This is a genomic window from Actinomycetota bacterium (assembly GCA_030650795.1).
In the GTDB taxonomy this organism is placed as follows: domain Bacteria; phylum Actinomycetota; class Actinomycetes; order S36-B12; family S36-B12; genus UBA11398.
The window spans coordinates 1-230686 of sequence record JAUSDJ010000017.1 but is presented as its reverse complement, the minus strand read 5'-3'; the positions used below and the strand labels follow the sequence as shown (position 1 = coordinate 230686).

Genomic DNA, 230686 nt, shown 5'->3' with positions numbered 1-230686 from the left:
CGCAGCAAGCAGTTGGCCCGAGTGGCGCAGATCGTGCACACGCACGTTCTCGTAGCCCATCGCGCGCAAGGTCCGTGAGATGGCGATCTGGATGGCGTTGTAGGCACACAGTCCCGACCGCGTCGGGAAGAGCAATCCGTCGGGGCCGATGGGGGAGTAGTCCCTCATGTGCTCTCGGAGTAGCTCGGTGACGAACTCCGGCAGCACGATCGTGCGCACGCCGGCACGCGACTTGGGCGTCTGTACGGGGTATTCGCCGCGAATTGGGTAGACCGCGCGTTCAACGCGGATCTGGGAGTGCTTCAAGTCGATGTCCTTGCGCCGCAGTTCGGCAGCCTCGCCGAGACGTATCCCAGCCCAGGCGAGCAGGTACACCGTCGCCTTGTAGCGCTCGGGCACCTGGAGTGCGAGCTCCTCGATCTCGTCGATGCCCAGAGTCGGCCGCTCCGCATGACGGTAGGTGCTCGCTCCCTTGATGCGACAAGGGTTGTTGGGGACGAGCTCGTCCTCGAGTGCCGTGTTCATGATCGCCTTGAGCAGGCGGTACGCGTGAGCCTGCGTCGCCGAACCGACCTGATCGGGCGCCATGAAGGGCGCCTTCTTTACGGCGGCAACGCGCAGATGCTCGCCAAGCTCGGCGTACCAAGCTCGCACAACAGCTGGCGTCACGTCACCGATCATCATCGACCCGATGCGTGGGTCGATGTGGAGATTCCAGACCGAGCGGTAGCGCTCGCGCGTAGATGCTTTGATCGGGCGCTGGTCTACCCAGGTGCGCCCGAACTCACCGAGAGTGATGTTCGCATGCTTGGGCGCCTTCCACGTCTCGCGAACGATGTCGGACTCCTGCGTGGCCAAGTACACATTCGCGTCGGCCTTCGTCGCGAAGGTTCGCGGAGCCGTGCGCTGCAGGCCATCGCCGCCGACATAACGCGCCTGGTAGCGCCCGGACGGCAGTTGTCGAACGCTGCCGAACGTCCGCTTGCGCGGCTTCCTTGCGACCACGAGATCCCCCTTGGCGTACGGCTTCAGAAGTGTCCTTACGTCGTTCCACGTGTGTGACTCAAGTGGCACGTGCCAGGCACGATGATGACAATACGTCGAGAAGTGGTTGCAGCGCAATAACTATTCGACCTAAATTGGGTGCTCATAATCTGGTCGTCGCGGGTTCGAGCCCCGCCCGCCCCACTTCACCAGCAATGGAAAAGTACTGCGCGCGGCGGCGCGCCCGCAGTACCTTTACCCAGTTCCGGGGCAAGCGTCCACGCTGCCATTGCCGGTTGAGCACCTGATGCGGAGGAAAGAACGATGACTGTCGCGAGCATCAACATCCCCGAGTCGGCAACAGCGTCCGACTATCCCCCGATCCCCGACGTCGACAAGCTGACCGAGTTCTTCTGGGAGGGTGCGGCTAACCATCAACTGCTCATCCTGCACTGCCACGCGTGTGACACCTACATCCACTACCCGAGGCCGATCTGCCCGAACTGCCTGTCGATGAACGACCTGGCGCCGGTGCAGATGTCGGGACGGGGCACCATCTACTCGCACACGACCGCCGTGCAGGCGTTCCACCCCTACTTCGTCGACAAGGTGCCGTACAACCTCATCGTGGTCGCCCTTGAAGAGGACGAGAACATTCGGATTACCAGCAACATGGTCGAGATTGCCAACGACGACATCCGCATCGGCATGCCTGTCCAAGTGACCTTCCAGGAGGTGGCCCCAGGGCTCTCGCTCCCGCTGTTCAAGCTCGCCTGACCGGCGGCACTCATTCAGATCTCAAGGAGGACTGCATGGCAAAGCGTGATCGCGTCGCCGCAATCGGCGTCGGCTACTCAAATACGGGGCGTTGGTTGGGCCTTTCCCGTCGTGAGTTGGCAGCACAGGCGGGCGTCGCCGCAATGAACGACTGCGGCATCACCGCCGACCAGATCGACGGCGTCGTGCTGCACGCTGGCATCGCTGGCGCGGAGCCCCCGGGCTTGGACCGCATCGACGCCATCGACGTGGGCCAGATGCTTGGCATCAAGGAGCTCAACTACTACAACGCCGACGAGATGGGCCCCGCCTACGTGCACGCCGCCATCTCGGCAATCGCCGCGATCCAAAGCGGAATGGCGCACACGGTGCTCACGATGCGCGTCATCAACCAGCGTCTAAACACCAGACAGTTGAGCGCCGAGATGTCTAAGCCGACCTACGTGGGCGGCGACGCGCAGTTCGTTATGCCGTTCGGGTCGCTCAATGGCCCCAACAACATCGGCGCGCTGCCCGCGCAGCGGCACATGGAGCTCTACGGCACGACAGAGGAGCAGTTCGGTGCTCACGTGATCGCCCAGCGCGCGCATGCGGCGCTTAACGACGAAGCGATTCTGCGCGATCCGCTCACCATGGACGACTATTTGAACTCGCGTTACGTGAGCAAGCCCATGCGGCTGCTCGATTGCGACTATCCAGTGGACTCAGCTTCGGCCATCATCTTCACCACGGAGGAGCGCGCGCGAGACTTCAAGAAGAAGCCCATCTTCGTGGAGGCTGCTGCACACTCGGCCGTTGAGGTTCTGGGCGGCGGCTTCGAGAAGATCGCTGACATGAACCACAACTCGCCGTACCACGCCGCGAAGACTCTCTGGTCGCGCACCGATCTCAAGCCTTCCGATGTGGACTGCGCGCAGTTGTATGACGGTTTCACGATCATCGTGTTCCAGTGGCTCGAGGCACTCGGCTTCTGTGGCGAGGGCGAGTCCGGCCCGTTTGTCGCCTCCGGTGCAACAGCGCTCGGCGGAAGCCTGCCGGTGAACACCGATGGCGGCGCCTGCAATGTTGGCCGCCGGCACGGCGCCAACTTCTGCATCGAATCGGTGCGTCAGCTGCGCGGCAACGAGTCTGGCGCACGCCAGGTGAAGGATGCGAAGGCCGCCGTCTGGGCCAACGCGGTCGGTCCCTTCTCCGGGGCGTTTCTCATGACGGCGGACTGAGCAGCCGCACGCCCCACCGCGAGAACCCCATGTAAGTCAATGGGTTTCGTCCTTTGGTCACCTGCTTGCTAGTCCGTGATTCCACGTGCAAGCCCCTCGCTATCGCACGCAAACAGTCGCAGCGAATCTGACAAATCACTCGATCGCCTAGGCCTCAATATCGCGCTGTGAATTGGACGTGACTGCGCAGCAAACCGAATGGGGCAACTGTGGAGACAAATTACCTTGAGCCCCGCGTGGGGCATGTTTGCGGCACTTCACCTCTGTTGTGCCGCACACAGACCCACTGTTTCCGCCAATGGAGAGCGGCGGGGTCGTCGACCCAACCTCCGACTTTCTAACGCACGTCACCGGTCCAGATCCCCACTCGTCGATCGGGATTGCTATCGGTCTGATTGACGCCATTCATGTTGTTCAGTCGGCGGCCGCGGCAGCCGAGGCTTGGATCCATCGAAGCGTATGACGCCTTCCCCGACGGCCGCGGTTCGATGGACTGGCCGCTTGGAGGCGCCGAGCCATCGCGCGGGTGCTGCTGGACCTCGCTTGAGGAAAGCCTGCGCGCTGCCTCGCGGCCACAGTAAGTTGACTCCAGTCCGACGCAGGAGTCCTCGCTGATCTTGCCGGTTGAGCCCTGATGCGGAGGAACGCACGATGAATGTCGCGAGCATCACCATCCCCGAGTCGGCCGAGGCGGCCGACTATCCACCCATCCCCGAACCGGACAACCTCACGGAGTTCTTCTGGGAGGGCGTCGCGAGCCATCGCCTGCTCATCCAGCACTGCGACGCCTGTGACACGTATATCCACTATCCGCGTCCCATCTGCCCGAAGTGCCTGTCGATGGACCACCTCGCGCCGAAGGAGGTCTCGGGTCGGGGCACGATCTACTCGCACACCACCACCGTGCAGCCGTTCCACCCCTACTTCGTCGACAAGGTGCCGTACAACCTCATCATCGTGGCGCTGGAGGAGGACGAGAACGTCCGCCTGACAAGCAACCTCATTGACTACCCCAACGACGACATCCGGATCGGCATGCCCGTCCAGGTGACCTTCCAGGAACTGGCCCCCGGGCTCACCCTCCCGCTCTTCAAACTCGCCTGACCGGCGTTGCCCACTTAGCTCCCAGGAGGACTGCATGTCTAAGCGTGATCGCGTCGCCGCCATCGGCGTCGGCTACTCGACGACCGGTCGTCGCACCGGCTTGACCCGCCGCCAACTGGTCGCGCAGGCCAGCGTGAAGGCCATGGCGGACTGCGGCATCACCGCCGACCAGATCGACGGCGTCGTGCTGCACGCCGGCGTCGCTGGCGCAGAGCCCCCGGGCCTGGATCGCATCGATGCGCTAGATGTGGCCCAGATGCTGGGAATCATGCCGATCAGCTTCTACAACTCCGACCAGGGTGGACCCGCCTACATCCATGCCGCGATCTCGGCGATCGCCGCAATCCAGAGCGGCCAGGCCCACACGGTGCTCACGGTGCGCGTCATCAACCAGCGCCTGAGCAGTGCCCAGGAGCGCGACTCCGTGCAGGGGCCGATGCTTGTGGGCGGGGACTCCCAGTTCACGATGCCATTCGGATCGGTGACGCCGATCCAGACCATCTCCGCCCTGCCAGCTCAGCGGCATATGGAGCGGTACGGGACGACCGAGGAACAGTTCGGCGCGCACGTGGTCGCCCAACGCGCCAACGCGGTGCTGAACGACGATGCGCTTATGCGCGACCCACTGACGATGGACGACTACCTGAACTCGCGGTACGTCAGCAAGCCGGTGCGCCTGCTCGACTGTGACTACCCGGTGGACTCGGCCTCCGCGATCATCTTCACCACCGAGGAGCGGGCACGCGACTTCGCCAAGAAGCCGGTCTTCGTCGAGTCGGCCTCGCTCTCGGCCACCGACATTCTGCCTGCGGGATTCGAGAAGGTCGTCGACATGAACCACAGCTCGCCGTACCACGCCGCGGAGCTGATGTGGTCGCGCACCGACCTGAAGCCGGCCGACGTGGACTGCGCTCAGTTGTATGACGGCTTCACGATCATCGTGTTCCAGTGGCTGGAAGCTTTGGGCTTCTGCGGGGAGGGCGAGGCCGGGCCCTTCGTGCAGTCCGGCGCGACGCGCCTCGGAGGCAGCCTTCCGGTGAATACCGATGGCGGCGCCTGCAACGTGGGACGCCGACACGGTGCGAACTTCTGCATCGAGTCCGTGCGTCAGCTGCGCGGCAACGAGTCGGGCGCACGCCAGGTGAAGGATGCGGAGGTTGCTGTCTGGGCCAACGCGGTCGGCCCCTTCTCCGGGGCGGTCCTCATGACGGCGGAATGACCGACTCGCCTTGCTCGACAGCGAGGGTCAAATCAGCTCGCGCACGAACCGGCTAGTGGACAGTGACCGTCAGCGCGACCTCATACTGCGCGGCAGTGCCACCTGGCGGGACCGTGCCGAAAGTGATCTTCGCCTTGCCGCCCGCCTTGCCAGTGATCGTCCATACAGTCACGCCGCCAGCACCGGGCAAGCCGACCTGACCCAAGGTCTTGTAGACGCCCTTGGTGAGCTTGATCGCTGACTGGTCGCCCGTGATTGTGGTAACCCAGTGGTAGCCGGTGCTGGGGTTCGTCGCCAGACGCACATCGGCAGACTGTCCGACGGCCAAAGTCGTTTTGCCTGGCACGTTGAGGAGATTGTTCTTGGCGCTAGCGACCGGAGCCATGGCAACAAGGGCCGTGAGGCTCACAACGAACGCGGCAGCAATGGCAGCGGAGCGGACAGAGCGATTCTGCGTCATGGCGCAAGTATGTGCCTGAATTGCTCTCGCCTCGTGCCCGCCCGCCTCACTACCTCGATCGTGCTATCCAGATTTGGGCTATGGATTGACCGTTAGCCGCAGTATCCGATCGTCGCCGGGGCGCACATTTCCTCGTCCATCGGTATTGCCGGTGATCAACCACATCGAACCGTCTGGCGCAGCGCCAACGGTTCGCAGCCGACCCAAGTCACCTATCTGCACCGCCGTTGCCTTGCCAGCACTTGAGCCGCTGAGTGGCACCTGCCACAGCACTTCGCCCCGCAGGCTTGCCACGTAGGCAGTGTCATCCACGATCGCGATGCCACTGGGGGAGGCTAGGGATGTCGGCTTCCATTGGGTGAATGGATTGACGAACTTCTTGTTGCTTGAGCTGCCCTCGACCTTGGGCCAGCCGTAGTTCTTACCTGCTTGAATCAGATTGAGCTCATCGGCCTTCTTCTCGCCGAACTCACTTGCCCAGAGTTGGCCCTTTGCATCAAGGGCAAGTCCTTGAACATTGCGGTGGCCAAGTGAGTACACGCGCGAGTTCTTGAATGGGTTGCCAGCCGCAGGCTTTCCTTGCAGATCGATGCGAAGGATCTTGCCGTTCAAACTCTTCAGTCTCTGCGCTGACGATGGGATTCCGGCATCGCCAGTGGCAACAAACAAGGTGTTGTTCGGGCCAGGCAGGATGCGGCCTCCGTCATGGTGATCGGCCTTCGCAATGCCCGTCAGGATCGCAGTTTGCTTGCCTAGCGAGCTGCCATTCCAAGCGATGCGCACCACGCGGTTGTCATTCTTCGTTGTCTCGTAGGCATAGATCGCAGTTGGATTGCTCGCTGGGATCGCAGCGATGCCGAGCAAACCACCTTCACCTAGAGCAGACACGCCTTTGACTCGGCCGACAATGCTGACCTTTCCGGCTGGCGTCACGCGCTTGATGAGTCCGGAATTTCGCTCGCTCACCAAAGCACTGCCATCAGGCAAGAAGGTCAGACCCCAAGGCGTGTTGAGTCCGGTGGTGATGGTCTTGGCGATCTGAACCTGAGCAGCGTTTGCGCTTGGGACGCATGCGATCAAGACGAGCGCACTGACAACGAAGCACACGGTATTGAATCGGCGCATATTTGATAGTAAGTCGCTGTTGATCCTTGGCGAAACCGAGACGGCAATCCGGCATTTCGACAATGATGCTTGTGCTGGCGGCCCAGGCAACGAGCGAACGTTGCTACCAAAGGAGCTTTCATGACCGCGCTTGCCGACATCGTGCAGTTGGACTCCCTCAGTGATGATCGATTTCTCACGCACAACATCGTGACAAACGGCGGCTTTCTCTATGGCGGGCAAGTTTTGGCGCAGGCATTAAAGGCCGCGTGCATGACCGTTGATGCAGAACGCGTGCCGCATTCCCTGCACGCCTACTTCATTGCTGGTGGCAAGAGCACTGAACCCATTGAGTTTGCCGTCTCGCGTGATCGCGACGGACGTGCGTATTCGGCGCGGAGTATCGCTGTCATGCAAGAAGGACGTTTGTTGATGAACATGCTGGCCTCCTTTCAGGTGCCAGAAGAGGGAATCGAAGCGCAGGCGCCGACATTTCCAAGTGTCGCGCGGCCTCCTGCTGAGCCGAATCTCTATTCATTGCCAACATCGCCCGATGCGCTTGTCTGGGATCCGGAGCCGGACGCCAACCTTCCGCACCCGACTCAAGCCTGGTGTCGCTTCGAATCGGAACTGCCTGATGATCCAGTTCTTCATGCGTGCGGCTTGGCCTACATGTCGGATTTCTTCAATGGACTGGTGCGGTTCGACGAGTTTCCCGCGAAGGTATCGGTCAGCAGCCTTGATCACGCGATGTGGTTCTACCGACCTACGAACATGAACGAGTGGCACCTGATGGATTGGGTTGGTCATTCAATGTCCGGTGGGCGTGGTCATTACAGCGGACAGTTCTACGACGCATCGGGCGTGATGGTCGCAGGCGTGACTCAGGAAGCCTTGGTTCGCATACCCAGCGCGTAGCGAGCAGCACTCTCACCCGCGACTCCGCCGGCACCGCAGAGCGAAGACCGGTGAACCCGCGCCCAAGAACGATGACCTCGTAGTCGACCACGGAGTGACTCCAATTGCTGCAGATGGGCATTGCCCAGCCGAACTTGGGCCATGGTTCCTCATCTACTCGATCAGCGCTGCAAAGACCACCAGATTCGTGAGGTAAGCACGTCGTCTTGAGTCGAAGCCGTCGCAGGTGATCAGCCGCAATCCGGCGAATCCAATATTTCCATACACCAGTTTTGTCGGGAATCTGCTCTTCTTGTAGGTCGCGATTTGCGTGATGCGAAAGACTGCCGTACTCCCGTCAACTCGCGTGACGACGATGGTGTCGCCTAGCGCCAGGCTTGAAAGGTGCGCAAAAACTCCGTCCTGACCGTTCCAATGCACGTGCGCGGCAATCACGGCCGGGCCGATCTGCCCAGGGGCAGGCGCTCCTGTGAACCAGCCTGCGGTGTAGGCATTTGGGGGAACCTGGAGAGTCCGATTGGAATTGAGCCCAAGTTTCATGAGGGCCGCATTCACCCTGATGGCCGGGATGCGGATGCGGGCAGGCAAAGAGCGAGAGAAGGAAGGCGCGACGCCCGTCTGCTGCTCGAAAGAAGCCTTGACGGGCAGTTGGACTGCCGTAGAACCCGGAGCGCATGCACCGAGAGACAGGGTAATCGCGAGGATGCTTATCGCCGCGATCACCCCGCGATCACTCAATCGACGAGAAGTCGAATTGCATGGCCACCGAGCCCTGACTGCTGTTCTTTGGAGCAAGAACATTGCGGTCTGGTCTTATTCGTTGCTGTAGTTGCCGGTGTTGACTCCGCCAACTGGCTTGAGCGGAATTTGCGCCGCCGGTACAGGCCGATGAGTTGCCACAGGCTGACGAACCGGCCGGATTGTCGGGGTCGGAATCACTCCTGGAGGGGTTGCTGTCGGGGTTGCCGTCGGGGTTGCCGTCGGGGTTGCCGTGGGAGTTGCCGTCGGGCTTGGGTTTGTCAATGGGTTCGCTCCACTGCCAATGCAGAGGCCGGTGCCGTTGTACTGGCCTCCCCAGGGACACACCAGACCTTGAGCTAGTGGCCCAATATTTGCGGCATAGACGATTTCCGCTGAAGGAGGTCCAGAAGAGGTATTTGAGCATCCGGGCCTTGAGATCGTGTTGGTATCCAGAGTGACCGCACCGTTGCGCGCAAGAGCGCGGCCTTCGATGCTCACTCCCGTTGTTACGGTGATGTCGGTGAGCGCCAAGATGGTGCCACGAAATGTCGAGCCGGTTCCCAGTGTTGCTGAACTACCAACCTGCCAGAAGACGTTGCAGGCCTGAGCGCCGTTGATCAATGACACGCTGCTGCCAGAAGCCGTGGTGAGAGTTGATCCAGCCTGAAAGATGAACACTGCATTCGGGTCGCCTAGTGCATTCAGGGTAAGATTGCCGGTGAGACCTAGCGATGAGGCTGAGGTGTAGACACCAGATACAAGGGTCGTGCCACCAAGATCTGCACTGATGGTTTGGGTTGATGCCTGTCCGGCTGCTGAGTTGTAGGCAGTGACCAAATCGTCCTTTGCGCCTTGGGTTACGGAGTCACCAGCATGGTTGGTTCCATTGATCGTCATGGATCCAACGCCTGTGATCGTCGTCGTTGGGAAAGTACCAATGTCACCATTGAGGGTCGTTGCACCGGTGTTGGTAACACCCGCACCTGCCAAAACGACAAAACTATCCGCGGTCCCGAGTCCGACAGCGCTTGCAGCTTGCGCTACACCTGAAAGTGCCACAACCAAACCACCAATTGCGGCGAACGAGATACCTGTAGCAACCAGGCTCTTGACCCTTCTAGTACGAATCCCTTGGGTACTTGATTTCCTGCTCATGATGACCGCCTCTTCGCGCATATGTGACGCCCCATGCGTCCAGACACACAGGGTCGGATGAACTCTAACGCAGGCCGATCAGAAAGCGCGGGTTCTGGACGCCGATTGCCGCGACTCGCGGTCGAATTTCCTAACTAGAAAGCCATCAACAGAGTTGACGCGACTTTCTTCTTGCAGAATGACAGCATTGGCCTCCATAAGCAAACATATTCGGACCTAAGACCTTTTCTAGATTCCGGGAGAGTTTGAGGTATAGAAACTTCACGCGCCCAGCCAAAGCTCTTCCGACAGCGACATTGCTGACGCGTCATGTGCGTAACGTCAAAGCAACGGAGGGTTCACGTTTGTTCACGATGCTTGGGATGTGGTGGCCTCGGGCAATGAGATAGCGCGCGATCCGGCGCCACGCGAAGTCTGCACAATTCCAGTGGTGCTCTATCGAAAGTCAGATGGAACGATCGATGCCTTAAGCGATCGCTGCGCGCACCGAGGATTTCCGCTCTCGGCTGGAACAGTTCTAGACAATGCAATTACGTGCGGCTACCACGGTTTCACCTACGACGGCACAGGCGTTTGCATCCACATTCCGGCGCAGGAACGCATTCCGAAGGGTGTGGCAGTCCGTCCCTTCCCACTCGTGGAAAAAGACAGCTGGATTTGGATCTGGATGGGTGATGCAGAAAAGGCCGACGAGTCGAAGCTCCCGGACACACACTGGATGAGTGATCCGTCTTGCACACCTCCACGGTGGGTGAGGACTACATCGTCGAACATGGCGTCACAGTGGAAGCAAATGGTGATGTGGAGTCGGTTGATCGGCTGATGTCAGGAGTTCAGGCTCCGCCCTTGTACGCCCGCACGATGAACACTGAAGGTCCTTACGGTGGCTTCCACTGCACCGAGTTCCACGCGCCAAGCTTTCACATTCTGCATTCGGGAATCACGGGAACGGGTCGGCCTCGTGAAGACGGCTATCTCATCAAGGTGCTCAATGGAATCACCCCAATTGACGCGGATCATTCCCTGTACTACTACGCGTTCAGCCGCAATTTCGCCGTCGATCAAGAGTGGGCGACCCAGGAATCTATTGAAGGACTCGCCACGGTGCTGGACGAGGACAAGAATGCCGGCATAGCGAAGGCACGTCGCGTCATGGAACGGCTTCTCATCGCTGAGAAGGCAAGCCCCCGGGGGTAACCCCATCGTTCGGGCACAGTGCCCGGTCGCACGAAGGAGGATTCATGCTCGGATTGCGCAAGACACAGTTCGGCGCCACGGTGGTGCTCGCTGCGTCGCTGGCTCTCACCCTTGCTGCTTGTAGCAGTTCGGACTCAGCTGATGCGACGGCCTCTCCGGCTGCTTCAAGTGCGGCTGCTTCTACGGCAGTCACGGTGGACCCAGCAATTCAGGCACTCCTGCCAGCAGACATTGCGTCAGCGGGAACCTTGAGCATTGGTACCGAACTTGGATACCCCCCGATGGAGTACACCGAGGCAGATGGCACGACGCTCACTGGCTTTGACATTGATCTGGCCAACGACATCGCCACGTTGATGGGTCTGACGCCTGAAATCAAGAACGCGACCTTCGACTCAATCATCCCCTCAGTCCAAAGCAACCGCTATGACCTGGGCATCTCCTCCTTCACCATCAACCCAGAGCGCGAGAAGCAGGTCGACTTCGTCTCATACTTGACTTCAGGTGATTCTGGCGTCGTGCCCACAGGCAATCCGAACGGCATCGCCTTGGACAAGTCGATCTGCGGCACCAAGGTCGGTGTGCTCAAGGGCAGCACTCAGGAGACCGTGACGATTCCCCAACTCAACAAGATCTGTGTGGATGCTGGAGTGCCAGAGATCGCCCTCACCGTGATCGCTGCTTCTGATCAGATGCCGATTGCCCTGGCAAGTGGCCGAGTGGATTCGCTGATTTCTGATACGGCGAACGCGGCATCCATCGCTCAGGGTTCATCCGGCAAGTTCGAGCTCTCGGCTGGAACCCCGCTGAACTCCGTGCTTCTTGGAGTCCTCATGAACAAGAAGAGTGGGCTTGCACCCGCAGTCCAGGCAGCCATCCAGTCTCTTATCGACAGCGGCCGCTACCAGGAAATTGCCGGCAAGTACGACCTGGAGACCAGCACGCTGACATCGGCTGAGGTCAATCCGAAGTCCTAGTCACTAGCGATGGTGGGTGTCGTCAAGTGCGGCGCCCACCATCGGCATTTCTCAGGGAGGAGCAGGAATGACCCAACCGGTTGAGCCCATCAAGGCCGTCCCCGTGCGTCATCCTGGCCGCTGGATCGCCACTGCAGTGATCCTCGTGCTCGTCGCGATGTTCATCAACATGGCGGCTACCAATCCCAACTTCTCCTGGGATGTCGTTTGGGAGTTCTTGTTCAACAGCCAGATTCTCAAGGGAGTCTGGGCCACCATCTGGATAACCGTCATCGCAATGATCGTGGGCGTTGCACTGGGTGTCGTGTTTGCGGTGATGCGACTGTCGCCGAATCCTGTTCTCTCGAACGTGGCGATGGCCTATATCTGGTTCTTCCGCGGCACGCCTGTACTGGTGCAATTGATCTTCTGGTTCAACCTCGCTGCACTTGTCCCGATGCTGTCCATTGGCATTCCATTCGGACCGACCTTTGCCAGTTGGGATACCAACGATGTCATCACGCCATTCATGGCTGCGTTGTTGGGACTGGGGTTGAACGAGGGCGCATACATGGCTGAAATTGCTCGCGCTGGCATCCAATCTGTCGATGAGGGACAGGGTGAGGCTTCGTCGGCGTTGGGCATGAGTCGGGCACAGACGATGCGCCGGATTGTGCTGCCGCAGGCGATGCGCGTAATCATTCCGCCGACTGGCAACGAAGTGATCAGCATGTTGAAAACCACTTCACTGGTAAGCGTGGTTGCGCTTCCAGAGTTGCTCTACAACACGCAACAGATTTATGCGCGCACCTATCAGACGATTCCATTGCTGATTGTGGCAAGCATTTGGTACTTGATCCTCACCTCGGTGCTTACTGTTGGGCAGTTCTACATTGAGCGCCACTTTGGTCGCGGCTCGTCCAGCCATGTGGAGCAATCCTTCCTGCGGCGCTGGCGTCGGAACATGTTCAAATTCCATCAATCTCCACCATCACCTTCGGCAACGATTCTTGATCCGAACAGCGGTGTGCGATGACTATTCCAATGGTCAAGAGCGAAGGCGTGTACAAGCGCTTTGGTGGACTCGAAGTACTCAAGGGCATTGATCTCGAAGTTCAACGCGGTGAAGTGTTCTGTCTCGTTGGTCCATCAGGATCAGGAAAATCCACATTCCTGCGCTGTATCAATCACCTTGAGAAGGTGGACGGCGGACGACTATCTGTTGATGGTGAACTCGTGGGCTACCGCGAGTTCAATGGCAAGCTCCATGAACTTCGTGATCGAGATGCAGCGAAGAAGCGACGCGAGATCGGAATGGTCTTTCAGCGGTTCAATCTCTTTCCGCACATGACTGCAATTCAGAACATCATGGAAGCTCCTCTGCGCGTCAAGGGTGAACCAGCTGAACGAGTTCGCGGGCGTGCGGTGGCCTTGCTTGAACGCGTAGGGCTCGCCGATAAGGCGAACTCATATCCACGTCAATTGTCAGGTGGTCAGCAGCAGCGTGTTGCGATAGCTCGAGCGCTGGCGATGGAGCCCAAGTTGATGCTCTTTGATGAGCCGACGTCGGCCTTGGATCCGGAATTGGTTGGCGATGTACTCGACGTCATGAGGCAGCTTGCCATCGACGGAATGACCATGATCGTGGTCACCCACGAGATGGGATTCGCGAGAGAAGTCGGAGACAGTCTGGTATTCATCGACGGCGGCGTCGTGGTTGAATCAGGACACCCGCGCGATGTTCTGGCCAACCCACAGCATGAGCGCACGAAGGTTTTTTTGTCCAAGGTGCTGTGACGAGGAGTGCAGTCATGAATCGACTCAAGATCCCGGCGATCCTGACGGCCGGATTGCTGGCCGCAGTATTGGTCGCGCCTTCGGCCTTGGCGGCATCGGCGAATCCGAGTCCGCCTCCGGCTTCACCGGCTGGAAGCAAGCCGTCGAACACCGTGCAGGGGCCAGCCGCCCCTGGTTCGGCTGGTCCACTTCTTGCTGAGGCTCAGCAGGTGTTCCAGACCATGACGCAGACCCAGTACACGCACAAGTACACGATCAATCCCACCGGGGGCATCTACTACTGGGACTGCGTCGGGTTCACCAACTGGGCTCTGAAGCAGGCCACTCCGAACGCCTACGCGGCCTTCCACACGCAGATGAATGTCCCGACCAACGCCTCAGGCCATGTGGCGCTGTGGGCACAATTCCTGAAGGGCACACCGGGTCCGGCGTGGAACGCGGTGCCAACCGTGGCCTCTCTGACCGGTGGCGAACTCATGATCATCCCTGGCGAGATCCTGCTCAATGGGCAGGTGCAGTACGGATCTGTCAAGGGCGGGGTGTCCTACCCCGGACACGCAGTGATCATCGCCGGCCCTCCGCTGATGCTCTCGGACGGCTCCTATGCGGTGTTCGTCTATGACTCCACCGCAGTCCCCGGCCACGGTCAATACGACTCCCGCTACACCGACCCCCGCGCACTGCCAATGGCAGGCACCACGAACAAGTACTCAGGCACGGGATACGGAACGATGCGCTTGACGGTCAACTCCACCGGGGCCCCCGCTGCTGTGTATTGGTCTGCGGCGAACAAGTCACCGATCATGTTCCACAATCAAGTGGTTGTCCCTGTGCTGGCTCGCCCGCTCAATTGATGATCGATACATCCGAAAGTAGAAGCAGGGCGGCGTCCGCTAGGGCTATGAGCAAGATGGCTTTGAAGAACAAGGCTGCCTTCAAGTAGCCGAGGATCCCTATTGCGGCGCTGAGCAATCCAGCAGCGGTAGCCACCGCGGGATTGGAGTCCCAGAGTTGCCGCACAAGCAGAGCAGTTCCCAGAAGAAGCAGCGCGAGCGCCAGCACTTTGCTGTTCCGTTCACCGAGCGCGATGGCAGCGGTGGTATGGCCGTACTCAGCATCAGTCGTCGAATCCTGAGCCGCGTTCGCCAGATGCGCGGCAACGCCGATGGCCATGAACACCACGATCGACCAGATGGCCGGGGCATGTGCGGGATCCAGTCCTTCAGTTATGAATGCCGGAAGTAGACCGAATGCGATGGCGTATGGCAGCCATGACCAGCGAGTGCGGGAAAGCCGCAGGTTGTATGCCCAAGCCGCAGCTAAGGACGCGACATGGAAAGAGCCAGCCAGGCCAGCTGCGGCAAAGGAGGCAATCACGCTGATGGCCACTGCAACAGTTGCGCATCGCCAAAGCAGCCCAACGCTCAATGCGGCAGCCACAACCGGCTTATCGATGCGGCCGGCGGCCTGGTCCATGTGGGCGTCGTGGGCATCGTTGCTCCAACCGACACTCAGCTGTCCTGAAATCATCGCCAAAACGAAGAGCGCGAGCGGAATCGAATGCCAGCCTGACCGCCAGGCCAGGGTCGAGACGACGACGGTCACGGCCAGAGCAGGCGCAGGGTGGGCGGCGCGGAACAGCAGCAACGCCGATCTTGGCAGACCCGCACTCATGGGTGAACCCTCGCATGTCACGGTCGGGTGGCATGGCCGCACGCACTCGCGGGACAGAACCGCACAGTTCGCCCTACGCTGCTGCACGAGCAGGAGAACAACCGTAGAAGGAGACTCGCCGATGTCGCAGGATGGAACAGTTGTCACTCCACCCGTGGAGCCGGGCTACTTTCACCGGCTCGGACTGGCCGCACGCATGGAGGACGCCTACGTGCCGTGGCTGAAGCGCGTGCTCGGTGCAGTGTCGATCGATTCGGGAATGCGACAGGTGCAGGGCATCCCTTTCGGGCATGACCGACCAGCAGCCAGTGAGTCTGGTGCGGCAGCCTCGGAGATGGTCTGGCTCGGTACCACGCCCTTCTGCATCTTCGCCGCGGATGATGAGGTGGGGCCCCTTGGCCACTTCGTGGCTCGAAACGGTCCGGGCCTGCATTCGGTGGCCTGGACGGTCGAAGACTTCTGGAAGACCGAAGCACTGCTTCGACGCTATGAATACCGCATCACTGGAGTCGACATCTCGGGACGACACTTCTTCATCCATCCTGCTGACACTGCGGGTCTGCTGATCGAGATCACCGACACCGAGTTCACAAAGGACCCCCGCGATGATGCCGCGTTCATGCCTCCGCGGCCGGCGGACAGTGTCGTGCAAGGTGCGAATGTGGCCTGGATGACTGTGGCCGTGGCCGACCCTGCAAAGTCCGCTGAGGTGCTGACCTCACTCATCAACTGCTCTGCCGTTGATGGCCTGCCACGAGCAGCAGGCGAGGAGGTCATTGATCTGCAGATGCACGATGTCGTCATCCGGCTAGCTCGTCGCCCAGCGGACGATGTCCGTCGCGATCAGTTTGATTCCTTCTGCTTGTCAGTGCCAGATCTCGACGACACATGTGCGCGCTTGCAGGCTGATGGCATCGCCATCGCCAGCCGCGAGGGCAATCTTGCGTGGACCGAGCAGGCTGACACTCTCGGCATGAAGATTCAGTGGGTGCAGGCCGAGGCCTCGTCCTAGTCCTCAGTCCTGTGGTGCTTGCCCCGGCGGATCGCTGCGATGCAAAGCTCGCAGGTATTCCTGCCACTGCTCAAGTTGGGGATCAAGCTGCGCAGGTGTGCTCATCGTCGTCCCAGTCTCGTGATCTGCGGCAATGGACTCTGCCTCCAAGCCGGCAATCCGGCGGCGCCATTTCGCGGCGAAACTCTCAGTGAGGCTGCCCTCTTTCCAATAGCGGTACCAAATCCAGATGCACACCGCACCGATCAAGGGCCATTGAAAGGAGTACACCCAAGCTCGCCAGACTCCATCGGTTGCGCGTCGCACTTCGACCACAGTCAGCACTGAGCACAGCAGCAGTCCAAATGCGAGAGGGATGTGCAGTTGCCAGATATCGCGTCGATTGCGGCCTCGCTGCTCGGGGACTTCGGGCTCTTGAATGTTGGCATCTCTTGGGTCAGACACTGATCACCTGCTGAGCTCGTTGCGCGGGGTCTGGAGTGCGGTCTGCGGCTAGCGCGAGGAAGACCCCTTCGGCTACCAGAATGCTTAGCAAGTTCAACTGCCAGCTTGATCCTGCCGGTGCAGCAGCCGTCACGAAGATGATGACAGCCGGATATCCGACCATCATGACGATCAGCCCGTTCCACCTTCGTGGCCCGTCAATTGCCAAACACCAGAGCCACGCAGTGCTTGCCAGCAATACGCTGGACACCATCACGCCAAATTCGACGCCAAGCCAAGAGTTGAGCAAGCCAAGTCCAGCCACCTCGGCGATCACAACGAGCAGCGCAACGGATGCAATCTCAGGAAAAGAGCGAAGGTGCCTGAGCAGTGCGCGTGAGGCATTGAGCGGGTAGACGACACTGATCAAGGCAGGCAGGAGGACAGCGATGGCCAGGATTGCCAGCGGAGTGAAGCTGCCGTCTCCGCTGCCAATGCCATCGAATCCGATGCGCGACAAGACGATGGCCACGGCGACAGCGATGCCCATCAGTGTGAATTCCCAGGCGGCGAATCGGCCGAGCGGACCCAGAGGATGGCGGTTGTTCGGAATCTGTCCGACGACGCGCGTGCGCTGAAGCCAACCCAAGCGGATAAGCCAGCCGAGCAGCACAGCCTTGATCAGCACAAGGGATCCATACAAGGTGCCGACGAACAGGCTCGCCGAACCAACGCGGAGTGAGGCATTGAGCAAGCCTGCCTCGCCCAGAATGATCACGCACCACAGTGCAAGCACACTGAGACGCGGAAGCAGCTCAGCGGCTCGTGAAGGCTCACTCAGGAGGTAGGCAAGGCTCGCAGCCAGCGCGCCAATCCAGATCGAAGCTGCGGCAATGTGCACAGCCAAGCTGATCGTCAGCGAGATGTGTGCGGTGGAAAAACCGCCGTGTCCGAGAAATGACGGTGCAAGGGCTGATGCGATGGCAATGCATGCCGAGATCCACCGCACGATCTTCCCCGCGTCCAGCATGCTCAAAGCGAGCACCAGCACGACTCCGATCGCCTGCAGGCCAAACACACGACCCGGCAAGGTGTCCGTCAGGAATGGCCACCAGATTGACGGATCCAATGCCTGCAAGGGCGTCAGTGCAGTCACTTCCGAAACCGTGCTCACAAGAAGCACCACGAGTGTGACGAGCCAGACCAGTGCCCACCCGATCGCCCAGTTCAGGATTCGGCGTGATTGGGGAAGCAGGAGCAGACCCCCAACAAGGAGCGAGCCAACGGTGAGTATCGATGCAACATCGCGCGCGAAGCGCAGGCTGGGCAATGCCCACATGATGAAGTCGGGCGGCGTCGCCAGCCCCGGGTACTGCTTGATGGTGAACAGCCCGGCTGCCCAGAGCAAGACGAGCAGGGCCGGCAGCCCCCACCAAAGGCGCGTTCCCAGTTTGAAGTTCACTCCTGGAAGGTGCCAAAGGTCGGGCTGTTGGTGTTCGGGCTTTCTGTCATGGTGCTTGCACAGACCGCGCCAATCAGAACAGCAATGCAGACCCAGGACATCCACATCGCCACGAAGCGGGCGTGTGAGTGGTTATTGGGAGCAATGCGCCCAGCTCTGGTGCGCATCATGATCGCCAGGGTGAGGAACAGCACGACCGAAAGATGGATACAGGTGGCCAGTGCCAGCCAGAAGGTGGCGGAGGCATAGGCGCCATCTGCTGGGCCAAATGGAAAAGTTGAGACCTGTATGAGCTGCCCGATGAAAGCCAAGAGAACCAGCAGAGTTGAAAGACCAGCACCGAGGATGAGGCGGCCGGTGTGTCCGTGCGCAATGCCACGTACTCCCCACCACATGCAGGCAGTGGCCAGTGCCAGTCCGAGAAAGATCGCCCAGAAAGGCCAAGCTGGCGCCCAGGTATTTCCCGGCGGGGCCCACGCATTGTTCACGTTCAACGACCAGAGGTACGAATAGGCAATCAGCAGCGCGACGGTTCCCGTGGCATCGGAGACTATGCAGAGCCATACGCCAAGACGATTGCGCCGGGCATTTACCTCCACAGGCTCACCAGTGGTCGGGTAGAGGGCCGGCGTCTGCGTGCTCATCGGGCTCCCACGCTTTCGTTGTCGTCCTTGGCAAGTTCGGCATCGACTGCCAGATACGGATCAGGAACGCCGTAGTCGTAGGGATCGCCGGTCACTACGGGCAGCACCGGGAAGTTTGCCAGTGGCACGGGCGTCTGAGTCTGCCAGTCGAGAGTCTTCGCGCCCCAGGGGTTCGACGGCGCGGCCTTGCCGCTGCGCCATGAGGTGAAGATCGCGTACAGGAAGATCAGCATGCCGATGCCGATGAAGTAGGCACCGATCGTCGAGATCCAGTTGGCAATGTTGAAGGCATTGTCGAACTGCAGCACTCGACGGGGCATGCCTTGCAGTCCGGATACGAACATCGACATGAACGTCACCTGGAAGGCGAGGAAGGCAGTCCAGAATCCGATCGATCCGATGCGCTCGTCGAACATGCGACCGGTCATCTTCGGGAACCAGTAAGCGATGGCTCCCATGGCGCCGAAGAGCCCAGCGCCCATGAGCATGTAGTGGAAGTGTGCGACCACGAACATGCTGCCGTGCATGAATTGATCGACAGGAACATCGGAGAGATACACCCCGGTTATCCCGCCGATGATCTTGCACCAGATCATCGCGTAGACCGCCATCATCGGCAGCCGAGTCCAGACCTTGCCGCGCCACATGGTTCCGAGCATCACCAGCACAAGGAATCCAAAGGGAATCGAGATCAGTTCAGTTGACAGCATGAAGGGGTATCCGGCGGCCGGAGCGAATCCGGTCATGTACATGTGGTGGACCCAGACCACGGCGCTGATAGCGACCACTCCAGCGAAGCCGGCGATCGCGAGCTTGTAGGAGAAGAGCGGCTTGCGCAGGAAGACTGTCATCAGTTCGAGCATCGCTGCCGTGACGGGGATGACGATCACGTAGACCTCAGGATGCCCCAGCAGCCAGAACAGGTTCTCGTAGAGCCAGACGCTGCCGCCGGCGTGGGGCGTGAAGAAGGAGGTGGAGATGACGCGATCACTCATCGCCATGATCTGCGAGTACTGAAACATGGGAAACCAGATCAGGCCCATGATGGCGGCGGCCAGGATGCCGACCACGAAGATGGGCACGCGGTTCCAGGTCATGCCTCGAGCTCGCATGGTGACGATGGTGGTGATCAGGTTGACGCCGGCGATACCCGTGGAGAATGCGAAGGTGATGATGCAGACCTGGTAGCCGATCATGCCGATCGGCGCCTGTGTCCCCAGCGGCTGGTAGACCGTCCAGCCATCGCGGATGCCACCGAGCAAGAGATTGGCCAGCAGTGGTGGCACTGCTGCGAACAACAGCCAGAAGCTGAGCGCATTCAATCGGGGGAAAGCCATATCGCGCGCGCCGATCATCAGCGGCATGATGAAGTTTCCGAGTGGCCCGGCAACGACGATGATCATCGCGACGATCATCACGATTCCATGGGTGCCGATGATCGAGTTGTAGAAGTTCGGGTCGAAGACTTCGCTCCAGGTCACACCGAGCTCTGTGCGGATCAGCATCGCGAAGAAGCCGCCGAAGCCGAACAGCACCAGCGCCATCACCAGATATTGGATGCCCACCACCTTGTGATCGGTGGTGTACTTCCAGTACTTCATGTGTCCCTGGCCCTTGCCAGCCATGTACTCGGAGTCGTCGTGAGTGAGGTCGTGGCCGAGCATCCATCGGATCGGACCGGCGAATGCACCGATTCCTGCCATGAATCCCACGACCCATGCGACGAAGGTTGCCCCGATCAGTGCATTGAGTCCGACTTGCTGGAAAGTGGCGTCCTGAGTTCCCCAGGGCACCAGCCGCGAGCCGATCATGTAGGTGGCGGTCGACAGCAGCACCCCAGTGATCGCCCCGGTGAAGATGTTCGTATGGCGAAGGAAGCCTCCGGCGCCACCGTGCTGGCGCGGCTGCGGCACCGAAGGGTGCTCGTGGATCACGGCAGTCATGCTCATGCTGTGCGTCTCCCGCCTCGTTCGCGGATCCACGAGTCGAATTGGGCCTTGCTGACAACCTCAATCGTGGTTTCCATGTATGCGTGATGAAGTCCGCAAAGCTCTGCGCAGCGGATATTGAAGGTGCCGAGCTTGTTCGGGGTCACTCCCGTATTGGTGATAGCACCGGGATTGGCATCGATCTTGACTCCGAGCTCGACGATCCAGAAGTTGTGGACGACGTCCTTCGAAGTCACATTGAAGTACAAGGGCGTGTTCACTGGAACCACGAGCACATCGCTTTGCACCTTGCCCTGATCTGGATACTCAAAGGTCCAGAGCCATTGCTGCGCGGTCACGTTCACGTCGATCGTCTTGGTCGCATTCGGCTGCTGATTCGCGGGGGAGGAGCCGTACGCGAAGGCCGTGATGTTGGCGAGCTCGCCCAGACCCCAGATCACCAGGAAGGCAGCGAGCACGCTCGTTGCAGTGATCCACAGGACAACTGCGATGCCGTTCGTGCGAATCGCAGGTGACTCCTGCATCGGTGGATCCTCGCCCGTCACGCGTCCCCAGCCGAAAAGGCTGTAGATGAGGATCGCTGCCGTGATGGCCATCAATGGGGCCGAGACGATCGTGAAGACGAAGACGGTGCGCTCGAGTTCCACCATGATCGATGACGCTGGGCCACCGGTGAGCTCCATGAAGTGGACTACGAGCCAGGCGATCGGCAGGATCAAGATGTTCAGCACCACGAAGATGACAAGGATGCGGCGCACGTAGGGACGCGACAGCCATTCGCGTAACCGGTAGGTCGCGTCCGGACGGTTCGTTGGCTCCTCAGGCTCGTCGAGCTCTGGCGTTGGGGTGTCAATGGACATCAGACCACCGTGACCGTTCCGCTCATCCAGCCTCGTTCACTCATGACTCCGCCGAAGTCCACATAGCTGTTGCCGCATGGGTCCTCGCAGTTCCAGATGTAGTCGCCAGGTGCTCCGGTGATGAACGAGAAGCTGATGACCTCCGCCTTCGGATAGCCGTTGGTCAGATTGGGTGCGTTGTCGCCAACTGCGAGCATCGGCACGCTCACGAAGAAGTAGGGCTGTGTGGACTGCGGATACTGATGGATCGTGAAGGTGTGGGCGACCATGGTCGGATCGATCTTTGTCTGAGTCTTGCCGTTGTACACGGCCGTCCCATCGACTGTGCCATGAACGGTGGAGAAATAGGGATTCCAGACCGTCGTCGCCCCGTCGTATTGGTGGACGGTCACTGTGATCAGTGAGTGAGCTGGCAGTTGCAGGCTGGTGGATGGCCAGTAGAAGGGCCAGCCGTCAGTGTCGATCGCGGCATTGACGCCGGAAGTCGGACCGGGAACCGCTGTAGAACTTTGCGGATAGATCGAGAGATCGAGAGTGGCGTGCGGCAGATCACCCTGAGGGGTCGGTGCCGTTCCAATGACCTTGGCGACCAGCACTTCGGGCTGTGCCTGCCGCTTGCTGAGGAGCCACACGGAGCCCGCGACAATTCCCACGCCGATGAGCACGGTGAGAATCGTGAACAGCACACGCTTCACGTAGCCCGCCATTTCGTAGAGCGCCTCACTGTGGAACCGTGAAGTCAGCGCGACACTATCGTTCGGGCGGGCACAGACGAGCGGAATTCAAGCGGGATGCGAGGTGAATCTGTGGCGAGTTCTATGGAACTGTTTCTCTCCCGCTGGACATTCGACCTCTTCCTTGCCGTCAACCTTCTTGCAGCCTGCGGCTGGTATCTGTGGGCGGCTCGACGCGCGGCCAGACGTGATCGGTGGCATGCCGGTCAGACCGTTTGCTTCCTGACCGGAATCGGATTGATCGCAATCATCTACCTCGGCCCGATCGCGGCCTGGTCGCACACCTTCTTCTGGGCGCACATGACTCAGCACCTCGTGGTGATGATGGCTGCAGCACCTCTGCTCGTCCTGGGATCACCGATGACTCTGATCTTCAAAGCGAGCAGTGACGCCACGCGCAGGCGCTGGTTCGCACCGATCATGCGGAGCCGATCGGTGCGAATCCTGACGAACTCTGTCGTCACTTGGCTGCTGTTCGCGGCTGTCCTGCTCGGTGTCCATTTCACCGCCTTCTACAATTGGGCTCTGGTGAACCACGATGTCGACGCCTTCCTGGAGCAGCCCGTCTATCTGATCGCGGCCTTCCTCTTCTACTTCCCGCTGATCGGATCCAATCTGCAACCTCGGCGTCCAACTCATGCGACCCGCATGATCTCCTTGGCCTTGATGATGATTCCCGAAGCGATCACTGGCGCCGTGATCTATTTCTCGCCGGTGCTGCTCTATCCGGCCTTCGCTGTGCCGAGGCCTTTCGGACTTGATCCCATAGGTGACCAGCAACTCTCTGGGGCATTGATGTGGGCCCTGGTCATGGTTGTGGATGCTGGCTGGCTGATGCTCGCCGCGACAGAGTGGTTTACAAGTGAGGAACGAAGAGGGCAGCGCATCGACCGCGCGTCTGCGGCCGCAGCCATGGAAGCGGCCTCGTGAAGAGGCTGGTGGTGGTGGCACTCAGCGCCGTGCTCCTGTTGAGTGCCTGCGGACGCGATCCCCTGGGAGTTCGAGTCTCGGAGGAAGTCGGGGTCACCGCGTATGCAGCAAGCGATCGAGTGGATCTTCCGCCAATTGCCGGCCAGACTTTGGGTGGGGATCAACTGTCACTCGCTGACCTTCGTGGCCACGTTGTCGTCTTGAACTCGTGGGCATCATGGTGCTTGCCCTGCAACGACGAAGCCGCTGCTCTTGCTGTCGCATCAACGAAGTTCCAGGCTGATGGGGTGAAGTTTGTCGGCTTGGATGTCACTGATCAGGATTCGTCGGCTCGCGAATACACCTCAACTTATGGCATCAAATATCCAAGCATTCTGGACCCCAAGGGAACCAAACTCGCATTGATTCCAAGCGTTCCACCAGGTGCCCTGCCAAGCACCCTCATTATTGATCGCCAGGGCCGCATTGCTGTGCGCTTCATCGGGGCAGTCAAAGAGCCGGGATTCTCTGAGCAGGTCAAGGCTGTCCTCGCTGAAGAGTGAGAACGCGAGCGCCCCCTTGAGCGTGGCTATCACTGCTTGATGCACCGGGGTGAATACTTTTCAACGAGGTAGACTCCAGTGATTCACGTTAGGCAGGTATTGGGGGTTAGGCGTGCGTAAGGTATTGGCGGCAAAGGCAGGCGCGATCCTCAGCGGCGCCATGCTCGCAATGTTGCTCACAGGTCTGCCCGCTCAAGCAGCCTGCAACGACTATGGCCAGCCTCCCTGCCCAGTGCCAACTGTGACTCCCCAGCCCCCTGCCCCCAGTCCTTCTCCGACGCAGACGCCGACGCCGACGCCGACGCTCACCCCGGAACCCGTTGAGACAACTAATCCTCAGCACGCCGAGGTGATCGGCGAAGGCGCGATCATCGTTCTGAGCCAAGCAGAAGCCGAGAGTGCACCTCCCCGCTTAGTGCTGCATCCGCTCGCGGGTCAGACCGTGCTGATGACCAGGCTCGAGGCCGAGCAGATAATCGTGCAATTCCTGCGGCCCCGGGTGAAGTACCTCTCACAGATCTTCGCTCACGGCAAGTGGTTCACGATTGGAACTACCACCGCCAATGCCAAGGGTCAACTGGTGCTCCCTGCAATTCGCGGTATCGAACTTGGGTTCTATCCGATTCGGCTCATCCCGAGCGTGACTTCCGGTTCCGTCGAAAAGGGCACCAAGTTCTTCAAACTCGGCATTGTCAAGGACAAGGTCGCCGCGGCTGCAGCGCTATAGCGCGCGTTGGGGAACTCCGAGTAGCTCTTCATACTCACCAATTTCGCGTGCATGACGCGTCTGCGGTTGCTTCGCCTAATGTGGGGCCATGCGCGCATTTACGTCAGTTCTTGCAGGAGCCACTCTCGTGGCCGGATTCGGTGTAGCCCAATCCACCGACAACCGATCCCTTGGCGGCGTCGTGCTTCTGGCTGGTGCGGCGGTCTGCGGATTTCAGTGGTGGCGTGAGGCGGGACCGCTTGCAGCGGGATTGAGCGAGGGGGTATTTGTCCTGGCCTTCGCGGGATCGCATGTGCTGGCCAAACCCATCGGCGCTTGGCCTTCAGTTGGTGTTGTCGCCATTGCGACAACGGCGATCAGTTACGCCCTGACCAAGCCAAGAAGCGCGCAAGGATCGCATCTAGAACTTGCATAGAAGCGCCACTGAACTCCTTGCGTGTTCCTGTGTTCAACAGGGCCTTCCTTTGGTTTACTGCCTTGACCATCCACGCGAGGGGGCCGAATGCAGAAGGATTACCGCACCGGGCGCGTCGTCGGCTTGGCAACCTCTGCTGCCTTGGGCGGATTCCTCTTTGGCTACGACTCGGCCGTTATCAACGGTGCCTCTGCCGCCATTAAATCCACCTTCGGATTGAGCGACTTCGCGCTTGGCTTTGTCGTCTCCATCGCTCTTGTTGGCTCGGCCATCGGAGCCTGGTTTGCTGGATACTTGGCCGATCGCTACGGCCGCCAACCTGTGATGCTCTTTGCAGCAGGACTGTTCATGCTGGCAGCGATAGGACAGGCCTTCCCGTTTGCAATTGCTGATCTGGTTTTCTGGCGCTTCATCGGCGGGGCAGGAATTGGCGTTGCATCGGTCATGGCCCCGATGTACATCTCCGAGATCGCGCCGGCGCCAATGCGCGGACGGATGTCTTCGCTTCAACAGTTCGCCATTGTCATTGGCATCTTCGCCACCGGCCTGATCAACTGGATGATTCTGAATGCATCTGGAGGAAGTGCCCTCAATAACTGGCTTTTCGACCTCCCCGCCTGGCAGTGGATGTTCCTTACGATGACGATCCCTGCGGCCATCTACGGCGTGCTGGCTCTTCGACTTCCGGAATCTCCCCGATTTCTGGTTCAGATGGGTGAGGAGGATCAAGCCAAGGACGTGCTGCGGCAGATCTACAGCGCCGATCCCGAGGTTCGGATCGCCGAGATCAAAAGTTCAATGAAGGGCGAGCATCGGTCCTCGATGAAGGATCTGCGTGGAAGTCGATTCGGGCTGATGCCGCTGGTTTGGATAGGCATCCTGCTCAGTGCCTTCCAGCAGTTCGTTGGCATCAATGCGGTCTTCTACTATTCAAACACCATCTGGCAGTCGGTTGGTTTCACTGAGGATCAGGCATTCCAGACCTCATTGATCACCACTGGTGTGAATGTGGCCTTCACCGTCGTTGCCATTGCGCTTGTAGACCGCGTCGGTCGCAAACCCCTACTCCTTGTGGGGTCGGCGGGGATGGTGGTCACCCTTGCGACGCTGACGTACGTCTTTGGTACAGCCCCGATTGGTGCAGACGGCAACCCGATCCTGACTGATGGCCCCGATATCGTTGCGCTGTTCTCGTTCAACATCTACGTCGCATTCTTCGCAGCGACCTGGGGCCCGGTTGTGTGGGTTCTGCTTGGAGAGATGTTCCCGAATCGGATTCGTGCAGCTGCCCTCGCGCTTGCTGTGGCTGCACAGTGGACCGCGAACTTCATCGTCTCCACGGCATTCCCGCCCATCGCCGGCAAGAGTCTTGGTATTGCCTACGGCATCTTCACGATCTTCGCCCTGTTGTCGATTCCATTTGTCTGGCGCAAGATCAAGGAGACCAAGGGCATCGAACTGGAGGACATCGAAGATCTTGAGTCCACTTCTCTTCAACCCAGTTGAAATTTCAATGCACGTTCCTTATGGACGCGTAAAAGTCAAGGCTTGAGGCAATTGCAAGACCCGAACAAACTCACACGTCGCTAGTGGTGCGCTTCGGTCCTAAAAGGGGTTGAATGAATGGGTACCGATCGAAGTGTCAGATCGAGAAGGAGTGATCATGTCTCAACCATCCTCCGGCAAGTCCCGCCTGAGCCGCACTGCGGCCAAAGAGGTCCCGCATCGCAAGTCCGACCGATTCTTCGCTGCCAAAAGCGAGGTCAAGGCCTCTTGCGAGCAATTGACCCTGGACGTGAAGCGCTCTGCGCTCCACGAAGCTATGAAGATCGATCTTCTTCAGGCCCTTGATCGAGTACATCAGCTCCTGCATGAGATCACCGAAGACAGCCCTGGTGGTCGCAATGAGATGGTCGAATTGGAAAAGCAGGTCGAGCACCTGCAATTGGCTGAGAAATGGGCTAATGCTGCAGCCCGCGTCCTGGATCGACTTGGGGCCAACGGCCCCAAGGAATCCCGAGAGAGCGTTCTGGATGCTCAAGACAAGGTCATGTGGTGTGTTCGAGCTGACCAATGGGATGGGCAACTCACGGCTGCGCTGGGCGTGCTGACTCTTGCTGTTCAAGAGGCTGAGGCAAACGCTTCACGTGTGACGATCTAGTTCTGGCGGTAATTGGCCGTTCCGTTCCGGGCTACACTGCAAAAGCAACGAGCCCTGCATTCTTCGTTGTTTAGGTAGGTGTTTTCGTCTGCGCGGGAGCACAGTTTGTGAGTGAGCTCGACATCGAACTCGCAGGAGTTCGCTATTGAGCGATGTTCACGGATATCGCCACTGAAGACACGTTGCTGGATCCAGCGACGTGCGCGCATCGCAATTGAGGCGATGTTGTCCGACTAGGTACTAACAAAAGTTGCGAGCCCGAGCACCCGGTGTACGTGCGGCTTATTCAACAGAGGCTCGATCTGAGTTGCTGTAAAATGTCAATCGCCAAGGTAACAGTTCGGCCCGCTATAGGTCGAGACTCCGCGGTTGCCTTGAGAGGCCTGGAGAAGACCATCGTGGATCCAAGAATCGTGATGATGAGCACTTACCCACCTACCCAGTGTGGGATCGCCACCTTTGCGCAGTCGCTGACGCAGGCGATGACAAACGCAGGCTCCCCAATAGATGTTGTCCAGTTGACTCAAGAGCCGACATTCATGCGTCCGGAATCAGTTGTGCACCAGCATCGAACCTCGTCGGATACCGGACGTACCGCACAGGTACTCAACAACTACGACGTCATCGTTCTTCAACATGAATTTGGCATCTATGGCGGCGACGACGGCATAGAGCTCATCGACTTGTTGAGTTTAGTTCGCGTTCCTGTGATCACCGTCGTGCACACAGTGCTGAAGACACCAACACTGCGTCAACGTTTCATCGTTCAAGCCCTGATTGCGGCCTCAACTGCGCTTGTGACGATGACCAATATTGCGCGCAAGAATCTGATTGCGCACTATGAGATTTCTCCAGAAATGGTTCATGTCATTCCTCATGGGTCTCCCGATCTGCGGCGAGTGGGGGAAGCAACGAGTGCATCCTGCGGACCTCGCTTGTTGACTTGGGGATTGATCAGCCGAGGCAAGGGCATTGAGTGGGGAATTGAGGCGCTGGCCAGACTCACGGATATTCACCCCAAGGTCGAGTACGTCGTTGCCGGAAGAACACATCCAAATGTCGTGGCGCGAGAAGGGGAGCGGTATCGCGAGAGCTTGATGCAATTGGCATCAGATCTTGGGGTATCCGATCAGCTCCACTTGGTCAACGAGTACTTGGATGGCAGTGCTCTTGCCGAACTCATTGCGTCCGCCTCCATCTTTCTTCTTCCCTACGACTCCAAGGATCAAGTGACATCGGGAGTGCTTGTGGAAGCGATGGTGGCTGGCGGCCCGGTGATTGCCACGCGTTTCCCGCACGCGATAGAGGTGCTTGGGCGCGGCGCCGGAGTGCTCGTCAAGCATCAGAACGCCGATGAGATCGCTCAGGCGGTGCGCCGCATTCACCGCAATCCATTTCAGGCAGATCAGATGCGCAGGCTGACCAGTGAGATGAGTGTGCCGTATCTGTGGCCAGCAGTCGGGCAGGCCTACCTGCAATTGGCCAGTTCCATCAGCACCAAACAAGGTCGACCGGCAGCGCTTGCGAGCGCCTGATGAGGGGCGACACTGAGCAATTGCTCAGGCAGTCAAACTTCAAGCACTTGCTTTCAATATGCGATTCGCGAGGAGTGTTTGAACATTGCGAGATAGACCAGCCAAGACGTGAGCATGGATATTGCGTTGACGATGTTTCGCGCGCACTGATTGTGTTCGAGCGCGAGCAGTCAACTGAGCGACGCATCTCCAAGTCGATCGATGTGCTTGCCCGCTTCATGAATCAGTCTCAGCAAGCAGACGGTCGAGTCATCAATCGTTGTGATGTTGATGGCAATTGGCATGGCGAGGCGTCCACAGATGATCACTGGGGCAGAGCCTTGTGGTGCTGGGGGAGCATGGTCGGATTGGATCCGAAAGCCGCGCGAGTCCGTGATGCCTACGACCACTTCGTGAAGTCCGCGGCCATTCGGAGTCCGCACCCGCGCTCGATGGTGTTCGCTGGTCTAGGTGCCATCGAATTTCTGCGTGCATATCCGTCAAACACTCTCGCCAGAGCGCTACTTGAAGATGCCCTGCAAAGCGTGCCGGCAAATCTCGTTTCAACTCAAGCTTGGCCCGAACAGCGGCTTACTTACGCAAACGCTGCTCTGCCGGAACTGATGATTTCAGGCGGAGCCTTTTTCGAGCGGCCCGAGGTTGTCAGCCACGGCTTGAGCATGTTGAGCTGGCTTGTTGCTCTCCAGACCAACTACGACCATCTGTCTATCGTCTCTGCTCTTGGCTGGGCTGTTGGCGATGTAGTGCCGGCATTCGATCAGCAGCCGATTGAGGTAGCCGCACTCGCCGATGCTTGCTCGAGTGCGTATGCGGTCACGCACGACGAGTCTTGGCTTGAGGTGTTGGCGATGACCTCCCAATGGTTTGAGGGCGCCAATGATGTGTCAGTGCGCATGTACGACCCGAGCACTGGTGCTGGCTTCGATGGCTTGACCTCAACAGGTCCCAATCTCAACAGTGGCGCCGAATCCACCTTGGCCTATCTATCTGTCATGCAGCACGCCAACAGGAAGCACGCAGTCCTGTGAAGAATCTCGTTCGACGATCTGAAGTCGTCCTGCGCGGGGATCCCCAACGGGTCATCAGCCGGATCTTCATTCCCGGTGAGGAGGAGTTGATTCGTGGAGCCTCACGAGTAAACGATGTGCTTGACCGCTGCCTGAGCCTGTCGGCCGCACAGGTGCACGAGGAGTTGGTGGAAACAGTCGCCAACTTCTCGCACCGGCATCGTGACCTGGAGGGGCAGTTTGAACTGCACTATTCAGCAGTCCAGCATCTGATCGCCGATGAGGACCGATTAGATGTTGAACGCAAACGCCTGATTGGCGCGTATCTCACCCAGGAGTACGCAGTTGAAGCTGCTGCCTATTTCAATCCGTCCATCGTCGCGCATCCTGATCAAACGGGGTTGGAGCCGGATCACCTTCGCTTCGTGATGAGCGTTCGGGCTGTCGGCGAGGGGCATATCTCGACCCTGGCTTTTCGATCAGGAATTATTGATCCTGAAGGAGGCATTGAAGTTGAGCCGGCCTCCAAATTCGCCACCACGCGCGCACATAGGTACACCGTCCTGCGCAATGAGCTGGTTCAGCAGTCGGCAAAGGATGCGGGCATCTACACCGCCGACCTGCAGTTCCTCCTAGGGATGCTGCCGGATAAATTCTCCCCCGAAGAGCTGAACTCGAGACTGAATCTGCTGAAGATGCACCCTGATGGGCTGGAACACCCGTACGAATTCATGGAGACTCTTCAGGAGATTGCGCGCAATAGCTATGAGGTCGACTTCGACGAGGGAACTCTCCTAAGCGAGCGAGTGCTCTGGCCGATTGCCTCTGACGAGCGTCGCGGCATTGAGGACGCGCGCTTCGTGCAAGTTGCCGACGCGGTTGGCAAGATCTCCTACCGGGCTACTTACACCGGCTTTGACGGCACCCATGTGGTGTCGCGCATGCTTGAAACCAATGACTTCCGAACCTTCTCGTCCTTGAAACTCTCAGGCAAGGCAGTACAGAACAAGGGTGTCGCCTTCTTCCCGCGGCCTGTTGACGGTCGGTACTGTGCACTGTCTCGCTGGGATCGAGAGTCAAACTCGATTGCCTACTCCGATGATGGCTATCACTGGGACGAGATCAAGAACTTCCAGGCACCGAAGCAGACATGGGAGTTGATTCAGATCGGCAATTGCGGATCGCCAATTGAAACCGATGATGGCTGGCTGGTGATCACGCACGGAGTTGGAGCCATGCGGGAGTACTCGATCAGCGCAGTGCTGCTGGATCTTGACAAGCCAGAGATCATGATTGGCGCCCTTTCGACCCCGTTGTTGACGCCGAATCCAGATGAAAGAAACGGCTATGTGCCAAATGTCGTGTACTCGTGCGGAAGTCTGGTGCATCGGGGCAAATTGATCATGCCCTATGGATTCAGCGATTATCGGACGAGTTTTGCAACGATGGAGCTCAGCGAGGTGCTCGCCGAAATGAAGCCAATGTAAGAACGACCGTGTCGCGAGCCTTGCACGGAGTCAGATGGCGAGCGGTTACGATGATCCGCGTAGGTCGAGAGTGAATGTTTCGAGTGACTTGCAACAGTGGCTGGGGAAGGCGACTGGTTGCAAGGGAGGCTCGATGACAACGCATGTGCAGGCAAGGGCTGCCAATTCCACTGCCCGTGAAGTTGCTGCGGCGCGAGGAGTGGTGTTCGTTCACGCCTGTCCCAAGGCTGTGAGTCCGCATCTTGAATGGGCCTTGAGCAGCGTCTTTGGCACCAGTGTTCACATGGACTGGAATGAGCAGCCGATCGCCCCGAGCATGGTCCGTGCCGAATTGCTGTGGCAGGGTTCGCTGGGCATGGGCGCTCAGATTGCGAGCGCACTGCTGGCCTTTGGACAGGTTCGCTATGAGGTCACCGAAGACGCTAGCGGGCATAGAACAGGCGAACGATTCTCTGCAACTCCCTCTTTGGGGCTGTTCCGTGCGGACATCGGCGAGCATGGCGATGTCATGGTTGCTGAAGAACGACTTCGTACCGCGTTGATGCAGTCGGATGCCACCGGTGATGGATTGGCCGAGGAGATCGCTCGGCTGATCGGTGCGCCCTGGGATGAGGAGTTGGAACCGTTCAGGTGTGCCCACGAGGGCTCAACTGTCCGTGTTCTCCATGATGTCATTTAGCGGCGAGTGTGACCGCACGAAGATGCTCGCAGGAATGATCAGAAAGGCCATGTAACCGGCGATCTCTTGCGAATACGTCGAGACCAGCCCAATGGCCAAGAAGAGAACACAGAACACCAGACCGCGGTATTGACCGCGATCATTGGACTGCGCAATGGCTTCGCGGGCCTTGGGTTCGAGCAGTTCTGGCGTGTGGCGCGCATGCCACGAAATCAGGAATGCGAGCCCGCTGATGACGGCCAGGGTTCCCCAATACAGACTCCCTGTGCCGCCGCCATGCTCTGTGGCGCTCTGGACACTGCCCCAGGCGAATCCCTCGCCGTACAGGGAACTTGGCCATGGCAGGAATGCAATGCCTGCCAGCCAGAACAGATTGAGCCAGAAGGTCAGCCCGTCGAATCCGCGCAGTTGATTGACCACGCGGTTGTGCGCGAGCCACATCATGCCGACCACGAGGAAAGTGAAGAAGAAGGTGAAGATTTGCCCAGCGTTGTCGGAGATGAGCTGCCACACGCTCGACTCAGTGTCGCGGGGTCGAATGTCTACGATCGCTAACACCAGCACCGTGATCGCCACGGCAACGACCGCGTCGCTGAAGTTGATCAGCCGCTCGAAGTCTCGCCCAGTGTGAATCTCCTTGAGCCCGCGGTGTGGAAGCAGCACGCGCCGCACGCTAGCAGGAAGCGCCCGAACTAGATGCTGGTGAAGACCAGTGCTACGTCGTGCCCGCCGAAGCCGAACGAGTTGTTCAGCGCGGCAATATCGCCAGCCGGCAGGGCCACCGGGCCGTTGGCAGTAACGTTGAGTTGAATTGCGGGATCGAAGTTGAAGATATTCGGAGTCGGCGGTGCGATGCGATCGCGCAGAGCCAAGATCGAGAAGATCGATTCCACCGCGCCTGCCCCACCTAGCAAGTGTCCGGTCATCGACTTGGTCGCTGAGACGATCGTCTGGTCGGTATTGCTGCCCAACGCTGCTCGTAGAGCGATGGACTCGGCGAAGTCACCCAAAGCAGTTGAGGTGGCGTGGGCATTCACGTGCACGATGCTCGACAAATCAAGCCCGGCATCTTCGATGGCCTCACGCATTGCGCGAGCAGCGCCAGTGCCTTCGGGATCTGGCTGGGCAATGTGGTGACCATCTGACGTGAGTCCGGCGCCGCCGTATCGACCGTAGATACGGGCACCACGGGCGCGGGCGAACTCTTCCTCTTCCAGGATGAGGATGCCGGCTCCTTCAGACATGACGAAGCCATCGCGGTCGAGGTCATATGGACGTGAAGCAGTGTTGGGATCGTCATTGCGCGTCGAAAGGGCGCGCATCGCGGCAAAGCCGGCCATGGTCACGGTATTGATGCAGGCCTCGGTGCCACCCGTGACGACGACGTCAGCGCGGCCACCTTGGATCATCCGGGCGGCGTAGGAAATCGCTTCAGCGCCGGAAGCGCAGGCGCTCACGGGTGTGTGAACTCCAGCGCGCGCGCCAACTTCCAGGCCAACCATGGCAGCGGGGCCATTGGGCATGATCATCGTGACCATGTGAGGAGAGACTCGTAGTGGTCCCTTTTCCTTGATTGTCTCGTAGGCCGAGATCAGCGAGTTCACGCCGCCAATGCCCGAGGCAACGACTGCGCCCAGTCGAACTGGATCCATCTCGGGTGATCCTGCATCTGCCCATGCTTCGCGGGTGGCGATGAGCGCGCATTGCTCGGAACGGTCCATCCGGCGAATCTCAACCCGAGTCAGGACTTCCTCAGGATCAACCTTCATGAGCCCGGCGATCTTTGCGGGTTGATCAGGATGCCAGTCTGGCCCCATCTTGGAGATGCCTGGCTGTCCGGCCATGAGCTGTGCCCATGTTGATGCGACGTCGCCACCTAAAGGCGTGGTCATACCGATGCCGGTCACAACAACATTTCTGGTCATAGCGGTGCTCCTGAGTTCAATGGATGAAGCATGGAAGTGCGATCAGCGGGGTCGTGAGAGGCGACCCTGCTGATCACGAAACTCAAACGTTTGCGCTGATGTACTTCACCGCATCGCCGACTGTCTTCAGGTTCTTGACCTCGCTGTCAGGGATCTTGACGCCCCACTTGTCCTCACATGCCATGACGACCTCGACCATGGACAGCGAGTCCACATCGAGATCATCGACGAAGGACTTGTTCGTCTGGACGTCTTCAACGGGCACACCGGCAACCTCATTCACAATCGCAGCCAAGCCGGCCAGGATGTCCTCACTCATGACTTTCCTTTCGTGTTCGCTAGATTCATTCTTGGTGGGAAGTATTTGGATGGATTACGGAAGGGTGACGACCTGCGCGGCGTATGCCAGTCCGGCACCAAATCCGATGATGAGGGCAGTTCCGCCACTCTTGGCCTCGCCCTCGTCAACCATGCGTGACATGGCCAAGGGAATCGAAGCAGCAGAAGTATTGCCCATTGTGATGATGTCGCGGGCCACGATCACATGCTCGGGCAATTTCAGTGCTCGGATGAGTGCATCGGTGATGCGGTTGTTGGCCTGATGCGCGATGAAGGCATCGAGATCAGCAACGTCCAACCCAGCAGCATCCAGAGCCTCTTGAGCCAACTGGGCCATCACACTGATCGCCCATCGAAATACCGTTTGCCCCTGCATGTACAGCATGGGCACATTGTTGATCGGGTCCTTGCGCTGCTCCAGGAAGGATGGACCAATGCCCAGAGCATCAATCATCGTGCCGTCCGCGCCCCACATGGTTGGGCCGATTGCTGGCACTTCTGAAGGTCCGATCACGACTGCGCCAGCGCCATCGGCGAACAGGAAGGCGAGGGTGCGGTCGTAGGGATCGAACCAATCGGTCAGTTTCTCGGCACCGATGACCACTGCATATTTCGCGTTCCCACCTCGAACGACGTCGCTGGCCATGCCAACTCCGTAGCAAAACCCTGCACAGGCACTTGAGATGTCGGTTGCGGCAGCTGACGTTGCGCCAATGCGCACTGCGATCTGCGCGGCAGCCGAAGGAGTGAGAAATGGGTATGTGCAACTGGCTACTAACACCAAGCCGACTTCTTCGGGTGCAATCCCGGCTTTGCCAATGGCATCGCTCGCGGCGGCAGCAGCCATGTCAATGACGGTTTCATCCTCTGCTGCGTAGCGCCGTTCGGTGATGCCGGAACGCTCTTGAATCCACTCATCGGTTGAATCAATGCGCGTGCAGATTTCTGCGTTGGTGACGATCCGCGAAGGACGGTAGGCGCCCACGGACATGATGCGCGCATATTTCGGGCCCTGCGGCACGGTAATGATCCCGGTCATTCGTCAGCCCTTCCGGCATGCTCAGCGATGAGAGTGCGGGCAGCTTGCAGATCATCGGGGCTCTTGAGCGCAACGGTGGCAACGCCCGGCATTGCTCGTTTCGCGAGCCCGGCGAGAGTTCCACCTGGTGCAAGCTCAAGTACGCCAGTGACCCCAATCGAAGTCATCATGTCCATGCACAGATCCCAGCGAACTGGATTGCTGACCTGAGCAATGAGTCCGCGCAATGCTGCATCGCCCTCGGAAACCGAACTGCCGTCTGCGTTTGACAGCAGAATCGTTGCCGGTTGGGCAGTGGTTATTGCGTTGGCAAATTCACCGAGAGCACCAACTGCTGGGTGCATATGCGTGGTGTGAAATGCCCCGGCCACGACGAGAGGTCGCACTCGACCACCCTCGGGAGGATCTGCTGCGAAGGCATCGAGTTGCTCAAGAGTTCCGGCAACGACGATCTGTCCGGCACCGTTCATGTTCGCCGGTGTCAGCCCGTGCGCCTGCGCCTTGGCCACAACAACTGAGGCTTCACCGCCAAGCACTGCGCTCATGCCGGTGTCAGCCATCGATGCGGCCAGAGCCATGCGTGATCCACGCTCGCTGACAAAGTTCATCGCATCAAACTCACTCAGCACGCCAGCGATCACGGCAGCTGCAATTTCACCTACCGAATGCCCGGCCGTGACGTCGGCTGCTGGACGACCCAGGCACGACCAGGTCAGCAGGCTCGTGGCGACAATCAAGGGTTGGGCTACGGCCGTATCGCGAATCTGGTCGGCATCGGAAGTGGTGCCGTGAGCCAGAAGATCAATGCCGGCAGCCTCCGAGAGTCGGGCCAGATGATCGGCGACGCCTGACAGCTCCAGCCAAGGGCTCAGCATGCCCGGAGTCTGGGCTCCTTGACCCGGAGCGAGGATTGCGAGCACCTGCTAAGCCTGTCGGCCAGTGGGTGTCCGATGCGAGGTTGCGGCCGCCAATGTCATGGGGCATAACTTAGAGGTTTCCTACAAAGAATGCGGATGTCCACCAGTAATCGGTGCCTCAAATCCCCGGAATCCTGCCGAATTCAACTATTGCTGAACGCGACCCAAAGTGAGCGCAATTCGCAGGGAGTAGGCATCGCGGGGATCCTGAGCGGATAGGCCAGTGAGCTCGGTGACTCGGCGCAAGCGGTATCGCACGGTATTGGGGTGGATGAACAGCTGCCGGGCGGTCCCCTCCAAGGATGGGGATTCCTCCAAGAAGCAGGCCAAGGTTTGCAGGAGGTTTGGTTCAGCGGACAGCACAGCGTAGATCCGATCAACCAGTTCATCCTGGGCGTCCAGATCTCCGGCCAAGGCGCGTTCGGGTAGCAGTTCATGCGTGGAAACCGGGCGCGGGGCTTGCAGCCAGGCATGAGCAAGTTTGAGTGACTGCATGGTGATTCGGGCGGCATCTGGCACTTGATCTAAACCCGCGAGTTCATCGCTGGTCACAACTGGGCCCGGACCGAAGTGGGCAGTGAGCACTCGGGCTGTTCTCGAAGTCGCGCTGACTTTTCCGATGATCGCCAGCATGGTTGAACCGTGAATCCCGGTCAGCAGATCTACTCCATGGTTGGTGGCAGCTCGACGAAGAATCGCGAGGGCGATTTCTGGCTCCCCTAAGGGTGGAGAACCCGCGATCAGCATCACTGAACCCTGCCCCGACCAGCCAAGTGCGCTCACTCGGCTCAGGACAGTGCTGTCGAGATCGCCGCGCACAAAGGCGTCCACGACCAGGGCTTCTACTCTGGCATCCCAGGCTCCGCGCGCTTCTGCGGCGCGCGCATAGACACCTGCGGCCGAGAAGGCGATCTCACGCGAGTACCGCAAGACGGCCTCCCGCAAAGGGATGCGCGTCTGCTCATCGGCGATGTTCTCGATGGCTTCTTCGACAACGTCGATCGTGGTGCGCACGAGTGAGACTGTTTGCTCCAGCGATATCACTCGAGCCAGTTCACGCGGAGCAGATCCGAACACTCCTGCGGTGATCTCAACAACCCGCTCAGGTTGTTCGTACCAATCCACGAATGCCGTAATGCCCGCTTGCGCAACGAGCCCGACCCAGGAACGTTCTTGTGCGCCAAGATCGCGGTACCAAGGAAACTCGGCTTCCATGCGCTGGGTCGCTGCAGTCGTTAGCCCGCTGGTCGAGCGCACAAGTTGGAGCGGGAGAGGGATTGCCGTCACGTCAACTGGCGTTCACGCCGATGAGAGTACCGACGATGAAGGTGACTGCAGCCGCACCTGCGCCCCATAAGAACTGGCGGAACGCACTGAACACCACACCCCTTCCAGATAGTCGCCCGACAATGCCACCGACAATCAGCAAAGCAATTGTCGACAAGACAATCGTCAACCAAAGTGCGAGCGTGCCTGAGGTGATCAAGTACGGCAATACCGGAACAAAAGCTCCAACGGTGAAAGCGCTGAAACTGGATACCGCGACTCGGATGGGAGCACCAAGGTCATCAGGATTGAGCCCAAGTTCCTCACGCGCCAAGGTATCGAGAGCCTTCTTGGGATCCTGCATGATGCTGGCGGCTGTGGCTTCGGCAACGTCGCGCGGGACGCCCTTTGCCCGGTAGATGAGCTCAAGCTCCTTCTGCTCTTCCTCGGGTTTGGTGGCGATCTCGATTGCCTCGCGCTCGATGTCACGGCGGAACAGATCGCGCTGGCTCGCAACACTGACATATTCGCCAGCTGCCATCGAGAACGCCCCGGCAAGCAGGCCAGCGAAACCAGCGAACAAGATGGTCTTGCTATCGGGATTGGCACCCGCAAAACCCATGATCAAGGCAGTGTTCGATACGAGTCCGTCACTGATCCCGAACACGGCTGCTCGCGTGCTTCCGGAGTTGTCCCCGCGATGCCAGGGCTCCATGTTGTCCGGACCAGGAGCGCGCAGCGCTCCGCGAATGGGCAGGACTGGCTCGTCAGAGCGCATCCGCTGGAAGGCCTCCACGTGCCAGGCCTCTTCCCGCACCATGGAATCGGGAGCCTCAGGCTCATCGCCATAGAGCGAGGTTGCCGCTGATTCGGCCTGCTCAAGGTGTGCCAGTACATCCTCGACCCCAAGAGCGTTCGCGCGCGCGACCAGGGCTGCATCGTCGGGCTGCATCGTCGTCGGGGATTCAGGCACTGCAATGCCTGCCTCGGTGAGTTTGGCAATCCAGTGGCGCGCGTGCCGATCTTCAATATCTGCCAACTCGAACAGAGCTTCCTGCCGCTCTCCTTCAAGACTTGCGGCGAGGGATCGATAGAGCATAGCGGCCTTGCGTTCCTCTTCGAGGTACCGCAAGAACCGCTTGGGATCGTTGGCCATTTCAGCCAGAGCCTTCCGTGTTGCCGGCGGCGGCTGCACTTGGATCGTGCAATTGATAGCGCACGATCGCCTCAGACACGCGCGCACGATCAAAGTCGTGGTGCTTGCTCAGCATGCTGAGTGATTGCACAACAATCGATTCAGCATCGACAAGGAAATGTCGACGCAAAGCACCGCGAGTGTCAGACATGCCCCAGCCGTCGGTGCCGAGCGAGACAAATGGCTGCTCGACCCATTCGCGAATCTGATCCTGCACCGCTCGCATGTAGTCAGACACTGCGATGACTGGACCTTCACGGCCGGCCAGACGCTGTGAGACGTAGGCAGTCTGGAGTTCGCCCTCTGGATTCAGCAGGTTGTGACGATCAACTTTCAGGCCATCGCGACGAAGTTCATTCCAGGAAGTAACCGACCACACATCAGCTTGCACGCCCCACTCATCGCGCAGCAGATCACTTGCGCGAAGCGCCCAGTTGACGCCAACTCCGCTTGCAAGCAATTGCACACGTGGCCCCTCACCTGCTGCCTCACGCAACAGATGCATGCCACGCAGGATGCCATCGACATCGACGTCTTCTGGTTCAACTGGTTGCCTGTACGGCTCGTTATAGAGGGTCAGGTAGTAGTAGATATTCTCAGGACTCTCGCCGTACATCCTTCGCAATCCGTCGCGGAAGATATGCGCGATCTCATACGCGTATGCCGCGTCGTAGGCGACAACGCCCGGATTCGTGCTTGCTAGCAAGAGCGAATGGCCATCTTGGTGCTGCAAGCCCTCACCGTTCAATGTCGTGCGACCCGCAGTTGCTCCAAGAACGAAGCCACGTGCCATTTGATCCATGGCCGCCCAGAAGGCATCGCCTGTTCTTTGAAAACCGAACATGGAATAGAAGATGTAGATCGGGATCATCGGCTGACCATGGGTTGCGTATGAGGTGCCTACCGCAGTGAACGAAGCTGTAGACCCAGCCTCGTTGATGCCCTCATGCAAGATCTGGCCGGTCTCAGACTCCTTGTACGAGAGCACGAGATCGCGGTCGACTGACATGTATTGCTGACCGTGCGGGGAGTAGATCTTCGCTGTCGGGAACAGCGAATCCATGCCGAAGGTACGAGCTTCATCGGGAATGATCGGAACAAATCGATGGCCGATATTGGGATCCTTCATCAGATCCTTGAGCAGCCGAACGAAGGCCATGGTGGTGGCGACCTCTTGATTGCCAGAGCCACGCTTGGCAACTTCGTACGAAGAAATCGGCGGCAGTACCAATGGCTCATTGATGACTCTGCGGGAAGGCACTGGCCCTCCGAGCCGGCGGCGCGCGTGTTGCACATATTGCACGGCTTCGTCGTCTGGGCCTGGGTGGTAGTACGGCGGAAGGTAGGGATCCATCTCGCTGTCGGGAATCGGAATCTGCATGCGATCACGGAAGCCGAGAAGGTCTTCCAAGGTGAGCTTCTTCATCTGGTGGGTTGAGTTGCGACCTTCGAAGTGCGAACCCAGCGACCAGCCCTTGACAGTCTTGGCCAGGATCACTGTTGGTTGACCCTTGACCTGCATCGCCGCGTTGTATGCGGCGTACATCTTGCGATAGTCGTGACCACCGCGACGCAAGGCCCAGATGTCGTCGTCGCTCCAGTTCTCAACCAATTTCGCAGTCCGTGGATCGCGTCCAAAGAAGTGTTCGCGAACGAAAGCGCCGTCTTCGGCCTTGAAGGTCTGAAAATCGCCATCGACGGTGTTGTTCATCAGATTCACAAGGGCACCTTCGCGGTCTGCGGCAAGGAGGTCATCCCACTTGCGTCCCCAAACCACTTTCAGCACATTCCAGCCTGCTCCACGGAAGAGGCTTTCGAGTTCTTGAATGATCTTGCCATTGCCGCGGACAGGACCATCGAGGCGCTGCAGATTGCAATTGACTACGAAGACCAGATTGTCGAGTTCTTCTCTGGCGGCCAGTGTCAACGCACCTACTGCGTCGACTTCGTCCATCTCACCGTCACCCAGAAAGGCCCAGACATTTTGATCGGAGGTGTCTTTGATGCCTCGGTGTGCGAGGTATTTGTTGTAGCGCGCCTGGTAGATCGCATTCAGCGGGCCGATGCCCATGGAGACCGTCGGGAACTGCCAGAAGTCGGGCATGAGCCGGGGATGCGGATAGGACGGCAGCCCAGGGCCAGATGCCTCTTGGCGGAAGCCATCGAGCTGAGTGGCCGTCAGGCGACCTTCAAGAAATGCTCGCGCGTAAATACCGGGGGAGGCATGGCCTTGGAAGAAGACCTGGTCGCCGCCGCCACTGTGGTCTGGTCCGCGGAAAAAGTGATTGAAGCCAACTTCGATCAGGGTCGCGCTGGAAGCGTAACTAGAGATATGCCCGCCGACTCCCACGCCTGGACGTTGGGCTCGGTGCACCATCATCGCGGCGTTCCAGCGGATGATCTGCCGGATGCGGTGCTCGATTGACTCATCGCCGGGGAAAGTCGGTTCCTGCTGCGGCGGGATGCTGTTGATGTAGTCAGTGCTGCGCAGACTCGGCACACCGACATTTCGCTCGGCCGCTCTTCGAAGTAGCGACAACATGATGTAGCGAGCTCGGTTGTTGCCGCTATTGATGACGAGATTGTCGAATGAGTCGATCCATTCGCCTGTTTCCTCGGCGTCTATATCGACGTATTGAGTCGGAAGTCCTCCGGAGAGGAGCGCTTCACGGTCGCGTGCGGGTGTCAATTGTTCGGACCCTTCGCTTGGTCGGATTCCGGGATCGCCGGGTTGCCGAATGACGGTGGTGTACCGACCCTCATCCTTGCGTACGAGGTTCAACTTTGGTGAAGTTGGGGGAGAATCCGGAGTTCTTCGGCGCTCCCACTTGCCATTCTGCCCTCGGTCCGGTGAACTAGCGGCCCATGAGCAGGCTCCGGCCTGCATTGACGAGGAATGGAGAGTCTGGTGGCCGCCGCAGCGGATCAGGATGGAGCACGGCAACGTGCGGTCCGGCTGGGGATTGAGGCTGGCATGACTGTGCAGGAGGTCGGCTTCGACGATGACGTCGATTTGGATCTGCGCACCTCGATTGAGACAGTCATCGATGACGAGTTGGTCGACGAGGACTTCGATGATGTCGTAGACGTTGTGCTGATGTGGTGGCGTGACGAGGATGGCGACCTCATTGATGCGCTGATGGATGCAATTCACCTGCTCGCCGATCACGGTGTGGTCTGGCTGATGACTCCCAAGCCCGGTCGCGACGGGCATATCGAGCCCGAGGACATTGCCGACGCCGCCCCCACGGCAGGCTTGCAGCAGACCAGCACGATCAGTGCCGGCTCCAATTGGCAGGGCACTCGGCTGGTGGCCCCTCGCGCAAAGCGCTAGTCGCCAATCTGCAATGACGGCGCTTGGACTTTCGGTTGGTTCGCTTGCTCCTGATTTTCAATTGCCAGACCACCGTGGTGGCAAGGTGCGACTCAGCGACTTTCGCGAGAGGCAGGCCGCATTGCTTGTGTTCTTTCCATTTGCCTTCACTGAGGTCTGCACGAGTGAGCTTGCTGCCCTTGATTCGTTCATCGACCGTTTTCACGAACGTGGGGTGAACGTCTTCGGTGTTTCTTGCGACAATCCCTATGCACTTGCTGAATTCGCGACTCGCGCTCGCATCAGCTTTGATCTCTTGAGCGACTTCTGGCCGCACGGAGAGGTAAGTCGTCAGTACGGAGTGTTCTTGGAAGACAAGGGCTTCGCGATGCGTGGCAGCTTTCTGATTGATCTCGAAGGCCGTATCGCGTGGGCTGTGCTCAATGGGCCAGCAGAGGAACGCGAGCTGAGCAGTTACGAAGCGGCAATGGCCGCCCTCACTTAAGCGGCGCGATTTCAATGACTCCGACATACTTGCGCTGTGGAGCAGGAGAATTCAGAAGGCAAGGACCGGCGGGGTTCGGGTCAACCCAAGGTGCGCTGCCTGATTGTGATCGGCACCAGACCAGAGGCCATCAAGCTCGTTCCCATCCTTCGCGCGCTGCGGGCTTCTCCTTCTATCGAAGCTTTTGTTGTGACCACTGGTCAGCATCGCGATCTTGTGGATCCAGTTCTGGCGTTCGCAGGTGTCACTCCCCACGCTGACCTCGCCATTGGGCAGCCAGGGCAAACGATCAATGACGTTTGTGTGGCAACCATGAAAGGCATTGATCAACTTCTCGTGGAGTTCCGTGGCGGACCAGAACGACGATCGCGCCCGCGCATGGGAGCCGGTTCGCAAGAGGGTCTTCGCCGATTCCCTGGTTTCGTCGTGGTCCATGGCGACACGACTTCGGCATTCGCGGCAGGGCTCGCATCGATTCAAGCCCGTCTGCCCGTCATTCACATCGAGGCCGGCTTGCGCACGGGCAATCGCAACTCACCATTTCCCGAAGAGCTCAACCGCACGCTGCTGAGCTGCATTGCCTCGCTCCATTTGTCACCAACGAGCGAGAATCGCGATTCGCTCGTGTCCGAAGGTGTTGATCCTGACACCATTTTTGTGACTGGTAATACAGGGGTGGATGCGCTCAAGTGGGCAGCTTCTCTTGAATTACCTTGGCCAGATCCCCGTCTTGAGGGTCTGGACGATGGACGCGAAGTCGTTGTGGTGACTGCTCATCGTCGGGAAAACTGGGGCGAAGGACTCCAAGGGATTGCCGAAGGAGTGCGCCGAATCGCCTCAGCCCGGCCAGATGTCACGTTCGTGCTGCCGTTGCATCCCAATCCACGCGTGCGCGCGTACCTACAACCTCCGCTCGAGTCGCTGCCAAATGTGATCCTCACCGACGCTCTCGATTACGTCACTTTTGCGCGTCTATTAAAGCTCGCAAAGTTGGCGATCACTGATTCCGGTGGAATTCAGGAAGAAGGTCCGAGCGTGGGGACTCCGGTGCTCGTGACGCGTGACACAACCGAGCGTGCGGAAGGAGTCATCGCCGGAACGTTGAAGATGGTCGGCACGAATCCAGACGTCATCGCGGCCGAGGCTTTGCATCTGCTGAACGATCCAGCCGCCTATGCGCTCATGAGAGGAGCGCAGAATCCGTTTGGCGATGGCTTGGCGGCAGAGCGGATCGTTCAAGCCTTCGAGTATTTGATCTTCAACGGCCCCGCACCTCAGCAGTTTGGGCCAGCTTTCAATAGGGAGTCGGTTCTCAAGGACGCGGGCTACGCCTTCGAATCAAATGAATCCATTCTCGCCGGCGATCGGAACTCATAACTGTGCGCGCGCGTTCAACCCCAGAGCTTGTGCGGCGCTACGGCGCGCTCTGCCTCCTCGTCGCGATGGGTGTTGGTATGTCTGGTGCGGCCTGGGGCGCAAACCAAGCAGTCACTCCTGAATCTGTAGCAACTGCGAAACTTCCATATGTGCTGAGTGTGAAGGGCGCTGGTGGTTCGTCTACAGTCGCAGTGACTCTGCCCGATAGCGCAACACCGATTGTGTTTGATGGAACGGTCCGGAGCACCTTCACATATGACGGAACGATCATTGTCACCATCAATGGCCGCCGCATTGCGCAGGTTCCGACGCGATCAGGTGGTGCAATCCACGCAGTCGCGAATGCCGATGATGTTGAACGCGGCGTGGCGGTCATTGGCATGTATGTGCAGTTGGATGCGCATGATGATTGCTTCATCGACAGTACATCGACGGCATCTCTGGACAATGCAGTCCTGACCTACTCTCATCCGGTCACGCCTCCTACCTCGATTGGCACCTTCTTATCGCCGGGGCTATCGCAACTGACTGTGCAAGTCGGAACCAAGGCGAGCGTCGCCGAACAGCAGGCCGCGTTGGATGCAGTGGCCGCGCTCGTGCATCTCTACCCCGTGCCAACTGTTGTGAAATTGCTCGTCTCAAACTCTTCTCCAGATGACGACTTCCTCAACCGCACGGTTGTCGTGCAAGCCACTGATGAAGCGGGTGTGACCGCTTCGCCCGGGCCGTCGGTAACCGCTTCCGCCACTTCAGCTGGCGGAACTCTCGAGGTGCGTCCTGATGGTGCGCTGTACTTGACCGGCGCGCCAGAGGCCTTGGCCGGTACTGCCTTCGCACTCGCTGATCCGGCGCTTTCGCTGTTCGAGGGAAAGCGTTTGGAGCATGTGGCGGGCACTCCAGATTGGGCCCCCGCAACGGGCAAGACCTCGCTCTTTGATCTGGGCGCCTCGAGGATCTCGATGAGCGGCGTTGGCCAGCTGCAGAGCGTTATCGCAATCAACCAGCCAGCCTTCGGGCAGTCGCTCTCGTCTGTGCAAATCAGTCTGGCCGGCGTCATTACCCCGCTGCCCGAGGGAGCAGCCGGTCGTGTTGACTTCCTCTGGAATGGCACGCTGATTGATTCGATCGGAATGTCGGATACGACGAAGTTAAATCCACTGCTCTCGATCTCATCTGAGCAGCTCAATCGTGATAACCAACTGACGATCGACTTTTCGTACGTGCCAGCTTCGGGGAGGTGCACACCCCAACCCTTGTCAGCTCGGCTCGACATTGACACAAAGCAAAGCTATGTGACGCCTAGTTTTGGAGATTCTGTGCCGCCGGGCTTCCAGAGATTCCCGCAGGTGCTTGGCGCAATAGTGCCAATCGCATTTGGGTCTGCTGGCGATCCGGCATCTTTGCTGCAGCAAGCGGGTGACTTGATCGCCGCTCTGGAGTCATCCACTCCTGAACAACTCGCAGTCAATCTCGTGACCGCCAACGACTTCGAGACTGCTCGAGTCGCAGGGCTGTTGGTTGGCGCAGGAGCGTCGGAAACGGACTCCCTGGGTGCGCCGCTCACAATAAATGACCTCATCTCTGTAGGAAATCCGGCACCGCGATTCACAGCGGCTTTACCCGGTCCGCTGGCTCTTGCTCAAGCGTTCTTCGCAGACAAGCGCGACATCGCAATTTTTGGTCCGATCCCTACTGATCCCGCCTCTACTGCGGGCAAGACAGCCTTGCAACTGAACGAACAGTTCGCCAACCAGATTGCGACTGGAACCGGCAGATGGACACAGCTCACTGGACAGGTCGTGTCCATGGGCGCCACTGGCCAGTTGCAGGAGATTGTGTTGCCGACATCCCCCGATGCCAGTACGAGTGGGCGCAGTTTCCTGATCGTGATTTTGATTGCCACTGCGTTCCTCATCATTGGTCTGATCGTGTGGAGTAGGACCAAGCCTCAAGCACCTGCACCGGAGCTACCTGGTGCCTCCACGACGGGCTAGGAATTCAGCATGGTCCTTCTGACGTGGCTGGTCTGGTTGGGCTATTACGTGGCCATCATCAGTGTGCTCTTGGGTGCGACATGGACCGTGGTCCTGTATGCCGCTGGAAGTGGATACGTCAAAGACTGGCGCGCGCGACCCTCAGGCAATGAGGCGGCCTACCTCTGGGCCTTCTTGGTGCCTGCCTTGAACGAAGCAGTGACCATCGCAGACAGCGTTGCGAGACTAAGAGCTGTCGAGGCAACGAACAAGATCATCATCGTCATCAATGATGGCTCCGATGACAACACTGGCGAAGTGCTTGAACAAATCGGCGGACCTGATCTGATCGTGCACACCAGGGTTGCTCCGAATGCTCGCAGAGGGAAGGCCGCTGCACTCGATGATGCATATCAATTCCTGTTGCGCGATTTGTTGAGTCGCGATGAATATCGAACGTGGACGCCAGAACAAGTGATTGTCGGCATCGTTGATGCTGATGGCCGCTTGGCAACTACAGCGCCAGTACACGTGGGACGTCATTTCGACAATCCGCGGGTCGGCGGTGTTCAGGTAAATGTGCGCATCTACAACCGATCGAGTTTCCTTACAAGAATGCAGCAACTTGAATTCGAGGTATTTGGTGGGCTGTACCAAGCCGGACGTTCGCGCTGGGGGGCGGCATTCATGGGCGGCAATGGCCAGTTCAATCGGCTCGCTGCCCTGGAGTCAGTCGCGGATGATGAGGGGCCCTGGTCGCACTACCTCACTGAAGATCAGGAGCTCGGCCTTCGGCTGCTATCGCGAGGTTGGTTCGGCGAGCAAGAGGCCTTCACGCACGTCGATCAGCAGGGGCTCAACAGCCTGAAGCGGCTTTACAAGCAACGCACGCGATGGATGCAGGGCAACCTCCAGGTCGTTGGAAGCTTGCGACGCCTCAATGCTCACCACCTTCTCGGCATTCGACGCCTCGATGCCCTCGTCAGCCTGCTACTGCCGGTGCTCACACTGATTGTTGGCGTCGCGGTGATCTCGGGAATGGTGTTGTGGATCGGCTTTGGTTACCCATATCTACCAGTGAGCAACGTCTGGTTGACCGTTGTGATGGTCGTGCTTGCCTTGGGTCCGGTAAGTCTTGGCGTGCTCGTGGTCGCACGAGGGCGCGGTTGGCGCGGAGGGTTGGCCAGCCTCAAGGCATTTGTGCCCTACATGGTCTACATCTGGCTGATGTGGCCGGTGGCCTTCCTGGGCCTATACCGGCTCATACGAGGCCAACGAGGTTGGGTGAAAACTGCCAGGGAATCCATCGCTAAATAGCTGCGAATCGGAGGCATCACGCTTGTAGGCGCATTCTCCGGCAGGCCAAGAATTGTGAAGTCGCCTGGCGAACTTCGACTCAGCACAAAAGTGGGCGATGAGGGACTCGAACCCCCGACATCCGCCTTGTAAGGGCGGCGCTCTAACCAACTGAGCTAATCGCCCGAGCCGAACAAGGTTACCCGTCGGTGCGAAGTGTCGACCAGTGCCCGCAGGTAACCTTGGGGAATGTTCGCCAACGTCGCTCAAGTTCTCGCAGCGATAGAGCGACGAAACCCTGTCAGCCTGGCCGCCGACTGGGATGCCGTGGGATTGATCTGTGGAGATCCCAGTGCTCCTGTGGAGCGAGTGCTCTTTGCCATTGATCCCGTCCAGAGAGTGCTTGATGAGGCCATCGAAGGCGGTTTCTCGATGATCATCACGCACCATCCACTCTTCCTTCGGGGAGTTCACGGGGTGGCTGCGGTGACGGCAAAGGGTCGGCTGATCCACTCACTTATCGGCAATGGCATCGCCTTGGCCGCTGCGCATACCAATGCAGACCATGCCAATCCCGGAGTTTCAGATGCGCTCGGGGTCACTCTTGGGCTCACTCAGATGCGACCAATCGATCCGCTGTCCGACGACACCGGCACCGGACGCATCGGTCTGCTCGCCGAGCCGACCACTCTTGCAGAATTCAGTGCGCTTGTGGCGGCGCAACTGCCTGCGACCAAGCATGGAGTTCGCATCGCAGGGGATCCCCAGACAATCCTGCGCACCGTCGCAGTCTGTGGCGGTGCAGGCGATTCGCTGCTCGTTAGTCTGGGCTCTCGTGCTGACGTGTTCGTCACGGCCGATCTGCGACACCATCGGGCTCAGGATCATCTGGCAGAGGGTGGCTGTGCGCTCATCGACGTGGCGCACTGGGCAAGCGAATGGCCTTGGCTGCAACTTGCGGCCCAACAGTTGATATCTGATCTGGCACAGGAAGGTATGACCATCATCGTGCATTGCTCTACAACCCCAACGGATCCTTGGACTGCACATCACGAGAGTGTCACGCAGCGGAGTGCGCAATGAAGGCCGAAGCCGCTGCGCAGAAGTTGCTTCTTGACTTACAGCGATTGGATACCCGCTCCACTCAACTCGAGCACCGTGATCGCACGCTCCCGCAGAAGCAGGAGCTGGCCGATCTGAATCAGCGAATTCAGCGACTGCATGATGAACATGTTGCCGCCCGAGTGATCGCCGGCGATCTGGAACGCGATCAGGCGCGAGCCGATGCAGATGTCGATCAGGTTCGCGAGCGCGCAGTCAAGGATCAACTCCTGTTGGATTCCGGATCGATCGGGGATCCCAAGCAGTTGCAGAATCTTCAGCATGAATTGGTCTCACTGGCGCGCAGGCAGTCTGAGCTTGAAGATATTGAACTCGAAGTCATGGAGCGAGTGGAGGGCGCCCAAGCGGCCGTCCGTCAGCTCGCTTCGCAGCATGAGGAAGCGCTGGCTGTTCGCGAGTCGTTGACAAGTGCGGTGGCGGCGCTCGTTGCCGAGATTGATGTTGAGCGCGATGTCGTGGTGGTTGATCGCAAAGAACTGGCCAGCCGCATTCCTACGGACCTGCTGTCGCTATACGAGAAGATCAGGGCTGATCAGAACGGGGTTGGGGCTGCGCATCTCCACCGTGGACAGTGTGAGGGTTGTCGAATTCAGCTTCCGCCGAATGAACTCGAACGACTGCGATCGATTGATCCGGACGAGGTTGTTCGATGCGAGGAATGCCGCCGGATCCTGGTGCGCACAGCGGAGTCCGGACTGCAATGAGTCGAGCCTTTATCGTTGAAGCTGATGGCGGCTCGAGAGGCAATCCAGGGCCGGCCGCATATGGCGCTGTTGTCAAGGATGCTGCTACCAGTGCAGTCCTTGCTGAGTTGGCCGAGCACATCGGCTTGGCCACGAACAATGTTGCCGAGTATCGCGGTGCACTCGCGGGCTTGGCGCATGCGTACGAACTTGATTCCACTGCTGTCGTCGAGGTCCGGCTTGATTCCAAGCTGATCGTGGAGCAGATGAGTGGGCGCTGGAAGATCAAGCACCCAGACATGCGCGAGCTTGCTCTGCAAGTGCGCGCCATCTTCCCTCCGGGGCAAGTCACCTACACCTGGGTTCCGCGATCAGCGAATGCTCATGCCGATTCCCTCGTCAATGAAGTCCTCGATCAAGTACAAGACGGCGGCAATGCGCTGATCAAGCGCATCTTTGACTCAGGCCTCTTGGTGCAGGATGCAGTCGATGTCATCGGTGACGCCGAGGAAGCCTTCGCACAAGGTGCGATTGCCCGGGAGCAGCGAGCGCCAAACAAGATGGTCGGCTGGGAAGAGATGGAAACACCCACCACAGCTGTGCTGGTGCGTCACGGCGCAACCCAATTCAGTCTCGAGAGGCGATTCAGCGGCCGTGGCGGGGCAGATCCAGGACTCGCCGCAATTGGCGAGGCTCAGGCCCAAGCCGCCGCACACGAGCTTGCCGCCAGATTCAAATTCGATCTGGTTGTCAGTTCGCCATTGCTTCGTACTCGCCAAACAGCAGCAATTCTCAGCGGTGATCTGGCCAACGAGCTGGTCGTGATGGACGACCTCGCCGAATGTGCCTTCGGGGACTGGGATGGCCTCACCTTCGCTGATGTGCAGTCCAAGTGGCCCGATGAATTGCGAGAGTGGCTGGAATCAGTTGACTATGCGCCACCGGGTGGGGAGTCCTTCACTCAGGTGCAAGAACGTGTTGCTCGCGCACGCCGTGAACTCATCTACTCATTTCCTAGCAAGAGCATTCTGGTGGTCTCGCATGTGAGTCCGATCAAACTACTCGTAGCGATCACGATCGACGCTCCCGTCGAGAGTGTGTACCGCATGGAGTTGCGGCCTTGCTCGATATCAACTTTGACGTGGTTTCCCGATGGCAATAACTCCTTGCACGGATTCGCGGAGTCTGGTCACTTGCGTGAAGTCGACACCTTCCCCGGTGTGTAGTGCGTGATGATGTCCAGCCGCGCTGCGGCATTGGGTAGTTCCTGAAGCTCGCATTCGTAGCCGAGCACCCTCAGCTGCTTCAGCAGCACTGGAAGTGACGCGGGCAATTCACCTTTGCGAATCAAGGCGCCGACAAGAGCGCCCTTGGTCGCCTTGTTGAAGTGGCTCACAACTGAGCGCTTTCCGTCTTGTTCTTGGAGCACACGCACCGAAATCGATCGTGACAGGCAATCCCGGGGGATCGGCGCGAGGGTCACATATGCCTGCGAACGCAGGTCAAGGATCGGGCCGCCTGAACTTTCGAGAATGCGAGCAATCGGTTTGCGCCACAGACTCGGCAAAGTTGGCAGGCCCGTGACCTTCGAATTCGCGCTCAGTCGATACGGCGCGATTGAATCCAAAGGGCGTACCAGGCCGTACAAGCCAGTTGCGATCACTACATGATCGTGCATTCGCTTGCGTTGAATCAGGGTCATGCTGTCGGCGGCGAGTGCCTCGAACACAACGCCTGAGTAGACATCGATCGCTGGCCCGCATGCAGCAGTATCGAGTTTGGCATTCATCGCAAGCTGATCCAATTGCGTGTGCCCCAGGCCCAAGGCCTTGCTCGCTCGCGCTTGATTGCCGCTGCTCATTTTGATCAGCGCACGTCGTACTCGTTGGCGAACTGCACTCAGTTCGTCGAAGGAGAGGGCTGAGGGAAGGCTGGTGACCGGCGCTGATTTGGCTTCACTTGGCGGCAGCAGGATCAGCATGGTGGTCCAGACGTTAGGCCATCGTCATATGAGATGGTGGAGCGGTGAAGGTCTTGTTGCTCATTGCAAGCGCGGCAGCGCTGTGCTTGGCCGGATGCAGCTCGTCGGCTGACTCGCCGCCTTTAGCAGCCTGCAATCAAGCAAGCCTTCAGACCACCATCGACGCGTTCCTGCACGAATCACAAAGCCACCTTGATTCCTTTGACAAACTCGACTGCTCGGGGCAGTGGGCGCTTGTCCAAGCCAGCGTCACTGACGAGGGATCCAAGCCAGCAAAGCAGGTATTCGTCTTCGCCCGAAGTGGCCAGAATTGGATCCTGAAAGCACCAGAAAGCGTGTGTGGCTCTCCTTCGGCAGATGACTCTCGCCCGGCCGATGCCGAGATACCTGCCGATCTATGGCCCCAGGCCTGTCTGATCCCTTAAGCCTGGCTGTGGTTGGACCAAGGCTCCTCAAAGCCATAGCCTTGCGGCGGACGAGTTGGCCGGGTGATCGCGGCACGAAAGTGTCGAGGAAAGTCCGGGCTCCACAGGGCTGAGGTGGTGGGTAACGCCCACCCGGGGTGACCCGCGGGACAGTGCCACAGAAAACAGACCGCCTCGAGCAATCGAGGTAAGGGTGAAACGGTGGTGTAAGAGACCACCAGCGCGGCAGGTGACTGCTGCGGCTAGGTAAACCCCACCTGGAGCAAGGCCAAGAGGATCGCTTGCGATCTGCGCAGACGAGCTGCCCGCTCAATGTCTGTGGGTAGGCCGCACCAGGCCACTGGCAACAGTGGTCGCAGATGGATGATCACCCTCGGCTATGCCGAGACAGAACCCGGCTTACAGGCCAACTCGTCCCCCATCAGAAGTTCGCGCACGCATTCCTGGCGCAGTCGCGCAAAGCGGTAGACACCGGCTCAGCTCGCACATACATTCAAGTGAGGTCAGTCACTGCACGAATCTTTGGCCTTGAGCAGGGGAGCGATCAATGAACCGAATGTTGCAAGATGCAGCCGTGGTGGGGATTGGTCGCACGAAATACGTGCGCAAGTCCGGTCGCACCACTTTGGCCATGGCGGCCGAGGCGGCGCGCGAAGCCCTCGCCGATTGTGGCCTTACGCCAGCTGATGTCGATGGCATGACTTGCTTTGGGACCAATGGATCAGCTGGTCCCAGTCAGGTGGCGCACGCAATCGGAGTTGAGGATCTCGGCTGGTCGCTCAGCATCGCTGGAGGTGGCAACATCGTTACGACGACGGTGACGAGCGCAGCCACGGCCGTGCTCTCCGGCCAGGCGGATGTGGTTGTCGCATACCGCGTCCTTGGCTCGGATACTCGCTATGGCAAGGCTTTCGGGAGTATTGAGGCAAGTGGTGAGGGGCAGTTCGCGGCACCGCATGGATACATGGTGCCTCCGCAATGGTTCGCGATGTATGCGCGTCGTCACCAATTCGAATATGGCTCGACGAGCGAGGATCTTGGTGCCATTGCTGTTCAACAGCGGGCCCATGCGGCGGCCAATCCACATGCCATCGGACGTGATCTGATCACCATCGACGACTACCTCGCCAGTCGCTGGATCTGCGATCCCTTCCGCCTGTTCGACTGCACATACGAGGTGGACGGCGCAGTTGCAATTGTGATCACCTCTGCAGAGCGCGCAAAGGACCTGCCACACAAATCTGCCTTCATCTTGGGGGCCGCCGATGCAAACCGATTCGCTGGATCGCCCTACCAGTGGGACGACATGACCACGATGTTCTCGCGCGATACGGCGCCGAAGTTGTGGGCTCGAACGGGGCTAGGGCCCAATGACATTGATGTTGCGTGCATGTACGACTGCTTCACCTTCACGGTGATGGCGACCTTCGAAGACTTCGGCTTCTGCGAAAAGGGTGAGGTCGGCGACTACTTCCGCGAGGGTCGCGCCACCTATGGGGGTGATGTCGTCGTCAACCCGCATGGCGGTCTGCTCTCGGAGGGTTACATCCACGGGATGAATCACCACTACGAGGCCGTTTTGCAGCTGCGCGGGGACGCCGAGGACCGCCAGGTCGACGGGGCCGAGACGGCCCTGGTCACCTCCGGAGCAGGGCCATTTGGTGGCGCTCTTGTCTACGGAACGAGTCAACTATGACGGAAACTGTCGCGTACCCGCCGCAGCCTGCGCCTGACGCGGACACTGCCGAGTTCTGGCAAGCCACGGCAGAGGGCAGGTTGGCGATGTGCCGCTGTCAGCAGTGTGGGCTTTGGCACATGCCCCCACTCGAGCGATGTCGAGTGTGCGCTGGCCCGACTTCATTTGAAGAGGTCGCAGGCACCGGCACCTTGTATTCGTTCATCGTTCAACACCACCCGGCCATCTCCGGATACACCGAGGATCTGCCGTATGCGGTGGGCTTGGTTGAGCTTGATGAGCAGCCTGGTTTGCGGCTGCCCACCCGCATTGTCGGGATCGATCCGTCGGCGATTGCTTGTGATATGCGCCTGCAGGTGGTCTTCGAGAAGCTTCCAGGCGGCGATTACGTCGTGCCTGTGTTTGCTCCGGAGTCCATTGCCTGATTAGCCCTCGGGCAGGTTCTCCAGATTGTCCAAGTCGAAGCTGTCGGGATTGGTCCTGAGATAGGGCTTGGCCAGACAAGCGCGGATCGAGCAGTAGCCCTGGATTGAGATTCTGGCTGAATAGCCTTCGACACTGGTGTGCCAAATGCCGCCAGCGTCGATGCTCGTGGCGACCTGTTGGCAGCTGTAGTACACATTCGCATCGGTCAGGACACCCTCGATGTGCCGATGGCTCTGATCATCTGACCACTCCTTGCGCACTCTCACGACCGTGTACGTGGGCATCTGGTCCCTCCCCAAGAGGAGTGGAGTCTCAGTTGGCTAAGTGGTTTCAGCTCGGGTTCGCAGCAGCTGCCACGGCAGCGGCCACAGCTGGAGCCACATGCTCGTCGAACACGCTGGGGATGATGTATGCGGCCGAGAGCAGATCCTCGGTCACGACGTCGGCAATGGCATTTGCCGCGGCGACCAGGACCTCGTCGGTGATGACGTGCGCGCCACTGTCGAGCATCCCGCGGAAGATACCTGGGAAGGCGAGCACGTTGTTGATCTGGTTGGGGTAGTCACTGCGACCAGTGGCAACCACGGCGGCGAACTTATGCGCCTCTATGGGATCGATCTCTGGCGTGGGGTTGGCCAGCGCAAATACGATCGAGTCCTTGGCCATGCGGGAGACGTCCTCAGCAGTGATCATGCCGGGCTGTGAGACACCAATGAAGACATCGGCGTCGACCATGGCATCTGGGAGGTTGCTCGACACATTGCGTGGGTTCGTGCGACTGGCCAGATCCTTCTTATCGGCATCGCTGAATTCGCGATCCATGTGCAGTGCACCCCTGGAGTCGAAGAGCACAATGTCGGTGACTCCGGCCTTCATGAGCAAATGAGCAACGGCTGCGCCAGCGGCCCCAGCGCCAACCATGACGATGCGAAGTTTTGCGAGGTCCTTCTTGACAAAGCGAGCAGCGTTGCTAAGTGCTGCAAGCACCACGACGGCGGTTCCGTGCTGATCGTCGTGCATCACGGGAATGTCGAGAGTCTCGCGAAGACGACGCTCGACCTCGAAGCAACGTGGAGCTGAGATGTCCTCAAGATTGATGCCGCCGAAGCCGGGGGCGATCAACTGAACTGTTCGCACGATTTCATCGACGTCATTGGTAGCAAGTGCAATGGGCCATGCATCGATGTTTGCAAAGCGCTTGAACAGTGCTGCCTTGCCCTCCATGACTGGCATGGATGCTTCAGGTCCGAGATTGCCGAGGCCAAGAATGGCTGAACCGTCAGTGACGACGGCGACAGTGTTGCGCTTGATCGTGAGTTCGCGCGCCAACGATGGATCTTCAGCAATGGCCAGGCAGACGCGTGCCACGCCGGGTGTGTAGGCACGGGCAAGCTCAATGCGATTGCTCATCGGCACTGTTGCCCGCACCTCGAGCTTGCCGCCCGCGTGGATGAGCAGAACAGAATCGCTGACATGCTCAACTTGGCATTCAGAGACAGCTGTGAGGGCTTCGGCGAGTCGTTCGGCTGCATCGTCACCGCCGAGCAGGCAGGTGAGTTCCAAGACCACATAGTCGTGGCCTGGCTCGACAACATCCATCCCGGTCACAACACCTTCGAGCGAGGTCACGGCATGCGTGAGAACTCCCGAGGCGTGGACTTCTGGAGTGGTACGGATACGGGCTGTGTACGAGGTCTCGAAATTGATCACCGGAGGAGTCTAGTGATCATTGGGTCAGTGTTTGCAGGTGTTCGTTCACCTTTGCGCACATACGTCCGAGGGCTTCGAACTCCTCGGGAGTCAGGACGTCCACGAGATGATTGCGCACACTATTGACGTGGGTCGGGGCAGCGGCAACCAGACATTGCCAGCCCTGGTCGGTGAGCACGGCGAAGGAGCCGCGTCGGTCATCGGCGCAGGATTCGCGGCTGACCAAGCCCGCTTTCTCCATGCGATCGACCTGATGCGAGAGGCGACTACGGGAAGCCAGAGTGCGTTCAGCCAATTCGCTCATGCGAATGCGGCGGTCGGGCGATTCAGAGAGCCGCACCAGAATTTCATAGTCAGGCAGGGTCAATCCGCTCTCACATTGGAGATCCCGACCCAGGTATTCGGGCAGGAGAGTGGTCGCTTGGATCCACGCACGCCAAGACTGCTGTTGCTCTGCAGTGAGCCATTGGGTCATGAAGCAATGATACGCCGAAATAGTTGAAATCGAAACTTCATATGCCGTTCAATCGCAGCTATTTGTGTTTATGCGTCAAGTTCCCAGATGCGGATTCCACCAAGGATTCCGTTCTCATTGGAAACCAGGGAGCCCTTGGGGCCGGTGTCGGCGTCGATGAGGAGGCGGGCATTGCCTCCACCTACATAGAGGTGATCAAAAGTGATCATCGCATCGAAATAGCCGATCGCCTTTCGCACTTTGATCAGCCAGGCATCCACACCTATGTGCCGAAGCTGGAAATCACCGATCGCGATATCGATCGTCATCGTGTCGTCGTAGGGGCCGTGCGAGAGCTCAAGATGGGGGAGGAGTTGACCATCTTGAAACAGCGAGGTGCCAACGCCGGTTCCAAGAGTCAACACGAATTCCAGGCCCTTGCCTTGGACAACTGCGCAGCCCTGGACGTCGGCATCGTTGGCGACCTTTGTTGGAAGGCTCATTGCGGTGGCAATTGCGGTGCGTAGATCAAAGCCCGTCCAGGTCTTGGCCAGTTGCTTATCTCGCTCGCCATTGCGAACCCGACGCGAGAGCGAAGGCACCTCGAGCACGAGGCCATTGCGGATCAGGCCTGGAAAGCCAACGGTGACGCGATGGGCTGGGGGAAGAGGCTTGACCAATTCCAGGACGGTTGAGAGGAAGATCTCGGGAGTGCACGGATATGGAGTGGCCACACGCACTTCGTCGACGACCATCGCGCCGTTCTCGTCAAGAACCGAAGCCTTGAACCCGGTGCCACCAATGTCGAGCGCGAGGGTGTGCACATCAGTTGGCCATGGGTTCGTGACCGCCGGCCAAGGGTTGCTCGGAATGGTCGGGATGGTCGTCATTTGGTCAGTACCTCTACTCCGTCATTTGTGACAAGGACAGTGTGTTCGAATTGTGCTGTCAGTTTGCGATCGGCGGTGACCACAGTCCAACCATCGTTCCAGATCTCGTAGTCGTAGGTACCAAGAGAGATCATCGGCTCGATAGTGAAGGTCATGCCCGAAGCCATAATCAGATCTGCGTTCGGATCGTCGTAATGCGGGATCACCAAGCCGGAATGAAATGTCGTCCCAATTCCGTGGCCTGTGAAGTCGCGGATCACGCCGTAGTCGAATCTCTTCGCGTAACTCTCGATGACGCGACCGATGACATTGATTGGTCGACCGGGTGCGACAGCCTTGATTGCCCGGTTCATGGCCTCGTGAGTGCGCTCAATCAGCAATGCGGCTTCCTCAGAAACCTCGCCAACGGGAAAGGTCGCATTGGTGTCGCCGTGGACTCCACCGATGAAGACAGTGACATCGATATTGCAGATGTCTCCTTCGCGCAGCTCCGTGGTGTCTGGAATGCCGTGGCAGATGACCTCGTTGACGGAGGTGCAGATCGATTTTGGAAATCCCTTGTACTCAAGTGGTGATGGGTAGGCGCCGTGATCGCAGATGAATTCATGCGCGATGGCATCTAGAGCGTCAGTGGTGATGCCCGGGCGAATGTTGCGGCCGACTTCGGCAAGAGTCTGCGCACCGAGGTGTCCAGAGATACGCATCAACTCGATCGTCTCGGCATCCTTAACCTCTGAACCGGTGAACTGTGCGGGACCAGGCTTGCCGACATATTCGGGTCGGACAATGCTCTGCGGAACTGCACGCTTTGCAGTGACACGACCCGGGCGCACCGGCGCGGGTGGAATAACCGTTGACATAGGGAGCAGTCTAGGTTCCGCTACCTCGAAGACGGGATTAGTCATGGGTCCGTACGCGACGCGGGCTGAGGCCCATGCGGCGATGGCCACTGCGCGCGATAGCAATGCAGTTCGATGGAGATGATGGCTAAGCGTTCATTCTTTAGGAATCAATAAGGCCCGCACCGAAAGGTGCGGGCCTTATTGATGTTCTGACGGTTGTGTCTAGCGTGCAGCCTTACGTGCTGGCGCCTTCTTTGCAACGCGCTTCGCTGCAGTCTTGCGGGCCGGAGCCTTCTTGGCTGGAGCCCTCTTGACTGCCTTCTTCGCGGTGCGCTTGACGGCGGTCTTCTTGACTGCCTTCTTCACGGTGCGCTTCGCCGCAGTCTTCTTGACTGCCTTCTTGACGGTGCGCTTTGCTGCGGTCTTGCGAACCGGAGCCTTCTTCACTGCCTTCTTCGCTGCGGTCTTGCGAACCGGAGCCTTCTTGACTGCCTTCTTTGCTGCGGTCTTGCGAACCGGAGCCTTCTTTGCAACGCGCTTTGCTGCGGTCTTGCGGGCCGGAGCCTTCTTGACTGCCTTCTTCGCTGCAGTCTTGCGGGCCGGAGCCTTCTTCACTGCCTTCTTTGCGACTGCCACTGTGCCTCCTGTGTAGTCGGACTCTGCATCCCTAGCGGAGTCCTTCAATGAAAACTCTGACAGAGCATTGCATAAATCTCTAGTACATACACATTCACAAGTGCAATCGTGTCAAAACGTTCTTTGTATTTCTGGCATGATCCAACGTCATGACAACAGACTCAACTGCTGCACACAGTGACGTGCAACAACAACTTGATGTTTCAACATTGACCATCGGAGTGCTTGGTGGCACTGGTGAGCAAGGTCGTGGGCTTGCGCGCAGACTTGCAATGTCAGGACAGCAAGTGATCATCGGTTCGCGCGATGCGGCTCGTGCGCAAGGCATTGCGGATGAGATTGGCAGCGGAATTCTTGGTCGGTCAAATGAAGACTGTGCATCGCAATCAGATGTCGTGATCGTCGCTGTGCCGTGGGATGGTCACGCGCAACTACTTCAGGGTTTAGTTACTCAACTCGCTGGCAAGATCGTTGTGGATTGTGTCAATCCACTTGGGTTCGACAAGCAGGGCGCCTTTGCATTGCCGGTGCCAGAAGGATCGGCAGCGCAGCAAGCGGCTTCGATTCTCGCTGAGAGTCGAGTTGTTGGGGCCTTTCACCATATTTCGGCAGTTCTATTGCTCGATCCAGATGTTGCCACCATCGATACCGATGTCTTGGTCGTCGGCGATGATCGAGAGGCCACCGACCTCGTGCAAGAACTCGCCACACGTATTTCCGGGATTCGTGGTATCTACGCAGGGCGTTTGCGCAATTGCGGACAGATTGAGACCTTTACTGCGAATTTAATCTCGATCAATCGTCGGTACAAGGCCCACTCAGGTATTCGCGTCACCGACGTCGACTAGTTGTACGAGTGTTCCTCAGCTGGGTACTCGCCGGTGTACACGTCCGTTGCCCAGGCGCGCACTGCGTCTGTCATCACTGTGCGCAGATCGGCGTAACGCCGCACGAACTTCGGCGCGGGATCTGCTGTCAGGCCAAGAAGGTCCTGCCACACGATGACCTGAGCATCGGTATTGGCGCCGGCACCGATGCCGATTGTCGGGATAGTGAGGATTTCGCTGACCTTGGTTGCAAGTGAGCTGGGCACAACTTCAAGCACGAGTCCTGCGGCTCCGGCAGATTCCATTGCCTTGGCATCCTGCATGAGCAGTTCGCCTTGTTCGCCGCGACCTTGCACTCGGTAGCCGCCGAACAAGTTGACGGACTGCGGCGTGAGTCCGAGATGTCCGATCACTGGGATGCCGGCGTTTGCGAGCAGTTCAATTTGGGGCAGTACTGCAGCGCCGCCTTCAAGTTTGACTGCGTGAGCGCCGCCTTCTTTCATGAAGCGTGCTGCTGTGTCGAGTGCTTGTGCAGGAGATGCCTGATACGAACCAAAAGGCATGTCAGCGATGACCAAAGCCTGGCTCGTACCGCGGACGACTCCCTGCACCAATGGAAGGAGGTCATCAACGGTGACGGGAAGAGTAGTGGTGTGCCCGTACACAACAGAGGCAGCTGAATCGCCAACGAGAATGGCGGGGATGCCCGCGGTCTCGAAGATGCCAGCAGTGAGGGCGTCGTATGCGGTGATCATGGCCCAGCGCTCGCCGCGATTGGTCGCAGCTTGCAGGTCGCGCATGGTGAAACGTCGGTTACTGACACAGCCATACAAGGTTGAGGACGAGACGTCCATCTAAGGGCTCCTATCTCGAGGCTGCGGGCGCAGTCCCCGGACAGATAAATCATGACACAGCCAGGCCGTTTGGACCAACCCATAGTGTCAGGTCTTTACAGATAAGAAATGGGGCACTGCATGGATTCCTGGGTGACTTCAGGGGAGGGCCACCCACGCAGATGGCCGATCCTCGCAGTACTTGTTGTGAGCCTTCTCGTCGTGGTCCTGGACAACACAATCTTGAACATTGCGCTGCCCACGATCCAGCGTGATCTCAATGCCAGCCAGGGGGAACTTGTCTGGGCCATTGACTCCTACATCCTGACCTTCGCCGCATTGCTGTTCACGATGGGTGTCTTAGGCGACAAATACGGACGAAAGCTCGTACTGATGGCTGGCATGTTCGTATTCGGAGCGGCCTCATTGGTGTGTGCCTTCTCCACGAGTGGAGGCATGCTGATCGGTTGGCGGGCCGTTATGGGCATCGGCGGCGCGGCGGTCATGCCAACGACCTTGGCGATCATCACCGTTGTCTTTCCTCCGCACGAGCGTGGCAAGGCAATCGGCATGTGGGCCGGTGGCGTTGGCGCGGCCATCGCTCTTGGTCCGGTGCTCGGCGGCATCCTTCTGAAGAACCCACATTGGACCGAGTGGCTGATCGGCAATCAGTTTGGTTCGGTATTCCTCATCAATGTGCCGATCGTGATTGTCGGCCTGTTCTTCATCTGGAGGATCGTCCCCGAAACGAAGAATCCGCATGCGGGCAAGTTGGACGTCCCCGGCCTGCTGATCTCAGCGACGGGCATGTTCCTGCTGGTCTACGGCATCGTGCATGCGTCTGAGACCAAGGCCTGGCTGGTGGCGCCTGTGCTGGTGCCGATCGTGCTCGGCACGATCATCCTGGCCGTCTTCGTGATTCTGGAGATCCGCAGTGATCACGCGAGCTTCGACATGAGCCTGTTCAAGAACCGCGGCTATTCCATCGCCCTCTCAGCGGTGACCTTGACCTTCTTCGCGATGTCAGGCATCACCTTCACCTTGCCGTTCTACTTCCAGCTGATCCGCGGAATGGACACCCTTGCTGCTGGGCTGTGCTTTCTGCCTTTCGCAGTCGGTCAGCTGCTTGCCGCCCCGCGAAGCGGTGGCATGGTCATCCGTTTCGGCTATCGCAGGGTGATGACGACCGGCCTGGTTCTTGTGGTGATCGCCTTGATCGGCTTGCTGTTGATTCGAGTGGACACACCGATCTGGATGGCACTCATCGTCTTCTTCATCTTCGGCTTCGGCATGGGAAATGTCATCGCTCCTGCGTCTACTTTGCTGCAGAACGTTCTGCCGCTGAGCAAGGTTGGTGCGGGTTCAGCAGTGCAGAACGCTGTGCGTCAGGTCGGTGGCGCATTAGGCGTGGCCATCGTTGGCACCGTGCTTGCCACGCGCTATGCCCTGAATCTGGATGCCGTGTTCGCAGCTTCCCCCGTGCCTGTGCCAGCACCTGTGCAGGAGGCTGCGTCGGAGTCCTTGCCTGCCACGCTCGCAGTCATCGGGCACCTTCAGGGATTGCCGGCCTCACTGGTCACACAGTTCCAGAACAGTGCCTTTGATGCCTATCTCTCTGCGTCGCACATCACTACCTTCCTGTCACTCACCATCGTGGTAATCGCTGCGCTCTTGGTGGGCTTCGGGCTGCCGATGATCACCCCGCCCACGCAGGGCGCAGCACCGGTCGGACCGCCGGTGGATCCGATGGACGAGCTCGTCAAGGAAGAGGGCGCTGCATACGCCGCGGAGGCCGCTCAGGAGTACGAGCAGACCGAATAGCCGGAGTAGTCAGGAACGACCCTCGCGCCAGGCATTGGTGATCGGCAGGCGCCGATCCCGGCCGAAGGCACGCAGGGAGATCTTGGTGCCTGGCGGGGATTGCCGACGCTTGTACTCAGCACCATCTGTCAATCGGATGATGCGATCGACCATGGCCGGGTCAAATCCAGCGTCAATCAACTGCGCTGAGCCGTGGTCGGAAGCCACATAGCCCTCCAGCAGCGCATCAAGAACTGGGTAGTCGGGAAGGGAATCAGAGTCCTTTTGATCTGGACGCAGTTCAGCGCTCGGCGGCTTTTCAATGCTGCTCGGTGGGATAGGCGGAGTCTGGCCGAGTTCGGCCGCATTCGCATTGCGCCAGCGGGACAACTCCCACACCAGCATCTTGGGAACATCCTTGATCGGAGCGAAGCCACCAACACTGTCGCCATACAGCGTTGAGTAGCCAACTGACAGCTCGCTCTTATTGCCAGTGGTCAACACTAGGTGGCCCTCCTGGTTGGAGATGCCCATCAGCGTCGTTCCGCGCACTCGTGCTTGCAAGTTTTCTTCGGCAAGCCCAGTCAAGTGCAGTGAGCCCATGAATGCGTCCACCATGGGAGCAATCGGAACAGTGCGCAGGTGTAATCCGGTGCGTTCTGCCATATCCGCCGCGTCATCCTTGGAATGTTCTGACGAATACACGCTCGGCATGGATACGGCGTACACCCGATCTGCGCCGATGGCATCGCATGCAAGGGCGGCGACAAGCGCAGAGTCAATGCCTCCGCTCAAACCCAGGATCACACTCTTGAAATGGTTCTTGTTCACGTAGTCTGCGAGGCCGCAAACCAACGCTGAGTAGATCTCGTCAAACTCCGGCAGACGTTCGCGGATCTCGCCAGTTTCAGCTGGCTCTTCGGTATTCAGTTGACCGGCGAGTTGGGTGACATCGTCATGGATCTGCGATTCGGGCATTGCCAGATCAACAATGACGAGCTCTTCCACGAATTGTGCGCCACGGGCGACAACTTTGCCCTTGGCATTCACAACCAGCGAATCGCCATCGAAGACAAGTTCATCCTGGCCACCGACCAGATTCACGTAAGCGACGGCGCAGCCTGCCTCGATTGCGCGCTCGCTGCAGAGTGTCCTGCGCACGTCGGTCTTGTTACGTTCGTATGGAGATGCATTCAGCACGAGCAAGAGCGAGGACGAGACTTCACGCGCCCATTCGACCGGACCACCAGTGCGCCACAGATCCTCGCAAATAGCCAGAGTGATGGTCGTGCCGCCGATGCGCAGATGCGTTGGAGTGGTTCCAGGCAGAAAATACCGAGCTTCGTCGAAGACCCCGTAGTTGGGAAGGTGGTGCTTGATGTAACGCGCCACGATGCGGCCTTGGTGAAGTACGGCTGCGGCATTGACCGGCGAGGAGACTTGGGCATGTGAAGGACCGGTGTCAACGCAATCGAGATATCCCACGACCGTGACCAGTTCACCCAGCCCGGCGGAAACGAGATCGCCAGCCAGACGGTCAAGTGCAGAAATGGACGCATGTTGATAGGACGGACGAAGGGCCAGATCCTCAACTGGGTATCCCGTGAGCATCATTTCCGGAAAGGCGATGAGATGAGCGCCGGCAGCGCCCGCTTGGACAGCCATATCCAAGATCTTCTGAGAATTGCCCTCGAGGTCCCCAACCGTGGCGTTTGCCTGAGCAAGGGCGAGTCGCAAAGTGGGCATTCACTGAGGGTATCGACCCATTGTCCAGGCTTCATGTCATACGCCTGTAACACTTCAAGGGGCAAAATGGGACCACGTACAGTCTGTTCGAGACGGGCGTGCGTTATCGGGAGGTCAACGCCACATGGATAAGCAGGCCGAATTTGTGCTGCGCACGATCGAGGAGCGAGATATTCGATTCGTTCGTCTCTGGTTCACCGATGTGCTCGGCACACTGAAGTCGGTTGCAATTGCTCCGGCGGAACTGGAAGGCGCGTTTGCTGAAGGCATCGGCTTTGACGGCTCGGCGATTGAAGGCTTCACGCGCGTTTACGAATCCGACATGATCGCCAAGCCAGATCCGGGCACTTTCTCACTGCTGCCTTGGCGAAGTGAAGGCCCTGGTGCTGCGCGATTGTTCTGCGACATCCAGATGCCCGATGGCAGCGCCTCGTACGCCGATCCGCGCTTTGTTCTCAAGCGAACGCTGACTCGCGCTGCCGATCTCGGTTTCACTTTCTACGTGCATCCTGAGGTTGAGTTCTACCTGCTGCAAGGTCGACACAAGCTTGGTGAGCTTCCTGAGCCTGCTGACTCTTACGGCTACTTCGATAACACTCCGCACGGACAGTCCGCGGATTTCCGCCGCCAGGCGATCATGATGCTTGAGCAGATGGGCATCTCAGTTGAGTTCTCACATCACGAGGGCGGACCTGGGCAGCAGGAGATCGATCTTCGGTATGCCGATGCGCTGACCACGTCGGACAACCTCATGACCTTCCGTCTGGTCATGCAGGAGGTTGCGCTGGAGCAAGGGATGTTCGCAACATTCATGCCCAAGCCGTTCACCCAGCACCCCGGTTCTGGAATGCACACGCATCTTTCGCTGTTCGAGGGTGACCGCAATGTCTTCTACGAAGCTGGAGCCCCTCTGCAGCTCTCGAAGCTTGGTCGCGCCTTCATCGCTGGTTTGTTGCAGCACGCGCCAGAGATCACGGCTGTCACGAATCAGTGGGTGAACTCCTATAAGCGCCTACTCGGTGGCGCGGAGGCCCCGGCCTGGGCTTGCTGGGGGCACAACAACAGTTCTGCCTTGATCCGTGTGCCGATGTACAAGCCCTCCAAGGGCAACAGCACCCGCATTGAGTACCGCGCCCTTGATAGTGCGGCCAACCCCTACCTCGCCTACGCAGTCATCCTGGCTGCCGGCTTGAAGGGCATAGAAGAGGGTTACGAGTTACCTGCAGGTGCAGAAGAGGATGTCTGGGCACTGACCGAGTCAGAGCGCAGGGCGCTGGGGATGAAGGCCCTGCCCGCAAGCCTGGGCCAAGCACTTGAGGTAATGGAACGCTCAGAACTGGTGGCCGAGACCCTTGGCGAGCATGTCTTCGACTTCTTCCTGCGTAACAAGAAGGCCGAATGGGATAACTACCGCGGACAGGTAAGCCAATGGGAGCTTGACCAGTACTTGCCCCGTCTGTAGCTCCGGTATCCAGCTCTCACGGTTGAATGGTTTCCATGAGCGAGGGGGTAGGTAGCGGACGCCACTCTTCGCCGGCCAGTCGCCTAGTTCGCCTCGGCATTGTCGATGTCGATCGAGCTGAGCAGATCCTTCAGCGTCCAGCCGTCGCGCTTGTCCTTGATGGACCCGACCTGGATCTGTTGGCGAGCCTGAGCGGTGTTGCTGACCCAGACCTTGCACTCAGAATGCTTGAGCGCTTCTTTGAATGCTGCGATGCGCGGGCCAAGTCCCTGTTTCGATCGGATCAGGACTTCCGCGGTCGGCTGCTGGATGTTCTCGGGATGTCCGAAGCTCTCGGCGATTTCCTCGTGCGGCATCCAAAGCAGGTTGAGGTGCTGATGGATGGGGAAGCCCTGGCTCGCACACCAATCGCGACAGAAGTGCGGTCCCGCTTGCTCACTGCTGTTGGCGCAGATGCGAATAATGAGCTCGCACCATCTCGCGATGACTCAACAGCGACCCTGGACGCATTGCGCATCGCGTATCGTCGTGAACTCTTGGGTATCGCAAGTCGTGATCTCTCGCAGCTGGCACCGATGAAGTTGGTTGCGACATGGTTGTCCGACCTGGCCGACGCTGTACTTGAGGCAGGTGTGGCGATCGCTCGAGCGGGCGTGCCTGCCGAGTTCGCTGATTGTCGATTCGCAGTCATCGGAATGGGCAAGTGTGGTGGTCGCGAACTCAACTACGTCAGCGATGTCGACGTCATCTTCGTTGCGGAATCAATCGATGGTGATGAAGATGCGGCCTTGCGAACGGCCACCTTGCTCGCAACTGGACTTATGCGCGCCTGCAATGAGACCACTCAGGAGGGACGCATCTGGGAGGTTGATCCGAATCTGCGACCTGAAGGCAGACAGGGAGCCTTGGTGCGCACGATTGACTCGCATGTGGACTACTACGAGCGCTGGGCGAAGACATGGGAGTTCCAGGCTCTTTTGAAGGCCAGATATGCAGCGGGAGATCAGGTGCTCGGCGAGCGCTATGTGGAAGCCGTAGCTCCCTTTGTCTGGAGCGCAGTTGAACACGAAGGCTTTGTCGAGGACGCCCAAGCTATGCGTCGCCGTGTCGAGGCGAATATCCCTAGCCGGATCGGAGCGCGTGAACTCAAACTTGCTCCCGGTGGCCTTCGGGATGTGGAGTTTGCTGTGCAACTGCTCCAGCTCGTGCATGGCCGAAGTGACGTCCTCATCCGGAGCCGAACAACGCTGGAAGCGCTGGAATCCCTGGCGACGTGGGGATATGTCGGCAGAGCTGATGCTTCAACTCTCGGCGAGGCCTATTCCTTCCTTCGCACTCTTGAACATCGCATCCAACTGTTCCGACTGCGTCGCACGCACACCATGCCCGACACCGACATGGAACTTCGCCGCCTGGGGAGGTCGATGGGCTACCGCAGTGATCCTGTAAATGAGCTCGTCGCCGTCTGGAAGCGTCATGCACTCGAGGTGCGAAGGCTGCACGAGAAGCTGTTCTATCGGCCATTGCTACTGGCGGTGGCTCGCCTTGATGCCGGCTCAGCCCGGCTCACGCCTCAAGCCGCGGAAGAACGACTGCGCGTACTGGGCTACCAAGACCCACCCGGCGCTTTGCGCCACATCGAGGCACTCACTGTCGGTGTCAGCCGCCGAGCTTCAATTCAGCGCACCTTGTTGCCCGTTCTCTTGGGCTGGTTCGCAAACGCACCAGAGCCAGACGGTGGATTGCTCGGATTTCGTCGAGTGAGCGAAGCGCTGGGCTCTACCCATTGGTATCTGGGTCTGTTGCGAGACGAGTCGGTGGCCGCGGAGCGGATGGCACAACTCCTGGCGAGCAGTCGTTATGCAACTGATCTGTTGCTTCGTGCCCCTGACAGTGTCGCCATGCTGGTTGATGATCAGGAGCTCAGACCGCGCTCACGCGCGAACCTCATTGCCGAAGTGCAGGCCGCCATCGGCAGATATGACGAGCCAGACCGGGCGGTAGCTGCTGTTCGAGCGCTGCGTCGGCGTGAGCTCTTTCGAATTTCGGCGGCCCAGCTGTTGCACCTCAGTGACGTCGATGCAGTGGAACTAGCATTGACGGACGTCTCTGCTGCAACTCTTGTTGGCGCCCTTGGGGTCTCGCTCAGTGTCGTAGCCACCGAATTCCAAGCCCCCTTGCCCTTCGCCTTTTCGGTGATCGCGATGGGACGATTTGGTGGGCATGAACTGGGACTGGGTAGTGATGTGGATGTCATGTTTGTCTATGACCCACATGAGGGCGCTGATCCAGAGACTGCCGGCCGGCTTGCATTTCAGGTGGCCAATGACATGCGCAAGCGATTGATGGCGCAGAGCAACGACCCGCAACTGGTGATTGACGCTGATCTGCGTCCCGAAGGCAGACAGGGACCGTTGGTACGCAGTCTTGATTCGTACGCGGCCTATTACGCGCGATGGTCGGCGGGATGGGAATCGCAAGCCTTGCTTCGCGCAGTGTTCGTTGCTGGCGATGCTGAACTCGGTGCTCGCTTCGAAGGGATCATCGCTCCGCTGCGCTATCCGGCTGCGGGCCTGGAACCAGATCAGGTGCGCGAAATCAGACGGCTGAAGGCGCGCATGGAGTCAGAACGACTTCCTCGCGGCGCGGACCCGAATCTGCACACCAAACTCGGCCGCGGTGGCCTCAGCGATGTTGAATGGGTAGCGCAACTGCTGCAGTTGCAGCACGCCTACGCAGTTCCCGGTCTTCGCACCACTCGAACATTGGAAGCCCTCGAAGCTGCCTGCCAGGCCGGGCTCATCCTTCGCGAAGATGTCGACTACTTGCGCACGGCCTGGCAGTTCGCCGCGCGCATTCGTGACGCTGTGATGTTGGTGCGAGCGCATGCCTCCGATCTTGTCCCAACTGATATTCGTGAACTGCGGGGGATTGCATATGTGCTCGGCTACTCGCCAGAGGACTCCGGCCGAGTGCTGGAGGACTACCAGCGCATCACCCGTCGCGCGCGCAATGTTATGGAGCGAGTCTTCTACGACGCGGGGTGACGCTTGGTCAGTGGATACGCCGCGAGAAACTGGAAGCTGTCCCGAGCGAAGGAATGCAGGAATCGATCGCAAGGACCAGATGTGTCCGGGTCGAGCTTGTGACAAATGGGATCGCCATCTCGCTGGTGATTGAAGAAGAAGCCGGCCGACCAGTACTCATTCATGTCGAGCACCATCGCTCGCTGCACTCCAGTTGCAACCAAAGTGTCTGCGAGGCTCTGAGCTGACAGTGCTTGGCCAACGACATACACCAGACTGCCGTCAGCGCGTTGGCCCATGCCCGCCCGCCACGCAAGATTCTCCTTGTCCGTTGTGGCACCCCAGTTGACGTTGTACTCGGGTCCGTTGACCTTTGACTGACCGTGATCAACGATCAAATCCAAGTTCTGCCGCACGGCGATCATGTCCGGAGTCAAGCTGAGATTTCTCCCCCATCTGCCGATGAAGACTTGCCCGTCGCGATAGAAGACCGCTGAGGCGCGGCCCTTTTCCAGAGGATGGACCATCTGGCCGTCGTACCAATATCCGGCACGCGTGTCCTCGAGTCGGAATGCACCATTGGTGTTGGCCATCACGAGGGGCCAGAGCTCTTGCGGCAGTGCTCCGTTGAATGGATTTGCTCCGCCCTTGGGCTCTTCATATCCCGGCACGAACATTGAGTTCAGAAGTGAGGTGTCCAGCCACATTGCCGTCGCGTAATAACTGGTGTGGACATTGTCAGTGCGCACGCGCGTGACATACACCGCGTGCTGCCCATCAACCTTGCTGCCGACGCCTTGCCAGACACCTTCCAATGGCTCGGGAACGGCAACGGGCGAAATGAGATCAACTGGGGGGCTGAGGTGGGTGACTGCACCCGGGTCAGTCGTGGGTCTTGGTCCAGGGGAGAAGTTGAAGTCAGGAGGGGTGGTCGGTAGAGCGGAGGCTGGAGAACTCGATGTTGGGCTCGGGGAGGGCGTGGATGGGATCGATGCACTTGGTGATGGCGAAGCAGCTGGGCTTGGTGGTGGTGTCACCTCACCCGGGCCAAAACTCGCAGAGATCTTTGGCCTTCCGCCGACTTCAGGTTTGTTGATGTACTGGTAGTAGAAGTCCTCCATGCGCGCAACCACGGCGCCCATGTGATGGTCGCGCATCCACGTTGCAGCTACGACTTGAAATGGTTCGCCGGGTCTCTGGTCCATCGCGCTGTAAATGGACCAACCGACAAATACCAATGCCGCGACCAGTAGGGCAGCAAGAATGAGTGAGGTTCGCTTGATGACCGTGCGCATGTCTAGGCTCCAGTGTGGCTAGCGCACACGACCATGCCACCCCTTTGCTCGACTGCTTTTCATACTGCCATAGGAAGATGAAATGGAGTGGACCCGAAGGCCCACTCCATTTCATGTCGAAGCGTGAAACGCGGTTCTTGCCTAGATGTCGTAATAGAGGTTGAACTCATATGGATGCGGGCGCAATTGGATTGGCTCGATCTCCTTGCTCCGCTTGTAGTCGATCCAGGTCTCGATCAGATCAAGAGGGAACACCCCACCCGCCTGCAGATACTCGTTGTCGGCTTCAAGGGCCGTGAGCGCCTCGCCCAGTGAGGCCGGAACCTGCGGAATTGCCGCGTGCTCGTCAGGTGGGAGTTCGTAAAGATCCTTGTCGACAGGTGCAAGCGGTTCGATCTTGTTCCTGATCCCGTCGATGCCAGCCATGAGCTGGGCGGCAAATGCGAGGTAGGGATTTGCTGAAGGATCAGGCACGCGGAATTCGATGCGCTTGGCCTTGGGATTGTTGCCCGACACTGGGATGCGAATGCACGCCGAGCGATTGCGAGCGGAGTAGACGAGGTTTACCGGAGCTTCGTAGCCAGGCACGAGGCGGTGATAACTATTGACTGTTGGATTGGTGAATGCCAAGAGCGATGGTGCGTGGTGAAGTAGGCCACCGATGTACCAACGAGCGATGTCCGACAGTCCGCCGTAGCCGCGCTCGTCGTAGAACAGCGGCTTGCCGTCCTTCCACAACGACTGGTGGCAGTGCATGCCGGATCCGTTGTCACCGAAGAGTGGCTTGGGCATGAAGGTCGCGCTCTTTCCATGCTCCCAGGCCACGTTCTTGATGATGTACTTGAACAGCATGACCTCATCGGCGGCGTGCTGCAGTGTGTTGAACTTGTAGTTGATCTCGCCTTGACCTGCAGTGCCGACCTCATGGTGTGAACGCTCGACTGTCAGCCCGACGCCGAGCAACTTGGTGACCATGTCATCGCGAATGTCTGCAAAGTGATCAACGGGTGGCACTGGGAAGTAGCCGCCCTTGTATGGAGTCTTGTAGCCAAGGTTGCCGCCCTCCTCGATGCGCCCGGTGTTCCAAGCAGCCTCGATGGAGTCAATGTGGTAGTACGACTCGTGTTGGTTGGAGTCAAAACGCACTTCATCGAAGACGTAGAACTCGGCTTCTGGCCCGAAGTACACCGTGTCGGCAATGCCTGTTGATGTGAGGTAGGCCTCGGCATTGGCTGCCACGCTGCGCGGATCGCGACCGTAGGGCTCGTTGGTGAACGGATCGCGAATCGAGAAGTTCATCACCAGGGTCTTGGCCTTGCGAAATGGATCAAGGTAGGCAGTTGCCGGATCCGGGATCAATTTCATGTCGGATTCGTGGATGGCTTGGAATCCGCGAATCGAGGATCCGTCGAACATGAGACCGTCCTCGAAGACGCTCTCGTCGAAGGACACCGCCGGCATGTTGAAGTGCTGCATCACTCCGGGCAGATCGATGAAGCGAACATCAATGAATTCGATGCCCTCGTTCTTGACGTACTTGAGCGCTTCCTCGGCATTGCTGAACATGACACCTCCTGCACCAGATGGTGCGTCTCGTGGCCCACATGGGGACTTTCACTCTCGGGTGGGCCAAGGGCCCAGGAACGATCAGCACTCTAGTAGTCGGCTCGCGGCAGCCACATGCCGATCGCCGTGAGCAGATTGCGGCCCACTACGGTTCCCAGGTGACTTCCCCCGTCCCAATCGCGCTGCCCGGCGAGCTTGCCGGCCTTGGCCGGCGGCTCGCGGCAATCACCATCGATTGGGTAACCAGCTTGTTGGTCGCCTCAGTGATTTTTCCAGGCTTGCGCCCGTGGAGCGAGAACGCAGCCATTCCGATTCTGCTGGTCTTCTTCGCCGAGATCACCTTGTTCACCTGGTTCTTCGCCAGCAGTTTTGGGCAACGCCTCTTGCGGGTGGAAGTCGTTGATCTCCATGGAGTGCGCTTGTCGCTGTGGCGTATTGCCTTACGAACCCTGCTGATCTGCTTCGTGATCCCAGCGGTCGTCTTGGACTCGCAGGGCCGAGGCCTGCATGACCGTGCGGTCGGCAGCGTTGCCATCCGGTATCGCGCGAACTAGACCAGTGAACTAGGCGCCCCGGCGCCGGCGAACCTGTCGGGCACTGGTGGGCATGGGGCCTTTGGGCACAGGTAGTCCGCCGCCGACCTGACTTACCGCGTCGAGGCGACGTCGCATTTCAGTGATCTCGCCGCCCCGCAGGTTGCGGGGAAGCTTGGTCAAGGAGCGCTGCAACTTTGACAGTTTGATTTGGCCTGTCTCATCGCCAACCTGCAGTTCGTAGATAGGAATATCTGGCACCCATCGCGCGGTCTTGCGCCGCTCTGCAGCCAGCATCGGAATCACTCGGCTGCTGGGGCCTTCAGAAATCAGAATCACGCCGGGCTTGCCTACCACCCGGCTGATGAGGTCTTGGTTCTTGTTCACCGCAACGCCAGGGGTCACCTGCCAGCCTCCGCGGAGGTTTTGAACAACTGCAGCAGCGGCGCCGGGCTGACCTTCGATGGAAGAGTATGCCGCGGACATTGCGCGTCGGCTGAACCAGAACACGCCGGCGACAGAACCGGCCGGAATGGCAAGCAGGATGGCTGTTGGCAGGTTGAGGAAGTAGGCAATCGGCACCCCGACGACGACTGCACCAGCGATGAAGAACCCGGCAATTTCCAAGGCCAATAGCCGGTGGACCTTTTGAGCCATCGACCAGTTCTGGGCAATCGTTGAGAAGGATTGGCGAATTCTCTTGAACATGAGGCCTGATCGTATTGGTCGCTGAGGGAGCCCGGACTTAGCGGGCGGCCATGGCTTGCTCGTATAGCCGGCCAGCTCGGTAGCTTGATCGCACAAGCGGACCGCTCAGCACACCCGCGAATCCGATCGAGGTGGCAAGGGCCTCGAACTCGACAAACTCCTCTGGACGCACCCAGCGTTCGACCGGGTGATGCACGCTGGAAGGTCGCAGGTATTGGGTGATGGTCACCAGCTCGCAGCCGGCCAAGTGGAGATCACGAAGTGCTTGCTCGATCTCTAGGATCTCTTCGCCCAGTCCAAGAATGAGATTGCTCTTCGTTACCAATCCCGCGGCGCGGGCCTGACTGATGACGTCCAGACTGCGCACGTAATCGAAGGCGGGACGGATTCGCTTGAAGATGCGAGGCACTGTTTCAAGATTGTGGGCCAGCACCTCTGGACTTTGCGAAAAGACCTCGGCAAGCAGCGCTGGCTTGCCCGAGAAATCTGGGATCAGCACTTCGATGCCAGTGCTCGGATTCAGTGCCCGAATTTGACGAATGGTTTCGGCCCACAGCCAAGCGCCCTCATCGTCGAGATCATCTCGCGTGACGCCGGTGACGGTTGCGTATCGCAATTGCATCGACTGAACTGATTCGGCAACACGACGCGGTTCATCACGATCAAGCGGTAGCGGTTTGCCGGTGTGAATCTGGCAGAAGTCGCAACGTCGGGTGCACTGCTCGCCTCCGATGAGGAAGGTTGCCTCGCGATCCTCCCAGCACTCATAGATATTGGGGCAGCCGGCCTCCTGGCAAACCGTGTGCAGGCCTTCTCGTTTCACCAAATCCCGAATCTGCGTGTACTCCGGACCGGTGCGCAGTTTGGTGCGGATCCAACTCGGCTTGCGCTCGATCGGCACTTCAGCGTTGCGGGCTTCAATGCGCAGGAGCCGACGACCCTCGTTCGACGTGCCTGCGAATACTGGATCAGCACTCATGCGGCATACCCCGGGAGGATCATGTGCATGCGTTCTTCAACTAAAGGCACTATCTCTTCGACGCTGACATTGCGGCCAAGTTCATTGCTGAGCGAGGTAACTTCGGCATCACTGATGCCGCACGGGACGATCCGATCAAAGGCCGACAGATCGCAATTGCAATTCAGCGCGAAGCCATGCATCGTCACGCCTTCTGCAACGCGGATGCCTATCGCTGCGACCTTGCGCTCTGACCCGCCTTGCCTTGGAGTGATCCAGACGCCACTGCGGCCCTTCACTTGTTGCGCATCAAGCCCGAACTCGCGACACACATCGGCAAGCATGCGCTCGAGTCGACGCACGTGCGCGATGACATCAACAGGGCTGCCAAGACGAAGGATGGGATAGCCAACAAGCTGGCCCGGACCATGCCAGGTGATCTTGCCGCCTCGATCGACATCAACGACAGGTGTGGAGTCAATGGGGCGTTCAAATGCTTCGGTGCGACGTCCTGCTGTATAGACCGATCGATGTTCGAGAAGCAGCAGGGTGTCGGGAGTTTGGCCACTGACCACTGCTGCGTGGATCTGGCGCTGGAGTTCCCAAGTTGCGGAGTATTCGACCGCATTGGGGCCAAATCCAAGATGCCTGACCTGCATTAGCGAGGTGATCTGCACAGCGGTCATCGTAAGTCCAGTAACTCAAGTGCGCGATGAGCGGCCCGGCGTCCGCTGACGAGGGCACCTTGAATTGATCCCGTTTCTCGATGGTCTCCGGCAAGAAGCAAGCCCCCATGTTCAACAGGCTTGCTTACAACGAATGGTGGTTCCATGGCCGGCAGTGCGTAGGGAATCGGGTACACCGCCACCAGCTCCCAAGCCGATGTCGGCACGGCGTAGAGCTTCGAGAGATGCGTTCGCACTGCTGTCTCCGCTTCTGCGCTGGTGTCCAAGCCGAGTGTCGATGACGAGATCAGCACCCGGTTCTCGGATGCATAGGAAGCTGCTGCGTTGGTGAGAGCGACGCTGTTGATGACTGGGCCACTTGTCGAACCATCGACCAGCAGCAGCGGGAAGCCCGCCGTCAGCTGCTGCGAGGGAAGATCAGCAAGGTGATACCAAGTGGTCACTGCTCGCCCAAGTGGCACGCGCAGCCCTGGAGCAAGGGCTTGGGCCGATAAAGGATCAGTTGCCAAGATCGCGAGTTTGGCGCGAATGCGAGAGTCGTCAGCCGTAATGACGGACTTGTTGTTGATCTTGGCAACTGCAGAATTGAGCCGAACCGTGCCTGATGGCAGTGCTGCGTGGATCTGCTCGGGGATGGCCTGCATTCCCTTGGCTGGCAACGATGGCCTGCCGTGCACGAACGATAAGAGAGCCAGATCCATGAATCGACGCGAGGTTGCCAATTCTTGCTCGAGGAATACGCCGGTGAGGAAAGGCGCGAGGATCTGCTCGATAAGCCCTTCGCTGATGCCGGCTTGAGTCAGAGCTTCATGCGCGCTGACATCTGGTTCGTTCAAACGGATGGTCGGCGATTCACGAGCAATGTGCAGGATGTAGCGGGCCAGACGTGCCTTGGCCACCGGTGATCCGCTGGCCGGCCCGAGCGCCCGCAGCCCCCAAGTCAGTCTTCTACGAGGGTCACCCAGGCGCAGAAGGCGGCCGTTGCCGAGGCGGATCCCCAAGCCGGGTGCCAAGGGGCGGAGCCGTAGTTGGGCATGATCAAGGATCCTTGCTGCTTCTGGATAGGCAGGGTTGTACACCTGGAAACCGCGATCCAGTTGCAGCCCGTCGACGAAATCTGTGCGAACTCGACCACCCACCTGATCGCCTGCTTCCAGTACCAGCACTTCGACGCCAGCAAGACACAGTTGACGGGCAGCTGCGAGTCCGGCCAGACCCGCGCCAACGATGACGACGTCAGCGCTCAAGGCTTCCGCCAAGCGGTGCTGATCGCTGATTCGATGGTGGTGTCAGCCCAGGTGAATCCGGTCGACTGCAAGACCGCGGGTGCAACGCGAATGCTTCCCAGGACTTCAGTGGAGAACTCGCCTAGCACGATTTTTAAGGCCGCTGAGGGCACCGGAAGCAAGGTTGGGCGGCCCATCACCCGACCCATTGCAGCAGTGGCCTCGCTATTGGTCACTGCGTTTGGTCCAGTCAGGTTGACTGCGCCCGAAATAGACGGGTTGGTCATGCAAAGACTCAATGCCGCAATCTCATCGCGCAGCGAGATCCAGGACCAGTACTGACTGCCTGATCCAAGCTTTCCGCCAACGCCAAATCGAAAGAGCGGAAACATGCGAGCCCAAGCGCCGCCGTCGCGCGCGACGACAAGACCAGTGCGTGCTCGCACGACTCGGATGCCTGCATCGCTGGCGCCCGAAGTTGCTTCCTCCCACGCCTGGACGACACCGGCCAGAAAGCCTTCGCCTGCGGGTGCTTGTTCGTCGACGAGTTGTCCGCCGGTATCTCCATACCAGCCGACGGCCGAACCGGAGACGAGCACAGCAGGCGACGTATCCAATTGAGTCATCGCTCTTGCAATGGTCTGGGTGCCGAGTACCCGACTGTTCAGAATCTCCGCCTTATAGGCATCCGACCATCGATGATCCCCAACCCCAGCTCCAGCTAGGTGAACGACAGCTTCGGTGCCTTGGAGGGCACTGAGATCGACCGTTCCCGCAATGGGATCCCAAGTGATCTCGTCGGGCGAAGTGGCTGCTCTGCGCACGAGGCGGCTGACCTCGTGACCATCAAGGCGCAGTTGTGCGATGAGCGCAGTTCCGATGAGCCCGGTAGACCCGGTGACCGCAACTCTCATTGGGCTATAGCCCGAGTTCGCCCCCGAAGGAGGCCTCTTCCAGGCGAGCCTTCATAGCGACCAGGAATCGAGCGGCATCCGCGCCATCGACGAGGCGATGGTCATAGGACAGGGAGAGGTACATCATCGATCGAATGGCGATGACTTCCTGGCCAGTGTTGTCAGGGACGACCACAGGGCGCTTGACGATGGCTCCAGTGCCAAGGATCGCGACCTGGGGCTGGTTGATGATTGGTGTGTCGAACAGAGCACCGCGACTGCCGGTGTTTGTGATGGTGAATGTGCCCCCACTGAGTTCATCAGGTAGGACCTTGCTCTGGCGAGTGCGCTCAGCAAGATCGGCGATGCTGCGTGAGAGTCCGGCGATGTTGAGATCGCCAGCATTGCGGATCACCGGCACGAGCAGGCCGCGATCAGTGTCAACGGCGATTCCGAGATTCTCGGAATCGTGATACGTGATCGTGCCCTCGGCCATGTCGATGGAAGCGTTGACCATCGGAAATTGTTTCAAGGCTTCAACTGCTGCCTTGCTGATGAAGGGCAGGTAGGTGAGCTTGACTCCTTCGCGGGCTTCGAAGTCATCCTTGACGCGACTGCGCAATTTCGCGATCGCCGTGACATCGACCTCGAGCACTGTGGTCAGTTGTGCAGAAACGTGGAGTGACTCGACCATGCGCTCGGCAATTACTCGGCGCAAGCGAGAGATCTTTTCGGTGTGACCGCGCAGTGGAGACGGGCTAGCCGTATTTGCAACCGCACTTGGTGCTGAAGACGAAGTCGCCGGTGTCGCTGGGTTGGCCTCGGCAACTGCGAGCACATCCTGCTTGCGAATCCGGCCGCCGATGCCAGTGCCGACCACAGATGAGAGGTCAACCCCGTTTTGAGTCGCAAGTCGACGAACCAGTGGAGTCACATAGGACTCCCCATCAGATGAAGCTGCTGCCGGGAGCGCTGCGGGAACGGGAACTGGAACAGGCACCGGTGCCGCTGGGGCCGGCACCGCCGTAACGGGCACTGGAGCTGGAACCGGAGTTGGAACTGGCGCAGGTGCAGGAGGAGCAACAGTCGCAGCGGGCGCGGGTGCTGCGGGAGCCGCAGCAGGAGCCACCGCCGAGTCCGCAGAGCCGATGAGGCCCAAGACTGCGCCGACTTCTGCTGTTGCATCTTCGGCTACGAGAATCGACAGGAGCACGCCAGTTGCAGGGGAGGGAAGTTCGGTATCGACCTTGTCGGTGGAGATTTCCACGAGCGGCTCGTCGACGGTGACGGCTTCGCCAAGCTGCTTCAACCAGCGGGTCACTGTTCCTTCAGTGACGCTTTCGCCAAGTTGTGGAAGCAGGACGTTGACCGTCGCACCGCTTGCGGCAGGAGCTGCGAGAGACGGCGTTGCCGGGCTGGGGATTGGCGCTTCTGGGACGGGTGCCGCTGCAATCGGCTCGGCAACAGCGGCTACTGGTTCAGGTGCGGCCACCGGCGCTGGTGCAGCGGGCGCAGCCGGGGAGGCACCGGCCTCGTCCGCGGCGCCGATCACGCCAAGTTCTGCCCCGACCAGCACGGTCTCGTCCTCGGCGGCACTGATTGCAAGCAGCACCCCCGAAGCCGGCGCCGGAATCTCGGTGTCGACCTTGTCGGTCGAGATCTCAAGCAGCGGCTCGTCGGCCGTGATGGTGTCGCCCACCTGCTTCAACCATCGAGTGACGGTTCCTTCGGTGACGCTCTCACCGAGCTGTGGCATCGTGACTGAGACCGACATGTGAACTCGACTCCCTTTCGAAGATCCGGATCGCGGATCTGGTTGTGTGTCAGGCGTGTGCGTGTAGCGGTTTTCCAGCGAGAGCAAGGTGTGCCTCGCCCATAGCTTCATTTTGCGTGGGGTGCGCGTGAATCAGACGAGCCACATCTTCTGGATGCGCTTCCCAGTTCACGATCAACTGTGCCTCGCCGATCTGTTCTCCCATGCGTGAGCCGACCATGTGAATACCGACAACTGGTCCTTCTTTGACCTGTACCAGCTTGATGAATCCGGCAGTGCCAAGGATCTGACTCTTGCCATTGCCGCCGAGGTTGTACTCGTAGGTCGCGACATTGTCACCATGTTCTGCGCGAGCTTGGGCCTCGGTCAGACCAACACTGGCGACCTCGGGTTCGCAGTACGTGACCTTCGGGATGTTGACGTCGGCGATCACCATTGGACGAAGCCCAGCGATTTCTTCAGCAACGAAGATCCCGTGTTGGAAGCCACGATGAGCAAGCTGCAGACCCGGCGTGATGTCGCCAACAGCGAAGACACCTGGAACATTCGTGTTCAGTCGTTCGTCGACCAGCACCCAACCGCGGTCCATCGCAACGCCTTGTTCCTCAAAGCCCATGCCGGATGCATTCGGCCCACGACCCACGGCCACCAGTAGGAGATCTGCATCTATGGTCTTGCCGTCTTCAAGAGTGACGTGCACTCCGGAGTCATCCTGAGTGGCTGAGGCAAAAAGGATGCCGAGGGAGAAGTTGATGCCGCGCTTGCGGAATGCGCGCTCAAGCTGCTTGGAAACTGCCTCGTCCTCATTTGGAACGAGATGCGGCAAGCCCTCGACGATGGTGACTTCAGAGCCGAACGACTTCCAGACGCTTGCAAACTCAACACCGATCACTCCACCCCCGAGCACGATGACGCGCTCGGGGATGTAATCAAGGGTGAGCGCTTGATCAGAAGTCATGATGCGTCCGCCGATGTCCAAGCCAGGGATTGATCGGGCATACGAGCCGGTTGCCAGGATCAGATGCTCTCCGGTGTACTGCTGTCCATTGACTTCAACAGTCTTGGGGCCAACGAGTCGGCCGGCACCTTCCACGAAGGTCACATTGCGGCTCTTCACGAGTCCTTGCAGGCCTTTGTACAAGCGCGCAACAACACCATCGCGATAGTCGTTGACCTTCTTCATGTCGATGCCATGCAGGGTCGCGTTGACGCCGAACTGCTCGCTCTCGCGCGCAGAATCAGCCACCTCCGCAGCGTGAAGAAGCGCCTTGGTCGGGATGCAGCCGCGATGCAGGCAGGTGCCGCCAAGCTTGTCCTTGTCGATAAGGATGACGCTCTTGCCTAGTTCGGATGCACGGAGAGCGGCGGCATAGCCGCCACTGCCTCCACCGAGGATGACCAGGTCAGCGTCTGCCACCAAAACTCCCGCCAGCGATCTTGAGCCGAGCGTCTACTCGGCCGATGATTTCTCCTGCCTATCTTGCCGCAAGCGTCCTAGCTACCTGAACGAAGGTGCGCACTGTTGAGCCCGTACCGCCCTTTGGCGTATAGCCATAGGGGCTCTTGTCGTTGAACGAGGGTCCGGCGATGTCGATATGCACCCAGGGCTGACCGTCGGGAATGAATTCCTTGAGGAAGATGCCGGCGGAGAGCATGCCACCGAGGCGGTCGCCGATGTTGGCGATATCAGCGGTGGGGGAGTCAATTGATGCGCGAAGGTACTCCGGCAGTGGCATCGGCCAGGCCGCTTCACCGGCCTCCTGCGCTGCGGCGCACACGAGTGAACGTGCGTCATCGCTGTTGGCCATCACGCCTGCTGTGCGCGTGCCCAGGGCAATGCGCTGCGCTCCCGTGAGCGTGGCTACGTCGATGAGCAGATCTGGCTTCTCCAACACAGCCATGCCGAGGGCATCAGCGAGCACGAGGCGACCCTCGGCGTCGGTATTGAGTACCTCGACAGTCGTGCCGTCAAACATCGTGATGACATCGCCTGGACGCTGGGCGGTGCCGCTGGGCATGTTCTCTGCCGTTGGGACCCAGCCAGTGACCTTGACCTTGATGCCGAGCTTTGCGATGGCTTGCATTGCGCCGATGACGGCCGCTGCGCCTCCCATGTCGCCCTTCATCTCATCCATGCCAGCAGCGGGCTTGATGGAGATGCCGCCGGTGTCAAAGGTGATGCCCTTGCCGACAATGGCCAGACTGGATTTGGCGCCGGTTGGCGAGTACTCCATCTTCACCAGGCGCGGTGGGTTGGCTGAACCCTGTCCCACAGCCAGGATGCCGCCGCAGCCATCGCGCTTGAGGGCTTTTTCATCCCAGATCGTGACTTTGACCGGCAATCCAGCCACTGCAGCCTTTGCCGCAGCAGCGAGGTCATTTGGGGTCAAGGCATTTGGGGGAGTGTTGACGAGATCACGGCTCAGATACACCGATTCGGAAAGCACTGCCGCAGTGGCGATAGCGGACTTGCTTTCGCTGACCGCTTCCTTCGTCACGAGCAGCACGATGTTTGGCGATGCAGTCTTGGGCTTCGCCTTGCCCTTGAAATTGGTGAATGAGTACGCACCCAATTGCGCTGCAAGTGCAGTTGCGAGCACATGGTCGTGGCTTGGAGAGGCGACGATCGCGATCTTCCTGTTGCTTGACAGCGACCGAACTGCTTCGCCAATGGCAGTTCGCAAGCTCTCGAGATCGGCAGTTGCGGCAAAGTCGCCGATTCCGAGCAGTGCGATCTTCTTGGCAGCGAAGCCGCTTGGCGAAGGGATGATCGTCAACTCACCAGCCTTGGCGGAAGCGCCTACGGAGGCGGCTGATTCGAGAATTCGATTGCCTTGAGCTGCGGTTAAACCGTGCGCGGCAAGGGCGAGCGACTTGCCCTTGCCCGGCATGATCGCGATGACCAGGGCATCGCAGGCAGTTGTATTGGGGGCAGTGGAAGCAACAGTCAAAGTCATGCCGGAACCCTAGCCCGATCTGCTTGTCGCGAGCAGTGCGTTCGTTACTTCGCAGAACGAGTACCTTCGTGCCGTGAACTCAGGATTGCGTGAGACTCCGCTCCACAGTCGGCACATGCAGTTGGGTGCCAAGATGGCCGACTTCGGTGGCTGGGATATGCCGATCGAATACACCGGAGTGCTGGTCGAGCACGAAGCGGTGCGAACCGCAGTCGGGATATTCGATGTCTCGCACATGGGCAAGGTCCGCATCTACGGTGATGGCGCACTGGCCTTCCTGAATTCGGTGCTCACCAATGATCTGGATCGCATAGGCGACGGCAGCGCTCAGTACACGATGCTGTGCAATGAATTTGGTGGCGTGGTCGATGACTTGATCGTCTATCGCTGGGCCGACAACGAAATCTTCATGGTGCCCAATGCTGCGAATGCAGGTGCGATCGTCCAATTGCTGACTGACAGCGCACCGGCCGGCGTCACGATTGAGAATCATCACGACACGCACGGAATTATCGCGGTGCAGGGTCCGAATAGTCGCGCACTGCTCGAGACGATCGGCTTGCCGACCGAACTGGAATACATGTCGATGGTCAGCGCAAGCCACCGAGGCGAACCAATCATCGTGTGTCGAAGCGGCTATACGGGCGAGCTCGGCTTCGAATTGGTCATTCCGAACATCATCCTTGGTTCAGTTTGGGATGTGCTGCTCGAGCGGGGCCGGTCGCTGAGCGCGATTCCCGCTGGGCTGGGCGCGCGCGACACTCTGCGCCTTGAGATGGGCTATCCATTGCATGGGCAGGACATCGCCCCCGACATCTCACCTGTTGAAGCGGGCCTTTCCTGGGCGGTGGGTTGGGACAAGCCGGAGTTCACCGGACGCGAAGCACTCATCAAGCAGCGAGCCGATGGCCCTCGTCGCAAACTACGGGGACTGAAGTCAATTGAGCGCGGCATTCCGCGAGCACACATGCACGTTCATGGATTGGCCGATGCAGAGTTGTCGGAACCGGTCATCGGTGACATCACGAGCGGCACTTTTTCACCAAGCTTGAAGTGCGGCATCGCGCTGGCACTGCTTGATGCAGATGTGGAACCGGGATACGACGTCTTGGTTGATGTTCGTGGCAAGCCGATTCGCTTCCAGGTGATCAAGCCGCCATTCATCGCCTCATCAACTCGCTGATCAGTAGGAGTATGTGGACCGTCTGCTAGCCCAAATGCGGGAGCAGTAGAGCAAGCGCGATCAAGCACGCTGTCGTTGTGCACTCGATGACACAGCCGAGCACATCGCCGGTGACGCCACCAAGGCGATGTCGCGTAATGACGAGGACCCCCGTTGCGGCGATCATTCCGATCACTGCTGCGAGCACTCCCGCAATCCCCAGCAGGGGGTAGGCGCCGATGCACATCACCAAGGCCCAGGAAATTGGCACGGCAAGTGGCACTCTGCCCGCGACCACTGAGCCCAGACCATCCGTCCTGGCCGCCGGCCAGAACGAAGTGCAGGCCCAAGTCAGTGCGATTCGACCAGTGGTGACAGCAACGATGAAAGCGATCAGCGCATGGCCTGCCTCGGCGCAAGCACCAATCGCAAAGGCTTGCAGCATCAGATTCAGGACAAGCACGATGACCCCGAAAGGTCCGATATCGGATTTTCGAGCGATCTCGAGCGCCTGTGCGGCTGGCTTGCCACTGCCGAGCGCATCAGCAGTATCGGCGAGGCCATCTAGGTGGATTGCGCGAGTTGTGAATGCCAGGAGTGCGATCGAACTAGCCGCAAGCAGCAGTGTTACCGACGAGCTCGCGTCAATCAGCAAGGGCAATCCGCAAACCAAGGCGAGTAGCGCGCCAATGACCGGAGCAAGGCTCATTGCCCAAGCTGCAGTGGAGCCAGAGACCGTGCGAGGAGCCGGAACCGGCAAGCGGGTCAAGGTGCCAATCGCCAGCCGAAGTGCATCAGGCATCCTGCTCGCTGACTCCTGCCTCATCAAAGGTTGCCATTTCAGCAAGCAAGGAGATAGCGGCTTGGACGACTGGGAGTGCAAGCAGCGCGCCGGTTCCTTCGCCAAGCCGCATCGAGTAGTCGATCACCGGCTGAAGGTCGAGGTGGTTGAGCGCAGCCGTGTGGGCTGGCTCTGAGGATCGATGCCCGGCAAGCCACCAGAGTTTGGCTCGATAGTCGATGCGATCGGCAACCAGCGCGCATGCTCCCGAAATCGTCCCGTCCAAGATAACCGGCGTCTTGCGAATTGCGGCTTGAACGAGGAAGCCAGTCATGGCCGCGAAATCAGCTCCACCCACGCACGCGAGCAGTCCAATGGGGTTGCCGAGTTCTGGCCTTCCGCGATGCATGGCATCCCGCACTGCTGCACATTTGCGCATCCACGTCTGATCATCGATGCCGGTTCCCAAGCCGGTGACTTTGGAGGCATCAAGGCTTGTGACTAGCCCGGTGAGAGTTGCTGCCGGCGTGGTGTTTCCAATGCCCATGTCTCCAGGGATCAGCAGATCGGCACCGCTATCGATCTCTTCATCGGCAATCTGGCGACCTAGATCAAATGCTGCTTGTGCCTCCTCGACTGTGATGGCGTTCTCCCGATCAATGGATCCGCTGCTACGTCGAATTCGATGCCGCGCGACCTCGGGTGCAAGCGATGCAAGATAGGAAAGGTCTGCGTCGACGCTCACATCGACTACACGCACTGAGGCATTGGCCTGGCGCGCGAGTACGTTCACGGCAGCTCCGCCGGCGATGAAATTGAGCACCATCTGTGCCGTGACTTCGGATGGATAGGCGGATGTTCGGGCGGCTGTAGCGACACCGTGATCACCAGCGAAGATCACCACGGTTGGCTGAGCAAAGCTGCTTGGCGGGCACTTGCCTTGCACCGCGCTGACCCATCCGCTGATCGGCTCAAGCCTGCCAAGTGCTCCCGCGGGCTTGGTCAATCGCAATTGCCGGGCCATGGCCGCTTCGCGCATCCGCTCATCGGGCATGCTGACCTGTGGCAACTCATTCATGACTGTCCTTTGCGAGCAGTGAAGCGACGGTCGCGAGTGGCAGAACTCTGCCAGCCACGATGAAGTAGGCCGCAGAACACGCCTGGGCCAGTCGGGCGTTCGTGATGCCGAGCAGATCGCGAAACAGTCGCCCCGCATAGGTGGGGGGCACGACTCCTTGTCCTGCCTCGTTGCTGACCATGATCAAATCAACTTCGCAAGCCTGAACCGCTGCAACAAGTTCATCGATCTTGATGTTGATACTGGCGAGTGAGTCGTGTTGGTCGGCGACTTCGCGATTCCAAATGCCGGACTCGTCGAGCACACCTGTCAGCCACAAGCTGATGCAGTCGATGAGCAGAGTCCCGCCTGCATGGGTGCGCAGCACTCCGACAACGTCTGTGGATTCCACCGTTGTCCAGGCCACGGGTCTGCGAGCTTGATGTGTGGCAACCCGCTCTCGCCATTCGGCATCGTCAGGGCGATCCCCGCCTGTGGCGAGGTACGTCACTCTCCCTCGATTCATCGCGAGCGCCTCAGCAAATGTTGACTTGCCTGAGCGAGCTCCACCAATCACGAGAGTGCGAACCGCATGGGTCGTCCGAGTGTCAATGACTGTCCCGTCATCAACTGCGCGGGCGCCGAACTCGGCAAGTTCAAGAGTGAGTTCTGCAATCGGGGGATTGTGATGGCTGAGATGGAAAGCGACGACATCGGTCGCATTGGTGACCGCGCCGACCACCCGAAGATTCTCGAGTGTGTCGGGCAGGGTTTTCAGATCGAGATGCCCCGTGTCATGAGTGTGATGACGGCCAAATGTCTCCTCGATCAATACCAAAGTGAAGTCGCGATCGCGCACTGCTTCAAGAGTTTGTTCTTGCAACGGACCGGTGTCCGTGGCATAGAGAAGTCGGTCACCGTCTACCCCCGTGATGTCATAGAGCACGGCCTCATCGGCAAAGGGATCGCCATTGCCATGTCCGTGAGCCGCTGCCAGCACTTGCACTTGGACATCGCCCTGCACGGTGCGCGCTGTGAATTCATCTCCGGCTTGCACAGCGTGAAAGGCAACTGGCGCGTCCGGATCGAGCCAATGTTCAAATCGGGAGATCGCGAGAGGCGGTCCGTAGATGTGCAGAGTTCTCAGGTCGCTGATCCACGACCGCCACAACAGGAATTCAGGAGCGAGGTGATCTGCATGACCATGGGTGAACAAGATGTGATGAACCTTGTTCAAGGAAAGTCCGAACCGGCTGGCGGAATTGGCCAGAGTCGGACCCCAGTCGATCAGCAACTCATTGTCGATAAGTGCGCAGCTTGATGCGCGCGCATTGCCGGTAGCTCTCTGACTTTCACAAGAGTCGCAGACGCAGAATGGATTCGGCCAGCCATCCGCAGATCCAGTGCCCAGCAATTGAACCTTCACAATGCAGCGCCTTCAAAGGTGGGGACGGCACCGAAGTTTGCGCGCCGCGAAGCCCTACGCAGCGCAGTGAGAATCGTGGAGCCAGCCAGCATGATGAGGACGACGGTGAGCACTGCGCGCGGAATGTCATAGCCAAGACTTGTGACGATGGTGAAGTGGATCCAGGCCAGCAGATTCTGACTTAGTGGTGCGCCCGCCTCAAATGCGATAGCCGACGGGAGCCCGGCGCTAAAGGGCCAAAACCACAAGTTGAGCAGCAGCCCGTAGGCGAAGGCGGCGAGAGCCCCATATGCAGACAGCAACAGAAGTTCGCGTTTGCCACTTGCTCGCGGCAGCAGGCCCGCCCCCAAGCCAACCCAAGCGGCACCCAGCATCTGGAACGGCAGCCATGGACCGACTCCACCCGTCATCAATGCCGAAGCGAAGAGCGATACGGCGCCAAGGCTGAAGCCGAAGCCAGGCCCCAAGGCTCGACCTCCGAGCACAAGGATGACCCAGATCGGTTCCAACCCCGCGGCGCCCCCACCGAGTGGGCGCATCGCGGAGACCACTGCAGCGAGCACACCGAGCAAAGCCACCGCCTTTGCATCCATGCCGCCATCGGTGAATTGCGCGAGTACGACTGCGAGTAAGAGTGGAACCACGAGCGCGAACAGCCAAGGTGCGTCATTGGCATGTGCGACTGCGGTCGAATCTTGAGCGGCGAAGAGTGGCCACGTGAATGCGATGCCACCGACGATCGAGGTGGCAAGAATTGCGAGTAGCGATCGCCTGCCAATGCGAACTGCCGGTGTCATCCCACTGCTCCGCCACTTATGGGCGCGTGCGTTCGCAGAATCAATGGGCCGATCGTCGCGATGACATCGGAAACCGTGAGCCACGGGTGCGGGGACAGCACCTTCGCGACCTGAGGAGCGAACATTGGCGAAGACATCACGACTTCGGCCGTGGTGCCGTCAGCAACAATCTCGCCCTCGGCGAGCACAAGCACACGCGTGGCTACCTCTGCTGCGAGTTCGACGTCGTGGGTTGCCAGCATGATTGCGTGACCAGCACCAGCAAGATCGCGAAGGACGGCGGCCAGGCGAAGCTTCGTTGGGTAGTCCAATCCCCGAGTGGGCTCGTCCAAGAGCAATAGCGGAGGCCGCGCGGCCAGGACGACTGCAAGTGCCAGTAACAGCCGTTGTCCTTCGGATAGATCGCGCGGGTGGGTGCTGTCAAGAATTTCGGGAGCAAGCAGGGCAAGCAAGGCTCGGGCGGTACCCGGATCAACATGGGCGTCGCGATCGGCGGCCTTGCATTCATCGGCGACAGTGGTGGCTTCGAGCAGGTCACCGGGAACTTGTGGCACCAGCCCCACTGACTGCAGGAGTTCAGAGCCTTTGAGAGTGCTTGCGTCCTTGCCATTGGTGGTGATGCGGCCAGAAGTGCTGGTACGCAAGCCGACCATCGCGTTGAGCAGGGTGGATTTTCCAGCGCCATTTCTGCCCATGAGTGCCACGACTTCGCCGCGATGTACCGAAAGGGAAATACTGCGCAGCGCAGAGTGCGATCCGTATCGAACGGTGAGATCTGTTGCTTCAACAAGGGTGTCGTTGGCGCCGTGGCTTGGGACAGCGCGCAACGGCGGAGCTTGGCCGACAAGTAGCGCTCGCAATGGCCCGGCGGCGCGGCGGGCATCTCGCACAGAGAGCGGCAGCGGAGTCCAACCGGCAATCCGTCCGAGTTCGACCACGGGTGGCGCAATGGGTGCTTCGCGCATGACTTCCTGCGGAGTGCCGATCACAATCTGCTGGGCATCGCCCGGAACGACAATGATCCGATCTGCGTATTGCACTACCCGCTCGAGACGGTGTTCGGCCATCACCACGGTCATGCCGAGATCGTGCACAAGGCGTTGCAGCGCCGCCAGAATTTCTTCAGCAGCCCCCGGGTCAAGTGCAGACGTTGGCTCATCTAGGACAAGCACCTTTGGATGGGCAGCGAGGACGGCACCGATAGCCACGCGCTGTTGTTGTCCGGCAGACAAGGTAAGCAGGGGGCGATTGCGAAGATCGGCAAGCCCAAGCAGATCAAGGGTTTCTTCCACTCGCCTGCGCATCACCTCAGGCCGAAGGCCCAGACATTCCATGCCGAACGCCAGTTCTTCCTCAACAGTGTCGGCTACAAATCCACTTGCGGGGTCCTGAGGCACCACACCGACGAGGTCGGCAAGTTCGCGAGGTGGATGAGTGCTCGTGCTTCGACCATCAATGGTGACTTCGCCGTTCAGCGTGCCACCGGTGAAGTGGGGCACTAGCCCATTGATCGCTTGCAACAGAGTGCTTTTACCGCTCCCCGTTCTGCCAACGACGAGCACGAGCTCGCCTTCGAGCAGCTCCAGATTTACGTCCTGCAATACCGGGCGTGCTTGACCGGGATACGTCACCGTCACGTGATCGAACCGAATCATGCCGCCGCCCCTGCGAGATCCCGATGCTCAGTTCGCAAGGCGTACATCCGTGGAACTTCAGGTGCAGTGATGGCGGGAGTCAGGGCAAGAAGTAGTCCGACCACTGCAAGTGCGGGCAGTCCTGGCCAGGTGGGTGGATCGACTTCGGTAGCAAAGCCGGCGGGAAACCACCAAGCCGCGCTGATGAAGCAGCCGGCTATCGCCACGCCAGATCCGGCGACGGCCCATTCTGGAGCCCACCACGGATCAGGTCGGTATCGCGAGCGAACTGCATTGCGGGCCGACCAGCTGATGGCGAGCAAGCTTGAACCGAGTCCGGCCAGCAGCATGGGTGCGCTGAGAAGCCACGGAGTTCCTGCAGAGACCAAGCCATAGGTTCCGATGCACGCGGCAACAAGTCCGAAAGTCAGCAAACCCGCATTGATCCTCTTCTGCTTGTTGCTCATGTCACTTCGGCGCCCATAGCCGCGTGAGTCCATTGCAGCAGCCAAGGTCACGGATCTTTCCAGGGCGCCTTCGAGCACCGGCATTGCTGCACCTGCAATCGCTCGAGGTCCGCGGGTTGCCCGACCACGCAGATGACGCGCGGATTGCACTCGGGTGACGTCAGCGATCAACTGCGGGGTGAAGGTCAAGGCCACCACCACACTCACGCCGACCTCATATAGCGCCGCGGGTACCGACTTCAACAATCGACTCGGTGAGGCCAGGGAGTTTGCAGCGCCGATGCACATGATGATGGTGGCCAGTCGCAATCCGTCGTAGAAGGCCAAGAGCAGGCTTTCCAAAGTTACGGGGCCGCCAAGTCGAACTCCGGCCATCCAATCGGGCAGATCGACACCCGGCAAGGTGAACAGGGTCGTGGTGCCGATTGCGGCACCAAAGATCAGTTGCACAAGAATCCGAACCACGATGATGGCGATGCCGAGCTTTGCGAAGAACATGAATGAGCGGGCCCATGGCGCATCCGGCTTCCGAGCGCTCACGACAGTGCCAGCTACGGCAATGATGAGCACGAGCAAGAGTGGGTTCAGCGTTCGGCTGGCCGCAGTTGCCAGGCCCAAAGCCCAGACCCACCAGGCCCCGGGGTGCAACCAGCGCGCAGATCCGCGCGCGCCCAGTTGCAGGGCTGCCTTCATCTTCTTCTCCTCAACCACCATGCCAGAGCAGCCAGTGCACCCAGCGCGCCCACACCAATGATGACTGGCACAGCGCTGAATTGGTCAGCTGTTGCAGCCTGGACGCTCGGAGCGGTACTCATGACATCGCCTAGCTGAGTCTGGTCCACCACATCCGCGCAGCCGCTTGTCGGATAGCTGTCGATTGCGCAGATCAATCCGCTGCCGACACGTACTGGTCCAACGCTTCGAAGTACGTCATAACCATTGGCGTCGCTTGCCACCACGGCGCAGTAGGTCTTGAGCGGTCCGGGCTGATCACCTGACGGTGCGGCCTCAGCAAGACCGGGATCCACAACGAGCGCAACCCGCTTCTTGCCCTCGATTGCAGCAGTGTTCCCGCATATGTCAATGAACGCATGAGTTGCATCGAATCGCGGTTCATTTGCAAGGTCACCGCTGGTAGATGAGACAGCGAAGCGCCAGCCCTCAACAGATCCGTCGGCAGGCGTGGTGCCCGCTGGCCCGGCTTGCGCGAACTGCCAGGCACTGTCGCTGGCTTTCCAGTATGTCCAGTAGCGGTAGGCCGCTGCCTGCGCGCTGCTCGCGAAGGTGGCTGCAAGCAGCACGCCGACGAGCGCGGCCACGAGTGTGGCTCCGGCTCGTCGACATGTGTGCTTCACAAATTGCCCGTACTCGTTCTTTGCCCGTGCTGCTTCAGCCTGGATTTACTTCGTGATCGAGTTCAGAAGATTGGCGACCAGGTTGGTCTTCTCACTTCCGAATGCTCGTGGGTTGGTTCCGGTTGCTTGGGCCACCTGGATCAGCGTCGCTGCCGCGGCTGCCTTGAACTTCGGCCCGAAGAGGGTGAAAGCGGTGACGTGCTGCTTCAGCAGTGCCGATCCGGCAACAACGCCTTCTTGCCCTCTGGCGGCAGATGCCAGAGCGACAACGGCGTCAGCTGTCGCGTTGTAGTCAGCCTGATTTGGGTCCATTGCCGACGGGAGTTGACCTTTGTTGGCGACAAGCGAATTCGCCAAGAAGGCAGACACGCGTGCTTCAGATTCTGAGTTGCAATTCGTGCCCTTGACTGGCGCGTACTTGGCCGGTTTTGCAACAGGCAGCGTGCCGGCGATGCCGATCAGCCCTTGAGCTGAAGCCAGGTAGTCCGCTTTGCCACCTGGTTGGTATGGCAAGCCGAAGGTTCCAGTTCCGGTGCAGGGAACCTGAGCCTTGGTCAAGTAGGCCTGCGCCTTGTTCATTGCTGCCGCGTTGGCTGGCAGCGTTGCGGCTCCGTGGAGAGCAGCCAGCACCAATCCAGTGGAGTTCACATCTGAGGTGGCGCCGAGGGTGTAGCCCCATCCGCCATCTGCATTCTGCTTGGCAACAAGTGCGTTGATGGCCCTGTCAGCTGGAGCGTGGTCCTGAACTGCGCGCAACGCGGTTGCAGCGAGGGCCGTTGAGTTGGAGTCAGGGCCGCTGAACTTGGAAGGATCTGCGGCCGCGCATGGAGTGTCCAGTGATGCGCGGTAGGACACGAAGGTGCCGTCAGCGCACTGCTGTGACTTGAGCCAAGTCGTTGCGGCGGCTGGAACCTTGTTGAGGGGCTGTAGGGCGATGATCGACAGCGACTGGCGGTAGACGCCGTCATATGTTGGATCAGCCGCACCGAACAGACCAGTGTTGGTTGATGCGGCAAGTGCCGGACTCATGAGCGTGGCAGCCGCCAGGCTGATTCCGGCAACGCCAATGATGGATCGGGTCAGACGTGACATTTTTTCTCTTTCGGTGAGCGGGTCGTGAACGATTGCCCGCAAGACCGATGGCATCCATCGATTCGGGGCTCTATTCCGTTACCTCGACGGATGGAGCCGCTCGTGCTTGTCAGGTGCTCCGACTCACCTCAAAGAGGCACACGGTTGCGGGACAGCGCCGGACTCTCACCGGACTTCCCCTGAATTTCAAGCACGTGGATGAAGTTGTGCTGCGCATCCTAGGGTGTCGGTGTGAAGCATCGCTACCTCGGTCGCAGCGGCCTAAAAATCAGTGAGATCACCCTTGGCAACTGGATTACCCACGGTTCGCAGGTGGATGACAGCACTGCGCATTCCACTGTTCATGCCGCGCTCGATGTGGGCATCTCATCCTTCGATACGGCTGATGTCTATGCAGGTACTCGTGCTGAAGTTGTTCTGGGGGAGGCGCTGAAGGGTCAGCGACGCGAGCAACTCGAGATCTTCACCAAAGTGTTCTGGCCAACTGGCCGTGGCCCGAATGACCGGGGCTTGAGTCGCAAGCACATCACCGAGGCGATCAATGGTTCCTTGCGCCGTTTGAACATGGATTACGTGGATCTCTATCAAGCCCATCGTTTCGACAACGAGACTCCTCTGGAAGAAACCCTTCGGGCATTTGATGACTTAGTTCGCCAAGGCAAGGTGCTCTACGTCGGGGTGTCTGAATGGTCTGCTGATGAAATTCGTGCGGCCGTGCAGATCGCTGATGACATGGGATTTGATCGACTCATCTCAAACCAGCCGCAGTACAACATGTTGTGGCGAGTGATTGAGGCTGAGGTTGTTCCTACGAGCCTTGAGCTCGGACTTGGACAGATCGTGTTCTCACCTATAGCCCAGGGGGTGTTGAGCGGAAAGTACCTGCCAGGTCAGCCTCCACCTGCGCAATCGCGCGCGACTGATGAAAGTGGCGGCTCGAACATGATCTCCCGCTGGATGCGCGAAGACGTCCTCACTGCAGTGCAAGGCCTCATTCCGATCGCTCAAGAACTGAGCATCACCCCCGCTCAACTCGCAGTCGCCTGGGTGCTGGCCCAACCGAATATCTCCTCGGCAATTGTCGGGGCATCAAGACCCGAGCAGGTGCGGGAAAATGCCAAGGCCTCTGAAATTGAACTCACGCCCGATGTGCTCCAGACGATTGATCTCGTCCTGGGCGACCTGGTGTCGACAGATCCAGCGCTCACTATCTCGCCGACCACCCGGCCTTAGAGCAAAAGGGGAATTTTCATGGATTGGACTTGGCAGACGCAAGCCGCTGATGGCTCTGCCGCAGAGTCGGTGCTCGCCAACGATTCGGCATTTCCCACGCAGGGAGATGCCGAAACGTGGATAGGCGAGAACTGGCACGATCTGGTGGAGGAAGGCGTTGTGCAGGTGAGCCTGCTCAACGGTGCCAGCATCATCTACGGGCCGATGAGCCTGTTGCCAGCAAGTGAGTAACCGCTAGCGCGGCTTCCCACCGCGCTTGACTCTTGCTGGGGGCAGTCGCAGGCGGCGCAACTGCATCACGCGAAGGATCGCGTACAGGGACAGCCCCTTGCGGTCCTTGTTCTCGGGAAAACTCTCGGCCGCCAAGCGATTCAACATGAACACCATGATGATTGTGTCGATCACGAGCAGTGCTGCGAAAGCGAAGAAGACGATGGTCACCCAGAATTGAATGGGTTGAATCGGAATGAAGCCAAGCACGAGCACTCCGACCGCGATCAAGATGAAGTACTCGGCCATCGTGAAGCGTGAATCGACAAAGTCTCGGGCGAATGCTCGTGCTGGTCCTTGATCGCGAGCAGGCATGAAGCGTTCCTCGCCGGCCATCATTCCGCGGCGTGAACGTTCGCGCTCTGCGCGGGCGCGTTCCTTTGCAGCCTTCTTGCCCTCTTTGGTGTTGGTCGTGACTGGCACCTTGACCCGCTGCTTGCGCGCGGCTTCGGCTTCGCGTCGACTGGGAGTGGCGCGACCCTTGCCAGCTGCCGATTGATCGACTGAAGTGGTCGATGGGTCGCTCGACTTCGATTGCCTTCCAAACATGATGGTGCAGCGTAGTCGGCTAGTCAGCCCGGGTAGTTGGGCCGGGCAGCGCGAGCATGCGGTCCAGAGCTACGCGAGCCCAATGTGATGTTTCGGGATCCACGGTGATCTGGTTGACCAGATTGCCATCGGCCAGGGATTCAAGAGCCCAAACGAGGTGTGGCAGGTCAATGCGATTCATCGTGGCGCAAAAGCAGACCGCTTGATCCAGGAAGACGATCTGCTTGTCGGGATGATCCTGTGCCAGTCTCTTGACGAGATTTAGTTCTGTGCCGATGGCCCAGGCGCTGCCCGGTGCGGCGTTGGCAACCGTAGAAATGATGACTTCAGTTGATCCGACCGCATCCGCAGCAGATACGACTTCATGGGTGCACTCAGGATGGACGATGACCTGCACGCCTGGCACTTGTTCACGTACCTCTTGAATCGACTTCGCGGTGAAGCGAGCATGCACGGAGCAATGCCCACGCCAAAGAATCATCTTTGCCTCGCGAAGTTGCTCGATGGTCAATCCACCGTTGGGAAGGCGTGGGTTATAGATGACACAGTCATCGAGGCTGAGTCCAAGATCGAGCACGGCAGTGTTGCGCCCCAAGTGCTGATCGGGAAGGAAGAGCACCTTCTCGCCTTGCGCGAATGCCCACTCAAGACTGGCTTTGGCGTTGCTCGACGTGCACACGGAGCCGCCATTTCGGCCGGTAAAGGCCTTGATCGCGGCCGTTGAATTCATGTAAGTGATGGGGACGGTGACTTCGGCGATGCCAGCCTCCTGAAGCACCCGCCAGCATTCCTCAACCTGAGAGATCTCCGCCATGTCGGCCATCGAGCAGCCCGCGGCCATATCGGGCAGTACGACCTGCTGGCGATCAGAAGTCAGGATGTCCGCGCTCTCGGCCATGAAGTGGACGCCGCAAAAGACGATGTACTCAGCTTCTGGATGGGCGGCTGCCTGCTGAGCCAGTTTGAAGGAGTCGCCCGTGACATCGGCGAACTCAATGACCTCATTGCGCTGGTAGTGGTGCCCCAGAATGAAGACCCGGTCACCCAGCCGAGCCTTGGCGGCAGCTGCGCGAGCCACCAGATCAGGATCTGAGGCCGGTGGCAGCGAACCTGGGCATTCGACTCCCTTTTCGCTGTCGGGATCAGCATTACGTCCGAGCAGGAGCAGAGCCAGAGGAGTGGGCTTGGGATCAAGCGCCAGGTCGGTCATCTGCCTATTGTCCACATTGATGGGGCATTTCGGGAATGCGAGGTGAAGAACTGGCGTTAACCCTGTCGTAGACTCTTCAGGCAACCACCTATGGAAGGACCGCAATGACAGCTGACGTCAAGATTCAGACGGTGCCCACGATTGACGGCATTGTGCTCACGAGCACTGCAGCTTCGAAGGTCAAGGCCCTCCTTGAAGCCGAGGGTCGCGATGATCTTGCTCTGCGCGTAGCCGTTCAGCCAGGTGGCTGCTCTGGCCTTCGCTACCAGCTCTTCTTCGATGACCGCAGTCTTGATGGCGATGTCACGAAGGACTTTGGCGGCGTCGGGGTCGTCACCGATCGCATGAGCGCCCCGTACCTCAATGGCGCGACGATCGACTTCGTTGACACAATCGAGAAGCAGGGTTTCACGATCGACAACCCCAACGCTTCGGGTTCCTGTGCCTGCGGAGACTCGTTCAACTAAGTCTCACATTCCTCGGCGCAATCGATAGTTTTTGCAGATGCGACTAAGAACACGAAGTGCATCCCTAGGGTGCACTTCGCTGATCTTGGTCGCATCTGTCGTTTTCGCACTGCCAGCACATGCAGTTCCGCCTAAAGCCCGAGTGCTTTCCAGCGCCGATGTCCCGGCTTCGTTTGGGCAGACGTTTTCTTTTGACTTCAGCAAGAAGCCGATTGACTACGTGAAGAATGTGACCCTGTGCACCGATAGCAAGGGTGGCCCACTTGCGTTCATACCTGCTTCGACGCCGCAGTATTCAGCGAAAAACGTGATGAAGCCGCAAAAGAAGAATGTCTTCACCAGTGTCAACGAACGGGTATTCGTCTACCCGAGCGCTGAAGCTGCTGCCGCCGCCTACACGCAATTGGCTCAAGAGGTTCTCAAGTGCACCGGCACCATGGCCGGTCCGGTCGATGAAGATCCCAAAGTCTCCGACACCTACGCCAATGGCAGCAGTCCCGGTGGCCAGTATCAGAATTTCTGGGTTCAAGACAGCACTGTTTTCAAGAGCAAGGATCCGCTGCAAGATGGCAAGACGGTAACCTTCACGGTGTACTCGCAGGCAGGTGATGCCGTGATCCAGACCGATGTATATATCGATGGTCGCCCACGGGTGAAAGCTGCGCAAAAGGTCGATCTGCAACAGCTGTCGATGACTCTCAGTTCCAAATGGGCTCCCCAGTAGGGTCACTTCCCGTGCCGATCTTTGTGACTGGGTCCATTGCAACGGACCATCTGATGAAATTCCCCGGAAAGTTCACCGACTCGCTGGTGGCTGAAACCCTGCACAAGGTCTCGCTCTCTTTCCTTGTCGATGATCTTGAGATCCGTCGCGGTGGGGTCGCCCCAAACATTGCATTCGGCATGGGTTGCCTGGGCTTGAAGCCAGTTCTCGTGGGAGCTGTGGGCTCAGATTTTGCTGACTACGAGTCGTGGCTGCAACGCCACGGAGTCGATACCAGCGGGGTACACGTCTCTGAGACCCGTCACACGGCCCGGTTCATTTGCACCACCGATGAGGAACAGAACCAGATCGCCTCCTTCTACGCGGGGGCGATGTCTGAGGCGCGCAACATCGAACTTAAGCCCGTGGTTGATGTGGCGGGTGAACCTGACGTAGTGCTCATCAGTGCAAACGACCCCGATGCCATGCTCCGTCACACCCAGGAGTGCCGTCAGCGCGGTTATGCCTTCGCCGCCGATCCCAGCCAGCAGTTGGCGCGAATGGACGGACACGCGATCAAGCCACTCATCGAAGGTGCGAAGTACTTGTTCACCAATGAGTACGAAGGCGCACTGATCGAGCAGAAGACTGGCTGGACCACGCGCGATATTGCGTCAATGGTCCAAACGCGCATCACTACTCTGGGCAAGAACGGCTCGCGCATCGAGCGCAAGGGTGAGAAGCCCGTTCTCGTCGACATCGCGCTAGAGGACAGTCGCACTGATCCCACGGGAGTCGGCGACGCCTACCGTTCGGGTTTCCTCACCGGCATGGCATGGGGTCTCAGCGATGAGCGTGCGGGTCAGGTGGGTTCGCTACTCGCCGCTTATGTCATTGAGACGGTCGGAACTCAGGAGTACGTGCTGTCTCGAGCTGCCTTCCTCAACCGCCTGGCTCGCAATTTCGGTGACGATGCAGCCGCCGATATCGCCCCACATGTGGCCTGCCCCCAGCCCTAGTCGTGCCGATCGATCCGGGGCCCTGCGCATGGAAATTCCCTGATCCACTGCTGGCCGAACCAGATCAAGAGGTCATTGCCATTGGCGCCGACCTTGCACCCGCAACCTTGCTGGAGGGGTATCGCCGAGGTGTCTTTCCCATGTACCTGGCTAGTGGCGAACTTGCTTGGTGGTCGCCGAATCCGCGGGGCATCCTGGCCCTTGAGGATTTGAAGATCAGCAAATCTCTGCGCAAGTCTGTTGCGCAGTTCGATGTCACTTTCGATACGGCATTTGAAGCTGTCATGCGCGGCTGTGATGAAGACCGAATCGATTCGTGGATCAATGAGGATTTCATTCAGGCGTACACCCACTTGCACTCCCTTGGATGGGCGCACTCGGTTGAGGTGTGGCGCGAGGGAGCCCTTGTGGGCGGCTTGTATGGCCTCGAGGTCGGAGGTCTGTTCGCTGGGGAGTCGATGTTTCACCGCGAGCGCGATGCTTCGAAGGTGGCGATGGTTGCACTGGTACGAAGACTGCAGCGGTGTGGTGGTGCCCGATTGCTTGACGTTCAGTGGCGCACGGATCATCTTGCCACCTTGGGCGTTACCGAAATTCCGCGAGAGGAATATCTGACTCGGTTGCGCGATGCACGCCGTCAGGCAGCGTGTTTGGAAGCGCTGAATCGAACGACGTAGCCCATGCCAGATCCGCCATCAGGCGGATTGACGCTGCCGAGAAATTCTGCTCCCTTGAGCCGACACCAGGCCGGGATGTCGTACTCAGCGGCGGGATCGTCGGCGAGCATTCCAACGACTTCATCAACGCCAATGTCATCGCGGAACCAAGTGGTCTGAGCGCGGGCGAGGGAAATCACCGGGATCGGGCAGCGTCGACCGCGCTCGTCTATCCAGAGGTCGACGTTCACAACCCAGTTCCTCGTCGCAACTCGGCAACGACTTCGACAAGAGCATCGACAAAGGAGTCTGCGGTTTCTTCCGTGCAATCGAAAGGGAGCGAGATCCGCAGATTGCCGCCGGTGAATCCGCCGATCGCCGCGAGTACATGGCTGGCGTGATCGCTGTCGGCCACACACGCTGAGCCAGTGGCAACGGCAAAGCCACGTCGGTCCAGTTCCAGCACGAGAGCCTCACCACTGACGTAGAGGATTGAGCAATTCAGAATGTGTGGAAGCCGAGCATGTTCGTCACCGGCAAAAGTCACATCGGAAATTGCCGCCCGAATTGACGTGCGTAAACGATCGATCAGGGCGAACTGCTGAGTTGATTGATGCTGGGCTTCTGGCAAAGTCAACTCCAGGGCGGTGGCCGCCGCAACGACTGCGGGCACATCGGCTCGGCTACCGATCCAACCGCCCACGGTGGGCAAAGGGCAGGACCATCGAGTATTTGGCTGCACCGCCAGCACCACGACGCCTACAGGGCCGCCCCAATCTGAGGCTGCTGCAAGCAGCAGTGACCAGTTCGTCCCCAATGGAATTCTGCCAAGGCATTGGCTGGCATCGACGAGCAGACGAAAGCCGGCAGCCGAACAGGCATTGAGATCCTGACTTGTTCCGATCTCGACATTGGCTGCCTGCAGGGCAAGGACAAGGCCGTCCGAGGGGCCAAGATCGGCCAGCACTGACTGATCCAGGAATCCGTGAGAGTCGACTCCCAGAGTCCGCAGCCCTGGGTCATGCTCGCTGAGGCCATCGATCAAGGCCAAAGTCTCGATGGCCGACGCCAGAAAACTGGGAGCCCCGAGAAAACCCTGCCCAGCCCAGAGCGCAGCCATCCGCATGTTCGGTGCGAAGAAGACCTGCTCAGCACCGATCGATGCTCCCGTTGCATGAGATATCCCGGTCGCCAGACTGGCGCGGGCGGTATCTAGAACGAGCGCTGACTGGCGCCCGAGATGATGGAAACGGACCGGATCTGCCCAGGCAAGTTCGGCCGCCCTGGCGTAGGCCGCCGCAACTGAGCTGGCCATTGGCAAGCCACCAACGGCGTCCAGGAACCCAGCGGGGGCAGGGGGCAGGCCGGACATGGTTAGCACGCTACTTGGAGTTCTGAAATCTTCGGAAATTGAGCGCCGGATCACACTGATCCGACGAGCATTGGCAGGGGGTGGTGCGCTAGTCTCACGAACGTTTCTGTTAGCCCGATGTGTGGACCGAAAGGCAACCTGTGGGTTCGAATGCGCACCAGCCAAGGAGCCTTCGCCGGATGAGGCGAATTGCTCTTGGTTTTGGGACGATTGCGATAGCAATCGTCCTGTCCGGCTGCACCGCCAACGAGGTGTTCTTCTTTAACATGCCTGAACCGGCAACCAAGGAAGCGCCGATCATCCAGAACCTCTGGCAGGGCTCTTGGATTGCCGCGTGGCTGGTTGGGCTGCTCACCTGGGGGCTCATGCTGTTCGCAGCGGTGGCCTACCGACGCAAGAAACAGGCTGGCGCTCCGGTGCAAACCAAGTACAACTTGCCGATCGAGATCCTGTACACCATCGTGCCATTGGTGATGATCGTCGGAATCTTCTGGTTCACCGCGAAGGATCAGAGCGAGCTTCTCACGCTCAAGAACGACCAGCAGCAGACCGTCGGTGTGGTCGCCTACCGCTGGAGCTGGGGCTTCAACTACCTCGACCAGAATGTCTGGGAGACCGGCATGCCACAGGGTGCGGGCACCATCACGGATCGGCCTACGCTCTGGCTGCCGATCAACGAGAAGGTCCGCTTCAATCTCAACTCACCTGACGTCATTCACTCCTTCTGGGTGCCGAATTTCCTGTTCAAGATGGACGTCATCCCTGGGAAGACAAATGCCTTCGAACTGACGCCGAACAGGCTCGGAACCTTCGATGGGCATTGCGCTGAACTCTGCGGTGTGGATCATTCGCGCATGCAGTTCGCCGTGAAGGTGGTCGACAAGGCGACCTTCGATGCGCACATCGCCGAGTTGAAGGCCAAGGGTCAGACCGGCACTTTCAACACCGAACCATTCAGCAACCACGGCCAGATGCCAGGGGAGAAGATTGTATGACGATTCTGAATGAGCGCCCTGTCGAAACGGAGGCACTCGAGCCGGCCAAGCCCAAGAAGGCCTTCGGCTCAATCGTTATCTCGTGGATCACCTCCACCGACCACAAGGTCATCGGGTACATGTACCTGATGCTGTCAACTTTCTGGTTCTTTGGCGCTGGGGCGATGGCGCTGGTGCTGCGTGCAGAACTCACCGCGCCGGGCCTCCAGATCGTCTCACTTGAGCAATACAACCAGCTCTTCACCATGCACGGCACCGTGATGCTGTTCCTGTTCGCGACCCCACTGTTCATCGCCTATGGAAACATCATCATGCCTTTGCAAATCGGCGCACCCGACGTTGCCTTCCCGCGCTTGAACATGCTCGGATTCTGGCTCTTCTTGTTCGGCGGCACGATCGCCGCCGCCGGATTCCTGACTCCCGGTGGTGCTGCTGCCTTCGGCTGGTTCGCCTATGCACCGCTGAGCAACGCCGTCTTCTCTCCGGAGATAGGTGGGAGCATGTGGCTGCTGGGTTTGGCGATGGGTGGCCTGGGCACGATCCTGGCTGCGGTCAACTTCATCACCACCATCTACTGCATGCGAGCACCCGGCATGACGATGTTCCGCATGCCGGTCTTCACCTGGACCGTGCTGGTTACCAGCGTGCTCGTGATCCTGTGCTTCCCGGTGCTCGCCGCCGCTCTGGCGCTGGCATTCATCGACCGCCAATACGGTTCTTTGGTGTTCGCCTCGGAGAACGGCGGTGCGATGCTCTGGCAGCACCTGTTCTGGTTCTTCGGACATCCTGAGGTCTACATCCTCGCCTTGCCATTCTTCGGCATTGCCAGCGAGATCATTCCGGTCTTCTCGCGTAAGCCGATCTTCGGCTACAAGGGCCTGGTGTTCGCGACCCTGGCCATCGGCGCTCTCTCGATGGCCGTCTGGGCCCACCATCTCTATGTGACCGGGTCGGTGTACCTGCCGTTCTTCGCCATCATGACCATGCTCATAGCCGTGCCCACGGGCGTGAAGTTCTTCAACTGGATCGGCACCATGTGGAAGGGCTCAGTTCAGTTTGACACGCCGATGCTGTGGACCATGGGCTTCCTGGTCACCTTCCTTTTCGGCGGCCTGACAGGCGTCCTCTTGTCGGCCCCGCCGCTGGACTTCCACGTGTCGGACAGCTACTTCGTCGTCGCGCACTTCCACTACACCGTGTTTGGCACGGTCGTATTCATGTTCTTCGCGGGGCTGTACTACTGGTGGCCCAAGATGACCGGCAAGATGCTCAACGAGCGCCTGGGCAAGATCCACTTCTGGCTGCTGTTCATCGGCTTCCAGGTGACCTTCCTTGTGCAGCATTGGCTTGGCGTTGAAGGCATGCCGCGTCGTTACGGCGACTATCTTCCAACCGACAATTACCAGACGCTCAACATGATCTCCAGCGTGGGTGCGGCGATACTCGGCATCTCCTCGATCTTCTTCATCTGGAATGTCATCTCCACGACTCGCTCCGCGCCAATGGTCAATACAGACGATCCTTGGGGCTGGGGAAGCTCATTGGAGTGGGCCACCAGTTGCCCGCCACCGCGGCACAACTTCTTAGCGCTGCCTCCTATCCGTTCGGAGCGGCCGGCATTCGATCTGCATTACCCCGAGTTATCGGAGACTCCGACGAGCATGTCAGCTCCCGCTGTTGAAGGAAGCCACTCATGAAGATCGAAGGCCGAATCTTCGCGGTTGGATGCGTGTTCTTCCTGCTCGTTGCAGCCGTCTATTGGTACGTGGCATACGACCCGATCGGCACAACTGTCCTGGTCATGTGCGGTGCGCTCACCTTCCTCGTCGGCTTCTACCTGATCTACACCTCCAAGCGGGTCTACCCGCGTCCAGAGGATCGTGGTGACGCCAACATCGATGAGGCCGATCCTGAATATGGCTTCTACAGCCCACATTCCTGGTGGCCGCTGGTTACGGGATTCGCCGTGTTCTGCACTGCACTTGGTCTCGTGTTCGCCGTCTGGCTGGTTGTACTGGGCGCCTTCATCCTGGCGATCGCGCTCGTTGGCTGGATCTTCGAGTACTACCGAGGTGAATTCGCACATTGAGCTTGGCAGATTCAAGAGCGGTGATCCCCTTGGGGTGACCGCTCTTCTGCGTGTGACGGGATTTCGAGATGTCAGTTGATGAGCTCGTCGTCGCAGATGCGAGGGTATGGCGACGGTGGTTGAAGGCGCATGGGTCCAAGGACAGAGTGGCGTGGCTCGTGCTGGCCAAGAAGGGTGTCACCCAGCCCACCAAGCTCACCTACGCCGAGGCCCTCGAAGAGGCGCTCTGCTACGGCTGGATTGATGGTCAAAAGGCATCGCGCGATGCCAGCACTTTCAAGCAGCGGTTCACCCCTCGCCGAGTGCATAGCCAGTGGTCGCAACGCAATATCGAACTCGTGGGAAGACTGATAGCTGAAGGACGGATGACTCCACAGGGGCTGCTGATGATCGAGCAGGCCAAGGCCGATGGACGTTGGGATCGGGCATATGCCGGGCAGGCAAGCATGGAGTTGCCTGCCGATTTTGCAATGGCTCTGGATCGCTGCCCCAAAGCAACTGCCATGTTCGAGATTCTGACCAAGCAGAATCGCTATGCCATCCTGCTGCGCATTGACTCGGCCAAGCGCGAGGAGACCCGCATCCGCAGGCTTGAGCAGTTCATTGCGATGCTCGAGCGAGGCGAAACGATCTACCCGCAGAAGCGGCAATTGTCGGAGTAGATCGCGCGGCAATGTTTCATCTGGCTCACTGATTTAGGCTACCCTAACTTTAGCGAGTGGAGCCAAGTTTCGGAATGGCGCCTCTCGCACAGGAGACGTGAAACCTGTCGGGGGAGGAGATGCCGTGATCGTGTGCCAATGCCGTCGAGTCAGTGATCGACGGCTGCATTCGGCGATCGAGCACGGTTGCACCACGTTGGCACAGGTCTGCCGCGCCTCGGGCGCGGGCAATGACTGCGGAAGTTGTGTGCCTGCCATCAAAGAGATGCTTGAGCAAACCTTGAGTAGTATCGAAGCACGCCGCCAAGTGGATGGAGTACCCCAAGATGCAAGCCCGCAGCCCGCGCATAGTTGAACTGCTCAACGAGGCACTCACCTACGAACTGAGCATCACCAATACCTACTTCTTGCACGGGCGCATGCTTGATGCTTGGGGACTTCCTCGTCTGGGTAAGACTTTCTACGATCGGTCCATTGATGAGATGAAAGATGCGGATGCGCTCATTCAGCGAATCCTGCTATTCGAAGGCCATCCCAATCTCCAGAAGCTGCTGCCGATTCGCGTTGGCGAATCCGCGCTCGAGATTCTCGATCTCGGTCTGGCCTCGGAGATCATGGTGGTCACTCAGTTCAATGACTCTGCACAGGAGTGCCGCGAACTTGGTGACCATGCGACTGCGTCGATCTTTGATGAGATGGCGCGCGACGAAGAGACGCACGCGGATTGGTTTGAAGCGCAGTTGCAGGCCATTGCCAATGTCGGTATCGAGAACTACCTCGCAGGGATGGTTGACCCCAGTTAGACCGATCCCCAAACTCCAAGAGCCCGATGATCCAAATGAAGAACGCCCCCTGCAATTGCAGGGGGCGTTCTTTGCGTTCGGTTATTCCTTATGCTCGACAATCTGCTCGGCGTTGGTCTCCGGCATTCCCGGATGATGCAGCACACCACCGTGGAATTGGCGGATCTCGTCAGCATCCTCGTAGGCATGCAGCGGGGCCTCAATCGCTGCATCATGCGCGACATGCGCCTGACCAGCCTCGATCTCGGCTTCTGAGGGCAGTGCGATGTTCTCGCCATAGAAGAATCTGCTCAGTTTGGCGCGCAGATTCTGCTTGCGGAACTGCTTGTTCTTGACCCCGTCAATGTCTGCCTTCGGGGGAGTGGGCAGCGGAGCGATGTCGTGCTTGCTCGTGATGACGGCCAACTCCTTCACAGAAATCGGCTCATGCACCTCCATGAACTCGCCATGGGGCAAGCGCAGCACGCGACCAGTCTCGTAGCCATGCAGCAGCTTGTCACGGTCACGTCGCTGCAGGCCGAGACAGATGCGCCGGGTGAACACGAATAACAACGGGGGAACAACAAACAAAGCCACGCGCAGGAACCAGGTGATCGCGTTGATCGAGAGGTTGAAGGACGTGGCGATGATGTCGTTTCCGCCACCGATGAAGAGCAGAAGATAGAACGTCAGGGACATCACGCCAAGAGCAGTGCGCGTCGGCGCATTGCGTGGCCTGTCGAGCAGGTGATGCTCGCGCTTGTCGCCGGTCACCCAGGCCTCAATGAATGGATAGGCCCCAAGTACGGTGAAGATGATGCCCGGAATCACCACCGAAGGTATCAAGACGTTCCAGGACAAGGTGAATCCTGCAAGATGCGTTTCCCAGTTGGGCATCACACGCAGGGCACCCTCCAGCCAGCCGATGTACCAGTCTGGCTGGGAACCGGCGCTGACTTGGTCAGGCGTATACGGCCCAAAGATCCAGACCGGGTTGATGCTGATCAGGCCACCGATGAGCGCAATGATGCCGAAGACGATGAAGAAGAAGCCACCGGCCTTTGCCATGTAGACCGGCATCAATGGGTAGCCGACGACGTTGTTGTTGGTGCGGCCAGGGCCAGGGAACTGGGTGTGCTTCTGGGTGAAGACCATGATCAAGTGCAGGGTCACCAAGGCCAGAATCAGTCCTGGAATCAGCAGGATGTGCATGGAATACAGGCGAGGGATGATGATGGTGCCGGGGAACTCGCCGCCGAACAGCAGGAAGGCACCCCATGTGCCAACAACCGGGATCGACTGCACGATGCCTCGGATAATCTGCAGACCCGTGCCGGAGAGCAGATCGTCAGGCAGTGAGTAACCGGTGAAGCCCGCACCCAGGCCCATGGCCACCAGGAGGACGCCGATGATCCAGTTGAATTCGCGCGGCTTGCGGAAAGCGCCGGTGAAGAACACCCGGAACATGTGCACGCTCATCGCGGCAACGAAGATCAACGCTGACCAGTGGTGCATTTGGCGAATGAACAGACCGCCGCGCACATCGAAGGAGATATTCAGAGTTGAGGCGTACGCCTGGGACATCTGAATGCCCTTCAGCGGAACGTAGGAGCCGTTGTACACGACCTCAACCATTGAAGGATCGAAGAAGAGGGTCAGGTAGACACCGGTCAGAAGTACGACGATGAATGAGTACAGCGCGATCTCACCCAGCATGAACGACCAGTGGTCAGGGAATACCTTGCCGAGGTTGCGGGCCAGGAACTTGTTGCTGCCCAGACGCTGATCGACATATGTCGCCACGCCTGCGCCGGCTTTTTCTACTGGACTAGTCGTGGTCATTATGAGCGCTCCCAGAAGCTTGGTCCGACGGGCTGAGAGAAGTCGTCCATGGCAATCAGATAGCCCTCGCTGTCGACACCGATTGGCAACTGCGGCATGTTGCGAGCTGCCGGCCCGAAGACGACATTGCCTGAGTTGGCAAGGTCGAATGTGGACTGGTGACATGGGCAAAGGAGGTGATGTGTGCGCTGCTCGTACAAGGCGATCGGGCAACCCGTATGGGTGCAGATCTTGGAGTAGGCCACAATCCCCTGGTAGTCCCAACCGTCGCCCTGCTGGCTGATGATCTCGTTGGGGTCCATGCGCACGAGAATGATCGCTGCCTTGCCGCGCGCATTCAGGTCGCCTTCTTTTTCCTGCACCTCGTTGAGACTGGCGGGCACTGCGCTGATAAGGCCGCCGACAGGAAGATCCTCTGGGCGAACTGGCAGGTAGGTGGCGTCGGTAACGATGCGCTCGCCCTTTTTCCAGATGGTGGTCGACAAGATCTCGGCTGGGGTCAGATTTCCGCTCGCAGGCGCTGACCACAGATCGCGAAGCATGATGACCAGTGGAATCGGGAACAGAGCCATCGCGCCGATCATCGTGCGACGAATCATCTTGTAGCGCGCGAAGCCGGATTCTTCCTTTCCGCGCTCGTAACTAGCAGCGGCTTCAGCTGTCTCGTCAGTTGGAGAGACCAGCTCATGGCGCATCTGGACGACTTCAACATCAGGCATCAACTTCTTTGCCCACTGAATGGCCCCAGCGCCGATCAGCAGCACTGATGCACCAAAGGTCAAGCCCAGGGCAATGGTGCTTGCGCCCACTTCACCAAAGAGAGGGATGTAGACAACGGTGGACTTGTCGATGCCGATGTAGGCAACAACGAAGAGAATCACGAGCAAGATCGACAGCAGGAACATGGCGCTGACCTGGCGCTCTACCCGCTTGGCAGCCTTGGGGTCGGTATCGGCCACACGCAGCACGTGAGGCACATCGGCGACCGGCAGGTGTCCGAGCTTGGTGGGCTCAGAACCATGAGCATTTTGGGGAGTGAGATCAGTCATCGCGCTTTAATTCCGATCCATACGGCTGCAGCAATGAGCGCAGCGAACACGGCAGTCCACATGAAGAGTCCTTCAGTTACCGGCCCCAGGCGACCAAGATCAAGGCCTCCTGGGCTGGAAGCAGTCTGAAGATTTGTGATGTATGCCATGATCGCCTGCCTATCGGCGGCAGGCACGGTTCCATTGCTAACCACCGGCATGCTCTGCGGTCCGGTGGCCATGGCCTCCCACATCTGCTGCGGCGTGGAACTCATCAGGTTGGGCGCGTACTTGCCTTGTGTGAGCGCACCGCCCGCACCTGCAGCTTGGTGACACTGGGCGCAGTTCGTGCGGAACAGAACTCCGCCTTGGGCGACATCAGCGTTGGAGAAGTCAAGATCTTCAGCAGTGGGGATCGCCGGGCCTGGGGCCAATGAGGCGACGTATGCAGCAAGCGCCGCGATCTGATCTTCGGTATAGGTCGGATCCTTGGGTTCAGCCTGGGCGCCGGGTGCTGCCAGGGGCATTCGGCCGGTGCCGACCTGCAAGTTCACTGCGGCTGCGCCCACACCAACGAGGGTCGGCGCGTTCTGGGTGCCCTGCGCGTCCATGCCGTGGCAGGAAGAGCAGCCAGCGAGGTAGAGCCGCTTGCCCTCGTCTACCTGAGTCTGCGAGCCAATCGACGCTTGAGCAGGCTGCACATTGGCAATTGCTGCGTAGCCGCCACCCACCGCGATCAGCGCGAAGAGCAATAGGCCAAATGCAACTAATGGGTTGCGCCGCCTTGCGGCCAGGAACTTCACTCGGTCGGACCTTCCTTGTTCGAGGACTGAATGCGGGATTACTTGAGGACGTAGATCATGAAGAATAGAGCGATCCACACAACGTCTACGAAGTGCCAGTAATAGGAGACGACGACGGCACGTGTTGCATGGTCGTGAGTGAAGCGCTTGGTGACGTAGGTCGTGGCAAGCACGAACAGGAAGGCGACGAGGCCGCCGGTGACGTGCAGGCCATGGAAGCCGGTGGTGAGGTAGAACGCGCTGCCGTAGGCGTTGGAGGACAGAGTCAGTCCCTCGCGGACGAGCGAGGTGTACTCAGTGATCTGACCGGCGACGAAGAAGGAGCCCATCAGGAAGGTGATGATGAACCAGCGGCGCAGGGTCTTGACATCGCCGCGCTCTGCTGCGAAGACGCCCAACTGGCAGGTCACCGACGACAGCACAAGCACCGTGGTGTTGACGCTGGCGAACGGGATGTTCAGCAGTGTCGTCTCGTGCGCCCACATATCAGGATTCACCGCCCGCAGGGTGAAGTACATGGCGAACAATGCAGCGAAGAACATGAGTTCGCTGGACAGCCACACGATGGTGCCAATGGCAACCATGTTGGGGCGGGTCGCCGAGGCGTGAGAGTACGCAGAGGGAATTGAAGTCGCTGTTGCCACGGGGGGAGTCTGGCAGATGCTCCCGCGTTTTGTGCCCTGACCCCCCCTACGAATTCGTCACATTTTTCAAGACAGCCCTGAGGTGATGCTTGCCCTGCTTCGGACTACAGTGCGCCTGTGACTTCAGCCTCATCTGCAGCCCCGTTAAGGGTGCTTGTTTACAGTGATGACCGCACAGTTCGAAGCGATGTCCTACTTGCCCTTGGCAAGAGTCCAGTGCCCGGATTACCCGAAGTGACCTACCTCGAAGTCGCGACCGAGCCGGCTCTTGTGGCCGCAGCAGACGCTGGCGGAATTGACCTGTTCATCCTTGACGGAGAGGCCGTGCCGGCCGGTGGCATGGGCATGTCCCGCCAGCTCAAGGACGAGATCTACCAATGTCCGCCGATTCTGGTGCTGATTGCGCGACAGCAGGATGCCTGGTTGGCCACCTGGTCGCGCGCCGACGCTGTGGCTGCGCACCCAATCAATCCCATTGATCTGGCAGTGCGGGTTGGCGAGCAACTCCAGCGCCGGGTTGCTGCCCGAGCAAGCTGAACCGCTGATGGCGGAGAACACCTGGCCTCAGGTGCTGCGCACTCTTATTACCCATACGGATCTGTCGGCCGATCAAAGTTCATGGGCGATGCAGCAGATGCTCGCGGGCGAGGCCACTGACGCTCAGATATCTGGCTTCGTGGTGGCGCTGCGAGCCAAAGGCGAATCAGCAGCCGAGGTGGAAAGCCTCCTGGCGACGATGGCACTGCACGCCAATACCTTCGTCACGGCCCGTCCCGCGATCGACATCGTGGGCACGGGAGGCGATCAAGCCAACACCGTCAACATCTCCACGATGGCGGCCTTGGTCGTTGCTGCCTGTGGTGTGCCAGTGGCCAAACACGGCAATCGCGCTGCTTCCTCGCAAACCGGAACCGCAGATGTACTTGAGGAACTTGGCGTGGTCATCGAACTGTCACCTGACTTGGTGCGTAGATGTGTCGATGAAGTGGGCATCGGCTTTGCCTTTGCGCCGCGTCACCATCCGGCCATGCGTCATGTCGGTCCGGTCCGCCGAGAACTCGGAGTGCCGACCGTCTTCAACATCCTTGGACCCTTGTCGAACCCCGCCGGCGCGGCGGCAATGCTCGTCGGCGTTGCCGACGCGCAGCGAGCTCCTGTCATCGCAGAAGTACTGCGGAATCGCGGAGTTCGCGCGCTGGTGGTGCGCGGCGACGACGGCTTAGACGAAATTTCGACGACCACAACTTCCACCGTCTGGGATGTCACGGGTGATTCAGTCGAAAAGGTCACTCTGGATCCGCGCGCTCTTGGCGTGGAGCATGTTGAGCCGTTACTGCTCGTCGGTGGCGATCGAGTGCGCAATGCCGATCTGCTGCGCCAGGTCATTGGGCTTGAGTCCATTGCCGATGCTGATGCATCGCGGGTTTCCGCGATCAGCGATGTGGTGGCGGTCAACGCTGCTGCGGCATTGGCTGCATATCGCTCTCTATCGCAAGCCCCATCAGCGCAATCGCTGCACGAGCGCATCGCAGCGGAATTGGCGCAAGCCCAAGCAGCCCTTTCTTCAGGTGCTGCTGGGCAACTGCTTGACCGCTGGATCGAGTTTACGAAGCAATTCGCAGAGAGCCAGAACTGAAGCAGGAAGCGTAACTCGACTTTCAGTGTTCATCGCTTCAAGTCTCGACGGCTATATCTCTCCTTCATTGCTGATATCGACGCTGTGGCGATGGGCAAGGCGCCGCAGCCTCGATCAGGTGTTGAGTTTGTGCAATGGACTCCAACCGAGGCAGTCACCCATTGGACAGAACTGGGCTTGCGGCATGTCTATATCGACGCGGCAATCTGATCAGCAGTTTGCGAGCGGCATGGTGAACCGCCGCTATTCGCGCATTGGTTGAAGCGCGCGAATCCGAGTGACCATGCCGTGCGAGGGACCGATCGGCCGTGCTGAGGGGCCGCTGGCATCAACGTGCATGACCGCGGTATGCGAAGCCTTGCGAGCTGTGGTGAGTTGGTCGATCAAGTGACCACCACAGTTCATGGGCATGGCCAAGGGAGCGGTGGTCTGCACGAGTCGGACCCCGGGTTGATCAAGCCAATCGGCAAGCGCTGCGGTCTCTTCGGTGAGAACCGCATCTGCAGGTGCGATTTCGGCCATGGCGAGCGCGGCCTGGATCACCGGCATCGGATCGGCTCCGGGAGCCGCCTTGGCTGCGGTGGCAAGTCGACCATTGCGGATCACGTGGATCTCCCAACCTCCAGTCTCAGTCGGGATGCCGGCAACGAGTTCATTAACTGAACGAAGCCCGTTGAGTCGATGCGAACGAACGCTCGCCGAGATGACCTGGGCAAGGCGGTCGCGCCAGAGCGCAGCTTCCTCGTAGCGATCGTGTTCGCTGAGTTGTGTCAGATGGGCAGTGATGGTTGACACGATGACTCGCAGATCGCCGAGCATTGCCGCCGTGGCTTGGGTGACGACTGATTGATAGCTGTCGAAGTCGCCGTGGCAAGGCCCGGCACAGCGACCAAGATCAAGCCGTGCGCAGCCAGCGGGGACCGTGGGATCAGTGCCAGCCTTGACCGAGATCCGTGCCGAGCACGTGCGCAGTCTGTAGACCCACGACAAAGTGTCGGCTGCCTCTTGCGCTGCCTGCCGCCCGCTGAAGGGACCAAAGCTCACGTGGTCAACTGATTTCGGCGCTCGAACCACGGACAGTCGTGGGGCTTTCTCGTTGGTCAGGGTGATCCACGTTTGCGCGGCCGGCCGTTTTGAGCGCACGTTGTATCGCGGCTGTTCACTGGCGATGAGACGCAATTCGCGAATGCGTGCCTCCAGCACGCTGGCGCAGGAGATTGCGTCGACCTGGGTGGCGATGGTGACCATCTCGCTCATGCGACGCCGAGTCTCAGACGCAGTGAAGTACGTGCGCACCCGAGCCTGAATGTTCTTGGAGGTGCCGACATACAAGGCGACTCCCTGTGCGTCTCGAAAGATGTAGACGCCGGGACCAGTGGGAAGCCCATGCGCCAATTGTCTTTTGGCTCGCTGCTCAGGAGTCACGCGTGAGGTGAAAGCACGGAGGTCGTCAATGGTGTACACGCCGAGGTTGGCAACTCGCTCAAGTAAGCCGTGCAGCACTGCGACTGTGGCCCGGGCATCGTCGAGCGCGCGGTGGTTTGGCGTGACAGGTGAGTGCACGAAGGCCGCCAAAGTGCCCAGCTTGCAGTTGGGTACTTCGTCACGATGCAGAGCGACTCGAGCCAGCCGGACGGTGTCGACCACCTGTGGCTTGGGCCATTGAATCCCATGCGATTGGCAGGCGGCCATCAAGAAGCCCACATCGAAAGGAGCGTTGTGTGCAACAAGCACCGAATCGCCGATGAACTCCATCAGGCTGGGCAGCACTCCATTCAACGTGGGTGCCCCGGCGACGAGTGCGTCTGTGATGCCGGTAAGCGCTGCGATGAAAGGCGGGATCGCCGCCTCCGGGTTGACCAAGGTGCCGAACTCGCCGAGTACCTCGCCGCCTTTGACCTTGACCGCACCGATCTCTGTGATGCCGGCTTGCTTGGGACTGCCACCAGTGGTTTCGAGATCCAGGACCACAAAGGTCACCTCGGCTAGCGGAATGCCGAGATCATCGGTGGCCAACTGCACGTGCATGGTTGCGAGGCTATGTGCGGACTGTGACAGAGCTCCGCAGGCACGAGTGGGCGAGCACAGGTCACCGTTACAGTTGCCGCCGTGGCAATGACTCTCCCTGATGATCAGTCCCGCTTTCGCTGTGCCCATTGCGGCAACCTGACTCGCTTCACCGTGGTGCGCACCTCCCGTGTGGAGGAGTTCTGGCATCTGGACATGGCCGGTGCTCCGGTGATTGAGGAGCGCAAGATCCTCAGCGAAGAGGTCGAGCAGGTCGCCTGCCGCTGGTGTTCTGCCACTGACCGGGTGGAGATCGTGGCCCGCCCTGAGTTCGGCGGACCCGCCAACGAGGGACCTGGCGACGGCGGAGTCTGACTCCTGTCAGACCCCCGATCTACCGTCGGGGGCATGATCATTGATTGCGAGCAGTGCACGGCGGCTCCGGTGGCCTGTGGCGACTGCGTGGTATCTGTCCTGCTGGGCATGCCCGGGCTTGCCGAACCCCCGGCTCCGCTGATCGCTGACGAGCACCTGGCCGCAGTTTCAGCGCTCGCCGATTCAGGCCTGATCCCGCCTCTTCGACTAGTGAAACTGGCCACCGAACCCCCTTCCAAGGGCTTCAAAAAGCGGGCTGGCTAGCCCTCCGTGTTACCGTCATGACGTCCTATTCGTGGGGAAACCTGTGGGCGGGGATGCCGATGGAACGATCTGTTTGAGGGGCGCGTCCTAACCGGAAGCGCCAGTCGGCCAGCTCGATCCATGCACACTGACGGGAAGGAAAAGTCTTGGCTCGACATCGACGCCGCGGTCTCACCTCGGTCCTAGGTGCCGCGATCGCCTTGGCGAGCCTTGCCACAGTTTCCGCGCCTGTTGCCCAAGCTGACAACAACCGCATTGCGGCGGTGCGCAATCAAGTGCGGGATCTGCAGGCCAACGCCGAGACTGCCACCGAGCATTACAACGAAGCCCAGGGCAAACTCTCCGAAGTTGAATCCTCGCTCGGAGTTCTGCGATCCAAAGCTGCTCGGCAAAAGCGCGAGCTCGCGGCCGTGATGGGCTCAATCGACTCTCTCGCGAGGGCTACCTACATGAGTGGCGGCATGGACGCCTCCTTGCAGGTGTTGCTGGCCGATGATCCAAGCCAGTTCCTCTCGCAGGCCACAGCGGTCGAAAAGGTGGCGCAATCACAGTCAGCTTCCATCCGCCGCACCCAGACCGCCCGTCTGCGGCTGGCGCAGACCGAGGCCGAGATGGCAGCGAAGGAAAAGATCGCGCAGGGCGTGCGCAATGACATGAGCGCTGCCAAGTCCGAGGCCGCCAAGCAACTGGCCGCGGCTTCCAATGTGCTGGCCGGACTCCAATCGCAGGAGCGCAAGCGCCTGGCTGCTATCGAGGCCAGAGCGCACAAGGCTTCGCAGGCAGCTGCCCATCATGCCCAACAGCAGATTTCGAATCGTCCGATCCCCGGAGTCAACCCTCGAGCGGCTACGGCCGTGCGATACGCCCTTGCACAGGTGGGCGATCGGTATGTCGCGGCAGCCGCTGGTCCAAGTTCCTTCGACTGTTCCGGCCTCACGATGGCTGCGTGGCGTCAGGCCGGTGTCTCCTTGCCCCACCTGAGCTATTCGCAGTACAGCAAGGTGAAGAAGATCCCGCTCAGCCAAGCCAAGCCTGGTGATCTCGTGTTCTACTTCGGCGGAAGTGTGCACCACGTGGCCATGTACATCGGCAACGGCAAGATGGTCAGTGCCTCCAATCCCAGCGATGGAGTGGAAGTGATTTCCGTACTGGGACCGTGGTACCGCACCTACTTCACAGGTATCGGGCGAGTGCTCTAGCAAGAATGCTTGGTTAGCCGCGCAATTCTCGCTGACTGTGGAAGCCAACCATGTTCCCGTCCGGATCGTCGATCTCCACATGCTCGTCCGTTGAATCCGTCGGCCAATCCAGTCCAAGCAACTTGTAGAAGGCCACTAACCGGCGAAGAGCGCATCGATGTCGGCTGCGCAATAGCGCATCACGACCGAGCGCTTGAGTTTCAGCGATGGCGTCAGGTGGCCGTCGGCCTCTGTCCAGTCGTGGCCAAGGATCGTGAACTTCTTGATCGATTCTGCAGCGGAGACCGCGGCGTTGCCCTCATCGATCGCCTTCTGCACCGCATCACGTAGGTCAGGATCGTTCACATACTCAGCCACCGTGCCACCGACTGGTTTCTTCATCTGACTCAGCCAAGCGGGGAAGGCGTCGGCGTCGATGGTGATCAACGCCGCAATGAAGGGCTGTCCCTCGCCGACAACAAGGCAATTGGAGACCAGCCAATTGGCGCGGATGCGATCCTCCAGCACCGCAGGCGCAACGTTCTTGCCACCTGCGGTGACGATGATCTCCTTCTTGCGGCCGGTGATGCGCAAGTAGCCGTCATCGTCGAGCTCTCCGATATCGCCAGTGCGGAACCAGCCATCTGGAGTGAAGCTGTCCTCGGTGGCCTGCTGATTTCCCAAGTATTGGGTGAAGACCTGAACGCCCTTGGCCAGAATCTCGCCGTCTTCGTCAATCAGAATTGTGGTGCCGGGCATCGGCTGCCCCACAGTGCCAATCCGCACAGCGCCGGGATGGGTGGCGGTCAGGGCAGATGTGGTCTCAGTGAGCCCGTAGCCCTCGAAGACTTCGATGCCGATGCCACGGAAGAAGTGCCCAAGCCTTGCACCCAGAGGAGCGCCACCAGAAATTGCGTACTGCACGCGACCACCCATGGCGGTACGAATCTTCTTGTACACGAGGGCGTCGAAGATCGCGTGCTTCAGACGCAAGGTTGGGTTCGGGGAACCCTGCTCAAGGGCTTGGCTGTAGCCGATCGCGGTTGACACTGCGATGTCGAAGATTCGGCCTCGGCCGTCGGCAGCTGCAGTCTGCTGGGAAGTGTTGTAGACCTTCTCGAACACTCGCGGCACGGCAAGAATGAACGTCGGGCGGAAGGCCTGCAGTTCGGGAACAAGAACGCTCGGATCAGCGCAGAAGGCCATCAAGGTGCGAGCTCGCACCACAGCCAATTCGATGATGCGTCCGAACACATGAGCCAGCGGCAGGAAGAGCAAAGTCGAGGCATGCGGATCGGTCAGGATCAAACCGAAGGCTTCAATCGCGCCATCGACCTCCCGAACGAAATTGCCTTGGGTGATGACGCATCCCTTGGGGCGACCCGTAGTGCCGGAGGTGTAGATGATGGTGGCGGGATCATCAAGGCCTACGGCAGATTGCCGAGCATCGAGTTCAGCGTCGGAGATTGCGTTCGCAGATGCTTGGAGCAGCGCGACGCAGTCGTCGTCCAGTACCCAAGTTCGGGTCACTGTCTGCAGATTCGCTGAGACGGAGGCGTAGAGTTGCTTGTTCTTATCCGATTCGAGAATCACCGCGACGGCTTGGGAATCTTCGAGGATCCACTGCACCTGTTGGGCTGATGAAGTCTCATAGATCGGCACGCTGACTGCACCGGCATAGCCAATCGCGTAATCGAACAGCGTCCATTCATATCGAGTGCGTGACATCAGGCCAATGCGTTGTCCGGCTTGGATTCCTTGAGCGATGAGCCCCTTGGCCACTTCGCGTACTTCCTGATGGAACTGCGTGGCTGTGATCTCGACCAGTTGCTCCTGACGCCGAATGTGGAACACCACTCGGTCGGGATGATCATGGGCATTTTCGATGACGTGGCTGGCCAAATTGGGTGCGCTCGGGGACCCGGCAGGTGCCGGAGAGCTGAATTCGTGAAGCACGTGCTCTCCTTGGCGTCGACAAGCACGCCCGATGCGTGATTGCTGGCCGTCACGGTACGCGATACGAGCGGCCGGTGGGAGTTGATCTCGTGGCATCCTGATCCTGTGGTGCAGATCCACGTCGTATCCGACGTTCATGGCGCAGCGGACGCGCTTGTCGGCGCAGATGCAGGTGCCGATCTCTTCGTTTGCCTCGGTGATCTCATCTTGTATCTGGACTACGAGGACCCTTCGCAGGGCATCTACGCGGAATTGTTCGGCGAGCAGCATTCGCGCGACTACATCCAGGCGCGCACGGCAGGTCTATACGAACAGGCTCGTGAACTCAGCGCCAAGGCGTGGGCGGGGATTGGCGTGGTGGATCCTCGAGATCGACGTGCGGCGATGGAGACGCATATCCGTCGGCAATATGGACAGATATTCACGGCCATGCCCGAGCCGGCTTTTCTCACTTATGGCAATGTCGATCTTCCGGCAATGTGGGCAGAGTTCCTCAGGCCGGGCCATCAGGTCATCGACGGCCAAGTCGTGGAGTTTGCCGGACTTCGTCTTGGCTTTGTCGGCGGCGGATTGGTCAGCCCGATGCGCACGCCGTACGAACTTGATCCGGAGGTCTATGCCGCAACTCTGGGACAACTCGAGCCAGTCGACATTCTCTTCACGCACATCCCGCCGAAACTGCCAGAGTTGGACTACGACATCGTTGCGCGCAGGTTTGAGACGGGAAGTTCAGCGATCAACGAATACATCACCAGGGTGCAACCGAAGTTCCACCTTTTCGGCCACGTCCATCAGCCGCTGCATCAGCGAGCAAGAATCGGCAAGACTGAGTGCATCAACGTTGGCCATTTCAATGCGCGCAAGACCCCCTTTGTGCTCACCGTTGATCCGGGAGCCAATCATGGCTGAGGGAACCGAGGCAAGCATTCAGATTCTTGCCGAGCCAGCAGTCATCCTCGCGGTCATTGCTGACCTTCCTGCGTATCCCGAGTGGAGTCAGGGAATCGAAGCCGTTGAGGTGCTCGAAACTTTTGACGGCCGTCCGATCCATGCGCGCTTCACCTTGGATGCCGGCATCCTGCGCGACGTTTACGAGCTGGCCTACACGTGGCACGGACGTACGTCCGTCTCGTGGACCCTGGTGAAAGCCGAAGTGTTGAGTGCGATGGATGGTTCATATGAACTGACTGCCGCAGACGATGGCTCAACACAGGTGCGATATCAACTGACCGTGGATCTGCGGATGCCGATGCTTGGGATGCTGAAGCGCAAGGCGGAGCAGGTCGTTATTGATACTGCACTCAAGGGCTTGAAGACACGGGTGGAGACTCATGGATCTCATACTCGTTAGTGGTGTCGGTGGCTCGGGAGTCTCCACCGTTGCCGCAGGCTTGGCGTACGGCCTGCGCGAAAAGGGACTTACGACTGCAGAGTTCAACTCTGCAGTTGCGGCGCCACTAGGAACTTCGTCGGTGTGGGCGGATGCAACAGAAACCTTCGGAGTGTGGCTGAAGACCTTGGGCACCGCCGGGCTGGCGCCCCAAGAACTCAATGGATTGTCGGGCATGAACGAGTTGGTGACCGGCGCCCTGGTCGCCACCACCCTTAGCGATCCGAATGTCGATGCGGTGATTTGGGACTTGGGGAGCATTCGTGAAGCAGGGCGCACACTGCAGATTTTGGACTCAGTGCCGATGCTGCTCGACCGCCTGCTGACCGGTTCGGTTGCAGATCAACTCTCGGCGCCAGATCCGGCGGCATCTGTCTCGGCTTGGTATCGCTTGGTCACGCATCTTGCGCAGGCGCGCGAAGTAATCAGTCGTTCGCGCGCACTGTTAGTTGGCAAGAGCAGCGATACTTCGGCCCTGCTCGCTGGCGTCGGGGTGCTGCGCCTGTTCGGATCTACTCCAACAGCAGTTGTTCTCAATCGAGTTTCCGAGTCTGAGAAATCTCGCAAGTCGACGGATGTCTATCTTGGATTGTCAGTTGCGAGCATCCGTGAACGAGAAAAAGGTGCGCCAAAGTCCGCGTGGATAGCCTCGAGAATCGAAGGCACCATTGATTTGCTCGATCAGCTTGCGCCAATCGGGTCTCCGGCTTGGACTATCACCAAGCGGGGCAACGGATATCGACTCACTCTTCCTTTGCGAACTGGCGCGCAAGTGCAGGTTGGGCGACGCGGTGATTCGCTGTTACTCGTATGTGATGGCTATGCCCGCCATCTCGAACTGCCGCCAGTGCTCAAGCGTTGCTTGCTTGAGGGCGGTGGCATGCGTGCTGGAGATTTGATCCTTGGCTTCGTGCCCAATCCTCGGGTGTGGCGGGAGGAGTCATGAGCGCGAAGACTCCCTGGTGGTTCTCTGATGGTGAATCCGAGAGCAAGGGCTTTGATCTCGGCGGCAAGGGCTTCGACTTGGGCGGCCTTGCCTCCGGCGCACAGCAAGTGCTCGAGTGGGCTCGCGAATCGCTGATCACCACTCACCAAGGACACGTGAATCCGGCTGACCATCCGCAGTGCTTCATGTGCCGTGCCGTGCTATTGCTGCATCCAGCCGCAACTGATCCGGGGGAGAATGAGGATGAAGATTTCACGTGGATCGAATTGGATCCACCGAGGGATTAAACGACTGCACCGTCGGTGAAGTCGTCATCGCGATCATCACGGTGTCTGGCAATGAGCACCACAAATCCGCCGACCCCCGCAAGGACACCAAGCCCAGACAGGAAGCTGCCCCAATTGAAGATGTTTGCCAGCATCACGAACGTGGGTCCGCCAAGAGCCCCGGCCCAGGCAAAGCGGGTGACGGCGTCGCTGGCCAAATGAATCGGACCCGGGTCTGGCGGCACGAAATGCTCTGGGGTCTCCTCGAGATTGGTCTGATCAATTGGGTCTGGCTCTTCTTCAGGACCTGGCAAGGGCGCTGGAGAGGCGCTGGGTGCGGGGAAGACATGGCGTGAAAGATTGGGATCTGAGGACAGATCCGCCACGATTGCGTTCCACACATCATCCTCATGTGGTGCTCCGGGATTGCTGCTCACCGTTGCACGCCTCTTGCTGGAAGCATGCAGGTAGTGTGCCACCGGCGCGCCGATAGTCGGCTGGCAAGGAGAGAGTTCCGTGTTGTATTGGGTGCTGAAGTACGTGGTCATCGGACCATGGCTTCGTGTGCTCTTTCGTCCCTGGGTTGAAGGTTTGAAGAACATCCCCAAGGACACACCGGCCATTTTGGCCAGCAACCACCTCTCGTTTTCAGATTCGGTGTTCATCATTCTCGTGACTCCTCGCCACATCACCTTCCTAGCCAAGAGCGACTACTTCACCGGTCGTGGCATCAAGGGATGGGTCACCAAGAAGTTCTTCAGAGGCATTGGGCAAGTTCCCATTGACCGATCCGGTGGCCGGGCCAGCCATGCTGCATTGCTGACTGGTGCCGGGGTCTTAGAACGCGGAGATCTCCTGGGGATCTATCCCGAAGGCACACGATCGCCTGATGGAACGCTGTTTCGAGGACGCACTGGAGTTGCCCGGATGGCCTTGGAGTCAAAGGTCCCTGTCATCCCCGTGGCCATGATCAATAGCTATGAGATCCAGCCTTCGGGCACGATCTGGCCGCGGCTGAGTCGAGTGGGCGTTCGTATTGGTGAGCCGATAGATTTCTCGCAGTACGACGGGCAGGAAGAGGATCGCTTCATCCTGCGTTCAGTGACCGACGAGATCATGCATCAAGTGATGACCTTGTCGCATCAGGAATATGTCGACATCTACGCAACCAAGGCCAAGGAACTGATCGCGCGCGGACTGCCGGTGGATTCCAATGACAGCGCTCGTGAGGATTGACCGATCGGTTCGCGCTGGTTGATCGTGTATCTTTCGGGATGACAGCGGTTACACGCTTCACCACAGCGTGGTAGGTCGAACTGGCTGGTGGAAGGTGGAGCAATGCGCGTAGGTGTGCTCACTGGTGGCGGGGACTGCCCCGGATTGAATGCTGTGATCCGCGCAATTGTGCGCCGCGGCGTTGCTGACTATGGCTATGAGTTCGTCGGCTTTCGCGATGGTTGGCGGGGTCCGCTGGAGAACGTGACCATGCCCTTGGACATTCCGGCCGTGCGCGGAATTCTGCCGCGCGGCGGCACGATCTTGGGATCTTCGCGGACCAACCCGATCAAGGTCGAGGGCGGAATAGAAAGAATCGAACGCAACATCCAGGATCTGGGCATCGATGCTCTCATTGCCATTGGCGGAGAAGACACCTTGGGTGTGGCAACGGTGTTGACCGAGCATGGCTTTCACGTTGTCGGAGTGCCCAAGACGATCGACAACGATCTCAGCGGTACTGACTTCACCTTTGGCTTTGACACCGCGGTCATGATTGCCACTGAGGCGATCGATCGACTCCACACCACAGCTGAGTCGCACCATCGGATCTTGATCTGCGAGGTCATGGGCCGCCATGCCGGTTGGATCGCCTTGCATTCGGGCATGGGCGGGGGAGCCAACGGAATTCTGATTCCCGAGATCCCCTTCGACTTTGAAGAGGTTGTTGGCTGGGTCGAATCGCGTTTCCGCGCCAGCTACGCGCCCATCCTGTGTGTCTCCGAAGGCGCCTTGCCTAAAGGCGGAGATCTCGTCACCAAGGACACCACGCTTGATGCCTTCGGCCATGTGAAGCTCTCTGGCATTGGTGAGTGGTTGGCCAAGCAGATTGAACAGCGCACCGGGCATGAGGCTCGCACCACGGTCCTGGGTCACATTCAGCGCGGAGGCACTCCCACCGCCTTTGATCGAGTGCTGGCAACGCGATTTGGCCTCAACGCAATCGCTGCAGTCAAGGACGAAGCCTGGGGCACGATGGTCGCCTTGCGCGGCACTGACATCGTGCGAATTCCACTGCAAGAAGCCACTGGAGTACTCAAGACCGTTCCGATGGATCGCTACATCGAGGCCTCTGCCTTCTTCGGCTAATCCTCGCACGCCTCACCCCGAGTCGGCGATTTGCCTGACTGTCATACCCTTGCTCGCATGACGGCTTCACTCCAACGCGCACATCCGCCGGTTTTTCCATGGCCGGATCTGCCTGCGTATCAGCAGCCGCCATGGCCCGATGCGGCTGCGCTTGAAGTTGCGGTCAATGAGCTTCGACTCTTGCCGCCTCTGGTATTTGCAGGTGAGTGCGATCAACTGCTGAACCGACTTGCTGCTGCCGCTGAGGGGCAGGCATTTGTCCTCATGGGCGGCGACTGCGCCGAGACCTTCGAAGCTAACACTGCAGATTCCATTCGAGCGCGCCTGCAGACCGTGCTGCAGATGGCCGTCGTGCTCACCTACGCGGCTTCGATGCCAGTGGTCAAAATGGGCCGTTTGGCTGGGCAGTACTTCAAGCCGCGCAGCAATCCGACCGAGATCCGCGAAGGTGTTGAGCTGACCTCGTACTTCGGTGATGCCGTCAATGCCATCGAGTTCGATGCCGACCACCGACTTCCTGATCCGCAACGGCTGGTGCGGGCCTACAACGCCTCCAGCTCCGCACTGAACCTGGTTCGCGCCTTCACCCAGGGAGGCTACGCCGATCTTCGCCAGGTGCACTCTTGGAACCAGGACTTCGTGCGGGATTCTCAGGCCGGTGAGCGATACGAGGACATGGCCGCGGGGATTGATCGCGCCCTGGCATTCATGAAGGCCTGTGGCGCAAATCCTGATGAATTCCAAAGGGTTGAGTTCTACGCAGCCCATGAGGCGCTTTCGATTGACTACGAGCGTGCGTTGACGCGCATCGACTCGCGCACAGGTCTTCCGTACGACGTCTCGGGCCACTTCTTGTGGATTGGCGAGCGCACTCGTCAACTTGACGGGGCGCACTTGCAATTCGCCGAAAGCATCCGCAACCCTGTTGGTGTCAAGGTCGGTCCCAAAGCGACACCAGAGGAGGTCTTGGCCATAGTCCAGCGCCTCAATCCTGATCGCCAACCGGGCCGATTGACCCTGATCACGCGCATGGGTGCCGCCAAGGTGCGCGAGGCACTGCCGCCGATCGTGAAGGCCGTCGAGGACTCTGGTATTCCGGTGGTGTGGATCTGTGATCCGATGCATGGCAACACGCGTGAAGCTGCCTCTGGACACAAGACCCGTTCCTTCAATGACATCATCGAAGAGGTCAAGGGCTTCTTCGAGGTGCACCGTGCTCTTGGTTCACATCCCGGTGGCATTCACATTGAGCTCACGGGTGATGACGTTACGGAGTGCGTCGGCGGCACGGGTGGAGTGCTTGAGGCAGATCTCGGTGATCGCTATGAGACAGCCTGCGATCCTCGACTCAATCGCGAGCAGAGCCTAGAACTGGCATTTCTTGTGGCCGACATGTTGCTGAAGCGCTAACTCTGCACTGCAAGCCCTAGATCACGCGGATTGTGACCGTGCTGCCCTTGGGTATCTGTGTTCCCGGTGCTGGTGTCTGTGAGTAAACGCGATTGAGTGGCGTGGCCTGGCCTGAGACCACATCGACCTTCAGGCCGAGCTTGGTCAAGGCCGCGATGGCGTCCTTGCGGCGCATGTCGATCAGCTTCGGAACAACGACTGGAGGTGGCCCGTCGGAGACGGTCAGTTCCGCTGTCGTGCCGGAATTCACAGTTGCTCCGACTGCCGGCTTCACTGACATCACACGGCCCTTGGCGACAGTTTCTGAATAGGTACGCGTCACGGAGGCGACCAAGCCGACAGACTTCAGCGCCGCTGTTGCACCCACCAGTTTCTTGCCGATGATGGACGGAACCTGAACCGGCTCGGCACCTTTTGAGACGAGCAACTCAACAGTGGTCTCTCGCTTGACCGCTGTGCCAGCGGCCGGGCGGGTGCCTGCCACTGTGCCAGCAGGTGCCGTGTTGTCAAAGACCGGAACCTGAGTGCCGACTTCGATGGGCAGAGCGCTGAGCGCAGCAGTGGCGACCTCAACGCTCATGCCATGTGTTGCCGGGATCGTGTAGCGCTCGGGGCCCTTCGAGACCGTTGCGGCAACTGCGCCGCCTTCGCGGATGTCGGAGCCAGCTTCGGGATCACTCGAAAGGATGATGTTCGCAGGAACGCTCTCACTGAATGCTTCATTGGCTGCATCAAGTGTCAGGCCGCTCTTGGTCAGACTGGCGCGCGCCTGGTCAAGGCTTTGGCCCACGATGTTCGGCGTCGGGATCTTGTGCCCGATTGCCGAGCTGAGCAGCACCCCTCCGAGTACGGCTATCGCCGTGGCGATCGCCAGCCCGATGAGCACCCAAGTGCGGCGGCTCAGATTGCGGCGACTGCCTTCTGACGCAGTGCTCGCGATGCCCGGGGGAATAGTCGGTGGAGCCCCGGCATTCAGGCGCGCATTCGTGCTGGCATCCACGACCAAGGTGGTGCGGGTGTCGGTGAATGGACGGGGATTGGGCAGCACGCTGCGAACGCGGCGCACATCGGACAGAAAATCCTGAGTGTTCTGGTATCGCTGCGAAGGTACGCGTCGGGTAGCGGTGATGACCAAAGCATCGACATCTGCGGGCAGCTCGGGTCTGATCGAGGACGGGCTCGGCACATCCTGATTGACATGTTGGTACGCGACCGACAAGGGACTTGTACCCGCATGCGGAACTTGGCCAGTAACCATCTCGAAGAGCAGAATTCCGGCGGCGTAGATATCTGATCGCTCATCGGCTTCACCACTTTCGACCTGCTCGGGGGAGAGATAGGCAACAGTGCCGATCAACACCCCTTGGGTCGCGCTGGTGTTGGAAGTCGATACTGCGCGCGCCAGCCCGAAATCGGCAACCTTGACTCGACCGTCATCTGAAACCAATACGTTTTCCGGCTTGATATCGCGATGGACAAAGCCTGCCGCGTGTGCGGCAGCGAGTCCTTCAAGAATCGGGTCGAGTAGCACGAGCGCCTGCTCAGCGGTGAGCGGGCCGAACTCGCGCAGGATGTCGCGAAGAGTGCGACCAGGCACGTACTCCATCGCGAGATAGACGAGCCCATCTGCTGCGCCTTGATCAAAAACGCCCACCACATGTGGGTGAGCAAGGCGGGCCGCGGCCCTGGCTTCACGCTGGAAGCGCGCTACGAAATCTGGATCCTCGGCGAGATGGCGATGCATCACTTTCAGCGCGACGACTCGATCCAGGCGCACATCGAGGGCCTCGTAGACGGTGGCCATGCCCCCTCGGGCCAGCCGAGCCTGCACCAAATAGCGCCCGTCGACCATTTGGCCGACGAGTGCATCGGGTTGCAGATCCATTTGCGCCAGTCTAGGTCGGCAGCGCAGTGTCGCTGGGCTGCCACACGCTGCCAAGGCTGGCCTTCAACAGCGCTTGAGCCCTCTCAATGCGACCGATGTCTCCTGTGATCTCAAGAACAGGAATCTCTGCTGCATGGTGGTGCACCCAGCGTTGCAAGAGCACATCTGCGCGATCACGGAATTCTGGTCCGTCGTGCTGTCCTGGCTCTGGAACCCAAGGAATATCTGGCCGGCACCACAGCACTGCGTCGTAGTCGCGTGCATATTCCAATGCTGTTTCGTACAGGCTCAGATCGTCGAAGTACAACTCTGAGTAGATGGCGATCATCAAGCATGCGGGATCGCACACAATGACGCTATTGAGGTGCGAATTGGCACTTTGCTGTTCGCGCTGACGTTGCTGTTGAAGAAGTGTGCTCTGTTCTTCACGCACCGGTGCTCGTTCATGCTGAACGACAAACTCTCGTAGGCTTTCGGAAACCAGCACTCCATGTACCGAAGCCGCCAGCGCCGTGGCCAGAGTGGTCTTCCCCGTGGATTCGCCGCCGATACAGGCGATACGAAGCTGACCTGGCACTGTGCGAGAGTAATGCGCATGTCACATCTCGGGTATGTAGGTGTGCTTGCCTTCATCTTGCTTGGCAGTGTCTGGTTGGAAATTGTCCTGCGTACAAGGGTGCTGCGGAGATGGCTGCGCTTGGCGATCGCATTGCTGCCAACCTTGGTTCTGTTTGTGTTGTGGGATTCCTATGCAATTGCACAAGGCCATTGGGACTTCAATGTCGACCGGATCATCGGCTGGCAGGTGATTGCTGGAGTTCCCATTGATGAAGTGCTCTTCTTCGTCATCGTCCCCCTTGCATCAATCCTCACCCTTGAGGCTGTGCGTGCAGTGCGTGGTTGGTCAGCTGGGGATGAGCGGTCGTGACCTACACCCAACTGGGGCTGCTGGCTATCGCGCTGACTCTTGTTTCTGATTTCTGGATTCTTCGTACGCGGCTGATAACGCGCGAAATCTTCTGGGTCTCATACTCGATCATCCTGGTGTTTCAACTCTTGACCAACGGTGCACTCACTGGATTTCGTATCGTGCGGTACTCAGGTGAGGCAATCGTCGGTTCAACTATTGCCAGCGACGTAGCGCCGCCATTCATCGGCGAGGGGCGACTGGTCTTTGCACCAATCGAGGATCTGATGTTCGGCTTCGCCCTTGTACTGCTCACTTTGTCGATGTGGATCTGGCTGGGGCGTAAGGGAATCCAGCGCCTTCCGACGGCTGGGCCACCGATGTGGCGCAAGAGCGACTAGAGCGCCGCAGTGGCTCCGGAGCCGAACTTGCGGCGAGCGCGTCTGGCAGCAATCCAGGCAGGTGCTGCAACCCGCATCCGGCGAACCCTGGACACCCGCGCTCGCGTGTCGAACACCTCGTAGTCGATGCGCTCGATCTCATCCACGATCCCGCAATAGAGCTCGCGTGCTGCAGCGATGCAGGGCTGTGCTGCAGGGTGAAGCATGGCGATGCCGATTTTGGATCGTTCCTCCAACTCGCGAACGCGCGCAATCTGAAAAGCCAAGGCCTGCTTGACTGGGGCGGTCGCTTTGCGCTGCTCAAGGTCCTTGCGCGAAACACCGAATTTGGCGAGCTCGTCGAGAGGCAAATAGACGCGTCCGCGGTCAAGGTCCTCATTCACATCTCGGATGAAATTTGCCAATTGAAAAGCCATCCCAAGATCCATTGCATATTCGTAGGCTTTGTCGCTGCTGGGCTCGAGGATGGGAACCACCTGCAGACCGATGACTGCTGCTGAGCCGTACACGTAGGTGCGCAGATCCGCATAGTTTGCGTACTCGGTGATCGTGAGGTCCATGGACATCGAGGTGAAGAAGGCCTCGAAGTGCGCACGCGGAATCTGCCACCTTTGTGCGGTGTCTATGACCGCGCTGATGATTGGCTCGGTTGACGAACCGCGATCAAGTTCGTTGAAGAATTGCGCGGCCCACTGTTCGAGCCACCGTTGCCGTTGAACGTCGGATCGTTGTTCGCTCAGATCGTCCACGATCTCATCGGCGTAGCGAGCAAGTCCATACAGCGCGTGAACGAAGGGTCTCTTGGCAGGCGGCAGCAGCAGAGTTGCGAGGTAATACGTCTTTCCGTGCTTGGCATTGAGCTCGCGGCACTGCTCATATGAATCACGCAGCGCAGGATCGATGATTCCCGCCGCGTCCAGTTCGCGGGAGCTCATGAGTGCGCGGGAGTGTTGACTCCGAGCACCAGGGCTCGTTCGCGAGGGCTGGCAAGGCTGATGATGGCAACAGTTGCGAGTGCGAGCAGGAAGGTGATGACATCTGTGACATCCCAGACGTTGTCTGCTGCTGTGCTGCTTTCGATCATGCCGTGAATGATCAACACGATGGTCACAATGATCATGATGCGGCGTTCGCGCAGATTGAGTCCGGAGGCTGCGAACAATGGCAGTGCCCACAGCACATACCAAGGGTGCACGACCGCGCCAAGCAAGACGACTGCTCCGAAGGCCAATGCGAGACCACGCAACGGAGTTCGTCGATCAGAAGTCACTAACAGCCAGATGACGGCGCCAAGGGATAGCACGGTGCCCAGAGTTCGGATGACCGCAATCACTCCATAGGCATCGCCGGTAATGCCTAAGACGGTGGTGATCCCACCGATGACTTGACCAATCGCGGTGGTGGGCGAGAGCCAGGTCAACACCCCACCAGGCGTGCCGAAAGCTGCGGACAAGACGCCATACCCTGCGCCAACAAACAGATACATGGCGACTATCACTGCCAGTGCTGCCAGTCCGGTCAGGATCCATGATTTGAATTTCCGTGCCCAATTCGCGCCCACGCCGGCGTACTGCAAACCAATGAATGGCAAGGCAATAAGCCCGATGGGTTTCACTGTTGCAGCCAGTCCAACGAGTGCGGCCGCCCACAGACACTGATTCCGTGTGCCTAGCCACACGGCCAAGACAGTCAATCCGACCATCAATGCGTCGTTATGCGCACCGGAGACGAAGTGCATGATGACCAGCGGGTTGAGCACTCCAACCCAGAGCGCCATCGCTCCGTCGACTCCATAGGCCTTGGCCAGTTTCGGCAGGAACACTGCGAGTAGGGCGAGTCCAATCAAGCTTGAGAAGCGCAGCAAGATTCCGGCGAGGTACGCGTTGGGGTGAGCGATGCTGGCGACCGTGCGTTCAATAAATAAGAACGCGGGGCCATATGGGGTGGGAGATTCGGTCCACATTGGATCTGCCCCAATGTCGAACCAGCCAGGCAGGCTGCCCACACCGACCGTTGTCGGATCTGAACCCGCTTCAAATAGACGCCCCTGTGCGTAATAGGAATAGACATCGCGACTGAACAAGGGCGGAGCAAGGAAAAGAGGCGCCGCCCACATCAATAGGACCCAGCGCAGTTGGCGCACCGGCCAGGCGCCGAAATGAAGGAGATCGGCGCCGATCAAGAGCCAGGATTGGAGAAGTACCGCCAGACCAACGAGCACCAGACTGCGGGCGATCATCGACCCCGAGGTCGAACTACGCATGGAGTCCACAATTGGCGAAGTCAGGAGTTCAGTCGTGCCTGGCAGCCAGCCCACGCCGAGAGCGCCAACGGCGACGCAAGTGGTGCCCAGCAGGCCGGGTAATCCGTGGCGGAGCACCAGATGGGAGGTTGGCAGGGAGATCGGCGAAGCGAGTTCGGTCATGGCTGCCCGCACTTTGCTGAATTACCCATAATGCGTTCTGCTGCGAGTTTCCCCGAGACCAAGACCATAGGCACGCCGACGCCTGGTCGCGTTCCTGAACCGGTGAAGACAATGTTCTGCCCCCACAGATTGCTCGGACGAAATGGGCCGGTCTGCAGGAAGGTGTGCGCCGATGCGAAGGGGGCGCCGCGCTCCATACCTCGATGCTGCCAGTCCAGTGGCGTTGTGATGTCCTCGACCTCGATATTTGCGGTGAAATCCCGGTAGCCCCTGGCCTCTAGCAGGCGGCAAAGTTCATCGCGATACTGCGGAGCCTGGACCTGCCAATCAATGTTCGCATCCAGATTGGGCGTTGGCACAAGGACGTAGTAGATCTCTTTGCCTTCGGGAGCAAGCGAGGAATCTGAATACGTCGGATTTGTAACCAAAAGGCTCGGGTCGCTCATCAACCGGCGTTCTTTGATGATGTCGTCGAACATTCCACGCCAGGCACGCCCAAAGTGGATGTTGTGGTGCGCGATTGATTCGTAGTGCGCGCTAGAGCCAGCAAGTAGTAGGAAGCATGAGGGCGAGTACTTCAGGCGGCGGATGGACCATGGCTCAACACCAAGGAGATTGCGAAACGCCACAGGGACATCAGGATTGAGCACCAACACATCAGCCGGGATGCGCTCGCCGTCGGTGGTGATGACTCCAGTCGCGCGATCACCTATGCGATCGACCTTTGCTACTTCAACGCCGTATCTGAACTTTACGCCGTGCGCCTCTGCGGCAGAGGCCATGGCCTCGGGGACTGCGTGCATGCCGCCCTTGGGCACAAATACGCCGGCGACTGAATCCATGTAGGCGATGACCGCATAGATCGCGAGTGCGTCGTAGGGCGAAAGCCCCGCGTACATCGATTGGAAGGAGAACACGCGCTGGGTTCTGGGGTCTTTCAGGTATTGCGCAACCTTTGGAGCGAGTCGGCGGAAACCGCCGATCGCGGCCAGGCGAGCGAGATTAGGGGTCAACAGATCAAGCGGGGAGTCGATATTGCGATCGATGAAGTCATGCATCTCGCAGCGATACAGCTCGGAGACAAAGTCGACGTATTTCCGGTAGCCGGCTGCTTCATCAGGCCCGATGACACTTGAGATCTCCTGGGCCATCCGCTCGGTGTCGGCGTAGACATCCAGCGCTGAACCATCGGGGTAGAAGGCTCGATAGAGGGTGTCCAGAGGCTCAAGGGTGAGCCACTGCGACATGTCCTCACCGATGGCGTTGAAGCAATCGGCAATCAGATGGGGCATGGTCAATACCGTTGGACCAGTATCAAACTCGTACGCGCCGTCCGCGGTTTGCTCCGTCAATCGCCCAGCTCGGCCTCCGGGAAGGAGCTCGCGTTCAAGGACCGTCACTGATCGCCCGCCACCCACGAGATGCATCGCGGCACTGAGGCCGCCCAATCCGGCACCCACAATCACGATTTCGTCCGTTGGTCCCTGGACCTGACGCATTGGTGCGAGCGGATTGATCTTCAACTCAATTGGCCCGCCGGGTAGCTGCATCCACCAGAGTGATCAGCGCCCTTCGGCCTTCATCCGAGATAGCCGACTGCGCTATGGCTGCCAGTGCGGCATTGGTACCGGCTGAAATCAACGCTTCTGTCGCATCCAGGGCGCCGGTTACCTCGAGAATCTGTCGAAGCTGCTCGATTTCAGCAATACCAAGAAGGTGGTTCCCCAAATGCTCGTGCAGGATGGCCGACTGCTGAGCATTGGCGCGCTCAAATGCCAAGGCAATCATCATCGTGCGCTTGCCCTCGCGAAGATCATCACCAGCAGGCTTGCCAGTTTCGACCGGGTCTCCAAAGACTCCGAGCACGTCATCTCGGAGTTGGAAGGCCTCACCCAAGGCGAGTCCGAATTCTGTGTATGACGCGAAGGTTTCTGGTGTGGCATCGGCCAAAGCGGCACCCAGATGCAATGGCCGCTCGATGGTGTACTTCGCCGACTTGAAGCGAACAACGGTTCGAGCGCGTTGCAAGGACGCCTCGGCGCGGCCCTGCTCAATCAGATCCAAGTACTGGCCGGCCATCAGTTCAGTGCGCATGACATCAAAGATCGGCTTGGCTCGCAGAATTGTCGCTGCGGGCAATCCGGAGTCGAAGAGCAACTGATCGGCCCACGCGAGGCAGAGATCGCCGAGCAGAATCGCTGCTCCGGTGCCAAACATTTCTGAGCTACCCGTGCGCTGTTCGTTCTTGTGCTCACTTTGAAAACTGCGATGGGCTGCTGGCAGCCCGCGACGAGTATCGGAGCCGTCCATCACGTCGTCGTGAATCAACGCGCATGCCTGGAGAAATTCAAGAGAACTTGCGGCGCGAAGCATTTGCTCATCGAGAGAGGCGAGATCTTCAGGTTTTGCTACTGCCCGCCAGCCCCAGTAGCAAAAGGCAGGTCGTAGCCGCTTTCCTCCACGCATGAGGGCGGTGAGTGCATTCATCATCGAATCCAGATCGGGACTGATCTCGATGAGAATTGACCGCTCCTGCGCCAGCAGCTGATCAACGTTCAATTGAATGCTTTCGCGAAATCGCGAAGGATCCCAAGATTGATCCCTGATCGGCTGCATGATGACTGAGCCTAAAGGTTTGCATCCAGGACGCCCCTTAGGCTTAGCGCCATGAGCCACGCAGCCAATAGCGCCAATTTGGCTGAAGTCCTCACTACGGGTGGACGATCCTTCTCTTTCGAGCTCTTTCCCCCGAAAACCGATGAGGGCGAGAGAGCCCTGTGGCAGGCGGTGCGGGAGTTGGAGCGCCTGCGCCCCACGTTCGTGTCGGTCACGTATGGCGCTGGCGGCTCAACTCGCGATCGCACTGTGCGCATTACCGAGGAAATCGCCGAGCAGACCACCTTGATGCCGGTAGGCCACCTCACGTGTGTGTCCTCCAGCCGCGACGAGATCCGCGAGGTGATTGCTGAGTACGCAGCAGCTGGGGTGCGCACGATTTTGGCTCTTCGAGGTGATCCGCCAGGCGGCCCTACAGCTCCTTGGGTTCCGCATCCCGATGGCATTGAACATGCTGACGAGTTGGTCTCCCTTATCAAGAGTCTGGGCGACTTCACCGTGGGAGTTGCTGCCTTTCCAGATGGTCACCCTTCATCGGTAGATCTCGAAGTCGATGCGCGCGTGCTTGCCGCCAAGCAGGATGCGGGTGCTGAATTCGCGATCACGCAATTCTTCTTCCGTGCGCGCGACTACTTCGATCTGGTTGAGCGTGCGCGCACGCATGGCTGCACGATCCCCATCATTCCTGGCCTGATGCCGGTGACCAACGTCGCGCAGATCTCCAGATTCGCTGAATTGTCGGGGGCCGCCTTTCCAACCGAACTGCTTGGCCGCTTCGAAGTGGTCAAGGATGACGAGGATGCCGTTCGCGAACTCGGCGTGGAGATCGCCACTTCGCTGTGTGATGAACTCCTCAGCCAAGGGGCTCCCGGACTTCACTTCTACACGCTGAACAGATCCACCTCAACAGCTCGCGTTTACGAATCTCTGGGCCTGGGTGCCCGGTAGTCGCTGATGACGCTGGAGACCCTCGCCCCAGCGTTACTCGTTGGGGCTTCAATCGTTCTCGTTTCGATCCTTGGCGTGCGATTTGCCGGCCGGCTCGGCGTGCCTGGTCTGCTCCTCTACTTGGGCTTGGGTTTGTTCCTTGGCACTTTTTTCCAGGAACTGAGTTTCAACGACGCTGAGTTGGGCGTGATCTTGGGCTATGTCGCCCTGATCTTAATCCTTGCGCAAGGCGGCCTTACCACGCGGGTGAGTGAGTTGCGCCCTGTGCTCTGGCCTGCTCTTGCTCTGGCTTCGGTGGGAGTCTTGGTCAGCATCGTTGTCGTCGCGATTCCGCTGATCTTCCTCATGAAGATGGACACTCAAAACGCCTTGCTGCTTGCTACCGTCCTTGCGGCCACGGATGCGGCCGCCGTCTTCTCTGTGCTGAGAAAACTCAAGCTCTCGCCGCGCTTGCGCACTCTGCTTGAAGGTGAGGCCGGTTTCAATGACGCCCCTGTAGTGGTCTTGGTCAGCGTCATCGCCAGTGGCTCCTTCGGTACCGACCCATGGTGGTCGATCGCGCTGCTGATCTTGGTGGAGCTCGTAGGAGGCGCTGCGATTGGAATCCTTGGCGGCTTTGCCGCACGTTGGCTCTTGCCACGACTTGCTCTGCCATCTGTTGGCCTGTACCCGATCGCGGCGATGGCTCTGCTCATTGGCACCTATGCGGCTGCAGCCGTCCTGCACACCTCAGGCTTCATGGCTGTCTATGTGGCAGCGGTGTTGATGGGGTCAGCTACGCGGTTGCCGCACCGCCGCTCGATCATTGGCTTTGCCGACGGCCTTGGCTGGATCTCGGAGATCGGACTGTTCGTCATGCTTGGATTGCTCGCTGATATTCATCGACTTCCGGCAGCGATCGGTATCGCAGCCGTCGCAGGGGTGGTGTCAGTTCTTCTTGCTCGGCCACTTGCCGCGTTCGTTTCGCTGACGCCATTTGGGTGGGGCATCAAGGAACGAATATTCGTTGGCGTAGCTGGACTTCGTGGAGCAGTGCCGATCGTGTTCGCGGCGATTCCGTTGGGGCTGGCCGTCAATGGATCCGAGACTGTCTTCGATGCGACCTTGATCGTGGTGCTCGCTCTGTTGATCTTGCAGACTCCATTCTTACCGTCGATTGCTCGAAGACTTGGGTTGAGCCTGCCTGACGAAACTGCCGAGCTTGAAGTCGAAAATGCACCTCTGGATGCAATGAATGCGGTAGTTCTCGCGATGGATATTCAAGCTGAGTCTGGACTCGTGGGAATCTTCCTCAGCGAACTGGGCTTGCCTCGGGGCGCTGTGGTGTCACTCATCGTTCGCGATAACGAGCCCATTCCGATTGACGCGAACTCGCGACTGCGAGCGCGTGATCACATCTTGGTGGTGTGTCCAGGCTCTGTTCGGATCACCACTGAAGAGCGACTGCGGATCTTGTCCAAGGACGGGCGTCTTGCAACGTGGGTGCACGACCCGATCGAAGTGCAGCGCCCAGTGACCAAGCCCTCGTGGCCGAGAATCCTGCTCAATCGAATTGAAGCTAGCGTCTTACGCGACCAATAGTCTCAGCCACCATCTCTGCACCCATACCTACGAGCGGAAGTCCGCCGCCTGGATGCGCTGAACCTCCGACGAGATAAAGACCAGGTATCGGGGAAGAGTTGGCTGGCCTTCTGAAAGTCGACATTGCTCCGCGGCTGGCCATGCCGTAGATGGATCCGCCCGGCGCTGCCGTGTCGTGCTCAAGATCGGCCGGGGTTTGGATCTGCTGCCAGAGAACTCGATTGCGCACATCGGTTCCGCGCGCAGCGAGCTCAGCCAAGACCTGATTGCCGTAGTCGGCAGCAAGGCCAGGAATCGACCAATCCATCGCCCCTGCTTCGGCGCTTGTGCTGTGCCGTGGTGCGTTCACAAGGATGAACCAGGATTCGTGATTTGCATCAGGACGCATGAGCGGATCATCAGGAACGCACGCATAGATCGTTGGTGCACTGACGAGATGTGGATGCGATGAGAAGAGTTGATCAAATTCAGCAGTGGGATCCGGTCCGAACCACACATTGTGATGTGCGAGACCAGCGCTGCGACCGCGCAGCGCGAGCAGCATCACGAATCCGGAAAATGAAGGTCTCTGCTTGGCCAAGAGGCGACGCACGCGCGAAGTGAGTGGGCTCTTGGGCAGGAGCGATGCATACAGATGCGCGGCATCAGTATCAGAGATGACGATGTCTGCGTTCAACTCCTCGCCATCGTCAAGCAATACGCCTCCGATTGATTCATTGCGCAACTCAATGGACGCCACGCGAGCGCTGGTGCGAATCTCAACTCCCCGCTCACGGGCACGCTCGCCCAGCACCGTGGCCAAGTTTCCAACGCCTCCGCCAATGTGCCAGAGCCCGAAGGTCTGTTCAATGAAGGGGATTGTGGCGAGCGCTGCCGGAGCCTGCCGAGGGTCGCTACCGCTGTAGGTGGCATAGCGATCGAGCAGGGTGACCAGGCGCGAGTCGCTGAAGTTGCGCTTGCCGAGTGTGTGCAGGGAGCTGAGTGGAGCAATCGTTCGAACATCGCTGAAGCTGCGCGTCAGTCGTGCCGCGCTTCGCCACCCGTCGAGTGGCGATTGCAGCACCGGTGCACGGGTGAGCTGCCACATCTCGCCAGCTCGGCGCATCAGTGAAAGCCATTCGGATCCCGCTGCTTCGCCAAGAGCATCGCCTATTGCACTTGCTGCTCGACCAACGCCAACGCCGGGCATCATCAACTGGGTTCCATCAGCGAATCGATAGAAGAATCCCGGTTCAACTTCTTGCAGATCAACAGAGTCCTCAAGTGCGGCGCCGGTCTTGAGAAATAGGTCGCGATACACCGCAGGAAGAGTGAAGAGCGAAGGTCCGGTGTCGAATGCAAAACCTTCGTGGTGAAGGGTGTGCAGTTTTCCACCAATGCGCGCGCCTTGCTCCAAGATGAGAACTTCGTGGCCCTTGACAGCGGCTCGTGCAGCCACCGCGAGCCCACCGACTCCAGCGCCGATGACGATGATCCGACTCATCAGACTGTGCGTCCCTTCCAGCTGTTCACACCGAGCTGATGACGTCTCCAGGAGAGTGCATTGATGGCGATGAAGGCTCCGACAGAGGCCGGTTGCATTGCACTGTCTGGCCAGATGCGAGTGCTCATGCGTCGAGCCACGAGGGCTCGACTGACCACCCCGGCCGCATAGCCAAGGGCCCCGACTGCCCGCACGCGTTTGGAGCGCGCGCCTATGGCTGCAAGCGGAGGGGCGATGAAGGCAACAAACAACAAGGAGGTGACACCAATCGAACCGATTGGACCGCCAAAAGCTGCCCATAAAGATTTGGCATAGCCATTGGCGGTCTGTTCTGCGCTGACGTACATCTCGCAACTCGCAATGGCCGAACCGTCCATGGTGCAAGTCGTCCAGCCGGCTTTCTTGAAAGCCCGCATCAGCGCGACATCCTCAATGACTTCAGCGCAGACCGAGTTATGGCCATTGACTGAGCGATAGGCGTCGGCATCGATCACCAGGAATTGTCCGTTGGCTGCGGCGAGTGATGTTCGTCCGGACTGCTCGGACCACCCAAGTGGAAGCAACGCGCACCAAGACCAACTCAGGAGGGGCTGCGTCAAATGTCCAAGCCAGTTGCTCGTGAGTTGCCTGGGGTAGGGCGACACCATCGCAAAATTCTGCGCACGCATCGCTCGCACGCTTGCGCGAACGGCATCAGCGGATAGTTCGACGTCGGCGTCGATGTAAACGAACACGGACCCCTGCGCTATTTCGGCCAGCTGAGCGCAGGCCCACGGCTTTCCGAGCCACCCCGCGGGCGGCTCCTTCGGATTGGGTACAAGCCGAAGCCGAGGGTCGTGAACTGCGTTGACGATTTTGGCGGTGTCATCAGTAGAGAAGTCATCGAGAACAAGGACTTCCATATTTGGAACGCCAGCCTGTGCGAGTGCGCTTGCCACTGATTTGCCGATCGCCACTGCTTCATCTCTCGCCGGAATGAGCACGCTGACGAATTCGTCGAGTGGCGGAACCTGTGGATTGGGCTTACGGAGTTTGGACAGGTTGAAAGCAGTGTGCGCAGCTATTGCACAAGCCAATAGCGTTCCGACGGTGGTGACTCGCCGCATCACCATTGCGGCTGGCTCCAACTGCGCCACCACCAAGGAATGATGATTGCTCCCATCACTATGCCGCCCCAGAGAGCCACGCCAACGCGGTCAAAGAACACGAGTGCGGCAATCACATTGGAGACGTAGATCCAACTCAGCATCGCCGCCGGAACTCCGTCCTTGGCGACGCGACGTGGAAGCCGATCGAGCAACCAGATCAGCAGGAATGCCGTCAGCAGCCAACCAAGAAAGTTCTGAAGCGGAATGCCGTCAATGCCTGGCAGGTACCAGCCGATGCTGCTCCAGGACCAGTAGCCCTCGCTGACCATTTGTGGATCCAGGAACAGATCCCATGCGGCGAATAGCACTCCACCAATCAAGGCGGTGGTGAGCGGATCAGCGGCTAAGCGCTGGGCGGCAAGCAAGCACGGGTATGCCATGGCCGCCCACGCCAAGGCAATGAGCAGCGGAACTCCGAAGAGGGCGGGACCAAGTGCGGTGCCATATGAGTACGAACCAAATGGGAACTGACTGCGAACTCCAAGGAGTTCAACGAGGTAGCTCAGTCCGACGGCAATGCCAAGAAACTGTGCAGTCCACACCATTCGCCGTGACTGAAGTGCGTGACTCACGCTGGCTCCGAAAAATGCAAGAACGGAAACGATCGTGACTGCAGTTCGCAGGCCGTCGCTGGTGAGTACCCACAGAATTTGCGCGACGATTCCCAGCGCAAGAAATACCCAAGGAACGTATGGAACCCAAGGCGGCAGATTGCCTCCGCGATCCGCGTGGCGTCCGGTGTAGATGCGCACGCTCATGGCGCGAAGTCTACGGCTGGCGCACGTGGCCTGGTGCTCGACTAAATCCCGTCTGCTCCACGTGTGGTGTCAGCCCAGGCCTGCCATTCAGCCAATCTCCGTTCGTAGGCGCTCGTTGCAAGTGCCAGTGCTGGGCTTGAAAGCAGCAGCCGCAATGGCGGCTCGTCGGCATCGACAACCGCGAAGATTGCGGCGTTGGTTGCCTCAGCCGGTGGAGTCACTCGACGGGCAGCAGTGCGCGCCTCGCGGAAGGAGTCATAAGGCGGCAGAGCAACTGAGTGTGCAGCAGAGTCGCCGCTCCAGTCAGTGGCAAACCCGGCTGGCTCGATGATCGTGACCTTGATCCCGAAGCCAGCGACTTCCTGCGACAGCGACTCGCTCATCGCTTCCAGAGCCCACTTGGAAGCGTTGTACATTCCGATCCCTGCGAAGGCGGCAACACCACCGACACTTGAAATCTGCACGATGTGCCCGGCACCTTGCTCGCGCATGATCGGGATCGCCGCCTGAGTGATCCAGAGGGCGCCAAAGAAGTTGGTTTCCAACTGAGCGCGGACCTCGTCTTCTGAGATCTCCTCGACGTGGCCGAAGTGTCCGTAGCCTGCGTTGTTCACTACGACGTCGAGGCGTTCGAAGTATTCATGAGCCTGCTGCACTGCGGCGAAGTCTGCCTCGCGATCAGTGACATCAAGGTGAAGTGGGAGAAAGGCATCGCCATATTTCGCGGCAATGTCAGCAAGGCTGGACACATCGCGAGCAGTGCCGGCGACTCGATCACCGCGCTTCAAGGCTGCGATGGCCCAAGACCGGCCAAAGCCACGCGATACGCCGGTGATGAACCACACCTTGCTCATGAGTTGTCCTTCTGTAGATTTATCGGACCGTACTGACCAAGGACCGTACCGACCATGGAGTCCACCATGACAACCGTTTCACTCACCGCAGACAACTTTGAGCAGAAGGCCATCACTGCGGGAATCACCATCGTCGACTTCTGGGCGGAGTGGTGCGGACCATGCCGCAATTTCGCACCGATATTCGAGGCTGCGTCGGAAGTGCACTCCGACATCACCTTTGGCAAGGTGGATACCGAGGCGGAGCAGGAACTTTCATCAAGTGCCCAGATCAGCAGCATTCCAACGCTGATGGTGTTTCGCGACGGCATCTTGATCTATCGCGAGGCGGGAGCACTGCCAGCTGCGCAGTTCGAGGAGCTCATCGCCTCGGTGCGCGCACTCGATATGAATCAGGTGCGCGAGCAGGTTGCAACGCAGGTTGAAGGCGGCATTGAGATGCTGACCGCTCGTGACTTCATGCAGCGCGTCATTCAAACAGGCGCGGTGCTGTTGGATGTCCGTACTCCTGCTGAATATGCAGCCGGGCATGTGGCCGGAGCGCGGTTGATCGATGTGCAAGAGCCAGATTTCGGCATGAACGTGGCCAGTTTGGATCCCTCGGTCGCGTATGCGATCTATTGCCGGGCCGGAGTGCGCGCAACTGTTGCGGCAGAACAAATGCAGATTGCCGGCTTCCCGCAATTGATCGTCCTCACTCCAGGCGGCTTCGCCGATCTTGCCGATCTCGGAGTTCCGACCGAGTAGTCGCGGCTTTGCCCACCCTGTGCAGACCTTGGTGGCAGGCTGTACTGATGTTGACCCTGGACAGGTTTCACAGCGCCATCTCGCAGTACTCCTTTCAATTTGGAGAACTGCTGCACGCATCGCAATTGCAGTCGACCGTGCTCTCGTGCCCGGGATGGACGATGGCTGATCTGACCCAGCATTTATCTGGCACTCAACGATGGTCAACTGCAATCGTGCGCTCTGGCATGCGCGGAGACCACCCTGTTGGACCTTCGGATCGAGCTGGCCTTGAGCAGTGGTTCAGCGATGGTGCAAGCCAACTAGTTGCGACTTTGCGCCAGACACCTCCCGAGCAGCCAGCCTGGAATTTCGGACCAGACCCACGTCAAGCCTCGTTCTGGTCACGTCGTGCGGCGCATGAAGTTGCTGTCCATTTATGGGATGCCATGAATGCCCAAGGCCGGGTATTTGAGATTGATCCGGAACTGGCAGCCGATGGGATCGATGAGGTGTGCACGGTGTTCGTGTACATGAAGCTGCGCCATGGCAGCCTGCCCGATTGGACTCCGGTGCTGAATCTTGTTCCCACGGATGTAGCCGATGGCGCATGGCAACTCAAGGCACCGAATCGGCCGACAGATGATGAGCCTCAGGTGACCCTTCGAGGCTCGGCCCATGATCTCCTGCTCGCGCTATGGGGTCGCCAGGGTCTTGAGGGAATTGACATTGAGGGCGATCCCGAGCTCGCGCAGGCCTTGCTTGACTCGGGAATCACCCCGTAACTGTGTGCTGCCCGCAGTGGGATTGACGGCTGTCAGGGGGCCGGGCTAACCTGCCTCCTGTTCGAACATATGTTCGAATGCTCTTGGGGTTCAGGATTCGCGGCTTGGCCTCCGAGGGGACTTACTCGCATCGTCGGGCTCGATTCGACCCCGAGTTCGGCGATGCGAGAAGTCAGGGGCAGCTGCCCCGGGTCGAAGGGTCGTTTGTCCGCCCCGACCAAGGAGATTTCGATGACTGCACTGCTTGATTCCCCCCGTTCAATTGCGCTGCCTCCTGCCACCTATGAATTGATCGCCGCCTCCCGGCGCAGCCTCACCGAGGCCATGGTGGCTGGCTGTGCCGCTGATCGCTATGCGGCCGCCCATCTTGCAGCGCTGCGCGCCGCCGCTGCAGTGCTTGCGGCCCGCGGTAGACGCAAGGCGCGCAGCAGAGTGCGCAGTGTGTGGCTGGTGCTGCCCGAAGTTGCAGTTGAGTTCACGGAGTGGGCCGGCTTCTTTGCTGCTGGTGCTCGCAAGCGCACCCTGGCTGAGGCTGGCGTGCCCTGTGTCACTGCACGTGAAGCCGATGATTTGGTCCGCGAGGCCGAAAGTTTTGTCGAGCGCGTGGTGACCTGCCTCGGGGTAGCACACCAGCCCACCCTTCCCACGGGCTTCTGCGGCACTGACGATGAAACGGTGCATACGGCCGACTGATCCCAACAGTCGGTAAGCAACGGCTGCCCGTGCCTCCAAACCGGCAGCCGTTGCTCGATCTTCCATTGCAATGCACCAGGAGCCCCATGATTTTCTGCATATTGGCCACCCGGCCTGGCCTTCCCCTCTCATCAATACGGCAACAATGGTCCGCGTGAGCCGCAATCAAGTCCGACGCTCAACCGGGCTCTCCGGTGTGGGTGAAGATGACTCAGGCTGCACGATCTTGCACGTCGACATGGATGCCTTCTTTGCACTCGTTGAGTTGCGCTCCCGACCCGAACTGCGCGGCAAGCCAGTGATTGTCGGCGGTGGTGGCAATCGCGGGGTTGTCTTGTCGGCGACCTATGAGGCGCGCGCCATGGGCGTGCATTCAGCCATGCCAATGAGCAGGGCTCGCCGACTTGCGCCGAGCGCCGTGATCCTGCCTCCGCATCACTCGCATTACTCAGAGGTCAGCGCATCGATCATGGCCTTGTTCGCTTCGGTCACTCCGATCGTTGAGCCATTGAGTCTTGACGAAGCCTTCCTCGACATCAGCGGAAGCCTGCGAAGCATGGGCCGCCCTCGCCAGATCGCCGAATCAATTCGTGCGCGCATCAGTGACGAGCAAGGGATCACATGCTCGGTCGGCATTGCCTCGACCAAATTTGTCGCCAAGCTCGCATCAACGCGAGCCAAGCCCGATGGCCTGATGGTCGTTCCTGCCGATGAAGTACTCGCGTTCTTGCATCCATTGCCAGTCAATGCATTGTGGGGAGTGGGGGAGCGCACTGAAGAACAACTCACCCGACTTGGGCTGCGCACTGTTGGCGATATTGCGCACACCCCGCTGGCCACCTTGCAACGAGCCCTCGGCAATGCGGCCGGTTCGCATTTGCATGAGCTGTCCTGGGGCCGCGATCCGCGCACCGTCACTGCGCATGTTCCTGATCGAAGCATTGGAGCAGAGGTGACCTTCGTTGAAGATCTTGAAGATGTCTCAGCAGTCAATGCGCATCTCCTTGGCCTCAGCGATCAAGTGGGCAGTCGATTGCGCGCTTCTGGTCGGGTGGCACGCACCGTGCATTTGAAGGTGCGATTCTCAGATTTCAATACGATCACTCGATCCAAGACTCTGCGCGAATCCACTGACGTCACCCAAGAGATCTACGAAGTCATCCGGCAGTTATTCACAGCTCTTGGTGCCAGCCGTGCGCGCGTGCGACTTGTTGGAGTGCGCGTTGATGGCCTCAGTGAAACTCAAGGCTCAGCACAGCAGCTGATGCTCGGTGAGCCAGAACGTGGACGACGCGATGCCGAAGTTGCCGTAGATCAATTGCGTGCGCGATTTGGCCCCACGGCTGTACGACCTGGCCGCTTGATTGATCCCGCTGCCGATTAGTGCCGGTCAATAGCAAATACACACGCAATGTGGTCCTATGGAGCATGCCTGATGCTTCCAAACGTGAGCGCGGCACACCTGTGGGTCGCCGAGTGGTGCTCGGCATGGTCGGACTTGGCGCTGTAGGTATTGCCGCAGGCAGATGGATTTCGGGAGGCATCAGCAACGTCGTGAGTTCCACGGTGCCGGCTCTGGCTTCGGTCATTCCAGCAGCTGGCGGCTTTCGGATCTATACCGTCACCGATGGCTATCCCAGTTACGAGCGCGCGAAGTATCGCCTGACGATCACCGGCCTCGTCGAGCGGCCGCTGAGCCTGAGCCTCAATGATCTGGCCGCGATGCCGCAGACCGGGTTGACCAAGGATTTCCAGTGTGTCACTGGCTGGCGAGTGGAAAGCGTGCCGTGGTCGGGAGTGCTGCTGCGCGATGTGCTCGATGCAGCCGGTGTGAAGAGTGGTGCAGCAGCAGTCAGCTTCACTTCCTTTGACGGCAGCTACTCCGAGTCACTCACTCTCGAACAAGCGATGAACGACCAAGTGCTCGTGGCAACATCGATGTACGGCGAACCTTTGGAAACCCAGCACGGAGCGCCAGTTCGGCTCTATGTCGTGCCGATGTATGGCTATAAGTCGATCAAGTGGCTCGATGGCATTGCGGTGACGGACAAGGTTGACCCGGGCTACTGGGAACAGCGCGGGTACGACGTTGACGCCTATATCGGCGCATCCAATGGCGGCACAGAAGATCCCAATGTTTGATGCCAAGCGCGCCGAGGGTGAGTTGATGATCAAGCGATTCAGCACCGCAGAACGATGGGCACATCGATCAATCGCCATCCTCACGATCATCTTGCTGATCACTGCAGCGCTGCTGTACATCCCTGATTTTGCCGCCATCTTCGGCAACCGTCAGATCGTCCGCGTGATACACGAAGCCGCCGGATTCGCGCTGCCAATCCCGATTCTGCTGGCATTGTTCTCGCGGGCTTTCCGCGCTGACACTTCACGCCTGAATCGCTTCAAGCCCTCAGATTGGCAATGGCTGCGAAGTCGCTCGCGAAGGCTTGGCGCGATTCCCGTTGGCAAGTTCAATGCCGGCCAGAAACTCAACGCAGCATTTTCCCTTGGCGCGATCATCCTCATGTTCGCTACGGGTTTCATGATGTTCTTCAGCAGTCATTTCAGTGACCTCCTGCGCACTGGAGCCACCTTCGTACACGACTGGTTGGCCCTGGCCGTCTTCGTGGTGGTGCTGGGTCACATCTATATGGCCTTCAACGATGCCACTGCGCGGGCCGGAATGCGCACCGGCTCGGTGCCACTGACCTGGGCTGTTCGCGAACACCGCGAATGGGCGATGGAAGAGTCAGCTTCGGTGATTCCGACCAGACTGGCAGAGCCGGAATGACCGATTTTCGCAAGTTCGTCGTCCGGTGGCGCAGTCGCATTTATGCTCGTCAGAACGGCTCAGGCAACGCAAGTCGGGCCACACTCGCGAGCCAATGAGTGGCCTGGGTTCCGATTTCTGGGGGTAGCACCTACTCTTAGGTGACAAGCGAAGGAAGGGGGTCCTGCAATGCCGCTATCGGAGCATGAGCAGCGACTACTCGAGCAGATGGAGCGAGCGCTCTATGCAGAAGACCCCAAGTTCGCTACCAGCCTGCGTTCAAGTTCGATGGCACGGGCCTCCAGAGGCCGAGCCGCCCTCGGCGTATTGATTGTTTTCGCGGGCATTGGCTTGCTGGTCACCAGCATGGCCCTGCAGGCCACCCCTCTTGGGATCCTCGGTTTTGCGGTGATGTTGGTGGGCGCTGTGCTCGTCTACACCGCCTTCCAGCGTCCGCGCGGAACTCAAGAGAGCGCCGAAGGCGCACAAGCCAGCGCCAAGTCCACTCCGGCAAAGACCTCATTCATGGATCGCGTCGAGGGTCGCTGGCGCAAGCGCCAGGGCGACGAGTAGTTCACTGCGTTCCCGCCGGTGCGCTCACCGGTGGAGGGATATGGCAGGTGCGAGGCGCGGGTCTATTCGCGAACCGATCCGCGATCCAGCGCACAGCCTCAGGGCCGATGGTCTCTGCTGTGAGTTGATGCGAGACCTCTCCGACCCAGATTGTGCTGATGGTCGATCCGGCTTCACACCATTGTTGTTGCAGCAGCGCGTTTGGCCACGCCAGCACGACCTGATCAGCAGTGCTCTGGCCAATGAGCACTGGCATTGATGCTGGCAAAGGTGCGGGCGTCTGCTCCTGACTCATGGTCTTCCAGTCCGCATTCTGGCTTGGGTTCTCGGCAAAGAAGGTCTGGCCTAGGGCGTGTCTGGCAAGGAGCTGAACCATCAGCGTCTTGCTCTGGATGCATTCCTGTGCCAGCTCGGCGGCGCTATCGATGCCCTGCTGCGTGATGACACCTTCGAGCGGCAGCGAAGCATTGACAGCCGTCCATGATTGGACGACCTCTGGGCCGATGCCCCAACCAACAGTGGTGTACCACTGTGCGCCCATGATCTGACTGAGTTCGGCAGCCGGCGCAGCTGCCGCGACGCCGAGAAGTGTCAGTTCGGGTGCAAGCGCCGGGGCAAGATGCCCAGACCACAGGGAGCTGTGTCCACCTTGGGAGTGCCCCCAGACGACGTATCGATTGCTCGCTTGGGTGCCAACCAGCTTGCGAACTGCGCGAACTGAATTGACCACATCTCGCACTTCGGCGTGCGCCACCAGGTACAGATTCGGTCCGGGTGTGCCAAGGCCCGCGTAATCGGTGGCGGCCACGATCCAGCCGAACTGCATCATCTGATCAAGCCAGTTGGCGGTGTCCCCGAGCGGGGTTGCCGATCGCGAGGGCGCGCAGGCCGCACCCTGACCCAGGGTGCCATGTGCCCAGGCGACGATGGGCCTGCCTCCGGGAGGCGCTGGCGCGGTGGACACAAACACCATGCCGCTGGACACCGCCGCCGTTCCGTCCGGACGCTGGGTTGAGTACAGGATCCGGTAGCTCTTGGCCCCTGGAACCGATACGCCGAGAGGCTCGCTTCGGATCAAGGTGCCCGGGGCTTGCGGGATCAGGGCTGGTGGCTGGTAGAAGGGCGCCAGTGACTCCTGCCGGTCGTCGGCTGTGCGCACTTGAACACCGACGTAGGCGATCCCGAGTAGGGCCGCGCTCAGCAGGATTGCGCCGAAGACGAGCAGCGCTTGCTTCATCTGACCCCCGGCTCGACAGCCCTCGGAGTATAGGTCTGTGCTGCTCGAATCCGAGTGGGGCAGACGCCCAAAACGCCTGCCCAAAATGGTTGACGGTGGAGGAAAGTGGAGTACAGTGGCGCCACTTGGAGGTGCTGGGCATACCAGTGGGACTCATGGGGCAGTTGTGATTCATGAGACGAGGGGAGGTGGGGCATGTTTCTCGGTACCCACGCGCCCCGCCTTGATGACAAAGCCCGTCTCGTCCTGCCAGCCAAGTTTCGTGAGGGATTTGCCGATGGTCTGGTGATGGCCAAAGGCCAGGATCGTTCGATCGTGGTGTGGCCAGCAGCCGAATTCGCCGCCCACGCTGACCGACTCAATGAGGCCTCACGGTCGGATGCCAAGGTGCGCGCCTATCTCCGGGTGCTGTTCTCGGGCGCCTTTGATGATGTGCCCGATAAGCAGGGCCGCGTTACCGTGCCAGCCGCATTGCGCGAGTACGCCGGACTTGACCGCGAAGTTGTGGTGGTGGGAAACGGCACGACGGTTGAGATCTGGGACGCACAGGCCTGGGAGAACTACCTCAATAGCCAAGAAGACGCCTACTCGGACATCAGCGAGGAGGTTGTGCCGGGAATTCTCTAATGCACGCGGTGAGGCCTCCTCCCGCTGCTCGCTGCTTCCTGGCGCACTTCCCCGGTGCCAGGCAATTGCCGAGAAGCGGGCGGGGACCTGATCTCGTGACCACTCCTTTAACCGCGAACGTGCCTAGCACGAAAGGAAGCCATGACGACGCCAACGAGCACCATCAACGACTCGGTCAACGACCAAGCCGTTCGTCATGGTGCGCGCGCTCTTGGCCTATTGATCGTTGCAGGGAGCCTGACCGCAGTCACGCTGACCGCAATCTCGGCACTGGTCTCGGAGTTCAGTTCATGAGTGTCCACGTTCCGGTGATGCGAGAGCTCGTCTTTGCTCTGCTGGCGCCAGCGATCATCGAACCGGGCGCGACCCTCGTTGATGCCACGCTTGGGCTTGGCGGTCATGCCGAGTTTGCGCTTTCAACATTTCCTGACTTGCAGGTCATCGGTTTGGATCGAGATCTGGACGCTTTGAATCACTCGCGACAACGGCTGGCTCCGTTCGGCGATCGCGTGCGCTTTGTTCATGCGGTCTACGACGAACTTCCGTCGGTACTCCAAGAAGCAGGACTCTCGAGAATTCAGGGAGTCCTGTTTGATCTGGGCGTCTCGTCGATGCAACTGGACGAGCGCGATCGCGGCTTCTCGTACTCGCAGGATGCGCCGCTGGACATGCGAATGGATCAATCACAAGAGCTGACCGCTGCTGAGGTTGTGAACACCTATTCATCTCAGGATCTTGCGAGAATCATCAGCCAGTATGGAGAAGAGCGATTCGCCAAGCGCATCGCCGATCGCATCGTTGCAGCTCGAGCGACCGAACCCTTTGACAACTCTGCGCGCCTGGTCGATCTGGTTCGCGAGGCCATCCCTGCTGCCACTCGTCGCACTGGTGGCAACCCTGCCAAGCGGACTTTTCAAGCATTGCGCATCGAAGTCAACGGCGAACTTGACGCACTGCACGGCGCGATACCGGCAGCCATCGAGGCACTGGCGGTTGGCGGTCGCATCGTTGTGATGTCCTACCAGTCACTTGAAGATCGCTTCGTCAAGCGGGTACTCGCCGATCAGACTCAACTCAAAGTCCCGCATGGCCTGCCTGTTGTGCCAAAGGAGCACCAGCCGAAGCTGCGACTGATCACTCGCGGCGCAGAAACTGCATCAGTTGAAGAGCTTGAGAGCAATCCTCGGGCAGCCTCTGCCCGAGTGCGCGGCGCAGAGCGGGTGGCGGCATGAGTACACGTTCACCGCGTGAAGTGGCCGGCAAGATGATTCATGGGGCAGTGGCTGGCGCGACGGCTCTGGCAGTCGAAGCGACCGAGTACGCAACCCGAGGTGCTCATGCTCGCAGCGAGAATGAGAATCGCCCCAATCTGAAACTGGTATCGCCACTGCGGCAGGTAAAGGCCAGCCGCGGAACCTTCGCATTGATCGTCAGCGCGCTGCTCATCGGAGGGCTTGGGGCGATGCTGCTGATCAATACCCAACTGGCTCAGGGCTCATTTGCTGTCAGCTCCTTGCAGCAACAGTTGGGCAACCTGACTGAGCAAGAGGCCGTCCTCAACGAAGAGGTGTCAGCAGCAGCAGCACCAGAGGCCTTGGCAAGCAGGGCTCGTGGGCTGGGCATGGTGGCCAGTCGCACCCCAGTCTTCTTGAGCGTTCCTGATGGCAAGGTGCTCGGCAAGCCGCAGCCTGCTCCGGGAACTCCGGTCAGGGCCGCAGCCAACATCGGCACTGATGATTCGATCACCAGCACTGACTTAGGCCTACCTGCCGTCCCTGGCCCGAACTATGACCCTGCGCAAGCAGATGCGGCAGCCGCTGCGAAGGCCAAGCCCGGCAATGCGGGGGAGGATTCGCTCTGGCGGGAAGTCCCTGTGCAGGTCGGCAGTGTCGGTTCCAGCGACGCGGATCTCGTGGCTGTACCGGTGCGGTAAGCCAGATGACTCAACTGGCGCCACCGCGTGCCGCGCGCGCATCTATGCCACCAAATGACCCCCGCACCGGCAAGAACCATCCTGGTAGGCGCGGCATGATTCTGTTAATCATCGCGACCATGGCCTTTTCGATCTTTGCTTTGCGCCTCGTCGATCTTCAGGTAATCAAGGGACCTGAGCTGGCATCGGAAGCTCTGAATCAGCGACTGCGCACTACCGAACTTCCAGCAACGCGCGGCAGCATTCTTGATACGCATGGGGCACCGCTTGCGGTCACAGTAGAGGCTCGCAATGTCACGGCTGATCAAACTCTGGTGACTGATCCAGTTGCTGTTGGTGCTGCGCTCGGACCCATCCTTGGGGTGGAGCCAAGCGTGCTCTCGATTCGTCTCACAGGTACCCGTCGCCACATGTACATCGCCAAAGATCTTTCTCCCAAGATCTGGAAGCAGATTGAAGCCCTCCGGTTGCCGGGCATCTTCAGTGAGCAAACCTCGCGACGCATCTACCCAGGCAACAGCCTGGCGGCGAATGTTGTCGGATTTGTCGGTGCCGATGGCAAGGGCCTGGGCGGACTTGAGTACGGCATGCAGGACCTCTTGGCCGGCAAAGCAGGCACCATGACATACGAACGCGGTGCAGGCGGACGCGTGATCACCACGAGTGATGTCTCTGGAAGCGATGCAACACAGGGCTCCGATGTTCAGCTCACCATCGATCGTGACATTCAACTGATTGCCCAGAACCAGATCGTCAAGCAGGTCAAGGCATCGCGTTCAGACAGCGGCACGGTGATCGTGATGGATCCTCGTAGCGGTCGCATTCTTGCCATGGCAACCGCGCCTACCTTCGATTCCAACATGGCTGCGGCTGCGCCTGATGCTGTGCGTGGCAATCGTGCGCTGTCCGATGTGTATGAGCCTGGCTCGACAAGCAAGGTGATGACGATGGCGGCCATCGTGGATCAAGGAGCCGCAAATGCTGGCTCGGCCTTCACCATCCCGGGTCAACTGAAGCGAGGGGACAAGCTCTTCCATGATGACGTGGCACACGGCATCTGGCACCTGACTCTGGCCGGCATCTTGGCCAAGTCGAGCAACATCGGCACCATCATCGCTGCCGAGCGCATCGGTGGACGCAAGTTGTACAAGTACCTCAAGGCTTTTGGAATCGGTGAACCAACCGGCATCAACTTCCCAGGTGAGAGCGATGGCAAAGTGCCGGCCTACCGCGATTGGTCCCCAACCTCCTTCCCAACAATCGCGTTCGGGCAGGGTTTGAGTGTGAACGCTGTTCAAGCAGCTAGCGTCTTCTCGACCATTGCCAATGATGGTCTTCGCGTTGCCCCTCAGTTGGTGCAAGCAGTGGTGTCACCTGACGGCACCGTGACCCCACCTCCTGCGCCCAAGACGACGCAGGTGGTGAAGGCGGCAACTGCCAAGCAGATTCGCGCAATGCTGGAGGGCGTGGTCGGCAAGGGAGGCACCGCGCCACTGGCTGCGATTCCGGGATATCGGGTTGGTGGCAAGACTGGCACCGCGCAGTATGTGGATCCAAGGTGTGGTTGCTATAACGGTGGCGTGGTGGCCTCATTCATCGGCATGGCCCCGGCCGACAATCCTCAACTTGTCGTGTCTGTCAGCCTGATCAATCCACGCGTCGGAAGATTCGGTGGTCAGCTCGCGGCACCTGTATTCCGTCGCGTCATGACTTACGCACTCCAGGTGCGCCACATTCCACCGACGGGGACTACTGCACCCCGACTACTGCTGACTGCAGGATGAGCAAATGGAACCAGGCCCTCGACCCCAACCGGCACCCATTGCGCTTGGGGAGCTTAAGCAAGTAATTCCACGGGGAAGCTTTCTCCACGGTTCGGCATCGGTTTTGATCGGTGGCATTGAACTGGACTCGCGATTGATCCGCACTGGCGATCTGTTTGCTGCACTCGCCGGTCATCGCGAACACGGCATCATTCACACGGCCGAGGCATTGGAGAATGGCGCCGCAGCGATCCTCACCGACGACGAGGGTTGGAATTCCTGGAAGTCCGCTGTCTCCTTTTCCGAGGAGGTGCCAGTGCTGGTCCTTGCTGAGCCTCGTGTGTGGATTGGATCGATCGCGCGAGCGCTGTATGCGAGCGCAGGTGAGCAAGTGCAATTGATTGGCGTCACAGGCACGAATGGCAAGACGACGGTTGCGAGCATGGTTGAAGCAGGCATGCGCGCTGCAGGAATGACTACTGGATTCATCGGGACCACTGGAGTGCGGATCGGGACTGAGTCGATTGATTCGGTGCGGACCACTCCTGAATCGACCAGCATTCATTCGCTGCTTGCCTCGATGCGTGAGCAGGGCGTAGTCGGGGTCGCGATGGAGGTATCCAGTCACGCGATGGTCGAGCACCGTATCGGCGGACTGCGCTTTGCGGCGGTCGGCTTCACGAATCTGAGTCAAGACCATCTTGACTATCACGGCACCATGCAGGAGTACTTCGAAGCCAAGAGCCTGCTCTTCACCTCCGAGCACGCGGATTTCGCGGCGATCTGCATCGATGATTCGTGGGGTCTGCAGTTGGCAGCCAACACGCACATTCCATTGGTGACAGTGTCGATCAGCGGCAGGCAGGCTGATTGGTCCGTGGTCGCGGATGCAGTCGGCGGCTGGCTTGTTCGCAAGTCGACTGGCGAGCAGACACCTATTGCGCTGCAACTGCCCGGGGCCTTCAACCGGGCCAATGCTGTGCTCGCGATTGCCTTGCTCGATCACATAGGCATCCCGGCCGCGGTATCGGCACCTGCCGTGAGCCGGGTGCAGGTGCCTGGTCGATTGGAGGCCGTGACGGGCGCACATGGGAATGCGGTGATCGCTGGATTTGTCGATTATGCGCACACACCTGACGCGATTGGTCGAGTGATCTCGGCAGTCCGCGAACTCACGACCGGGCACATCGTCGTGGTCGTCGGCGCTGGCGGAGATCGCGATTCGGCCAAGCGACCCTTGATGGGTGCGATGGCTGCTCGTCTTGCAGATCACGTCATCGTGACCGACGACAATCCTCGTTCTGAGGATCCAAATGCAATTCGTGCGGCAGTTCTGCAAGGAGCACGAGCCCTGTCCACAGTCAACGGTGCCGTGGTTCTCGAAGTGGGCAATCGCAGGGACGCAATTGGACGGGCAGTTGAGATGGCCGTACCCGGTGATGTCGTGCTCGTGTTGGGCAAGGGCCACGAGCAGGGTCAGGAGATCGCTGGAGAAACTTTCCCCTTCGATGATCGGGTGGAGTTGGCACGAGCATTGTCTCTGCGCGAGGTCAAGGACGATCGATCATGATCGACCTCACCATCAGTGAAATCGCGTCGATTGTCTCTGGCGCTGCGCATCGAGTCGTTTCCGGCCAACGAGTTTCCAGTGTCGTTGTCGACTCGCGCGAAGTGACTGCCGATTCGATGTACGTGGCCCTCCGCGGCGAACGAGTCGACGGACATGACTTCGCTGGGGAAGCCATTGCTTCAGGGGCTGTTGTAGTTCTTGCTGAACGGGAACTTGATATGCCGTGCATCGTGGTAGCCAACAGCGGTGAAGCGCTGGGTGTTCTCGCCGCGCATGTGCGTCAAGAACTCAGTGAGTGTGCAGTTGTCGCCATCACTGGTTCGAGTGGCAAGACCTCGACCAAGGATCTCCTCGCATTTGTCTTGGCGGGACTGGGCCCAACGGTTGCTCCAGTCGGCTCATTCAATACCGAGATCGGAGTCCCGCTGACGATTCTGCGGGCTGATGAATCCACTCAATACCTCATCCTTGAAATGGGCATGCGCGGATTGGGTCACATCGAACTGCTCTGCACAATCGCGGCTCCCGAGATTGGAGTGCTCCTCAATGTCGGTTCCGCACACCTAGGGCTCTTGGGCAGCCGCGTTGAAGTGGCGCAGGCCAAGGGTGAACTCATAGCCGCGCTTCCACCATATGGAGTCGCGATTCTCAATGGCGATGATGAGCTCGTTCGGACACAGGCTGAACGGACTTCGTCTCGTGTGGTGTATTTCGGCACGGGGGACAATTGCGAGGTGCGTGCACTAGGAGTCGAACTCGATAGTCAAGCTCGCGCCTCGTTCACGCTTGCACTTGCGAACAATCAGGCCAAGGTTGCGCTTCAGGTACATGGCGAGCACTTTGTTGCCAATGCACTTGCGGTCGCGGCGGTGGCCAATGTTCTCGGTATGCCGATTCAACAGATTGCTGACCGGCTTTCGACGGCAAGGATTGGCAGTCGTTGGCGCATGGCAGTCTCGGTCAATGCCGACAACGTGACCATCGTCAATGACGCCTACAACGCCAATCCCGAATCCATGGCCGCGGCCCTTCGAACCCTTTCGGCGATGGGCGCCGATCGACGCACCTGGGCAGTCGTGGGGGAGATGTTGGAACTGGGCGTCCAATCACCAGTCGAACACCAAGCCCTCGGCGCACTCGTCGCGCAGTCTCAGGTCTCGCGTCTGGTCTGCGTAGGTTCAGCCACGAGGGTGACTCAGGACGAGGCGAGATCGCAGGAATCCTGGCTGGGGCAGTCAGATTGGGTTCCAGACGCCGATGCAGCCATTGCGCTGCTGAAGTCCGAAATCAAGCCCACCGATATCGTGCTGATTAAAGCCTCGCGCGGAGTCGGACTCGAGCGGGTTGCAACTGCACTTGGAGAGCGGGAACCCCAATGAGACTGGTCGTGATTTCCATGACCATCGCAACGGTGGTCACGCTTATCGGCACTCCCTTGGTTATCAGATTCATGGCCAAGCACGGCTATGCACAGGCAATTCGTGTCTCGTCAGAGGGCGAGCTCTACCCCGATCACGAGAGCAAGCACGGCACTCCATCCATGGGTGGGGTTGCCATCATCTTTGGCGTCGTCGCTGGCTACTTCTTGACGCATCTGCTCACCTGGCGACCCGTCACGCCTTCAGCGATGCTGGTCATGTATTTGATGGTCGGTTTGGGTCTTGTGGGTGTGGCCGATGACTATTTGAAGATCTTCAAGCAGCGCAGCACTGGCCTGCGCGCTCGCACCAAATTGATTGGTCAAGCTGTTGTTGCGGTGAGCTTTGCTTGGCTGTCGCTTCAGTTCACTCAAGATGGCGGCGCTCCAGCCTCGATGGCCATCTCCTTTGTCCGCGATACAGCGATCGTCTTGCCCCTTGGTCTGTTTCTGCTGTGGGTCTGGTTTCTCGTCACGGCAACCACCAATGGAGTCAATCTCACCGACGGACTCGATGGACTCGCCATTGGCGCATCGATCATGACCTTCATCGCTTACGTGATCATCACTGTCTGGCAGTACGGCCAGAACTGCGCCTTCGCTGATTCGGTTACCGCCACGTGTTATTCAACTGTGAGTCCGCTGGATCTTGCAGTGATGGCGGCCGCCTTTGCCGGCGCGAGCTTTGGCTTCCTGTGGTGGAACACCTCGCCTGCCCGCATCTTCATGGGCGACACGGGATCACTTGCCCTCGGTGGCGGTATCGCCGCACTGGCAATCCTGAGCCGCACGGAATTGCTGCTGCCACTCTTGGCGGGGCTGTTCCTCATCACATCTCTCTCGGTGATCGCACAAGTCGGATCCTTCAAGCTCACTGGTCGCCGCGTTCTGCGCATGGCTCCGCTCCAGCACCACTTCGAGATGCTCGGCTGGCCCGAGATCCAGATCGTCGTGCGATTCTGGATCATCCACGGGCTGTGCATTGGAGCGGGGATTGGGCTGTTCTACGCCGAATGGGTCAGCTCGTGATTCAAGCGCTGACCCGCACCTCTGATTGGTCCGCTGTCCGGGTGACCGTTGCAGGTATTGGCATCGCTGGCTTCGCAGCGGCAGATGCCCTTGCGCAGTTAGGCGCGAAGGTGGTCGTCATTGACGCTGCCGATGGCGACAAGCAGCGGGAGCGAGCCGAGGTGCTCGATGTCATCGGCGTAGAAGTCCTGTTAGGACACGAGGGCGGATTGCCCCCGACGGACCTGCTTGTGGTCTCACCCGGATTGCGGCCAAGTGCTGAGGTCATTCAGCAGGCCGTGACTCAGGACATTCCTGTTTGGGGGGAGTTGGAACTGGCTTGGCGATTGCGTGCACCCGAGGGCGCCGCGCCCTGGCTCGTTGTCACCGGTACGAATGGCAAGACCACCACAACTCTGATGCTCGAATCGATGCTCTCGGCGGCTGGCTTGCGAGCCGTTTCAGCGGGGAATATCGGCAACTCATTGATCGACGTGGTGATGCATGACGAGGTTGACGTCATCGCGGTGGAGGTGGGTGCTCCGCAGCTGCCCTTCATCGTCTCGATCAGCCCGTATGCAGCAGTGTGTCTTAACGTTGCCGATGATCACATCGATCATTTCGGCAGTCTTGATGCATACATTGCAGCGAAGTCCCGAATTTACGAACGCACGCAGGTGGCGGCAGTGTTCAACGCCGATGATGCAATCACCTTGCGCATGGTCCAAGAAGCCGAAGTCGTTGAAGGTTGCCGCGCGATTGGCTTCACCTTGGGCATCCCCGATGTATCGATGCTTGGAGTGGTCGACCTCTTGATGGTCGATCGCGCATTCATCGACAATCGCATGGATGCCGCGCAAGAACTTGCTGTCACAACTGATGTGCATCCAAATGCTCCGCACAACATTGCGAACGCACTCGCTGCCGCGGCGCTGGCCCGAGCTTTTGGGGTGCCGGCATCAGCGGTGCGTGAAGGACTGCTCAATTTCACTCCGGCTGGCCACCGGATTGCCACGGTTGCCACAGTCGATGAAGTCACCTACATCGATGATTCCAAGGCCACGAACACACATGCGGCGAGCACTTCGCTTCGCGCATATCAATCAATTGTGTGGATTGCCGGTGGCATGGCAAAGGGGCAGGACTTCGACGAATTGGTGATCGAGGCTGCTTCTCGCTTGCGTGGAGTCGTGCTGCTTGGTGTGGATCGCGAACTCATTGCAGAAGCATTGAGGCGACACGCGCCGCAAGTACCCATGAAAGTCCTCGACCGCACCGAGACTGATGCAATGGTCGAAGCTGTTGCCGCCGCGCGCTCATTCGCGCAACCGGGTGACACAGTGCTGCTCGCTCCAGGGTGCGCTTCATGGGACATGTTTCGTGACTATGCGCAGCGTGGAGACATCTTCGCTGATGCGGTGCTCGTGATTGGCGGAGTTGCGTCATGACTGACACCACCACCAGGCGCGCGGCCAAGCAAAGTCGCGTGAAGTATCTGCTGAGCCACCCCTTGAGCACGTACTACTTGATCGGTGGCTCCTCTGTCTTGTTGTTGCTCCTCGGCCTTGTGATGGTGCTGTCGGCATCAAGCATCGAGAGCTATCGAATCTTCGGCTCTTCTTACACACTGGCTGAGCGGCAGGCACTGTTCGGCGTGATCGGCTTGATCGGCTTATATTTCACCGCGCGAATGTCCGTCCAATTCTGGCGCGGCACTGCTCGCTGGATTTTCTTGTTGGCGATCGTTCTGCTTGTTGCGGTTCTCGTCATTGGGGTCTCGGTAGCCGGACAGCGCAACTGGATTGACCTGTTCGGTCCTTTCCGGATTCAGCCTTCGGAGTTCGCAAAGTTTGCGTTGGTGGTGTGGGGAGCAGATCAACTTGCTCGCAAGGATCATTACCACGCAGATCTGCGCCACTTGCTCGTGCCGCTGCTGCCAGTGGCAGGCTTGTTCATGGTGTTGGTGCTGCTCGAAGGCGACTTCGGCAACACGCTCATGCTTGCGGCCATTGCCTGCGGAATGCTGTTCGCGGCTGGGGCGCCTTGGCGCTTCTTCGCCTCCTTCGCCGGGATTGGAATTCTCCTGGTCTGGATTCTGACTCTGGCGGCTCCCTATCGAATGGAGCGCTTTACTACTTGGCTCAACCCCAACAGCGATCCACTCGGCGTTGGCTGGCAGCTCACACAAGGGCATTACGCCCTGGGCACTGGTGGCTTGCTCGGAGTGGGGCTGGGGGCAAGTCGCGAAAAATGGGGCGCCCTACCAGAAGCGCATACTGACTTCATCTTTTCGGTCATCGGTGAAGAACTTGGACTGATCGGCACCTTCAGCGTGCTGATCCTGTTTGCCGTGCTTGCCTTCGCTGTATTCCGGCTCACACGCACGACATCGGATCCCTTTGTCCGTCTTGCTTCTGCAGGCGTGGGCTCATGGATCGTGGTGCAGGCCATCGTCAACATTGGCGCAGTGCTCGGCTTGATGCCGATCACCGGAGTGCCGCTGCCCTTCGTCTCCTATGGCGGATCCTCGCTGATTCCCACGTTGGCGGCGATCGGCATGCTGCTGGCCTTTGCCCGTAATGAGCCCGGCGCCAGACAGTCCCTGCGACGCCGAGCAACCGCTCGCTCGCTGGCCAGGCGATGAGTCGGGCGATACATGTTGTGCTCGCAGCAGGTGGAACGGCCGGCCACATAGAGCCGGCACTCAATCTCGCTGATGCACTAGTCCATGAAGAGCCAGATGTCGTGGTCACCATCATCGGTGGCGACCACGGGCTGGAGTCCTCCCTCGTTCCCTCGCGCGGGTACGCACTCAAGACTGTGCCCGCTGTAGTGATGCCGCGACGGATCTCATCGCAGTTGCTTACTGTCGGCCCGAAGGTAAGCGCCGCAACGAAACAGGCTGTCGCCCACCTACAAGAGCTCAAGCCGGATGTGATCGTTGGCTTTGGCGGCTATGCCGCGCTGCCGACGTATCGCGCTGCGAAGAAACTCGGCTGCGCGTTGATCATTCATGAGGCAAATGCCAAGGCCGGCCTGGCCAATCGAGTTGGCGCGCGCTACGCGACCGAGGTGTACGTCACTGTGCACGGCAGCTTGGCTGGAAACCCGATGAGCCTTCCACTGCGCCAGTCCATCGTGCACTTGGATCGAGCTGAATCTCGCGAACAAGCCCGCGAACGATTCGGGCTGTCCAGCACTGCTCCTGTCCTGTTGGTCTTTGGCGGATCCCAAGGAGCTCAGCACATCAACGAATCACTTGCACTGGCCCTGCCGCGGCTGCTCGAAGCAGGGATCCAGGTCTTGCATGGCTTCGGCCCGCACAACCAGTCTCCGGAACGGCAAGCGGGCTATGTGCCGCTGCCCTACATCGACCGGATGGACCAGGCATATGCGGCAGCAGACCTGGCCATTACTCGCGCGGGGGCAATGACTGTGGCTGAAGTAGCAGCCGTTGGCCTGCCGACCATCTTCGTCCCATTGCCGATCGGCAATGGCGAGCAACGGGTGAATGCGCTTCCGGTCGTTCAGTCTGGCGGCGGCTTGCTGGTCGATAACGCCGATCTGACTCCTGAGCGATTGGTCGAATCGGTCATGGCGCTCATTCATGATGCAGACGAACTGGACCGGATGAGCACGGCTGCGCAACGGGTGGGAGTGCGCGATGCAGCACAGCGACTTGCGGTGGCAGTGCTGAGGGTTGCTCGCCAACATCGAGCCAGCGCAGGAGAGGATGCCTTGTGAGTGATTTGGGGCATGTCTTCATCGTGGGCATCGGCGGTGCTGGCATGTCGGGAATTGCTCGCATTCTCGTTGCGCAGGGTGCCAGTGTCTCGGGCAGCGATGCCAAGGACTCGCGGCGCATCGACTCGCTGCGCGCGATCGGCGTCAATGTGCACATTGGCCACTCCGGCGAATGGCTTGATGGAGTCGACACTCTGGTCTTCTCCACCGCCATCCCCGAAAGCAATGCCGAACGCCATACGGCCCAGGAACGTGGCATCCCCGAGCTGACTCGAGCAGATGCCCTGGTTGCGGTGATGTCCGGAAGCCGCGGCGTTGCCGTATCCGGAACGCATGGCAAGACCACGACCACCTCGATGCTGACTGTTGCGCTTCAACATTGCGGAGCTGACCCCTCTTTCGCGATTGGCAGTGAACTCAATGAGACCGGGGCCAATGCGCATCTGGGAAGCGGCGAAATCTTCGTGGTCGAAGCCGATGAAAGTGACGGGGCATTTCTGCAGTTGGCTGCTGTTGCCGCGATCGTCACCAATGTGGAAGCCGATCACCTCAACCATTGGGGAAACCTGGCGGCCATCGAGCAGGGCTTTTTGGATTTCGCGCTCAATGTGCGAGCAAACCATGGCTTCGTGACGGTGTGCATCGATGACGAAGGTGGCCGTCGGCTGGCAGTTGATGCTGCAGAGCACGGAGTCGATGTGCGCACCTACGGCGCTAGCGTCGACGCCTTGTACCGACTCATTGAGCCTCGACTCGTTGGTCGCGGTTGGGAGTATTCAGTTGAGCATTTGGGAGAACGCATTGGCACTGTGAGCCTGCAGGTTCCCGGCATGCACAATGCCCTGAACTCACTGGCTGCTCTTGTGACTGGCATCGGATTGGGCTTCGCGCCGGAGCAGTTGATTCTGGGTCTGGCCGAATTCAGCGGAACTCGGCGTCGATTCGATTTCAAGGGCGAGTCACACGGGGTGCGCGTATTCGATGACTATGCGCACCATCCCACTGAGATTGACGCGACTTTGCGCGCAGCCCGCGATGTTGTCGGCGATGGTCGCCTCATCGTGGCTTTTCAAGCTCACCACTACTACCGAACAGCGCATTTCATGATGGAGTTCGGTGCCGCACTTGGCCTGGCCGATGAGGTGGTGGTGTTGGAGGTCTATGCGCCGGGGGAGACGCCGATACCGGGAGCCAGTGGCCAAACCATGGCCTCAAATGTGCCGCTGCCTGAAGGCCAGGTGCATTTCGAACCCTCGTGGTCTGCAGTTGCCGGCGAACTTGTTGCGCGTTCGCATTCTGGCGATCTGATCATGACTTTGGGAGCCGGCGACATTGGCCTTCTGGGTGCAGAAGTGCTGGAACTGTTGGCGGAGCGGGCATGACTCCACCCGTTGTTGAACTTGACAAGCATCGCGCGCGCGGACCGCGCAAGCGATTGCGCGTCATTCTCGTGATATTCGCGCTTGTCGCACTCGCCGCCGCGGCCTGGATGATTTGGTTCTCCTCGCTCTTGACTGCCGATGGTGTAACTGTGATTGGCGTTGATGGCTCAGCAGCGCAAGAGGTGCGCAACACTGCAAGCGTTCCGCTAGGTGTGCCACTCGCCCAACTCGATACCGATGCCATTGCGCAGCATCTCTCGACGATTGGCTGGATCGAGCACATCGATGTCCGCCGCGGCTGGCCGCATGACGTTGTCATTGCAGTGACACCGCGCACGGCCATCGCAACGCGTGGTGACAGCACGGTCGTGGATGCATCGGGAGTCCCGTTCACACCTGTTGCTCAAGTGCCTTCGGGACTGCCGACGGTGCACGCAGATGATCTCGGTCTGGTCGCGGCCATGGGCGTCCTCGTCAGCTTGCCTGACGATCTTCGATCGAAGGTTGTCCTGCTCACGGCAAGCACTCGCGATGACGTCGCACTCACCTTGAAGTCCTCGGCCATCGTGCGTTGGGGAAGCGTGGAGCAGGCCGAATTGAAGGCCCAGGTCACCCGGGCATTGCTCAAGCGCAAGGCCAAGATCTACGACGTCTCCGCACCAGAGCTTCCGACCACCTTCAAAGAGAAGCTCCACAAGTAAATCTGCTCAATCCGGCACACTCACTTGCGCAACAGGGGTAACACCGGCTACCTTCCCGCCGCTCGACGCCAACCTCAGGGTTGATCCTCAACTTGAGGTTGAGAGTTGGTGGCGGGCATGGGTCGGCTGGACAAGTCGGTCCGCCAACAAATGAAGGGAAGCGCAGTGGCGGCTCCACAGAATTATCTCGCGGTCATCAAGGTTGTCGGAATCGGCGGCGGCGGTGTCAATGCGGTCAATCGAATGATTGAGGTCGGTCTGAAGGGCGTGGAGTTCATCGCCATCAACACCGATGCGCAGGCACTCCTGATGAGCGACGCAGACGTCAAGCTCGATATCGGTCGCGAACTGACTCGCGGGCTCGGCGCTGGCGCCAACCCTGAGGTCGGCAAGAAGGCAGCCGACGATCACAAAGAGGAGATCGAAGAGGTGCTCAAAGGTGCCGACATGGTCTTCGTCACGGCGGGCGAAGGAGGCGGCACGGGTACTGGTGGCGCACCAGTTGTTGCCGCTATCGCACGTTCGCTCGGCGCACTCACCATTGGCGTTGTTACGCGTCCATTTGGTTTCGAAGGACGTCGTCGCCAGTCGCAGGCCGATGTCGGCATTGACAATCTGCGCGCCGAGGTCGACACCCTCATCGTCATTCCGAACGACCGACTGCTGTCGCTGTCGGATCGCAACATCAGTGTCATCGATGCATTCCGTCAAGCCGATCACGTATTGCTGCAAGGTGTCTCGGGCATTACCGATCTCATCACGACCCCGGGCTTGATCAACCTCGACTTCGCAGACGTCAAGAGCATCATGCACTCCGCTGGTTCAGCGCTCATGGGAATCGGTTCGGCCCGCGGTGAAGATCGCGCAGTAGAAGCAGCTGAGAAGGCAATCTCGAGTCCACTGCTTGAAGCCGGCATCGATGGAGCGCATGGAGTGCTGTTGTCGATCTCCGGCGGCAGCGATCTTGGTCTCTTTGAGATCAACGAGGCTGCTCGACTGGTCGCCGATGCTGCTCACCCAGATGCCAACATTATCTTCGGCGCGGTTATTGACGACACCCTTGGCGACGAGGTTCGGGTCACCGTGATCGCTGCGGGCTTCGATGGCGGAGAGCCACCCCCACGCACTGCTGCCACGCGCCGGTCAGCGGAAGCGACGCCAACCACCACTGGTGAGGTTCCAATCGTGACCTCGCCTGCTGCACGGCCAGTGCAGCCAGCTCGAACCATTGTGTTCGACGACGCCGACGATGATCTCGACATCCCCGACTTCCTCAAATAAGGAACTTCCCCAGATCCTTATGAATCCCGTTGCCGTCGGGCGTTTTTGCCCGGCGACACCTGGTGGCCGTCCAGTCAACTGGGCGGCCACTGGTCGTTTTGGAGGGATCAGTTCTGGCAATTTCCTCGATTTCAATCTCTCGCTCACTGTTGGCGATGACGTCGATTCGGTCGAGCAGAATCGACTGAGCGCCGGACAACTCGTGGGCGTGACCGATGTCAACGTTCTTGATGCGCAGCACGGCGCACGAGTGGAGTTCGCCACTGCCGCCGGTATCGCGCGCAGCGCGGACGCAGTAGTGACGACTTTGCCTGGGTTGGGACTGCTTGCACTGGCGGCCGACTGTGTGCCGATAGTGCTGTCCGATCCTCATGCTGGAGTTATTGCTGCTGTGCATTGCGGTTGGCGCAGTCTTGGACTCGGAGTGGTGGCGGCTGCCATCGGTGAAATGCGTGCACACGGCGCTCAAGGAATCCGCGCTGTGACGGGTCCGGCCATATGTGTTGATTGCTATCCGGTTGGTCGCGAATGTGTGGACGAACTCAGGGAGCAATTGCCCGCTGAAGTGTTCGCGGCCACAGCGCATGAACGCGCAAATCAGTGGCATCTAGATATGCGCGCAGGTGTCCACGCGCAGTTGCGACTCCATGGAGTCGCATTCAGTTCAATCACACGTTGCACGGCTACCGACGCGCAATTATTTTCCTATCGCGCAGACGGACGCACTGGCCGACAGGGCATGATCGTGGCGTTATGACGATTAGGCGTGTCGAGCTTGAGCAGAACCTTGCATTCGTGCGGCAAAGGATCGCCGCTGCTTGCGCTGAGGCCGGGCGATCAGTCGAAAGCGTGATCTTGCTGCCCGTGACCAAGACCTTCCCCGCTGTTGATCTGGAATTGCTCGCCGAACTTGGCTGCACTGATGTGGGTGAGAGCCGTGATCAGGAGGCTCGTTCGAAGCGGGCTGAGTGCACCAAGCCAATGCGCTGGCACATGATCGGGCAGGTGCAGCGCAGGAAGACGCGACAGATTCTTGAGTGGGCCGACGTAGTCGAGTCGGTCGATCGGCCCGAACTTGCCGATGCGCTCTCCTCAGCGGCAGTCAACGCAGCCAAGATTCTGGAGGTCCTGATTCAAGTTTCCTTGGCTCCAGCCGAACAGGCCGGACGTGGTGGAGTGAGCATTGCTGACGTAGCGCAATTGACTTCGCATGTCCTTCGCCTTCCCGGCCTTCGACTTTCCGGCGTGATGGCTGTTGCCCCCTTGGGAGCAGACCCCTTGCTTGCCTTCGGCGCCTTGCCCAAGGCCCATGAAGCGGTCCTGAAGCTTGCTCCAGAGGCCACGGTTATCTCGGCCGGGATGAGTGGCGATCTTGAGGCGGCTATTGCCTGTGGTGCGACACAGGTGCGCATCGGGGGCGCGATACTCGGGAACCGTCCGCCTCTGAAGTAGCCTGTGGGATCAGTAAGGCGAAACTGCTTCAACAGGAACACGTTTCGAAGGCGATCTAGGAGGTCCCTGTCTCATGGCTGGCGCAATGCGCAAGATGGCCGTGTATCTCGGCCTCGTCGAGGACGATGATCATGATGATCAGTTCGACGACGAGTACGAGGATGTACGGCGCGATGTGCGCACCCGCGATCGCCGACCTGCCTACGAAGAGCGTGAGGATGATCGCTACCAAAGCCGAAGTGTGAAGCCGCTGCCAGACACTCGCGCAGTTCGCACTTTCCGCAGCGACGCCATCCCTGATCGCCGACCTACGACTGCTCCGCTGGCAGATCGTCGCCCAATCGCGCCGCTTGAGTTCAGTCGCATCGAGACTGTGCATCCGCGCAGTTACAACGATGCGCGTCAGATCGGCGAGGACTACCGCGCAGGCGTTCCCGTGATCATGAACCTCACCGAGCTCGATGATGCGGACGCCAAGCGCATTATCGATTTCGCTGCAGGCCTGGTATTTGGCATGCAAGGCACGATCGAGCGCATCACCAACAAGGTCTTCTTACTCTCGCCGGCGAATGTCGATGTCGGTGAGGCCGCACGTGCGCAAATAGCACAAGACGGCTTCTTTAACCAGAGCTGATGGGCGAAGTTGGGCAGATCCTTGCCACAATTCTGTTTCTTTACCAACTCGTTTTCTTCGCGCGGATCATTCTTGATCTCCTCCAGATATTTGCTCGCTCTTGGCGTCCGCGCGGAGCAATCCTGGTGATCGCTGAAGGCATCTATTCGCTCACTGATCCACCGCTTCGATTTCTGCGCAGGTTCATTCCACCTGTTCGCCTCGGTGGCGTGGCGCTGGATTTCTCGTTCTTGCTGCTGCTGATCGTGTTGCAGGTATTGATCAGTTTGCTCTCGCGCTAGTTTCGCGTGATGGCCAGATGCAAATCAAGGTCCGGCACGAGCACTTCAACTTGCCCACCACTGGCCTGACTCACTTCAGTGGCCAGCACTTCAGCAGCAATTTCGTCCGAGTGCTTTTCCCACATCAGCAGTGCATCGGCATCGGCACTTGTCCACCAGATACTGATGCGATCTGAGATCTCGAATCCGGCGTTCTTGCGCGCCTCCTGAATTGCGCGAACTACTTCTCTTGCCAGGCCTGCTCGGCGCAACTCATCAGTGATCACCAGATCAAGAGCGATGCTCTCGCCACCCTCAGAGGCCACAGCCCAACCCTCGCGTGGAGTTTCGGTCACGATCACTTCATCGGCCGTGATGGCAAGCGAACCAAGTTCACTCACCTCAATAGTGGCTGCTCCATTCGAGCGAAGTGAGGCGTGGATTGCAGCCGCATCGGCTTCAGCAATGGCATTTGCCACCAGAGGGGTCTGCTTGCCAAAGCGCTGACCAAGGGCGCGGAAGTTCGCCTTCATTGAGATATCCACGAAGCCAGCTTCGTCTGAGTCGAGGGCATCGGTGCTGCCAATATTCAACTCTTCACAGACCTGATCGATCAGTTCTTCAGATAGTTCAGCCCAGCCGGTTGCTGAGATGAGCGCGCGACGCAATGGCTGACGAGTGCGAACTGCACTTGATGCCCGCGCGGCACGACCCAGTTCAACGATGCGCCGCACAAGTGCCATGTCCTTGGCGAGCTTGTCGTCAACCAGAGCCGGGTCCGCACTTGGCCAGGACTGGAGGTGCACCGAGTCAGCGCCAGCCCCGTCAGTCATCAGGTCCTGCCACACCCGTTCAGTGATGAACGGCGTGAACGGGGCCATGCAGAGAGTGGTGATGCGAAGTGCCTCATGAAGAGTGGCAAGAGCCGCGGGATCGCCATCCCAGAAGCGACGACGCGATCGACGCACGTACCAGTTTGAAAGGTCATCGACGAAGGAAGCCAGGAGTCGCCCGGCGCGCTGAGTATCGAACTGGTCGAGTGCAGCATCCACCTCGATAGTCAGTCGATTGGCCTCGGAGAGCAACCAGCGGTCAATCACTGGCCGCTGTGCCGGAGCAGGCGCTGGCGTAGCGGGATCCCAATCGGCCAACCGTCCGTAGAGCGATTGGAAGGCGACGGTGTTCCAATAAGTGAGCAGGGTCTTGCGCACGACATCGCCGATGGCCGCATGCCCGACTCGACGTGCTTGCCACGGGGAGCCGCTGGCGAGCATGAACCAGCGCACGGCATCTGCGCCGTGGTCGTTCATCAGTCCGATGGGCTCAAGGACATTGCCAAGGTGCTTGCTCATCTTGCGGCCATCCTCATCGAGGATGTGACCAAGGCAGACCACGTTCTTATATGAGGACTCTTCAAAGACCAGAGTGCCGATGGCCATCAATGTGTAGAACCAGCCCCGCGTCTGATCGATGGCCTCGCAGATGAAATCGGCCGGGTATTGCGCCTGGAAATCGATATCGCTCTGCGGGTAGCCAACAGCGGCGAAGGGCATCGCGCCGGAGTCGTACCAGCAGTCGATGACCTCGGGTACTCGCGTTGCTGTTGCCGAGCAAGTCGGGCAGGGCAGGGTGATGTCATCGACGAATGGCCTATGCGGGTCAGTGTCCGAGACATCTCGACCAGCGAGTTCGCTCAGTTCGGCGAGTGAGCCCACGGCAAGCAGATGGTCGTTCTCACATCGCCAGATCGGAAGTGGAGTGCCCCAATAACGATTGCGCGACAGCGCCCAGTCGACATTGTTCTCCAGCCAGTCACCGAAGCGGCCATGCTTGATGGTGCTGGGGAACCAATTGGTCGATTCATTCTGGGCGATCAATGCATCCTTGATCGCCGTGGTGCGGATGTACCAAGAAGGCTGTGCGTAATAGATCAGGGGGGTGTGGCATCTCCAGCAGTGCGGGTAGGAATGCTCGTATTGCACGTGCCTGAACATCTTCCCGCTTGCCTCGAGCATGGTGACGAGCGCTTCGTCAGCTTTCTTGAAGAACACTCCGCCCACAAGCGGTACATCGTCATTGAAGTGCCCGTCGGCACGCACTGGGTTCACCACCGGCAGTCCGTAGGCCCGGCAACTCGCAAGGTCGTCAGCGCCAAAGGCCGGAGCCTGGTGCACCAATCCGGTGCCGTCATCTGTGGTGACGTACTCAGCGAGAATCACGTAGTGCGCATCGGGAATATCGATCAGATCAAAAGGACGTTCGTAGCTCAACCGCTCAAGTGCGGAACCTGGCATCTGAGCCAGCACTTCGAAGTCTTCGCCAAACAGTGATGAGGCCAGTTCCTGCGCCACTACGAGAAGCTCGCCGTCGGCCAAGCGTGCGACGACATATTGCGCGTTGGGCTTGACGGCGACTGCCGTATTGGAGACCAAGGTCCACGGGGTGGTCGTCCAGACAAGCAGTGCCGCTCCGGGATACGTATCCAAGAACTCTGCATCAGTGATGGGAAATCGCACGTAGACGGAGGGATCAACAACTGTTTCGTAGCCCTGTGCGAGTTCGTGATCTGACAGCCCAGTCCCGCAGCGTGGGCAGTAAGGCGCAACTCGGTGATCCTGAACAAGGAGTCCCTTGTCGAAGATCTGCTTCAGCGACCACCACACGCTCTGGACGTAACTGGCATCCATGGTCCAGTAGGCGCTGTCCATGTCGACCCAGTAGCCCATTCGTCGAGTCATCTCAGTGAACTCACCAACGTGCTGCAGGACTGACTCGCGGCAGCGGTCGTTGAATTCGGCTACGCCGAAGGCCTCGATGTCCTGTTTGCCGGTGAACCCAAGTTCCTTTTCGACCGCGAGTTCAACTGGCAGGCCGTGGCAGTCCCAGCCCGCTTGTCGCGGAACGTGGTAGCCCTTCATCGTCCGATAGCGTGGGAAGATGTCCTTGAAGGCTCGGGCCTCCACGTGGTGGGTGCCAGGAGTGCCATTTGCCGTTGGCGGGCCCTCGTAGAAGACCCAAGTCGGTCGGCCAGCACTCTGCTCGAGGGATCGGGCAAAGGTGGATTGCGACTCCCATAGATTCAAGATCTCGTGCTCCATCGCGGGCAAGTCGATCTGCGCGGGCACAGCGCGATACATGGAACTCCTAGCGATGGAAGGCAGAGGGCAGGATACCTGTCTTCCGGCGCGGCAGCCGGGAGCGCTTGTATGCATGTTCTAGGCTCCGCCGAAATCACAAGAATAGGGAGCACCATGGTTGCGAAGAAATCACCGGTGAAGCCGCCGGCGAAGAAGGCTGCCGTGGCCAAGAAGGCAGCCCCGGCCAGCAAGTCGGCTCCAGTGAAGAAGGCTGCCGTGGCCAAGAAGGCGGTACCGGCGAAGAAAGCCCCGGCAAGGCCGATCGCGAAGAAGGCGGTACCGGCGAAGAATTCACCGGCCAAGGCTGCCGTGGCGAAGAAGGCTGCTCCGGCGAAGAAGGCTGCCGTGGCCAAGAAGGCGGTACCGGCGAAGAAAGCCCCTGCGAAGCCGATTGCCAAGAAGGCGGTGCCAGCTCCCAAGCCGCCAGTCAAGCCGATCGCGAAGAAGGCCGTGCCAGCGAAGAAGGCCATCGCCCCCGCACGTGTACCTGTTGTCGCTCCAGCTGCCCCGGCCAAGAAGGCCGTGCCAGCCAAGAAGGTCGCCAAGCGCCAGCTGGCTCCCTCAGGCAAGCCGATGGTGCGCGAGGACGAATCGCCGTGGACAACCGCTGAACTCAAGCAAGTGCGTGCTGCGCTGCTATTGGACGTCCAGCGACTTGAAGACGAACTCGACAATGCTGATGCAGGTCTTGCCGATCTCATTCGTGATTCGGGCGAGGGCGCTGGCGACGACCAAGCCGATGCCGGCAGCAAGACCTTCGAGCGCGAGCACGAGATGTCGTTGGCGAACAATGCGCGCGACATGCTCGTGCAGGTCACGCATGCGATCGCACGCTTGGACACCGGCACTTATGGCGCATGCGAGTCCTGTGGCAAGCCAATTGGCAAGTACCGCCTACAGGCATTCCCACGTGCCACCTTGTGTCTGGTGTGCAAGCAGGCCGACGAGAGGCTTTCGCTCTAGTCACTAGAGTGCTCAAGTGAGCTCCCGGCGCAGTACTCGGCCAATCGTCTCGCTGGTTCTCGTTGCACTTGGCGTGGTCATTGTCGATCAGCTTGCTAAAGTTTGGGCTATCGCTGAATTGCGTCCCCGCATGTATATAGGTGGGGAAGGGCCGATTGAAGTCATCGGCTCGGTCTTGCGCCTGACGTACACCCAGAACACCGGAGCCGCCTTCAGCCTGGGCGCCGGATACACCTGGATCTTCAGCATCGTGGCCATTGTGGTTGCCGTGGTCATCGTCCGATCGGCGCGCGAACTTGGCAGTGTGGCGTGGGCAATCGCCTTGGGCGGACTGCTGGGCGGACTGCTGGGCAATCTCACCGATCGACTCATTCGTGAGCCGGGCGTGGGTCAGGGCTATGTCGTGGATTTCATTCAATTGCCGAATTTCCCAGTCTTCAATGTGGCCGACATGAGCATCACGTGCTCGGCGGTACTCATGGTCGTACTGGCGTTGAAGGGCGTGGACTACCGAGGGTCCGTCGCCGTGAACGCATGACCGAGCGGATGCTGCCCATCCCCGATGGGCTGGAGGGCGAGCGAGTCGACGTTGCGCTGACCCGCATGCTCGGCCTGTCGCGCACCAAGGCCGCAGCACTCATTGATGCCGGGCTGGTCCTGCAAGACGGCAAGCCCTTGATCAAGAGCGATCGCTTGCTGGTCGGATCGATGCTGCAAGTCGATCTGGATGCACTCGAGCCCAAATCGTCTATTGATGAGGCGCCGCAGCTCGTGCCGGGCATGCGTGTGCTCTACGACGATGACGACTGCGTGGTCGTCGACAAGCCGGTAGGAGTTGCGGCCCATCCGAGTCCGGGCTGGACCGGGCCAACCGTTGTTGGTGGGCTGGCGGCCGCGGGGTACCGGATCTCAACCTCTGGAGCGGCCGAGCGCACCGGAATCGTGCATCGCCTGGACGTCGGCACTTCAGGAGTGATGGTCGTGGCCAAGAGCGAGCGCGCCTACACGAGTCTGAAGCGTCAGTTCAAAGACCGCACTGTCGAAAAGATCTACCACGCGGTCGTGCAGGGCCAGCTGGATCCCTTCCGCGGGACCATCGATGCACCCATCGATCGTCACCCGCACCACGACTATCGATTCGCCGTGGTTGCCGGCGGCAAGCCCAGCATCACGCACTACGAGACCCTCGAGGCCTTCGCGCATGCGTCACTGGTTGAGGTGCATCTTGAGACGGGCCGCACCCACCAGATTCGCGTCCATATGTCGGCCATGCGCCACCCCTGCGTGGGCGACCTCACCTACGGCGCAGATCCGACTCTGTCCAAGCGTCTGGGGCTGGAACGGCAATGGCTGCACGCCGTCTCCCTGGGCTTTGAGCACCCCTCATCAGGTGACCGGATAGTGGTCACGAGCCAGTATCCGCTCGATCTGGCCACCGCCCTGGCGCGGCTCCGCGAGTCGGCCTGAGCAGGCTCGCGACCGAAGTTAGAGTGGGTCAATGACTTCGGAGGATCAGTTCGTCCACCTCCACGTGCACACTGAATACTCCATGCTCGACGGCGCTGCGCGCCTTGATGATCTCCTTGGTGAGGCCGCCAAAATGGGCATGCCTGCCATCGCGATGACTGATCACGGCAATCTGTATGGCGCCTATGACTTCTACAGCAAGGCCAAGCAGCACGGCATCAAGGCGATCATCGGACTCGAGGGCTACTACGCCCCGCAAGGTCGATTCGAGCGTCGCCAGTTCGATTTCGGCGGCGGTTTCGACGAAGGAACGCCCGAGGATCCAACCGCTGGTCGTGGCAAGCAGAGCTACACGCATATGACCCTGTGGTCAGAGACCACTGCGGGCATGCACAACCTCTTTCGCCTTTCCTCACTCGCCAGTCTTGAGGGCTATTACCACAAGCCGCGCTTTGATCGAGATCTGTTGCAGCGCTACGGCAAGGGCCTGATCGGCACCACAGGCTGCCCAAGTGGCGAGGTAAATAGGTGGCTGCAAGCGGGCCAGTACGACAAGGCCTTGGCAGCAGCAGCTGACTATCGCGACATTCTTGGCGCCGGCAATTACTTCTGTGAAGTCATGGATCATGGCCTTCAGATCGAAACCAAGTTCCGCACGGATTTGATGCGCATCGCCCACTCCTTGGATCTTCCTTTGGTCGCCACCAATGACCTGCACTATGTGCGGGCGAGCGATGCAGATACTCACGATGTCCTGCTGTGCATCGGCACGCGAACAACGATGGATGACCCCAAGCGCTTCCGTTTCGATGCGCGCGATTTCTATTTGAAGTCAGCTGCTGAGATGCGCTCAGTCTGGAGTGAGCTTCCCGAAGCCCTTGAAAACACCTTGCTCATCGCAGAGCGATGCGAAGTCACGTTCACTGAGGGCGCGAACCTCATGCCGCAATTCCCAGTGCCCGCTGGTGAGTCCGAAGAGTCGTGGCTGGTCAAAGAGGTTGAGCGCGGTCTGCACAAGCGCTACCCCGAGGGCATCCTGGATAACGTGCGAACGCAGGCTGAGTATGAAGTCGGCGTCATCATGCAGATGGGCTTCCCCGGTTACTTCCTCGTTGTTGCTGACCTTGTGCAGTATGCGAAGGACAACGGTATTCGCGTTGGCCCAGGGCGAGGTTCAGCCGCTGGTTCGATGATCTCCTACGCGCTTGGCATCACCGAGCTTGATCCGATCAAGCACGGCCTGCTGTTCGAGCGCTTCTTGAATCCCGAGCGCATCAGCATGCCTGATATTGACATCGACTTCGATGATCGCCGTCGCTCCGACATGATCCGTTACGCAACAAATCGCTATGGCGAGGAGCACGTTGCGCAGATCATCACCTACGGCTCCATCAAGGCCAAGGCAGCGATCAAGGACAGCGCTCGAGTGCTCGGCTTTCCGTATGCCCTTGGTGACCGCATCACCAAGGCTTTGCCGCCAGCAGTGATGGGCCGCGATATTTCGCTCGCGGGCATGTTCGATCCGAAGCACGATCGCTACTCAGAAGGCGCTGAGTTCCGCGCGCTCGTCGAAGCCGATGTTGACGCCAGCACAGTCGTGGAAACAGCCAAGGGGCTGGAAGGTTTGAAGCGTCAACCAGGCGTTCACGCGGCCGGCGTGATCCTGTGCCGCGAACCGCTGCTGGATGTCCTGCCCATCTGGCGTCGCGAGCAGGATGGCTCCGTCATCACCCAGTTCGACATGGGCGCTTGCGAGAGCCTTGGGCTGTTGAAGATGGATTTCCTGGGCTTGCGCAACCTCACCGTGCTCGATGATTGTCTCGCCCACATTCTTGCCAACCGCGGCGAAACGGTGGTGCTGGAAACCTTGCCCTTGGCAGATGGCCCCACCTACGAACTGCTCTCGCGGGGTGACACCCTCGGCGTATTCCAACTTGATGGCGGCCCGATGCGCGCGCTGCTTCGTTCGCTTCAGCCCGACAACTTCGAAGATATTTCAGCAGTCATCGCTTTGTATCGACCTGGTCCGATGGGCGCCAATGCGCACAATGACTACGCCGATCGCAAGAACAATCGCAAGCCGGTCACGCCAATTCATCCAGAACTTGCCGAATCGCTCGAAGAGATTCTTGGCGATACCTATGGCTTGATCGTGTATCAGGAGCAGGTGATGGCAATTGCCCAAAAGCTCGCTGGCTACTCGCTGGGCAAAGCCGATCTGCTGCGCCGCGCAATGGGCAAGAAGAAGAAGTCGATCCTCGACAAGGAGCTCGTGCCGTTCCGCGAAGGCATGCAAGCCAATGGCTTCGGCGACCGCGCGATTGACACTCTCTGGGACATCCTTGTGCCCTTCTCGGATTACGCATTCAACAAAGCGCACTCTGCGGGATACGGACTCGTCTCCTTTTGGACTGCCTATCTGAAGGCAAACTTCCCATCGGAGTACATGGCAGCGCTGCTGACGAGCGTGAAGGATGACAAGGACCGCTCAGCAATTTATTTGAACGAGTGCCGTCGCATGGGCATCAAGGTGCTACCGCCCGATGTCAATGACTCTGACTTTGATTTCACGCCGCGGGGCACCGATATTCGCTTCGGGCTGTCAGCAATTCGCAATGTCGGCGCCAACGTCGTGGATTCGATCATCGGCACTCGCCGCAAAGTCGGACGCTTCGCTGACTTTCACGACTTCATCGCGCAAGTCGAAGCCACAGTCTGCAATAAGCGGGTCGTTGAATCACTGATCAAGGCAGGTGCCTTTGATTCACTTGGTCACACGCGCAAGGGCTTGATCTCGGTTCACGAACAGGTCGTGGATTCGGCCGTCGATATCAAGCGCGCCGAGGCAGTTGGCCAGTTTGATCTCTTCGGCGGGCTTGATGCTTCGCACGACAATACCCTCGTCACTCCTCCAGACATCTCCATCGGCGAATGGGAGAAGCGAGTCCTGCTTGCAAATGAGCGCGACATGCTCGGCTTGTATGTCAGCGATCACCCGCTGCATGGCGCCGAACGCCTGCTCGCGCAGTTCACTGATCGCTCGATCGCCGCATTGCTCATCGACGAACGAGCAGATGGCATCACCGTGACACTTGGCGGCTTGGTCACGTCGGTTCAACGCAAGAACACCAAACAGGGTTCGTCTTGGGCGATCGTGAATCTGGAAGATCTTGAGGGCTCGGTTGAGGTCATGGTCTTTCCGCAGACCTATCAACACTCCAGCACTTTGTTGGTTGAAGACTCAGTCATCATCGTTCGGGCGCGAGTGGATCGCAGTGACGATGATGGAGTTCGCGTGGTGGCAATGGAGATCACGGCTCCAGACTTCAGCGAAGCCGAGGCCGGTCCGGTCCGACTGACCATGCAGGCCAATCGATGCATTCCACCGCTCGTTGATCGACTGAAAGAAGTGCTCGCCGTGCATCCGGGCACCACAGAAGTTCATCTGCATCTGACCGGCGGAGCGCGTACCACCGTGCTTCGACTTGACGACAAACTGCGCGTGACTCCAACTCCTGCGCTGTACGGCGATCTGAAGGCCCTGCTCGGCCCGAACTGCCTGAGCTGATGTCCACCACCCGCAAGGCCTCGGCTGTCATCGTGGCCGGACTCATCTTTGGAGTCGTCGTAGGCCTGGCCCTTGGTGTCATCTGGTGGCGGTTGGCGCCACGAGTGCAGGTGGTTGTCGAGTCGGGGCAGCTCGTCGAGTTTCAGCCCACCGGATTTCTTGCTTCCGATGTGACATTCGCCTTTCTGGCACTTCTTGCCGGCGTGCTCGTGACGATCGGCTTGGCCACCATGCGCCGTGAGCATCTGATTTCTGTTCTTGTGGCCGCGGTGTTGAGTGGAATCGTTGGCTCCATTGCCCTGTGGTGGGTGGGGCACATCCTGGGCGGGGTACAGATCGAAGGTCTTGCCGGCACCCAGAATCAGGTGATCGATGGACCACTAGTGCTGCATATGCCCGCGGTGGCCATGATGTGGCCGATTGCGGCAGCCGGGATTGTCACCGTGCTCGCCTTTGGTGACTGGCTGAGTGGCCTCAAGAAGGCCTAGCCATTGCCGTAAACTCCACTCGTGATCCGGCGCATTGATCTTCGAGGCAAGATCGTTGATCCTCGAACCACCCTGCCCCGCGCCGCGATGGACGTTGCCGACGCAACCAACCGCATCAGACCGATTCTGAATGATGTGCGCGAGCAGGGCGCATCGGCGGTTGCAGACTGGAGCCTGAAGCTCGACGGTGTCACACCGCCGTCGCTTCGAGTCCCGATCCAGAAACTTGCCGAGGCCGAGGCAGGGTTGGAGCCGCAAGTGCGTGCGGCACTGCTGGAAGCAATTCGGCGCGCCCGCATCGTTCACACCGATCAGCGCAGAACCGACATCAGTACCGTCGTGACTCGAGGTGGCACGGTCACCGAGCGCTGGTTGCCGGTGGCTCGGGTCGGGCTCTATGTGCCAGGTGGTCGAGCCGTCTATCCCAGCAGTGTGGTGATGAATGTGGTACCCGCCCAGGTTGCAGGGGTGCAATCGCTGGCAGTGGTCTCGCCCCCGCAGCTTGACCATGGTGGCTGGCCGCACCCAACAGTGCTCGCCGCGTGCTCCTTGCTTGGTATTGAAGAGGTCTATGCCGTTGGCGGTGCCCAAGCTATTGCGATGCTGGCTTACGGGGTTGAACTGCCTGATGGACAACGGTGCGCACCGGTCGACCTCGTCACCGGGCCCGGAAACATCTATGTCACGGCAGCAAAACGAGCACTGCAGGGGGTGATCGGCATCGACAGCGAGGCTGGTCCAACTGAAATTGCAATCCTTGCTGACGATTCTGCTGATCCGGTGCATCTGGCCGCAGATCTCATCAGTCAGGCCGAGCACGATGTGCTGGCTGCCGCAGTGCTTGTCACCCCCTCTTTGAGTCTTGCCGATGCCGTGCAGGCTGAGGTCACCCGCCAAGTTCCGGATGCAAAGCATCAAGAGCGCATTTCTGAAGCACTCGCTGGTCCACAGAGCGCGATCGTGCTTGTCGATGATCTTGAAGCTGGCCTGGCCTTGGTCAATGAGTATGCAGCCGAACACTTGGAAATTCAGACTGTCGATGCTCGCGAATGGGCGATGCGCGTGAAGAATGCAGGCGCGATCTTCGTTGGACCCTGGGCGCCGGTGACCTTGGGCGACTATGCGGCAGGTTCCAATCATGTGTTGCCTACCGCCGGCGCTGCACGGCACTCCTCGGGCTTGTCGGTGCAGTCTTTTCTGCGCGGAATTCACATCATCGAATACGACGAGGCTGCCCTTCGCCAGGTTGCTCCCCATGTGTTGGCGCTGGCCGATGCCGAGGATCTCCCCAGTCACGGTGCGGCCATCCATGCCCGCTTCAGTGATCTTGAAACCCCTATTGATCTCGAGTCCTCGTGAGTCAATTCCTTCTGCCGGTTCGCGAGGATCTCGTGGGCTCGGTTCCCTACGGTGCGCCGCAACTCGATGTCCCGGTGCGCCTCAATGTCAACGAGAATCCCTTCGCCCTACCAGCCGAAATCGCAGAGGCGATGGGCGCTGCCGTAGTTGCGATCGCACCGGATCTTCACCGCTATCCCGACCGCGAAGCCATGGAGTTGCGCGCTCAACTGGCGCGCTACTTGGGCAATGAATCAGGTGTGGAGCTTGCTGCTGAGCAGGTATGGGCCGCGAATGGTTCAAACGAGGTCATGCACCAGCTGTTCCTGGCTTTTGGAGGACCCGGCCGCACTGCGGTGAGTTTCGATCCGACGTATTCGATGTATCCCGAATACGCGCGCGACACCTTCACTCGCTACCTGACCTTTGCTCGCGATGCCGACTTCTCGATCATTATCGCCGCTGCAATTCGTCAGCTCAAGGATCAGCGCCCGACCCTGGTGCTGCTGACTTCACCAAATAACCCGACCGGCACCATGCTGCCAACAGCCGATCTCGTTCAGCTGCTCGATGCCTGCTTGCTCATCGGCTCCATCGTGATCGTCGACGAGGCCTACGCCGAATTTCGCAGCGCTGGCACACCGAGTGCACTTGAACTGCTTGCGAGCTACCCGAATCTTGTTGTCACCAGAACCATGAGTAAGGCCTTTGGTCTGGCGGGTGCACGAGTTGGCTATGCCGCTGCTAGCCGAGCAATAGTCGATGTACTGCGCATCGTTCGACTGCCGTATCACCTTTCCGCTGTTACTCAGAGCGTTGCCATCACCGCGCTGCAGTTCGCCGATGAATTGCAAGGTCAGGTCGCCACTTTGCGCAGTGAACGCGACGCACTTTCAAACTGGCTCATCGCGGAGGGCTACCAAGTTGCGCAGAGCGATGCGAACTTCATCCTGTTCGGCAGGTTCGTCGATCGTGATGTGGTGTGGGAATCGCTGCTGGATCAAGGAGTCTTGATCAGACAAACCGGGCCGGCGGCCTGGCTGCGCGTGAGTATCGGCACTCCAGAAGAGAACGATAGATTCAGGCAGGCGCTAGTGCAGGCACCAGGAACCGAACAGGAGGCGGCCCGATGAATAGGACCGCACGTGTGGAACGCAAGACCAAGGAGAGTTCAGTGCTCGTCGAACTCAATCTTGATGGCACTGGCGTGCATTCGATTGACACGGGCGTTCCCTTTTACGACCACATGCTTTCGCAGTTGTCCAAGCACGGTCTGCTTGATCTTACTGTGACTACCAAGGGCGATCTGCACATCGATGCACATCACACTGTTGAAGACACAGCATTGGCTCTCGGTCAAGCAATCAACGAGGCGCTCGGCGATCGCACAGGCCTGCGCCGCTTCGGTGACGCTGCTGTGCCCCTTGACGAGTGTCTGGTGCAGGCTGTTGTTGATCTGTCCGGTCGGCCTTTTCTCGTGCACGAAGAACCCGAAATTGTCGAACTCATCGGTTCGTACGACACTTCGCTGACACGCCACATCTGGGAATCTCTGGTTGCCACGGCGCAGATCACTTTGCATGTTCGCGTGCTCTCGGGACGCAATGCGCACCACATTGTTGAGGCACAGTTCAAGGCCGTGGCGCGCGCGCTTCGCGAAGCTGTCACAGCTGACCCGCGAGTCGTCGGTGTGCCTTCCACGAAGGGGACTCTCACCGCATCGTGACTTCGCCTTCAGTTCACATTCTTGATTACGGCTCCGGCAACCTTCGATCGGCTCACCGCGCGCTGGAACGGGTCGGAGCCGATGTCACCGTCAGCGCCGACTTTGACGCGGCTATGGCTGCCGACGGACTTGTCGTGCCCGGCGTCGGGGCCTATGCCGCTTGCATGGCAGGCATTCGAGCCGCTCGAGGCGATGTGCTGGTTGGTCGACGACTCGCGGGCGGACGACCTGTGCTTGGCATCTGCGTAGGCATGCAGGTGCTTTTCGATCGCGGGGTTGAGCACGGCATTCAGACCGATGGCCTGGGCGAATGGCCGGGGGTCGTTGAAGCCCTGAAGGCACCGGTGCTGCCGCACATGGGTTGGAACACCGTCCAGATCGCGCCAGACTCGAAACTCTTTGAAGGAGTCGCGGGAGAGCGCTTCTATTTCGTGCACTCCTACGCCGTGCGTTCGTGGGAGTTGGACGTCCAAAATGAGCGGCAAGCGGCCGCCAAGGTGACCTGGAGTCATCACGGCGAGGATTTCGTTGCTGCAGTTGAAGACGGACCGCTGAGCGCGACTCAGTTCCATCCGGAGAAGTCAGGAGATGCTGGCTTGCACTTGCTCAACAACTGGGTTCGCTCGCTCAGTTAGCCATTGCCTGCCGCTTTTCCACCCATTTCTCACCGTCGAATAGGGTTCCTTCCGTGTCTGCCCAATCTCCCCTGATCCTGTTGCCCGCCGTCGACGTTGCTGATGGCAAGGCTGTGCGCCTGACTCAAGGCAAAGCCGGTACCGAAAAGGAATACGGCTCGCCCATCGACGCAGCTCGCGCCTGGGTCAATCAGGGAGCCGAGTGGATCCACCTGGTCGATCTGGATGCGGCCTTCGGTCGTGGATCAAATGCAGCACTCATCGCGCATGTGGTGCACGACGTGCGCCACCAAGTCAAGGTCGAACTCTCCGGAGGTATCCGTGACGATGCCTCGCTCCAAGCTGCCTTGGCCACGGGTTGCACACGAGTGAACCTCGGCACTGCCGCTCTGGAGGACCCGGACTGGACTGAGAAAGTCATTCGCGAGCACGGCGAGCAGATCGCAGTGGGCCTTGATGTCCGCGGTACCACCTTGTCCGCTCGGGGCTGGACTCAAGACGGCGGCGATCTCTGGGAGACTCTTGAGCGCCTCGATGCCGCCGGGTGCCACCGCTACGTCCTCACTGATGTTGCCAAGGACGGCATGATGCACGGCCCGAACTTCCACCTCCTTCAGGAGGTGTGCGCGGCCACCACCAAGCCGATCATCGCCTCCGGCGGCATCCACCGCCTCGAAGATCTTCACAAGCTCGCCGAGATGGTTCCGCATGGCATTGAGGGGGCGATCATCGGTCGCGCGCTCTACGACCAGGCCTTCACTCTGCCTGAAGCCCTTGCCGCGTCGCAGGCACGCTACGACCCATACCAATGGGGTCCCGCGCAGCCGTGAGCCTTTCCATTCGAGTCATTCCCTGTCTTGATGTCGACGCCGGACGGGTGGTCAAGGGAGTCAATTTTCTTGATCTGCGCGATGCAGGCGATCCAGTTGAACTGGCAGCGCGCTACAACGCTGAGGGAGCTGACGAACTCGTCTTTCTGGACATCACGGCATCAAGCTCAGATCGCTCGACCATGTATGACGTTGTGAGCCGTACAGCTGAGTCGGTATTCATTCCACTGACCGTTGGTGGGGGAGTGCGCGCGGTTAGTGATTTTGATCGACTCCTGCGTGCGGGGGCTGACAAGGTCAGTCTGAATACTTCTGCGATCTCTGATCCGGATCTGCTGAGTGATGCTGCTGAGCGATTCGGTTCACAATGTGTTGTGCTGAGCATTGATGCCCGGCGCTGCCCTGAAGGTGTCAGCACCGACAGTGGATTTGAAGTCACCACCCACGGAGGTCGTCGCAGCACTGGGCTTGATGCAGTGGCTTGGTGCATTGAAGGCACGCGACGCGGCGCTGGCGAATTGCTGCTCAATTCTATGGACGCTGATGGCACCAAGCAGGGCTACGACATCGCACTCATCGAGATGGTGCGACGCGAAGTCTCGGTGCCGATCATCGCCAGTGGTGGCGCGGGCAAACTTGATGACTTTGTCCCCGCGGTCGTTGCAGGCGCGGACGCGGTGCTGGCTGCGAGTGTCTTCCACTTCGGTCAGATGCGCATTGACGAAGTCAAGCAAGCCTTGGCCGCGGCCGACTTCCCCGTGCGCTGATTCTTGCGGGTTCTTGCCTGTCAAATTCCCGTTGCAATTGGCAGATCATGGTTGCTCCACTGCGACCATGACCCGGCGTAGAGCGCGGTCTTGAAGCCGCCGACAATTTCAAGTGCCGCGATTTCATGGGCAGCGGTGACGCCTGAGCCGCAATAAACGCCGACTGGCCTGGCACCATTCACGCCGAGAGCTGCGAAGCGTGCTTGCAGTTCATCTACCGGGAGGAATCGACCTTCAGAGTCGAGGTTGGCTCTCGTGGGCGCATTGCGCGCGCCCGGGATATGACCGGCTTTTGGATCAACTGGCTCAAGCTCGCCGCGAAAGCGCTCGGGCTCGCGCGCGTCAAGAAGGAGGCCGCGTTGGGTGAAATCTTCGATTTCAGCCTGATCAAGGGTCCGTACTGCGCCCGAACTGAGCTCCACGACGCCCAGGATCGGCGCTACATCGTCAGTAGCAAGTGGATGCCCGGCGGCAACCCAGGCCGGCAACGCGCCATCGAGTAGTCGCACATCAGTGAAGCCAGCCCAGCGCAAGAGCCACCATGCCCGAGCGGAGATCAAGTTGCCTTCACCGTCATAGGCCACAACAGAATCGCCGGGGTTGATGCCCCAGCGCCGAGCCGCGCTCTGCAGTTGCTCTGGGCTGGGAAGGGGGTGGCGTCCCTGGGCTGGCAGTCCAATCGCGGAAAGCTCGGTGTCCAAGTCGACAAAGACGGCGCCGGGAATATGGCCCTTCAGATACTCGTCATGTCCGGGGGGCCCTGCGAGTGCCCACCTCACATCAAGCAGCACTGGCGGTCGCTTGCTTGCAATTGCGTTGGCGAGATCGTCCACAGTGATCAGCACGGTCATGCCATGCAGGGTATGAATTCGCTTGTCCCGCGTCCAGCCAAGATCATTCTTGGTGAGCAGCCCGTGGGTCTAGAGGTGGAGCATCGATGCTTTGAACGCAGAAACCGCACTTTCGTCCCCGTCGATTCGAACATCAGTGACCGATCGTCCATGCAGCAGCAGCATGATGTCCAGCGGCCGACCAGTCAGCATGAGAACGGGCGAACCAGTCTTGATTGCTGCGGGAGCCGCATCGATATCGGTGCGCTGCACCGTGATGCCCATTGGCAGCGATCGAAGCAGTAGCTTGCTCATCCGACCGAGTCGGCTCCACAGCACCTCGTTGAGTTCAGGATCCTCGCGACGAGCGATCCAATCCGGTGTTGCTCTTCGGACGTCCTCGCTATGAATCACGAATTCAATGATGTTCGCGGCTGCATCGACGCTGGCAATGGAAAGAGGCGACCACCGAGGTGCTCCCAGCCTGAACTGGGCCACCACCTCCTCGTAAGGATTCGCTGCCATCTCGGCCTGCACCTTGCTCGTCCAGTTGGCCAGAAAGGGGACGATGATCCCGGCTGCGGCATCGGGCCTTGCCTCGCGGATGACGAGATGAGCAGCCAGATCTCGCGTCGTCCAGCCAGCGCACAGGGTTGGGGCGTCAGGGCCTGCAGCGAGCATCAGGTCGGCCAGATTCTTGCGTTCGTTGTGGACCAAGGTTGAGGTGCTCATACGGGCATCATGACTCACCGGCAGAATATGGCCATGTCATCCCGCGAGGAGCTCTTGGCCGCAGTGCAGTTCAATGCCGATGGCCTTGTCCCGGCAATAGCCCAGCAACAGGGCAGCGGAGAGGTCTTGATGATGGCCTGGATGAACCGGGAATCGCTGGAAATGACCTTGGACTCCGGTAGGGCCACCTACTTCTCGCGTAGCCGTGCGCGCTTGTGGACCAAGGGCGAAGAATCGGGCAACGCGCAGATGGTGCTCAAGATCGCCACCGATTGTGATGGCGACACCCTGCTGCTTGAAGTAGATCAAACAGGCCCGGCATGTCACACAGGTACGCGCACTTGCTTTGACACCACGATTATTGAAGTGACGCCATGACCGCAATCCTGGGCTCGCGAACCGGCGTGGTTGCCCCCGATCTTGAGAGTTTCCGCGAACTGGCTCGTCAACGTCGAGTCATCCCAGTGGTTCGTCGGCTGCTGGCTGATGGTCAAACTGCTGTTGGTCTCTTCCAAGCATTGTGTGGTGACCGGGCTGGCACCTTCCTGCTTGAATCAGCCGAGCAGGGCAAGCACTGGTCGCGTTATTCCTTTGTGGGAGTCCGTGCGGCGGCGATGCTGACTGATGGCGACGGTGGCGCCCATTGGGTTGGACGCGTTCCACAGGGAGTGCCAACGACCGGCTCGCCCGTTGATGTCTTGCGCGACACTGTCGCGCTATTGCAGACGCCACCTTTGCCGGGTCTGCCGCCATTGACTGGCGGCCTGGTCGGCTATCTCGGTTACGACATGGTGCGACATTGGGAGCGAATCCCCGACGAGAACCCCGACGAACTTGGCTTGCCCGATATGGCGTTCCTTCTCGCCACTGATCTTGCGGTGCTCGATCACGCCGAGGGATCAGTGCTGCTCATTGCCAATGCGATCAACTACGACGCATCAGGCGAACGAGTCGACGAGGCATGGGCAGATGCTGTCGAGCGACTCGATGCAATGCAGGCAGCTCTTTCCACTGGTCATGCGCATGTGCCGTCGACCTTTGATCCCAATGCGATTCCAGAGGTCACCTCGTGGTCGCCCGATGGCAAGTACCTCGTTGATGTTGAGCGAGCCAAGGAGTACATCCGCGCCGGCGATGCCTTCCAGATCGTGTTATCGCAACGCTTTTCCACTCCATGTCCCGCGCCGGCCCTTGATGTCTATCGCATTCTGCGCACGACAAACCCGAGCCCGTACATGTATCTGCTTCGCATACCTGAAGCAGATACTGACCTGAGCGAACGAACGGCATTTGAAATTGTTGGTTCATCACCTGAGGCCCTGGTCACCGTGCAACAGGGTCACTGCGTTGTGCATCCGATCGCGGGCACACGCCCACGAGGTTCCAGTGTTGAAGAGGATGCAGCGCTCTCCGAAGACATGCTTGGTGACGCAAAGGAGCGGGCAGAGCATCTGATGCTGGTCGATCTTGCGCGTAACGATCTTGGCCGCGTCAGTGCTCCAGGTTCAGTGCAGGTTGTCGAGTTCATGCAGGTAGAGCTGTACTCGCATGTCATGCACATGGTCTCGACGGTCACTGGTGATCTCGCCGATGGCAAGACGGCCTACGACGCACTGGCAGCAACCTTTCCTGCTGGAACACTGAGTGGCGCGCCGAAGCCGCGGGCGATGGAGATCATCGACGAGCTTGAGCCACTTCGACGCGGTTTATATGGCGGAGTCGTGGGCTACTTCGACTTCGCCGGCAATGTCGATACTGCAATTGCAATTCGCACTGCTGTATTGAAAGACGACATTGCATACGTGCAGGCCGGAGCCGGCATCGTTGCGGATTCAGTGCCAGCAGCAGAAGAGGCTGAGTGCCGGGCAAAGGCCGCCGCCGTGCTGAGAGCAGTGGCTATCGCATCAACCCTGCGCCCGGTTGATTCGTGAGGTCGCGAAGACTCGCATTGACCTTGTTGATCGTCGGATCGCTCGGTGTCCTTGGCAGTTGTGCTCTTCAGTGGGTGTCGGCAAGCATCTCTGTTCTTGCCGGAGTCGGCACGCGCAGTTTCACCGCGACCGGCTCGCAGATGCTGCCGCAGGCCACCGCTTGGGCTGTCCTTGCTCTCGCTGGCTGCCTTGCGTACATCGCTCTGCGGAGTTGGGTGCGTCAGATTGTTGGAGTGATCGTTGCCGCGACTGGCGTGATGCTCGCGATCCAAGCCATCAGCTTTGGATTGAACCCGGTCGTGGATGCTGGTGGAGAGTCGCTGATCGATATCCAAATCCGACCCTGGTGGGTATTTGTGACCGTTTGTGCCCTGCTGATCGTGGCAGCTGGCGCGATGGCTGCGGGATGGAGCCGGTCTTGGCCGGCGCTTGGATCAAGGTACGAGTCCGAAGGTGTTCGACGTCATCGGCCACCCTCGCCTTGGGATTCTCTGGATGCTGGAGAGGATCCGACGATGTCAGATCCAGATGCGACCCAGACACCTGCTTAAATATGCACATGACTGATGCCCCGAACCCCATCGCCCATGGTCACGGCAACACCAAAGCAGCCTGGACCGCCGTCACGATCATCATGATCGCTTCCATTGTGGGAGCCCTTGGCGTCATGATGAACAACTGGATCGTGTTCTGGGTTGGCGTTGCACTCGTAGTTGTCGGTGCGATCGTCGGCAAGGTCATGCAGATGATGGGCCTGGGACAAGTTCAGCACGTGTAGTTGCTGCCGCATTCTGCCCGTTTACCAAACGCTGATCGAGAATTGACCTCTGTCGACCCTTGCCAGCGCAATTGTGTTCATCTCTCTGACACGCTAAGCGCATGAGCGAGAGCCAAGGGGTCAAGGGTCTCGTACTTGTCGTTGAAGACGAGCGGGCGATCTCTGATCTCTTGCGCATGTATCTCTCGCGCGAGGGCTATGGCGTCCATGTGGCAGCAACCGGACCAGATGGACTCTCGTACGCACGCACTCTGCATCCGGTTGCTGTAGTGCTTGATGTTGGTCTTCCCGGAATCGATGGAACCGAGGTGTGTCGCCAGTTGCGGTCTGAGGGCAACTGGGTGCCAATCCTGTTCTGCACCGCTCGCGATGATGAAGTCGATCGCATCATCGGCTTGGAGCTTGGGGCAGATGACTACATCACCAAGCCATTCAGCCCGCGCGAGGTTGTTGCGCGGGTGAAGTCTGTGGTGCGCCGTGCGCAGCATGCGGCCGAGGCGCCAGGTCCACTGAGTTTGGGCGAAGTTCAACTTGATCCCGTCACCCGGCGGGTGTCGGTTGCTGGCGAGCCCATGATGCTGACGGCTACAGAGTTCGATCTGCTCGCACATCTCATGGACAACCCTGGTCGGGTGTACAGCCGCGATCAGTTGCTGAGCGAGGTATGGGGCTACGCAGCAGTTGTCGGTACGCGCACCGTCGATGTACATGTCGCGCAGGTGCGATCCAAGCTCGGGGGTTACGACATCATTCGGACGGTGCGAGGAGTCGGCTACTCAGCCGAGGCAAGTCCGTGAGCATTCCCAAGCACAACAGCACGAGTCTTGTCACCCGCACTGTTCTGCTGACCAGCTTGGTTGCGGCCATCGTGGTGATCGTTGCCGGGGTGATCTCCTACCCCATGCTTCGTTCCGCCGAAGTCACGCAGTCGCGGGTCACTTTGGCTCGGCTGGCCGATCTCACGGCAACTGCAATTAACCGTGGTCCGTCGAGTCCTTCCGATGAGCAGATTCTTCCGCCGCCATTGGCTGCTTCCTTGCAGTCTGAACAGGTCAACGGCTTTGTCGTGTTCTCAGTTGACGCAGCTATTCCAGGAATGACAAGCACGGATCTGCGCGAACTTCTCATGCACGGCACGATCTCGATGGAAGGTGATACCTATCGAGGCGATGTTCTGATCGAGGGACGCGTCTTAGCCAGCGGAGGAGCTGTAGTACTTCAACAGCCGCTGGCAGTGGCTGGCGGATCCGCCCAGGAAGGGCTGCTCCGATTCCTGCTGGCATTGGTGATCGGCTTGCTGATAGCCATCCCGATCGGATTCTTTGCAGCAAGGCGCATGGTTCGCCCCTTGCGTGCTGCTCGCGATGCTGCATACGAAATGCAGGGCGGCTCTCGTGAAGTGCGGCTGAATCCCGAAGGGCCAAGTGAGGTGGCGGAGATTGCCATCGCACTGAATTCACTCAGTTCGGCCTTGGACATCTCCGAGCGCAGACAGCGCGAGTTCCTGCTTTCGGTCTCGCATGAGTTGCGCACTCCGCTCACTGCTGTGAAGGGATACGCCGAAGCTCTGGCCGACGATGTGATCGAGCCAGACGATGTGGCACGCACGGGAGCGACTGTTGCCGCCGAAGCGCAACGGCTTGATCGACTCGTCAGCGATCTGCTCGATCTGGCGAGGCTTGGGGCCGTCGATTTCCGCGTGCATCCATCGACTGTCGATATTGCCGAAGTCGGCCGCGACGCGGCAGAAGTCTGGGGATCTCGATGCGAGCGTGAGGAGGTGGATTTCAGATCCGAGATTCCTGAACACTCAGAACTCATCGTCACCGACCCAATGCGCTTGCGGCAGATCATCGACAACCTCGCCGAAAACGCGCTCCGGGTTTCGCCGACCGGTTCGGTCGTCGTCTTGGCGATTCGCGCGGTGCGCGAGGGCATCGAGGTCGAGGTTCGCGATTCGGGTCCCGGACTCACCGAAGATGACATGTCGATCGCCTTCGAGCCCGGGGCGCTCTACGAGCGCTACCGCGGTGTTCGTCCAGTAGGAACCGGACTCGGCCTCGCGCTCGTTGGCAAGCTCGCGCAAGGTTTGGGCGGTTCTGCTCGCGTCACAACTGCTGCCGAGGGCGGTGCTTGTTTCACCGTTTTCATCCCGCCGCTGGCACTTGAGATCGAATCCGACATACCCTGACTTCATGGAGACCGCGCAGGTGGTGCAGCCTGACCGCATTGTGATGTCGGCGCGCATCGATGCTCGCCCTTTGTGGCGGCGACTCGCCGGCCCAGTCGCGGTTGGACTCGGCGCCATCGGCGCGTGCGCCTATCTGTCTGCGGTGAATCCGAATGAGGCCGGTCACTACCCACTGTGTCCATCGCGCGCACTCCTTGGCATCGACTGCCCTGGGTGTGGCGGTATGAGGGGCATGTATTGCCTGCTGCACGGAGACGTGTCGGGAGCTCTCGATCACAATGTTCTGCTGTTCGCGATTCTGCCGATCGCGATTGGCCTCTGGGCCCTGTGGTTGTCGCGCGCAATTCGCGGTCGTTATCCGCAGGTGAGCTATCGGCAGTTCCGATTTCGCAATCGCTTGTTGATTTTTGGGCTGGTCATACTCATCGGATTTGGCCTGGTGCGCAATTTCGTCCCGTATTTGGGTTCAGGAGTCTGAATCGCTAGCTTCGGCTAGAGCGTGCATGTCGGTGGAACCGTCGATACAGTCTGTCGGGCTGACCTCGGCAAGGAGATTTCCATGAGTGTTGCGACTCAGACCCCGTCGCAGGAGAACCCTGAACACTCTGAGGTGACGGCTGTGCCAAAGCGCAGAGTGTTCACTCTTTCGCTCAGCGGTCCAGGCATCGCAGTGGCCGCCTTCTTCTTTGCCAGCTCCCTGCAGCCTTCGCTGCTTCCGCGAGCCGGAGCTGTCCAAGGCCTCGCTTCCGGTATCACGGCGGCAATCGGCTACGGCATTGGCGCAGGTGGGCAGTCACTGTGGACGTACTTGCAGATCCCGAAGATCAAAGGCCGAGCGCGAACTCTGGTCCTAGGCGTGATCTTCGTTTTGATCGCTTGGTCGGTCGCCTTCTCGGTTTGGCGCCAGGTGGGCTGGCAGAACGAGATTCGCGAGCTCTTTGGCATGAAGCCCGTCTCGTACACGACCTGGCCCGCCATCATCATCGTGATGGCGCTCGTCTTCGCGCTGATCCTCATTGTGTCGCGTGCCCTGCGCCTGCTCTTCAGCGTCGTAGGGCGGTGGCTTGCCCGCCGTATTCCGCGTCGACTTGCCATCGTGCTTTCCGCGGTCGTTCTTCTGATCCTTTTCTGGTCACTCATCACTGGCGTGCTCGTCAATGGTTTCTTCAACTTGGCGAACACAGTGTTCTCCAGCAGAGACGGATCAACAGCTCCCGGGATAGAGCAGCCCGCTCTGCCTGAACTTTCGGGCAGTCCCGCGTCACTGGTGAAGTGGGATGAATTGGGGCGGCAGGGTCGCAACTTCGTAGCAAGTGGCCCAACTGCTGCCGATATCAATGAATTCAGCGGCGGCGGTGCACTTGAACCGATCAGGTCCTATGTGGGCTTGAAGTCGGCAGCTACATTGCAAGCGCGTGCTGATCTGTTGCTTGAAGAGCTTAAGCGTGCCGGCGCTTTCGATCGTCAGGCTCTTGTCCTGACAACCACGACCGGCACTGGCTTCCTTGACCCTGCAGGTGTGGATCCCGTCGAGTACATATTCAATGGCGACATCGCAGTAGCTGGCGTTCAGTATTCATATCTGCCAAGCTGGATTTCGTTGCTCGCAGATCAAGATGATGTGAAGGAAACTTCACAGGTCGTCTTCGACACCATTCATGACTACTGGGCTGATCTGCCAGCAAGTTCCCGACCCAAGCTGTATCTGTACGGGCTGTCGCTTGGCTCCTTCGGAGTCGAGAGCGTGTTGAACTCGATAGACGTGATCAATGAGCCAATTGATGGTGCCGTGATGTCTGGGCCGCCGTTTGTGAATCCCTTGCACTCGCAGTTGGTCGAGGATCGCAAGGCAGGAACGCCCGAGTGGCTGCCGATCTACGGTGATGGCCGCACAGTTCGATTCATGGCCGAAGAGGGCTTCGCCAGCACGCCAGGGCCGTGGGGCCCAACGCGATTGGTGTACATCCAGCATGGGTCGGATCCAGTGGTGTTCTTCTCGCCAAGTCTGGCGTGGAGTGAGCCGGACTGGTTGAAGGAAGGCCAACGACCGCCAGATGTCGCTGAGCGAATGACCTGGTTCCCTCTGGTGACTTTCTGGCAGGTGGCGGCAGACCTACCGGGCGCCGCAGGAGTGCCCAAGGGCTACGGGCACGAGTACTCATGGAAGGCGAATACCGAAGCTTGGGTAGCGGTGGCCAATCTGCAGGCCTGGACCCTTGCCAAGACACAGAAATTGGTTTCGCTATTGGAGAAGCAAGCTCATTTCAGCGATTGATGTCCCTGCGCTCAACCAAATTTAGGCGAGAACTGGTCTAGGTCGGTCGCCGCATAGAATCCATCCTGTGAGCGTGCTGGCCGAGATCATCGTTGGAGTGCGCGAAGATTTGGCCACCCGGGTTGCTCGAACTCCGCTCAGCTCTTTGAAGGAACAAATTGCAAGTTCGAATCCAGCGATGCCAGTCGTTCCTCGGCTCACCAGCGGCGGGGTGCAACTGATAGCTGAGGTCAAGCGCGCCAGTCCAAGCAAAGGTGCTCTCGCCTCGATCGCCGATCCAGCTGCGCTTGCTCGCTCCTATGCAAGTGCGGGAGCCGCGGCCATCTCAGTCCTGACCGAGCAGCGCAGATTCGGCGGAAGCTTGACCGATCTCGCTGCCGTACGCGCCGCGGTTGATATCCCGGTGCTGCGCAAGGACTTCATGGTGGAGGAGTACCAGTTTTGGGAGGCCCGGGCCTATGGAGCAGACATCGTGCTGCTCATCGTCGCTGCGCTCGAGCAAGAGACCTTGATTTCCTTCTTGAGCCTTGCTCGTGAACTCGGCATGACGGCGCTTGTCGAAGTGCACGATGAGACGGAGATTGAACGAGCCTTGTCGGCCGGGGCCGATGTCCTTGGAGTCAACGCGCGCAATCTGAAAACCCTTGAAGTAGACCGTTCTGTCTTTGCCCGCGTGGTCCCGCTGATTCCAAAGGACTGCGTACGCATTGCTGAATCCGGGGTGCGCGCACCAAATGATGTCGTCGAGTACGGACTCGCGGGTGCTGATGCAGTGCTCGTAGGCGAGGCGCTCGTCACTGGCGCTGATCCACTCTCCGCCGCGCGCGCCATGATCGAGGCCGGCCAGACAGTGGGGCTTTCGTCATGACTGCAGGTCACTACGGCCCCTACGGTGGCCGCTTTGTTCCCGAGGCGCTCACAGCGGCCCTCGATGAATTGGATGCAGCCTTTCGCGTAGCCAAGGAAGATGAAGCCTTCCAAGCCGAGTTGCGCGATCTTGAGCACAACTACACCGGCCGTCCCAATCCACTGACTTTCGCTCGCAGATTCAGCCAGCATTGTGGTGGGGCTCGTGTCTATCTCAAGCGTGAAGATCTCAACCACACTGGTTCGCACAAGATCAACAACGTGCTGGGTCAGGCGCTACTCACCAAGCGCATGGGCAAGTCCCGCGTCATCGCCGAAACCGGTGCTGGCCAGCACGGTGTTGCAACCGCGACGGCAGCAGCACTGTTCGGTTTTGAGTGCACGGTCTACATGGGTCTGGAGGACACGCGCAGGCAGGCGCTCAATGTCGCACGCATGAAGCTTCTTGGGGCCGAGGTTGTTTCTGTCACGGCTGGCAGTCAGACCTTGAAGGACGCCATCAATGAGGCGATGCGCGACTGGGTGGCCAGTGTCGACACGACTCACTACGTGCTGGGCACTGTCACCGGTCCGGCCCCTTTCCCCGAGATGGTGCGCTACTTCCATTCAGTCATTGGTCGCGAGGCTAGAGAGCAGATCCTGAAGGCTGAGGGTCGATTGCCCGATGCGGTGGTCGCTTGTGTCGGCGGTGGCTCTAATGCGATGGGCTTGTTCAGTGGGTTCATCGATGACCCTGATGTCATCTTGCGCGGCTATGAAGCAGGTGGCGAAGGAGTCGAGACTGGCCGCCATGCTTCTCGGTTCTCAGGCGGTTCCCCCGGCGTGCTGCATGGCGCTCGCACATATGTCTTGCAGGACGAATGGGGCCAGACTCTGCCCTCGCACTCCATCAGTGCTGGCTTGGACTATCCAGGTGTTGGCCCTGAGCATGCCTGGATGCACGACACCGGGCGCGCCAGCTATGAATCGGTCACAGATGCGGAGGCGATGGAGGCCTTCGCGCTGTTATCGCGAACTGAGGGCATCATTCCGGCAATCGAAAGTGCACACGCATTGGCAGGCGCGATGCGCATCGGCAAGGAGCTTGGCCCTGATGCGCTCATCATCGTCAACCTGTCTGGGCGCGGCGACAAGGATGTTGCGACGGCTGCTCGTTGGTTCAACATCGATCTTGGCGGCACGGTTGCAGCTGAGTTGAGCCCAGAGATGGTTGAAGGGCGATGACCGCTCATGTCTCCAGTGCCTTTGCCAAGGCTGCTGCTGAGAACCGCGCCGCGCTGATCGGCTATTTGCCTGCGGGCTTTCCGACTCCTGAAATATCCGTCCGCTTGATCAACGCGATGGTCGGTGCCGGCGTCGACATCATCGAGGTGGGCTTGCCCTACTCCGATCCGCTCATGGATGGACCCGTCATTCAGCAGGCAGTCAATGAAGCGCTCGCCGCCGGCACCACGACTGATCATGTGATCGACGTCGTGCGACAGATAACGGAGGCTGGCGCCACCGCGATTGTGATGAGCTACTGGAATCCAATCGAGCACTATGGGGTGCAGAAGTTCGCATCAAGATTGCAGTCAGCTGGCGGTTCGGGCCTGATCGCTCCAGATCTCTCTCCTGAAGAAGGTGCGGATTGGGCCGCGGCCGCAACTGCACACGACATTGATCGCATCTTCATGGTCGCGCCTTCGTCAACTGACGCGCGCATTGCCGAGATCGTCAAGCACTCTTCAGGATTCATCTACGCGGCATCCACCATGGGCGTGACCGGCGCGCGCACCAGTGTCGGCGGCGCGGCCAGCGGCCTGGTCGCCCGCACTCGTCAGTTCACACAACTGCCGATTGGGGTGGGGCTGGGCGTCTCCACGGCTGCTCAGGCAGCGGAGGTTGCGGCATACGCCGATGGGGTGATTGTCGGCTCTGCGTTCGTTCGAAGAGTGCTCGATGCCGACAATGAATCTGCAGCCATAGCAGCAGTAAGTGAATTGGCACGGGAACTGGCGACCGGAGTGCGGCGTCTATGAAGGACCGTGACATACGGTGGTGCCTTGGTGCAACGGACAATTCAAGGAGTTCTAGGCGATGAGCAATTCTTCAAATGACCGGCGCGACCGCGCTGCTGCTGCCAAGTCGGCAGCAAACCTCGGCGGCAAGCGCCGCGAGCGGATGATCCGCATCGTGGGCGCGGCCACTGTGCTGGTCGTCGTCATAGCGATCATCGCCATCTCCGTGATTGCCAAGAACTCTGCCTCCTCAAGCCCGGACCCCGCGGTGACCGCGACAGCTGATCCCAACGCTGCGATTCCCAAGACCGCATTCCCAACCAGCAGTGAGTTTGCCTATGGCGTGCCATTTGGCACCGGCAGCGCAAAGGTGCCCGTGCTGCAGATGTGGGAGGACTTCCAGTGCCCGGCATGTGAGGCTGTCGAAACGTCCAACGGCGAAGGCATCCGCGCGCTTGCTTCAAGTGGCAAGGTGCAGCTCATCTGGCGTCCGACCACCTTCTTGGACACCAATTTGAGAAATGACTCGTCATTGCGGTCAACGGCCGCTTGGGGCTGTGCAATCGATGCAGGCAAGACAGATGAGTACCACAACACGGTCTACGCCAACCCGCCGGCAAATGAGGGTGATGGCTTCACCAATATTCAGCTGATTAGCTTCGCCTCGGATTCGGGCATCGAAGGTGCGGCGCTGGATACCTTCACCAAGTGCTTGAACGCGGGCACCTACCTGGGCTGGGCGGCCAATAGCACCGCTGCCTTCTACAAGTCAGGTGCGCAAGGCACTCCTTATGCACTGCTCAATGGGGTTGTCGTGCCCAATGACGTACTGGCCAATAAGGACAAGCTCGACGCTCTTGTTGCCAGCGCCACCAAGAGTTGATCGCTGCAATTGATCCGCGCATTCATCCCCAGCCCTGAGCAGGGGGTCTGGAATCTAGGGCCGATCCCGATTCGCGCCTATGCGATGTTCATCATCCTGGGCATCGTTGCTGCAGTCTGGCTCGGCAATAAGCGCTATGTGGCTCGAGGCGGCGAATCCGGCACGATCACCGATTTAGCCATCTGGGCTGTGCCATTTGGCATTGTTGGTGGTCGGCTCTATCACGTCATCACTGATCACCAGCTCTATTTCAGTCCCGGGGGTTCTGGAATCTCTGGGGCCATCCGCGTCTGGGATGGCGGTTTGGGCATCTGGGGGGCTGTTGCACTGGGCGCTCTCGGTGCCTGGATCGGAGCTCGACGCCACGGGGTCGCGCTGCTGCCGGTGGCCGATGCGATTGCCCCTGGCCTCGCTCTGGCGCAGGCCATCGGCCGATTGGGCAACTACTTCAATCAAGAGCTCTTTGGCGCGCCGACGAATCTGCCGTGGGGACTGGAGATCGACCCGGCCCACCGGCCGCCTGGCTACGAGCAGTTCACCACCTTCCATCCCACCTTTCTCTACGAGTCCTTGTGGATGGTCGGGGTCGCTCTGATCCTGATCTGGGCAGACAGGCGCTTCAATCTGGGTCATGGCCGGGTTATCGCCCTCTACATCGTGCTCTACTGCATCGGGCGGTTCTGGATCGAGCTCCTGCGCATCGATACTGCCAACCACATCCTGGGCCTGCGCCTGAATGTGTGGACCGCGATCATCGTGGGCATCGGGGGATTGGTCTGGTTCCTGCTCTCAGCCCGCCTCAAGCCAGGGCGAGAAGCACTAGCTGCGACCCGGTAGTATCTACCTTCGTTGGGCCAATGTCGTCCCGATAAGTCTGTACACCCATGGGGTAACAGCACGGCTACGACGATTGGATGAGCACGATGTTTCCCAGTTCCATTCCTGCAGCATCTGGTCTCTACGACCCGAAGTTTGAGCATGACGCCTGTGGTGTGGCCTTCGTTGCGACGCTCACTGGCATTCCCTCACACGACATTGTTGCCAAGGCCCTCACTGCGCTCGTGAACCTCGAGCACCGTGGCGCTTCAGGTGCTGAGCCGGACAGCGGCGACGGAGCCGGAATCCTCTTCAGCATTCCCGACGCATTCTTTCGGGCCGTAGTCGATTTCGATCTGCCGCCAGCCGGCTTCTATGCCGTAGGGATGGCCTTTCTCCCCAGCGATCCAACTGAGCTCGCCGAGGTGAAATCAGCCATCAATGCGATCGCGCAGACCGAAGGCCTTCGCGTGATCGGTTGGCGTCTGGTGCCGACAGATCCATCGTTGGTTGGCCACACGGCTCGCAGCGTGATGCCTGCCTTTGAGCAGGTGTTTGTTGCTGCCGATGACGATTCACTCAGTGGCATTGAGCTTGACCGTCAAGCCTTTGCATTGCGTAAGCGCGCCGAGCGCGATGCCACGGTGTACTTCTCATCTCTGTCGGCTCGCACCATCGTGTACAAGGGCATGCTCACTACCGGCCAACTCGAGCCCTTCTATCCAGATCTCTCAGATGAGCGGGTGGCCTCGCCGCTGGCATTGGTGCACTCCCGTTTCTCGACCAACACCTTCCCCTCTTGGCCGCTGGCCCACCCGTACCGCTTCATCTCCCACAACGGTGAGATCAACACCGTTCAGGGCAACCGCAACTGGATGCGCGCTCGTGAGGCAATGCTCAAGAGCGATCTCATCCCCGGCGACCTCACCAGGCTCTTCCCGATCTGCACCAATGGCGGTTCGGACTCAGCTTCCTTCGACGAGGTGCTCGAGCTGATTCACCTCGGTGGCCGATCACTGCCGCACGCCGTGCTAATGATGATTCCGGAAGCTTGGGAAAACCATCCTTCTATCGACCCTGCCCGTCGCGCTTTCTACGCCTTCCACTCCACCTTCATGGAGCCTTGGGACGGGCCAGCAAACGTCTGCTTCACCGACGGCAGCATCATCGGCGCAGTACTTGACCGCAATGGCCTTCGCCCAGGTCGCTACTGGGTCACTGAAGATGGACTCGTTGTACTCGGCTCCGAAGCAGGTGTGCTTGATCTGGATCCAGCCACCATCGTGCGCAAGGGCCGGCTGCAGCCAGGTCTGATGTTCCTAGTCGACACCGTCGCTGGTCGGATCATCGAAGATGATGAGATTAAGGCCGAACTTGCTGCCGCTGAGCCGTACGAGGCCTGGCTCGATGAGGGCATGGTTCACCTCGAGGAGCTTCCTGACCGCGAGCACATCGTGCACACCTCCGGCTCAGTTGCGCGCCGCCAGCAGACCTTCGGCTACACCGAGGAAGACCTGAAGATCCTGCTGGATCCGATGGCACGCACAGGCGCAGAAGCGATCGGCTCCATGGGTACCGACACGCCTATTGCGGTGCTCTCGGCTCGTCCGCGACTGCTCTTCGATTACTTCCATCAGCTCTTTGCGCAGGTCACCAACCCGCCATTGGATGCCATTCGCGAAGAGATCGTCACCTCTTTGCAGGGCACCATCGGCTCTGAGGGCAACCTGTTGGAGGCCTCGCCTGGCCACTGTCATCAGGTGGTGCTGCCGTTCCCAGTGATCGACAACGATGAACTCGCCAAGATCCTGCACATCAACGATGACGGCAACATGCCCGGCTTTGCTGCTGCAGAGATCGAAGGCCTCTACGACGTCGCCGGTGGCGGCGAGGCTCTGCAAAATCGCCTTGCAGAGATCTTCCACGAGGTGGATTCCGTCATCCGCGAAGGCAAGCGATTCATTGTCTTGTCTGACCGCGACAGCGACGCCGATCGTGCGCCCATCCCAACCCTGCTGCTGACTTCGGCAGTGCATCACCATCTCGTTCGCACCAAGGCACGCACAATGGTCACGTTGATCGTTGAGGCCGGTGACGTACGCGAGGTGCACCACGTGGCACTGCTCGTTGGCTACGGAGCTGCAGCAGTAAACCCCTACCTGGCCCTTGAGACCGTCGAGGACATGGTGCGCAGAGGCGTCATTGACGACATTTCTCCAGAGAAGGCAACTCGCAACCTGATCAAGGCACTTGGCAAGGGGATCTTGAAGGTGATGTCGAAGATGGGCGTTTCGACTGTTGCCTCCTACCGGGGCGCGCAGATATTCGAGGCTGTTGGTCTTGGGCCAGAGGTCATCGAGGCCTACTTCACCGGCACGAGTTCAAAGCTCGGCGGCGTCGGCATCGACGTACTCGCACAAGAAGTGGGAGCTCGCCATGACATCGCCTTCCCACCCAGTGGCATCTCACCGGCGCACCGCACGCTGAACGTCGGTGGCGAGTACAAGTGGCGTCGCGAAGGCGAACTGCATCTGTTCAACCCAGAGACGATCTTCCGCCTGCAGCACGCCACCCGCAATAAGCGGTACGACGTCTTCAAGGAGTACACGAGCGAAGTCAATGAGCAGTCCGAACGACTCATGACTCTGCGCGGGCTCTTTGAGTTCCGCGATGGCGTACGCGAACCAATCAATATTGAAGAAGTCGAGCCGATCTCTGAGATCCTCAAGCGCTTCTCCACGGGTGCGATGTCATACGGCTCCATTTCGTCCGAGGCGCATGAGACTCTCGCAATTGCAATGAATCGGATGGGGGCGAAGTCCAACACCGGTGAGGGTGGCGAGGATCCAGAGCGATTCGTGCCACTTCCCAACGGGGATTCAAAGCGTTCCGCGGTGAAGCAGGTGGCTTCGGGTCGGTTCGGCGTGACGAGTGAGTACCTCGTCAACTCAGACGACATCCAGATCAAGATGGCCCAAGGCGCTAAGCCCGGCGAGGGTGGTCAGTTGCCCGGAAACAAGGTCTACCCATGGATAGCCAAGACTCGCTATTCCACTGCTGGCGTTGGTCTCATTTCACCACCACCGCACCACGACATCTACTCCATCGAGGATCTTGCACAATTGATTCACGATTTGAAGAATGCCAATAAGTACGCGCGCGTGCACGTCAAGCTCGTATCTGAAATTGGCGTTGGCACGGTCGCCGCTGGTGTTTCCAAGGCGCACGCCGATGTCGTGCTGATATCCGGTTTCGACGGTGGCACTGGGGCTTCGCCTCTCACCAGCCTCAAGCACGCGGGAACACCGTGGGAGCTCGGCCTCGCCGAGACTCAGCAGACGCTGATGATGAATGGTCTGCGCGATCGTATCGTGGTGCAGACCGACGGTCAGTTGAAGACCGGCCGCGATGTCATGGTCGCTGCGCTGCTTGGCGCAGAGGAGTACGGCTTTGCCACAGCACCGCTGGTGGTCATGGGCTGCGTCATGATGCGAGTCTGCCATCTCGACACTTGCCCAGTCGGCATTGCCACCCAGAACCCCGTGCTGCGTGAGCGCTTCACCGGCAAGCCTGAATTTGTAGAGAACTTCTTTGAGTTCATTGCACTTGAGGTTCGCGAACTGCTCGCTCAACTCGGCTTCCGCACCCTCAATGAGGCCATAGGCCAAGTCGAGATGCTCGATACCAAGAAGGCCGTAACGCATTGGAAAGCAGCGGGGCTGGATCTTTCACCGATCCTTGAAATGCCACGTGTGGCCGAGGACTCACCTCGTTACGCAACCGTCAAGCAAAACCATGGTCTCGATTTCGCTCTCGACAATGAGCTCGTCGAGATCTGCCAGCCAGCAATCAATGACGGCGAGTTGGTTCGCGCCCAACTGACCGTGCGCAACGTCAATCGCACCGTCGGCACGATGCTCGGAGCCGAGGTCACTCGTCATCACGGCGGTGCTGGCCTGCCAGACGGCACGATCGACCTGACCTTCATCGGTTCGGCTGGTCAGTCTTTCGGTGCGTTCCTGCCCAGTGGCATCACTCTTCGCCTGGAAGGCGATGCCAACGACTATGTCGGCAAGGGCTTGTCTGGTGGTCGCATCGTGGTGCGGCCGCATCGGCAAGCGCAGTTTGTTGCCGCCGAGCAGATCATTGCTGGCAACGTCATCGGATACGGCGCTACCCGCGGCGAGATCTTCCTGCGGGGTCGAGCAGGAGAACGCTTCTGTGTTCGCAACTCTGGCGCCATCGCCGTGGTCGAGGGAGTTGGCGACCACGCTTGCGAGTACATGACAGGTGGTCGTGTCGCGATCCTGGGGGCAACCGGACGCAACCTCGGTGCTGGCATGTCTGGGGGGATCGCCTACGTCCTGGACTTGGATCCCGACAAGGTCAACCCAGAGATGATCGATCTGGATCCGTTGACGTCAACGGATGCTGACGAACTGCACGAAATCCTGCAGAAGCACTACGAGGAAACGGAATCGTCGGTTGCGCATCAACTGCTTGAAGACTGGATCACCGCGCTTGGTCGATTCACCAAGGTGATGCCCAAGGACTACAAGCGCGTATTGCAGTTAACGCAACAAGCTGTCGACGAGGGTCTTGATCCGCTCGTCTTTGTGATGGGAGGCGGACGTGGCTGATCCAAGAGGTTTCCTCAGCGTTGGGCGTGAACTGCCGACGCGGAGGCCAGTGGGAATTCGCTTGCAGGACTGGAGCGAGGTGTACGAGGAGTTCGGCACCGATCATGTGCAGAAGCAGGCCAGTCGATGCATGGACTGCGGTATTCCCTTCTGCCATATGGGATGCCCACTGGGCAATCAGATTCCTGAGTGGAATGACCTCGTCTATCGCGATGACTGGGAGTCAGCCATCGAATGGCTGCATGCGACAAACAATTTCCCCGAGTTCACCGGCCGGCTGTGCCCGGCGCCTTGTGAAACCGCGTGCGTGCTGGGCATCAATCAGGATCCGGTGACGATCAAGCAGGTTGAGGTTTCGATCATCGACCGCGCCTGGGATGAAGGCTGGGTTCAACCGCGAGTTCCTGACAAGGTCTCAGGTCTGACGGTTGCTGTCATTGGCTCAGGTCCTGCTGGTCTTGCTGCTGCTCAGCAGTTGGCCCGCGTGGGTCACACCGTGGCGGTCTACGAGCGTGCCGACCGCATCGGCGGTCTGCTGCGCTACGGCATCCCCGAGTTCAAGATGGAGAAGCAGGTCCTAGATCGTCGGCTCGCTCAGATGGAGGCCGAGGGAGTGCGTTTCCGGCCCGGTGTCGACATCGGCATCGATTTCACCGGGCAGGATATTCGCCGTCGCTATGACGCCGTGGTGATTGCCATTGGTGCAACCAAGTGGCGCGATCTGGAAGTTCCCGGCCGTGATTTGCGCGGGGTGTATCAGGCTATGGAGATCCTTCCTCTGGCCAATCGCGTGCAAGAGGGCGACATCGACGAGTCACCACTGGATGTCAAGGGCAAGCACGTGGTCATCATCGGCGGTGGCGACACCGGCGCTGACTGCCTGGGCACCTCACATCGTCAAGGTGCAGCTTCGGTGACTCAACTCGAGATCCTGCCGACTCCGCCGCGGACTCGTCCGGGCGATCAGCCATGGCCGACCTACCCGATGATCTATCGCACCTCCAGTGCGCATGAAGAGGGCGGCGAGCGGATGTTCGCTGTGTCCACCACTCACTTTGTCGATGATGGCACTGGCCAGGTCAAGGGTCTTGCTCTTGTTGACGTGGAGCCATTTGAAGGCGGCTTCCGCCCGGTCGAGGGTTCCGAGCGCGTGATTCCAGCAGACGTCGTGATGCTCGCGATGGGCTTCACCGGCCCCGACGCGCAGACCTTGGTTGAGCAGTTCGACCTCAGCCTGGATGGCCGCGGCAATATCAATCGCGATGCTGACTACGCCACTGAAGTCGACGGAGTCTTCGTTGCTGGTGACGCCGGACGAGGTCAATCACTCATCGTGTGGGCCATTGCCGAAGGCCGCGCTGCTGCTGCTGCTGTTGATTCATATTTGAATGGCTCGACCACCTTGCCATCGCCGATTGCATCGACAGTGCGTCAACTCATGGCCTAGTGGTCACTCTCGCGATGATCTCGCTTACACCGCTTCAGATAAGGTCATGAATATGCGTCGCGCGAAGATCGTTGCCACGATGGGCCCGGCCACCGCCGATATCCAGGCCATTCGTGGACTCGTTGAAGCTGGCATGGACGTCGCGCGACTCAATCTCTCGCACGGCAGTTATGAGCAGCACGAAGAGGTGTATCGCCTTATTCGGCAAGCAGCTGACGAATCCGGGCGCGGTATTGGCATCCTCGCGGACCTTCAGGGGCCGAAGATTCGTCTAGGTCGCTTTGCTGCGGGACCAGTGCTGCTTACTGAGGGCGAAGAATTCGTCGTCACGACAGAAGAAGTGCCAGGCGACAAGTTCATCGTCTCGACGTCATACATGGGTCTGCCGCAGGATGTTCATCCTGGTGACAGTGTGCTGGTCGATGACGGCCGCATTGCGCTCGAGGTCGTTCGCGTCGATGGTCCGCGTGTTGTGACCCGGGTAGTCGAGGGTGGACGCGTCTCAGACCACAAAGGCTTCAATCTGCCAGGAGCTGCAATGAGCGTGCCAGCAATGTCGGCGAAGGATCGCGGGGATCTCCGCTGGGCTCTGCGCATCGGCTGCGACATGATCGCGCTCTCCTTCGTGCGCAGCGCTACCGACATTGAAGATGTCCACGCGATCATGACCGAGGAGGGTGTGCGCGTTCCGGTGCTGGCCAAGGTTGAGAAGCCACAGGCCGTGGCCAATCTGCAGGAGATCATCAATGCCTTCGATGGCGTGATGGTTGCTCGTGGTGATCTCGGTGTTGAACTGCCGCTGGAGCAGGTGCCCCTGGTGCAGAAGCGCGCGATTCACATGTGCCGTGAAGCCGGCAAACCTGTGATCGTGGCAACGCAGATGCTCGACAGCATGATCAGCGCCAAGCGACCAACTCGCGCAGAGGCCAGCGATGTCGCCAATGCCGTGCTGGACGGCGCCGATGCATTGATGCTTTCGGGTGAGACCAGCGTCGGTGCACATCCCACAACTGTTATAGAGACGATGGCCCGCATCATCGTGCACGTTGAGAGTGAGGCGCTGGGTCAGCTTCCTGGCTTGGATGAGCCACACGCAGGTTCCACAAACCGGGCGCTCACACACGCGGCCGTCACGGTTGCTGACGACGTAGATGCCTCGTATCTGATCGCATTCACCGAGACCGGACTTTCAGCCCGACTCATCGCCCGCTGGCGAAGTGCCACGAAGTTGCTGGCGTTTACACCGAACCCGCGCGTGCGCAGCCAGCTGGCGTTGACGTGGGGAGTGGAGACCTTCTTGGTCTCGCAGGTTGAGCACACCGATGACATGGTCGTGCAGGTGGACAAGGCATTGCTTGATATCGCCCGAGTGACGCCCGGAGAGCGAGTGGTGATCGTTGCCGGTGTGCCACCGGGTGTTCCTGGCACGACAAACGGCATGCGCGTGCACCGCATCGGCGGTTCGGGCATTGGCTCCGGCGTTTAGTTCAATAAAAGCTCACACGAAAATCTTGTACTGCTGCAGCCCCAGCCCGTATGGTCCACGGTATGACATACGGTGGAGTCGACGGGGCCGAGGGAGTTGTTGCGTCGGCCGCTGACCGCGGAGTTCTGGATCAACTATCGATCGTGGAAGCCGCCATTGAGGTGCTGGAAGAACAAGGCGTTGCGAAATTCACGGTGGCCGCCGTTGCAAGGCTGCTCGCGGCACCAGTCACGAGTGTCCATTGGCACTTCCGGACGAAAGCCGACTTGCTCAATGCCGTTGCAGAACAGGTCACTCTTGACTTCTACAACGCGCTGCCCCCTGTGGCATTGGAACGGGCTTGGGACGTAGAACTCCAGACCTATTTCAAAGCGATGCGTCAGCAACTCTTGAAGAATCGATCGTTCATCGATCTCTCGCTGGACCGAGGTGGCTACTTGCTGAGCCGTCCGCGAGTCAGACAGACAATCAACGTGCGTCTTGAAGCCGAGTTGGCGGCTTTGGTGCGAGTAGGAGTGAGTCCCGATGATGCCTATCGGCTCTACAACACCGGCTCGAACTACGTGCGTGGCTTTGTCGTGCTTGAGCTTGCTCATGTGGGGCAGATCCACGAGGCCGAAGATATTGAAACGCAGTTGCTTGATCCGCAGAAGTTTCCATTGATGTCGCAGATTCCTGATCTTGGGGCCTTGTCATGGCGAGATGCCGATCATCAATTCGATCTTGGCCTGAAGTTGCTGCTTATCGGGATGCGGGAGCAGATACAGACCGAAGTGTGAGTTCAGCGGTTGATTGCCGTGTACGTCGTCGATGTAACAGCGATTGGAGTCGTAGATGTCCGCAAAGCCAGCAGGTCAGCCGATCAAGATCGGTCTCTTGAATGACTACCAGCCAACGGGCAAGGAACCAAACCCCCGATGGGGGCGGCCGATGGACTTGGTTTTCCAGGAAGGCTTGCGCACAGGCATGATCGATCGACCAGTCGAATTGATATACCGAGGCGTTGAAGGTCTGCCGCGCGGAAGTGTGAAGGCAGTGATCGATGCCTATGGCGAACTGGTTGACGAAGGCTGTCTTGCAATCCTGGGTCCTAATATCAGCGATAACGCGGTGGCGCTGCGCGAGCACATCGAGAAGCGCTTCATGGTGCCCTCGATCAGTGTCTGCGGCTCCGAGCACTGGCTTGGTGAATGGACTTTTCTATTGAACAACGGCTCCATGACGGATGAACCCATTTTGTGGGCTGATCTCATGAAGCGCGCTGGTCAACAGACCGCTGGCGTTCTTGTGGAACGCGCGTACATTGGCGAGGAATACCTCAGAAATTTCAGACGAGCTGCGCAATTCGAAGGCATCCAGATCGTTGCGGAGGAACGCATCGCCCAAACGGGCCAAGACATTACCGGCGCAGTTGCTGCGCTGCATCAGGCCGGCGCAAGCGCGATTGTGCATTGCGGTTTCGGTCTTGGGATTGCCGAGATCAATGCAGCGTTGAAGGAGCTCGACTGGGATCCACCACGCTATATGGGTACGGCATTTGAGACGGGGATGGTGCCTGAACTTTGGGATGCCTTTCAAGGCTGGATCGGACTGGAGCAATATGACGAGAAGAACCTTGTCGGGCAAGATTTTCTTGATCAATACGAGGCCGCCTACGGCGAGCGTCCGGAATATTTCTCTCCGCTGTTGTGGCGCGACGCGGCTATGTCATTTCTTTATGCACTCGCCGATGCACAGCCCTTATCTCCACGCGGAGTCAGGGATGCATTAGAGCGAGTGAAGATGCTGCCTGCAGCATGCGGATCACCGGGTATGCGCATTTCATTTGGACCCTGGCTGCATAAGGGTTGGGTTGGCGCGGGATATATGGTTGCCCGGAAGCTAGATCCAGATGGCAAGGAACTCGGCAAGCTTTGGAAGTCGACGCTCGTTGGTAGATACGGTCAGGACTGAGCGCTCACGTGCGACCGAAGGCTCGGTCAGTGCTCATCGCATCGGCGGTGGGCCCGGCGCGAAACGGAGGAGCACCGCATCTGTGGTGCATTGGAACCGATAAGCCGCACCACCAGGAACCATGACGCCATCATTGGGCTTGAGTTCAGCGAGCAGGACCGAGTCCGCTGCCTAGAAGGTGGCTGCACCTTCGATAAGAAACCAGATCGAATCTCCCGGGTGCGAGTGCAGCCCGTTCTCCCCACCATCGGCACGGTAACGGCTGACTGAAAGTCCAAGCTCCTGGCTCCGCGCGAGCGCAGCAGCCTTCCCGGTGAGGTCGCTTGTCGTGAAGGTCTGGAATCCGCCAGGAGCTTCAGTGGTCGCTTCCGACAAGGGCAGATCCCAGGCCACACGGTCGGGAAAGTGGCCGTAGAACTTCTCTGTCACGTCGTGATCCTTTCACAAAGGCCGCGTCGGCATTCAGAGTTGGACTCGGTCAAAGTGATACCATAAGTGGTAGCATGCGGGCATGGCCATGACCCTTCGCCTCAGTGAACAGGACGCCCTCGCCCTGGCCGAGCAGTCGGCGGTCGAGCATCGATCTCAGCAGGAGATCGTCACTACGGCAGTTCGCGAGTACATCGAACGCACCAGTCGTCGCTCATTGTTGGAACAGGTGTTGAGCGAACAGTTGCCGAGATATGCAGAGGCTCTGGAGCGGCTGGGTCAGTGATCTACCTGACCCTTGACGAGCTCCTCGTAGTCGCTGAGCGGGCAATTGGGCAGCAGGTATTGATACGCGACGCAGGGCTGTTGGAGTCCGCGTTGGCACGACCTCAAACCGTGCTTTTTGGCGATGATGCGTATCCCGACATTCATACGAAAGCCGCGGCGCTCCTTCACTCGATCTGCGCCAATCACGCCTTGGTCGATGGAAACAAGCGACTGGCATTGGCCGGCACGATTGCCTTTCTTGGCCTCAACGGCTGGCAGTTGACTTGGACAAACGATGAGGCCTACGACGTCGTGATTGCGGTGGCCTCAGGTGAACTTGACGACCTTGCCCAACTGGCTGAACGAATACGAGCCGGTTCTGAAATGCGATAGGCAAGCAACTAGACAGTGACAGTTATGAAATCACCAGTCCAGGACAACTCGCTCGTGCGAGCGGGCTTTGTGAAATCGGTGCGTGCCAAGTCGACGACGTAGACCGTTGGATCGCTAACAGTCCGAAAGGCGAATCTGCCCGCGGTGAGGTTCACGATCGTGTCCCATACGGTCACTTCGTCAGTCAGCACGCCGCCAGCGCCCTCTTCTTGAATCAAGCCTGGGGGGATGTCGAAGGAATTGAGAATGTGCAATGCCAACTGCTCGGTCTCGCGGCTGTCCTTTGCCTGTTCTGCCAGCTCCACCATCGCGAGTGCTCGGACGAATCTTGCTGGTGGCGTGTAGTCACCGGGCAGCCCCTTTAGGCCTTGACCTTGTCCGATCGCTGCGAATGATTGGCCGTCAAGCTTGATGCCAGTCGGATTCTGGTTCGACAGGCCGACGTAGTTCTGCACGTTAGTCAGGTGCCAGTCCAGGTAAGGGGAGTTGGTTGCAACTCCCATCGGGTTGTCGAGAATGCGCATGCCATCGGAGTGGAACTCAATCGCGATGGATGCCGTCGCGTCGTGGACCAGGCAGTGAATGGGCGGAACGAAACCCATCCCCGGATCAACGCCGACCACATTGACGCTGAGCATTGCCTGCTTGGCCTCAGCCACCGATGAGCAGGTGCCCAGGAGTAGGGCGATCAGATCAACCTCTGAGACATCTGAACCGTCGCCTTTGGGCAATTGGTAGGTGCAGTAGCCACCCGGCATGTAGAGCAGGTGAGCTGAGAGGCCCTCAGTGTTCAGGCCATCCAAGAGCCAGGCGGGGTTGCCGAAGCCGCACATGCCGACCACGCCGAACTTGGCTTTCCAGCTTTTGCCGGCAACCGCACCCGGAACCGCGAGGCTGCTTCCCTGGAAATCGCTCGGCAGTACAGCGAGGGCTGTCGGCATGGCCGTGGGAAATTCCAGGCTCCGCCCCACGACGACAGATCCGTCCTTGGCAGGTTTGGTCTTGAAATTCGTGCACATGTGGGTCCTCTCCGCGGTTGCCTCAGACGCTTCGAGGGCGCCTTGAGGCTAACTGATCCTGGTGTCGGCTGCCGGGATCGAGGCATTAGAGTGTGACCTGCTCGAACATCCTTTAAGCCCGTCCTGTGAGGCGGGGAAGGGGGTCCGAATGGACTCTGCACGTGCGCACGATCTACGGACCGTGCTTTCCGGCGATGACATTGCCCGCGCTAGCCGTCGCATTGCCCACGAGATCGTTGAAAAGGCCAAGGGCGCATCCGATCTCGTCATCCTTGGAATCCCAACTCGTGGCGTCTATCTCGCACAGCGGATTGCAGGCGTGATCTCTGAGATCGAAGGCATCCAAGTTCCCGTCGGATCCCTCGATATCACTTTGTATCGCGATGACCTTCGGCTCCAACCGCCGCGTGCTCTGGAACCCACGTCAATCCCCTCCGGAGGGATCGACAACAAGACGGTGGTGCTCGTCGACGATGTTCTCTACTCCGGACGCACCATTCGCGCCGCGCTGGATGCCTTGAACGATGTGGGGCGCCCCGCAGCAGTACGTCTTGCGGTGTTGGTCGATCGTGGACATCGCGAACTCCCGATCAGACCTGACTACGTCGGCAAGAACATTCCCACGTCTTCCACTGAACAAGTCTTTGTTCGGCTTGCTGAGCTCGACGGCACCGACTCCGTTGAAATCGCAGACGGCGGGGGTGTGTGATGCGGCATCTTCTGTCTGCAGGCGAACTTGATCGCGATGCCGCATTGCGCATTCTTGATACTGCCGCTGAGATGTCGGCGCTCTCAGGTCGGTCAGTCAAGAAGCTGCCGACCCTGAGGGGTCGCACAGTCGTCAACCTCTTCTTTGAGGATTCGACCCGCACCCGCATCTCATTCGAGCTCGCAGCCAAGCGACTTTCGGCCGATGTCATCAACTTCGCGGCCAAGGGCTCATCGGTGTCCAAAGGGGAGAGCTTGAAGGACACCGCTTTGACCCTCGAGGCGATGGGTGCTGATGCTGTGGTGATCCGACATTGGGATTCAGGAGCGCCCTATCGACTCGCTCACGCGAAATGGATCGGTGGTTCGGTCATCAACGCGGGCGATGGCACCCATGAGCATCCAACTCAGGCGCTGCTTGACGCATACACAATGCGCAAGCATCTGCGCAATGGCACGGGCGCTCTCGAAGGTGTACGGGTTGGCATCGTTGGCGACGTCTTGCATAGCCGAGTTGCGCGATCCAATGTGCTGCTCCTGCAGACCCTTGGCGCCGAAGTGACACTCGTAGCACCGCCGACCCTGCTGCCAATCGGCATTGAAGAGTGGCCATGTGAGGTGAGTTATCACATTGATGAAGTGCTGCCGAAGGTTGACGCCATCATGATGCTGCGCGTGCAAGCAGAGCGGATGAAGGATGCCTACTTCCCAACAGCTCGCGAATACAGCCGCCTGTATGGGCTCGGTGGCGAAAGGATGCGACTGCTCCCTGAGCACGCGATCGTGATGCACCCCGGTCCGATGAATCGCGGAATGGAAATCTCTGCTGAAGTCGCCGACAGCGCAAAGGCAGTGATGGTCGAACAGGTCGCCAATGGCGTGAGCGTGCGCATGGCAGTGCTGTATTTGTTGCTCGGTGGGGCGAAGGAGTTGAGCCAATGACCGCGATCGTCATTCGGGGGGTGCGTCCCTACGGGGAGCATGCCGTCGATCTCGTCATCAACGATGGAGTGATCACTGAGATCCTCGATGCCGGCACTGGTGTCGGAACCATTGTTGAGGCCGATGGCCTCGTGGCCCTGCCTGGCTTCGTCGATCTGCACACGCACTTGCGCGAGCCAGGACGCGAAGATGCCGAGACTATTGAAACTGGCTCTCAAGCCGCTGCCCTAGGCGGCTTCACCTGCGTTCACGCAATGGCCAACACTGATCCGGTTGCCGACACCGCCGGAGTCGTTGAGCAGGTCTGGCGCATTGGTCGCGAGATCGGACTCGTGGATGTGCGACCAGTCGGAGCGGTGACCGTCGGCCTCGAAGGCACGCAGTTGTCTGAAATCGGCGCCATGGCGAATTCAGCGGCCGGCGTCACGGTCTTCAGCGACGATGGCAAGTGCGTGCACGATGCACTACTGATGCGCCGAGCACTCGAATACGTAAAGGCTTTCGGGGGAGTCGTCGCGCAACATGCGCAGGAGCCGCGGCTTACCGAGAATGCGCAGATGAACGAGGGCGAGCTCTCAGGTCGGCTTGGCATGGTCGGTTGGCCAGCTGTTGCTGAAGAGGCGATCATCGCTCGCGACGTCCTGCTCGCGGAGCATGTCAGTTCTCGCTTGCACGCCTGCCACGTATCAACTGCCGGTTCAGTTGAGGTGATCCGCTGGGCCAAGAGTCGCGGAGTCAATGTCACTGCTGAAGTCACGCCACATCACCTGCTGCTCACTGAGGATCTCGTTGCAACGTACGACCCGATATACAAAGTCAATCCGCCCTTGCGCAGCGCCGCTGATGTCTTTGCTCTGCGCGCAGCGCTGGCCGACGGAACCATCGATGCGGTGGCAACTGATCATGCGCCGCATCCTCATGAGCACAAGGATTGCGAATGGGGATCAGCAGCGATGGGCATGCTCGGCTTGCAGACTGCATTCAGCGTCGTCATGGAGACCATGATCGAACCTGGGCTGCTTGATTGGCGCGGGGTTGCTGACCGAATGTCAGTTCGGCCTGCCCGCATCGGCGGCATCGCCACTCAAGGCCATGCGCTCGAGGTCGGGGCCTTGGCCAACATCGTGGTGATTGATCCGAGTGCCCGCTGGATTGTGGTGCCGCAGGAGCTGGCTTCTAAGAGTTCGAACACTCCCTATGCAGGGCGTGAGTTTCCTGGAGTCATTGTTCATACCTTCTTCGAAGGTCGACCAACAGTGTTAGGTGGCACACTCGCATGAGCCAGCAGGAACCGGCGCTTCACGAACAAGCAGTACTCGTACTCGAAGATGGTCGAGTCATGCATGGCGAGCGTTACGGCGCTTCGGGAGTCACCTTTGGCGAGGCCGTGTTCTCAACTGGAATGTCGGGCTACCAAGAGACTCTGACTGATCCTTCCTACCACCGGCAGGTCGTCATCATGACTGCGCCGCATATTGGTAACACAGGCGTGAATAGGGAGGATGCTGAATCGAAGCAGATCTGGGTTGCCGGCTATGTCGTGCGCGATCCTTCGCGGGTCTCCTCGAACTGGCGTTCCACTGGCGATCTCGCTGATGCCCTTGCTGCGCAAGGCATTGTCGGCATCAGCGGTATCGATACCCGAGCACTCACGCGTCACTTGCGCGAGCGCGGGGCCATGCGCGTGGGCATCTTCACGGGGGAATTCGCGAACAAACCGACTGATGCCTTGATTGCCGAGGTGCTCGCCAGCCCCGGCATGGCGGGCGCGAGCCTTACCGATGAGGTCAGTACAAGTACGGCCTATGTCGTGCCAGCCATCGGCGAGCACTTGTTCACTGTCGCTGCCATCGATCTGGGCATCAAGACGATGACCCCTCATCGACTCGCCGAACGTGGAGTTGAAGTGCACGTGCTGCCCGCTTCGGCCTCGATCGATGAGATCTATGCGATCAAGCCCGATGGGGTCTTCTTCTCCAACGGCCCGGGCGATCCCGCCACTGCTGATGACGCAGTTGCAACCATGGAAGCCGTGCTCGCCAAGCGCACGCCGATCTTTGGCATCTGCTTCGGCAATCAGGTCCTTGGTCGCGCGCTGGGCCTTGGTACCTACAAGCTTCGCTACGGCCATCGTGGCATCAACCAGCCGGTGCAGGATCTGCGTACCGGGAAGGTTGCCGTCACTGCGCACAACCACGGCTTCGCAGTGGATGCCCCGCGCACTGGCGAGTTCGACACCCCTTTTGGCAAGGCCATCGTGAGTCACGTCTGCCTGAATGACGATGTGGTAGAGGGCTTGCGCTGCCTGGAAACCCCAGCCTTCAGCGTGCAGTACCACCCGGAAGCCGCGGCAGGTCCGCATGATTCTGCGTACCTGTTCGACGAGTTCATCGAATTAATGCAAAGCAATCGAAAGGTGAGTGCCTGATGCCACTTCGCAGTGACATCAAATCCGTCATGGTCATTGGGTCAGGCCCAATCGTGATTGGGCAGGCTTGCGAGTTCGACTACTCGGGAACACAGGCCTGCCGGGTACTGCGTGAAGAAGGCATCCGCGTGGTGCTCGTGAACTCCAACCCAGCAACGATCATGACCGATCCCGAATTCTCCGACGCGACCTACATCGAGCCGATTACTCCTGAGTTCGTCGAGCGCATCATCGCCAAGGAGCGCCCTGATGCGCTGCTGCCGACCCTTGGTGGACAGACAGCGTTGAACACGGCAATTGCCTTGCACAAGAACGGAGTACTGGCCAAGTACGGAGTTGAACTCATCGGCGCCGATGTTGACGCGATCGAGCGCGGCGAGAACCGCGAACTCTTCAAGAAGATCGTTGCCGAGATTGGCGCTGAAAGCGCACAATCGGTCATCTGTCACACACTCGACGAATGTCTGGCTGCCGTTGACGAGCTCGGCTATCCGATGGTGGTGCGCCCTTCCTTCACCATGGGTGGCGCCGGTTCGGGCATGGCATATGACGAGACCGATCTTCGGCGCATCGCTGGTGCCGGTTTGCAGGCCAGTCCCACCACCGAGATTCTGCTTGAAGAGTCGATTTTGGGCTGGAAGGAATATGAACTGGAACTCATGCGCGACAACAAGGACAACGTTGTCGTGGTTTGCTCGATCGAGAACCTCGATCCGATGGGCGTCCACACTGGCGACTCCATCACGGTCGCGCCAGCACTGACCTTGACCGACCGCGAGTACCAGCACATGCGCGACGTCGGCATCCAGATCATCCGCGCGGTAGGCGTCGACACTGGCGGTTGCAACATTCAGTTCGCGGTGAATCCAGAAGATGGCCGGCTCATCGTCATTGAGATGAATCCGCGCGTTTCACGCTCTTCTGCGCTTGCGTCGAAGGCCACGGGCTTTCCGATAGCAAAGATCGCGGCCCGGCTTGCAGTGGGATACACACTCGACGAGATTCCCAATGACATCACCAAGGAGACCCCGGCCTCCTTCGAGCCGAGCCTGGACTATGTCGTCGTGAAGATTCCGCGCTTCGCATTTGAGAAGTTCCCGATGGCCGACAGCACCTTGACCACGACGATGAAGAGCGTCGGCGAGGCAATGTCAATCGGCCGCAATTTCACCGAAGCGCTCCAGAAGGCCTTGCGCTCATTGGAGAAAGTCGAGGCGATCTTCAGCTGGCCAGCCACGCGTGAAGATGTCGATGTTCCGGTTCTTGTGTCAACCATGGGCCGACCCCATGACGGCCGGCTCTCGCTTGTGCAGCAGGCCTTATGGGCAGGCGTGTCGCCCGCGCAGGTCTTTGACATCACCAAGATCGATCCGTGGTTCCTTGATCAGATCTCGCTGATCAACGAGATCGCTGACGAGGTGCGAGCCGCGGCCGAATTGGATCTCGCGACTCTGCGCAGAGCCAAGCGTCACGGTTTCTCTGATCGGCAACTCGCGCAGTTGCGCGGCCTCAGCGAGACAGATGTCCGCCATCTGCGGCACAGTTACGGGCTGCGTCCGGTCTACAAGACAGTTGACACTTGCGCTGCCGAATTCGCGGCCAAGACTCCGTACCACTACTCGGCCTATGACGAAGAAACAGAAGCGATTCCAAGCGATCGTGAGAAGGTCATCATTCTGGGCTCGGGTCCCAACCGCATCGGGCAGGGCATTGAGTTCGACTACTCCTGCGTCCACGCAGCGTTGACTCTGCGCGAGGCGGGCTACGAGACCATCATGGTGAACTGCAATCCCGAGACCGTTTCGACCGACTATGACACTTCAGATCGGCTCTACTTCGAGCCGCTCACCTTGGAGGATGTTCTCGAGATCGTCCACGCGGAGCAGCAGGCCGGCACTCTTGCGGGAGTGATTGTTCAACTCGGCGGTCAAACGCCACTGGGACTTGCTCAAGCTTTGAAGGATGAGGGAGTGCCGATCGTGGGCACTTCACCCGAGTCGATTCACCTCGCCGAGGATCGTGGGGCCTTCGGGGAGGTCCTGGCGAAAGCGGGTCTACCCGCGCCCAAGCACGGCATCGCCTCCTCCTACCCGCAGGCAAAGGCGATTGCTGATGAGGTGGGATACCCGGTGCTCGTTCGTCCAAGTTACGTGCTTGGCGGACGTGGCATGGAGATCGTCTACGACGACTCAATGCTCGCTGACTATCTCGAGCGTTCAACCGAAATCAATGCCGAGCATCCGGTGCTCGTTGATCGCTTCCTTGACGATGCAATCGAAATTGATGTTGATGCCTTGTACGACGGCACTGAGCTCTTCCTGGCTGGCGTCATGGAACACATCGAAGAGGCAGGCATTCACTCTGGTGACTCGGCGTGCGCGTTGCCGCCCATCACTCTTGGGTCAGGTGACATCGCACGGATTCGCGCATCAACCGAAGCGATTGCCAAGGGTGTGGGCGTGCGCGGGCTGCTGAATGTGCAGTACGCGCTGGTTGCCGACATCCTCTACGTGCTCGAAGCCAACCCTCGTGCATCGCGCACAGTTCCCTTTGTTTCCAAGGCAACTGCGGTGCAGGTGGCCAAGGCGGCAGCGCGCGTGATGATGGGGCAGAGCATTGCGTCCCTGCGCGAGATCGGCATCCTGCCGATCGATGGCGATGGCGGCACCCTGCCCTCAGGCTGCGCTGTGTCGGTCAAGGAAGCCGTGCTGCCCTTTGGCCGCTTCCATGGAGTCGACACCATTCTTGGTCCAGAGATGCGGTCCACTGGCGAGGTCATGGGCATCGATGACACCTTTGGCATTGCGTTCGCAAAATCTCAGGACGCTGCATCCGGTGGCCTGCCGACCTCGGGCACAGCGTTCGTCTCATTGGCCAATCGCGATAAGCGGGCTTCGATCTTCCCGCTGAAGCGATTGAGCGATCTGGGCTTCACCATTCTGGCAACAGCAGGTACCGCCGATGTGCTGCGTCGCAACGGCGTGCCCTGCGAAGTGATTCGCAAGCAGCATGAGGGTCGGGGGCCAAACGGCGAGCCGACCACTGTCGACGCGATCATGAACGGCGACATTCAGCTGATCATCAATACGCCATACGGAGTCGGGCCTCGACTTGATGGCTACGAGATCCGCACGGCTGCCGTGATCAAGGGGGTCCCTTCAATCACCACCGTGCAGGGCTTGGGCGCTGTGGTGCAGGGTATTGACTCCCTACAGCATGAGGTGCCGAGCGTTCGCTCGCTCCAGGAGCATGGAGCCGATCTGAATCGCCTTCGCCAGCGTGATCGCGATAGCCTCGCCGCCTCAAGTAAGGATGCGTAGCCGTGCCCCCATTGCAGATCACCGGACAAGTGCTTGATGTGCGCCGTGCTGGCATGTACACCGTGCTCTCGCTCACCGCGCCGGGCCTTGCCGAGCGAACCCGTCCCGGCCACTTTCTGAACGTTGGCATCGGCGGCGAAGAGTCGGCGCTGCTGCTTCGACGTGCCTTTGCGATCTATCAAGTGCAGTCGCGAGGCGTCTACGGCGGATCAGTCGACATCGTGATTGGCCCGAATGGCAAGGGAACCAGGTGGCTGGTTGATCGACGTCGCCACGACAACCTCAGCATCGTTGGTCCGCTCGGACGTCCCTTCACCTTGCCGAAGGACCCGGCCAACTGCATCCTCGTTGGTGGTGGCTACGGAACAGCGCCCCTGTTCATGCTCGCCGATCAGTTACGTGAGCGCGGTTGCCGAGTCGATGTCATCGCCGGTGCGGCCACTGAAGAAAAGCTCTTCGGCACCTTGGAGATCAAGAGAGCTGCGTCAACCCTCACTGTCACCACTGATGACGGAAGCATGGGTACCCAAGGTCGTGTCACCGATGTTCTCGACGACGTCATCACTCGCTCCGCTGCCGATGTCGTCTACGCGTGCGGACCGATGGGCATGCTTTCCGCAGTGGCGGCGATCGCTGCGGCTCGCGGGGTTTACGTGCAGTGCTCGGTTGAAGAGTCCATGGCTTGTGGCATTGGCGTGTGCATGACCTGTGTGCTGCCCGTGATCGGTGAAGATGGCATCACCCGCATGGTTCGCTCCTGCGTCGATGGTCCGGTCTTCCGGGGCGACCAAGTGCGTTGGGCTGACGTCGGCACCATTCCTTCTGACACCCTTGGTGCACCGTCAGGTGGTCACTGATGTCGCGCGCGCTTATTACCAGTGGTCCACTTGATCCATCGGCGCTGTTACCCGCAGTGGACATGTCGACTTCCATTGGAAGTTTCGAAACCCCAGCACCGGTGTTCACAGCCTCTGGTTGTGCTGCTGCCGGCAAAGAACTCGATCAGTTCTTCGACATCACTGCACTGGGTGGAATCGTCACCAAGAGCGTGATGATGGCTGCTCGCTCGGGACGCGCAACTCCGCGCATGGCCGAGACGCCCAGCGGAATGCTCAACTCCATTGGCTTGCAAGGTCCAGGCATCGACGCCTTCATCGAATATGACCTGGCCTGGCTGCGGCAGCGAGGCGCGCGAACAGTGGTGTCGATCGCTGGTGGCAGTGTCGATGAGTACGCGAAACTTGCGTCCAAACTGCGCAGTGTTGAAGGCATCAGTGCCATTGAGGTCAATATCTCCTGTCCAAATGTTGAAGATCGCGGCCAAGTGTTCGCTTGCGATGCCACAGCCGCCTCGAATGTGATCCAGGCAGTTCGCCGCAACTCAGATATCAAGATGCCGATCATTGCCAAGCTCTCTCCCGATGTGACCGACATCGTGAGCATCGCCACCGCTGTCGAACGTGCCGGCGCCGATGCACTTGCGGTCATCAACACCACTTTGGGCATGGTGATTGACCTTGACACTCTTCGACCCGCACTTGGTGGCATCACCGGCGGGCTCTCCGGCCCGGCCATTCGACCGATCGCGGTTCGGTGCGTCTGGCAGATTCACCAGGCGCTTCCTCATCTGCCGATCCTCGGCATGGGTGGGATTCGAAATGGCGAGGATGCTTTGCAGTTCGTCCTCGCGGGCGCCAGCGCAGTCTCGGTTGGCACCGTCACCTTCCACGATCCCTCTGCTCCCTTACGAGTGCAGCAGGAGTTGGAAATCGCCCTGGCCGAACGCGGCTTCGCGACTTTGCGCGAGGCCATTGGCTATGGACATCGCGGCCCGGATCTGCAAGATGTGATTGAGGAAGACGAGTGACGAACTCTTTTCGAATGACACAAGCTTCTCAAGTGACCAAGGCACCAATCGCCGTAGCCCTTGATGCGCCGGATCTCGCTGTTGTCCGAGCCTGGTCTCGCGCAGTCGCCCCGGTTGTGTCCACTTTGAAAGTTGGTCTCGAGGTCTTCTGCCGTGATGGCGCAGCTGCGGTGCACGCTGCCCGGCTTGGAGCTTCTGAGGTTGGCTCGGCTGATGTTCAGATCTTCCTCGATCTGAAACTTCACGACATCCCAGCAACCGTGGCCGGAGCAGCGCGCGCTGTAGCCGAACTTGAGCCTGCATTTCTGACCGTGCACGCATCCGGCGGTGCCGCAATGATCGAGGCAGCCGCTCTTGCTTTGCCCGACACTCGCATCGTCGCCGTCACTGTCTTGACGTCGATGGACGATGCGACCCTGGACAGCATCGGCATGGCCGGTCCGTCGATCGATGCCGCCGTCCGCCTTGCTCTACTCGCCGTCAATGCGGGTGCCCGCGCAATTGTGTGTTCGCCACTCGAGGTCGCTGCAATTCGCGCAGCCGTGCCTGACGAGATCGTGTTGATCACCCCAGGTGTTCGACCAGTTGGCTCAGCGGCCAATGATCAAAAGCGAGTCGCTACTCCGCAGGAGGCGATTGCCGCTGGCGCCGATCTCTTGGTGATCGGACGCCCGATCACCGGAGCAGCCGATCTCTCCGAAGCCGCTTGGAACATTGCGCAGCAGCTCGGAATTGAGATCTAAGTGCCAGCTCCCGTGCGAACCGCGGAGCAACGCACTGCGGCGCTCGAAGCAGCCATGCGCACGCGCAGGTTTCGCGCCGACTTGCGAGTGGCACTGAAGGCGGGTGTGCAGGACCCCATCGTCATCCTTGAAGCCGGTGCCGATCATCCTTCCTACTCAAGTCTGCGGGTGCGTTGGTTGCTTGAATCGCTCCCGGGCATTGGTCCGATTCGTTGCGAGCTATTGATGCAGGAGCTGGGCATCGCCGTTACTCGGCGAGTCGGCGGGCTGAACGAGCGGCACCGGCAACTGCTTGTTGGGGCCCTGCAGAAATGACCGCCCCCCTCGTTGTCGTGTCCGGGCCTTCTGGCGTTGGCAAGAGCACCGTGGTTCAACAGGTGCTCGAGCTCGCCCCGGAGGTCTGGCTCTCAGTGTCAGCCACGACTCGCAAGCCACGCCCGGGTGAAGTCGAGGGCGAGCACTACTTCTTCGTCAGTGACGCCAAGTTCGACTCTTTGATACGCGAAGGTGAGTTGCTGGAGTGGGCGCAGTTCGCCGGCAACCGCTATGGCACTCCCCGAGGGCCTGTCCAGGAACGCCGAGAACAAGGCGTCCCGGTCATCTTGGAGATAGAGCTCGATGGCGCTCGTCAGATGCGCAAGGCCGCCGAAGATGCCCGATTGGTCTTTCTCGCCCCACCCTCCTGGGAGGTGCTCGAAGCCCGATTGCGTGGTCGTGGCACCGAGTCAGATGAGGCCGTAGCGAGTCGCTTGGGCGCAGCCGAGATCGAAATGGCAGCTCAGTGGGAGTTTGACGACATCGTGGTCAACACAGACGTGCGGCTGGCCGCCCAATCGTTGGTAGCATTCCTCCATGACATCCGCCAGGCCTGAGGGCATTACTCATCCTTCGATCGACTCCCTTTTGGAGAAGACCGACTCCAAGTACTCCCTGGTGATCTACGCATCAAAGCGCGCTCGTCAGATCAACGCCTACTACTCGCAGCTCGGAGAGGGCCTGCTTGAGTACGTCGGACCCCTGGTCGAGACCCACCTTCAAGAGAAGTCCATCTCCATCGCCCTGCGCGAGATCGATGCCGGCCTGCTCAGCTCAGAGCCCATCGAGGAGCCAGCCTGACCCCGAACACCTCCGAGGCCGGTACACCCATTTCGGGTGGCCGGCCTCGTGTCGTGCTGGGGGTCGCTGGTGGCATCGCGGCCTATAAGGCCGCCGAGGTGCTGCGTGGGCTCACCGAATCCGGACACGATGTCACCGTTGTTCCAACGCAGGCCGCACTTCGCTTCGTCGGCGAACCCACCTGGGCCGCGCTCTCCGGCAAGCCGATTGCCACCGACGTCTGGACCGCAAGCGATCAAGTTCCGCATGTGCGTCTAGGACAAACGGCCGATGTTGTCGTCATTGCTCCCGCCACGGCAGATCTCCTGGCCCGGGCCACCCACGGTGTGGCCAATGACCTGTTGACCAATGTGCTGCTCACCGCACGCTGTCCGGTGGTGATGGCTCCCGCGATGCACACTGAGATGTGGGTGCATCCGGCTACCCAGCGCAATGTTGCCGAACTTCGCTCCCGAGGCGTCATCGTGCTGGAACCTGCAAGTGGTCGCCTCACCGGCAGCGACACCGGCCCTGGTCGGCTCCCGGATCCGACCGCCATCGTTGCTGCTGTCCAGGACGTCTTGCGTCGCACCCCTGCCAATGACCTGGCGGGCTTGAAGATCCTCATCAGCGCAGGTGGCACCCAAGAGGCTTGGGATCCAGTTCGCTACATCGGCAATCGCAGTAGCGGACGCCAAGGCGTCGAGCTCGCACGAACCGCAGTTTCGCGCGGAGCACATGTGACCTTGGTCGCAGCCCACATGGAAGTTGAGCCGCCAGCTGGCGTCACCGTGATCCAAGTGGAGTCTGCCGACGATCTCTACCAGGCCATGCATGGCCAGAGTGCTGATGTCATTGTCATGGCAGCTGCTGTAGCCGATTTCCGCCCTGATGTTGAAGCTGCTCGCAAGATCAAGAAGGAGTCCCTCACCGGCGATCTCAACCTCACTCTGACGAGCACTGTTGATGTGTTGGCCTCATTGGTTGAGCAGCGCTCCGGCCGAACACCCCTCATTGTGGGCTTCGCCGCGGAGACCGCGGACAGCCCCGAGCACTTGCTCGAGTTGGGTCGCAGCAAGTTGAAGCGCAAGGGCTGCGACCTGCTCGTCGTGAATGAGGTTGGTTCGCAAGTGGTCTTTGGGTCAAGTGAGAACAAAGTGACGATCTTGGGAGCCGATGGCTCCTGTCGCTCGCTGGAGCGCACCTCGAAGGCAGTTGTGGCTGATGCCGTGTGGGACCTGGTCGCAACACAGCTTTGATCCGCGACCCCGGTACACTGGCGGCCGCAATTGACGAAATATCCGTCTGCAAACTAGAGGAGTACGCCGAGTGTCCAAGCGACTGTTTACCTCAGAGTCCGTGACCGAGGGCCATCCGGACAAGATGGCTGATCAGATCAGTGACGCCATCCTTGATGATCTCCTTCGGCAGGATCCCACCAGTCGCGTCGCGGTCGAAACACTGCTGACCACTGGTCAGGTGCACGTCGCTGGCGAGGTCACCACCTCCGGCTTCGCCGATGTCATCAGCTTGGTTCGCGAAACTGTGCTCGGCATCGGCTACGACTCGTCGACCAAGGGTTTTGACGGTGAGTCCTGCGGCATCTCAGTCTCGATCGGCAAGCAGTCACCTGACATTGCACAAGGTGTCGACGACGCAATTGAAGAACGCGAGGGCAACAGCGTTGATCCGCTGGACCGTCAGGGTGCAGGCGACCAAGGCTTGATGTTCGGCTATGCCTGCACCGACACCCTTGAACTCATGCCGCTGCCGATCTCCTTGGCTCACCGCCTCGCAGAGCAACTGACAGCAGTGCGCAAGGACGGCACCGTCCCCTACCTCCGGCCCGACGGCAAGACCCAGGTCACCATCGAGTACGACGAGGATGATCGTCCGGTGCGCATCGACACCATCGTGGTGTCCACTCAGCATGCCTCCAACATCAGCCTGGACACCATGCTGAACCCGGACATCCGCAAGCATGTGGTCGATCCGATCCTGGATTCGATCGATCTGGATAATCGCGATTTCCGGCTCTTGGTCAACCCGACTGGCAAGTTCGAAATCGGTGGCCCCATGGGCGATGCGGGTCTGACAGGACGCAAGATCATCGTTGACACCTACGGCGGCATGGCTCGCCACGGTGGTGGCGCCTTCTCTGGCAAGGATCCGTCAAAAGTTGACCGCTCTGCTGCCTATGCCATGCGTTGGGTTGCCAAGAACGTGGTGGCATCTGGCCTGGCAACCCGTTGCGAAGTGCAGGTTGCCTACGCCATTGGCAAGGCGCACCCGGTCGGCGTGTTCGTGGAAACCTTCGACACGGGTGTGATGGCCGATGAGGCGATTCAGGAGGCCGTGCTGCGCGTCTTCGATCTGCGTCCGCTCGCGATCATTCGCGATCTTGATCTGCTGCGTCCGATCTATCGCACCACCAGTGCGTACGGTCACTTCGGTCGACCCCAGGGCACCAACGAACTTCTGGATTATTCAGAGGTGAGCAAGCGCACGCTGGTGGGTCCAACCTTCACCTGGGAGAGCACCGATCGTGCAGAGCAATTGCGTGAGGTTGCCGGGCTCTAGCCTGCTCTCGTGAGTGACCAGCTCGAACTAGTTCCGCGTCGAGTTCCACGTGCGCGGAAGCTTGCGGACTGGGCGCAAATCGACCCGATCGCGCAGGTGCGCATCGATTCGCCACTGCCTCATCTGGATCGCATATTTGACTACGCGATCCCCGAATCGATGAGTGAAGAGGTCGTGCACGGAGTTCGGGTTCGAGTTCGTTTTTCGGGACGACTCATCAATGGCGTGGTTGTCGGACGGATAGCCAGCAGCGAAGCTGCCAAGGTGCGGCCTCTTGAACGGGTGCTGTCGCCGGAGCCGGTTCTGACTCCAGGCACCACGGCGCTCGTGACTGCCGTTGCCGAGCGCTTCGCTGGCACCTTTAGCGATGTCTTTCGCTCCGCCGTGCCACCTCGTCATGCGCGCGCTGAATCTGCGGCGGGTACTCGCGCTCCGATGCCTGCCGAGCTCACCGATGACGATTGGGCCACATGGGATCGCTATACCCACGGCCGCGCTCTGCTGGTGCGTGCGCGTGAAGGTCGACTCGCCGATGTTCGGGGAGTCTGGAGTGCAGCGCCTGCAAAACCATGGACCGCCGATGTAGCCGCACTCGTCCGCGCTGTCTTGTCTCACGATTCGGGCGGCGTTCTCGTGGTCGTTCCTGATGCCTGGGATGTGAAGCAACTGTGCAATGCCACTGAAGAACTGGCGTCAACTCGTGCCGTGCTCTCGGCCGATCTTGGGCCTGAGCGGCGTTACCGCGAATTCTGCTCGGTGCTTCGCGGAGAGAGCCGATTTGTCGTTGGCACGCGCACTGCTGTATTTGCGCCCGTGCACGATCTGCAGTTGATCATTGTTTGGGACGACGCGGATGAGGCCTGCTGGGATCCGCAGGCGCCGTACTGGAATGTGCGGGATGTGGCAGCACTTCGTTCGCAACTGTCCGACTGTGCCTTGCTCGTTGGTGCACCAGCGCGAAGCACTGAGACTCAAGTCTGGTGTGAATCTGGTTGGGCCAGAGCGCTTGAACCGGAGCGGGCTTGGCTGCGCGCCCATGCTCCCGTTGTGCGTGCGATCGACAGCACCGATGAGGCACGGGATCCAGCCGCCGCTTCGGCACGCATCCCGCATACGGCTTGGTCAGTGGCCAAGGAGGGATTGCGCACTGGCCCAGTGCTCATTCAAGTTCCGCGTCGTGGCTACCTTCCTGCTCTTGCCTGCCAGCAATGCCGAGAGTCAGCGCTGTGCAGCTGTGGGGGTCCGCTCGCGCTGCGCTCGCAGAACAGCACTCCGCAATGCCAGTGGTGCGGCAAGCTCGCCGGCTCGTGGAGCTGCCCGAACTGCCATGGAACCAAACTGCGGGCCTTATCGACGGGTGTGGAGCGCACTGCCGAAGAATTCGGACGAGCCTTTCCCGGCGCCTCGATCATCTGGTCATCAAGTGAGCAGCTGCATCGCTCGGTGCCTGATGCCCCTGCCCTCGTGATCGCCACACCGGGTGCAGAGCCGGTGGCCAATGGCGGCTACTCAGCAGTCGTGTTGCTTGACGCTCGCTCGCAGTTGCAACGCACCAACCTTCGGGCAGGTGAGGAGGCGGTACGTCGGTGGTTTGCGGCCTCCTTGCTTGCTCGACCCAAGGCGCATGTGATTGTCACTGCCGATCACGCACTGACTGCTGTGCAAGCACTCGTGCGTTGGGATTCCGGCTGGTTCGCCGCTCGCGAACTTGCGGATCGAAGGGCCACCGGCTTGCCGCCGGATTCTCGAGCCGCTGCGCTGACCGGCGAGAACAGTGACATTGAGGATGTGCTCGCGGCTCTTGATCAACGCGTGACGGTGCGAGCGCTCGGTCCTACCGACGGACATGGCGTTGCCCTGGTTGAGCGCAAGGACAGCATGGAACTCTCAACCCAGCTGCGCTCCATCACGGCGGCCCGTTCGGCAAAGGCTGACGCCGGAGTGGTGCACGTTCACCTGGATCCCCGCGAACTTTAGGCCGTGATAGTCATGCGTGTTGCGCGTGTGACTACCGGGACTGATGGGGTTTGCTCGCTAGGGTGCGCCCATGGCGTCTCGTACGTCCGCACCCTCGCGTTCGCGCTCAGGTCGCGGATCTTCCCCACGAGGCAGCGTAAAGAAAAGCGCTGCTCGCAAACCCGCACGTTCCAAGAAGTCTGCTCCCAAGCGGTCCAGGGGGCCGGTGCAAGCTGGGCCACTGGTTCGAATCGTGCTCTGGTTCGGACGTCTACTGAAGTCAATGTGGCTGGGCATTGCCACCGCAACTGGCTCGATGGCTCGTCGTTTCGGCTCGGGCGCGCGCGATCTTGAGCCGCACGAGCGCCGTGACGGCTTGGCTCTGGGTCTGATTGCTCTGACCATTGTCTTGATCGCCGGCCTTTGGTTTGGCGTGGACGCTTGGTTCGTCTCGACCCTGGCGATGGTCTGCCGTTCACTCCTTGGCGTACTTGCGCTGCTCGTACCTATTGCCTTGGTCGTCGGTGCCTGGCGCGCCATGCGTCACCCGGACGAACCATTGATCGCCGGCCGCATCCTGATCGGAAGCTCGGCGATTGCTGTTGGGATTCTCGGCCTTTGGCACCTGTTCCATGGCACTCCAACACCAAGTGATGGCGCCGATGCAATGAATGCTGGCGCAGGCGTGCTCGGCTGGATCTTCACCGCACCTGTTGTTGGCGCGATCGGTCCAATCGTCACGGGTCTTGTTCTCATATTGTTGATGGCCTTTGGGTTGCTGGTTGTTACTGCAACCTCGCTTTCATCTATCCGCAGTTTCTTCACGCCTGGTTCGGGCACGAGTGATGCGACAGCCAACGAGGATGCCGAGCTCGAAGAAGAGTTCGACATGGATTACCTCGACGAGGATGAAGACGTCTTCCCCGAAGGCCTCGCTGGCGATCAGCCATTCATCTCGCCAGTGATGGACACCGATCACCGACCAGCCGCCGTGCTGATGGAAGGTCTTGCTGGTTATCAGCCGGGCATGCACACCGATCAGCTCCAGACTCAAGCCCTGGCAGTCGACGCGCACCCGGCTCGTCACGAAACCATCAGCCTGCAGCAGCAAGCCAGTGCGCCTATTGCAGCGCCGAGCAAGGCCGCCCGCCCGCAGCGCTCGAAGTTTGTGCTGCCGTCCATCGGCATGCTGAAGACCGGGCCTGCCCCGAAGGCAGCAACCAGGGCCAACGATCATGTCGTGCACGCGCTCACTGAAGTGCTTGAGCAGTTCGGCATTGATGCCAAGGTGTCGGGCTTCATGCGCGGACCTACGGTGACGCGCTACGAGATTGAGCTTGGGCCCAGCGTGAAGGTTGAACGGGTGACTGCTCTGAGCAAGAACATCGCCTATGCAGTAGCCAGTGCTGACGTGCGCATCCTGAGCCCGATCCCTGGCAAGAAGGCCATCGGCATCGAGATTCCCAACACTGACCGCGAACTCGTCGCCCTCGGCGATGTGCTGCGCAGCAAGAACTCAAGCAACGACACGCACCCGATGGTTGCGGCTCTTGGCAAGGATGTTGAAGGCGGTTATGTCGTCGCCAACCTCGCGAAAATGCCACACCTGCTCGTTGCCGGTGCAACTGGCGCAGGCAAGTCGAGCTGCATCAACTCCCTGATCACCTCGATCCTCATGCGGGCAACTCCTGACGAAGTACGACTGATTCTGGTCGACCCCAAGCGGGTAGAACTGACTGCGTACGAAGGAGTTCCACACCTCATCACGCCGATCATCACGAATCCGAAGAAGGCAGCTGACGCTCTGCAATGGGTGGTCAAGGAAATGGATCGCCGTTACGACGATCTCTCACACTTCGGCTTCCGACACATCGATGACTTCAACAAGGCAGTGCGCACTGGCAAGTTGACACTGCCTCCTGGCAGCGAGCGTGAGCTTTCGCCGTACCCTTACTTGCTCGTTGTTGTTGACGAACTTGCCGACCTGATGATGGTGGCTCCACGCGATGTTGAAGATGCCATCGTCCGCATCACTCAGCTCGCCCGCGCGGCCGGAATTCACCTCGTGCTGGCAACCCAGCGTCCAAGCGTTGATGTGGTGACCGGCTTGATCAAGGCCAATGTGCCCAGCCGTCTTGCCTTTGCCACTTCAAGCCTCACCGACAGTCGCGTGATCCTTGATCAGCCGGGGGCTGAGAAATTGGTCGGGCAAGGCGACGGGCTCTTCCTGCCGATGGGCGCCAACAAGGCCATGCGCATCCAGGGTGCCTTCGTTTCGGAAGCTGAAATCCGCATGGTGGTCGCGCACTGCAAGGCGCAAGGCGAGGCTTCGTATCTTGCCGAGGTCATCCAGCCATCCACTGGTGTCCGTGAGGTGGATGGCGATATCGGTGATGATCTCGACATTCTTCTTCAGGCCGTCGAGCTCGTCATCTCTACACAGTTCGGCTCGACTTCAATGCTTCAGCGCAAGCTGCGCGTCGGATTCGCCAAGGCTGGAAGGCTGATGGACCTGATGGAATCGCGTGGAATCGTGGGACCCAGCGAGGGCTCAAAAGCGCGCGATGTGCTGATCAAGGCAGATGATCTGCCTGGCACCTTGGTGATGATTCGAGGAGAGTAGGGCTCTGCTGGCAACTTCCATTGGCAAGGTCGACGAACTACTCTGGAACAAAGGTCACTCGGAGACACGATTCTTTAGAGAGGGGTGCTGATGTCTGTCGGCACCACGCTGTCTGAGGCCCGCATTGCGACTGGAATGTCCCTGGAAGACCTCGCCAATGCCAGCAAGCTGCGCGCCTCGATCCTTTCTGCAATGGAGAGCGGCGACTTCAGCCATTGCGGTGGATTGGTCTATGCACGGGGTCAATTGCGCGCCCTTGCGCCAATCTTGAAGCTGGATCCTGATGTATTGGTCGATGATTTCACCGACGAAGTGGCCCAGGGCCTGCACGGCCATGGCTGAGCCAAGCTCGATCCCGAACTAGACTCTCGGGGTGTCTCGCCCCTCAGTTGCCATCATCACCCTTGGATGCGCACGCAATGAGGTGGACTCCGAAGAGTTGGCTGGCCGCCTTGCGGCCGAGGGCTGGGACCTCGTCCACGACGCCGAATCCGCCGACGCAGTGTTGGTGAATACCTGTGGTTTTGTCGACGTGGCCAAGAAGGATTCGATCGATGCCATTTTGGCGGCCGCTGACTTGAAGTCTGATGGCGGTCCGCGTGCGGTCGTTGCCGTGGGCTGCCTGTCGGAGCGCTATGGCAAGGAGCTTGCCGCTGAATTGCCCGAGGCTGATGCCGTCCTCGGCTTTGATGACTACCCAGATATCTCCGCGAAGCTTCGCCGCATCGTTGCCGGCGAGCGACCAGTGGCGCATGAGCCCACTGATCGTCGTCTCTTGCTGCCTCTGGCGCCTGTTGACCGCGAGGCCAGCCACGCGCATGTGCCCGGACACGGCGAAGGCCCAGCCCCTCGTGTTCGCCTGGATACCGGCCCGGTCGCTTCGGTCAAGTTGGCTTCTGGCTGTGATCGCCGCTGCACCTTCTGTGCCATCCCAACCTTCCGTGGCTCCTTCATCTCTCGCTACCCAGCCGATGTGCTGGCCGAACTCAGCGAACTGGTCCGTACCGGTGTGCGTGAGGTGGTGCTGGTCAGTGAGAACTCCACCTCGTATGGCAAGGATCTTGGCGATCTACGTCTGCTCGAAAGCACTCTTCCTGACCTCGCAAAGCAAAGTGGCATCACTCGGCTGCGCGTTGCCTATCTGCAACCAGCCGAAATTCGCCCGGGCTTGATCGAGACCATGGTCGCCACCGCCGAGGTTGCGCCCTACTTCGATCTGTCTTTCCAGCACGCGAGTGCATCAGTGCTGCGTCGGATGCGCCGCTTCGGTGGCACCGATGCCTTCATGGGGCTGGTCAATCGCATTCGCGAGCTCGACCCGCAGGCCGGCATCCGCAGCAATGTCATCGTCGGCTTTCCTGGTGAGACTCAGGACGATGTCGATGAACTCGCGAGCTTCCTTGAAACAGCGCGACTTGATGCGATCGGTGTCTTTGGCTACAGCGACGAAGATGGCACAGAGGCCATCACCTTCACTGACAAGATCGCGGCAGAAGTCATTCGCGAGCGCGTTGAGCGCATCTCGGCATTGGCTGACGAAGTGATGGCACAGCGCGCTGAAGACCGCATCGGTGAATCCGTTGTCGTGATCGTTGAGCGCATCGACGAAGATGAAGACGGCGGCTTGCTCGCTGTTGGTCACGCTGGACATCAAGGCCCAGATGATGCAGAGACGTTCATTGCGGTGGACGAGGTCGAAGTCGCCATCGGCGATGTCGTGACCGCAATTGTTATCGATGTAGATGGAGTTGACCTGATAGCCGAGCGCGCATGAGCACGGTATCTTCCGATGCAGTTGCGGTGCCCTCGTCTGGCGGACCGATCCTGAACCTGCCGAACTTCTTGACTGGGCTTCGCATCGTGGCAGTGCCCGTGTTGATCTGGCTGCTCGCAAGTGAGGGCGACTCGGCACGCATCTGGGCAACGGCTGTGTTCCTGGTTGCAGCACTCACAGATCTCATCGATGGCGCTGTTGCTCGCAGACGAAATCAGGTCACCAGCTTCGGCAAACTCGCAGATCCGATTGCCGACAAGGCCTTGATTGGCACCGCACTCATTGGTCTGAGCCTGCTTGGCGAGCTGTCGTGGTGGTTCACCATCATCATCTTGGTACGCGAAATCGGCGTGACCATCTTGCGCATGTGGGTGCTCAGTGATGGCGTGATCCCCGCGAGTCGAGGCGGCAAGCTCAAGACTCTTGCGCAGGTCCTCGCTATCAGCATGTACTTACTGGCTCCTGCTGACGTCTCCTGGTGGAACGGGGCCGAAGCCGCGGTCATGGGCATCGCTGTGGCGTTGACCGTGGCCACTGGCATTGACTACGTGCTGGAAGCCCTGCGTCTGCGAAGGGCCGCGGAGCAACGCAAGGCATCGACTTCCGAAACCACCACATCGTCTGCTCACTCGAACGAGAGCTGATGCAGTCCGATCTCATCGCAAGGTGCAAGGCCCTTGGCCTGACGATTGCCACCGCCGAATCCTTGACTGCGGGCTTGGTGAGTTCGGCCCTGGCTGAAGTGCCCGGGGCATCTGCCGTACTTCGAGGCGGAGTGGTCACCTATGCGACCGATGCCAAGCATTCAGTGCTGGGCTTGGACTCAGCCATCCTTGAGCATGTGGTCAGCGAGCCCGTTGCCCAGCAGATGGCCCAATCGGTCTGCTGGCTGCTGAACGCCGATCTCGGTCTTGCCACCACTGGAGTGGCTGGGCCCGAATCCCTCGACGACCAGCCAGCTGGCACCGTCTGGATCGCAGTCCACGATGCGCGCCGCAATGAGGGGATCACCCGCCTGCTTGCCCTGGAGGGAAGCCGTGCTGATATCCGCCAAAACTCGGCGTTGGCCGTGATCGCACTGGCGTTGGAATATTTGGCACAAATCCCTGGGTCGGGCGGGGAATAGGCCGATCAGGGGGTGCGTTAGAATTAGCAATCAGCAAGGTTGAGTGCTAAACACCATTGAGCGCTCATTTGTGCGCGGAGGGAGCAACATGATCGTGCTACGCGAAGTCATCGGCGACGAACTCCGCCGCGTCCGGCAAGATCAAGGTCGGACCCTTCGCGATGTCTCCGCCGCCGCAGCCGTATCCCTGGGCTATCTCTCTGAGGTAGAACGTGGGCAGAAAGAGGCGTCCAGTGAACTCCTCTCTGCGATCTGCGGGGCGCTCGACGTCTCTTTGGTTCAGGTCCTGACTTCGGTCACCACCCACATTGTTGAAGCCGAAAGCCCGACCCGGCTCGATTTCGACGGTGCCTCAGTAACCTACGCACGCACGACTAACGCGCCTGTTCCTGTCTAGGGTCAATGCGACTCACAGACTTCTGGGAACGGATGGAAGCCCATTTCGGCTTGGCCTATGCCCATTCCTGGGCTCATGATTTTGTGCTGCCAACTCTGGGATGCACGGTGATGCAAGCGATCTCCCGAGGCGAGGACACCAGAGATATCTGGCGCGCCGTGTGCGTGAGCGCCGAAGTGCCTGCGCTTCTGCGCTAAGGAGTCACAAGTAGCAACAAGCACGAGTCAATAGAGTTGCCGGATGTTCAGCAGAAAGCCACGGGAATTCACGTTCCTGACTGTGGTCACCTACGGCCGTACCGGAAGCACGGCTCTGCAAGCGGCACTGAACTCACTTCCAGGCGTGCTTGTGCGTGGCGAGAACTATTCGGCTCTGCGTGGGCTTCAGCAATATGCCCAATCGATCGCCGAAACCGCTGACCGTCATCGCAATGGCTTGCCCACCCATCCTTGGTATGGATCCAAGAAGCTTGATCCGAATGCAGTGATCGCCGATCTGCGCAGACACGTGATCGAGAATCTCCTGCGCCCTGAGAAGAACACGACTGTCCTTGGATTCAAAGAAGTCAGGTATGAGCCCGGCCACTTTGAAAACTACGACCTGCTCCTGTCCTATCTCCTGTTCTTGAACACTCTGTTTCCTGGCATCACCTACGTCATCAATGTTCGCGATCCCCAAGAAGCTGCACGAAGTGGTTGGTGGCCACATCACTCAGACCCTGTTGCTGCCCTGACGCAAACCCGCGATTGGCTGGTTTCGGCGCAGGAGGATTTGAATCGGATTCTTGGCGTTGATCGTGCAGTGCTGTTGCAATACGAGCAGTGGCAAGGAAATGCACCTGCATTGATCGAAGAATTCACTGCATTGAAACTGCCGCGCAATGACTCGGGAGTGCGTGAGGCACTTGCACAACAGCTTGACCATGGCCCGCACCAGTCTCTGGATTCGACGGTGCAATCAGAAGACTTGGGCGGCGAGGTGTGACCTCCTCGACTCTCCCTATCGGCGGTAGCCCGCTTCTGGCTGAAAATGTGTTAAAGGCACAAGCACACACTGTCCGCACATTGTCGGGGGCTGCCGTATTCGGCGGCATAGCCGTGGCCGGTGCCATTCCCGCGGGAGCGCTGCTTGCAGCGTCAATTGCGGATTCTGATGCTGCGGCTGGCTTTGCTCAAACGTCGGGGGTGCTTGGCGCAGCCCTCCTGGCGCTGCCCCTTGCCCGCATCGCACTTACACGAGGTCGACGTGCTGCGCTTTCACTGGGCTATGGCATAGGCACAGTCGGTGCAGTGATCGTGGTAATTGCGGCTGTTCAACGCAATCTTGTGCTGGTCTATTTGGGCTGTCTACTCGTCGGTGTTGCCTCTGCTGCAGGACTCCAGGCACGATATGCGGCCACAGATCTGGCTGCTGAACAGCATCGAGCAAGGGCTCTGTCCCTGGTTGTGTGGGCAAGCACGATTGGCGCTGTCCTTGGGCCGAATCTCCTGAATGCTTCAGGCAACCTTGGCTTGGCAATGGGTTTGCCGCAATTGGCTGGTCCCTATGTTGTCTCTGCGGGATGTTTGGCTATGGCTGCTCTCGTTCTGTGGTTGCTCCTGCGTCCGGATCCCTATCGCATGGCCATGGCTATTCAGAAGAAGGCGACTGGTGTTGTCAATCGGCCGAGTCTGCGTGAAGGGCTCGCACATCTTCGTGAGCGGCCCCGAGCAGTGCTGGGCATTGCGGCCATTTCTGTCGGCCATATCTGCATGGTGATGGTAATGGTGATGACGCCTGTCCACATGGCTCACGTTGATGTCACTCTTCAGCTCATCGGCTTGGTGATCAGCGTCCATGTTGCGGGTATGTACGCCTTTTCTCCTGTGGTCGGTTGGGCAGTTGACTCCTACGGCAGGGTTCAAATTGTCGTGGCAGGGATTGTCATCCTGCTTCTCGCCTGTCTCATTTCAGGCTTTGCCCCAGGCGACAACGTCATCATGTTGGGGCTTGGGCTCTTCTTGCTTGGCATGGGTTGGTCCTGCACGTTGATTGCCGGATCGACGATGGTGACCGACGAAGTCGACGCCGAAAAGCGTCCTGCTGTTCAAGGCCTTTCGGACCTAGCCATGAATGCGTCAGGAGCACTGGGAGGAGCCATAGCCGGTTTGGTGGTGCTCTGGAGCACGTACGCGCTGCTGTGTGCCGTCGCGGCACTGCCTGTCCTTATTCTCGCAGTCCTCGTTGTCCAACCGAGATTCCGGAATAGCCAGAGCGCGTGACGTACAAAGATGCTCAGCAATTGCCAGCAGAGCCGAACGAACAAGGTGCACTGATGTGGCTTTCAGGCATCCTCGTTTGACGGTTTGCGTTCACGGTAATCTCAGTTCGTGGCTAGCAGCGAGATCGCATCCGGGGCTGACTCGCCTGCCGACGTGGAGGAGTTGCAGCGTCGGATCTTTGCCAGAGAGAAGGCGATCCGAAAGTTGTTTCGCCCGCTGGAGGCTTGGCTGGGAGACTTGAAGAACTATTTCACTCGTGAGTTTCCAGAAGAACTCTCGCCACGGCTTGCAGAGGTGCCGGAGGAGGCCCTGATCTGTCCGCCAGTGGTCATCGCGGTGCCATTGATGCGTGCCCTTTCGTACTCTGTTGGAGAACCCGCACTGAAAGGCATCTATCTGAGCCTGATGGCGACCGCCACAGACGGGCGTGATCTCCAGGGAGTGCATCCGGCATTCATCGATGCCGTGTCAAAGCTTTCCGCGAAGGAAGCGCGACTCCTGCCGATGGTGCTTGGCCAACTGCAGATGCCGATCGCTCAGGTGGCCTGGGTTTCCGAAGATGGTCAATCAACGGTGCTCGGACGTCATTTGCTTGACGTCAATGATCGGGCAACGGGCCAACCAAGTGCCGACGTTGATTTCGGGCTCTGGGTCGACAACTGGCTGCAACTCGGATTGGTTGAGGTTGACTACTCAGTGGAGTGGCTCGGTGAGTCCAGCTATCAGTGGGTTGAACGCCGCCCAGAGTTCTTGGCTTGGAAGGCCCAGTTCGAGTCGAGCGTCAATTTTGAAAAGGGAGTCCTGCGCGTTACCGATTTCGGGAAGCGATTTGCACGAGCAATCGGACCGCGCGACTTGCTCGTGGCAATCGAGTAGCACTCCGACCTAGGCACCGGACACTCACCTGGCTCTAGTTGCGCCTCTCGTGCCCCAAATTTGCACGGTTGGGTGCCCAGTCGTAGATCACTGAAGTGCGCAACACGACGTCCTGCACCGATCGGTTCTGACGGCTGATGACAGCCCAGAACAAGCCGAAGGGAAACAAGACGCAGAATGCCGCGCGCACAAGGGCTCCAGACCATCGCACGATGAGTCCGCGGTGATTGACCACCCGCAGCCCCATCAGTCGATCGCCGATTGTGCGACCTGAGGTTGCCCAGGAGACAGCGAAGTAGATAAAGAGCAATGCTCCGCACACAATGACGAACCAGCCCATTTTGACAGCGGGAAAACTGAAACTGCGGGGATCGATCATGAACTTTCCTGCGGCTACGCACATATAGAGCGTAAAAGTGGTGATCACAATCACGATGGCATCGACGATGTTGGCAATGACGCGGCTGACGATCCCGGCGCGCTGTCCTTGGAAGTCCTTGGCTGCCTCAGGCACACGCACGCTCGCCGTGGGAATGCGAGCGGGCTCTTGAGCACTCATGAGTCTGGTCCGACGTCTTGTTCGATGTCGTCGCGGAGTTCTGCCTCACCAGGTGTATCCAGCTTGCGGTTCTTGCGACGCAGGGTGAATCGATCAACAAGTCGTGCAACTGCGCGGTCGGCGTCCACGCTTGAGATGCGTGCGCCATGCACCATCTCCGTTGCAACGGATCCACTGGACTCACGAATCGTGCCGGCCAGATCGATCTCATCGATGACAGTGTTGGCGATCAGCGGCAGATCCACGCGATTCATCACGATGCTGGTGATGTCGATGCGGTCAAGTGCTGCATTGACGATCGTCGCGAGATCGACACGCTGGACGACGATGTCGGTGAGGTCCAGTTGCTCCAGGGCCGTTGAGATCAGCGATTCCATGTCCAGATGCGACAGCACTTCTGCGACCAATTGATCCGTTGGCAGTGCTTCCATCACTCGCCCGACGGCTTCGACGATGTCGACCTTCGCCACGACCTGCTCAACGAGTGGGTCAACCTTGATGCGATCGAGCAGCTCAAGGGCGAGTGCGTCCATGTCGATCTGATCGATCACTGATGTGATGAGCTGATTGACGTTGAGTACGCGCGCGGCGGATTCCACCAGGATCGGCGATGCCAGTGCACCGGAACGCAGTGCTGACCGGACGAGGTCTGTGCGCTGCGCTCGCCAACGGCGCGAGAAGGCGTTGATCTGCGTGCCAAGGCGCAACTGCTTGGGCACCAGTGGCGGTTCGAGCACGAGGTTCAGTGCCGTTGAGGTGACGGGGGCAGCAAATCGAACGGTGGCGTCGGCTGCGCGCAGACCCGTCTGTGCACTCGCGAATGCCATCCCGAGCACCGCATCCAGAGCGGTGTTGACGCCGCGGTCTGGATGCGGGCTCAACTGTCGAGCGCCGATGGCCTCGGCCAGCACCCGACGGGTGACTTCGATAGTGAGTGCTGCTGCGCCGAAGCTGACGCGAATGCTGGCCTCGATGACGTGCCGTGAGCCCTCCACTGACAGCACGAGAGCATCGTCAGGCGTGCGTTGTGGAACTTCAGGCACAGGCCCTCCGATCACTTGCCTTAATCGTTGCCGGATTCCATGGCTGCTCGATCCAGTGGTGAATCCTCAGTCTCAACATGCTCAACGGAGACCGCAGCGCTGCTCAGCTCCGAAATGGGCGGCTCGGTGGGAGTCAGCTCACCGACGAGGTCGATGTGGCTGACACTGAGCTGTCCCTGCCGGGCGTACATCTCAAGCTTGCTTCTGGTGTCGGCGATGTCCAGGTTGCGCATGGTCAACTGACCGATGCGATCCACTGGCCCGAATGCAGCGTCCCTGGTGCGCTCCATCGAGAGCTTGTCAGGGTGATAGCTGAAGGCCGGGCCCTCGGTTTTGACGATGGTGTAGTCGTCGCCGCGACGCAGGCGAATGCTCACGGTGCCCGTGACGGCTGATGCAACCCAGCGCTGAAGTGACTCGCGCAGCATCAACGATTGCGGGTCGAGCCATCGTCCCTCGTACAGCAGGCGTCCAAGGCGACGGCCCTCGGCGTGATAGTTCGCAACTGTGTCCTCGTTGTGAATCGCGCTGAGCAGGCGCTCGTAGGCAATGAATAGCAGTGCCATTCCAGGAGCCTCGTAAATGCCACGGCTCTTGGCCTCGATGATCCGGTTCTCAATCTGGTCGGCCATGCCAAGGCCGTGACGTCCGCCAATGGCATTGACCTCGTTGACCAAATCAACCGGGTTCTCGAAGGACTTGCCGTTGATCTTCACTGGCCGGCCCTGGATGAATTCAATGTCGACCAGTTCGGGCTGAATCAGCAGGGTCTCGTCCCAGAACCTCACACCCATGATCGGCTCGACGATCTCCATCGATACGTCCAGGTGCTCAAGATCCTTGGCCTCGTGGGTAGCGCCCCAAATATTGGCATCCGTTGAGTAGGCCTTCTCCACGCTGGAGCGGTACGGCAGATTGCGTGACTGCATCCACTCCGACATTTCCTTGCGGCCACCGAGCTCATCGACGAAATCAGCGTCGAGCCAGGGCTTGTAGATGCGAAGAGCCGGGTTGGCGAGCAGGCCGTAGCGGTAGAAGCGCTCGATGTCATTGCCCTTGTAGGTCGATCCATCGCCCCAGATGTCGACGCCGTCCTCATGCATCGCGCGCACCAGCAAGGTTCCGGTGACGGCACGGCCCAGGGGAGTGGTGTTGAAGTACTGGCGGCCGCCAGAACGAATATGGAAGGCGCCGCACGCAAGGGCGACCAAGCCCTCTTCGACCAAAGCGTTCTTGCAGTCGACCAGGCGAGCACCTTCGGCGCCATAGATCATTGCCCTGCTCGGCACCGTCTCAATTTCTGGTTCATCGGGCTGCCCGAGATCAGCGGTGTACGTGTAGGGGATTGCTCCCTTTTCGCGCATCCAGGCCACCGCAATAGAGGTGTCCAGGCCACCGGAAAAGGCAATGCCGACGTTCTCGCCGACGGGCAGGGAAGTCAGGACCTTGGACACGTGCCCAAACTTAGGGGGTGCGCCTGCTTGGGGCGGCATTGGCTCAAGGACGGAAACTGTTAACGTCCCTGCATGCCTGAAGACGAAGAAGCCGCCCGCCGCGCTCGAATGAGATTCTGGCTCTGGCGGGCAGGTATTGGCTGCGCGATCCTCTACGCACTGCTGGTCCTCATTTGGTACTACACCGGAGCTGGCGAATTCTGGCCCTTGTGGGCGATGTATGCCATGGGTGGGCTCTTGCTTTTCTTGACCTATGGCGCTTTCGCCAAGAACCAGCCGACTTCCCGCAAGAAGGATTAGCGCGTCAATCCCGCTGCTCGATGTCGTCGTGCGCGCGAGGCGTCGCTTCTAGGCAGCAACTTGGTAGTTCGACATTCAAAAGAATTGCCTGAGTTTGTCGATTCCCCATCCTTTGCGGCTGTTCGCGGCTTTAATTCCGTGAACCGTCCGACTACAGGGGAGCACCATGCGTAAGGAATACAAGAAGACCGGCGATTTCGGTTTGGGCAGCATGATTCACACCATCCATATGAGTGATGACGTGGACAAGCTCAATCACTTCTACCGCAATGTGCTTGGCGGCTTCGCCTTCATGGGTATCGACGAGCTCAACTACCTGCCCAACGAAGACCGCATGGCCTCGCTGCTCATGGTCTCCAGCGTCTGCATTGAGACGATGGCCCCCAAGATGCCAGTGAACGTCAACTACCCAGTCGGCAAGTTCTACTCGAAGTTCGGCCAGCACCTGCACTCAGTTGGCTACGCCGTGGACGATCTGCCCGGTATTGCAGCCCGCATGATCGAGAAGGGCATCTACATCGGCGCCCCCGGCGGCGGCCAGATCGAGAAGCTCGAAGAGGGCACTCAGTACTTCTACCCATCCCCACGCGACACCGCTGGTCTGATGGTCGAGCTGTGCGCATTTGAGATGCAGGATCCTTCAAGCAAGGAGACCTGGACTGAACTTGAGCGCCTCTTCGCCCAGCACCCCATGACCTATGACCGCTTCAACTACATCACCTTGGGTGTGCGCGATCTGGATGCCGCAATCAACACCTACGTCGACATCATGCAGGCCATCCCAGTCAAGGAGGGCATCGATCAGGAGCAGGGCTTCAAGTTCATGACCGTGCACATCGGTGACTCGCTCCTGCAGTTGGCTCAGCCACTCGAGCCCGATTCCGACCTCGGCCGGCACGTGGAGAAGTACGGCAACTTCATCTACAGCCTGACCTGGAAGATCCGCGATATCGATTCTGCTGAGGCCTGGCTGAACAAGAACGGCGTGCGTACCTCGCGCCCACGCGCCAATCTGCTGGCCACCAACCCCGAAGACTCCCTTGATGCTCCGCTGTTCTTCACCACAGAGGTGCTGCCAGGAGATCCCTTCGAGGCCTGAGTCATTCGGGCGGCGTGTCGTCGCCATTCGAACAGATGTTCGATGTAGTTTCACTCCCGATGGGTCCGCACGATGGCATCCACCGAGGCGAGTTCGCTTCGGCGCAGATCAGCGGAACTGTCACAGGGTCGCCCTAGGTTCAACCGAACCGACAGACACCAGATCAAGGGAGTACGACATGGCTAGCGCCAATGACCGCGAGAAGGCACTCGAGACCGCACTGGCTCAAATTGAGCGCCAGTTCGGCAAGGGCTCAGTTATGCGCCTTGGCGATGAGGGGCGTGCTCCCGTTGACGTGATCCCCACCGGCTCCATCGCCCTTGATCTTGCACTCGGCATCGGGGGTTACCCCCGCGGCCGCATCGTGGAGATCTACGGTCCGGAGTCCTCGGGCAAGACCACAGTCGCACTGCATGCCATTGCCAATGTGCAGGCTGCCGGTGGCATCGCTGCCTTCATCGACGCTGAGCATGCCCTTGACCCGGAGTACGCCAAGAACCTTGGTGTCGATCTCGACAGCCTCTACGTCTCCCAGCCCGACACGGGTGAGCAAGCCCTTGAGATCACCGACACCCTCGTGCGCTCGGGTGCCATTGATCTCGTTGTCATCGACTCGGTTGCCGCGCTGGTTCCCCGCGCTGAGATCGAGGGCGAGATGGGCGACAGCCACGTCGGACTCCAGGCCCGCTTGATGAGTCAGGCCCTGCGCAAGATGGCCGGCGCTTTGAGCAACACCAACACCACGATCATCTTCATCAACCAGCTGCGCGAGAAGATCGGTGTCATGTTCGGCTCACCGGAGACCACCACTGGTGGCAAGGCGCTGAAGTTCTACGCCTCGATCCGACTCGACATCCGCCGCATTGAAACCCTCAAGGGCGGAACCGAGGCAGTTGGCAACCGCACCCGCGTGAAGGTGGTCAAGAACAAGGTGGCCCCGCCGTTCAAGCAAGCCGAGTTCGACATCCTCTACGGCGAGGGCATCTCACGCGAGGGCTCCCTCATTGACCTCGGTGTGGATCAGGGCATTGTGAAGAAGTCCGGTGCTTGGTACACCTACGAAGGCGATCAGCTGGGCCAGGGCAAGGAGAACGCCCGCACCTTCCTGCGTGACAACCCTGACCTGTGCAACGACATCGAGAAGCGACTCAAGGAGCAACTCGGCATTGGTGCGCAGGTCGACAAGCCGGCCGAGATCACGCCAGCACCTATCGATCTCTAAGCAACGGGTCTGTAGGAAATCGTGGCGCGCCATTCCAAGCGATCAGCCAGTGAGCCCACGAAGGGTTCGCTTGCTGATCTGCAAGCCGAAGCCGATCCTCGCGTCGTAGCCCGCTCTGTCGTGCTGCGACGATTGAGTTCAACTGCGCGCACGCGCAAGGATCTTCATGACGATCTCATCAAGCGTGAGATCCCTGAGGCCATCGCTGATGAGGTGCTCGATCGCTTCACCGAACTTGGGCTGATCAATGACACCGACTATGCCGAGTTGTTTGTTGCCTCGAGGCGTCGATCGCGGGGCACTGCTCGTCCGATCTTGCGTCAGGAGTTGCGACGCAAAGGTGTTGGCGACGATGAGATTCATGCCGCACTCGAAGACATCAGCGATGAGGATGAATTCGAACGAGCACGCGCACTGGTGCGCTCCAAGCATCCCTCCCTCGCCCGGCTTGATCCGGCCACCAAGCAGCGCAGGCTGATGGGTCTGCTCATGCGGCGGGGTTATCCCGCAGGGGTGGCAGCGGCGGCCATTCGCGATGAAGTCAATGCCGAATTTGAGCTCGATCTGTCAGAAGACTGACGCACCTGCCCACGAGCATGTGCCGGCCTCAGTCGTGCTGGTGTTCCAGAAACAGAGACAGGACGAAAGTCCCTATACGGCGTAGATCGAATTCGTCACAGTAATTCACCGCGGTGAGGAATGGTCCCGCCGACACAGGGAGGTACAACATGGGAAAGATCTGGGCCAACTCCGGAGACTCGCACTTCGTTGAGCCGGCGAATCTCTTTGCTGATCGTCTGCCCGCGGATCTTGCTGAGCGGATGCCGCGCAGCGT

226 protein-coding genes, 1 tRNA gene, 1 other RNA gene, 2 pseudogenes and 1 riboswitch (1 of these 231 cut by a window edge) are annotated in these 230686 nt (G+C 59.5%); of the genes and pseudogenes, 152 read left to right on the top strand and 78 right to left on the bottom strand.

Annotation, left to right across the window (positions count from 1 at the left end; all coding sequences use genetic code 11):
- Positions 1–1005 carry the 5' portion of a tyrosine-type recombinase/integrase gene (locus Q7L55_04945; protein MDO8731906.1) on the bottom strand. It extends 171 nt beyond the left edge of the window, so 1005 of the gene's 1176 nt are visible here — the first part of the coding sequence; its start codon is at positions 1003–1005; its stop codon lies beyond the left edge, outside the window.
- Between the two features lie 303 nt (positions 1006–1308).
- Between Q7L55_04945 and Q7L55_04940 the strand changes: the two genes are divergently transcribed.
- From Q7L55_04940 to Q7L55_04925, 4 genes are all read left to right on the top strand, one after another.
- Positions 1309–1761: an OB-fold domain-containing protein gene (locus Q7L55_04940; GenBank protein MDO8731905.1), complete on the top strand. Its 453-nt coding sequence runs from the start codon at positions 1309–1311 to the stop codon at positions 1759–1761.
- A gap of 35 nt (positions 1762–1796) precedes the next feature.
- Positions 1797–2981 carry a thiolase family protein gene (locus Q7L55_04935; GenBank protein MDO8731904.1) on the top strand — a complete coding sequence of 395 codons (1185 nt, stop codon included), beginning with the start codon at positions 1797–1799 and terminating at the stop codon, positions 2979–2981.
- Positions 2982–3632: 651 nt separating this feature from the next.
- Positions 3633–4085 (top strand): OB-fold domain-containing protein, encoded by a 453-nt coding sequence (locus Q7L55_04930; protein ID MDO8731903.1) that lies wholly within the window; start codon positions 3633–3635, stop codon positions 4083–4085.
- A 34-nt stretch (positions 4086–4119) separates the two neighbouring features.
- Positions 4120–5304: a thiolase family protein gene (locus tag Q7L55_04925; protein ID MDO8731902.1), complete on the top strand. Its 1185-nt coding sequence runs from the start codon at positions 4120–4122 to the stop codon at positions 5302–5304.
- A 52-nt stretch (positions 5305–5356) separates the two neighbouring features.
- Here the strand turns inward: Q7L55_04925 and Q7L55_04920 are convergent, their stop codons facing one another.
- Both Q7L55_04920 and Q7L55_04915 read right to left on the bottom strand, forming a co-directional pair.
- Positions 5357–5764, bottom strand: a complete 408-nt coding sequence (locus Q7L55_04920) for a protease inhibitor I42 family protein (GenBank protein MDO8731901.1) — start codon at positions 5762–5764, stop codon at positions 5357–5359.
- A 78-nt stretch (positions 5765–5842) separates the two neighbouring features.
- A complete protein-coding gene (locus Q7L55_04915) occupies positions 5843–6889 on the bottom strand; it encodes a PQQ-dependent sugar dehydrogenase (protein MDO8731900.1) in 1047 nt (348 codons plus the stop codon).
- Positions 6890–7009: 120 nt separating this feature from the next.
- On the opposite strand from Q7L55_04915, the gene Q7L55_04910 reads away from it, so the two are divergent.
- The gene (locus Q7L55_04910) at positions 7010–7786 is read left to right on the top strand and encodes a thioesterase family protein (GenBank protein MDO8731899.1); all 777 of its coding nucleotides are present in this window, start codon (positions 7010–7012) and stop codon (positions 7784–7786) included.
- Positions 7787–7939: 153 nt separating this feature from the next.
- On the opposite strand, the gene Q7L55_04905 is transcribed toward Q7L55_04910, so the two are convergent.
- Together Q7L55_04905 and Q7L55_04900 are read right to left on the bottom strand one after the other, a co-directional pair.
- Entirely contained in the window at positions 7940–8524 is a 585-nt protein-coding gene (locus tag Q7L55_04905; GenBank protein ID MDO8731898.1) for a class F sortase, read from the bottom strand.
- 75 nt (positions 8525–8599) lie between these two features.
- Positions 8600–9682: an ice-binding family protein gene (locus tag Q7L55_04900; protein MDO8731897.1), complete on the bottom strand. Its 1083-nt coding sequence runs from the start codon at positions 9680–9682 to the stop codon at positions 8600–8602.
- Positions 9683–10049: 367 nt separating this feature from the next.
- Here Q7L55_04900 and Q7L55_04895 point away from each other — a divergent pair, with 367 nt between their 5' ends.
- The 6 genes from Q7L55_04895 to Q7L55_04870 all read left to right on the top strand — a co-directional run bounded on the left by Q7L55_04895 (position 10050) and on the right by Q7L55_04870 (position 14486).
- The gene (locus Q7L55_04895) at positions 10050–10505 is read left to right on the top strand and encodes a Rieske 2Fe-2S domain-containing protein (GenBank protein ID MDO8731896.1); all 456 of its coding nucleotides are present in this window, start codon (positions 10050–10052) and stop codon (positions 10503–10505) included.
- Entirely contained in the window at positions 10430–10879 is a 450-nt protein-coding gene (locus Q7L55_04890; GenBank protein MDO8731895.1) for a hypothetical protein, read from the top strand. The genes Q7L55_04895 and Q7L55_04890 overlap by 76 nt, the downstream gene beginning before the upstream one ends.
- A gap of 44 nt (positions 10880–10923) precedes the next feature.
- Positions 10924–11856, top strand: coding sequence for an ABC transporter substrate-binding protein (locus Q7L55_04885; GenBank protein MDO8731894.1), 933 nt, complete (start codon positions 10924–10926; stop codon positions 11854–11856).
- A gap of 67 nt (positions 11857–11923) precedes the next feature.
- Positions 11924–12871, top strand: coding sequence for an amino acid ABC transporter permease (locus Q7L55_04880; GenBank protein MDO8731893.1), 948 nt, complete (start codon positions 11924–11926; stop codon positions 12869–12871).
- 8 nt (positions 12872–12879) lie between these two features.
- The gene (locus Q7L55_04875; protein ID MDO8731892.1) at positions 12880–13632 is read left to right on the top strand and encodes an amino acid ABC transporter ATP-binding protein; all 753 of its coding nucleotides are present in this window, start codon (positions 12880–12882) and stop codon (positions 13630–13632) included.
- 14 nt (positions 13633–13646) lie between these two features.
- Positions 13647–14486, top strand: coding sequence for a hypothetical protein (locus Q7L55_04870; protein ID MDO8731891.1), 840 nt, complete (start codon positions 13647–13649; stop codon positions 14484–14486).
- On the opposite strand, the gene Q7L55_04865 is transcribed toward Q7L55_04870, so the two are convergent.
- On the bottom strand, positions 14479–15306 hold the full coding sequence (locus Q7L55_04865) for a UbiA family prenyltransferase (GenBank protein ID MDO8731890.1): 828 nt from the start codon (positions 15304–15306) through the stop codon (positions 14479–14481). The genes Q7L55_04870 and Q7L55_04865 overlap by 8 nt on opposite strands.
- Before the next feature lie 121 nt (positions 15307–15427).
- On the opposite strand from Q7L55_04865, the gene Q7L55_04860 reads away from it, so the two are divergent.
- Positions 15428–16318: a hypothetical protein gene (locus Q7L55_04860; protein ID MDO8731889.1), complete on the top strand. Its 891-nt coding sequence runs from the start codon at positions 15428–15430 to the stop codon at positions 16316–16318.
- Positions 16319–16321: 3 nt separating this feature from the next.
- Here the strand turns inward: Q7L55_04860 and Q7L55_04855 are convergent, their stop codons facing one another.
- Genes Q7L55_04855 through Q7L55_04830 form a run of 6 tightly spaced genes read right to left on the bottom strand, consistent with a single transcriptional unit; the run spans position 16322 to position 22351 of the window.
- Positions 16322–16762, bottom strand: a complete 441-nt coding sequence (locus Q7L55_04855; GenBank protein MDO8731888.1) for a hypothetical protein — start codon at positions 16760–16762, stop codon at positions 16322–16324.
- Complete coding sequence (locus tag Q7L55_04850; protein ID MDO8731887.1) at positions 16755–18203, bottom strand: CopD family protein; 1449 nt, start codon at positions 18201–18203, stop codon at positions 16755–16757. Before Q7L55_04850 ends, Q7L55_04855 begins: the two co-directional genes overlap by 8 nt.
- A complete protein-coding gene (locus Q7L55_04845) occupies positions 18200–18847 on the bottom strand; it encodes a hypothetical protein (GenBank protein ID MDO8731886.1) in 648 nt (215 codons plus the stop codon). The genes Q7L55_04850 and Q7L55_04845 overlap by 4 nt, the downstream gene beginning before the upstream one ends.
- Entirely contained in the window at positions 18844–20796 is a 1953-nt protein-coding gene (locus Q7L55_04840) for a cbb3-type cytochrome c oxidase subunit I (protein MDO8731885.1), read from the bottom strand. Before Q7L55_04840 ends, Q7L55_04845 begins: the two co-directional genes overlap by 4 nt.
- Complete coding sequence (gene coxB, locus Q7L55_04835) at positions 20793–21656, bottom strand: cytochrome c oxidase subunit II (protein MDO8731884.1); 864 nt, start codon at positions 21654–21656, stop codon at positions 20793–20795. The genes Q7L55_04840 and coxB (Q7L55_04835) overlap by 4 nt, the downstream gene beginning before the upstream one ends.
- Positions 21656–22351 (bottom strand): hypothetical protein, encoded by a 696-nt coding sequence (locus tag Q7L55_04830; protein MDO8731883.1) that lies wholly within the window; start codon positions 22349–22351, stop codon positions 21656–21658. The genes coxB (Q7L55_04835) and Q7L55_04830 overlap by 1 nt, the downstream gene beginning before the upstream one ends.
- Positions 22352–22474: 123 nt before the next feature.
- Between Q7L55_04830 and Q7L55_04825 the strand changes: the two genes are divergently transcribed.
- The 10 genes from Q7L55_04825 to Q7L55_04780 all read left to right on the top strand — a co-directional run bounded on the left by Q7L55_04825 (position 22475) and on the right by Q7L55_04780 (position 31873).
- On the top strand, positions 22475–23320 hold the full coding sequence (locus tag Q7L55_04825) for a cytochrome c oxidase assembly protein (GenBank protein MDO8731882.1): 846 nt from the start codon (positions 22475–22477) through the stop codon (positions 23318–23320).
- A complete protein-coding gene (locus Q7L55_04820; GenBank protein ID MDO8731881.1) occupies positions 23317–23862 on the top strand; it encodes a TlpA disulfide reductase family protein in 546 nt (181 codons plus the stop codon). Before Q7L55_04825 ends, Q7L55_04820 begins: the two co-directional genes overlap by 4 nt.
- A 112-nt stretch (positions 23863–23974) precedes the next feature.
- On the top strand, positions 23975–24589 hold the full coding sequence (locus Q7L55_04815; protein ID MDO8731880.1) for a hypothetical protein: 615 nt from the start codon (positions 23975–23977) through the stop codon (positions 24587–24589).
- 88 nt (positions 24590–24677) lie between these two features.
- Positions 24678–25004 (top strand): hypothetical protein, encoded by a 327-nt coding sequence (locus Q7L55_04810; protein MDO8731879.1) that lies wholly within the window; start codon positions 24678–24680, stop codon positions 25002–25004.
- A gap of 87 nt (positions 25005–25091) precedes the next feature.
- Entirely contained in the window at positions 25092–26510 is a 1419-nt protein-coding gene (locus Q7L55_04805) for a sugar porter family MFS transporter (protein ID MDO8731878.1), read from the top strand.
- Positions 26511–26667: 157 nt separating this feature from the next.
- Positions 26668–27165: a hypothetical protein gene (locus tag Q7L55_04800; protein ID MDO8731877.1), complete on the top strand. Its 498-nt coding sequence runs from the start codon at positions 26668–26670 to the stop codon at positions 27163–27165.
- A 398-nt stretch (positions 27166–27563) separates the two neighbouring features.
- On the top strand, positions 27564–28700 hold the full coding sequence (locus Q7L55_04795; protein ID MDO8731876.1) for a glycosyltransferase: 1137 nt from the start codon (positions 27564–27566) through the stop codon (positions 28698–28700).
- Between the two features lie 74 nt (positions 28701–28774).
- Positions 28775–29728: a glycosyltransferase gene (locus Q7L55_04790; GenBank protein MDO8731875.1), complete on the top strand. Its 954-nt coding sequence runs from the start codon at positions 28775–28777 to the stop codon at positions 29726–29728.
- Complete coding sequence (locus tag Q7L55_04785) at positions 29725–31194, top strand: glycoside hydrolase family 130 protein (protein ID MDO8731874.1); 1470 nt, start codon at positions 29725–29727, stop codon at positions 31192–31194. The genes Q7L55_04790 and Q7L55_04785 overlap by 4 nt, the downstream gene beginning before the upstream one ends.
- Positions 31195–31327: 133 nt before the next feature.
- Positions 31328–31873, top strand: a complete 546-nt coding sequence (locus Q7L55_04780) for a DUF3145 family protein (protein MDO8731873.1) — start codon at positions 31328–31330, stop codon at positions 31871–31873.
- Here the strand turns inward: Q7L55_04780 and Q7L55_04775 are convergent.
- The 8 genes from Q7L55_04775 to aceE all read right to left on the bottom strand — a co-directional run bounded on the left by Q7L55_04775 (position 31841) and on the right by aceE (position 41243).
- Positions 31841–32536 carry a TMEM175 family protein gene (locus tag Q7L55_04775; GenBank protein MDO8731872.1) on the bottom strand — a complete coding sequence of 232 codons (696 nt, stop codon included), beginning with the start codon at positions 32534–32536 and terminating at the stop codon, positions 31841–31843. The genes Q7L55_04780 and Q7L55_04775 overlap by 33 nt on opposite strands.
- Before the next feature lie 29 nt (positions 32537–32565).
- The gene (locus Q7L55_04770; protein MDO8731871.1) at positions 32566–33798 is read right to left on the bottom strand and encodes a beta-ketoacyl-[acyl-carrier-protein] synthase family protein; all 1233 of its coding nucleotides are present in this window, start codon (positions 33796–33798) and stop codon (positions 32566–32568) included.
- A gap of 82 nt (positions 33799–33880) precedes the next feature.
- Positions 33881–34117 carry an acyl carrier protein gene (locus tag Q7L55_04765; GenBank protein MDO8731870.1) on the bottom strand — a complete coding sequence of 79 codons (237 nt, stop codon included), beginning with the start codon at positions 34115–34117 and terminating at the stop codon, positions 33881–33883.
- Positions 34118–34171: 54 nt separating this feature from the next.
- Positions 34172–35176 (bottom strand): beta-ketoacyl-ACP synthase III, encoded by a 1005-nt coding sequence (locus tag Q7L55_04760; protein MDO8731869.1) that lies wholly within the window; start codon positions 35174–35176, stop codon positions 34172–34174.
- Complete coding sequence (locus Q7L55_04755) at positions 35173–36096, bottom strand: ACP S-malonyltransferase (GenBank protein ID MDO8731868.1); 924 nt, start codon at positions 36094–36096, stop codon at positions 35173–35175. Before Q7L55_04755 ends, Q7L55_04760 begins: the two co-directional genes overlap by 4 nt.
- A gap of 144 nt (positions 36097–36240) precedes the next feature.
- Positions 36241–37380: a helix-turn-helix domain-containing protein gene (locus Q7L55_04750; protein ID MDO8731867.1), complete on the bottom strand. Its 1140-nt coding sequence runs from the start codon at positions 37378–37380 to the stop codon at positions 36241–36243.
- A 1-nt stretch (position 37381) separates the two neighbouring features.
- Positions 37382–38515: a VIT1/CCC1 transporter family protein gene (locus tag Q7L55_04745; protein ID MDO8731866.1), complete on the bottom strand. Its 1134-nt coding sequence runs from the start codon at positions 38513–38515 to the stop codon at positions 37382–37384.
- A 1-nt stretch (position 38516) separates the two neighbouring features.
- A complete protein-coding gene (gene aceE, locus Q7L55_04740; protein MDO8731865.1) occupies positions 38517–41243 on the bottom strand; it encodes a pyruvate dehydrogenase (acetyl-transferring), homodimeric type in 2727 nt (908 codons plus the stop codon).
- 207 nt (positions 41244–41450) lie between these two features.
- Between aceE and Q7L55_04735 the strand changes: the two genes are divergently transcribed.
- The 5 genes from Q7L55_04735 to Q7L55_04715 all read left to right on the top strand — a co-directional run bounded on the left by Q7L55_04735 (position 41451) and on the right by Q7L55_04715 (position 47039).
- Positions 41451–41888, top strand: a complete 438-nt coding sequence (locus Q7L55_04735) for a DUF3052 domain-containing protein (protein MDO8731864.1) — start codon at positions 41451–41453, stop codon at positions 41886–41888.
- Between the two features lie 13 nt (positions 41889–41901).
- Complete coding sequence (locus Q7L55_04730) at positions 41902–42372, top strand: peroxiredoxin (GenBank protein ID MDO8731863.1); 471 nt, start codon at positions 41902–41904, stop codon at positions 42370–42372.
- A gap of 36 nt (positions 42373–42408) precedes the next feature.
- Entirely contained in the window at positions 42409–43749 is a 1341-nt protein-coding gene (gene wecB / locus Q7L55_04725) for a UDP-N-acetylglucosamine 2-epimerase (non-hydrolyzing) (GenBank protein MDO8731862.1), read from the top strand.
- Between the two features lie 77 nt (positions 43750–43826).
- Positions 43827–45743, top strand: a complete 1917-nt coding sequence (locus Q7L55_04720; protein MDO8731861.1) for a hypothetical protein — start codon at positions 43827–43829, stop codon at positions 45741–45743.
- A 9-nt stretch (positions 45744–45752) separates the two neighbouring features.
- Positions 45753–47039 carry a glycosyltransferase family 2 protein gene (locus Q7L55_04715; protein MDO8731860.1) on the top strand — a complete coding sequence of 429 codons (1287 nt, stop codon included), beginning with the start codon at positions 45753–45755 and terminating at the stop codon, positions 47037–47039.
- 91 nt (positions 47040–47130) lie between these two features.
- Here Q7L55_04715 and Q7L55_04710 read toward each other — a convergent pair.
- Positions 47131–47204, bottom strand: a tRNA-Val gene (locus Q7L55_04710).
- A 63-nt stretch (positions 47205–47267) separates the two neighbouring features.
- On the opposite strand from Q7L55_04710, the gene Q7L55_04705 reads away from it, so the two are divergent.
- From Q7L55_04705 to Q7L55_04695, 3 genes are read left to right on the top strand one after another with little or no spacing between them, the layout of a single operon-like run.
- On the top strand, positions 47268–48101 hold the full coding sequence (locus tag Q7L55_04705) for a Nif3-like dinuclear metal center hexameric protein (GenBank protein ID MDO8731859.1): 834 nt from the start codon (positions 47268–47270) through the stop codon (positions 48099–48101).
- Entirely contained in the window at positions 48098–48844 is a 747-nt protein-coding gene (locus tag Q7L55_04700; GenBank protein ID MDO8731858.1) for a C4-type zinc ribbon domain-containing protein, read from the top strand. The genes Q7L55_04705 and Q7L55_04700 overlap by 4 nt, the downstream gene beginning before the upstream one ends.
- Positions 48841–50049, top strand: a complete 1209-nt coding sequence (locus Q7L55_04695; GenBank protein ID MDO8731857.1) for a bifunctional RNase H/acid phosphatase — start codon at positions 48841–48843, stop codon at positions 50047–50049. Before Q7L55_04700 ends, Q7L55_04695 begins: the two co-directional genes overlap by 4 nt.
- Here Q7L55_04695 and yaaA read toward each other — a convergent pair.
- Entirely contained in the window at positions 50013–50804 is a 792-nt protein-coding gene (gene yaaA, locus Q7L55_04690) for a peroxide stress protein YaaA (protein MDO8731856.1), read from the bottom strand. The genes Q7L55_04695 and yaaA overlap by 37 nt on opposite strands.
- A gap of 44 nt (positions 50805–50848) precedes the next feature.
- Here yaaA and Q7L55_04685 point away from each other — a divergent pair, with 44 nt between their 5' ends.
- The 4 genes from Q7L55_04685 to Q7L55_04670 all read left to right on the top strand — a co-directional run bounded on the left by Q7L55_04685 (position 50849) and on the right by Q7L55_04670 (position 53350).
- Complete coding sequence (locus Q7L55_04685) at positions 50849–51229, top strand: hypothetical protein (protein MDO8731855.1); 381 nt, start codon at positions 50849–50851, stop codon at positions 51227–51229.
- Between the two features lie 51 nt (positions 51230–51280).
- An RNA gene (gene rnpB / locus Q7L55_04680) (RNase P RNA component class A) lies at positions 51281–51647 on the top strand.
- Between the two features lie 129 nt (positions 51648–51776).
- Entirely contained in the window at positions 51777–52925 is a 1149-nt protein-coding gene (locus tag Q7L55_04675) for a nonspecific lipid-transfer protein (GenBank protein MDO8731854.1), read from the top strand.
- The gene (locus Q7L55_04670; GenBank protein MDO8731853.1) at positions 52922–53350 is read left to right on the top strand and encodes an OB-fold domain-containing protein; all 429 of its coding nucleotides are present in this window, start codon (positions 52922–52924) and stop codon (positions 53348–53350) included. Before Q7L55_04675 ends, Q7L55_04670 begins: the two co-directional genes overlap by 4 nt.
- On the opposite strand, the gene Q7L55_04665 is transcribed toward Q7L55_04670, so the two are convergent.
- The 6 genes from Q7L55_04665 to Q7L55_04640 form a co-directional block, all read right to left on the bottom strand.
- A complete protein-coding gene (locus tag Q7L55_04665) occupies positions 53351–53635 on the bottom strand; it encodes a DUF3892 domain-containing protein (protein MDO8731852.1) in 285 nt (94 codons plus the stop codon).
- Positions 53636–53681: 46 nt separating this feature from the next.
- Positions 53682–55061: an NAD-dependent malic enzyme gene (locus tag Q7L55_04660; GenBank protein MDO8731851.1), complete on the bottom strand. Its 1380-nt coding sequence runs from the start codon at positions 55059–55061 to the stop codon at positions 53682–53684.
- A gap of 16 nt (positions 55062–55077) precedes the next feature.
- A complete protein-coding gene (locus tag Q7L55_04655) occupies positions 55078–55536 on the bottom strand; it encodes a MarR family transcriptional regulator (GenBank protein ID MDO8731850.1) in 459 nt (152 codons plus the stop codon).
- A gap of 68 nt (positions 55537–55604) precedes the next feature.
- Complete coding sequence (locus Q7L55_04650) at positions 55605–56405, bottom strand: ROK family protein (protein MDO8731849.1); 801 nt, start codon at positions 56403–56405, stop codon at positions 55605–55607.
- Complete coding sequence (gene map, locus Q7L55_04645; GenBank protein ID MDO8731848.1) at positions 56402–57265, bottom strand: type I methionyl aminopeptidase; 864 nt, start codon at positions 57263–57265, stop codon at positions 56402–56404. Before map ends, Q7L55_04650 begins: the two co-directional genes overlap by 4 nt.
- A 204-nt stretch (positions 57266–57469) precedes the next feature.
- Complete coding sequence (locus Q7L55_04640; GenBank protein MDO8731847.1) at positions 57470–57883, bottom strand: hypothetical protein; 414 nt, start codon at positions 57881–57883, stop codon at positions 57470–57472.
- 149 nt (positions 57884–58032) lie between these two features.
- On the opposite strand from Q7L55_04640, the gene npdG reads away from it, so the two are divergent.
- Positions 58033–58731 carry an NADPH-dependent F420 reductase gene (gene npdG, locus Q7L55_04635; protein MDO8731846.1) on the top strand — a complete coding sequence of 233 codons (699 nt, stop codon included), beginning with the start codon at positions 58033–58035 and terminating at the stop codon, positions 58729–58731.
- Here the strand turns inward: npdG and panB are convergent.
- The gene (panB, locus tag Q7L55_04630) at positions 58728–59564 is read right to left on the bottom strand and encodes a 3-methyl-2-oxobutanoate hydroxymethyltransferase (GenBank protein MDO8731845.1); all 837 of its coding nucleotides are present in this window, start codon (positions 59562–59564) and stop codon (positions 58728–58730) included. The two genes, npdG and panB, sit on opposite strands and share 4 nt — an antisense overlap.
- A 120-nt stretch (positions 59565–59684) precedes the next feature.
- Here panB and Q7L55_04625 point away from each other — a divergent pair, with 120 nt between their 5' ends.
- Positions 59685–61364 (top strand): MFS transporter, encoded by a 1680-nt coding sequence (locus Q7L55_04625; GenBank protein MDO8731844.1) that lies wholly within the window; start codon positions 59685–59687, stop codon positions 61362–61364.
- A 9-nt stretch (positions 61365–61373) separates the two neighbouring features.
- Here Q7L55_04625 and Q7L55_04620 read toward each other — a convergent pair whose 3' ends face one another.
- On the bottom strand, positions 61374–63089 hold the full coding sequence (locus tag Q7L55_04620; GenBank protein ID MDO8731843.1) for an NAD+ synthase: 1716 nt from the start codon (positions 63087–63089) through the stop codon (positions 61374–61376).
- A gap of 124 nt (positions 63090–63213) precedes the next feature.
- Between Q7L55_04620 and glnA (Q7L55_04615) the strand changes: the two genes are divergently transcribed.
- Positions 63214–64551 carry a type I glutamate--ammonia ligase gene (gene glnA, locus Q7L55_04615; GenBank protein MDO8731842.1) on the top strand — a complete coding sequence of 446 codons (1338 nt, stop codon included), beginning with the start codon at positions 63214–63216 and terminating at the stop codon, positions 64549–64551.
- Between the two features lie 35 nt (positions 64552–64586).
- The gene (locus Q7L55_04610) at positions 64587–67598 is read left to right on the top strand and encodes a bifunctional [glutamine synthetase] adenylyltransferase/[glutamine synthetase]-adenylyl-L-tyrosine phosphorylase (protein ID MDO8731841.1); all 3012 of its coding nucleotides are present in this window, start codon (positions 64587–64589) and stop codon (positions 67596–67598) included.
- Here the strand turns inward: Q7L55_04610 and Q7L55_04605 are convergent.
- Together Q7L55_04605 and glnA (Q7L55_04600) are read right to left on the bottom strand one after the other, a co-directional pair.
- Positions 67583–68872, bottom strand: a complete 1290-nt coding sequence (locus tag Q7L55_04605) for a phosphodiester glycosidase family protein (GenBank protein MDO8731840.1) — start codon at positions 68870–68872, stop codon at positions 67583–67585. The genes Q7L55_04610 and Q7L55_04605 overlap by 16 nt on opposite strands.
- 141 nt (positions 68873–69013) lie before the next feature.
- Positions 69014–70438, bottom strand: coding sequence for a type I glutamate--ammonia ligase (glnA, locus tag Q7L55_04600; protein ID MDO8731839.1), 1425 nt, complete (start codon positions 70436–70438; stop codon positions 69014–69016).
- A gap of 158 nt (positions 70439–70596) precedes the next feature.
- On the opposite strand from glnA (Q7L55_04600), the gene Q7L55_04595 reads away from it, so the two are divergent.
- Entirely contained in the window at positions 70597–70992 is a 396-nt protein-coding gene (locus tag Q7L55_04595) for an RDD family protein (GenBank protein MDO8731838.1), read from the top strand.
- A 9-nt stretch (positions 70993–71001) separates the two neighbouring features.
- On the opposite strand, the gene Q7L55_04590 is transcribed toward Q7L55_04595, so the two are convergent.
- The 8 genes from Q7L55_04590 to Q7L55_04555 are packed head-to-tail and all read right to left on the bottom strand — an operon-like array spanning position 71002 to position 80173.
- Positions 71002–71679 (bottom strand): DUF4191 domain-containing protein, encoded by a 678-nt coding sequence (locus Q7L55_04590; protein MDO8731837.1) that lies wholly within the window; start codon positions 71677–71679, stop codon positions 71002–71004.
- A gap of 37 nt (positions 71680–71716) precedes the next feature.
- Positions 71717–72658: a lipoyl synthase gene (gene lipA / locus Q7L55_04585; GenBank protein MDO8731836.1), complete on the bottom strand. Its 942-nt coding sequence runs from the start codon at positions 72656–72658 to the stop codon at positions 71717–71719.
- Positions 72655–73296, bottom strand: a complete 642-nt coding sequence (gene lipB, locus Q7L55_04580) for a lipoyl(octanoyl) transferase LipB (GenBank protein MDO8731835.1) — start codon at positions 73294–73296, stop codon at positions 72655–72657. The genes lipA and lipB overlap by 4 nt, the downstream gene beginning before the upstream one ends.
- A gap of 23 nt (positions 73297–73319) precedes the next feature.
- Entirely contained in the window at positions 73320–74570 is a 1251-nt protein-coding gene (locus Q7L55_04575) for an NAD(P)/FAD-dependent oxidoreductase (protein ID MDO8731834.1), read from the bottom strand.
- On the bottom strand, positions 74567–75463 hold the full coding sequence (locus Q7L55_04570) for a TIGR01777 family oxidoreductase (GenBank protein MDO8731833.1): 897 nt from the start codon (positions 75461–75463) through the stop codon (positions 74567–74569). The genes Q7L55_04575 and Q7L55_04570 overlap by 4 nt, the downstream gene beginning before the upstream one ends.
- Positions 75464–75467: 4 nt before the next feature.
- Positions 75468–77216 carry a 2-oxoglutarate dehydrogenase, E2 component, dihydrolipoamide succinyltransferase gene (gene sucB, locus Q7L55_04565; protein MDO8731832.1) on the bottom strand — a complete coding sequence of 583 codons (1749 nt, stop codon included), beginning with the start codon at positions 77214–77216 and terminating at the stop codon, positions 75468–75470.
- Positions 77217–77265: 49 nt separating this feature from the next.
- Positions 77266–78633 (bottom strand): dihydrolipoyl dehydrogenase, encoded by a 1368-nt coding sequence (lpdA, locus tag Q7L55_04560; GenBank protein ID MDO8731831.1) that lies wholly within the window; start codon positions 78631–78633, stop codon positions 77266–77268.
- Positions 78634–78691: 58 nt separating this feature from the next.
- Positions 78692–80173, bottom strand: coding sequence for a leucyl aminopeptidase (locus Q7L55_04555; protein MDO8731830.1), 1482 nt, complete (start codon positions 80171–80173; stop codon positions 78692–78694).
- A 73-nt stretch (positions 80174–80246) separates the two neighbouring features.
- On the opposite strand from Q7L55_04555, the gene gcvT reads away from it, so the two are divergent.
- Positions 80247–81356: a glycine cleavage system aminomethyltransferase GcvT gene (gene gcvT / locus Q7L55_04550; GenBank protein MDO8731829.1), complete on the top strand. Its 1110-nt coding sequence runs from the start codon at positions 80247–80249 to the stop codon at positions 81354–81356.
- 25 nt (positions 81357–81381) lie between these two features.
- Here the strand turns inward: gcvT and Q7L55_04545 are convergent, their stop codons facing one another.
- The 8 genes from Q7L55_04545 to Q7L55_04510 all read right to left on the bottom strand — a co-directional run bounded on the left by Q7L55_04545 (position 81382) and on the right by Q7L55_04510 (position 89944).
- Positions 81382–82137, bottom strand: coding sequence for an adenosylcobinamide-GDP ribazoletransferase (locus Q7L55_04545; protein ID MDO8731828.1), 756 nt, complete (start codon positions 82135–82137; stop codon positions 81382–81384).
- Entirely contained in the window at positions 82130–83194 is a 1065-nt protein-coding gene (gene cobT, locus Q7L55_04540) for a nicotinate-nucleotide--dimethylbenzimidazole phosphoribosyltransferase (protein MDO8731827.1), read from the bottom strand. The genes Q7L55_04545 and cobT overlap by 8 nt, the downstream gene beginning before the upstream one ends.
- Complete coding sequence (locus Q7L55_04535; GenBank protein MDO8731826.1) at positions 83187–84599, bottom strand: bifunctional adenosylcobinamide kinase/adenosylcobinamide-phosphate guanylyltransferase; 1413 nt, start codon at positions 84597–84599, stop codon at positions 83187–83189. Before Q7L55_04535 ends, cobT begins: the two co-directional genes overlap by 8 nt.
- Complete coding sequence (locus tag Q7L55_04530; protein MDO8731825.1) at positions 84596–85396, bottom strand: ECF transporter S component; 801 nt, start codon at positions 85394–85396, stop codon at positions 84596–84598. Before Q7L55_04530 ends, Q7L55_04535 begins: the two co-directional genes overlap by 4 nt.
- Complete coding sequence (locus tag Q7L55_04525) at positions 85393–87051, bottom strand: ATP-binding cassette domain-containing protein (GenBank protein ID MDO8731824.1); 1659 nt, start codon at positions 87049–87051, stop codon at positions 85393–85395. Before Q7L55_04525 ends, Q7L55_04530 begins: the two co-directional genes overlap by 4 nt.
- A complete protein-coding gene (locus Q7L55_04520) occupies positions 87048–88190 on the bottom strand; it encodes an energy-coupling factor transporter transmembrane component T (GenBank protein ID MDO8731823.1) in 1143 nt (380 codons plus the stop codon). Before Q7L55_04520 ends, Q7L55_04525 begins: the two co-directional genes overlap by 4 nt.
- On the bottom strand, positions 88187–88816 hold the full coding sequence (locus tag Q7L55_04515) for an SCO2322 family protein (GenBank protein ID MDO8731822.1): 630 nt from the start codon (positions 88814–88816) through the stop codon (positions 88187–88189). Before Q7L55_04515 ends, Q7L55_04520 begins: the two co-directional genes overlap by 4 nt.
- An 81-nt stretch (positions 88817–88897) precedes the next feature.
- Positions 88898–89944, bottom strand: a complete 1047-nt coding sequence (locus Q7L55_04510) for a prenyltransferase/squalene oxidase repeat-containing protein (protein MDO8731821.1) — start codon at positions 89942–89944, stop codon at positions 88898–88900.
- A gap of 63 nt (positions 89945–90007) precedes the next feature.
- A riboswitch (adenosylcobalamin (AdoCbl) riboswitch) is annotated at positions 90008–90152 on the bottom strand.
- 23 nt (positions 90153–90175) lie between these two features.
- Between Q7L55_04510 and Q7L55_04505 the strand changes: the two genes are divergently transcribed.
- Positions 90176–91177, top strand: a complete 1002-nt coding sequence (locus tag Q7L55_04505; GenBank protein ID MDO8731820.1) for an aldo/keto reductase family protein — start codon at positions 90176–90178, stop codon at positions 91175–91177.
- 18 nt (positions 91178–91195) lie between these two features.
- Complete coding sequence (locus tag Q7L55_04500) at positions 91196–91408, top strand: hypothetical protein (GenBank protein MDO8731819.1); 213 nt, start codon at positions 91196–91198, stop codon at positions 91406–91408.
- A 3-nt stretch (positions 91409–91411) separates the two neighbouring features.
- On the opposite strand, the gene Q7L55_04495 is transcribed toward Q7L55_04500, so the two are convergent.
- Both Q7L55_04495 and nadA read right to left on the bottom strand, forming a co-directional pair.
- Positions 91412–91996 (bottom strand): DUF3043 domain-containing protein, encoded by a 585-nt coding sequence (locus Q7L55_04495; GenBank protein MDO8731818.1) that lies wholly within the window; start codon positions 91994–91996, stop codon positions 91412–91414.
- 19 nt (positions 91997–92015) lie between these two features.
- Positions 92016–93206, bottom strand: coding sequence for a quinolinate synthase NadA (nadA, locus tag Q7L55_04490; GenBank protein MDO8731817.1), 1191 nt, complete (start codon positions 93204–93206; stop codon positions 92016–92018).
- Between the two features lie 104 nt (positions 93207–93310).
- Between nadA and Q7L55_04485 the strand changes: the two genes are divergently transcribed.
- From Q7L55_04485 to aat, 4 genes are all read left to right on the top strand, one after another.
- Positions 93311–93673: an iron-sulfur cluster assembly accessory protein gene (locus Q7L55_04485; protein MDO8731816.1), complete on the top strand. Its 363-nt coding sequence runs from the start codon at positions 93311–93313 to the stop codon at positions 93671–93673.
- An 85-nt stretch (positions 93674–93758) separates the two neighbouring features.
- On the top strand, positions 93759–94397 hold the full coding sequence (locus tag Q7L55_04480) for a sensor domain-containing protein (protein ID MDO8731815.1): 639 nt from the start codon (positions 93759–93761) through the stop codon (positions 94395–94397).
- 11 nt (positions 94398–94408) lie between these two features.
- Positions 94409–95395: a carbohydrate kinase family protein gene (locus Q7L55_04475; protein ID MDO8731814.1), complete on the top strand. Its 987-nt coding sequence runs from the start codon at positions 94409–94411 to the stop codon at positions 95393–95395.
- Positions 95396–95397: 2 nt separating this feature from the next.
- Positions 95398–96072, top strand: a complete 675-nt coding sequence (gene aat, locus Q7L55_04470; protein ID MDO8731813.1) for a leucyl/phenylalanyl-tRNA--protein transferase — start codon at positions 95398–95400, stop codon at positions 96070–96072.
- On the opposite strand, the gene Q7L55_04465 is transcribed toward aat, so the two are convergent.
- On the bottom strand, positions 96033–96302 hold the full coding sequence (locus Q7L55_04465) for a sulfurtransferase TusA family protein (GenBank protein MDO8731812.1): 270 nt from the start codon (positions 96300–96302) through the stop codon (positions 96033–96035). The two genes, aat and Q7L55_04465, sit on opposite strands and share 40 nt — an antisense overlap.
- Complete coding sequence (locus Q7L55_04460; protein MDO8731811.1) at positions 96299–97423, bottom strand: aminotransferase class V-fold PLP-dependent enzyme; 1125 nt, start codon at positions 97421–97423, stop codon at positions 96299–96301. The genes Q7L55_04465 and Q7L55_04460 overlap by 4 nt, the downstream gene beginning before the upstream one ends.
- Positions 97424–97602: 179 nt before the next feature.
- On the opposite strand from Q7L55_04460, the gene coxB (Q7L55_04455) reads away from it, so the two are divergent.
- The 5 genes from coxB (Q7L55_04455) to bfr all read left to right on the top strand — a co-directional run bounded on the left by coxB (Q7L55_04455) (position 97603) and on the right by bfr (position 101972).
- Positions 97603–98418, top strand: a complete 816-nt coding sequence (gene coxB / locus Q7L55_04455; protein MDO8731810.1) for a cytochrome c oxidase subunit II — start codon at positions 97603–97605, stop codon at positions 98416–98418.
- On the top strand, positions 98415–100115 hold the full coding sequence (gene ctaD / locus Q7L55_04450; GenBank protein ID MDO8731809.1) for a cytochrome c oxidase subunit I: 1701 nt from the start codon (positions 98415–98417) through the stop codon (positions 100113–100115). Before coxB (Q7L55_04455) ends, ctaD begins: the two co-directional genes overlap by 4 nt.
- Positions 100112–100507 carry a cytochrome c oxidase subunit 4 gene (locus tag Q7L55_04445; GenBank protein ID MDO8731808.1) on the top strand — a complete coding sequence of 132 codons (396 nt, stop codon included), beginning with the start codon at positions 100112–100114 and terminating at the stop codon, positions 100505–100507. Before ctaD ends, Q7L55_04445 begins: the two co-directional genes overlap by 4 nt.
- 68 nt (positions 100508–100575) lie before the next feature.
- Complete coding sequence (locus tag Q7L55_04440) at positions 100576–101169, top strand: YdeI/OmpD-associated family protein (protein MDO8731807.1); 594 nt, start codon at positions 100576–100578, stop codon at positions 101167–101169.
- A gap of 326 nt (positions 101170–101495) precedes the next feature.
- Entirely contained in the window at positions 101496–101972 is a 477-nt protein-coding gene (bfr, locus tag Q7L55_04435; GenBank protein ID MDO8731806.1) for a bacterioferritin, read from the top strand.
- Between the two features lie 81 nt (positions 101973–102053).
- On the opposite strand, the gene Q7L55_04430 is transcribed toward bfr, so the two are convergent.
- Genes Q7L55_04430 through Q7L55_04415 form a run of 4 tightly spaced genes read right to left on the bottom strand, consistent with a single transcriptional unit; the run spans position 102054 to position 106208 of the window.
- Complete coding sequence (locus Q7L55_04430) at positions 102054–103793, bottom strand: ubiquinol-cytochrome c reductase cytochrome b subunit (GenBank protein MDO8731805.1); 1740 nt, start codon at positions 103791–103793, stop codon at positions 102054–102056.
- Entirely contained in the window at positions 103793–104842 is a 1050-nt protein-coding gene (locus tag Q7L55_04425; protein MDO8731804.1) for a Rieske 2Fe-2S domain-containing protein, read from the bottom strand. Before Q7L55_04425 ends, Q7L55_04430 begins: the two co-directional genes overlap by 1 nt.
- A complete protein-coding gene (locus tag Q7L55_04420; GenBank protein ID MDO8731803.1) occupies positions 104839–105624 on the bottom strand; it encodes a c-type cytochrome in 786 nt (261 codons plus the stop codon). The genes Q7L55_04425 and Q7L55_04420 overlap by 4 nt, the downstream gene beginning before the upstream one ends.
- 38 nt (positions 105625–105662) lie before the next feature.
- Positions 105663–106208 (bottom strand): heme-copper oxidase subunit III, encoded by a 546-nt coding sequence (locus Q7L55_04415; protein ID MDO8731802.1) that lies wholly within the window; start codon positions 106206–106208, stop codon positions 105663–105665.
- Positions 106209–106385: 177 nt separating this feature from the next.
- On the opposite strand from Q7L55_04415, the gene Q7L55_04410 reads away from it, so the two are divergent.
- Both Q7L55_04410 and trpD read left to right on the top strand, forming a co-directional pair.
- Positions 106386–106805 (top strand): hypothetical protein, encoded by a 420-nt coding sequence (locus Q7L55_04410; GenBank protein ID MDO8731801.1) that lies wholly within the window; start codon positions 106386–106388, stop codon positions 106803–106805.
- A gap of 7 nt (positions 106806–106812) precedes the next feature.
- Positions 106813–107904, top strand: coding sequence for an anthranilate phosphoribosyltransferase (trpD, locus tag Q7L55_04405; protein ID MDO8731800.1), 1092 nt, complete (start codon positions 106813–106815; stop codon positions 107902–107904).
- A gap of 243 nt (positions 107905–108147) precedes the next feature.
- Here the strand turns inward: trpD and Q7L55_04400 are convergent, their stop codons facing one another.
- Positions 108148–109932: a DEDD exonuclease domain-containing protein gene (locus tag Q7L55_04400; GenBank protein ID MDO8731799.1), complete on the bottom strand. Its 1785-nt coding sequence runs from the start codon at positions 109930–109932 to the stop codon at positions 108148–108150.
- 81 nt (positions 109933–110013) lie between these two features.
- On the opposite strand from Q7L55_04400, the gene Q7L55_04395 reads away from it, so the two are divergent.
- From Q7L55_04395 to Q7L55_04385, 3 genes are all read left to right on the top strand, one after another.
- The gene (locus Q7L55_04395) at positions 110014–110286 is read left to right on the top strand and encodes a hypothetical protein (protein ID MDO8731798.1); all 273 of its coding nucleotides are present in this window, start codon (positions 110014–110016) and stop codon (positions 110284–110286) included.
- A gap of 33 nt (positions 110287–110319) precedes the next feature.
- Positions 110320–110550, top strand: coding sequence for a hypothetical protein (locus Q7L55_04390; protein MDO8731797.1), 231 nt, complete (start codon positions 110320–110322; stop codon positions 110548–110550).
- 146 nt (positions 110551–110696) lie between these two features.
- Positions 110697–111749 (top strand): NlpC/P60 family protein, encoded by a 1053-nt coding sequence (locus Q7L55_04385; protein MDO8731796.1) that lies wholly within the window; start codon positions 110697–110699, stop codon positions 111747–111749.
- A gap of 135 nt (positions 111750–111884) precedes the next feature.
- On the opposite strand, the gene Q7L55_04380 is transcribed toward Q7L55_04385, so the two are convergent.
- Positions 111885–113684: an AMP-dependent synthetase/ligase gene (locus tag Q7L55_04380; GenBank protein ID MDO8731795.1), complete on the bottom strand. Its 1800-nt coding sequence runs from the start codon at positions 113682–113684 to the stop codon at positions 111885–111887.
- Between the two features lie 108 nt (positions 113685–113792).
- Between Q7L55_04380 and Q7L55_04375 the strand changes: the two genes are divergently transcribed.
- From Q7L55_04375 to Q7L55_04360, 4 genes are read left to right on the top strand one after another with little or no spacing between them, the layout of a single operon-like run.
- Positions 113793–114593: a metallophosphoesterase gene (locus Q7L55_04375; GenBank protein ID MDO8731794.1), complete on the top strand. Its 801-nt coding sequence runs from the start codon at positions 113793–113795 to the stop codon at positions 114591–114593.
- On the top strand, positions 114586–115035 hold the full coding sequence (locus Q7L55_04370; protein MDO8731793.1) for an SRPBCC family protein: 450 nt from the start codon (positions 114586–114588) through the stop codon (positions 115033–115035). Before Q7L55_04375 ends, Q7L55_04370 begins: the two co-directional genes overlap by 8 nt.
- Positions 115016–116020, top strand: a complete 1005-nt coding sequence (locus Q7L55_04365; protein MDO8731792.1) for a hypothetical protein — start codon at positions 115016–115018, stop codon at positions 116018–116020. The genes Q7L55_04370 and Q7L55_04365 overlap by 20 nt, the downstream gene beginning before the upstream one ends.
- Positions 116017–116307 (top strand): hypothetical protein, encoded by a 291-nt coding sequence (locus Q7L55_04360; protein MDO8731791.1) that lies wholly within the window; start codon positions 116017–116019, stop codon positions 116305–116307. Before Q7L55_04365 ends, Q7L55_04360 begins: the two co-directional genes overlap by 4 nt.
- Here Q7L55_04360 and Q7L55_04355 read toward each other — a convergent pair.
- Positions 116304–116723 (bottom strand): hypothetical protein, encoded by a 420-nt coding sequence (locus Q7L55_04355; protein MDO8731790.1) that lies wholly within the window; start codon positions 116721–116723, stop codon positions 116304–116306. The genes Q7L55_04360 and Q7L55_04355 overlap by 4 nt on opposite strands.
- Before the next feature lie 79 nt (positions 116724–116802).
- Here Q7L55_04355 and Q7L55_04350 point away from each other — a divergent pair, with 79 nt between their 5' ends.
- From Q7L55_04350 to Q7L55_04340, 3 genes are all read left to right on the top strand, one after another.
- Positions 116803–117522 carry a lysophospholipid acyltransferase family protein gene (locus Q7L55_04350; GenBank protein MDO8731789.1) on the top strand — a complete coding sequence of 240 codons (720 nt, stop codon included), beginning with the start codon at positions 116803–116805 and terminating at the stop codon, positions 117520–117522.
- 102 nt (positions 117523–117624) lie between these two features.
- Entirely contained in the window at positions 117625–118650 is a 1026-nt protein-coding gene (locus tag Q7L55_04345) for a 6-phosphofructokinase (protein ID MDO8731788.1), read from the top strand.
- Between the two features lie 57 nt (positions 118651–118707).
- Positions 118708–120060 (top strand): 3-deoxy-7-phosphoheptulonate synthase class II, encoded by a 1353-nt coding sequence (locus Q7L55_04340; protein ID MDO8731787.1) that lies wholly within the window; start codon positions 118708–118710, stop codon positions 120058–120060.
- 16 nt (positions 120061–120076) lie between these two features.
- On the opposite strand, the gene pknB is transcribed toward Q7L55_04340, so the two are convergent.
- Entirely contained in the window at positions 120077–121945 is a 1869-nt protein-coding gene (pknB, locus tag Q7L55_04335) for a Stk1 family PASTA domain-containing Ser/Thr kinase (GenBank protein MDO8731786.1), read from the bottom strand.
- 10 nt (positions 121946–121955) lie between these two features.
- Positions 121956–122522 carry an ATP-binding protein gene (locus Q7L55_04330; protein MDO8731785.1) on the bottom strand — a complete coding sequence of 189 codons (567 nt, stop codon included), beginning with the start codon at positions 122520–122522 and terminating at the stop codon, positions 121956–121958.
- Positions 122523–122540: 18 nt separating this feature from the next.
- Between Q7L55_04330 and Q7L55_04325 the strand changes: the two genes are divergently transcribed.
- Positions 122541–122873, top strand: coding sequence for a lycopene cyclase domain-containing protein (locus Q7L55_04325; GenBank protein MDO8731784.1), 333 nt, complete (start codon positions 122541–122543; stop codon positions 122871–122873).
- Entirely contained in the window at positions 122870–123253 is a 384-nt protein-coding gene (locus tag Q7L55_04320) for a lycopene cyclase domain-containing protein (protein ID MDO8731783.1), read from the top strand. Before Q7L55_04325 ends, Q7L55_04320 begins: the two co-directional genes overlap by 4 nt.
- On the opposite strand, the gene Q7L55_04315 is transcribed toward Q7L55_04320, so the two are convergent.
- The 4 genes from Q7L55_04315 to Q7L55_04300 are packed head-to-tail and all read right to left on the bottom strand — an operon-like array spanning position 123250 to position 128294.
- Positions 123250–124188, bottom strand: coding sequence for a phytoene/squalene synthase family protein (locus Q7L55_04315; GenBank protein MDO8731782.1), 939 nt, complete (start codon positions 124186–124188; stop codon positions 123250–123252). The genes Q7L55_04320 and Q7L55_04315 overlap by 4 nt on opposite strands.
- Positions 124185–125678, bottom strand: coding sequence for a polyprenol phosphomannose-dependent alpha 1,6 mannosyltransferase MptB (gene mptB / locus Q7L55_04310; protein MDO8731781.1), 1494 nt, complete (start codon positions 125676–125678; stop codon positions 124185–124187). Before mptB ends, Q7L55_04315 begins: the two co-directional genes overlap by 4 nt.
- Entirely contained in the window at positions 125675–127228 is a 1554-nt protein-coding gene (gene crtI, locus Q7L55_04305) for a phytoene desaturase family protein (GenBank protein ID MDO8731780.1), read from the bottom strand. The genes mptB and crtI (Q7L55_04305) overlap by 4 nt, the downstream gene beginning before the upstream one ends.
- Positions 127203–128294: a polyprenyl synthetase family protein gene (locus tag Q7L55_04300; protein ID MDO8731779.1), complete on the bottom strand. Its 1092-nt coding sequence runs from the start codon at positions 128292–128294 to the stop codon at positions 127203–127205. Before Q7L55_04300 ends, crtI (Q7L55_04305) begins: the two co-directional genes overlap by 26 nt.
- 51 nt (positions 128295–128345) lie before the next feature.
- Here Q7L55_04300 and metF point away from each other — a divergent pair, with 51 nt between their 5' ends.
- Positions 128346–129242 carry a methylenetetrahydrofolate reductase [NAD(P)H] gene (gene metF / locus Q7L55_04295; GenBank protein MDO8731778.1) on the top strand — a complete coding sequence of 299 codons (897 nt, stop codon included), beginning with the start codon at positions 128346–128348 and terminating at the stop codon, positions 129240–129242.
- 6 nt (positions 129243–129248) lie between these two features.
- Positions 129249–130823, top strand: a complete 1575-nt coding sequence (locus Q7L55_04290; GenBank protein MDO8731777.1) for a potassium/proton antiporter — start codon at positions 129249–129251, stop codon at positions 130821–130823.
- Here the strand turns inward: Q7L55_04290 and crtI (Q7L55_04285) are convergent.
- From crtI (Q7L55_04285) to Q7L55_04270, 4 genes are read right to left on the bottom strand one after another with little or no spacing between them, the layout of a single operon-like run.
- Positions 130801–132306, bottom strand: coding sequence for a phytoene desaturase family protein (gene crtI / locus Q7L55_04285; GenBank protein ID MDO8731776.1), 1506 nt, complete (start codon positions 132304–132306; stop codon positions 130801–130803). The two genes, Q7L55_04290 and crtI (Q7L55_04285), sit on opposite strands and share 23 nt — an antisense overlap.
- On the bottom strand, positions 132306–133445 hold the full coding sequence (locus tag Q7L55_04280) for a glycosyltransferase (GenBank protein MDO8731775.1): 1140 nt from the start codon (positions 133443–133445) through the stop codon (positions 132306–132308). The genes crtI (Q7L55_04285) and Q7L55_04280 overlap by 1 nt, the downstream gene beginning before the upstream one ends.
- Positions 133412–134212, bottom strand: a complete 801-nt coding sequence (locus Q7L55_04275) for a carotenoid biosynthesis protein (GenBank protein ID MDO8731774.1) — start codon at positions 134210–134212, stop codon at positions 133412–133414. Before Q7L55_04275 ends, Q7L55_04280 begins: the two co-directional genes overlap by 34 nt.
- Before the next feature lie 41 nt (positions 134213–134253).
- Entirely contained in the window at positions 134254–135066 is an 813-nt protein-coding gene (locus Q7L55_04270; GenBank protein MDO8731773.1) for an SDR family NAD(P)-dependent oxidoreductase, read from the bottom strand.
- Positions 135067–135132: 66 nt separating this feature from the next.
- Here Q7L55_04270 and trxA point away from each other — a divergent pair.
- From trxA to Q7L55_04230, 8 genes and pseudogenes are all read left to right on the top strand, one after another.
- Positions 135133–135486: pseudogene (gene trxA / locus Q7L55_04265) on the top strand (thioredoxin).
- 39 nt (positions 135487–135525) lie between these two features.
- Positions 135526–135813, top strand: a complete 288-nt coding sequence (locus Q7L55_04260) for a rhodanese-like domain-containing protein (protein ID MDO8731772.1) — start codon at positions 135526–135528, stop codon at positions 135811–135813.
- A 47-nt stretch (positions 135814–135860) separates the two neighbouring features.
- A complete protein-coding gene (locus Q7L55_04255) occupies positions 135861–136577 on the top strand; it encodes a maleylpyruvate isomerase family mycothiol-dependent enzyme (protein ID MDO8731771.1) in 717 nt (238 codons plus the stop codon).
- 231 nt (positions 136578–136808) lie between these two features.
- Positions 136809–137270, top strand: a complete 462-nt coding sequence (locus Q7L55_04250; protein MDO8731770.1) for an SAV_6107 family HEPN domain-containing protein — start codon at positions 136809–136811, stop codon at positions 137268–137270.
- Positions 137271–137424: 154 nt separating this feature from the next.
- Positions 137425–138654, top strand: coding sequence for a DNA polymerase IV (locus tag Q7L55_04245; protein ID MDO8731769.1), 1230 nt, complete (start codon positions 137425–137427; stop codon positions 138652–138654).
- A 44-nt stretch (positions 138655–138698) separates the two neighbouring features.
- A complete protein-coding gene (locus Q7L55_04240) occupies positions 138699–139412 on the top strand; it encodes a molybdopterin-dependent oxidoreductase (GenBank protein ID MDO8731768.1) in 714 nt (237 codons plus the stop codon).
- Positions 139384–140061, top strand: coding sequence for a cytochrome b/b6 domain-containing protein (locus Q7L55_04235; GenBank protein ID MDO8731767.1), 678 nt, complete (start codon positions 139384–139386; stop codon positions 140059–140061). The genes Q7L55_04240 and Q7L55_04235 overlap by 29 nt, the downstream gene beginning before the upstream one ends.
- A gap of 168 nt (positions 140062–140229) precedes the next feature.
- Positions 140230–140613: a DUF3040 domain-containing protein gene (locus tag Q7L55_04230; GenBank protein ID MDO8731766.1), complete on the top strand. Its 384-nt coding sequence runs from the start codon at positions 140230–140232 to the stop codon at positions 140611–140613.
- Between the two features lies 1 nt (position 140614).
- On the opposite strand, the gene Q7L55_04225 is transcribed toward Q7L55_04230, so the two are convergent.
- The gene (locus Q7L55_04225; protein MDO8731765.1) at positions 140615–141850 is read right to left on the bottom strand and encodes a lipase family protein; all 1236 of its coding nucleotides are present in this window, start codon (positions 141848–141850) and stop codon (positions 140615–140617) included.
- Between the two features lie 195 nt (positions 141851–142045).
- Between Q7L55_04225 and mraZ the strand changes: the two genes are divergently transcribed.
- The 18 genes from mraZ (at position 142046) to Q7L55_04135 (ending at position 159643) form a co-directional block, all read left to right on the top strand.
- Positions 142046–142477 carry a division/cell wall cluster transcriptional repressor MraZ gene (mraZ, locus tag Q7L55_04220; GenBank protein ID MDO8731764.1) on the top strand — a complete coding sequence of 144 codons (432 nt, stop codon included), beginning with the start codon at positions 142046–142048 and terminating at the stop codon, positions 142475–142477.
- Positions 142478–142618: 141 nt separating this feature from the next.
- Positions 142619–142771: a hypothetical protein gene (locus tag Q7L55_04215; GenBank protein MDO8731763.1), complete on the top strand. Its 153-nt coding sequence runs from the start codon at positions 142619–142621 to the stop codon at positions 142769–142771.
- On the top strand, positions 142768–143709 hold the full coding sequence (gene rsmH, locus Q7L55_04210) for a 16S rRNA (cytosine(1402)-N(4))-methyltransferase RsmH (protein ID MDO8731762.1): 942 nt from the start codon (positions 142768–142770) through the stop codon (positions 143707–143709). Before Q7L55_04215 ends, rsmH begins: the two co-directional genes overlap by 4 nt.
- Positions 143706–144410 (top strand): hypothetical protein, encoded by a 705-nt coding sequence (locus Q7L55_04205; GenBank protein ID MDO8731761.1) that lies wholly within the window; start codon positions 143706–143708, stop codon positions 144408–144410. The genes rsmH and Q7L55_04205 overlap by 4 nt, the downstream gene beginning before the upstream one ends.
- Before the next feature lie 95 nt (positions 144411–144505).
- Complete coding sequence (locus tag Q7L55_04200; GenBank protein ID MDO8731760.1) at positions 144506–146194, top strand: penicillin-binding protein 2; 1689 nt, start codon at positions 144506–144508, stop codon at positions 146192–146194.
- 4 nt (positions 146195–146198) lie between these two features.
- Positions 146199–147743, top strand: coding sequence for a UDP-N-acetylmuramoyl-L-alanyl-D-glutamate--2,6-diaminopimelate ligase (locus Q7L55_04195; protein ID MDO8731759.1), 1545 nt, complete (start codon positions 146199–146201; stop codon positions 147741–147743).
- A complete protein-coding gene (gene murF, locus Q7L55_04190) occupies positions 147740–149122 on the top strand; it encodes a UDP-N-acetylmuramoyl-tripeptide--D-alanyl-D-alanine ligase (GenBank protein ID MDO8731758.1) in 1383 nt (460 codons plus the stop codon). Before Q7L55_04195 ends, murF begins: the two co-directional genes overlap by 4 nt.
- Positions 149119–150189 carry a phospho-N-acetylmuramoyl-pentapeptide-transferase gene (gene mraY / locus Q7L55_04185; protein ID MDO8731757.1) on the top strand — a complete coding sequence of 357 codons (1071 nt, stop codon included), beginning with the start codon at positions 149119–149121 and terminating at the stop codon, positions 150187–150189. Before murF ends, mraY begins: the two co-directional genes overlap by 4 nt.
- Complete coding sequence (gene murD, locus Q7L55_04180) at positions 150186–151616, top strand: UDP-N-acetylmuramoyl-L-alanine--D-glutamate ligase (GenBank protein MDO8731756.1); 1431 nt, start codon at positions 150186–150188, stop codon at positions 151614–151616. The genes mraY and murD overlap by 4 nt, the downstream gene beginning before the upstream one ends.
- On the top strand, positions 151613–152812 hold the full coding sequence (gene ftsW / locus Q7L55_04175) for a putative lipid II flippase FtsW (protein MDO8731755.1): 1200 nt from the start codon (positions 151613–151615) through the stop codon (positions 152810–152812). Before murD ends, ftsW begins: the two co-directional genes overlap by 4 nt.
- Positions 152809–153912: an undecaprenyldiphospho-muramoylpentapeptide beta-N-acetylglucosaminyltransferase gene (gene murG, locus Q7L55_04170; GenBank protein MDO8731754.1), complete on the top strand. Its 1104-nt coding sequence runs from the start codon at positions 152809–152811 to the stop codon at positions 153910–153912. Before ftsW ends, murG begins: the two co-directional genes overlap by 4 nt.
- Positions 153909–155294, top strand: a complete 1386-nt coding sequence (gene murC / locus Q7L55_04165) for a UDP-N-acetylmuramate--L-alanine ligase (GenBank protein MDO8731753.1) — start codon at positions 153909–153911, stop codon at positions 155292–155294. The genes murG and murC overlap by 4 nt, the downstream gene beginning before the upstream one ends.
- Positions 155291–155995, top strand: a complete 705-nt coding sequence (locus tag Q7L55_04160; GenBank protein ID MDO8731752.1) for an FtsQ-type POTRA domain-containing protein — start codon at positions 155291–155293, stop codon at positions 155993–155995. The genes murC and Q7L55_04160 overlap by 4 nt, the downstream gene beginning before the upstream one ends.
- A 165-nt stretch (positions 155996–156160) precedes the next feature.
- Positions 156161–157276 carry a cell division protein FtsZ gene (gene ftsZ / locus Q7L55_04155; GenBank protein MDO8731751.1) on the top strand — a complete coding sequence of 372 codons (1116 nt, stop codon included), beginning with the start codon at positions 156161–156163 and terminating at the stop codon, positions 157274–157276.
- Positions 157245–158033, top strand: a complete 789-nt coding sequence (locus Q7L55_04150; protein MDO8731750.1) for a polyphenol oxidase family protein — start codon at positions 157245–157247, stop codon at positions 158031–158033. Before ftsZ ends, Q7L55_04150 begins: the two co-directional genes overlap by 32 nt.
- Entirely contained in the window at positions 158030–158728 is a 699-nt protein-coding gene (locus tag Q7L55_04145; protein MDO8731749.1) for a YggS family pyridoxal phosphate-dependent enzyme, read from the top strand. The genes Q7L55_04150 and Q7L55_04145 overlap by 4 nt, the downstream gene beginning before the upstream one ends.
- Positions 158729–158801: 73 nt before the next feature.
- Entirely contained in the window at positions 158802–159362 is a 561-nt protein-coding gene (gene sepF, locus Q7L55_04140; GenBank protein ID MDO8731748.1) for a cell division protein SepF, read from the top strand.
- Entirely contained in the window at positions 159362–159643 is a 282-nt protein-coding gene (locus Q7L55_04135; protein ID MDO8731747.1) for a YggT family protein, read from the top strand. The genes sepF and Q7L55_04135 overlap by 1 nt, the downstream gene beginning before the upstream one ends.
- On the opposite strand, the gene ileS is transcribed toward Q7L55_04135, so the two are convergent.
- The gene (gene ileS / locus Q7L55_04130) at positions 159640–162759 is read right to left on the bottom strand and encodes an isoleucine--tRNA ligase (protein ID MDO8731746.1); all 3120 of its coding nucleotides are present in this window, start codon (positions 162757–162759) and stop codon (positions 159640–159642) included. The genes Q7L55_04135 and ileS overlap by 4 nt on opposite strands.
- A gap of 114 nt (positions 162760–162873) precedes the next feature.
- On the opposite strand from ileS, the gene Q7L55_04125 reads away from it, so the two are divergent.
- Genes Q7L55_04125 through hisF form a run of 11 tightly spaced genes read left to right on the top strand, consistent with a single transcriptional unit; the run spans position 162874 to position 174541 of the window.
- Positions 162874–163722, top strand: a complete 849-nt coding sequence (locus tag Q7L55_04125; protein MDO8731745.1) for a TraR/DksA C4-type zinc finger protein — start codon at positions 162874–162876, stop codon at positions 163720–163722.
- Between the two features lie 16 nt (positions 163723–163738).
- Entirely contained in the window at positions 163739–164260 is a 522-nt protein-coding gene (gene lspA / locus Q7L55_04120) for a signal peptidase II (GenBank protein ID MDO8731744.1), read from the top strand.
- A complete protein-coding gene (locus Q7L55_04115) occupies positions 164257–165189 on the top strand; it encodes an RluA family pseudouridine synthase (protein ID MDO8731743.1) in 933 nt (310 codons plus the stop codon). Before lspA ends, Q7L55_04115 begins: the two co-directional genes overlap by 4 nt.
- A 31-nt stretch (positions 165190–165220) precedes the next feature.
- A complete protein-coding gene (gene dnaE / locus Q7L55_04110) occupies positions 165221–168757 on the top strand; it encodes a DNA polymerase III subunit alpha (GenBank protein MDO8731742.1) in 3537 nt (1178 codons plus the stop codon).
- On the top strand, positions 168757–169245 hold the full coding sequence (locus Q7L55_04105; GenBank protein MDO8731741.1) for a hypothetical protein: 489 nt from the start codon (positions 168757–168759) through the stop codon (positions 169243–169245). Before dnaE ends, Q7L55_04105 begins: the two co-directional genes overlap by 1 nt.
- A gap of 21 nt (positions 169246–169266) precedes the next feature.
- Positions 169267–170604 (top strand): histidinol dehydrogenase, encoded by a 1338-nt coding sequence (gene hisD / locus Q7L55_04100; GenBank protein MDO8731740.1) that lies wholly within the window; start codon positions 169267–169269, stop codon positions 170602–170604.
- On the top strand, positions 170601–171716 hold the full coding sequence (locus Q7L55_04095; protein ID MDO8731739.1) for a histidinol-phosphate transaminase: 1116 nt from the start codon (positions 170601–170603) through the stop codon (positions 171714–171716). The genes hisD and Q7L55_04095 overlap by 4 nt, the downstream gene beginning before the upstream one ends.
- A complete protein-coding gene (gene hisB, locus Q7L55_04090) occupies positions 171713–172309 on the top strand; it encodes an imidazoleglycerol-phosphate dehydratase HisB (GenBank protein ID MDO8731738.1) in 597 nt (198 codons plus the stop codon). The genes Q7L55_04095 and hisB overlap by 4 nt, the downstream gene beginning before the upstream one ends.
- Entirely contained in the window at positions 172306–172944 is a 639-nt protein-coding gene (gene hisH, locus Q7L55_04085) for an imidazole glycerol phosphate synthase subunit HisH (protein MDO8731737.1), read from the top strand. The genes hisB and hisH overlap by 4 nt, the downstream gene beginning before the upstream one ends.
- Before the next feature lie 53 nt (positions 172945–172997).
- Positions 172998–173774: a bifunctional 1-(5-phosphoribosyl)-5-((5-phosphoribosylamino)methylideneamino)imidazole-4-carboxamide isomerase/phosphoribosylanthranilate isomerase PriA gene (priA, locus tag Q7L55_04080; protein ID MDO8731736.1), complete on the top strand. Its 777-nt coding sequence runs from the start codon at positions 172998–173000 to the stop codon at positions 173772–173774.
- A complete protein-coding gene (gene hisF / locus Q7L55_04075; GenBank protein ID MDO8731735.1) occupies positions 173771–174541 on the top strand; it encodes an imidazole glycerol phosphate synthase subunit HisF in 771 nt (256 codons plus the stop codon). Before priA ends, hisF begins: the two co-directional genes overlap by 4 nt.
- A gap of 20 nt (positions 174542–174561) precedes the next feature.
- On the opposite strand, the gene Q7L55_04070 is transcribed toward hisF, so the two are convergent.
- Together Q7L55_04070 and Q7L55_04065 are read right to left on the bottom strand one after the other, a co-directional pair.
- Positions 174562–175392 carry a sulfurtransferase gene (locus Q7L55_04070; protein ID MDO8731734.1) on the bottom strand — a complete coding sequence of 277 codons (831 nt, stop codon included), beginning with the start codon at positions 175390–175392 and terminating at the stop codon, positions 174562–174564.
- Positions 175393–175461: 69 nt separating this feature from the next.
- Complete coding sequence (locus Q7L55_04065; GenBank protein MDO8731733.1) at positions 175462–176103, bottom strand: TIGR03085 family metal-binding protein; 642 nt, start codon at positions 176101–176103, stop codon at positions 175462–175464.
- Between the two features lie 27 nt (positions 176104–176130).
- On the opposite strand from Q7L55_04065, the gene hisI reads away from it, so the two are divergent.
- From hisI to Q7L55_03975, 18 genes and pseudogenes are all read left to right on the top strand, one after another.
- Positions 176131–176481 (top strand): phosphoribosyl-AMP cyclohydrolase, encoded by a 351-nt coding sequence (gene hisI / locus Q7L55_04060; protein ID MDO8731732.1) that lies wholly within the window; start codon positions 176131–176133, stop codon positions 176479–176481.
- Positions 176478–178034, top strand: a complete 1557-nt coding sequence (locus Q7L55_04055) for an anthranilate synthase component I (GenBank protein MDO8731731.1) — start codon at positions 176478–176480, stop codon at positions 178032–178034. Before hisI ends, Q7L55_04055 begins: the two co-directional genes overlap by 4 nt.
- The gene (locus Q7L55_04050) at positions 178031–178585 is read left to right on the top strand and encodes a Trp biosynthesis-associated membrane protein (protein MDO8731730.1); all 555 of its coding nucleotides are present in this window, start codon (positions 178031–178033) and stop codon (positions 178583–178585) included. The genes Q7L55_04055 and Q7L55_04050 overlap by 4 nt, the downstream gene beginning before the upstream one ends.
- 8 nt (positions 178586–178593) lie before the next feature.
- The gene (locus Q7L55_04045; protein MDO8731729.1) at positions 178594–178812 is read left to right on the top strand and encodes an HGxxPAAW family protein; all 219 of its coding nucleotides are present in this window, start codon (positions 178594–178596) and stop codon (positions 178810–178812) included.
- A 101-nt stretch (positions 178813–178913) separates the two neighbouring features.
- Positions 178914–179609, top strand: coding sequence for a response regulator transcription factor (locus Q7L55_04040; GenBank protein ID MDO8731728.1), 696 nt, complete (start codon positions 178914–178916; stop codon positions 179607–179609).
- The gene (locus Q7L55_04035; GenBank protein MDO8731727.1) at positions 179606–181003 is read left to right on the top strand and encodes a HAMP domain-containing sensor histidine kinase; all 1398 of its coding nucleotides are present in this window, start codon (positions 179606–179608) and stop codon (positions 181001–181003) included. Before Q7L55_04040 ends, Q7L55_04035 begins: the two co-directional genes overlap by 4 nt.
- 4 nt (positions 181004–181007) lie before the next feature.
- Positions 181008–181481: a DUF2752 domain-containing protein gene (locus tag Q7L55_04030; protein MDO8731726.1), complete on the top strand. Its 474-nt coding sequence runs from the start codon at positions 181008–181010 to the stop codon at positions 181479–181481.
- Positions 181482–181562: 81 nt separating this feature from the next.
- The gene (locus tag Q7L55_04025; protein ID MDO8731725.1) at positions 181563–183278 is read left to right on the top strand and encodes an alpha/beta-hydrolase family protein; all 1716 of its coding nucleotides are present in this window, start codon (positions 181563–181565) and stop codon (positions 183276–183278) included.
- Between the two features lie 67 nt (positions 183279–183345).
- Positions 183346–184146 carry an indole-3-glycerol phosphate synthase TrpC gene (trpC, locus tag Q7L55_04020; protein MDO8731724.1) on the top strand — a complete coding sequence of 267 codons (801 nt, stop codon included), beginning with the start codon at positions 183346–183348 and terminating at the stop codon, positions 184144–184146.
- Positions 184143–185369, top strand: coding sequence for a tryptophan synthase subunit beta (gene trpB, locus Q7L55_04015; GenBank protein MDO8731723.1), 1227 nt, complete (start codon positions 184143–184145; stop codon positions 185367–185369). Before trpC ends, trpB begins: the two co-directional genes overlap by 4 nt.
- Positions 185366–186166 (top strand): tryptophan synthase subunit alpha, encoded by an 801-nt coding sequence (trpA, locus tag Q7L55_04010; protein ID MDO8731722.1) that lies wholly within the window; start codon positions 185366–185368, stop codon positions 186164–186166. Before trpB ends, trpA begins: the two co-directional genes overlap by 4 nt.
- 58 nt (positions 186167–186224) lie before the next feature.
- Positions 186225–187028 carry a thioredoxin domain-containing protein gene (locus Q7L55_04005; GenBank protein MDO8731721.1) on the top strand — a complete coding sequence of 268 codons (804 nt, stop codon included), beginning with the start codon at positions 186225–186227 and terminating at the stop codon, positions 187026–187028.
- A gap of 9 nt (positions 187029–187037) precedes the next feature.
- Positions 187038–187850, top strand: a pseudogene (lgt, locus tag Q7L55_04000) (prolipoprotein diacylglyceryl transferase).
- A gap of 92 nt (positions 187851–187942) precedes the next feature.
- Positions 187943–192484, top strand: a complete 4542-nt coding sequence (gene gltB / locus Q7L55_03995; protein MDO8731720.1) for a glutamate synthase large subunit — start codon at positions 187943–187945, stop codon at positions 192482–192484.
- Positions 192477–193931: a glutamate synthase subunit beta gene (locus Q7L55_03990; GenBank protein MDO8731719.1), complete on the top strand. Its 1455-nt coding sequence runs from the start codon at positions 192477–192479 to the stop codon at positions 193929–193931. Before gltB ends, Q7L55_03990 begins: the two co-directional genes overlap by 8 nt.
- Before the next feature lie 52 nt (positions 193932–193983).
- Positions 193984–195417: a pyruvate kinase gene (pyk, locus tag Q7L55_03985; protein MDO8731718.1), complete on the top strand. Its 1434-nt coding sequence runs from the start codon at positions 193984–193986 to the stop codon at positions 195415–195417.
- A 62-nt stretch (positions 195418–195479) separates the two neighbouring features.
- The gene (locus Q7L55_03980; GenBank protein MDO8731717.1) at positions 195480–196196 is read left to right on the top strand and encodes a TetR/AcrR family transcriptional regulator C-terminal domain-containing protein; all 717 of its coding nucleotides are present in this window, start codon (positions 195480–195482) and stop codon (positions 196194–196196) included.
- Positions 196197–196251: 55 nt separating this feature from the next.
- Positions 196252–197370 (top strand): ABC transporter substrate-binding protein, encoded by a 1119-nt coding sequence (locus Q7L55_03975; protein MDO8731716.1) that lies wholly within the window; start codon positions 196252–196254, stop codon positions 197368–197370.
- 171 nt (positions 197371–197541) lie between these two features.
- On the opposite strand, the gene Q7L55_03970 is transcribed toward Q7L55_03975, so the two are convergent.
- Complete coding sequence (locus Q7L55_03970; protein ID MDO8731715.1) at positions 197542–197799, bottom strand: hypothetical protein; 258 nt, start codon at positions 197797–197799, stop codon at positions 197542–197544.
- 88 nt (positions 197800–197887) lie between these two features.
- Here Q7L55_03970 and Q7L55_03965 point away from each other — a divergent pair, with 88 nt between their 5' ends.
- Both Q7L55_03965 and Q7L55_03960 read left to right on the top strand, forming a co-directional pair.
- The gene (locus Q7L55_03965; protein ID MDO8731714.1) at positions 197888–198085 is read left to right on the top strand and encodes a hypothetical protein; all 198 of its coding nucleotides are present in this window, start codon (positions 197888–197890) and stop codon (positions 198083–198085) included.
- Positions 198082–198459, top strand: a complete 378-nt coding sequence (locus tag Q7L55_03960; GenBank protein ID MDO8731713.1) for a type II toxin-antitoxin system death-on-curing family toxin — start codon at positions 198082–198084, stop codon at positions 198457–198459. The genes Q7L55_03965 and Q7L55_03960 overlap by 4 nt, the downstream gene beginning before the upstream one ends.
- A gap of 8 nt (positions 198460–198467) precedes the next feature.
- Here Q7L55_03960 and Q7L55_03955 read toward each other — a convergent pair whose 3' ends face one another.
- The gene (locus Q7L55_03955) at positions 198468–199478 is read right to left on the bottom strand and encodes a linear amide C-N hydrolase (protein ID MDO8731712.1); all 1011 of its coding nucleotides are present in this window, start codon (positions 199476–199478) and stop codon (positions 198468–198470) included.
- 148 nt (positions 199479–199626) lie between these two features.
- On the opposite strand from Q7L55_03955, the gene pyrR reads away from it, so the two are divergent.
- The 24 genes from pyrR to Q7L55_03835 all read left to right on the top strand — a co-directional run bounded on the left by pyrR (position 199627) and on the right by Q7L55_03835 (position 224174).
- On the top strand, positions 199627–200187 hold the full coding sequence (gene pyrR, locus Q7L55_03950; GenBank protein MDO8731711.1) for a bifunctional pyr operon transcriptional regulator/uracil phosphoribosyltransferase PyrR: 561 nt from the start codon (positions 199627–199629) through the stop codon (positions 200185–200187).
- On the top strand, positions 200184–201128 hold the full coding sequence (locus tag Q7L55_03945) for an aspartate carbamoyltransferase catalytic subunit (GenBank protein MDO8731710.1): 945 nt from the start codon (positions 200184–200186) through the stop codon (positions 201126–201128). The genes pyrR and Q7L55_03945 overlap by 4 nt, the downstream gene beginning before the upstream one ends.
- Positions 201125–202408: a dihydroorotase gene (locus tag Q7L55_03940; GenBank protein ID MDO8731709.1), complete on the top strand. Its 1284-nt coding sequence runs from the start codon at positions 201125–201127 to the stop codon at positions 202406–202408. Before Q7L55_03945 ends, Q7L55_03940 begins: the two co-directional genes overlap by 4 nt.
- Positions 202405–203556, top strand: a complete 1152-nt coding sequence (gene carA, locus Q7L55_03935; GenBank protein ID MDO8731708.1) for a glutamine-hydrolyzing carbamoyl-phosphate synthase small subunit — start codon at positions 202405–202407, stop codon at positions 203554–203556. Before Q7L55_03940 ends, carA begins: the two co-directional genes overlap by 4 nt.
- Entirely contained in the window at positions 203556–206876 is a 3321-nt protein-coding gene (carB, locus tag Q7L55_03930) for a carbamoyl-phosphate synthase large subunit (protein MDO8731707.1), read from the top strand. Before carA ends, carB begins: the two co-directional genes overlap by 1 nt.
- Positions 206877–206929: 53 nt before the next feature.
- Positions 206930–207733: a dihydroorotate dehydrogenase electron transfer subunit gene (locus Q7L55_03925; protein MDO8731706.1), complete on the top strand. Its 804-nt coding sequence runs from the start codon at positions 206930–206932 to the stop codon at positions 207731–207733.
- Positions 207733–208743 carry a dihydroorotate dehydrogenase gene (locus Q7L55_03920; protein MDO8731705.1) on the top strand — a complete coding sequence of 337 codons (1011 nt, stop codon included), beginning with the start codon at positions 207733–207735 and terminating at the stop codon, positions 208741–208743. The genes Q7L55_03925 and Q7L55_03920 overlap by 1 nt, the downstream gene beginning before the upstream one ends.
- 14 nt (positions 208744–208757) lie before the next feature.
- Entirely contained in the window at positions 208758–209486 is a 729-nt protein-coding gene (gene pyrF / locus Q7L55_03915; GenBank protein ID MDO8731704.1) for an orotidine-5'-phosphate decarboxylase, read from the top strand.
- Complete coding sequence (gene mihF, locus Q7L55_03910; GenBank protein MDO8731703.1) at positions 209487–209801, top strand: integration host factor, actinobacterial type; 315 nt, start codon at positions 209487–209489, stop codon at positions 209799–209801.
- Positions 209798–210358 (top strand): guanylate kinase, encoded by a 561-nt coding sequence (gmk, locus tag Q7L55_03905; GenBank protein MDO8731702.1) that lies wholly within the window; start codon positions 209798–209800, stop codon positions 210356–210358. The genes mihF and gmk overlap by 4 nt, the downstream gene beginning before the upstream one ends.
- On the top strand, positions 210339–210602 hold the full coding sequence (gene rpoZ / locus Q7L55_03900) for a DNA-directed RNA polymerase subunit omega (GenBank protein MDO8731701.1): 264 nt from the start codon (positions 210339–210341) through the stop codon (positions 210600–210602). Before gmk ends, rpoZ begins: the two co-directional genes overlap by 20 nt.
- Before the next feature lie 29 nt (positions 210603–210631).
- On the top strand, positions 210632–211840 hold the full coding sequence (gene coaBC / locus Q7L55_03895) for a bifunctional phosphopantothenoylcysteine decarboxylase/phosphopantothenate--cysteine ligase CoaBC (protein ID MDO8731700.1): 1209 nt from the start codon (positions 210632–210634) through the stop codon (positions 211838–211840).
- 70 nt (positions 211841–211910) lie between these two features.
- Positions 211911–213161: a methionine adenosyltransferase gene (metK, locus tag Q7L55_03890; protein MDO8731699.1), complete on the top strand. Its 1251-nt coding sequence runs from the start codon at positions 211911–211913 to the stop codon at positions 213159–213161.
- Positions 213162–213170: 9 nt separating this feature from the next.
- Entirely contained in the window at positions 213171–215138 is a 1968-nt protein-coding gene (locus Q7L55_03885; GenBank protein MDO8731698.1) for a primosome assembly protein PriA, read from the top strand.
- A gap of 70 nt (positions 215139–215208) precedes the next feature.
- Complete coding sequence (locus Q7L55_03880; GenBank protein ID MDO8731697.1) at positions 215209–217740, top strand: DNA translocase FtsK 4TM domain-containing protein; 2532 nt, start codon at positions 215209–215211, stop codon at positions 217738–217740.
- Between the two features lie 90 nt (positions 217741–217830).
- On the top strand, positions 217831–218082 hold the full coding sequence (locus tag Q7L55_03875; GenBank protein MDO8731696.1) for a helix-turn-helix transcriptional regulator: 252 nt from the start codon (positions 217831–217833) through the stop codon (positions 218080–218082).
- Positions 218083–218113: 31 nt separating this feature from the next.
- Positions 218114–219514 carry a 30S ribosomal protein S12 methylthiotransferase RimO gene (rimO, locus tag Q7L55_03870; GenBank protein MDO8731695.1) on the top strand — a complete coding sequence of 467 codons (1401 nt, stop codon included), beginning with the start codon at positions 218114–218116 and terminating at the stop codon, positions 219512–219514.
- Positions 219511–220158, top strand: a complete 648-nt coding sequence (pgsA, locus tag Q7L55_03865; GenBank protein ID MDO8731694.1) for a CDP-diacylglycerol--glycerol-3-phosphate 3-phosphatidyltransferase — start codon at positions 219511–219513, stop codon at positions 220156–220158. Before rimO ends, pgsA begins: the two co-directional genes overlap by 4 nt.
- Positions 220158–220640 carry a CinA family protein gene (locus Q7L55_03860; GenBank protein MDO8731693.1) on the top strand — a complete coding sequence of 161 codons (483 nt, stop codon included), beginning with the start codon at positions 220158–220160 and terminating at the stop codon, positions 220638–220640. Before pgsA ends, Q7L55_03860 begins: the two co-directional genes overlap by 1 nt.
- Positions 220641–220728: 88 nt before the next feature.
- Positions 220729–221037, top strand: a complete 309-nt coding sequence (locus Q7L55_03855) for a helix-turn-helix transcriptional regulator (protein MDO8731692.1) — start codon at positions 220729–220731, stop codon at positions 221035–221037.
- Between the two features lie 5 nt (positions 221038–221042).
- Positions 221043–221234: a DUF3046 domain-containing protein gene (locus Q7L55_03850; GenBank protein MDO8731691.1), complete on the top strand. Its 192-nt coding sequence runs from the start codon at positions 221043–221045 to the stop codon at positions 221232–221234.
- Between the two features lie 43 nt (positions 221235–221277).
- Entirely contained in the window at positions 221278–222021 is a 744-nt protein-coding gene (locus Q7L55_03845; GenBank protein MDO8731690.1) for a sulfotransferase, read from the top strand.
- 47 nt (positions 222022–222068) lie between these two features.
- Positions 222069–223298, top strand: coding sequence for an MFS transporter (locus Q7L55_03840; protein ID MDO8731689.1), 1230 nt, complete (start codon positions 222069–222071; stop codon positions 223296–223298).
- Between the two features lie 108 nt (positions 223299–223406).
- Positions 223407–224174 (top strand): DUF4393 domain-containing protein, encoded by a 768-nt coding sequence (locus Q7L55_03835; protein MDO8731688.1) that lies wholly within the window; start codon positions 223407–223409, stop codon positions 224172–224174.
- Between the two features lie 34 nt (positions 224175–224208).
- Here Q7L55_03835 and Q7L55_03830 read toward each other — a convergent pair whose 3' ends face one another.
- Genes Q7L55_03830 through argG form a run of 3 tightly spaced genes read right to left on the bottom strand, consistent with a single transcriptional unit; the run spans position 224209 to position 227230 of the window.
- Positions 224209–224733, bottom strand: a complete 525-nt coding sequence (locus Q7L55_03830) for an RDD family protein (protein ID MDO8731687.1) — start codon at positions 224731–224733, stop codon at positions 224209–224211.
- A complete protein-coding gene (locus tag Q7L55_03825) occupies positions 224730–225776 on the bottom strand; it encodes a hypothetical protein (protein ID MDO8731686.1) in 1047 nt (348 codons plus the stop codon). Before Q7L55_03825 ends, Q7L55_03830 begins: the two co-directional genes overlap by 4 nt.
- 20 nt (positions 225777–225796) lie before the next feature.
- On the bottom strand, positions 225797–227230 hold the full coding sequence (gene argG / locus Q7L55_03820) for an argininosuccinate synthase (protein ID MDO8731685.1): 1434 nt from the start codon (positions 227228–227230) through the stop codon (positions 225797–225799).
- 72 nt (positions 227231–227302) lie between these two features.
- Here argG and Q7L55_03815 point away from each other — a divergent pair, with 72 nt between their 5' ends.
- The 4 genes from Q7L55_03815 (at position 227303) to Q7L55_03800 (ending at position 230430) form a co-directional block, all read left to right on the top strand.
- Positions 227303–227530 carry a hypothetical protein gene (locus Q7L55_03815; protein ID MDO8731684.1) on the top strand — a complete coding sequence of 76 codons (228 nt, stop codon included), beginning with the start codon at positions 227303–227305 and terminating at the stop codon, positions 227528–227530.
- Between the two features lie 166 nt (positions 227531–227696).
- Positions 227697–228629, top strand: a complete 933-nt coding sequence (locus tag Q7L55_03810) for a hypothetical protein (protein MDO8731683.1) — start codon at positions 227697–227699, stop codon at positions 228627–228629.
- A gap of 178 nt (positions 228630–228807) precedes the next feature.
- On the top strand, positions 228808–229851 hold the full coding sequence (gene recA / locus Q7L55_03805) for a recombinase RecA (GenBank protein MDO8731682.1): 1044 nt from the start codon (positions 228808–228810) through the stop codon (positions 229849–229851).
- A gap of 21 nt (positions 229852–229872) precedes the next feature.
- Positions 229873–230430 (top strand): regulatory protein RecX, encoded by a 558-nt coding sequence (locus Q7L55_03800; GenBank protein ID MDO8731681.1) that lies wholly within the window; start codon positions 229873–229875, stop codon positions 230428–230430.
- Positions 230431–230686: the final 256 nt, after the last annotated feature.

Coding starts and splice junctions, on each gene's coding strand:
- Q7L55_04605 (MDO8731840.1), bottom strand. CDS start 68,872: ATGCGCACGGTCATCAAGCGAACCTCACTCATTCTTGCTGCCCTACTG.
- Q7L55_04240 (MDO8731768.1), top strand. CDS start 138,699: ATGCCTGATGCTTCCAAACGTGAGCGCGGCACACCTGTGGGTCGCCGA.
- Q7L55_04650 (MDO8731849.1), bottom strand. CDS start 56,405: ATGACGACCATCCCGACCATTCCGAGCAACCCTTGGCCGGCGGTCACG.
- Q7L55_04150 (MDO8731750.1), top strand. CDS start 157,245: ATGATCTCGACATCCCCGACTTCCTCAAATAAGGAACTTCCCCAGATC.
- Q7L55_04555 (MDO8731830.1), bottom strand. CDS start 80,173: ATGACTTTGACTGTTGCTTCCACTGCCCCCAATACAACTGCCTGCGAT.
- Q7L55_04940 (MDO8731905.1), top strand. CDS start 1,309: ATGACTGTCGCGAGCATCAACATCCCCGAGTCGGCAACAGCGTCCGAC.
- yaaA (MDO8731856.1), bottom strand. CDS start 50,804: ATGCTGATCCTGCTGCCGCCAAGTGAAGCCAAATCAGCGCCGGTCACC.
- Q7L55_04935 (MDO8731904.1), top strand. CDS start 1,797: ATGGCAAAGCGTGATCGCGTCGCCGCAATCGGCGTCGGCTACTCAAAT.
- Q7L55_04275 (MDO8731774.1), bottom strand. CDS start 134,212: ATGAGCGTGCGCATCTACACCGGACGCCACGCGGATCGCGGAGGCAAT.
- Q7L55_04290 (MDO8731777.1), top strand. CDS start 129,249: ATGACGCTGGAGACCCTCGCCCCAGCGTTACTCGTTGGGGCTTCAATC.
- Q7L55_04695 (MDO8731857.1), top strand. CDS start 48,841: ATGAGTCGAGCCTTTATCGTTGAAGCTGATGGCGGCTCGAGAGGCAAT.
- lipA (MDO8731836.1), bottom strand. CDS start 72,658: ATGAGTGCTGATCCAGTATTCGCAGGCACGTCGAACGAGGGTCGTCGG.
- Q7L55_04135 (MDO8731747.1), top strand. CDS start 159,362: ATGGGCGAAGTTGGGCAGATCCTTGCCACAATTCTGTTTCTTTACCAA.
- Q7L55_04510 (MDO8731821.1), bottom strand. CDS start 89,944: ATGTCACGTCTGACCCGATCCATCATTGGCGTTGCCGGAATCAGCCTG.
- sucB (MDO8731832.1), bottom strand. CDS start 77,216: ATGTCGGTCTCAGTCACGATGCCACAGCTCGGTGAGAGCGTCACCGAA.
- Q7L55_04590 (MDO8731837.1), bottom strand. CDS start 71,679: ATGTTCAAGAGAATTCGCCAATCCTTCTCAACGATTGCCCAGAACTGG.
- coxB (MDO8731884.1), bottom strand. CDS start 21,656: ATGTCCATTGACACCCCAACGCCAGAGCTCGACGAGCCTGAGGAGCCA.
- pgsA (MDO8731694.1), top strand. CDS start 219,511: ATGAGCACGGTATCTTCCGATGCAGTTGCGGTGCCCTCGTCTGGCGGA.
- crtI (MDO8731780.1), bottom strand. CDS start 127,228: ATGCAGCTACCCGGCGGGCCAATTGAGTTGAAGATCAATCCGCTCGCA.
- Q7L55_04900 (MDO8731897.1), bottom strand. CDS start 9,682: ATGAGCAGGAAATCAAGTACCCAAGGGATTCGTACTAGAAGGGTCAAG.
- Q7L55_04045 (MDO8731729.1), top strand. CDS start 178,594: ATGACTGATGCCCCGAACCCCATCGCCCATGGTCACGGCAACACCAAA.
- murF (MDO8731758.1), top strand. CDS start 147,740: ATGATCGACCTCACCATCAGTGAAATCGCGTCGATTGTCTCTGGCGCT.
- Q7L55_04915 (MDO8731900.1), bottom strand. CDS start 6,889: ATGCGCCGATTCAATACCGTGTGCTTCGTTGTCAGTGCGCTCGTCTTG.
- Q7L55_04870 (MDO8731891.1), top strand. CDS start 13,647: ATGAATCGACTCAAGATCCCGGCGATCCTGACGGCCGGATTGCTGGCC.
- Q7L55_04260 (MDO8731772.1), top strand. CDS start 135,526: ATGCAGCGCGTCATTCAAACAGGCGCGGTGCTGTTGGATGTCCGTACT.
- metF (MDO8731778.1), top strand. CDS start 128,346: ATGAGCCACGCAGCCAATAGCGCCAATTTGGCTGAAGTCCTCACTACG.
- gmk (MDO8731702.1), top strand. CDS start 209,798: ATGACCGCCCCCCTCGTTGTCGTGTCCGGGCCTTCTGGCGTTGGCAAG.
- Q7L55_04525 (MDO8731824.1), bottom strand. CDS start 87,051: ATGATTCGGTTCGATCACGTGACGGTGACGTATCCCGGTCAAGCACGC.
- Q7L55_04235 (MDO8731767.1), top strand. CDS start 139,384: ATGGCGGCACAGAAGATCCCAATGTTTGATGCCAAGCGCGCCGAGGGT.
- Q7L55_04860 (MDO8731889.1), top strand. CDS start 15,428: ATGTCGCAGGATGGAACAGTTGTCACTCCACCCGTGGAGCCGGGCTAC.
- rsmH (MDO8731762.1), top strand. CDS start 142,768: ATGAGTGTCCACGTTCCGGTGATGCGAGAGCTCGTCTTTGCTCTGCTG.
- Q7L55_04495 (MDO8731818.1), bottom strand. CDS start 91,996: ATGTTTGGAAGGCAATCGAAGTCGAGCGACCCATCGACCACTTCAGTC.
- Q7L55_04440 (MDO8731807.1), top strand. CDS start 100,576: ATGTCAGTTGATGAGCTCGTCGTCGCAGATGCGAGGGTATGGCGACGG.
- trpB (MDO8731723.1), top strand. CDS start 184,143: ATGACTGCAGGTCACTACGGCCCCTACGGTGGCCGCTTTGTTCCCGAG.
- panB (MDO8731845.1), bottom strand. CDS start 59,564: ATGGACGTCTCGTCCTCAACCTTGTATGGCTGTGTCAGTAACCGACGT.
- Q7L55_04880 (MDO8731893.1), top strand. CDS start 11,924: ATGACCCAACCGGTTGAGCCCATCAAGGCCGTCCCCGTGCGTCATCCT.
- Q7L55_04865 (MDO8731890.1), bottom strand. CDS start 15,306: ATGAGTGCGGGTCTGCCAAGATCGGCGTTGCTGCTGTTCCGCGCCGCC.
- Q7L55_04445 (MDO8731808.1), top strand. CDS start 100,112: ATGAAGATCGAAGGCCGAATCTTCGCGGTTGGATGCGTGTTCTTCCTG.
- Q7L55_04700 (MDO8731858.1), top strand. CDS start 48,098: ATGAAGGCCGAAGCCGCTGCGCAGAAGTTGCTTCTTGACTTACAGCGA.
- Q7L55_04500 (MDO8731819.1), top strand. CDS start 91,196: ATGGATTGGACTTGGCAGACGCAAGCCGCTGATGGCTCTGCCGCAGAG.
- Q7L55_03880 (MDO8731697.1), top strand. CDS start 215,209: ATGGCGTCTCGTACGTCCGCACCCTCGCGTTCGCGCTCAGGTCGCGGA.
- rpoZ (MDO8731701.1), top strand. CDS start 210,339: ATGACATCCGCCAGGCCTGAGGGCATTACTCATCCTTCGATCGACTCC.
- Q7L55_04065 (MDO8731733.1), bottom strand. CDS start 176,103: ATGAGCACCTCAACCTTGGTCCACAACGAACGCAAGAATCTGGCCGAC.
- Q7L55_03830 (MDO8731687.1), bottom strand. CDS start 224,733: ATGAGTGCTCAAGAGCCCGCTCGCATTCCCACGGCGAGCGTGCGTGTG.
- Q7L55_04910 (MDO8731899.1), top strand. CDS start 7,010: ATGACCGCGCTTGCCGACATCGTGCAGTTGGACTCCCTCAGTGATGAT.
- Q7L55_04770 (MDO8731871.1), bottom strand. CDS start 33,798: ATGACCAGAAATGTTGTTGTGACCGGCATCGGTATGACCACGCCTTTA.
- Q7L55_04545 (MDO8731828.1), bottom strand. CDS start 82,137: ATGCCTGATGCACTTCGGCTGGCGATTGGCACCTTGACCCGCTTGCCG.
- hisI (MDO8731732.1), top strand. CDS start 176,131: ATGGCCATGTCATCCCGCGAGGAGCTCTTGGCCGCAGTGCAGTTCAAT.
- cobT (MDO8731827.1), bottom strand. CDS start 83,194: ATGAATGAGTTGCCACAGGTCAGCATGCCCGATGAGCGGATGCGCGAA.
- Q7L55_04520 (MDO8731823.1), bottom strand. CDS start 88,190: ATGAAGGCAGCCCTGCAACTGGGCGCGCGCGGATCTGCGCGCTGGTTG.
- Q7L55_03955 (MDO8731712.1), bottom strand. CDS start 199,478: ATGTGCACGAATTTCAAGACCAAACCTGCCAAGGACGGATCTGTCGTC.
- Q7L55_04205 (MDO8731761.1), top strand. CDS start 143,706: ATGAGTACACGTTCACCGCGTGAAGTGGCCGGCAAGATGATTCATGGG.
- Q7L55_04025 (MDO8731725.1), top strand. CDS start 181,563: ATGAGTGTTGCGACTCAGACCCCGTCGCAGGAGAACCCTGAACACTCT.
- Q7L55_04115 (MDO8731743.1), top strand. CDS start 164,257: ATGACCGAGCGGATGCTGCCCATCCCCGATGGGCTGGAGGGCGAGCGA.
- Q7L55_04460 (MDO8731811.1), bottom strand. CDS start 97,423: ATGTCCGGCCTGCCCCCTGCCCCCGCTGGGTTCCTGGACGCCGTTGGT.
- gltB (MDO8731720.1), top strand. CDS start 187,943: ATGAGCACGATGTTTCCCAGTTCCATTCCTGCAGCATCTGGTCTCTAC.
- Q7L55_04825 (MDO8731882.1), top strand. CDS start 22,475: ATGGAACTGTTTCTCTCCCGCTGGACATTCGACCTCTTCCTTGCCGTC.
- Q7L55_04845 (MDO8731886.1), bottom strand. CDS start 18,847: ATGAGCACGCAGACGCCGGCCCTCTACCCGACCACTGGTGAGCCTGTG.
- Q7L55_04765 (MDO8731870.1), bottom strand. CDS start 34,117: ATGAGTGAGGACATCCTGGCCGGCTTGGCTGCGATTGTGAATGAGGTT.
- Q7L55_04105 (MDO8731741.1), top strand. CDS start 168,757: ATGTCCACCACCCGCAAGGCCTCGGCTGTCATCGTGGCCGGACTCATC.
- Q7L55_04485 (MDO8731816.1), top strand. CDS start 93,311: ATGACAGCTGACGTCAAGATTCAGACGGTGCCCACGATTGACGGCATT.
- Q7L55_04055 (MDO8731731.1), top strand. CDS start 176,478: ATGACCGCAATCCTGGGCTCGCGAACCGGCGTGGTTGCCCCCGATCTT.
- Q7L55_04365 (MDO8731792.1), top strand. CDS start 115,016: ATGGATCTCATACTCGTTAGTGGTGTCGGTGGCTCGGGAGTCTCCACC.
- hisB (MDO8731738.1), top strand. CDS start 171,713: ATGAATAGGACCGCACGTGTGGAACGCAAGACCAAGGAGAGTTCAGTG.
- crtI (MDO8731776.1), bottom strand. CDS start 132,306: ATGAGTCGGATCATCGTCATCGGCGCTGGAGTCGGTGGGCTCGCGGTG.
- Q7L55_04230 (MDO8731766.1), top strand. CDS start 140,230: ATGCCGCTATCGGAGCATGAGCAGCGACTACTCGAGCAGATGGAGCGA.
- Q7L55_04340 (MDO8731787.1), top strand. CDS start 118,708: ATGACGGCTTCACTCCAACGCGCACATCCGCCGGTTTTTCCATGGCCG.
- Q7L55_03845 (MDO8731690.1), top strand. CDS start 221,278: ATGTTCAGCAGAAAGCCACGGGAATTCACGTTCCTGACTGTGGTCACC.
- Q7L55_04325 (MDO8731784.1), top strand. CDS start 122,541: ATGTCACATCTCGGGTATGTAGGTGTGCTTGCCTTCATCTTGCTTGGC.
- Q7L55_04570 (MDO8731833.1), bottom strand. CDS start 75,463: ATGAGAGTTGCGGTCACCGGGTCTACCGGGCTCATCGGAACTGCGCTC.
- Q7L55_03925 (MDO8731706.1), top strand. CDS start 206,930: ATGTACACCGTGCTCTCGCTCACCGCGCCGGGCCTTGCCGAGCGAACC.
- Q7L55_04730 (MDO8731863.1), top strand. CDS start 41,902: ATGACGGCGCTTGGACTTTCGGTTGGTTCGCTTGCTCCTGATTTTCAA.
- pknB (MDO8731786.1), bottom strand. CDS start 121,945: ATGGATCTGCAACCCGATGCACTCGTCGGCCAAATGGTCGACGGGCGC.
- Q7L55_04415 (MDO8731802.1), bottom strand. CDS start 106,208: ATGGTTGCCATTGGCACCATCGTGTGGCTGTCCAGCGAACTCATGTTC.
- Q7L55_04885 (MDO8731894.1), top strand. CDS start 10,924: ATGCTCGGATTGCGCAAGACACAGTTCGGCGCCACGGTGGTGCTCGCT.
- pyrR (MDO8731711.1), top strand. CDS start 199,627: ATGGACTCTGCACGTGCGCACGATCTACGGACCGTGCTTTCCGGCGAT.
- Q7L55_04400 (MDO8731799.1), bottom strand. CDS start 109,932: ATGCACGTGCAGTTGGCCACCGATGATCTCGGCATTCCGCTAGCCGAG.
- murG (MDO8731754.1), top strand. CDS start 152,809: ATGAGTCGGGCGATACATGTTGTGCTCGCAGCAGGTGGAACGGCCGGC.
- npdG (MDO8731846.1), top strand. CDS start 58,033: ATGACAACAGACTCAACTGCTGCACACAGTGACGTGCAACAACAACTT.
- Q7L55_04125 (MDO8731745.1), top strand. CDS start 162,874: ATGGTTGCGAAGAAATCACCGGTGAAGCCGCCGGCGAAGAAGGCTGCC.
- mptB (MDO8731781.1), bottom strand. CDS start 125,678: ATGACCGAACTCGCTTCGCCGATCTCCCTGCCAACCTCCCATCTGGTG.
- Q7L55_03860 (MDO8731693.1), top strand. CDS start 220,158: ATGCAGTCCGATCTCATCGCAAGGTGCAAGGCCCTTGGCCTGACGATT.
- Q7L55_04805 (MDO8731878.1), top strand. CDS start 25,092: ATGCAGAAGGATTACCGCACCGGGCGCGTCGTCGGCTTGGCAACCTCT.
- bfr (MDO8731806.1), top strand. CDS start 101,496: ATGCAAGCCCGCAGCCCGCGCATAGTTGAACTGCTCAACGAGGCACTC.
- Q7L55_04315 (MDO8731782.1), bottom strand. CDS start 124,188: ATGAGCTCCCGCGAACTGGACGCGGCGGGAATCATCGATCCTGCGCTG.
- Q7L55_04705 (MDO8731859.1), top strand. CDS start 47,268: ATGTTCGCCAACGTCGCTCAAGTTCTCGCAGCGATAGAGCGACGAAAC.
- sepF (MDO8731748.1), top strand. CDS start 158,802: ATGGCTGGCGCAATGCGCAAGATGGCCGTGTATCTCGGCCTCGTCGAG.
- map (MDO8731848.1), bottom strand. CDS start 57,265: ATGTCAACGGTTATTCCACCCGCGCCGGTGCGCCCGGGTCGTGTCACT.
- Q7L55_04250 (MDO8731770.1), top strand. CDS start 136,809: ATGACTGCACTGCTTGATTCCCCCCGTTCAATTGCGCTGCCTCCTGCC.
- Q7L55_03855 (MDO8731692.1), top strand. CDS start 220,729: ATGATCGTGCTACGCGAAGTCATCGGCGACGAACTCCGCCGCGTCCGG.
- ileS (MDO8731746.1), bottom strand. CDS start 162,759: ATGTATCGCGCTGTGCCCGCGCAGATCGACTTGCCCGCGATGGAGCAC.
- Q7L55_04745 (MDO8731866.1), bottom strand. CDS start 38,515: ATGGCCAACGATCCCAAGCGGTTCTTGCGGTACCTCGAAGAGGAACGC.
- Q7L55_04145 (MDO8731749.1), top strand. CDS start 158,030: ATGACGATTAGGCGTGTCGAGCTTGAGCAGAACCTTGCATTCGTGCGG.
- Q7L55_04735 (MDO8731864.1), top strand. CDS start 41,451: ATGGAGAGTCTGGTGGCCGCCGCAGCGGATCAGGATGGAGCACGGCAA.
- glnA (MDO8731842.1), top strand. CDS start 63,214: ATGGATAAGCAGGCCGAATTTGTGCTGCGCACGATCGAGGAGCGAGAT.
- Q7L55_04800 (MDO8731877.1), top strand. CDS start 26,668: ATGTCTCAACCATCCTCCGGCAAGTCCCGCCTGAGCCGCACTGCGGCC.
- dnaE (MDO8731742.1), top strand. CDS start 165,221: ATGACTTCGGAGGATCAGTTCGTCCACCTCCACGTGCACACTGAATAC.
- Q7L55_04070 (MDO8731734.1), bottom strand. CDS start 175,392: ATGACCGTGCTGATCACTGTGGACGATCTCGCCAACGCAATTGCAAGC.
- Q7L55_04655 (MDO8731850.1), bottom strand. CDS start 55,536: ATGACCCAATGGCTCACTGCAGAGCAACAGCAGTCTTGGCGTGCGTGG.
- Q7L55_04360 (MDO8731791.1), top strand. CDS start 116,017: ATGAGCGCGAAGACTCCCTGGTGGTTCTCTGATGGTGAATCCGAGAGC.
- Q7L55_04925 (MDO8731902.1), top strand. CDS start 4,120: ATGTCTAAGCGTGATCGCGTCGCCGCCATCGGCGTCGGCTACTCGACG.
- Q7L55_04270 (MDO8731773.1), bottom strand. CDS start 135,066: ATGAGCAAGGTGTGGTTCATCACCGGCGTATCGCGTGGCTTTGGCCGG.
- recA (MDO8731682.1), top strand. CDS start 228,808: ATGGCTAGCGCCAATGACCGCGAGAAGGCACTCGAGACCGCACTGGCT.
- lipB (MDO8731835.1), bottom strand. CDS start 73,296: ATGCAGGTCAGGCATCTTGGATTTGGCCCCAATGCGGTCGAATACTCC.
- Q7L55_04195 (MDO8731759.1), top strand. CDS start 146,199: ATGGAACCAGGCCCTCGACCCCAACCGGCACCCATTGCGCTTGGGGAG.
- Q7L55_04920 (MDO8731901.1), bottom strand. CDS start 5,764: ATGACGCAGAATCGCTCTGTCCGCTCCGCTGCCATTGCTGCCGCGTTC.
- Q7L55_03965 (MDO8731714.1), top strand. CDS start 197,888: ATGACCCTTCGCCTCAGTGAACAGGACGCCCTCGCCCTGGCCGAGCAG.
- Q7L55_03810 (MDO8731683.1), top strand. CDS start 227,697: ATGCGTAAGGAATACAAGAAGACCGGCGATTTCGGTTTGGGCAGCATG.
- Q7L55_04300 (MDO8731779.1), bottom strand. CDS start 128,294: ATGCAGCCGATCAGGGATCAATCTTGGGATCCTTCGCGATTTCGCGAA.
- Q7L55_04675 (MDO8731854.1), top strand. CDS start 51,777: ATGAACCGAATGTTGCAAGATGCAGCCGTGGTGGGGATTGGTCGCACG.
- Q7L55_04390 (MDO8731797.1), top strand. CDS start 110,320: ATGATCATTGATTGCGAGCAGTGCACGGCGGCTCCGGTGGCCTGTGGC.
- Q7L55_04810 (MDO8731879.1), top strand. CDS start 24,678: ATGCGCGCATTTACGTCAGTTCTTGCAGGAGCCACTCTCGTGGCCGGA.
- Q7L55_04715 (MDO8731860.1), top strand. CDS start 45,753: ATGGTCCTTCTGACGTGGCTGGTCTGGTTGGGCTATTACGTGGCCATC.
- trpD (MDO8731800.1), top strand. CDS start 106,813: ATGGCGGAGAACACCTGGCCTCAGGTGCTGCGCACTCTTATTACCCAT.
- nadA (MDO8731817.1), bottom strand. CDS start 93,206: ATGACCGACCTGGCGCTTGATCCCAAGCCCACTCCTCTGGCTCTGCTC.
- Q7L55_04665 (MDO8731852.1), bottom strand. CDS start 53,635: ATGCCCACGTACACGGTCGTGAGAGTGCGCAAGGAGTGGTCAGATGAT.
- Q7L55_03920 (MDO8731705.1), top strand. CDS start 207,733: ATGTCGCGCGCGCTTATTACCAGTGGTCCACTTGATCCATCGGCGCTG.
- Q7L55_04530 (MDO8731825.1), bottom strand. CDS start 85,396: ATGACACCGGCAGTTCGCATTGGCAGGCGATCGCTACTCGCAATTCTT.
- trpA (MDO8731722.1), top strand. CDS start 185,366: ATGACCGCTCATGTCTCCAGTGCCTTTGCCAAGGCTGCTGCTGAGAAC.
- Q7L55_04040 (MDO8731728.1), top strand. CDS start 178,914: ATGAGCGAGAGCCAAGGGGTCAAGGGTCTCGTACTTGTCGTTGAAGAC.
- mraZ (MDO8731764.1), top strand. CDS start 142,046: ATGTTTCTCGGTACCCACGCGCCCCGCCTTGATGACAAAGCCCGTCTC.
- coxB (MDO8731810.1), top strand. CDS start 97,603: ATGAGGCGAATTGCTCTTGGTTTTGGGACGATTGCGATAGCAATCGTC.
- Q7L55_04425 (MDO8731804.1), bottom strand. CDS start 104,842: ATGACTGATCTCACTCCCCAAAATGCTCATGGTTCTGAGCCCACCAAG.
- Q7L55_03940 (MDO8731709.1), top strand. CDS start 201,125: ATGACCGCGATCGTCATTCGGGGGGTGCGTCCCTACGGGGAGCATGCC.
- Q7L55_04005 (MDO8731721.1), top strand. CDS start 186,225: ATGAGCAATTCTTCAAATGACCGGCGCGACCGCGCTGCTGCTGCCAAG.
- Q7L55_04840 (MDO8731885.1), bottom strand. CDS start 20,796: ATGAGCATGACTGCCGTGATCCACGAGCACCCTTCGGTGCCGCAGCCG.
- Q7L55_04030 (MDO8731726.1), top strand. CDS start 181,008: ATGGAGACCGCGCAGGTGGTGCAGCCTGACCGCATTGTGATGTCGGCG.
- Q7L55_04875 (MDO8731892.1), top strand. CDS start 12,880: ATGGTCAAGAGCGAAGGCGTGTACAAGCGCTTTGGTGGACTCGAAGTA.
- Q7L55_04160 (MDO8731752.1), top strand. CDS start 155,291: ATGACTCCACCCGTTGTTGAACTTGACAAGCATCGCGCGCGCGGACCG.
- Q7L55_03850 (MDO8731691.1), top strand. CDS start 221,043: ATGCGACTCACAGACTTCTGGGAACGGATGGAAGCCCATTTCGGCTTG.
- Q7L55_04345 (MDO8731788.1), top strand. CDS start 117,625: ATGCGCGTAGGTGTGCTCACTGGTGGCGGGGACTGCCCCGGATTGAAT.
- carA (MDO8731708.1), top strand. CDS start 202,405: ATGAGCCAGCAGGAACCGGCGCTTCACGAACAAGCAGTACTCGTACTC.
- Q7L55_04200 (MDO8731760.1), top strand. CDS start 144,506: ATGATTCTGTTAATCATCGCGACCATGGCCTTTTCGATCTTTGCTTTG.
- Q7L55_04720 (MDO8731861.1), top strand. CDS start 43,827: ATGTCTGGTGCGGCCTGGGGCGCAAACCAAGCAGTCACTCCTGAATCT.
- Q7L55_04255 (MDO8731771.1), top strand. CDS start 135,861: ATGTTGACCCTGGACAGGTTTCACAGCGCCATCTCGCAGTACTCCTTT.
- Q7L55_04215 (MDO8731763.1), top strand. CDS start 142,619: ATGACGACGCCAACGAGCACCATCAACGACTCGGTCAACGACCAAGCC.
- pyrF (MDO8731704.1), top strand. CDS start 208,758: ATGACACAAGCTTCTCAAGTGACCAAGGCACCAATCGCCGTAGCCCTT.
- Q7L55_04670 (MDO8731853.1), top strand. CDS start 52,922: ATGACGGAAACTGTCGCGTACCCGCCGCAGCCTGCGCCTGACGCGGAC.
- Q7L55_04610 (MDO8731841.1), top strand. CDS start 64,587: ATGAGCGAGGGGGTAGGTAGCGGACGCCACTCTTCGCCGGCCAGTCGC.
- glnA (MDO8731839.1), bottom strand. CDS start 70,438: ATGTTCAGCAATGCCGAGGAAGCGCTCAAGTACGTCAAGAACGAGGGC.
- Q7L55_04430 (MDO8731805.1), bottom strand. CDS start 103,793: ATGACCACGACTAGTCCAGTAGAAAAAGCCGGCGCAGGCGTGGCGACA.
- Q7L55_04370 (MDO8731793.1), top strand. CDS start 114,586: ATGGCTGAGGGAACCGAGGCAAGCATTCAGATTCTTGCCGAGCCAGCA.
- Q7L55_04760 (MDO8731869.1), bottom strand. CDS start 35,176: ATGACCGGGATCATTACCGTGCCGCAGGGCCCGAAATATGCGCGCATC.
- Q7L55_03815 (MDO8731684.1), top strand. CDS start 227,303: ATGCCTGAAGACGAAGAAGCCGCCCGCCGCGCTCGAATGAGATTCTGG.
- Q7L55_04930 (MDO8731903.1), top strand. CDS start 3,633: ATGAATGTCGCGAGCATCACCATCCCCGAGTCGGCCGAGGCGGCCGAC.
- Q7L55_04620 (MDO8731843.1), bottom strand. CDS start 63,089: ATGCCCACTTTGCGACTCGCCCTTGCTCAGGCAAACGCCACGGTTGGG.
- ctaD (MDO8731809.1), top strand. CDS start 98,415: ATGACGATTCTGAATGAGCGCCCTGTCGAAACGGAGGCACTCGAGCCG.
- pyk (MDO8731718.1), top strand. CDS start 193,984: ATGCGTCGCGCGAAGATCGTTGCCACGATGGGCCCGGCCACCGCCGAT.
- Q7L55_03875 (MDO8731696.1), top strand. CDS start 217,831: ATGTCTGTCGGCACCACGCTGTCTGAGGCCCGCATTGCGACTGGAATG.
- Q7L55_03980 (MDO8731717.1), top strand. CDS start 195,480: ATGACATACGGTGGAGTCGACGGGGCCGAGGGAGTTGTTGCGTCGGCC.
- carB (MDO8731707.1), top strand. CDS start 203,556: ATGCCACTTCGCAGTGACATCAAATCCGTCATGGTCATTGGGTCAGGC.
- Q7L55_04225 (MDO8731765.1), bottom strand. CDS start 141,850: ATGAAGCAAGCGCTGCTCGTCTTCGGCGCAATCCTGCTGAGCGCGGCC.
- ftsW (MDO8731755.1), top strand. CDS start 151,613: ATGACTGACACCACCACCAGGCGCGCGGCCAAGCAAAGTCGCGTGAAG.
- Q7L55_04625 (MDO8731844.1), top strand. CDS start 59,685: ATGGATTCCTGGGTGACTTCAGGGGAGGGCCACCCACGCAGATGGCCG.
- mraY (MDO8731757.1), top strand. CDS start 149,119: ATGAGACTGGTCGTGATTTCCATGACCATCGCAACGGTGGTCACGCTT.
- Q7L55_04780 (MDO8731873.1), top strand. CDS start 31,328: ATGACAACGCATGTGCAGGCAAGGGCTGCCAATTCCACTGCCCGTGAA.
- Q7L55_03975 (MDO8731716.1), top strand. CDS start 196,252: ATGTCCGCAAAGCCAGCAGGTCAGCCGATCAAGATCGGTCTCTTGAAT.